At 68.5% G+C, this 223,515-nt stretch carries 221 protein-coding genes and 7 tRNA genes (2 of these 228 cut by a window edge); 94 read left to right on the forward strand and 134 right to left on the reverse strand.

All coding sequences use genetic code 11. The annotated features are described in order from the left end of the window. From hisF to ACFVRO_RS11715, 15 genes are all read left to right on the forward strand, one after another. Positions 1 to 464: the 3' portion of an imidazole glycerol phosphate synthase subunit HisF gene (hisF, locus tag ACFVRO_RS11645; protein ID WP_386952420.1), read on the forward strand. 298 nt of this gene lie to the left of the window's left edge; 464 of the gene's 762 nt are visible here — the last part of the coding sequence; its start codon lies off the left edge, out of view; it ends in the stop codon at positions 462 to 464. Further along, the gene (hisI, locus tag ACFVRO_RS11650) at positions 461 to 817 is read left to right on the forward strand and encodes a phosphoribosyl-AMP cyclohydrolase (protein WP_386952423.1); all 357 of its coding nucleotides are present in this window, start codon (positions 461 to 463) and stop codon (positions 815 to 817) included. Before hisF ends, hisI begins: the two co-directional genes overlap by 4 nt. Continuing rightward, positions 817 to 1,407: a Trp biosynthesis-associated membrane protein gene (locus tag ACFVRO_RS11655; RefSeq protein ID WP_386952425.1), complete on the forward strand. Its 591-nt coding sequence runs from the start codon at positions 817 to 819 to the stop codon at positions 1,405 to 1,407. The genes hisI and ACFVRO_RS11655 overlap by 1 nt, the downstream gene beginning before the upstream one ends. Positions 1,408 to 1,455: 48 nt before the next feature. Next, entirely contained in the window at positions 1,456 to 1,686 is a 231-nt protein-coding gene (locus ACFVRO_RS11660; protein WP_105676292.1) for an HGxxPAAW family protein, read from the forward strand. After that, positions 1,686 to 2,459 carry an indole-3-glycerol phosphate synthase TrpC gene (gene trpC, locus ACFVRO_RS11665; RefSeq protein ID WP_386952428.1) on the forward strand — a complete coding sequence of 258 codons (774 nt, stop codon included), beginning with the start codon at positions 1,686 to 1,688 and terminating at the stop codon, positions 2,457 to 2,459. The genes ACFVRO_RS11660 and trpC overlap by 1 nt, the downstream gene beginning before the upstream one ends. Further along, positions 2,459 to 3,667 (forward strand): tryptophan synthase subunit beta, encoded by a 1,209-nt coding sequence (gene trpB, locus ACFVRO_RS11670; protein ID WP_386952430.1) that lies wholly within the window; start codon positions 2,459 to 2,461, stop codon positions 3,665 to 3,667. The genes trpC and trpB overlap by 1 nt, the downstream gene beginning before the upstream one ends. Continuing rightward, entirely contained in the window at positions 3,664 to 4,467 is an 804-nt protein-coding gene (trpA, locus tag ACFVRO_RS11675) for a tryptophan synthase subunit alpha (protein ID WP_105676288.1), read from the forward strand. Before trpB ends, trpA begins: the two co-directional genes overlap by 4 nt. 10 nt (positions 4,468 to 4,477) lie before the next feature. After that, positions 4,478 to 5,503, forward strand: coding sequence for a prolipoprotein diacylglyceryl transferase (gene lgt, locus ACFVRO_RS11680; protein ID WP_386952433.1), 1,026 nt, complete (start codon positions 4,478 to 4,480; stop codon positions 5,501 to 5,503). A 134-nt stretch (positions 5,504 to 5,637) separates the two neighbouring features. Next, entirely contained in the window at positions 5,638 to 10,161 is a 4,524-nt protein-coding gene (gene gltB / locus ACFVRO_RS11685; RefSeq protein ID WP_386952436.1) for a glutamate synthase large subunit, read from the forward strand. Next, the gene (locus ACFVRO_RS11690) at positions 10,154 to 11,620 is read left to right on the forward strand and encodes a glutamate synthase subunit beta (protein ID WP_386952439.1); all 1,467 of its coding nucleotides are present in this window, start codon (positions 10,154 to 10,156) and stop codon (positions 11,618 to 11,620) included. The genes gltB and ACFVRO_RS11690 overlap by 8 nt, the downstream gene beginning before the upstream one ends. 56 nt (positions 11,621 to 11,676) lie before the next feature. Continuing rightward, a complete protein-coding gene (gene pyk / locus ACFVRO_RS11695; RefSeq protein WP_223586409.1) occupies positions 11,677 to 13,125 on the forward strand; it encodes a pyruvate kinase in 1,449 nt (482 codons plus the stop codon). An 83-nt stretch (positions 13,126 to 13,208) separates the two neighbouring features. Then, a tRNA-Leu gene (locus ACFVRO_RS11700) sits at positions 13,209 to 13,291 on the forward strand. Positions 13,292 to 13,404: 113 nt separating this feature from the next. Beyond that, positions 13,405 to 14,022 (forward strand): ANTAR domain-containing response regulator, encoded by a 618-nt coding sequence (locus tag ACFVRO_RS11705; RefSeq protein WP_025103469.1) that lies wholly within the window; start codon positions 13,405 to 13,407, stop codon positions 14,020 to 14,022. 38 nt (positions 14,023 to 14,060) lie between these two features. Beyond that, the gene (locus ACFVRO_RS11710) at positions 14,061 to 14,564 is read left to right on the forward strand and encodes a GNAT family N-acetyltransferase (RefSeq protein WP_386954452.1); all 504 of its coding nucleotides are present in this window, start codon (positions 14,061 to 14,063) and stop codon (positions 14,562 to 14,564) included. A gap of 92 nt (positions 14,565 to 14,656) precedes the next feature. Further along, on the forward strand, positions 14,657 to 15,190 hold the full coding sequence (locus ACFVRO_RS11715; protein WP_386952442.1) for a hypothetical protein: 534 nt from the start codon (positions 14,657 to 14,659) through the stop codon (positions 15,188 to 15,190). Here ACFVRO_RS11715 and ACFVRO_RS11720 read toward each other — a convergent pair whose 3' ends face one another. Continuing rightward, the gene (locus ACFVRO_RS11720) at positions 15,191 to 15,613 is read right to left on the reverse strand and encodes a hotdog fold thioesterase (RefSeq protein WP_386952444.1); all 423 of its coding nucleotides are present in this window, start codon (positions 15,611 to 15,613) and stop codon (positions 15,191 to 15,193) included. 45 nt (positions 15,614 to 15,658) lie between these two features. Between ACFVRO_RS11720 and polA the strand changes: the two genes are divergently transcribed. From polA to ACFVRO_RS11750, 6 genes are all read left to right on the forward strand, one after another. Continuing rightward, the gene (polA, locus tag ACFVRO_RS11725) at positions 15,659 to 18,292 is read left to right on the forward strand and encodes a DNA polymerase I (protein WP_386952447.1); all 2,634 of its coding nucleotides are present in this window, start codon (positions 15,659 to 15,661) and stop codon (positions 18,290 to 18,292) included. A 61-nt stretch (positions 18,293 to 18,353) separates the two neighbouring features. Then, positions 18,354 to 20,030, forward strand: coding sequence for a DUF885 domain-containing protein (locus ACFVRO_RS11730; protein WP_386952450.1), 1,677 nt, complete (start codon positions 18,354 to 18,356; stop codon positions 20,028 to 20,030). Positions 20,031 to 20,084: 54 nt separating this feature from the next. Continuing rightward, positions 20,085 to 21,113 (forward strand): LLM class flavin-dependent oxidoreductase, encoded by a 1,029-nt coding sequence (locus tag ACFVRO_RS11735; protein WP_386952453.1) that lies wholly within the window; start codon positions 20,085 to 20,087, stop codon positions 21,111 to 21,113. Between the two features lie 36 nt (positions 21,114 to 21,149). Continuing rightward, positions 21,150 to 22,502 carry an MFS transporter gene (locus ACFVRO_RS11740; RefSeq protein ID WP_386952456.1) on the forward strand — a complete coding sequence of 451 codons (1,353 nt, stop codon included), beginning with the start codon at positions 21,150 to 21,152 and terminating at the stop codon, positions 22,500 to 22,502. Between the two features lie 35 nt (positions 22,503 to 22,537). Further along, positions 22,538 to 23,299: an SGNH/GDSL hydrolase family protein gene (locus ACFVRO_RS11745; RefSeq protein ID WP_386952459.1), complete on the forward strand. Its 762-nt coding sequence runs from the start codon at positions 22,538 to 22,540 to the stop codon at positions 23,297 to 23,299. A gap of 11 nt (positions 23,300 to 23,310) precedes the next feature. Then, on the forward strand, positions 23,311 to 24,051 hold the full coding sequence (locus ACFVRO_RS11750; protein ID WP_386954455.1) for a formylglycine-generating enzyme family protein: 741 nt from the start codon (positions 23,311 to 23,313) through the stop codon (positions 24,049 to 24,051). A gap of 35 nt (positions 24,052 to 24,086) precedes the next feature. Here the strand turns inward: ACFVRO_RS11750 and ACFVRO_RS11755 are convergent, their stop codons facing one another. The 3 genes from ACFVRO_RS11755 to ACFVRO_RS11765 form a co-directional block, all read right to left on the reverse strand. Further along, positions 24,087 to 25,412 carry a nitrate/nitrite transporter gene (locus ACFVRO_RS11755; RefSeq protein WP_386952462.1) on the reverse strand — a complete coding sequence of 442 codons (1,326 nt, stop codon included), beginning with the start codon at positions 25,410 to 25,412 and terminating at the stop codon, positions 24,087 to 24,089. A 95-nt stretch (positions 25,413 to 25,507) separates the two neighbouring features. After that, complete coding sequence (locus ACFVRO_RS11760) at positions 25,508 to 25,792, reverse strand: DUF1905 domain-containing protein (protein ID WP_386952464.1); 285 nt, start codon at positions 25,790 to 25,792, stop codon at positions 25,508 to 25,510. 24 nt (positions 25,793 to 25,816) lie between these two features. Beyond that, a complete protein-coding gene (locus tag ACFVRO_RS11765) occupies positions 25,817 to 26,197 on the reverse strand; it encodes a DUF1761 family protein (RefSeq protein WP_386952466.1) in 381 nt (126 codons plus the stop codon). Positions 26,198 to 26,273: 76 nt separating this feature from the next. Here ACFVRO_RS11765 and ACFVRO_RS11770 point away from each other — a divergent pair, with 76 nt between their 5' ends. Then, positions 26,274 to 26,900: a TetR/AcrR family transcriptional regulator gene (locus ACFVRO_RS11770; RefSeq protein ID WP_386952469.1), complete on the forward strand. Its 627-nt coding sequence runs from the start codon at positions 26,274 to 26,276 to the stop codon at positions 26,898 to 26,900. Between the two features lie 142 nt (positions 26,901 to 27,042). Beyond that, positions 27,043 to 27,576 (forward strand): hypothetical protein, encoded by a 534-nt coding sequence (locus ACFVRO_RS11775; protein ID WP_386952471.1) that lies wholly within the window; start codon positions 27,043 to 27,045, stop codon positions 27,574 to 27,576. Positions 27,577 to 27,609: 33 nt separating this feature from the next. Here the strand turns inward: ACFVRO_RS11775 and ACFVRO_RS11780 are convergent, their stop codons facing one another. Beyond that, on the reverse strand, positions 27,610 to 28,962 hold the full coding sequence (locus tag ACFVRO_RS11780; protein ID WP_386952474.1) for a flavin monoamine oxidase family protein: 1,353 nt from the start codon (positions 28,960 to 28,962) through the stop codon (positions 27,610 to 27,612). On the opposite strand from ACFVRO_RS11780, the gene ACFVRO_RS11785 reads away from it, so the two are divergent. Then, positions 28,952 to 29,707 (forward strand): TetR/AcrR family transcriptional regulator, encoded by a 756-nt coding sequence (locus ACFVRO_RS11785; protein ID WP_386952477.1) that lies wholly within the window; start codon positions 28,952 to 28,954, stop codon positions 29,705 to 29,707. The two genes, ACFVRO_RS11780 and ACFVRO_RS11785, sit on opposite strands and share 11 nt — an antisense overlap. A gap of 170 nt (positions 29,708 to 29,877) precedes the next feature. On the opposite strand, the gene ACFVRO_RS11790 is transcribed toward ACFVRO_RS11785, so the two are convergent. Beyond that, positions 29,878 to 30,339: an NUDIX domain-containing protein gene (locus ACFVRO_RS11790; protein ID WP_386952480.1), complete on the reverse strand. Its 462-nt coding sequence runs from the start codon at positions 30,337 to 30,339 to the stop codon at positions 29,878 to 29,880. Positions 30,340 to 30,399: 60 nt separating this feature from the next. Here ACFVRO_RS11790 and ACFVRO_RS11795 point away from each other — a divergent pair, with 60 nt between their 5' ends. After that, positions 30,400 to 31,245 carry a class I SAM-dependent methyltransferase gene (locus ACFVRO_RS11795; protein WP_386952483.1) on the forward strand — a complete coding sequence of 282 codons (846 nt, stop codon included), beginning with the start codon at positions 30,400 to 30,402 and terminating at the stop codon, positions 31,243 to 31,245. A 4-nt stretch (positions 31,246 to 31,249) separates the two neighbouring features. On the opposite strand, the gene ACFVRO_RS11800 is transcribed toward ACFVRO_RS11795, so the two are convergent. The 3 genes from ACFVRO_RS11800 to ACFVRO_RS11810 are packed head-to-tail and all read right to left on the reverse strand — an operon-like array spanning position 31,250 to position 34,434. Beyond that, the gene (locus tag ACFVRO_RS11800; protein WP_386952486.1) at positions 31,250 to 33,601 is read right to left on the reverse strand and encodes an ATP-binding cassette domain-containing protein; all 2,352 of its coding nucleotides are present in this window, start codon (positions 33,599 to 33,601) and stop codon (positions 31,250 to 31,252) included. 19 nt (positions 33,602 to 33,620) lie between these two features. Next, positions 33,621 to 34,031, reverse strand: a complete 411-nt coding sequence (locus ACFVRO_RS11805; RefSeq protein ID WP_223586423.1) for a VOC family protein — start codon at positions 34,029 to 34,031, stop codon at positions 33,621 to 33,623. 10 nt (positions 34,032 to 34,041) lie between these two features. Next, the gene (locus tag ACFVRO_RS11810; RefSeq protein ID WP_223587462.1) at positions 34,042 to 34,434 is read right to left on the reverse strand and encodes a helix-turn-helix transcriptional regulator; all 393 of its coding nucleotides are present in this window, start codon (positions 34,432 to 34,434) and stop codon (positions 34,042 to 34,044) included. A gap of 181 nt (positions 34,435 to 34,615) precedes the next feature. On the opposite strand from ACFVRO_RS11810, the gene ACFVRO_RS11815 reads away from it, so the two are divergent. Continuing rightward, positions 34,616 to 35,206, forward strand: a complete 591-nt coding sequence (locus tag ACFVRO_RS11815; RefSeq protein WP_386952489.1) for an HdeD family acid-resistance protein — start codon at positions 34,616 to 34,618, stop codon at positions 35,204 to 35,206. A 67-nt stretch (positions 35,207 to 35,273) separates the two neighbouring features. On the opposite strand, the gene ACFVRO_RS11820 is transcribed toward ACFVRO_RS11815, so the two are convergent. After that, the gene (locus tag ACFVRO_RS11820; protein ID WP_386952492.1) at positions 35,274 to 36,038 is read right to left on the reverse strand and encodes an SDR family oxidoreductase; all 765 of its coding nucleotides are present in this window, start codon (positions 36,036 to 36,038) and stop codon (positions 35,274 to 35,276) included. A gap of 120 nt (positions 36,039 to 36,158) precedes the next feature. Between ACFVRO_RS11820 and ACFVRO_RS11825 the strand changes: the two genes are divergently transcribed. The 4 genes from ACFVRO_RS11825 (at position 36,159) to ACFVRO_RS11840 (ending at position 38,829) form a co-directional block, all read left to right on the forward strand. Next, on the forward strand, positions 36,159 to 36,632 hold the full coding sequence (locus tag ACFVRO_RS11825) for an NfeD family protein (protein WP_105675053.1): 474 nt from the start codon (positions 36,159 to 36,161) through the stop codon (positions 36,630 to 36,632). Between the two features lie 8 nt (positions 36,633 to 36,640). Next, positions 36,641 to 37,567 carry an SPFH domain-containing protein gene (locus tag ACFVRO_RS11830; RefSeq protein WP_386952495.1) on the forward strand — a complete coding sequence of 309 codons (927 nt, stop codon included), beginning with the start codon at positions 36,641 to 36,643 and terminating at the stop codon, positions 37,565 to 37,567. Continuing rightward, positions 37,564 to 38,340, forward strand: coding sequence for a glycerophosphodiester phosphodiesterase family protein (locus ACFVRO_RS11835; RefSeq protein WP_386952498.1), 777 nt, complete (start codon positions 37,564 to 37,566; stop codon positions 38,338 to 38,340). The genes ACFVRO_RS11830 and ACFVRO_RS11835 overlap by 4 nt, the downstream gene beginning before the upstream one ends. Positions 38,341 to 38,445: 105 nt before the next feature. After that, on the forward strand, positions 38,446 to 38,829 hold the full coding sequence (locus ACFVRO_RS11840) for an RNA polymerase-binding protein RbpA (RefSeq protein ID WP_105675046.1): 384 nt from the start codon (positions 38,446 to 38,448) through the stop codon (positions 38,827 to 38,829). Here ACFVRO_RS11840 and lnt read toward each other — a convergent pair. The 9 genes from lnt to ACFVRO_RS11885 form a co-directional block, all read right to left on the reverse strand. Next, complete coding sequence (gene lnt / locus ACFVRO_RS11845) at positions 38,811 to 40,349, reverse strand: apolipoprotein N-acyltransferase (protein ID WP_386952501.1); 1,539 nt, start codon at positions 40,347 to 40,349, stop codon at positions 38,811 to 38,813. The two genes, ACFVRO_RS11840 and lnt, sit on opposite strands and share 19 nt — an antisense overlap. A 12-nt stretch (positions 40,350 to 40,361) precedes the next feature. Further along, positions 40,362 to 42,827 carry a DEAD/DEAH box helicase gene (locus tag ACFVRO_RS11850; RefSeq protein WP_386952504.1) on the reverse strand — a complete coding sequence of 822 codons (2,466 nt, stop codon included), beginning with the start codon at positions 42,825 to 42,827 and terminating at the stop codon, positions 40,362 to 40,364. Further along, positions 42,824 to 43,582, reverse strand: coding sequence for a twin-arginine translocase subunit TatC (gene tatC / locus ACFVRO_RS11855; protein WP_386954456.1), 759 nt, complete (start codon positions 43,580 to 43,582; stop codon positions 42,824 to 42,826). The genes ACFVRO_RS11850 and tatC overlap by 4 nt, the downstream gene beginning before the upstream one ends. Positions 43,583 to 43,644: 62 nt before the next feature. Continuing rightward, on the reverse strand, positions 43,645 to 43,893 hold the full coding sequence (locus ACFVRO_RS11860; protein WP_386952507.1) for a twin-arginine translocase TatA/TatE family subunit: 249 nt from the start codon (positions 43,891 to 43,893) through the stop codon (positions 43,645 to 43,647). A gap of 31 nt (positions 43,894 to 43,924) precedes the next feature. Continuing rightward, the gene (locus ACFVRO_RS11865) at positions 43,925 to 44,914 is read right to left on the reverse strand and encodes a helix-turn-helix transcriptional regulator (protein WP_386952510.1); all 990 of its coding nucleotides are present in this window, start codon (positions 44,912 to 44,914) and stop codon (positions 43,925 to 43,927) included. Further along, positions 44,911 to 45,897, reverse strand: coding sequence for a YafY family protein (locus ACFVRO_RS11870; protein ID WP_105675036.1), 987 nt, complete (start codon positions 45,895 to 45,897; stop codon positions 44,911 to 44,913). The genes ACFVRO_RS11865 and ACFVRO_RS11870 overlap by 4 nt, the downstream gene beginning before the upstream one ends. Then, complete coding sequence (locus ACFVRO_RS11875; RefSeq protein ID WP_341942175.1) at positions 45,897 to 46,829, reverse strand: hypothetical protein; 933 nt, start codon at positions 46,827 to 46,829, stop codon at positions 45,897 to 45,899. Before ACFVRO_RS11875 ends, ACFVRO_RS11870 begins: the two co-directional genes overlap by 1 nt. Before the next feature lie 10 nt (positions 46,830 to 46,839). Then, entirely contained in the window at positions 46,840 to 47,859 is a 1,020-nt protein-coding gene (locus ACFVRO_RS11880) for a tRNA (adenine-N1)-methyltransferase (RefSeq protein WP_386952512.1), read from the reverse strand. Beyond that, positions 47,856 to 48,539 (reverse strand): HAD family phosphatase, encoded by a 684-nt coding sequence (locus ACFVRO_RS11885; protein ID WP_341942177.1) that lies wholly within the window; start codon positions 48,537 to 48,539, stop codon positions 47,856 to 47,858. Before ACFVRO_RS11885 ends, ACFVRO_RS11880 begins: the two co-directional genes overlap by 4 nt. Positions 48,540 to 48,629: 90 nt before the next feature. On the opposite strand from ACFVRO_RS11885, the gene ACFVRO_RS11890 reads away from it, so the two are divergent. Beyond that, on the forward strand, positions 48,630 to 49,478 hold the full coding sequence (locus ACFVRO_RS11890) for a PAC2 family protein (protein ID WP_105675028.1): 849 nt from the start codon (positions 48,630 to 48,632) through the stop codon (positions 49,476 to 49,478). Here ACFVRO_RS11890 and ACFVRO_RS11895 read toward each other — a convergent pair. Together ACFVRO_RS11895 and ACFVRO_RS11900 are read right to left on the reverse strand one after the other, a co-directional pair. After that, complete coding sequence (locus ACFVRO_RS11895; RefSeq protein WP_386952515.1) at positions 49,468 to 50,295, reverse strand: undecaprenyl-diphosphate phosphatase; 828 nt, start codon at positions 50,293 to 50,295, stop codon at positions 49,468 to 49,470. The two genes, ACFVRO_RS11890 and ACFVRO_RS11895, sit on opposite strands and share 11 nt — an antisense overlap. A gap of 40 nt (positions 50,296 to 50,335) precedes the next feature. Continuing rightward, positions 50,336 to 51,631, reverse strand: coding sequence for a M20/M25/M40 family metallo-hydrolase (locus tag ACFVRO_RS11900; RefSeq protein WP_386952518.1), 1,296 nt, complete (start codon positions 51,629 to 51,631; stop codon positions 50,336 to 50,338). A 113-nt stretch (positions 51,632 to 51,744) separates the two neighbouring features. On the opposite strand from ACFVRO_RS11900, the gene ACFVRO_RS11905 reads away from it, so the two are divergent. Further along, positions 51,745 to 51,827 (forward strand) — tRNA-Leu (locus tag ACFVRO_RS11905). Between the two features lie 116 nt (positions 51,828 to 51,943). Here the strand turns inward: ACFVRO_RS11905 and ACFVRO_RS11910 are convergent. After that, positions 51,944 to 53,038 (reverse strand): VIT1/CCC1 family protein, encoded by a 1,095-nt coding sequence (locus tag ACFVRO_RS11910; RefSeq protein WP_386952521.1) that lies wholly within the window; start codon positions 53,036 to 53,038, stop codon positions 51,944 to 51,946. A gap of 99 nt (positions 53,039 to 53,137) precedes the next feature. Then, a complete protein-coding gene (locus ACFVRO_RS11915) occupies positions 53,138 to 54,880 on the reverse strand; it encodes a DEAD/DEAH box helicase (RefSeq protein ID WP_386952524.1) in 1,743 nt (580 codons plus the stop codon). Between the two features lie 125 nt (positions 54,881 to 55,005). Between ACFVRO_RS11915 and ACFVRO_RS11920 the strand changes: the two genes are divergently transcribed. Then, positions 55,006 to 55,830: an SGNH/GDSL hydrolase family protein gene (locus tag ACFVRO_RS11920; protein WP_386952525.1), complete on the forward strand. Its 825-nt coding sequence runs from the start codon at positions 55,006 to 55,008 to the stop codon at positions 55,828 to 55,830. Here the strand turns inward: ACFVRO_RS11920 and ACFVRO_RS11925 are convergent. Beyond that, on the reverse strand, positions 55,827 to 56,627 hold the full coding sequence (locus ACFVRO_RS11925) for a TrmH family RNA methyltransferase (protein WP_386952528.1): 801 nt from the start codon (positions 56,625 to 56,627) through the stop codon (positions 55,827 to 55,829). The genes ACFVRO_RS11920 and ACFVRO_RS11925 overlap by 4 nt on opposite strands. Positions 56,628 to 56,706: 79 nt before the next feature. On the opposite strand from ACFVRO_RS11925, the gene ACFVRO_RS11930 reads away from it, so the two are divergent. From ACFVRO_RS11930 to ACFVRO_RS11940, 3 genes are read left to right on the forward strand one after another with little or no spacing between them, the layout of a single operon-like run. Then, positions 56,707 to 57,537, forward strand: a complete 831-nt coding sequence (locus ACFVRO_RS11930; RefSeq protein WP_341942187.1) for a Sir2 family NAD-dependent protein deacetylase — start codon at positions 56,707 to 56,709, stop codon at positions 57,535 to 57,537. Continuing rightward, on the forward strand, positions 57,534 to 58,121 hold the full coding sequence (locus ACFVRO_RS11935; protein WP_386952530.1) for a histidine phosphatase family protein: 588 nt from the start codon (positions 57,534 to 57,536) through the stop codon (positions 58,119 to 58,121). Before ACFVRO_RS11930 ends, ACFVRO_RS11935 begins: the two co-directional genes overlap by 4 nt. Before the next feature lie 3 nt (positions 58,122 to 58,124). Further along, positions 58,125 to 59,432 (forward strand): erythromycin esterase family protein, encoded by a 1,308-nt coding sequence (locus ACFVRO_RS11940; protein ID WP_386952532.1) that lies wholly within the window; start codon positions 58,125 to 58,127, stop codon positions 59,430 to 59,432. Here ACFVRO_RS11940 and ACFVRO_RS11945 read toward each other — a convergent pair whose 3' ends face one another. Genes ACFVRO_RS11945 through ACFVRO_RS11965 form a run of 5 tightly spaced genes read right to left on the reverse strand, consistent with a single transcriptional unit; the run spans position 59,433 to position 65,380 of the window. Beyond that, positions 59,433 to 60,239 (reverse strand): HpcH/HpaI aldolase/citrate lyase family protein, encoded by an 807-nt coding sequence (locus ACFVRO_RS11945; protein WP_386952535.1) that lies wholly within the window; start codon positions 60,237 to 60,239, stop codon positions 59,433 to 59,435. Further along, positions 60,236 to 60,721: a MaoC family dehydratase gene (locus ACFVRO_RS11950; protein WP_386952538.1), complete on the reverse strand. Its 486-nt coding sequence runs from the start codon at positions 60,719 to 60,721 to the stop codon at positions 60,236 to 60,238. The genes ACFVRO_RS11945 and ACFVRO_RS11950 overlap by 4 nt, the downstream gene beginning before the upstream one ends. Before the next feature lie 44 nt (positions 60,722 to 60,765). Next, on the reverse strand, positions 60,766 to 61,917 hold the full coding sequence (locus ACFVRO_RS11955; RefSeq protein ID WP_386952541.1) for an acyl-CoA dehydrogenase family protein: 1,152 nt from the start codon (positions 61,915 to 61,917) through the stop codon (positions 60,766 to 60,768). Next, the gene (locus ACFVRO_RS11960) at positions 61,914 to 63,821 is read right to left on the reverse strand and encodes an acetyl/propionyl/methylcrotonyl-CoA carboxylase subunit alpha (RefSeq protein ID WP_386952542.1); all 1,908 of its coding nucleotides are present in this window, start codon (positions 63,819 to 63,821) and stop codon (positions 61,914 to 61,916) included. Before ACFVRO_RS11960 ends, ACFVRO_RS11955 begins: the two co-directional genes overlap by 4 nt. Before the next feature lie 5 nt (positions 63,822 to 63,826). Continuing rightward, entirely contained in the window at positions 63,827 to 65,380 is a 1,554-nt protein-coding gene (locus tag ACFVRO_RS11965; RefSeq protein ID WP_386952544.1) for a carboxyl transferase domain-containing protein, read from the reverse strand. A 111-nt stretch (positions 65,381 to 65,491) separates the two neighbouring features. Here ACFVRO_RS11965 and ACFVRO_RS11970 point away from each other — a divergent pair, with 111 nt between their 5' ends. Continuing rightward, the gene (locus ACFVRO_RS11970; protein WP_344010156.1) at positions 65,492 to 66,085 is read left to right on the forward strand and encodes a TetR/AcrR family transcriptional regulator; all 594 of its coding nucleotides are present in this window, start codon (positions 65,492 to 65,494) and stop codon (positions 66,083 to 66,085) included. Here ACFVRO_RS11970 and ACFVRO_RS11975 read toward each other — a convergent pair. The 3 genes from ACFVRO_RS11975 to pdhA are packed head-to-tail and all read right to left on the reverse strand — an operon-like array spanning position 66,078 to position 69,552. Beyond that, positions 66,078 to 67,427, reverse strand: coding sequence for a dihydrolipoamide acetyltransferase family protein (locus tag ACFVRO_RS11975; protein ID WP_386952546.1), 1,350 nt, complete (start codon positions 67,425 to 67,427; stop codon positions 66,078 to 66,080). The two genes, ACFVRO_RS11970 and ACFVRO_RS11975, sit on opposite strands and share 8 nt — an antisense overlap. Beyond that, positions 67,424 to 68,434, reverse strand: coding sequence for an alpha-ketoacid dehydrogenase subunit beta (locus ACFVRO_RS11980; protein ID WP_386952549.1), 1,011 nt, complete (start codon positions 68,432 to 68,434; stop codon positions 67,424 to 67,426). Before ACFVRO_RS11980 ends, ACFVRO_RS11975 begins: the two co-directional genes overlap by 4 nt. A gap of 2 nt (positions 68,435 to 68,436) precedes the next feature. Continuing rightward, positions 68,437 to 69,552, reverse strand: coding sequence for a pyruvate dehydrogenase (acetyl-transferring) E1 component subunit alpha (pdhA, locus tag ACFVRO_RS11985; protein WP_386954458.1), 1,116 nt, complete (start codon positions 69,550 to 69,552; stop codon positions 68,437 to 68,439). A 170-nt stretch (positions 69,553 to 69,722) separates the two neighbouring features. Between pdhA and ACFVRO_RS11990 the strand changes: the two genes are divergently transcribed. After that, positions 69,723 to 70,196: an Lrp/AsnC family transcriptional regulator gene (locus ACFVRO_RS11990; RefSeq protein ID WP_105674993.1), complete on the forward strand. Its 474-nt coding sequence runs from the start codon at positions 69,723 to 69,725 to the stop codon at positions 70,194 to 70,196. On the opposite strand, the gene ACFVRO_RS11995 is transcribed toward ACFVRO_RS11990, so the two are convergent. Further along, positions 70,168 to 71,067, reverse strand: coding sequence for an alpha/beta fold hydrolase (locus tag ACFVRO_RS11995; protein WP_386952552.1), 900 nt, complete (start codon positions 71,065 to 71,067; stop codon positions 70,168 to 70,170). The two genes, ACFVRO_RS11990 and ACFVRO_RS11995, sit on opposite strands and share 29 nt — an antisense overlap. A 67-nt stretch (positions 71,068 to 71,134) precedes the next feature. Here ACFVRO_RS11995 and ACFVRO_RS12000 point away from each other — a divergent pair, with 67 nt between their 5' ends. Continuing rightward, entirely contained in the window at positions 71,135 to 71,845 is a 711-nt protein-coding gene (locus tag ACFVRO_RS12000; RefSeq protein WP_386952555.1) for a 3'-5' exonuclease, read from the forward strand. A gap of 190 nt (positions 71,846 to 72,035) precedes the next feature. Here the strand turns inward: ACFVRO_RS12000 and ACFVRO_RS12005 are convergent, their stop codons facing one another. The 3 genes from ACFVRO_RS12005 to ACFVRO_RS12015 form a co-directional block, all read right to left on the reverse strand. Further along, positions 72,036 to 73,676: an LPXTG cell wall anchor domain-containing protein gene (locus tag ACFVRO_RS12005; protein ID WP_386952557.1), complete on the reverse strand. Its 1,641-nt coding sequence runs from the start codon at positions 73,674 to 73,676 to the stop codon at positions 72,036 to 72,038. Between the two features lie 511 nt (positions 73,677 to 74,187). Further along, positions 74,188 to 74,262: transfer RNA gene (locus tag ACFVRO_RS12010), tRNA-Ile, on the reverse strand. A gap of 30 nt (positions 74,263 to 74,292) precedes the next feature. After that, positions 74,293 to 74,829, reverse strand: coding sequence for a gamma carbonic anhydrase family protein (locus tag ACFVRO_RS12015; RefSeq protein WP_386952560.1), 537 nt, complete (start codon positions 74,827 to 74,829; stop codon positions 74,293 to 74,295). A gap of 142 nt (positions 74,830 to 74,971) precedes the next feature. On the opposite strand from ACFVRO_RS12015, the gene ACFVRO_RS12020 reads away from it, so the two are divergent. Further along, on the forward strand, positions 74,972 to 75,457 hold the full coding sequence (locus ACFVRO_RS12020; protein WP_105675066.1) for a Dps family protein: 486 nt from the start codon (positions 74,972 to 74,974) through the stop codon (positions 75,455 to 75,457). A gap of 57 nt (positions 75,458 to 75,514) precedes the next feature. Here the strand turns inward: ACFVRO_RS12020 and ACFVRO_RS12025 are convergent, their stop codons facing one another. Genes ACFVRO_RS12025 through ACFVRO_RS12045 form a run of 5 tightly spaced genes read right to left on the reverse strand, consistent with a single transcriptional unit; the run spans position 75,515 to position 80,380 of the window. Continuing rightward, the gene (locus ACFVRO_RS12025) at positions 75,515 to 76,981 is read right to left on the reverse strand and encodes an amidohydrolase (RefSeq protein ID WP_386952563.1); all 1,467 of its coding nucleotides are present in this window, start codon (positions 76,979 to 76,981) and stop codon (positions 75,515 to 75,517) included. Continuing rightward, positions 76,978 to 77,619 carry an FMN-binding negative transcriptional regulator gene (locus ACFVRO_RS12030; RefSeq protein WP_386952566.1) on the reverse strand — a complete coding sequence of 214 codons (642 nt, stop codon included), beginning with the start codon at positions 77,617 to 77,619 and terminating at the stop codon, positions 76,978 to 76,980. The genes ACFVRO_RS12025 and ACFVRO_RS12030 overlap by 4 nt, the downstream gene beginning before the upstream one ends. A 50-nt stretch (positions 77,620 to 77,669) precedes the next feature. After that, complete coding sequence (locus ACFVRO_RS12035) at positions 77,670 to 78,668, reverse strand: Fpg/Nei family DNA glycosylase (RefSeq protein ID WP_386952569.1); 999 nt, start codon at positions 78,666 to 78,668, stop codon at positions 77,670 to 77,672. 1 nt (position 78,669) lies between these two features. Then, on the reverse strand, positions 78,670 to 79,155 hold the full coding sequence (locus tag ACFVRO_RS12040) for a ribose-5-phosphate isomerase (RefSeq protein ID WP_386952572.1): 486 nt from the start codon (positions 79,153 to 79,155) through the stop codon (positions 78,670 to 78,672). Between the two features lie 40 nt (positions 79,156 to 79,195). Then, positions 79,196 to 80,380 carry a ferrochelatase gene (locus tag ACFVRO_RS12045; RefSeq protein ID WP_386952575.1) on the reverse strand — a complete coding sequence of 395 codons (1,185 nt, stop codon included), beginning with the start codon at positions 80,378 to 80,380 and terminating at the stop codon, positions 79,196 to 79,198. Positions 80,381 to 80,518: 138 nt separating this feature from the next. Between ACFVRO_RS12045 and pepN (ACFVRO_RS12050) the strand changes: the two genes are divergently transcribed. The 4 genes from pepN (ACFVRO_RS12050) to ACFVRO_RS12065 all read left to right on the forward strand — a co-directional run bounded on the left by pepN (ACFVRO_RS12050) (position 80,519) and on the right by ACFVRO_RS12065 (position 86,369). Next, a complete protein-coding gene (pepN, locus tag ACFVRO_RS12050) occupies positions 80,519 to 83,071 on the forward strand; it encodes an aminopeptidase N (protein ID WP_386952578.1) in 2,553 nt (850 codons plus the stop codon). Positions 83,072 to 83,155: 84 nt separating this feature from the next. Continuing rightward, a complete protein-coding gene (locus tag ACFVRO_RS12055; protein WP_386954461.1) occupies positions 83,156 to 84,268 on the forward strand; it encodes a mechanosensitive ion channel family protein in 1,113 nt (370 codons plus the stop codon). After that, complete coding sequence (locus ACFVRO_RS12060) at positions 84,265 to 84,714, forward strand: globin (RefSeq protein WP_341942204.1); 450 nt, start codon at positions 84,265 to 84,267, stop codon at positions 84,712 to 84,714. Before ACFVRO_RS12055 ends, ACFVRO_RS12060 begins: the two co-directional genes overlap by 4 nt. After that, positions 84,711 to 86,369 (forward strand): FAD-binding dehydrogenase, encoded by a 1,659-nt coding sequence (locus ACFVRO_RS12065; protein WP_386952581.1) that lies wholly within the window; start codon positions 84,711 to 84,713, stop codon positions 86,367 to 86,369. The genes ACFVRO_RS12060 and ACFVRO_RS12065 overlap by 4 nt, the downstream gene beginning before the upstream one ends. A 115-nt stretch (positions 86,370 to 86,484) precedes the next feature. On the opposite strand, the gene ACFVRO_RS12070 is transcribed toward ACFVRO_RS12065, so the two are convergent. Continuing rightward, the gene (locus tag ACFVRO_RS12070; RefSeq protein ID WP_386952584.1) at positions 86,485 to 87,153 is read right to left on the reverse strand and encodes a hypothetical protein; all 669 of its coding nucleotides are present in this window, start codon (positions 87,151 to 87,153) and stop codon (positions 86,485 to 86,487) included. 50 nt (positions 87,154 to 87,203) lie between these two features. Between ACFVRO_RS12070 and ACFVRO_RS12075 the strand changes: the two genes are divergently transcribed. Then, on the forward strand, positions 87,204 to 88,094 hold the full coding sequence (locus tag ACFVRO_RS12075) for an acyl-CoA thioesterase (RefSeq protein WP_386952587.1): 891 nt from the start codon (positions 87,204 to 87,206) through the stop codon (positions 88,092 to 88,094). Between the two features lie 495 nt (positions 88,095 to 88,589). On the opposite strand, the gene ACFVRO_RS12080 is transcribed toward ACFVRO_RS12075, so the two are convergent. From ACFVRO_RS12080 to ACFVRO_RS12095, 4 genes are all read right to left on the reverse strand, one after another. After that, positions 88,590 to 89,078: an acyl-CoA thioesterase gene (locus ACFVRO_RS12080; RefSeq protein WP_386952590.1), complete on the reverse strand. Its 489-nt coding sequence runs from the start codon at positions 89,076 to 89,078 to the stop codon at positions 88,590 to 88,592. A 7-nt stretch (positions 89,079 to 89,085) separates the two neighbouring features. Then, complete coding sequence (gene ettA, locus ACFVRO_RS12085) at positions 89,086 to 90,765, reverse strand: energy-dependent translational throttle protein EttA (RefSeq protein ID WP_386952593.1); 1,680 nt, start codon at positions 90,763 to 90,765, stop codon at positions 89,086 to 89,088. Positions 90,766 to 90,852: 87 nt separating this feature from the next. Continuing rightward, complete coding sequence (locus tag ACFVRO_RS12090) at positions 90,853 to 91,179, reverse strand: DUF6993 domain-containing protein (protein WP_344010179.1); 327 nt, start codon at positions 91,177 to 91,179, stop codon at positions 90,853 to 90,855. A gap of 234 nt (positions 91,180 to 91,413) precedes the next feature. Continuing rightward, on the reverse strand, positions 91,414 to 91,941 hold the full coding sequence (locus ACFVRO_RS12095; protein ID WP_386952596.1) for a single-stranded DNA-binding protein: 528 nt from the start codon (positions 91,939 to 91,941) through the stop codon (positions 91,414 to 91,416). A gap of 218 nt (positions 91,942 to 92,159) precedes the next feature. Between ACFVRO_RS12095 and ACFVRO_RS12100 the strand changes: the two genes are divergently transcribed. Further along, positions 92,160 to 92,429 (forward strand): hypothetical protein, encoded by a 270-nt coding sequence (locus tag ACFVRO_RS12100; protein ID WP_386952599.1) that lies wholly within the window; start codon positions 92,160 to 92,162, stop codon positions 92,427 to 92,429. Positions 92,430 to 92,438: 9 nt separating this feature from the next. Here ACFVRO_RS12100 and ACFVRO_RS12105 read toward each other — a convergent pair. Further along, a tRNA-Arg gene (locus ACFVRO_RS12105) sits at positions 92,439 to 92,511 on the reverse strand. Positions 92,512 to 92,571: 60 nt separating this feature from the next. Between ACFVRO_RS12105 and orn the strand changes: the two genes are divergently transcribed. Continuing rightward, on the forward strand, positions 92,572 to 93,198 hold the full coding sequence (gene orn, locus ACFVRO_RS12110) for an oligoribonuclease (protein WP_341942209.1): 627 nt from the start codon (positions 92,572 to 92,574) through the stop codon (positions 93,196 to 93,198). Positions 93,199 to 93,234: 36 nt separating this feature from the next. Further along, positions 93,235 to 93,310 (forward strand) — tRNA-His (locus ACFVRO_RS12115). Between the two features lie 61 nt (positions 93,311 to 93,371). On the opposite strand, the gene arr is transcribed toward ACFVRO_RS12115, so the two are convergent. Further along, complete coding sequence (gene arr, locus ACFVRO_RS12120; protein ID WP_386952602.1) at positions 93,372 to 93,788, reverse strand: NAD(+)--rifampin ADP-ribosyltransferase; 417 nt, start codon at positions 93,786 to 93,788, stop codon at positions 93,372 to 93,374. 65 nt (positions 93,789 to 93,853) lie between these two features. On the opposite strand from arr, the gene ACFVRO_RS12125 reads away from it, so the two are divergent. The 4 genes from ACFVRO_RS12125 to ACFVRO_RS12140 are packed head-to-tail and all read left to right on the forward strand — an operon-like array spanning position 93,854 to position 98,706. Continuing rightward, positions 93,854 to 95,977: a heavy metal translocating P-type ATPase gene (locus ACFVRO_RS12125; protein WP_386952605.1), complete on the forward strand. Its 2,124-nt coding sequence runs from the start codon at positions 93,854 to 93,856 to the stop codon at positions 95,975 to 95,977. 37 nt (positions 95,978 to 96,014) lie between these two features. Continuing rightward, positions 96,015 to 96,647: a LysE family transporter gene (locus ACFVRO_RS12130; protein WP_341942212.1), complete on the forward strand. Its 633-nt coding sequence runs from the start codon at positions 96,015 to 96,017 to the stop codon at positions 96,645 to 96,647. A gap of 23 nt (positions 96,648 to 96,670) precedes the next feature. Then, entirely contained in the window at positions 96,671 to 97,351 is a 681-nt protein-coding gene (locus tag ACFVRO_RS12135) for a response regulator transcription factor (protein ID WP_105674945.1), read from the forward strand. Continuing rightward, the gene (locus ACFVRO_RS12140; RefSeq protein ID WP_386952608.1) at positions 97,348 to 98,706 is read left to right on the forward strand and encodes a sensor histidine kinase; all 1,359 of its coding nucleotides are present in this window, start codon (positions 97,348 to 97,350) and stop codon (positions 98,704 to 98,706) included. The genes ACFVRO_RS12135 and ACFVRO_RS12140 overlap by 4 nt, the downstream gene beginning before the upstream one ends. Here ACFVRO_RS12140 and ACFVRO_RS12145 read toward each other — a convergent pair. From ACFVRO_RS12145 to ACFVRO_RS12155, 3 genes are read right to left on the reverse strand one after another with little or no spacing between them, the layout of a single operon-like run. Further along, a complete protein-coding gene (locus tag ACFVRO_RS12145; RefSeq protein ID WP_386952611.1) occupies positions 98,655 to 99,146 on the reverse strand; it encodes a GtrA family protein in 492 nt (163 codons plus the stop codon). The two genes, ACFVRO_RS12140 and ACFVRO_RS12145, sit on opposite strands and share 52 nt — an antisense overlap. After that, positions 99,139 to 99,897: a polyprenol monophosphomannose synthase gene (locus ACFVRO_RS12150; protein WP_386952613.1), complete on the reverse strand. Its 759-nt coding sequence runs from the start codon at positions 99,895 to 99,897 to the stop codon at positions 99,139 to 99,141. Before ACFVRO_RS12150 ends, ACFVRO_RS12145 begins: the two co-directional genes overlap by 8 nt. Further along, complete coding sequence (locus ACFVRO_RS12155) at positions 99,894 to 101,432, reverse strand: glycosyltransferase family 39 protein (protein ID WP_386952616.1); 1,539 nt, start codon at positions 101,430 to 101,432, stop codon at positions 99,894 to 99,896. The genes ACFVRO_RS12150 and ACFVRO_RS12155 overlap by 4 nt, the downstream gene beginning before the upstream one ends. Before the next feature lie 99 nt (positions 101,433 to 101,531). On the opposite strand from ACFVRO_RS12155, the gene ACFVRO_RS12160 reads away from it, so the two are divergent. The 3 genes from ACFVRO_RS12160 to ACFVRO_RS12170 are packed head-to-tail and all read left to right on the forward strand — an operon-like array spanning position 101,532 to position 102,663. Further along, positions 101,532 to 101,879, forward strand: a complete 348-nt coding sequence (locus tag ACFVRO_RS12160; RefSeq protein WP_105674937.1) for a metallopeptidase family protein — start codon at positions 101,532 to 101,534, stop codon at positions 101,877 to 101,879. Further along, positions 101,876 to 102,172: an ATP-dependent Clp protease adapter ClpS gene (gene clpS, locus ACFVRO_RS12165; protein ID WP_223586456.1), complete on the forward strand. Its 297-nt coding sequence runs from the start codon at positions 101,876 to 101,878 to the stop codon at positions 102,170 to 102,172. The genes ACFVRO_RS12160 and clpS overlap by 4 nt, the downstream gene beginning before the upstream one ends. Further along, positions 102,169 to 102,663 carry a DUF2017 family protein gene (locus tag ACFVRO_RS12170; RefSeq protein ID WP_386952619.1) on the forward strand — a complete coding sequence of 165 codons (495 nt, stop codon included), beginning with the start codon at positions 102,169 to 102,171 and terminating at the stop codon, positions 102,661 to 102,663. The genes clpS and ACFVRO_RS12170 overlap by 4 nt, the downstream gene beginning before the upstream one ends. Positions 102,664 to 102,667: 4 nt before the next feature. Here the strand turns inward: ACFVRO_RS12170 and ACFVRO_RS12175 are convergent, their stop codons facing one another. Genes ACFVRO_RS12175 through gatC form a run of 6 tightly spaced genes read right to left on the reverse strand, consistent with a single transcriptional unit; the run spans position 102,668 to position 108,222 of the window. Next, positions 102,668 to 103,249 carry a hypothetical protein gene (locus ACFVRO_RS12175; RefSeq protein WP_386952621.1) on the reverse strand — a complete coding sequence of 194 codons (582 nt, stop codon included), beginning with the start codon at positions 103,247 to 103,249 and terminating at the stop codon, positions 102,668 to 102,670. Continuing rightward, positions 103,233 to 103,550 (reverse strand): hypothetical protein, encoded by a 318-nt coding sequence (locus ACFVRO_RS12180; protein ID WP_386952624.1) that lies wholly within the window; start codon positions 103,548 to 103,550, stop codon positions 103,233 to 103,235. The genes ACFVRO_RS12175 and ACFVRO_RS12180 overlap by 17 nt, the downstream gene beginning before the upstream one ends. Before the next feature lie 36 nt (positions 103,551 to 103,586). Further along, positions 103,587 to 104,843 carry a DNA polymerase IV gene (gene dinB, locus ACFVRO_RS12185; RefSeq protein ID WP_386952627.1) on the reverse strand — a complete coding sequence of 419 codons (1,257 nt, stop codon included), beginning with the start codon at positions 104,841 to 104,843 and terminating at the stop codon, positions 103,587 to 103,589. A 51-nt stretch (positions 104,844 to 104,894) separates the two neighbouring features. Beyond that, on the reverse strand, positions 104,895 to 106,409 hold the full coding sequence (gene gatB / locus ACFVRO_RS12190; RefSeq protein ID WP_105674929.1) for an Asp-tRNA(Asn)/Glu-tRNA(Gln) amidotransferase subunit GatB: 1,515 nt from the start codon (positions 106,407 to 106,409) through the stop codon (positions 104,895 to 104,897). Then, positions 106,409 to 107,926: an Asp-tRNA(Asn)/Glu-tRNA(Gln) amidotransferase subunit GatA gene (gene gatA / locus ACFVRO_RS12195; RefSeq protein ID WP_105674927.1), complete on the reverse strand. Its 1,518-nt coding sequence runs from the start codon at positions 107,924 to 107,926 to the stop codon at positions 106,409 to 106,411. The genes gatB and gatA overlap by 1 nt, the downstream gene beginning before the upstream one ends. Continuing rightward, on the reverse strand, positions 107,923 to 108,222 hold the full coding sequence (gene gatC / locus ACFVRO_RS12200) for an Asp-tRNA(Asn)/Glu-tRNA(Gln) amidotransferase subunit GatC (RefSeq protein WP_386952630.1): 300 nt from the start codon (positions 108,220 to 108,222) through the stop codon (positions 107,923 to 107,925). The genes gatA and gatC overlap by 4 nt, the downstream gene beginning before the upstream one ends. 67 nt (positions 108,223 to 108,289) lie before the next feature. Between gatC and ACFVRO_RS12205 the strand changes: the two genes are divergently transcribed. Together ACFVRO_RS12205 and ACFVRO_RS12210 are read left to right on the forward strand one after the other, a co-directional pair. Next, the gene (locus ACFVRO_RS12205; protein WP_386952632.1) at positions 108,290 to 109,990 is read left to right on the forward strand and encodes a long-chain-fatty-acid--CoA ligase; all 1,701 of its coding nucleotides are present in this window, start codon (positions 108,290 to 108,292) and stop codon (positions 109,988 to 109,990) included. A gap of 45 nt (positions 109,991 to 110,035) precedes the next feature. Beyond that, positions 110,036 to 111,865: a DEAD/DEAH box helicase gene (locus ACFVRO_RS12210; RefSeq protein ID WP_181155903.1), complete on the forward strand. Its 1,830-nt coding sequence runs from the start codon at positions 110,036 to 110,038 to the stop codon at positions 111,863 to 111,865. Between the two features lie 50 nt (positions 111,866 to 111,915). On the opposite strand, the gene ACFVRO_RS12215 is transcribed toward ACFVRO_RS12210, so the two are convergent. Genes ACFVRO_RS12215 through ACFVRO_RS12230 form a run of 4 tightly spaced genes read right to left on the reverse strand, consistent with a single transcriptional unit; the run spans position 111,916 to position 117,081 of the window. Beyond that, positions 111,916 to 112,377, reverse strand: a complete 462-nt coding sequence (locus tag ACFVRO_RS12215) for a hypothetical protein (RefSeq protein WP_386952634.1) — start codon at positions 112,375 to 112,377, stop codon at positions 111,916 to 111,918. Continuing rightward, positions 112,374 to 114,740: an NAD-dependent DNA ligase LigA gene (ligA, locus tag ACFVRO_RS12220; protein WP_105674917.1), complete on the reverse strand. Its 2,367-nt coding sequence runs from the start codon at positions 114,738 to 114,740 to the stop codon at positions 112,374 to 112,376. The genes ACFVRO_RS12215 and ligA overlap by 4 nt, the downstream gene beginning before the upstream one ends. A 38-nt stretch (positions 114,741 to 114,778) precedes the next feature. Continuing rightward, entirely contained in the window at positions 114,779 to 115,876 is a 1,098-nt protein-coding gene (gene mnmA, locus ACFVRO_RS12225) for a tRNA 2-thiouridine(34) synthase MnmA (RefSeq protein ID WP_386952637.1), read from the reverse strand. Positions 115,877 to 115,920: 44 nt separating this feature from the next. Further along, positions 115,921 to 117,081, reverse strand: coding sequence for a cysteine desulfurase family protein (locus ACFVRO_RS12230; RefSeq protein WP_386952640.1), 1,161 nt, complete (start codon positions 117,079 to 117,081; stop codon positions 115,921 to 115,923). 92 nt (positions 117,082 to 117,173) lie between these two features. Between ACFVRO_RS12230 and glgX the strand changes: the two genes are divergently transcribed. From glgX to glgB, 3 genes are all read left to right on the forward strand, one after another. After that, entirely contained in the window at positions 117,174 to 119,246 is a 2,073-nt protein-coding gene (gene glgX / locus ACFVRO_RS12235; RefSeq protein WP_386952643.1) for a glycogen debranching protein GlgX, read from the forward strand. A 65-nt stretch (positions 119,247 to 119,311) separates the two neighbouring features. After that, positions 119,312 to 121,384 carry an alpha-1,4-glucan--maltose-1-phosphate maltosyltransferase gene (locus tag ACFVRO_RS12240; protein WP_386952646.1) on the forward strand — a complete coding sequence of 691 codons (2,073 nt, stop codon included), beginning with the start codon at positions 119,312 to 119,314 and terminating at the stop codon, positions 121,382 to 121,384. Further along, the gene (gene glgB / locus ACFVRO_RS12245) at positions 121,381 to 123,585 is read left to right on the forward strand and encodes a 1,4-alpha-glucan branching protein GlgB (RefSeq protein WP_386952649.1); all 2,205 of its coding nucleotides are present in this window, start codon (positions 121,381 to 121,383) and stop codon (positions 123,583 to 123,585) included. The genes ACFVRO_RS12240 and glgB overlap by 4 nt, the downstream gene beginning before the upstream one ends. Before the next feature lie 39 nt (positions 123,586 to 123,624). Here glgB and ACFVRO_RS12250 read toward each other — a convergent pair whose 3' ends face one another. Both ACFVRO_RS12250 and ACFVRO_RS12255 read right to left on the reverse strand, forming a co-directional pair. Further along, positions 123,625 to 124,548 carry a tetratricopeptide repeat protein gene (locus ACFVRO_RS12250; RefSeq protein ID WP_386952651.1) on the reverse strand — a complete coding sequence of 308 codons (924 nt, stop codon included), beginning with the start codon at positions 124,546 to 124,548 and terminating at the stop codon, positions 123,625 to 123,627. Then, positions 124,545 to 126,491: a glycosyl transferase gene (locus tag ACFVRO_RS12255; RefSeq protein ID WP_386952654.1), complete on the reverse strand. Its 1,947-nt coding sequence runs from the start codon at positions 126,489 to 126,491 to the stop codon at positions 124,545 to 124,547. Before ACFVRO_RS12255 ends, ACFVRO_RS12250 begins: the two co-directional genes overlap by 4 nt. A gap of 182 nt (positions 126,492 to 126,673) precedes the next feature. Here ACFVRO_RS12255 and ACFVRO_RS12260 point away from each other — a divergent pair, with 182 nt between their 5' ends. Beyond that, positions 126,674 to 127,723 carry an AI-2E family transporter gene (locus ACFVRO_RS12260; RefSeq protein ID WP_341942231.1) on the forward strand — a complete coding sequence of 350 codons (1,050 nt, stop codon included), beginning with the start codon at positions 126,674 to 126,676 and terminating at the stop codon, positions 127,721 to 127,723. A gap of 7 nt (positions 127,724 to 127,730) precedes the next feature. Here ACFVRO_RS12260 and ACFVRO_RS12265 read toward each other — a convergent pair whose 3' ends face one another. The 9 genes from ACFVRO_RS12265 to rpsB form a co-directional block, all read right to left on the reverse strand. Further along, positions 127,731 to 128,450, reverse strand: coding sequence for an alpha/beta hydrolase (locus ACFVRO_RS12265; protein ID WP_386952657.1), 720 nt, complete (start codon positions 128,448 to 128,450; stop codon positions 127,731 to 127,733). After that, positions 128,447 to 128,734 carry a hypothetical protein gene (locus ACFVRO_RS12270; protein ID WP_386952660.1) on the reverse strand — a complete coding sequence of 96 codons (288 nt, stop codon included), beginning with the start codon at positions 128,732 to 128,734 and terminating at the stop codon, positions 128,447 to 128,449. Before ACFVRO_RS12270 ends, ACFVRO_RS12265 begins: the two co-directional genes overlap by 4 nt. Before the next feature lie 9 nt (positions 128,735 to 128,743). Further along, positions 128,744 to 129,412 (reverse strand): transglycosylase SLT domain-containing protein, encoded by a 669-nt coding sequence (locus ACFVRO_RS12275; protein WP_386952663.1) that lies wholly within the window; start codon positions 129,410 to 129,412, stop codon positions 128,744 to 128,746. A gap of 47 nt (positions 129,413 to 129,459) precedes the next feature. Continuing rightward, entirely contained in the window at positions 129,460 to 130,038 is a 579-nt protein-coding gene (locus ACFVRO_RS12280; RefSeq protein WP_386952665.1) for a DivIVA domain-containing protein, read from the reverse strand. Then, entirely contained in the window at positions 130,038 to 131,192 is a 1,155-nt protein-coding gene (locus ACFVRO_RS12285) for a phosphatidate cytidylyltransferase (protein ID WP_386952668.1), read from the reverse strand. The genes ACFVRO_RS12280 and ACFVRO_RS12285 overlap by 1 nt, the downstream gene beginning before the upstream one ends. A gap of 6 nt (positions 131,193 to 131,198) precedes the next feature. After that, positions 131,199 to 131,753: a ribosome recycling factor gene (frr, locus tag ACFVRO_RS12290; protein WP_105673367.1), complete on the reverse strand. Its 555-nt coding sequence runs from the start codon at positions 131,751 to 131,753 to the stop codon at positions 131,199 to 131,201. 67 nt (positions 131,754 to 131,820) lie between these two features. Then, positions 131,821 to 132,537 (reverse strand): UMP kinase, encoded by a 717-nt coding sequence (pyrH, locus tag ACFVRO_RS12295; RefSeq protein WP_105673366.1) that lies wholly within the window; start codon positions 132,535 to 132,537, stop codon positions 131,821 to 131,823. 91 nt (positions 132,538 to 132,628) lie between these two features. Further along, the gene (gene tsf, locus ACFVRO_RS12300; RefSeq protein WP_223586472.1) at positions 132,629 to 133,456 is read right to left on the reverse strand and encodes a translation elongation factor Ts; all 828 of its coding nucleotides are present in this window, start codon (positions 133,454 to 133,456) and stop codon (positions 132,629 to 132,631) included. Between the two features lie 50 nt (positions 133,457 to 133,506). Continuing rightward, complete coding sequence (rpsB, locus tag ACFVRO_RS12305) at positions 133,507 to 134,418, reverse strand: 30S ribosomal protein S2 (RefSeq protein ID WP_223586473.1); 912 nt, start codon at positions 134,416 to 134,418, stop codon at positions 133,507 to 133,509. Positions 134,419 to 135,182: 764 nt separating this feature from the next. On the opposite strand from rpsB, the gene ACFVRO_RS12310 reads away from it, so the two are divergent. Further along, positions 135,183 to 135,629: a murein hydrolase activator EnvC family protein gene (locus ACFVRO_RS12310; RefSeq protein ID WP_386952671.1), complete on the forward strand. Its 447-nt coding sequence runs from the start codon at positions 135,183 to 135,185 to the stop codon at positions 135,627 to 135,629. Positions 135,630 to 135,698: 69 nt separating this feature from the next. On the opposite strand, the gene ACFVRO_RS12315 is transcribed toward ACFVRO_RS12310, so the two are convergent. The 9 genes from ACFVRO_RS12315 to ACFVRO_RS12355 form a co-directional block, all read right to left on the reverse strand. After that, positions 135,699 to 136,601, reverse strand: coding sequence for a tyrosine recombinase XerC (locus ACFVRO_RS12315; protein ID WP_386952674.1), 903 nt, complete (start codon positions 136,599 to 136,601; stop codon positions 135,699 to 135,701). A gap of 289 nt (positions 136,602 to 136,890) precedes the next feature. Next, positions 136,891 to 138,069, reverse strand: coding sequence for a DNA-processing protein DprA (gene dprA, locus ACFVRO_RS12320; RefSeq protein ID WP_386952677.1), 1,179 nt, complete (start codon positions 138,067 to 138,069; stop codon positions 136,891 to 136,893). Further along, complete coding sequence (locus tag ACFVRO_RS12325; RefSeq protein ID WP_386952680.1) at positions 138,066 to 139,595, reverse strand: YifB family Mg chelatase-like AAA ATPase; 1,530 nt, start codon at positions 139,593 to 139,595, stop codon at positions 138,066 to 138,068. The genes dprA and ACFVRO_RS12325 overlap by 4 nt, the downstream gene beginning before the upstream one ends. Next, the gene (locus ACFVRO_RS12330; RefSeq protein WP_386952682.1) at positions 139,592 to 139,954 is read right to left on the reverse strand and encodes a YraN family protein; all 363 of its coding nucleotides are present in this window, start codon (positions 139,952 to 139,954) and stop codon (positions 139,592 to 139,594) included. Before ACFVRO_RS12330 ends, ACFVRO_RS12325 begins: the two co-directional genes overlap by 4 nt. 99 nt (positions 139,955 to 140,053) lie before the next feature. Continuing rightward, positions 140,054 to 140,380, reverse strand: a complete 327-nt coding sequence (locus ACFVRO_RS12335) for a DUF2469 family protein (RefSeq protein ID WP_017204525.1) — start codon at positions 140,378 to 140,380, stop codon at positions 140,054 to 140,056. Between the two features lie 61 nt (positions 140,381 to 140,441). Beyond that, complete coding sequence (locus ACFVRO_RS12340; RefSeq protein ID WP_386952685.1) at positions 140,442 to 141,101, reverse strand: ribonuclease HII; 660 nt, start codon at positions 141,099 to 141,101, stop codon at positions 140,442 to 140,444. Then, positions 141,098 to 141,832, reverse strand: coding sequence for a signal peptidase I (lepB, locus tag ACFVRO_RS12345; RefSeq protein ID WP_105673359.1), 735 nt, complete (start codon positions 141,830 to 141,832; stop codon positions 141,098 to 141,100). The genes ACFVRO_RS12340 and lepB overlap by 4 nt, the downstream gene beginning before the upstream one ends. Before the next feature lie 118 nt (positions 141,833 to 141,950). Further along, a complete protein-coding gene (gene rplS, locus ACFVRO_RS12350) occupies positions 141,951 to 142,298 on the reverse strand; it encodes a 50S ribosomal protein L19 (RefSeq protein ID WP_105673383.1) in 348 nt (115 codons plus the stop codon). A gap of 167 nt (positions 142,299 to 142,465) precedes the next feature. Continuing rightward, a complete protein-coding gene (locus tag ACFVRO_RS12355) occupies positions 142,466 to 142,954 on the reverse strand; it encodes an MFS transporter permease (protein ID WP_105673382.1) in 489 nt (162 codons plus the stop codon). A 109-nt stretch (positions 142,955 to 143,063) separates the two neighbouring features. Between ACFVRO_RS12355 and map the strand changes: the two genes are divergently transcribed. Next, the gene (gene map, locus ACFVRO_RS12360) at positions 143,064 to 143,846 is read left to right on the forward strand and encodes a type I methionyl aminopeptidase (RefSeq protein WP_386952688.1); all 783 of its coding nucleotides are present in this window, start codon (positions 143,064 to 143,066) and stop codon (positions 143,844 to 143,846) included. 79 nt (positions 143,847 to 143,925) lie between these two features. Here map and ACFVRO_RS12365 read toward each other — a convergent pair whose 3' ends face one another. After that, positions 143,926 to 144,663 carry a class I SAM-dependent methyltransferase gene (locus ACFVRO_RS12365; RefSeq protein ID WP_386952690.1) on the reverse strand — a complete coding sequence of 246 codons (738 nt, stop codon included), beginning with the start codon at positions 144,661 to 144,663 and terminating at the stop codon, positions 143,926 to 143,928. A gap of 81 nt (positions 144,664 to 144,744) precedes the next feature. Here ACFVRO_RS12365 and ACFVRO_RS12370 point away from each other — a divergent pair, with 81 nt between their 5' ends. Continuing rightward, a complete protein-coding gene (locus tag ACFVRO_RS12370) occupies positions 144,745 to 145,317 on the forward strand; it encodes a histidine phosphatase family protein (RefSeq protein ID WP_105673381.1) in 573 nt (190 codons plus the stop codon). Here ACFVRO_RS12370 and trmD read toward each other — a convergent pair. From trmD to rpsP, 4 genes are read right to left on the reverse strand one after another with little or no spacing between them, the layout of a single operon-like run. Then, positions 145,314 to 146,009: a tRNA (guanosine(37)-N1)-methyltransferase TrmD gene (trmD, locus tag ACFVRO_RS12375; protein WP_386954464.1), complete on the reverse strand. Its 696-nt coding sequence runs from the start codon at positions 146,007 to 146,009 to the stop codon at positions 145,314 to 145,316. The two genes, ACFVRO_RS12370 and trmD, sit on opposite strands and share 4 nt — an antisense overlap. 11 nt (positions 146,010 to 146,020) lie before the next feature. Next, positions 146,021 to 146,632 carry a ribosome maturation factor RimM gene (gene rimM / locus ACFVRO_RS12380; RefSeq protein WP_386952693.1) on the reverse strand — a complete coding sequence of 204 codons (612 nt, stop codon included), beginning with the start codon at positions 146,630 to 146,632 and terminating at the stop codon, positions 146,021 to 146,023. Then, positions 146,616 to 146,846, reverse strand: a complete 231-nt coding sequence (locus ACFVRO_RS12385; protein WP_105673355.1) for an RNA-binding protein — start codon at positions 146,844 to 146,846, stop codon at positions 146,616 to 146,618. The genes rimM and ACFVRO_RS12385 overlap by 17 nt, the downstream gene beginning before the upstream one ends. A gap of 5 nt (positions 146,847 to 146,851) precedes the next feature. Continuing rightward, entirely contained in the window at positions 146,852 to 147,289 is a 438-nt protein-coding gene (gene rpsP / locus ACFVRO_RS12390) for a 30S ribosomal protein S16 (RefSeq protein WP_105673354.1), read from the reverse strand. Positions 147,290 to 147,498: 209 nt separating this feature from the next. On the opposite strand from rpsP, the gene ACFVRO_RS12395 reads away from it, so the two are divergent. After that, a complete protein-coding gene (locus ACFVRO_RS12395; RefSeq protein ID WP_386952695.1) occupies positions 147,499 to 148,647 on the forward strand; it encodes a glutamate--cysteine ligase in 1,149 nt (382 codons plus the stop codon). Between the two features lie 2 nt (positions 148,648 to 148,649). Here the strand turns inward: ACFVRO_RS12395 and ACFVRO_RS12400 are convergent, their stop codons facing one another. Continuing rightward, positions 148,650 to 149,621: a sugar-binding transcriptional regulator gene (locus tag ACFVRO_RS12400; RefSeq protein WP_105673353.1), complete on the reverse strand. Its 972-nt coding sequence runs from the start codon at positions 149,619 to 149,621 to the stop codon at positions 148,650 to 148,652. Positions 149,622 to 149,723: 102 nt separating this feature from the next. Between ACFVRO_RS12400 and ACFVRO_RS12405 the strand changes: the two genes are divergently transcribed. The 3 genes from ACFVRO_RS12405 to glpK all read left to right on the forward strand — a co-directional run bounded on the left by ACFVRO_RS12405 (position 149,724) and on the right by glpK (position 153,822). Beyond that, on the forward strand, positions 149,724 to 151,433 hold the full coding sequence (locus ACFVRO_RS12405) for a glycerol-3-phosphate dehydrogenase/oxidase (protein WP_105673352.1): 1,710 nt from the start codon (positions 149,724 to 149,726) through the stop codon (positions 151,431 to 151,433). A 95-nt stretch (positions 151,434 to 151,528) separates the two neighbouring features. Next, on the forward strand, positions 151,529 to 152,281 hold the full coding sequence (locus tag ACFVRO_RS12410; RefSeq protein WP_386952698.1) for an MIP/aquaporin family protein: 753 nt from the start codon (positions 151,529 to 151,531) through the stop codon (positions 152,279 to 152,281). A 26-nt stretch (positions 152,282 to 152,307) separates the two neighbouring features. After that, complete coding sequence (glpK, locus tag ACFVRO_RS12415; RefSeq protein WP_386952701.1) at positions 152,308 to 153,822, forward strand: glycerol kinase GlpK; 1,515 nt, start codon at positions 152,308 to 152,310, stop codon at positions 153,820 to 153,822. Positions 153,823 to 153,882: 60 nt separating this feature from the next. On the opposite strand, the gene ACFVRO_RS12420 is transcribed toward glpK, so the two are convergent. Further along, positions 153,883 to 154,764, reverse strand: coding sequence for a LysR family transcriptional regulator (locus ACFVRO_RS12420; protein WP_386952704.1), 882 nt, complete (start codon positions 154,762 to 154,764; stop codon positions 153,883 to 153,885). A 78-nt stretch (positions 154,765 to 154,842) separates the two neighbouring features. Between ACFVRO_RS12420 and ACFVRO_RS12425 the strand changes: the two genes are divergently transcribed. Beyond that, positions 154,843 to 155,748: an EamA family transporter gene (locus ACFVRO_RS12425; protein ID WP_386952707.1), complete on the forward strand. Its 906-nt coding sequence runs from the start codon at positions 154,843 to 154,845 to the stop codon at positions 155,746 to 155,748. A gap of 5 nt (positions 155,749 to 155,753) precedes the next feature. On the opposite strand, the gene ffh is transcribed toward ACFVRO_RS12425, so the two are convergent. The 4 genes from ffh to ACFVRO_RS12445 form a co-directional block, all read right to left on the reverse strand. Next, positions 155,754 to 157,310, reverse strand: coding sequence for a signal recognition particle protein (gene ffh, locus ACFVRO_RS12430; RefSeq protein ID WP_386952710.1), 1,557 nt, complete (start codon positions 157,308 to 157,310; stop codon positions 155,754 to 155,756). A gap of 12 nt (positions 157,311 to 157,322) precedes the next feature. Beyond that, a complete protein-coding gene (locus ACFVRO_RS12435) occupies positions 157,323 to 157,823 on the reverse strand; it encodes an RNA polymerase sigma factor (RefSeq protein ID WP_386952713.1) in 501 nt (166 codons plus the stop codon). After that, complete coding sequence (locus tag ACFVRO_RS12440; protein ID WP_386952716.1) at positions 157,820 to 158,494, reverse strand: hypothetical protein; 675 nt, start codon at positions 158,492 to 158,494, stop codon at positions 157,820 to 157,822. Before ACFVRO_RS12440 ends, ACFVRO_RS12435 begins: the two co-directional genes overlap by 4 nt. Positions 158,495 to 158,558: 64 nt before the next feature. After that, positions 158,559 to 159,140, reverse strand: a complete 582-nt coding sequence (locus tag ACFVRO_RS12445; protein WP_105673378.1) for a TetR/AcrR family transcriptional regulator — start codon at positions 159,138 to 159,140, stop codon at positions 158,559 to 158,561. Between the two features lie 97 nt (positions 159,141 to 159,237). Between ACFVRO_RS12445 and lipB the strand changes: the two genes are divergently transcribed. Further along, positions 159,238 to 159,891, forward strand: coding sequence for a lipoyl(octanoyl) transferase LipB (gene lipB / locus ACFVRO_RS12450; RefSeq protein WP_105673344.1), 654 nt, complete (start codon positions 159,238 to 159,240; stop codon positions 159,889 to 159,891). Further along, complete coding sequence (gene lipA / locus ACFVRO_RS12455; protein WP_223586486.1) at positions 159,888 to 160,877, forward strand: lipoyl synthase; 990 nt, start codon at positions 159,888 to 159,890, stop codon at positions 160,875 to 160,877. The genes lipB and lipA overlap by 4 nt, the downstream gene beginning before the upstream one ends. Before the next feature lie 59 nt (positions 160,878 to 160,936). On the opposite strand, the gene ACFVRO_RS12460 is transcribed toward lipA, so the two are convergent. The 3 genes from ACFVRO_RS12460 to smc all read right to left on the reverse strand — a co-directional run bounded on the left by ACFVRO_RS12460 (position 160,937) and on the right by smc (position 166,078). After that, positions 160,937 to 161,437, reverse strand: a complete 501-nt coding sequence (locus ACFVRO_RS12460) for a DUF2004 domain-containing protein (RefSeq protein ID WP_386952719.1) — start codon at positions 161,435 to 161,437, stop codon at positions 160,937 to 160,939. 44 nt (positions 161,438 to 161,481) lie between these two features. Beyond that, positions 161,482 to 162,354: a signal recognition particle-docking protein FtsY gene (gene ftsY, locus ACFVRO_RS12465; RefSeq protein WP_105673341.1), complete on the reverse strand. Its 873-nt coding sequence runs from the start codon at positions 162,352 to 162,354 to the stop codon at positions 161,482 to 161,484. Positions 162,355 to 162,532: 178 nt separating this feature from the next. After that, positions 162,533 to 166,078, reverse strand: coding sequence for a chromosome segregation protein SMC (smc, locus tag ACFVRO_RS12470; protein ID WP_386952722.1), 3,546 nt, complete (start codon positions 166,076 to 166,078; stop codon positions 162,533 to 162,535). Positions 166,079 to 166,616: 538 nt separating this feature from the next. Between smc and ACFVRO_RS12475 the strand changes: the two genes are divergently transcribed. From ACFVRO_RS12475 to ACFVRO_RS12500, 6 genes are all read left to right on the forward strand, one after another. After that, a complete protein-coding gene (locus ACFVRO_RS12475) occupies positions 166,617 to 166,898 on the forward strand; it encodes a hypothetical protein (RefSeq protein ID WP_386952724.1) in 282 nt (93 codons plus the stop codon). A gap of 39 nt (positions 166,899 to 166,937) precedes the next feature. Further along, positions 166,938 to 168,023 (forward strand): GNAT family N-acetyltransferase, encoded by a 1,086-nt coding sequence (locus ACFVRO_RS12480; RefSeq protein WP_386952726.1) that lies wholly within the window; start codon positions 166,938 to 166,940, stop codon positions 168,021 to 168,023. Then, positions 168,020 to 169,099, forward strand: coding sequence for a GNAT family N-acetyltransferase (locus tag ACFVRO_RS12485; RefSeq protein WP_386952728.1), 1,080 nt, complete (start codon positions 168,020 to 168,022; stop codon positions 169,097 to 169,099). Before ACFVRO_RS12480 ends, ACFVRO_RS12485 begins: the two co-directional genes overlap by 4 nt. Before the next feature lie 77 nt (positions 169,100 to 169,176). Beyond that, the gene (locus ACFVRO_RS12490) at positions 169,177 to 169,872 is read left to right on the forward strand and encodes an ABC transporter ATP-binding protein (protein WP_386952730.1); all 696 of its coding nucleotides are present in this window, start codon (positions 169,177 to 169,179) and stop codon (positions 169,870 to 169,872) included. Then, positions 169,869 to 171,191 (forward strand): permease, encoded by a 1,323-nt coding sequence (locus ACFVRO_RS12495; RefSeq protein ID WP_386952733.1) that lies wholly within the window; start codon positions 169,869 to 169,871, stop codon positions 171,189 to 171,191. The genes ACFVRO_RS12490 and ACFVRO_RS12495 overlap by 4 nt, the downstream gene beginning before the upstream one ends. A 40-nt stretch (positions 171,192 to 171,231) precedes the next feature. Next, positions 171,232 to 172,170: a Dyp-type peroxidase gene (locus ACFVRO_RS12500; protein ID WP_386952734.1), complete on the forward strand. Its 939-nt coding sequence runs from the start codon at positions 171,232 to 171,234 to the stop codon at positions 172,168 to 172,170. 51 nt (positions 172,171 to 172,221) lie between these two features. On the opposite strand, the gene ACFVRO_RS12505 is transcribed toward ACFVRO_RS12500, so the two are convergent. The 9 genes from ACFVRO_RS12505 to ACFVRO_RS12545 form a co-directional block, all read right to left on the reverse strand. After that, the gene (locus ACFVRO_RS12505; protein WP_386952737.1) at positions 172,222 to 172,743 is read right to left on the reverse strand and encodes a hypothetical protein; all 522 of its coding nucleotides are present in this window, start codon (positions 172,741 to 172,743) and stop codon (positions 172,222 to 172,224) included. 53 nt (positions 172,744 to 172,796) lie between these two features. Beyond that, positions 172,797 to 173,660: a bifunctional DNA-formamidopyrimidine glycosylase/DNA-(apurinic or apyrimidinic site) lyase gene (gene mutM, locus ACFVRO_RS12510; protein WP_386952739.1), complete on the reverse strand. Its 864-nt coding sequence runs from the start codon at positions 173,658 to 173,660 to the stop codon at positions 172,797 to 172,799. Then, positions 173,653 to 174,345, reverse strand: coding sequence for a ribonuclease III (rnc, locus tag ACFVRO_RS12515; protein ID WP_105673331.1), 693 nt, complete (start codon positions 174,343 to 174,345; stop codon positions 173,653 to 173,655). The genes mutM and rnc overlap by 8 nt, the downstream gene beginning before the upstream one ends. 16 nt (positions 174,346 to 174,361) lie before the next feature. After that, positions 174,362 to 174,571, reverse strand: coding sequence for a 50S ribosomal protein L32 (gene rpmF, locus ACFVRO_RS12520; RefSeq protein WP_013586329.1), 210 nt, complete (start codon positions 174,569 to 174,571; stop codon positions 174,362 to 174,364). Between the two features lie 2 nt (positions 174,572 to 174,573). Beyond that, the gene (locus ACFVRO_RS12525) at positions 174,574 to 175,068 is read right to left on the reverse strand and encodes a DUF177 domain-containing protein (RefSeq protein WP_374197887.1); all 495 of its coding nucleotides are present in this window, start codon (positions 175,066 to 175,068) and stop codon (positions 174,574 to 174,576) included. Between the two features lie 105 nt (positions 175,069 to 175,173). Continuing rightward, positions 175,174 to 175,671, reverse strand: coding sequence for a pantetheine-phosphate adenylyltransferase (gene coaD, locus ACFVRO_RS12530; RefSeq protein WP_105673330.1), 498 nt, complete (start codon positions 175,669 to 175,671; stop codon positions 175,174 to 175,176). A gap of 19 nt (positions 175,672 to 175,690) precedes the next feature. After that, entirely contained in the window at positions 175,691 to 177,859 is a 2,169-nt protein-coding gene (locus ACFVRO_RS12535; protein ID WP_386952742.1) for an ATP-dependent DNA helicase RecG, read from the reverse strand. A 35-nt stretch (positions 177,860 to 177,894) separates the two neighbouring features. Further along, the gene (locus ACFVRO_RS12540; RefSeq protein ID WP_386952745.1) at positions 177,895 to 179,124 is read right to left on the reverse strand and encodes a serine hydrolase domain-containing protein; all 1,230 of its coding nucleotides are present in this window, start codon (positions 179,122 to 179,124) and stop codon (positions 177,895 to 177,897) included. A 20-nt stretch (positions 179,125 to 179,144) separates the two neighbouring features. Next, positions 179,145 to 180,791 (reverse strand): biotin carboxylase, encoded by a 1,647-nt coding sequence (locus ACFVRO_RS12545; protein WP_386952747.1) that lies wholly within the window; start codon positions 180,789 to 180,791, stop codon positions 179,145 to 179,147. 152 nt (positions 180,792 to 180,943) lie between these two features. Here ACFVRO_RS12545 and rsmD point away from each other — a divergent pair, with 152 nt between their 5' ends. Continuing rightward, positions 180,944 to 181,537 (forward strand): 16S rRNA (guanine(966)-N(2))-methyltransferase RsmD, encoded by a 594-nt coding sequence (gene rsmD, locus ACFVRO_RS12550; protein WP_386952750.1) that lies wholly within the window; start codon positions 180,944 to 180,946, stop codon positions 181,535 to 181,537. On the opposite strand, the gene thiL is transcribed toward rsmD, so the two are convergent. Further along, positions 181,507 to 182,502, reverse strand: a complete 996-nt coding sequence (thiL, locus tag ACFVRO_RS12555) for a thiamine-phosphate kinase (protein WP_386952753.1) — start codon at positions 182,500 to 182,502, stop codon at positions 181,507 to 181,509. The two genes, rsmD and thiL, sit on opposite strands and share 31 nt — an antisense overlap. Positions 182,503 to 182,525: 23 nt before the next feature. Between thiL and ACFVRO_RS12560 the strand changes: the two genes are divergently transcribed. Both ACFVRO_RS12560 and ACFVRO_RS12565 read left to right on the forward strand, forming a co-directional pair. Next, positions 182,526 to 182,999 (forward strand): DUF3515 family protein, encoded by a 474-nt coding sequence (locus ACFVRO_RS12560; protein ID WP_386952755.1) that lies wholly within the window; start codon positions 182,526 to 182,528, stop codon positions 182,997 to 182,999. Further along, positions 182,999 to 183,217, forward strand: coding sequence for a PLDc N-terminal domain-containing protein (locus ACFVRO_RS12565; protein ID WP_386952758.1), 219 nt, complete (start codon positions 182,999 to 183,001; stop codon positions 183,215 to 183,217). Before ACFVRO_RS12560 ends, ACFVRO_RS12565 begins: the two co-directional genes overlap by 1 nt. A 10-nt stretch (positions 183,218 to 183,227) precedes the next feature. Here ACFVRO_RS12565 and ACFVRO_RS12570 read toward each other — a convergent pair whose 3' ends face one another. The 6 genes from ACFVRO_RS12570 to leuC form a co-directional block, all read right to left on the reverse strand. Beyond that, positions 183,228 to 184,310, reverse strand: coding sequence for a D-alanine--D-alanine ligase family protein (locus ACFVRO_RS12570; protein ID WP_386952761.1), 1,083 nt, complete (start codon positions 184,308 to 184,310; stop codon positions 183,228 to 183,230). Beyond that, complete coding sequence (locus tag ACFVRO_RS12575) at positions 184,216 to 185,349, reverse strand: NAD(P)H-dependent glycerol-3-phosphate dehydrogenase (protein WP_105673323.1); 1,134 nt, start codon at positions 185,347 to 185,349, stop codon at positions 184,216 to 184,218. The genes ACFVRO_RS12570 and ACFVRO_RS12575 overlap by 95 nt, the downstream gene beginning before the upstream one ends. Continuing rightward, positions 185,339 to 186,091 (reverse strand): lysophospholipid acyltransferase family protein, encoded by a 753-nt coding sequence (locus ACFVRO_RS12580; protein ID WP_341942271.1) that lies wholly within the window; start codon positions 186,089 to 186,091, stop codon positions 185,339 to 185,341. Before ACFVRO_RS12580 ends, ACFVRO_RS12575 begins: the two co-directional genes overlap by 11 nt. A gap of 5 nt (positions 186,092 to 186,096) precedes the next feature. Continuing rightward, complete coding sequence (murA, locus tag ACFVRO_RS12585) at positions 186,097 to 187,464, reverse strand: UDP-N-acetylglucosamine 1-carboxyvinyltransferase (RefSeq protein ID WP_386952764.1); 1,368 nt, start codon at positions 187,462 to 187,464, stop codon at positions 186,097 to 186,099. Positions 187,465 to 187,531: 67 nt separating this feature from the next. Beyond that, a complete protein-coding gene (gene leuD / locus ACFVRO_RS12590) occupies positions 187,532 to 188,128 on the reverse strand; it encodes a 3-isopropylmalate dehydratase small subunit (protein ID WP_386952767.1) in 597 nt (198 codons plus the stop codon). A gap of 2 nt (positions 188,129 to 188,130) precedes the next feature. Then, entirely contained in the window at positions 188,131 to 189,576 is a 1,446-nt protein-coding gene (gene leuC / locus ACFVRO_RS12595) for a 3-isopropylmalate dehydratase large subunit (RefSeq protein WP_105673319.1), read from the reverse strand. Between the two features lie 185 nt (positions 189,577 to 189,761). On the opposite strand from leuC, the gene ACFVRO_RS12600 reads away from it, so the two are divergent. Both ACFVRO_RS12600 and ACFVRO_RS12605 read left to right on the forward strand, forming a co-directional pair. Beyond that, the gene (locus ACFVRO_RS12600) at positions 189,762 to 191,057 is read left to right on the forward strand and encodes an O-acetylhomoserine aminocarboxypropyltransferase/cysteine synthase family protein (RefSeq protein ID WP_386952770.1); all 1,296 of its coding nucleotides are present in this window, start codon (positions 189,762 to 189,764) and stop codon (positions 191,055 to 191,057) included. Continuing rightward, the gene (locus ACFVRO_RS12605) at positions 191,054 to 192,367 is read left to right on the forward strand and encodes an LLM class flavin-dependent oxidoreductase (RefSeq protein ID WP_386952773.1); all 1,314 of its coding nucleotides are present in this window, start codon (positions 191,054 to 191,056) and stop codon (positions 192,365 to 192,367) included. The genes ACFVRO_RS12600 and ACFVRO_RS12605 overlap by 4 nt, the downstream gene beginning before the upstream one ends. Before the next feature lie 21 nt (positions 192,368 to 192,388). Here ACFVRO_RS12605 and ACFVRO_RS12610 read toward each other — a convergent pair whose 3' ends face one another. After that, a complete protein-coding gene (locus ACFVRO_RS12610; protein WP_341942276.1) occupies positions 192,389 to 193,390 on the reverse strand; it encodes a TerC family protein in 1,002 nt (333 codons plus the stop codon). Positions 193,391 to 193,609: 219 nt separating this feature from the next. Here ACFVRO_RS12610 and ACFVRO_RS12615 point away from each other — a divergent pair, with 219 nt between their 5' ends. From ACFVRO_RS12615 to ACFVRO_RS12630, 4 genes are all read left to right on the forward strand, one after another. Continuing rightward, the gene (locus ACFVRO_RS12615) at positions 193,610 to 194,167 is read left to right on the forward strand and encodes an RNA polymerase sigma factor (RefSeq protein ID WP_386952775.1); all 558 of its coding nucleotides are present in this window, start codon (positions 193,610 to 193,612) and stop codon (positions 194,165 to 194,167) included. Beyond that, complete coding sequence (locus tag ACFVRO_RS12620) at positions 194,164 to 195,261, forward strand: DUF4349 domain-containing protein (RefSeq protein WP_386952778.1); 1,098 nt, start codon at positions 194,164 to 194,166, stop codon at positions 195,259 to 195,261. Before ACFVRO_RS12615 ends, ACFVRO_RS12620 begins: the two co-directional genes overlap by 4 nt. Positions 195,262 to 195,376: 115 nt before the next feature. Then, entirely contained in the window at positions 195,377 to 195,925 is a 549-nt protein-coding gene (locus tag ACFVRO_RS12625; protein WP_386952781.1) for an ArsR/SmtB family transcription factor, read from the forward strand. Continuing rightward, positions 195,925 to 197,163, forward strand: a complete 1,239-nt coding sequence (locus ACFVRO_RS12630; protein WP_386952784.1) for an MFS transporter — start codon at positions 195,925 to 195,927, stop codon at positions 197,161 to 197,163. Before ACFVRO_RS12625 ends, ACFVRO_RS12630 begins: the two co-directional genes overlap by 1 nt. A gap of 121 nt (positions 197,164 to 197,284) precedes the next feature. On the opposite strand, the gene ACFVRO_RS12635 is transcribed toward ACFVRO_RS12630, so the two are convergent. Then, positions 197,285 to 197,357 (reverse strand) — tRNA-Glu (locus ACFVRO_RS12635). 156 nt (positions 197,358 to 197,513) lie between these two features. Here ACFVRO_RS12635 and ACFVRO_RS12640 point away from each other — a divergent pair. Together ACFVRO_RS12640 and ACFVRO_RS12645 are read left to right on the forward strand one after the other, a co-directional pair. Next, positions 197,514 to 198,152 (forward strand): MBL fold metallo-hydrolase, encoded by a 639-nt coding sequence (locus ACFVRO_RS12640; protein WP_386952786.1) that lies wholly within the window; start codon positions 197,514 to 197,516, stop codon positions 198,150 to 198,152. Next, positions 198,149 to 198,673 carry a GNAT family N-acetyltransferase gene (locus ACFVRO_RS12645; protein ID WP_386952789.1) on the forward strand — a complete coding sequence of 175 codons (525 nt, stop codon included), beginning with the start codon at positions 198,149 to 198,151 and terminating at the stop codon, positions 198,671 to 198,673. Before ACFVRO_RS12640 ends, ACFVRO_RS12645 begins: the two co-directional genes overlap by 4 nt. Here the strand turns inward: ACFVRO_RS12645 and pepN (ACFVRO_RS12650) are convergent. Next, entirely contained in the window at positions 198,670 to 201,153 is a 2,484-nt protein-coding gene (pepN, locus tag ACFVRO_RS12650) for an aminopeptidase N (protein ID WP_386952792.1), read from the reverse strand. The genes ACFVRO_RS12645 and pepN (ACFVRO_RS12650) overlap by 4 nt on opposite strands. Positions 201,154 to 201,165: 12 nt before the next feature. Then, positions 201,166 to 201,465, reverse strand: a complete 300-nt coding sequence (locus ACFVRO_RS12655) for a DUF4190 domain-containing protein (protein WP_386952795.1) — start codon at positions 201,463 to 201,465, stop codon at positions 201,166 to 201,168. Between the two features lie 134 nt (positions 201,466 to 201,599). Between ACFVRO_RS12655 and ACFVRO_RS12660 the strand changes: the two genes are divergently transcribed. Both ACFVRO_RS12660 and ACFVRO_RS12665 read left to right on the forward strand, forming a co-directional pair. After that, on the forward strand, positions 201,600 to 202,022 hold the full coding sequence (locus ACFVRO_RS12660; protein ID WP_386952798.1) for a MarR family winged helix-turn-helix transcriptional regulator: 423 nt from the start codon (positions 201,600 to 201,602) through the stop codon (positions 202,020 to 202,022). Positions 202,023 to 202,079: 57 nt separating this feature from the next. Then, the gene (locus tag ACFVRO_RS12665) at positions 202,080 to 202,937 is read left to right on the forward strand and encodes a 3-hydroxyacyl-CoA dehydrogenase (RefSeq protein ID WP_386952801.1); all 858 of its coding nucleotides are present in this window, start codon (positions 202,080 to 202,082) and stop codon (positions 202,935 to 202,937) included. Positions 202,938 to 203,000: 63 nt separating this feature from the next. Here ACFVRO_RS12665 and ACFVRO_RS12670 read toward each other — a convergent pair whose 3' ends face one another. The 3 genes from ACFVRO_RS12670 to ACFVRO_RS12680 all read right to left on the reverse strand — a co-directional run bounded on the left by ACFVRO_RS12670 (position 203,001) and on the right by ACFVRO_RS12680 (position 205,831). Beyond that, positions 203,001 to 203,960, reverse strand: a complete 960-nt coding sequence (locus ACFVRO_RS12670; RefSeq protein ID WP_386952804.1) for a DNA topoisomerase IB — start codon at positions 203,958 to 203,960, stop codon at positions 203,001 to 203,003. Between the two features lie 88 nt (positions 203,961 to 204,048). Beyond that, positions 204,049 to 204,543, reverse strand: a complete 495-nt coding sequence (locus tag ACFVRO_RS12675) for a hypothetical protein (RefSeq protein WP_105673305.1) — start codon at positions 204,541 to 204,543, stop codon at positions 204,049 to 204,051. Positions 204,544 to 204,595: 52 nt separating this feature from the next. Further along, positions 204,596 to 205,831, reverse strand: a complete 1,236-nt coding sequence (locus ACFVRO_RS12680) for an MFS transporter (protein ID WP_386952807.1) — start codon at positions 205,829 to 205,831, stop codon at positions 204,596 to 204,598. 107 nt (positions 205,832 to 205,938) lie between these two features. On the opposite strand from ACFVRO_RS12680, the gene ACFVRO_RS12685 reads away from it, so the two are divergent. Then, positions 205,939 to 206,760 carry an SDR family NAD(P)-dependent oxidoreductase gene (locus tag ACFVRO_RS12685; protein ID WP_386952810.1) on the forward strand — a complete coding sequence of 274 codons (822 nt, stop codon included), beginning with the start codon at positions 205,939 to 205,941 and terminating at the stop codon, positions 206,758 to 206,760. Positions 206,761 to 206,766: 6 nt separating this feature from the next. On the opposite strand, the gene ACFVRO_RS12690 is transcribed toward ACFVRO_RS12685, so the two are convergent. Further along, positions 206,767 to 208,008: an MFS transporter gene (locus tag ACFVRO_RS12690; RefSeq protein WP_386954466.1), complete on the reverse strand. Its 1,242-nt coding sequence runs from the start codon at positions 208,006 to 208,008 to the stop codon at positions 206,767 to 206,769. A gap of 98 nt (positions 208,009 to 208,106) precedes the next feature. Here ACFVRO_RS12690 and ACFVRO_RS12695 point away from each other — a divergent pair, with 98 nt between their 5' ends. After that, entirely contained in the window at positions 208,107 to 209,018 is a 912-nt protein-coding gene (locus ACFVRO_RS12695) for a hypothetical protein (RefSeq protein ID WP_386952813.1), read from the forward strand. A 3-nt stretch (positions 209,019 to 209,021) separates the two neighbouring features. Here the strand turns inward: ACFVRO_RS12695 and ACFVRO_RS12700 are convergent, their stop codons facing one another. Then, entirely contained in the window at positions 209,022 to 209,585 is a 564-nt protein-coding gene (locus ACFVRO_RS12700; protein WP_386952815.1) for a TetR/AcrR family transcriptional regulator, read from the reverse strand. A gap of 3 nt (positions 209,586 to 209,588) precedes the next feature. After that, positions 209,589 to 210,020 (reverse strand): 4-oxalocrotonate tautomerase family protein, encoded by a 432-nt coding sequence (locus ACFVRO_RS12705; RefSeq protein ID WP_386952818.1) that lies wholly within the window; start codon positions 210,018 to 210,020, stop codon positions 209,589 to 209,591. A 125-nt stretch (positions 210,021 to 210,145) separates the two neighbouring features. Here ACFVRO_RS12705 and ACFVRO_RS12710 point away from each other — a divergent pair, with 125 nt between their 5' ends. Further along, on the forward strand, positions 210,146 to 211,243 hold the full coding sequence (locus ACFVRO_RS12710; RefSeq protein ID WP_386952821.1) for a serine hydrolase domain-containing protein: 1,098 nt from the start codon (positions 210,146 to 210,148) through the stop codon (positions 211,241 to 211,243). Here the strand turns inward: ACFVRO_RS12710 and ACFVRO_RS12715 are convergent. The 10 genes from ACFVRO_RS12715 to ACFVRO_RS12760 all read right to left on the reverse strand — a co-directional run bounded on the left by ACFVRO_RS12715 (position 211,236) and on the right by ACFVRO_RS12760 (position 220,777). Continuing rightward, a complete protein-coding gene (locus tag ACFVRO_RS12715) occupies positions 211,236 to 211,625 on the reverse strand; it encodes a bleomycin resistance protein (RefSeq protein WP_386952824.1) in 390 nt (129 codons plus the stop codon). The two genes, ACFVRO_RS12710 and ACFVRO_RS12715, sit on opposite strands and share 8 nt — an antisense overlap. Continuing rightward, on the reverse strand, positions 211,622 to 212,239 hold the full coding sequence (locus ACFVRO_RS12720; RefSeq protein ID WP_386952827.1) for a DUF4304 domain-containing protein: 618 nt from the start codon (positions 212,237 to 212,239) through the stop codon (positions 211,622 to 211,624). Before ACFVRO_RS12720 ends, ACFVRO_RS12715 begins: the two co-directional genes overlap by 4 nt. Before the next feature lie 93 nt (positions 212,240 to 212,332). Beyond that, positions 212,333 to 212,404: transfer RNA gene (locus tag ACFVRO_RS12725), tRNA-Gln, on the reverse strand. A gap of 95 nt (positions 212,405 to 212,499) precedes the next feature. Continuing rightward, positions 212,500 to 214,005, reverse strand: a complete 1,506-nt coding sequence (gene gltX / locus ACFVRO_RS12730; protein WP_386952830.1) for a glutamate--tRNA ligase — start codon at positions 214,003 to 214,005, stop codon at positions 212,500 to 212,502. A 53-nt stretch (positions 214,006 to 214,058) separates the two neighbouring features. After that, on the reverse strand, positions 214,059 to 214,823 hold the full coding sequence (locus ACFVRO_RS12735; protein ID WP_386952832.1) for a class I SAM-dependent methyltransferase: 765 nt from the start codon (positions 214,821 to 214,823) through the stop codon (positions 214,059 to 214,061). Further along, on the reverse strand, positions 214,820 to 216,076 hold the full coding sequence (locus tag ACFVRO_RS12740; RefSeq protein WP_223586522.1) for an MFS transporter: 1,257 nt from the start codon (positions 216,074 to 216,076) through the stop codon (positions 214,820 to 214,822). The genes ACFVRO_RS12735 and ACFVRO_RS12740 overlap by 4 nt, the downstream gene beginning before the upstream one ends. After that, on the reverse strand, positions 216,073 to 216,840 hold the full coding sequence (locus tag ACFVRO_RS12745; protein WP_386952835.1) for a fumarylacetoacetate hydrolase family protein: 768 nt from the start codon (positions 216,838 to 216,840) through the stop codon (positions 216,073 to 216,075). The genes ACFVRO_RS12740 and ACFVRO_RS12745 overlap by 4 nt, the downstream gene beginning before the upstream one ends. 119 nt (positions 216,841 to 216,959) lie before the next feature. Next, a complete protein-coding gene (locus tag ACFVRO_RS12750) occupies positions 216,960 to 218,060 on the reverse strand; it encodes a branched-chain amino acid aminotransferase (RefSeq protein ID WP_386952838.1) in 1,101 nt (366 codons plus the stop codon). Between the two features lie 61 nt (positions 218,061 to 218,121). Beyond that, entirely contained in the window at positions 218,122 to 219,165 is a 1,044-nt protein-coding gene (locus tag ACFVRO_RS12755; protein ID WP_386952841.1) for a 3-isopropylmalate dehydrogenase, read from the reverse strand. Between the two features lie 64 nt (positions 219,166 to 219,229). Further along, entirely contained in the window at positions 219,230 to 220,777 is a 1,548-nt protein-coding gene (locus ACFVRO_RS12760; protein WP_386952843.1) for an MFS transporter, read from the reverse strand. A 64-nt stretch (positions 220,778 to 220,841) separates the two neighbouring features. On the opposite strand from ACFVRO_RS12760, the gene ACFVRO_RS12765 reads away from it, so the two are divergent. Next, on the forward strand, positions 220,842 to 221,387 hold the full coding sequence (locus ACFVRO_RS12765) for a TetR/AcrR family transcriptional regulator (protein ID WP_105673290.1): 546 nt from the start codon (positions 220,842 to 220,844) through the stop codon (positions 221,385 to 221,387). Here the strand turns inward: ACFVRO_RS12765 and ACFVRO_RS12770 are convergent. From ACFVRO_RS12770 to serA, 3 genes are all read right to left on the reverse strand, one after another. After that, the gene (locus ACFVRO_RS12770; protein WP_386954469.1) at positions 221,384 to 222,457 is read right to left on the reverse strand and encodes an RNA polymerase sigma factor; all 1,074 of its coding nucleotides are present in this window, start codon (positions 222,455 to 222,457) and stop codon (positions 221,384 to 221,386) included. The two genes, ACFVRO_RS12765 and ACFVRO_RS12770, sit on opposite strands and share 4 nt — an antisense overlap. Before the next feature lie 164 nt (positions 222,458 to 222,621). After that, positions 222,622 to 222,996: a YciI family protein gene (locus tag ACFVRO_RS12775; protein ID WP_386952846.1), complete on the reverse strand. Its 375-nt coding sequence runs from the start codon at positions 222,994 to 222,996 to the stop codon at positions 222,622 to 222,624. 192 nt (positions 222,997 to 223,188) lie between these two features. Then, positions 223,189 to 223,515, reverse strand: the final stretch of a protein-coding gene (serA, locus tag ACFVRO_RS12780) for a phosphoglycerate dehydrogenase (RefSeq protein WP_341942301.1). It continues 1,278 nt past the right edge of the window; only the last 327 of its 1,605 coding nucleotides appear in the window; its start codon lies off the right edge, out of view — the gene reads right to left on this strand; the stop codon is at positions 223,189 to 223,191.

The raw sequence follows: 223,515 nt of genomic DNA on the forward strand, positions 1-223,515 counted from the left end.
AGGTCGGCGTGAACTCGGCGGCGATCGCCCGCCCCTCGCTCATCGGCGAGATCGCCGACCGCTTCGGGGCGCAGGTGCTCGTGCTGTCCCTCGACGTCAAGCGCGCCGATACGACGCCGTCCGGATTCGTCGTGACGACCCACGGCGGCCGCCAGCAGACCACGCTGGATGCGCTGGAGTGGGCCCGTGAGGCCGCGGAGCGGGGAGCGGGGGAGCTGCTCGTGAACTCGATCGACGCCGACGGCACCAGAGACGGGTTCGATCTCGAACTCGTCCGCCTCATGCGCGAGACCGCATCGGTGCCGGTGATCGCCTCGGGCGGAGCGGGAGCCGCATCGCACTTCGCTCCCGCGATCAAGGCGGGTGCGGATGCCGTTCTCGCCGCGAGCGTGTTCCACACCGGAGCGCTCACGGTCGGCGACGTCAAGGACGCGCTGCGCGCGGAAGGGGTTCTCGTCCGATGAGCGACATCGAGGAGCGCATCGCGCAGGTCGCGTTCAGCGCCGACGGCCTCGCCCCCGTCATCGTGCAACAGTGGGACACGCGTGAGGTCCTCATGCTCGCCTGGGTGGATGCCGAGGCGCTGCGTCGCACGCTCACATCAGGCCGCGCCGTCTACTGGTCGCGCTCGCGTCAGGAGTACTGGCGCAAGGGCGACACCTCCGGCCACATCCAGGTCGTGCGGGAGGCGCGCCTCGACTGCGACGGCGACGCGATCCTGCTCCTCGTCGAGCAGACCGGCCCCGCGTGCCACACCGGGACCCGCACCTGCTTCGACACGACCGACCTGGACGCGGTCGTCGGGACGGACTCCTGATGGACCTTGTGCGCAGAGGGCGCTCGCTCTCCGTCTCCGGGTTCCTCCTCGGCGGGGCGATCGGCATCATCTCGTCGACGCAGACCTGGCTGACGGTGCAGCGGGCGGATGCCGGGGCGGACATCCTCGTCCCCGGCGCATCCGCGGTCCCGCTTCTCGCGCCCCTGAGCCTCGCCGTGCTCGCGCTTGGCGCGGCCCTGTCGATCACCGGGCGCGCGCTGCGCCTCGTGTTCGGGGTTCTGGCCGGAGCGACCGCGCCGCTGCTCGGATGGACCACGCTCCAGCTCCTGCTGACCGCTCCGGTGAGCGCCGTCCGCTCGACCGTGACCGAGACGACGGGACTCGCCGGCGGTGACGCCCTGTCCGACGTGGTGAAGGCCATCGTGCCCACCGCGTGGCCGGTGATCGCGCTGGTCGGATGGGTCGTCCTGCTCGCGGCATCCGTGGTGGTCCTGCTCACAGGACGGGCCTGGAAGAAGGGCGGACGCCGCTATGCGACCGATGCCGCCCCCTCGACGCCGACGGCCGGTCCGGTCGACGCCGTCGATTCCTGGGACGAGCTGTCGCGCGGAACCGATCCCACTCGTTGACACCGATAGACTGAAACCGATCCTGCACGTCGTCCCCCGGAGGAGAACATGACCAACCCGATCGCTGACCCCGGCCACGGACACTCGCCTGCGGCCTGGACGGCCGTGATCATCATGCTCCTGGGCTTCACGCTGGCCACCGTCGCGTTCTGCTTCGAGCAGCCGGCGCTCGTGTGGGCCTCCGTCGTGATCATCCCGATCGGCGCCCTCGTGGGCTGGATCATGGCCAAGGCCGGCTACGGCGTGAAGGGCCCCAAGTACCAGCCGAAGGGCCACTAGTGGTCCTCGCCGACCTGACGGCCGGCGCAGTCGCAGACGCAGAGCGTCGTGCCCTCACGAGGCCTCTCGCCGAGGTCGAGCGCGCTGCTCTCGCACGCCCGACTGCCAAGGACGCACTGGCCTTCCTCGCTCCCGCCGAGCGCGTCAAGATCATCGCCGAGGTCAAGCGCGCGAGCCCGTCGCGCGGCGCCCTCGCGGAGATCCCCGATCCCGCTCATCAGGCGTCGCTGTACGAGACGGGCGGCGCATCCGCGATCAGCGTCCTCACCGAGGAGCGCCGCTTCGGCGGCAGTCTGGCCGACCTTGAGGCCGTGACGGCCCGGGTGTCCCTGCCCGTGCTGCGCAAGGACTTCATCGCGACGCGCTACCAGGTGCTCGAGGCGCGCGCCGCCGGTGCCGATCTCGTCCTGCTCATCGTCGCGGGCCTCGAGCCCGCGGTGCTGCGCGACCTGTTCGGCTTCATCACCGAACTGGGCATGACCCCGCTCGTCGAGACCCATTCGGCCGACGAGGTCGAGGCGGCGATCGATCTCGGCTCGCCGCTCATCGGGGTCAATGCACGCGATCTGAAGACGCTCGAGCTCGACCGCGACCTCTTCGGTCGCCTGGTCGATCGCATCCCGGACTCCGCGGTCAAGATCGCCGAGTCCGCGGTGCTCACCCCCGCAGACGTCACGCACTACCGTTCGGCCGGTGCAGACGTCGTCCTGATCGGAGAGGCGCTCGTCACGGGCGATCCGGTCGCCACGCTCAAGACCTTCCTGGAGGTGTGATGAGTCTCCGTAACCAGCACGGACCGCTCTTCGGCGACTACGGCGGGCGCTACATGCCCGAGTCGCTGATCGCCGCGATCGACGAGCTCACCGAGGCCTACGCCGACGCGATCGCCGACCCGGCGTTCCGCGCCGAGCTCGCCGGTCTCCTGAGCTCCTACGCGGGCCGTCCGTCTCCACTCACCGAGGTGGAGCGTTTCGCCGAGCACGCCGGCGGCGCGCGGATCTTCCTCAAGCGCGAGGACCTCAACCACACCGGGTCGCACAAGATCAACAACGTCCTCGGGCAGGCCCTGCTGACCAAGCGGCTGGGCAAGACCCGCGTGATCGCCGAGACCGGCGCAGGACAGCACGGTGTCGCCACGGCCACCGCTGCGGCGCTGTTCGGTCTGGACTGCACGATCTACATGGGCGAGGTCGACACGGAGCGCCAGGCCCTGAACGTCGCCCGTATGCGTCTCCTCGGTGCAGAGGTCGTCGCGGTCACCTCGGGATCCCGCACGCTCAAGGACGCGATCAACGACGCCTACCGCGACTGGGTCGCCTCGGTCGAGACGACCAACTACATCTTCGGCACGGCGGCGGGCCCGCATCCGTTCCCGGCGATGGTGCGCGACTTCCAGAAGATCATCGGCGAAGAGGCGCGCCAGCAGCTCCTCGACGAGGCGGGCAGGCTCCCGGATGCCGTCATCGCATGCGTCGGCGGCGGCTCGAACGCGATCGGCATGTTCGACGCGTTCCTCGACGACGAGGACGTCAAGCTCTACGGGGTCGAGGCGGCCGGCGACGGCGTCGACACCGACAGGCACGCCGCCTCCATCGAGCGCGGACGCCCCGGCATCCTGCACGGCTCGAAGACCTACGTCCTGCAGGACGAGGACGGGCAGACGATCGAGTCGCACTCGATCTCCGCTGGTCTCGACTATCCCGGAGTCGGACCGGAGCACTCCTGGCTCGCCGACATCGGGCGCGCCGAGTACATCCCGGCCACCGACGACGAGGCGATGCAGGCGCTGCGCCTTCTCAGCCGTACGGAGGGCATCATCCCCGCCATCGAGTCGGCGCACGCCCTCGCCGGCGCGCTGCGGCTCGGCCGCGAGCTCGGGCCCGAGGCGATCCTCGCGGTGTGCCTCTCCGGGCGCGGAGACAAGGACATGGACACAGCGGCCAAGTACTTCCACCTGTACGACGAGGGAGCAGTCGGATGAGCCGCGTCGAAGAGGCGATCCAGAAGGCCGAGGCCGCCGGTCGCAGCGTGTTCGTCGGCTACCTCCCGGTCGGCTTCCCCGACCTCGAGACCAGCATCCAGGCGGCCATCACCCTCGCCGAGAACGGCGTCGACATCATCGAACTGGGCCCGCCGTACAGCGACCCGGTGATGGACGGCGCCGTGATCCAGGAGGCGACCACGGCGGCACTCGCCAACGGCTTCACCATGAAGGATCTGTTCACGGCGGTCCGCGCGATCACGGCGGCCACGGACGTGCCCGTCCTCGTCATGACGTACTGGAACCCCGTGTTCCAGTACGGGGTCGACCGCTATGCGGACGACCTCCTCGCCGCCGGCGGCGCCGGGCTCATCACCCCGGACATCACGCCGGATGTGGCAGGGGAGTGGATCGCGGCCAGCGAGCGCACCGGCCTGGACCGCGTGTTCCTTGCCGCGCCGACGTCGACGGACGCACGCCTCGACCTCATCGTCTCGGCGTCCACCGGCTTCATCTACACCGTCTCCACCATGGGCATCACGGGGGAGCGCGCCGAACTCGACCGCGCGGCCCGCACCCTGGTCGGACGCCTGCGCGCCCACGGCGCGACCCGCACCTGCGTCGGCATCGGCATCTCCACCGCCGAGCAGATCGCCGGCGTCTCGGAGTACGCGGACGGCGCGATCGTCGGCACCGCACTCGTCCGAGCCCTGCGCGACGGCGGCCTCCCCGCCCTCGCCGAAGTCACCCGAAACCTGGCCGTCGGCACGTCGTCGGCACGCCCCGTACACGAGAACTAGAATCGCACTCATGTCCCTCGCGCTCCACAGCACCGTCACCGGCGTGCTCGCCAGCATCCCGAGTCCTCCGGTCGCCTACTTCGACCTCGGACCCATCCGGATCCACTTCTACGCGCTCTGCATCATCGCCGGCATCATCGCCGCGGTGTTCCTGACGAACCACCGCCTCACCCGGCGCGGCGCGGAGCCGTGGGTCGTGATCGACATCTCGATCCTCGCCGTGCCGCTCGCGATCATCGGCGCGCGCATCTTCCACGTGCTCACGCACCCGAACTTCTACTTCGGCGAGGGCAAGAACACCTGGAACCCCTTCGAGCCCGGCTCGGTGTGGGCGATCTGGGAGGGCGGCATCGCGATCTTCGGCGCCCTCATCGGCGGCGCGGTGGGCGCATACCTCGGCTGCCGGTGGACCGGCATCCGCTTCTGGACCTTCGCCGACGCGCTCGCGCCCGGACTCCTGCTCGCGCAGGCGATGGGACGCTTCGGCAACTGGTTCAACCACGAGCTGTTCGGTCTGCCCACCGACCTCCCCTGGGGACTCGAGATCGAGTCCACGAACTCGGCATTCCCTCCCGGCCTCGCCGAGGGCACCCTGTTCCACCCGACGTTCCTGTACGAGGTCATCTGGAACGGCCTCGGCGTCATCGTTCTGCTCTGGCTGAGCCGCAAGGCCACGTCCCTCCAGTGGGGCCGCCTGTTCGCGATCTACCTGATCTGGTACAGCACCGGCCGCGTGGTCTGGGAGTCGATCCGCATCGACCCGAGCGAGATCATCCTCGGCCTGCGCAGCAACGTGTGGGCCGCCATCATCGGCATCGTCGTCGGTCTCGCCATCCTCGTCGTCCAGCGTCGTCACCTCGGCCTGGAGCCCTCGCCCTACCAGCCTGGTCGAGGTCGGAAGGATCTCGACGCTGTTGTAGACTCGCAGGACAATCCCTCCGATTTCGTAGACCTGAGTGAGCCTCCGGTCGAAGAAGTCCCCGCAGGAGCCAGGGCCACAAGCACCGCTCCCACGGACGCGGAAGGCTCTCGATAGCCGCCGGTCCGTGAGGACCACACTGCATTCGCCCGGCCAATGACGTCCCCGGGTCACTCGAAGATCTGAGGACGGTACAGGTGTATTTTCAGCCTCCGTACGGCGCTTCCGGCGCTTACCCCCCGAAGCAGGGCATGTACAACCCGGCGTTCGAGAAGGACGCCTGCGGCCTTGCCATGGTCGCGACACTGCGCGGCGAGGCGGGCCACGACATCATCGCGCTGGCGCTCGAAGCGCTGCGCAACCTCGAGCACCGCGGTGCGATCGGCTCGGATGCCGGCACCGGAGACGGTGCGGGCATCCTGACGCAGATGCCCGACGCGTTCCTGCGCGCGGTCACGGATTTCGAACTGCCACCGGTCGGCGAGTACGCCGCGGGTCTGGCGTTCCTCCCGCGTGACTCCAGCGAACGCCGCCAGCAGAAGGCCGGCATCGAGAAGATCGCTCGCGCCGAGGGCCTGCGCGTCCTCGGATGGCGCGAGGTGCCCACGGTGAACGAGAACCTGGGCAAGCTCGCCGATGAGGCTCGCCCCGCGTTCGAGCAGCTCTTCGTGAGCGCCGGGGGAGCGACCCACTCGCAGGCGCCGCTCACAGGCATCGCCCTCGACCGCATCGCCTATCGTCTCCGCAAGCGCGCAGGTCATGAGCTCGGCGCCTACTTCGTCTCGCTGTCCGCTCGCACGCTCGGCTACAAGGGAATGGTCACGACGCTGCAGCTCGAGCCGTTCTACCCCGACCTGCAGGACGAGCGGTTCATGTCCGAGCTCGCCGTCGTGCACTCGCGCTACTCGACCAACACCTTCCCGTCGTGGCCGCTCGCGCAGCCGCTGCGGATGCTCGCCCACAACGGCGAGATCAACACGGTCGGCGGCAACCGCAACTGGATGCGCGCCCGGCAGTCTCAGCTGGAGTCGGAGCTGCTCGGCGACGTCGAGCCTCTCCTGCCGATCTGCACCGACGGGGCCAGCGATTCGGCCTCCTTCGACGAGGTGCTCGAGCTGCTGACCCTCACCGGCCGCAGCCTGCCTCACGCCATCATGATGATGGTCCCGGAGGCGTACGAGAAGCAGTCCGACATCTCCCCGGAACTGCGTTCTTTCTACGAGTACCACTCGAACCAGATGGAGCCGTGGGACGGCCCCGCCGCGCTCATCTTCACCGACGGCACCCTCGTCGGCGCCACGCTCGACCGCAACGGTCTGCGTCCTGGTCGCTGGACGGAGACCACCGATGGACTCATCGTCATCGGCTCCGAGACCGGCGTGCTCACGTTCGAGCCCGAGCGCATCAAGCGCCGCGGCCGTCTGCAGCCGGGAAAGATGTTCCTGGTCGACACGGCGCAGCGCCGGATCATCGAAGACGAGGAGATCAAGCGCGATCTCGCGACGCTGCACCCGTGGCAGGAATGGCTGGATGCCGGCGCGGTCCGGCTCGCTGACCTCCCCGAGCGCGAGCACATCGTGCATCCGCCCGCTTCGATCACCCGCCGTCAGCGGACCTTCGGGTACACCGAGGAGGAAGTGCGCATCCTGCTGACCCCGATGGGGCAGACCGGTGTGGAACCGCTCGGCGCCATGGGTTCGGACACGCCGATCGCGGTGCTCAGCAAGCGCCCGCGCCTGCTCTTCGACTACTTCACGCAGCAGTTCGCCCAGGTGACGAACCCGCCGCTGGACTCGATCCGCGAAGAGGTCGTCACCAGCCTCAAGCTCGGACTCGGCCCTGAGGCGAACCTCCTGACCTGGGGGCCGGAGCACACCCGCACGGTGTCGCTCGACTTCCCGGTGATCGACAACGACGAGCTCGCGAAGATCCGCCACATCGACAAGGCCCTCCCCGGCCGCTCCAGCGTGACCATCAAGGGGCTCTACCACTTCGACGCCGGACCCCAGTCGCTCGAGGAGCGGCTGACGGAGATGTGCGCCGAAGCCGACGAGGCGATCGAGCAGGGGGCGGAGTTCCTCATCCTCTCCGACCGCGACTCCAACAAGGACCTCACGCCGATCCCGTCGCTGCTCATGCTCTCCGCGGTGCATCACCACCTGATCCGCCGTGAGAACCGCATGAAGGTCGGCCTGATCGTCGAGGCCGGAGACGTCCGCGAGGTGCACCACGTCGCGACGCTCATCGGCTACGGAGCCTCCGCGATCAACCCGTATCTCGCGATGGAGACCGTCGAGCACCTCGTGCGCACCGGCTACATCACGGGCATCTCGCCGGAGAAGGCCGTCCGCAACCTGATCTACGCCCTGGGCAAGGGCGTGCTGAAGATCATGTCCAAGATGGGCATCTCGACGGTGTCGTCCTACGCGGGAGCGCAGGTGTTCGAGGCCGTGGGCCTCAGCCAGGAGCTCATCGACGCGTACTTCACGCGCACCGAGTCCAAGCTCGGAGGCATCGGCATCGAGGACATCTTCGCTGAGAACCAGGCGAGGCACGACTACGCCTACCCCGAGGATGCAGCGGCCAGGGCGCACGAGCGCCTGTGGACCGGTGGCGAGTACCAGTGGCGCCGCGACGGCTCACCGCACCTGTTCAGCCCGGAGACGGTCTTCAAGCTGCAGCACTCGACCCGCGAGCGCCGCTACGACGTCTTCCGCGAGTACACGCGGCTCGTCGACGACCAGGCTGCGGAGCTCAAGACTCTGCGCGGCCTGTTCCGTCTGCGCACCGGCACCCGCAAGCCCGTCCCGCTGGACGAGGTGGAGCCGGTCTCCGAGATCGTCAAGCGCTTCTCGACGGGTGCGATGAGCTACGGCTCGATCTCCAAGGAGGCGCACGAGACCCTCGCGATCGCCATGAACCGGATCGGCGGCAAGTCGAACACCGGTGAGGGCGGAGAGGACTCCGACCGGCTTCTCGACCCCGAGCGCCGCAGCGCGATCAAGCAGGTCGCGTCCGGTCGCTTCGGCGTCACGAGCCTGTACCTCACCGAGGCCGACGACATCCAGATCAAGCTCGCCCAGGGCGCCAAGCCGGGTGAGGGTGGTCAGCTGCCCCCGCAGAAGGTGTACCCGTGGGTCGCCCGCACACGCGGCGGCACACCGGGTGTCGGCCTCATCTCGCCGCCGCCGCACCACGACATCTACTCGATCGAAGACCTCAAGCAGCTCATCTTCGATCTGAAGCGCGCGAACCCCGAGGCTCGGATCCACACCAAGCTGGTGAGCCAGTCGGGCATCGGCGCCGTCGCGGCGGGTGTCGCCAAGGCGCTCAGCGACGTGGTCCTCGTGTCGGGTCACGACGGCGGCACGGGGGCGAGCCCGCTGAACTCCCTCAAGCACGCCGGGACGCCGTGGGAGCTCGGCCTCGCCGAGACCCAGCAGACGCTCATGCTCAACGGCATGCGCGACCGCGTGGTCGTGCAGGTCGACGGCCAGCTCAAGACCGGTCGTGACGTGATCATCGGCGCCCTCCTCGGCGCCGAGGAGTTCGGCTTCGCCACGGCGCCGCTGGTCGTCAGCGGCTGCATCATGATGCGCGTGTGCCACCTCGACACCTGCCCGGTGGGCGTCGCGACGCAGAATCCGCTGCTGCGCGAGCGCTTCAGCGGCAAGCCCGAGTTCGTGGTGAACTTCATGGAGTTCATCGCTGAAGAGGTCCGCGAGCTGCTCGCCGAGCTGGGCTTCCGCTCGCTCGACGAGATCGTCGGCCGTGCAGAGCTCATCGAGGTGAACGCGGCCGTCGACCACTGGAAGGCGGAGGGCCTCGACCTCAGCCCGATCCTCGACGGCCCCGCCTTCCCGGCGGGGGAGCCCCGTCGCAGTGGGCGCGAACAGGATCACGAGCTCGAGAAGCACTTCGACGTGCAGCTGATCGACATCGCGAAGGGCGCGCTCCTGAACGGAGAGCACGTCGTCATCGAGCTCCCGATCGCGAACACCGAACGAGCGGTCGGCACGATGCTGGGCCATCAGGTCACCGCCCGCTACGGAGCCGCCGGTCTCCCGCGCGAGACGATCGACGTGACGCTGCATGGCACGGCCGGGCAGTCTCTCGGCGCGTTCATGCCGTCGGGCATCGTGCTGCGGCTCGAAGGCGACGCCAACGACTACGTCGGCAAGGGCCTGTCCGGTGGCGACATCACGATCAGGCCGCCTCGTGGCTCTGCGATCGAACCGCATCGCAACGTGATCGCGGGCAACGTGATCGGCTACGGCGCGACCTCCGGCTCGATGTTCCTCTCCGGCGTGGTCGGAGAGCGGTTCCTGGTGCGCAATTCTGGCGCCACGGCCGTCGTCGAGGGCGTGGGCGATCACGCGCTCGAGTACATGACCGGTGGCGTCGCGGTGATCCTCGGCTCGACCGGACGTAACTTCGGCGCCGGAATGTCCGGGGGAGTGGCGTACGTCCGCTCCCTCGACACCGCGAAGGTCAACGCGCAGTCCCTCGGCAGCGGCGAACTCCTGCTGACGCCTTTGGACCGCGCGGATCTCGAAGTGCTGAGAGGCCTGATCTCCGAGCACGTGGAGCGCACCGCGTCCCCGCTCGGATCGGAGATCCTGTCGCGGTTCGAAGAGACCGCCGCAGAGTTCGTGAAGGTCCTCCCGCGTGACTTCGCCGCCGTGCGGAGCATGAGAGAGGAAGCAGTGGCCGAGGGGATCGACCCCGACGGCGACGTCGTCTGGAACCGCATCCTGGAGGTGACCGGTGGCTGATCCCAAAGGTTTTCTGAAGGTCACGGAGCGCGAGCTCCCCGCCCGGCGCCCCGTGCCGGTTCGGATCATGGACTGGAAAGAGGTGTACGAGCCCGGCGATCAGGCCGTGCTCCGCCGCCAGGCGAGCCGCTGCATGGACTGCGGCGTGCCGTTCTGCCACCAGGGATGCCCCCTGGGCAACCTGATCCCGGAGTGGAACGATCTCACGTGGCGCGGCGAGGGCCGCGCGGCGATCGACCGGCTGCACGCGACGAACAACTTCCCCGAGTTCACGGGACGTCTGTGCCCCGCTCCCTGTGAGAGCGCCTGCGTGCTGGGGATCAACCAGCCCGCCGTCACGATCAAGCAGATCGAGGTCTCGATCATCGACGAGGCCTTCAGCAAGGGCTGGGTCGAGGCGCAGCCGCCGGCTCGCCTCACGGGCAAGACGGTCGCCGTCGTCGGATCGGGCCCCGCCGGGCTCGCGGCCGCGCAGCAGCTCACCCGCGCCGGCCACACCGTGGCCGTGTTCGAACGCGACGATCGCATCGGCGGTCTGCTGCGTTACGGGATCCCGGACTTCAAGATGGAGAAGTCGCAGCTCGAGTCCCGCCTCCGCCAGATGCAGGAGGAGGGCACCCGGTTCCGCGCCGGCGTCGAGATCGGCAAGGACATCACCTGGGCGGACCTCCGCGCGCGCTACGACGCGGTCGTCATCGCGACCGGTTCCACCGTGCCTCGCGATCTTGCGATCCCCGGTCGAGACCTCGACGGCGTCCACTTCGCGATGGAGTATCTCGTGGAGTCGAACCATGCGGTCGCGGGCGACAAGGTCACGGAGCAGATCACCGCCGAAGGCAAACACGTCATCGTCATCGGCGGCGGTGACACCGGTGCCGACTGCATCGGAACCGCCCACCGCCAGGGCGCGCTCAGCGTCACGAACCTGGCGATCGGCCAGCAGCCGGGTGCGGAGCGTCCGGGCCACCAGCCCTGGCCGATGATGCCGACCGTCTTCGAGGTGTCCTCCGCGCACGAGGAGGGCGGTGAGCGGGTGTTCCTCGCCTCCACCGTCGAGTTCCTCGCCAACGAGGTCGGTGAGGTCCGTGCGCTGCGCGTTGCCGAGACCGAGTACGTCGACGGGCGTCGCGTGCCCAAGAGCGGCACGGAGCGGGAGATCCCGGCCGACCTCGTCCTGATCGCCATGGGATTCACCGGTCCCGAGCAGGACGGGTTCACCGAGGACACGCGTCCGCAGGTGACCGACCGCGGCAACTTCCAGCGTGACGCATCCTACGAGTCCACCGTGTCCGGCGTGTTCGTCGCCGGGGACGCAGGCCGCGGACAGTCGCTTATCGTGTGGGCGATCGCCGAGGGCCGCGCGGCGGCCGCCAACGTCGATCGCTTCCTCATGGGCGAGACCGTCCTCCCCGAGCCGGTGCGGCCCACGGATGTCGCGATCGGACTCCAGCCCGCGTAGGCTGAGCGCGGCACCGTCGCCTGATTTCTAATCCCCCCTCTACCCTGGAGAATCTGTTGAGACGCGCGAAAATCGTCGCCACCCTGGGCCCAGCCACCTCTACGTATGACACCGTGCGCGCGATCATCGAGGCTGGTGTGGACGTCGCCCGACTGAACCTCAGCCACGGTGACTACTCCGTGCACGAGGCGAACTACGCCAACGTCCGCCGCGCCGCGGATGACGCAGGCAAGGCGGTCGCGGTCCTCGTCGACCTGCAGGGCCCGAAGATCCGCCTCGGCAAGTTCGAGGCCGGACCCTACGAGCTCGCGGTCGGAGACATCTTCAAGATCACGACCGAGGACATCATCGGCAACAGGGAGATCTGCGGGACGACCTTCAAGGGTCTGCCCCAGGACGTCAAGGCGGGGGACTTCCTGCTGATCGACGACGGCAAGGTGCGCGTCGAGGTCGTCGACACCGACGGCGTCACGGTCACCACTCGCGTGATCGTCGCGGGAGCGGTGTCGAATAACAAGGGCATCAACCTGCCCGGTGTCGCCGTGAACGTCCCCGCGCTGAGCGAGAAGGACGAGGACGACCTGCGCTGGGGTCTGCGCACCGGCGCCGACCTCATCGCGCTGTCGTTCGTGCGCAACGCCGCCGACGTCGACCGGGTCCACGAGATCATGGCCGAAGAGGGCGTGAAGGTCCCCGTCATCGCCAAGATCGAGAAGCCGCAGGCGGTGGATGCTCTCGAGGAGATCGTCGACGCGTTCGACGGCATCATGGTCGCCCGAGGCGACCTCGGCGTCGAGCTCCCGCTCGAGGCCGTGCCGATCGTGCAGAAGCGCGCCGTCGAACTGGCGCGCCGCATGGCGAAGCCCGTCATCGTCGCGACGCAGATGCTCGAGTCGATGATCAGCAGCCCGGTTCCGACGCGCGCAGAGACCTCCGACGTCGCGAACGCCGTGCTGGACGGTGCGGACGCAGTCATGCTCTCCGGCGAGACCAGCGTCGGCGAGTACCCGGTCGTGGTCGTGGAGACCATGGCCCGTATCGTCGAGTCGACCGAGGAGCACGGCCTGGAGCGCGTGGCCCCGCTCACGACCAAGCCGCGCACGCAGGGTGGCGCGATCACCCTCGCGGCTCTGGAGGTCGCGGAGTTCGTCGAGGCGAAGTTCCTCTGCGTCTTCACCCAGTCGGGCGACTCCGCTCGCCGACTGTCGCGGCTGCGCTCGCGCATCCCGATGCTCGCGTTCACGCCAGAGCCGGGCATCCGCCGCCGCATGGCGCTGACCTGGGGAATCCACTCGACGCTCGTCGAGATGGTGCAGCACACCGACCTCATGTACCACCAGGTCGACGAGTACCTCCTCGGCAACAAGCTCGCAGAGGAAGGGGACAGGGTCGTCGTGATCTCCGGTTCCCCTCCCGGGATCATCGGGTCGACGAACGACCTCCGCGTCCACAAGGTCGGCGACGCGATCCGCGGCGCCGCGCCGATCTACAAGGCCGGCGTCTGACGTCTCTCCTACTGCGCGCCGCACTCCCTCGTCGGGGTGCGGCGCGCAGTCGTATCCCGGGTGTGCGATAGGGTCTACGGTGGGCCGGCGTGGCGGAATGGCAGACGCGGAGCACTCAAAATGCTTTGTCCGAAAGGGCGTGTGGGTTCGAGTCCCACCGCCGGCACCCAGAGTCGCGAGCGGCCCGAACGTCGCTCGCACAGTGCGCTCGACACGGCGGATCGCGGCACGGCATCGCCCCGCGGCCAGCGCCGGAGCCTGGTTCGATAGGATAGACCTGTGACTGAGCAAGAGCAGGCTGAGCAGCCCACGGCATCCGCACCCCGACGCGTCGTCGTCGCCGAGGACGAATCGCTGATCCGCCTCGACATCGTCGAGATCCTCCGCGACAACGGCTTCGACGTCGTCGGAGAGGCGGGCGACGGCGAGACGGCCGTCGCACTCGCCACGGAGCTTCGCCCCGACCTCGTCATCATGGACGTCAAGATGCCGCAGCTCGACGGCATCAGCGCCGCCGAGAAGCTGCACAAGGGCAACATCGCCCCCGTCGTGCTGCTGACCGCATTCAGCCAGAAGGAGCTCGTCGAGCGCGCGAGCGAGGCCGGCGCCTTGGCCTACGTCGTGAAGCCGTTCACGCCGAACGACCTGCTTCCCGCGATCGAGATCGCTCTGGCCCGCCACGAGCAGATCATCACGCTCGAGGCCGAGGTCGCCGACATGGTCGAGCGCTTCGAGACCCGCAAGCTCGTCGACCGCGCCAAGGGACTCCTCAACGAGAAGATGGGGCTGTCCGAGCCGGAGGCGTTCCGCTGGATCCAGAAGGCGTCCATGGACCGTCGGCTGACCATGCAGGATGTCGCCAAGGCCATCATCGAGCAGCTCGCGCCGAAGAAGTAGCAGTGCGTCCGCTGGACGCGGAGCACACTCTGCGGGCGGTGCGGATCGGTGACGGCGCCGCGCTTGCGCGGGCGTATACCTCCAATCGGAGCCATTTGGCTCCGTGGGACCCGTCGCGACCTGTGGAGTTCTTCACGGAGGCCTGGCAGGAGAACCACTCCCGGCTGAGCGTCGAGGAGGCTGCTGCCGGACGGAGCGCGCGCTTCGTGATCGTGTCCGACGACGGCGAGATCCGCGGACGCATGAACCTCAACAACATCGTCCGGGGAGCATTCTGGAGCGCCGATCTCGGCTATTGGATCGACGCGACCCGGCTGCGGCGAGGACTCGCTTCCAGAGCGGTCGAGCAAGTTATGGCCTACGCGGCCGACGAGCTCCGTCTGCACCGCGTTCAGGCGGCCACACTGGTGCACAACACCGGCTCGCAGCGCGTCCTGCTCGGGAACGGGTTCGCTCAGATCGGGATGGCCCCTCGATACCTCCGCATCGCGGGGGAGTGGCAGGACCATCTGCTGTTCCAGCGAGTCCTCGGCGAGGCCTGACTGCTCCTCCCCATCACGTCATTGTGAGGGATTTCTCCACGGGTGCCGGTGACCGCGCGCGATGGCCTGCGCGCGCGGCGTAGCTTCGACGCATGGCGATGACACCCACGCAGGCAGACCTCCGGATGGAGCAGAACACCAACGACATCTCCGCGATCTACGAACTGCTCGAAGAGATGAATGCACGGCTCGCCGGGCATGATCTGCAGCTGGGCAGCATCGGCGTCCGCTTGGACGGGCTCGATGGTCGTCTGGACGGCATCGACGGTCGTCTGGAGGGGATCGATGGTCGTCTGGAGGGGATCGATGGTCGTCTGGACGGGCTCGATGGTCGTCTGGACGGGCTCGACGGTCGCCTGGACGGGCTCGATGGTCGTCTGGACGGGCTCGACGGTCGCCTGGACGGGCTCGACGGTCGCCTGGACGGGCTCGACGGTCGCCTGGACGGGCTCGACGGTCGCCTGGGCAGCATCGGTGTCCGCTTGGACGGGCTCGACGGTCGTCTGGACGGGCTCGACGGTCGCCTGGGCAGCATCGGCGTCCGCATGGACGGGCTCGATGGTCGCTTGGACGGGCTGTCGTCTCAGATGACCGAGGTGCTCAGCCTCTTGAAGAGCCGTCCCTGATCAGGCGGGGAGTTCCTTGATCATGTTCGTGATGCGGATCGTGGAGCACCGACGTCCCTGATCATCGGAGATGACGATCTCGTGCACGGTGATGCTGCGGCCGAGGTGGATCGGCGTGCATACGCCGGTCACCGTGCCCGAGGTCGCGGAGCGGGTGTGCGTCGCGTTGATGTCGACGCCGACGGCGAGTCGTCCCGGTCCGGCATGGAGGTTCGCCGCCATCGATCCGAGCGACTCGCCGAGAACCACGTACGCACCTCCGTGCACGAGCCCAACCGGCTGGGTGTTGCCCTCGACAGGCATCGTGCCGACGGAGCGCTCGACGGAGAACTCGGTGAACTCGATGCCCATCTTCTCGGCCAATGCGCCCATGCCGCGGGCGGTCGCCCACTCGAGTCCTTCGCTCGTGGTGACGTCGCTCATGAATCCTCCTCAGCGGGTGTCTGTCGTCCTCGTTAGGCTGACAGGGTGACGGACTCCGCAAAGCCTACCCTCATGGTCGTCGACGGCCATTCGCTCGCCTATCGTGCCTTCTTCGCCCTTCCGGTCGAGAACTTCACGACCAAGGACAACCAGCACACGAACGCCATCTACGGCTTCCTGTCCATGCTGGTCAACCTCATCAAGGCCGAGCAGCCCACCCACATGGCCATCGCGTTCGACACGTCGCGGCACTCGTTCCGCACCGACGAGTACCCCGAGTACAAGGCCACGCGGTCCGAGACGCCTCAGGAGTTCCGAGGCCAGATCCCGCTGCTGCAGGACTGCCTCGCCGCGATGTCGATCCCAGTGCTGACCAAAGAGGGCATCGAGGCCGACGACATCCTGGCAACCCTCGCATCGCAGGGCGCCGCCCAGGGCTATGACGTTCTGGTCGTCTCCGGAGATCGCGACACGATCCAGCTCGTCACCGATGACGTCACCCTCCTGTATCCGTCGGTGCAGGGCGTCTCCCAGCTCAAGCGCTACGACCCGACGACGGTGCAGGAGCGCTACGGAGTCCGCCCCGAGCAGTACCCCGACATCGCGGCGCTGGTCGGCGAGACGAGCGACAACCTGCCGGGAGTGCCGAAGGTGGGCGAGAAGACCGCCGTGAAATGGCTCACCCAGTTCGGATCTCTGGACGACCTCCTCGAGCGCTCCGGGGAGATCAAGGGCGTCGTCGGCGGCAACCTGCGCGATCACATCGAGGATGTTCGACGCAACCGCAAGCTGAACAGACTGCTCACCGACGTCGAGCTGCCCGTGGCGCCTGATGACCTGGCGGTCACGCCGATCGATGCGCAGGCCGTGCGCGACATCTTCGCCCGACTCGAGTTCCGCACGCTCCTTCCGCGCGTGTTCGAGGCCGTCGGCGCAGGAGAGGTGGCAGACGACCCGGCATCCGTCGTCGTGCTCCCCGAGCCGGTCGAGGTCGATCCGGCGGCCTTCGTCGCGTGGGCGACGGGTGTGCAGGGCGACATCGCGCTCACCCTCACCACGCAGTCGGGCGCCCCGTCACGCCTGGGGGCCGCGACGGACACCGAGCTCCGCGAGCTCGACTGGAGCGCCGAAGCCGAGGAGGTTCTTCGCGGCTGGCTGGAGTCCGACGCTCCGAAGATCATCCACGACGCGAAGCCGCAGGTGAAGGCGCTGCTCCGTCGCGACGTCCGCCTCGGCGGGCTCGTGTACGACACGAGCCTCGCAGGATGGCTCCTGCGTCCGAGCTTCCCCGACAAGTCGCTCAGCGACCTCGTGGAGCGGTACCTGGGAGAGAAGCTGCCCGAGGCGGATCCCTCGCAGCTCGTCCCCGAGACCGAGGGCGCGACGCCTTCGCAGGAGGCATGGTTCGCCCTCCGCGTCGCGGCGGCACTGCGCGAGGACATCCCGGACTCGGTCGCGGCCGTCCTCACGGACATCGAGCTGCCGACCCTGCTCACGCTCGCCGACATGGAGGTCGCCGGCGTCGCCGTCTCTCACGACGTCCTGTCCACGTTCTCGGGCGAACTGGGAATCCGGGCCGAAGGCATCGCTCAGGAGGCGTTCGCTCTCGTCGGACGCGAGTTCAATCTCGGTTCGCCGAAGCAGCTCCAGGAGGTGCTGTTCGACGATCTGCAGCTGCCCAAGACGCGCAAGACCAAGACCGGATACTCGACGGATGCCGCGGTGCTCGCCGATCTCCAGGAGTCGAACCCGCATCCGTTCCTGGGGCTGCTGCTGCAGCACCGTGAGGCCACCAAGCTCCGCCAGATCATCGAGTCCCTCGACACGGCGATCGGCGACGATCACCGGATCCACACCACCTACGTGCAGACGGGGAGCCAGACGGGCCGCCTGTCGAGCACGGACCCGAATCTGCAGAACATTCCCGTGCGCACCGAGGAGTCTCGGCGCATCCGCAGCGCCTTCCAGGTCGGAGAGGGCTACGAGTCGCTGCTCACCGCCGACTACTCGCAGATCGAGATGCGCATCATGGCGCACCTGTCGGGAGACGAGGGGCTCATCGAGGCCTTCAACAGCGGCGAGGACCTGCACCGCTTCGTCGGCGCCCGGGTCTTCGGTGTCGAGCCGAGCGATGTCACCTCTGCCATGCGCACGAAGGTGAAGGCCATGTCCTACGGCCTTGTCTACGGCCTCTCGGCGTTCGGTCTCTCGAAGCAGCTGCGCATCGAGCAGTCCGAGGCGAAGCAGCTGATGGTGGAGTACTTCGCCCGTTTCGGCGCCGTCCGCGACTACCTGCGGGCTTCCGTGCTCAAGGCCAAGGAGGTCGGCTACACCGAGACGATCTTCGGACGCCGTCGGCCGTTCCCCGACCTCGCGAGCCCGAACCGCGTGCTCCGCGAGAACGCCGAACGTGCTGCCCTCAACGCGCCGATCCAGGGGAGCGCAGCCGACATCATGAAGATCGCGCTGTTCCACATCCACGACGATCTCCGCACAGAGGGTCTCGGGTCGCGGGTACTGCTGCAGATCCACGACGAACTCGTGCTTGAGGTCGCCCCGGGGGAGTGGGATGCCGCGGAGCGCATCGTCCGCTCCCGTATGGGTGACGCTGCAGCGCTGACTGTTCCTCTCGATGTGCAGGTCGGTCGGGGCCAGGACTGGAACGAGGCCGCCCACTGATCTCGGCGGCGACCCGGTTCCCGATATGTTGCGACGGGGTGCCGCGGGCTACGCTGGAGGGATGACTTCCGCACCCCGCACCCCGTCAGCCATCGACAAGGTCGCCGACGAGTGGGTCGACACGATCGCCGTCCTCGCTCCCACCCTCGGCACCTACATCGGTCGATCCGAGGTGAACGATCGCTTCGGCGATCTGAGCCCGCAGGGTCACGAAGAGGTCGCCGCGGCGACGAGGGCGACGCTCGCGAAGCTGGCCGGCCTCGAGCCGGCCGATGCCATCGATGAGGTGACCAAGACCGATCTCAGCGCCGAGCTGAGCCTCGATCTCGAGCTCCACGAGGCGAACTGGCACCTCCGCGATCTCAACGTGATCGCGTCTGCCGCGCAGGACGTCCGTGCCGCGTTCGACCTGATGCCGACCGCGACGAGCGACGACTGGTCGGTGATCGCCGCGCGGCTCGCTGCCGTCCCCGATGCGCTCCGCGGCTACACCGAGACGCTCCGCGCCGGTATCGCGGCGGGCGTCACACCCGCGCGCCGTCAGGTCACCGAGGTCGCCACGCAGATCGATCGCTACACGGCCGATGACGGCTTCTTCGCCGAGTTCGTCGCGAACGGCGGACCCGAGGAGGGCAACCTCCCGGCATCCCTCGCCCGCACCCTCGCCGACAACTCCGCAGCGGCCCGCGTCGCCTACCACGAGCTGCGTCGTTTCCTCGCTGAGGAACTCGCACCGGTGGCGAGCGAGGTCGATGCCGTGGGCCGGGAGCTCTACGCGCTGAACTCGCGTCGCTTCCTCGGCGCCACGATCGATCTCGATGAGACGTACGAGTGGGGGCTCGAGGAACTCGCGCGCATGGTCGCGGAGCAGACCACGATCGCGAATGAGATCCTCCCCGGAGCCTCGGTCGAAGAAGCCGTCGCGCACCTGGAGTCCGACCCGTCGCGAAAGCTCGTGGGCACCGACGCGCTCCAGCGCTGGATGCAGGAGACGAGCGATCGTGCCGTCGCCGAACTCGGTGCGACCCATTTCGACATCCCCGAAGCGATCCGCACCCTCGAGTGCATGATTGCGCCGACGCAGGAGGGCGGGATCTACTACACCGGCCCGACCGATGACTTCTCGCGCCCCGGTCGCATGTGGTGGTCCGTCCCCGAGGGCGTCACCGAGTTCGACACCTGGCGTGAGCTGACCACCGTGTACCACGAGGGCGTCCCTGGTCATCACCTGCAGATCGCGCAGGCGGTATACAACCGCGCGGAGCTGAACTCCTGGCGGCGCCTGCTCGCGGGCACCTCCGGCCACGCCGAGGGATGGGCTCTGTACGCCGAGCGCCTGATGCAGCAGCTCGGCTATCTCGACGATCCCGCCGACCGTCTCGGCATGCTCGACGGCCAGCGCATGCGTGCGGCGCGTGTGGTCCTCGACATCGGCGTGCACCTGGGCAAGCCGCGGCTCGAGGGCGATGGGGTCTGGGATGCGGACTACGCTCTCGCCTTCATGCGCAAGAACGTGAACATGTCGGATCAGTTCGTCCAGTTCGAGGTCAACCGCTATCTCGGCTGGCCGGGGCAGGCGCCGTCCTACAAGGTCGGGCAGCGCATCTGGGAGCAGGTTCGTGAGGCGTACCAGGCCGAGCGCGGTGCAGATTTCGACGTCAAGGAATTCCACAAGAGGGCGCTCGACATGGGCGGAGTCGGTCTCGACACGCTGCGCACCGCATTGCTCGAGAAGTAGCGGGAATGGTCCGGCCCGCACCGGTGTTCATGCATCTGAATGGAAAGGGATGACATGAGCATCGAGTTCGGGCTGGACACCTTCGGCGACATCACCAGAGACGCGGGCGGCGACCTCCTCAGCGGCGCGCAGACGATCAGGAACGTCGTAGCGCAGGCAGAGCTGGCCGACGCCGTCGGCGTCGATTTCTTCGGCGTGGGGGAGCACCACCGTCCGGAGTTCGCCGTGTCCGCACCCGAGATGGTTCTCGCGGCGATCGCCGGGAAGACCGAGAACATCCGCCTGGGCACCGCTGTCACCGTGCTGTCATCGGACGATCCTGTCCGAGTCTTCGAGCGCTTCGCCACGCTGGATGCCGTCTCGAACGGCCGCGCGGAGGTCGTTCTCGGTCGTGGCTCGTTCATCGAGTCCTTCCCCCTCTTCGGATACGACCTGCGCGACTACGAGGCTCTCTTCGAGGAGAAGCTCGACCTGTTCGTCCAGCTCCTGAAGGAGGAGCCCGTCACCTGGTCGGGCACGATGCGCGCGTCGCTGGAGAACGCGGATGTCTTCCCGAAGACGGAGAAGGGCCTGCGCACGTGGGTCGGCGTCGGCGGCAGCCCGGAGTCGGTCGTGCGCGTCGCTCGGCACGGACTCGGGCTCATGCTGGCGATCATCGGCGGGCCCGCTGTGCGGTTCAAGCCGTTCGTCGATCTGTACCACCGCTCCGTCGCATCCTTCGGAACGACGTCGCACCCCGTTTCCGTGCACTCGCCCGGCCACATCGCGGACACCGACGACGAGGCATGGGATGCCGCCTACACCGGCTTCGAGGCGATGAACAACACGATCGGACGCGAGCGCGGGTGGCCTCCGTACAGCCGGGCGCGCTTCCAGAACGACGTCGGCCCCGAGGGTGCGCTGTACGTCGGCTCGCCCGACCGCGTGGCGACGAAGATCGCCGACACCGTCAAGACGCTCGGCCTGGGGCGCTTCGACCTGAAGTACGCCACGGGGACCCTCTCGCATGAGGCGATGATGCGCAGCATCGAGCTCTACGGAACCGAGGTCATGCCGCGCGTGCGCAGACTCCTCGCCGACTGACGGGGGAGGAGCGGTGCCGGCCCTACGATGAAGGACATGGCCAACACCTCTCTGCCGAGTCGTGCGTCTCTCGCCCAGCGCCTGGATGAGGTGCCGTTCACCAGGAGACATCTACGGCTCCTCACCGGTTCGGGTCTGGGCTGGGCGCTCGACGCGATGGATGTCGGGCTCATCTCGTTCATCATCGCGGCGCTCACGCAGCAGTGGGGGCTGACGAAGCCCGAAGCCGGGTGGGTCGCCTCGGTGGGCTTCATCGGAATGGCCGTCGGCGCGACGCTCGGAGGGCTGCTGGCGGACCGCCTGGGGCGCCGCCAGGTGTTCGCCATGACCCTGCTGATCTACGGGCTCGCGACAGGGGCGAGCGCGCTCGTCGGCGGACTGGCGATGCTCCTGGTGCTGCGCTTCTTCGTGGGACTCGGGCTGGGCGCTGAGCTGCCCGTGGCGTCGACCTACGTGAGCGAGTTCGCTCCGGTGAAGATCCGCGGGCGCCTGATCGTGATCCTCGAGGCGTTCTGGGCGGTCGGGTGGACGGCCGCGGCGTTGATCGGCTTCTTCGTGATCCCGGCATCCGACGACGGCTGGCGCTGGGCTTTCGCACTGGGGGCGATCCCCGCGGCGTACGCGCTGTTCGTACGGTGGGGCATGCCGGAGTCGCCGCGCTGGCTCGCTATGCGCGGCCGCATCGCGGAGGCCGAGCGGATCGTCGTGTCCTTCGAACTCGATGCGGGAATCGTGGCGGGTCCGGCGATCAGGAGGGAACCGCCGTCCAGGGCGATCACCGCGACCACGAGGTCACGCGTCACGACGCTGTGGCATCCGGAGTTCAGGCTCCGCACGGTCTGCCTGTGGGTGGTGTGGCTGGGGGTCAATTTCGCCTACTACGGCGCTTTCATCTGGATACCGAGCATCCTCGTCGACGCGGGTTTCGATCTGGTCCGGTCGTTCGGGTTCACGCTGATCATCACGCTCGCCCAGCTTCCGGGGTACGCCGTGGCCGCCTGGCTGATCGAGGTCTGGGGGCGGCGCAGCACGCTCTCGGTGTTCCTCGTCGGGGCTGCGATCTCCGCGGTGTTCTTCGGCACGGCGAGCAGCGCCGGCACGATCATCGCCGCGGGGATGGCGCTGTCCTTCTTCACTCTCGGTGCATGGGGTGCGCTCTACGCCGTGACTCCGGAGGTCTACCCCACGTCTCTGAGGGCGACAGGCGCAGGATGGGCGGCCGGCAGCGGGCGGGTGGCGTCGATCATCGCGCCGCTCGCGGTTCCGGCACTGCTGCTCATGGGAGGCCCGCCCATCGTCTTCGTGATCTTCGGCATCTGCTTCCTCGTCGCCGCGCTGGCGGCCTGGGGTCTCAGCGACCGGAAGGGGCAGTCGCTGGACGACCGGTGAGCGCCGATGTCGCCACCCGGCCATAGGCTGAGGGGGTGGCAGATGTACGTTTCGTGGCGATCGGCGATTCCTTCACGGAGGGTGTCGGCGATGTCCTCCCCGACGGGCGGGAGCGCGGCTGGGCAGACCTGACCGCGCAGGGCTGGGCGGATGCCGCGGGGCACCCTATCCAGTACGCGAATCTCGCGATCCGGGGCAAGCTCGCCTGGCCGATCGTCCAGCAGCAGCTCGAGGCTGCGCTGGCCCTGCGTCCGACGCACCTCTCGTTCAACGGCGGAGGCAACGACGTGCTCCGGCCCCGAGCCGATGTCGAGCACATCGCCGACGCCTTCAGCCGCGTGCTGCGACGTTGCGACGAAGAGGGCGTGACGCTCATCCTTCTCTCCGGAGCGAACCCGAGCGGGCAGCTGCCGATGGGCAAGGTGTTCCAGAAGCGCGGAGATCTCCTGTCGGATGCCGTGCTGCGGCGGGTCGCCGAGCGTCCGGACGTCGTCACGGCGCTGAACTGGGGCGATCACGAGCTCTACCGACCGCAGTATTGGTCGGAGGATCGTCTTCACATGAACGCCGCCGGGCATCATCGCGTGGCCGCTCGCGTTCTGCACGCGCTCGGATTCGAGCCGCCGGAGAGCTGGTGGGCGCCGCGGGAGGAGCGGGGGATGGGCCCGGGTGGACTCGCGTACTATCGCGAATTCGTCGGGCCGTGGGTCAAACGGCGCGTGACAGGGACATCGTCGGGGGATGGGCGCACCGCGAAGTATCCCGACTGGGTCGAGCGGACGCCACGGACGCCGTGACCGACATCGAGATGCGGCGGATCGCCGGCGGCGCCGTCACCCTGCACGACGCGCGACGCAAGGTCGAGCGTCTCGTCGTGGTGGAACCCTTCGAGATCGGCGTCTTCCCGATCACCGAGGAGCAGTTCGCGGAGGTGCTGCCGGTGCCGTCACGGCATCCGCGTCGTCCGGCGGCCGACCTGAGCTGGCTGAGAGCGGTGCACTTCTGCAACGCCGCATCGGAGTGGGAAGGACTCGACCCCGTCTACCGGTTCGACGGAGAGGACGTCAGCTGGGATGTGACCGCAGAGGGATACCGGCTGCCCACCGAGGCGGAGTGGGAGTTCGCCTGCCGCGCGGGCTCGACGGGCCCCCACTACGCACCTCTCGCCGATGCGGCGTGGACCGGTGCGGACGGGGTCGCCTCTCCTCAGGATGTCGGCGGGAAGCTCCCGAACCTCAATGGCCTGTTCGACACCCTCGGCAACGTCTGGGAGTGGTGCTGGGATCTGCTGGACCCTGCGCGCTACGACGACTACCGCGTGTTCCGTGGGGGCGGCTTCGCGGATGATGCATGGAGCGTGCGCGCATCGGTCCGACGCGGGGGAGCGCCCCGCATGCATCATGAGGACGTCGGTCTCCGGGTCGCGAGAGGTGCCTTCGACACCCCTGGCGAAGCGCAGGGGTGGTCAGCGAGCGCGGACGAGGAGAGAGCGGTCTTCGACGGCCCTGTGCCGTTCGGGTGGACGCCGCTCAGACGCCCCACCCGGTGACCTTCGTCCGGCGTCAGAGTCGCCGTTCGAGGCCGTCAACGACGCCGTTCGGGATCCAGACCGACGCGGATGCGGGTGCGCTTGCGCTCGATGAGGATGAACACGGTGCCGAGGATCCACAACGGGATCGGCATGAGGAATGCGACGCGGAACGCATCGAGCGTGTAGGTGGCGGGTGTTCCCGCGCCCTGCAGATCGAGGGCGAGTCCGATCAGGAAGATCGCGATGAGTGCCGCGATGAAGCCACCCGCGTTCGTCACGCCCGTCGCGGTGCTCAGCCGGTGGGACGGGTTGTGCGTGCGGGCGTGGTCGAAGGCGATCATGGAGGCGGGGCCTCCGGTCGCGAGCGCGACGGCGAGCACGTACAGCATCCACTCGGGCGCCCGCGTGGGGAGCGCGATCACCGCGACCCAGGCGACCAACTGGATGCCGACAGCGGGCAGGACGAGCCCGAAGGAGCGCTGGTTCGGGATCCGCCGAGACAGGTCGCCGATCACCGGGCCGAGTGCCATGCCCGCGACGACATACACCGAGATGATCGCCGCGGCATGCGCCGTGTCGAGCCCTTGCGCTGCGGTGAGGAACGGCATTCCCCAGAGCAGGACGAACGCGGTGCCGGCGAACGGCGTGGTGAAGTGGGACCAGAACGCGAGGCGGGTGCCCGGGTGCGCCCATGCGGCTCGGATGCCGACACCGGTGTCGATGGCGGAGGTGACGACGCGGATGACCCCGGTGTCCGTGTCGACGGTGACGTCTGCACCGCGCTCGGGCGGATGGTTGCGGATGACGAGGAAGACGAGGATCGCGAACAGCACTCCGAGTCCCGCGATGCTTCCGAAGGTGATCGTCCAGCTGGTGGCGTGCAGGAACGCGGCGAGCGGAACGAGCGCCACCAACTGGCCCGCCTGCCCGAGGATGCCGGTGAACTGCACCATCAGCGGCCCCCGCTGCGCCGGGAACCAGGTCGCCACGAGACGGAGCACCGCAGGGAAGATCGCGGCATCGCCTGCCCCGAGCAGGATGCGGGCGAGAATCGCGATGCCGATGCTGGGAGAGACCGCCATGGTCAGCTGCCCTGCCGCCATCAGGATCATGCCGATGGTCATGATCGGGCGCGATCCGTACTTGTCGAGAAGGACGCCGACCGGGATCTGCATCCCGCCGTACACCGCCAGCTGTACGACGGCGAAGAGCGCGAGCGTCGAGGCATCGGCTTGGAACCGGTCTGCAGCATCGACGCCGACGGCGCCCAGAGAGGTGCGATTCGTGATGGCCAGGACATAGGCGGCGACGCCGACTGACCAGATGAGCCAGGCCCGCCATCCCGGTGTCGCTGCGGGGGAGACGTGTACCTGCTTCACGGTTCAACGCTACTCCTGCTCGGCGGCTCGGATCGCGCCACCCGACATCGTGGAGCGACGAGTCGGCGCCCGCGGAGGAGGTCAGACGGAGCCGCTCAACTCCGACGACCGGTCAGATGGACGGTGACGTCGTCTCCATCGGTCTTGCCGATCCTCTTCCTGATCGCCGCCGCGACGGGCAGCTTGTGGGTTCCGTCACCGAGAGCCATGAAAGCGCCCAGGAACGGCACGTCATCGATGGTCCCCTCGACCTTGACCAGGCCGCGAGTGGCGAAGATCGATGCCGAGTCCGGCAGCTGCACACAGGTCCACGTGTCTCCGGCGCGAACCTTTCCCAGTGTCGCGGTGAAGGTGATGTCCAAGGGGGTCGTGCTGGTCATGAGGTTCTCCGATCGGGTTTCGTGTCAGAAGAAGATGCCGATGATGACCCCGATGAGCGTGAGCTTGATGATCCAGTCGAGCAGATGCACGCCGGCTGCCGACAGGGCGGTGTTCTCATGCACCACGCCGCCCATGAGGAGGATGAGGGGGAGTGCGGAAAGGGCGATACCGAGCGCTGCGCCCGTCGCAGGGCCGTGCCAGTCGGCAGCCAGCATCAGCCCGGCGATCAAGACGGAGGCGAGGATGCTCCGCAGGAGCACGCTGAGCATCTGGACGGCGACGGGGAGTCCGGGTCTCGGCGTCGCCGTTCGCGCGATGAGCGCAGACACGGCGGGTATCGCATAGAGGGCGGCGCTGGCGAGGAATGAGGCTACCGACGCGACAAGGATTCCGATGACGATCATGACGCTCCTTTAGTACCGATTAGTGCTGAATGCTATTCCGCCTACTTTAGAACTGTCAAGTACTAAAGTAGTGACCATGACAGACAGCGTTCGCGGCCCCGGCCGACCTGCGGGGAGTTCCGGCGCCGACTTGGTCGCGGTCGCTCGAGGGGTGTTTCTGGAGCGTGGATACGCCGGGACCTCGATGGACGAAGTCGCCAAGCGCGCGAAGATCTCGAAGGCATCCCTGTACCGGGAGCACTCGTCGAAGCCGGCCCTCTTCGCCGCGGTCGTGCGCGATTGGGCGCACGCGGGGCGGGATGCGATGCGGCCGGCATTGGCACGCCTGGGGGAGAGTGGTGACGTGAGGGCCGGGCTCGTGGAACTGGGGGAGACGATGCGAGCGGGCATCCTCAGCACCCCCGTGCTGGAGATGCGTCGGCTGGTGACCGCTGAGGCCACGGCGCACCCGGATGTGGCGGAGCGGTACCTCGAGGAGAGCTGGAACGCGAACATCGAGAACCTCGCCGCAGCGCTGCAGGGGATCAGCGAGCAGGGGCGGCTTCAGATCGAGGATTCTCATGCGGCTGCGGAGCAGTTCACCTGGCTCGTCATCGGAGCCCCGCTGAACGCGCAGTTGCTCGGAGGCGCTCCCGCTGGTGTCGACGTCTCACGCGCGGTCGAGCTGTTCCTCGCAGGCTACGGGGTCGACGGCTCTCGCTGAGAGTCCATGCGCCGACGCGTCCGCTCAGGGGAGTGAGGACAGGACGATCTCGTGGTCCCACTCATCCGTGAGCACCGATCGCAGCTGGCCGTCGACACTCCCGACACAGTGCCACCGAGCAGCCGACGGATACCCTTCAGGGGTGGACAACGAGGATCCGTGGAAGCTCTCCATCAGCGAGCTGCCCGAGCCGACACTGGATGAGGGAACGCTCGAGAACCACCTGCTGCCGGACGGCGCAGGGTTCCCGCCGTCGTACGTCTCTTTCGTCCGATCGTTCGGCTGGGGGAGACTGTTCGGTCTCTGGCTCATCTACACACCGACCCCTTCGGGATTCGGTGACGGCGTGGTGGGTCGAGGCCAACACCTGACTGATCGATTGCATGAGGACTTCGTTGAGGGCCGGACGGAGGGCTACGACTGGAAGGTCGAACCCCACGGCTCGTGGGAGATCGCGCAGCGACTTGTGGTCTTCGCCATGAGCGAGAACGGCGACTATCTCGCCTGGGACACCGGCGCCCGCGATGATACCGGCGAGCTGGCGATCTATCACACGACGCGATTCGACTCGCTGACGAACATCGGCCGAGACCTGCACGAGGCGATCGAATGGCTTCGAGCACGCCACCGTGGTTCGAGTGTCGACTTCACGCCGTTGACTCTCAGCGGGTTGTGAGCGTCCCCTCGGCTGGCGCAGGCGCCGGTGTCGTCAGGGGAGGACGCGTCGGTCCAGGATGCTGGTCGCGGTGGAGGCACCAGATCGCACGGCGCCCTCCATATAGCCGTTCCACTCCTCGGCGTACTCGGCGCCGGCCCAGTGGATCACTCCGATGGGCTCCCGCAGGACGTTGCCGTAGCTCGTCCAGACACCGGGAGCGAAGTGCGCGCCGTAGCATCCGCGGGTGAACTCCTGTGCACTCCAGTCCTGCTCGACGTAGACCGTCGGTGAAGCAGCCTCCGGACCGAAATAGCGCACGAAGCTGTCGATCACCCTCTGACGGCGATCCCCGGCAGAGAGGCGCTGCCAGCGTCGTGCCTCCCCACCCTCGACGAATCCCAGCAGGACGCCGACCTCTCCGCTGGGCGGGGAGACGTCGAAGGTCACCTTGACCGGGCCCTGATCGGAGGCGGCCTGGCCGTTGAGACCCCGATCTCGCCAGAACGGGGTCGGGTAGGCCGCGAAGGTCTTCGCGACGGTCCCGGCCGGAAGCTTCTGGGTGAGCTGGTCCCGCCAGGCCGGCAGGGGCGGGGCGTACTGCAGCCGCCCGGCCAGGGTCGGAGGCAAGGCGACCACGACACGGTCGGCCTTGAAGACCGTGCCGTTCCTGGTGGCGACGGTGACGCCGTTCCCATCGTGTCGGATGGAAGCGACGGGAGTGTCGAGGCGGACGTCGAGGCTCTCCGCAAGGCGCTGCGCCACGAGCACCGAACCCCCGACCACCCGGTCCTGCTGCGCACCGCGGTCGACGGCGAGCAGCGTTTCGAGATCGGCGTTGCTGACTGCGTAGAAGAGCGCGTGCAGCAAGGAGACGTCGCTGGCGTCGGCGGCGAACACGGCTTCGGCCGCGACCCGAAAGTACGCGCGGCCGCTAGGAGTGCGCAGGTTGCGGCGGATCCAGGACTCGAACGTCTGCCCATCGAGTATGGCCGCTCTCGGGTGCGCCCACGGTTGTGCGGTGTCGACGTTGCGTGCCAGCCGGCCGAAGCGCACCATCCCTTGGGCGAGGTCGGCGAGTGCGACGGGGTTCAGCCGGGGGACAGCCCCCTTGGTCGGCGCGACCAGGGTCCGCTTTCCTCCCAGCTCGATGACCAGCTTGCCCTGGTCGTTCCAGGTTCTGAACGTTTCCAGACCCAGCTCCTCGACGAGCCCATACATTCGCGAGTGTCCCTCACCGATCCAGGTGCCGCCCAACTCGATCGGCACCCCCGCGATCTCGCCGCCTTCGGTGCGGCCACCGACCCGGTCGCGTGCTTCGAGCACAGTCACCGAGACACCACTCTGCTGCAGGGTACGGGCCGCCGTCAGTCCCGCCAGCCCCGCACCGATCACCATGACCTTCATCTGGTCTCACCGTTCGTCGGAATTCGGTCACTTGACCGATTTCATTGATACTAGAGTGGCCAGCGAGCCGTCGGCAAGGGTCGCTTGCGAGGATGTGGGTCAATCAACCGAGAGCGAGGGGGAGATGCCCTACTTGGAACAGTCGGTGCGCCGGGAGCAGTTCATCGGAGCGGCCCGGTCCGCACTGGCGAAACACGGCGTCGCTAGAGCTTCTGTCCGCGTGGTCGCCGCCGAGGCCGGAGTTCCGCTCGCCACGATGCAGTATGTCTTCCCATCCAAGGAGGCGCTGCTCAGGGCAGTCATCGAGGACGTGGGCGACGAGATTGCGTCGGTCCTGGAGGCCTCGGCGGACACCCATCACGGCCTAGAACGCGCCATCCGTACCGGGCTCGACGGCTTCTGGAGCCGGCTCGTCGAGGGCGGGCGTGACCTCCAGCTGGTCCAGTACGAGCTGACCCTCTACGCCCTGCGAACCGCTGAGCATCAGGATTTGGCAAGGCAGCAATATCATCGTTACACCGCGATCGTCGCCGGCTGGTGCCAGCGGGCAGCCGAGGCCTCGAACGAGACGATCGCGATTCCCGTCGAGGACTTGGCCCGGGCCATCGTGGCCGGCGTGGACGGCCTCATTCTTCAACACCTGTGCGATCCGGTAGGGGCCCGCGCGCGGGACCAGCTCGTAACGCTTGCCGATATGACAGTTCGGCTGGCGCTCAGCCGACACAAGCCCTTGGGTGCGATCTAAGCGCGAAGCGTCACAGCTGCGTCCACCGGCGTAGTGGTGGGGCGATGTGCGTTCGAGAGCGGTGAGCGTGAAGCTCGCGCCAACAGAGTAGGCGGTCCGTCGCTCGTATTGCTCATGGCATCCAGAGGGGTGGGTCACCTACTGATCTGACATAATGTGCATTATCGGCATTACCTCACGAGGTCGCCGCGCAGGCCACGTATCCACTCGTTCGCAACCGCGGGGTACAGCGGCACCGTGAGCTGAGCGTCATCGAACGGACGCCACAGGACAGGGACCGTCGAGCCGTCGGATTCCGTGAGCGCGCCGCCTTCGCTGGGTGGCATGGGCGCCAGACGTCCGGTGTACAGCGCGACGATCTCATGACCGAGCTCACCGTTGAACCGGAAGATGTTCTCGACGACGCCCACATGCACCAGATCCAGGATCTCGGAGTCGAGTTCCTCCCGAACCTCGCGGATGATCGCCTCACGATGAGTTTCTCCGAGCTCGACGCTGCCGCCGACGAGACGGTCGTATCCGTCCGGGTTCTCCGTCGTCGGAGCATTCCTGCTGACGAGGTGCCGGGATCCATCGGGATGCGGTGCGATGAGCATCGCCTTGACGCGGATGTACGAGCGATCAATGGACATCCGTCCATTGTCCCGCTGCATCGACGGCCCGGCGTGCACCACGGCGGATAGGCTCGCATCGTGAACGAGAGCAACGTGGAGATCGGGTGGGAGGATGCGCGGGCGACGAACCGGGAGAACTGGGAGGATCGCGTGCCGCTGCACGAAGAGGAATACGGGCTGGATGCGTACGACGATCCCGCGCACCTGAGCGATGTGGTCCGTGCAGATCTCGCCGCCCTTGCGCCGTTCCTTCCCGCGGAGAGCCTCGCCGGGCTCGACCTGTGCCACCTGCAGTGTCATATCGGCACCGACACCGTCTCGTTGGCGCGCGCAGGCGCGATCGTCACGGGTGTGGACTTCTCCCCCTCTGCGCTCCACGCGGCGTCGAAGCTGGCGGAGCGCGCAGGTGTCGACGCGACCTGGGTCGAGACCGATGTCCTCGACGCCCGACGTGCCGTGACCGGAGATTTCGACGTGGTCTACACGAGCATCGGGACCATCACCTGGCTCGACGACCTGGACCGATGGGCGGCGCAGATCGTCGCGCTCCTTCGCCCCGGCGGGACGTTCTTCATCCGAGACGGTCATCCTCTGCTCTATGCGCTCGATGAGGACTCACCCACGCTGACCCTCCGTTACCCGTACTTCGGCGACGGCACCGCGCAGCAGTGGGACGACGAGTCCACGTACGTCGGCGACGGCACGCTCGCGCATCCGCGAACCTACGAGTGGCCGCATCCGCTCTCCGAGATCCTCGGCGCCCTGCTCAGGGCAGGACTGAGGCTGCTCCACTTCGACGAGGGGAAGACACTCCCCTGGCGGTTCAGTCAGCGGATGATCGAGGTGCCGGACGGATTCGCCTGGCCGGAGGCGGAGCAGAACCTCGTCCCGTGCACCTACACGATCATCGCGCGCCGCGACTGACCCTTCACGCCCCGACGTACTCGGCGAGGTGCTCCCCCGTCACCGTCGCCCTGTCCGCGACGAGATCGGCCGGAGTGCCCTCGAACACGACCCGGCCGCCGTCGTGACCTGCGCCGGGACCGATGTCGATGATCCAGTCGGCGTGGGCCATGACAGCCTGGTGGTGCTCGATGACGATGACCGTCTTGCCCGATTCCACCAGTCGATCCAGGAGTCCGAGGATGTTCTGCACATCGGCGAGGTGGAGTCCGGTGGTGGGTTCGTCGAGGACGTAGATGTCGCCCTTCTCCCCCATCTGGATCGCGAGCTTGATCCGCTGACGCTCGCCACCTGACAGCGTCGACAGCGGCTGTCCGAGCGAGAGGTAGCCGAGTCCGACGTCCTGGAGCCGTCCGAGGATCGCCGCGGCCGCCGGCAGCTTGGCCTCACCCTCGGAGAAGAACACGCGCGCCTCGGCGACCGGAAGGTCGAGCACCTCGGTGATGTCCTTGCCCGCGAGCTTGTATTCCAGCACGCTGGCCTGGAAGCGCTTCCCGCCGCAGTCCTCGCACGGCGTCTCGATGGTGTCCATGAAGCCGAGCTCGGTGATGATCACGCCCGCCCCCTTGCAGGTGGGGCACGCTCCCTCGGAGTTGGCGCTGAACAGCGCAGGCTTCACGCCGTTCGCCTTCGCGAAGGCCTTGCGGATCGGCTCGAGCAGGCCGGTGTAGGTGGCGGGGTTGCTGCGACGGGAGCCCTTGATGGCCCCCTGGTCGATGGCGACGACGCCATCGCGCTTCGAGACGGAGCCGTGGATGAGGGAGCTCTTGCCGGAGCCGGCGACGCCGGTCACGACCGTGAGCACGCCCTTGGGGATGTCGACGTCCACGTCCTGCAGGTTGTTCGCCCTCGCTCCCCTCACCTCGATGGCGCCGTCGCCCGTGCGCACGGAGTCCTTGAGAGCCGCCCGATCGTCGAGATGCGCCCCTGTCTTGGTCCCGCTCGCCTTGAGGCCTTCGACGGTGCCCTCGAAGCAGATCTCGCCGCCGGCGCTGCCTGCGCCGGGTCCGAGGTCGACGACGTGGTCGCCGATGGCGATCGTCTCGGGCTTGTGCTCGACGACCAGCACGGTGTTGCCCTTGTCGCGCAGGCGCAGCAGCAGGGAGTTCATGCGCTGGATGTCGTGCGGGTGCAGGCCGATGGTCGGCTCGTCGAACACATAGGTCACGTCCGTGAGGGATGAGCCGAGGTGACGGAGCATCTTGATGCGCTGCGCCTCTCCCCCTGACAGCGTGCCCGACGGGCGCTCCAGCGACAGGTAGCCGAGACCCAGAGTGACGAAGGCGTCGAGATTCGCGCTCAAGGCCTCGAGCAGCGGGCCCGCACCGGGCAGATCCAGCCCGCGCACCCAGGCGGCGAGGTCGGTCACCTGCATCCGGCATGCGTCGGCGATGCTGACGCCGTCGATCTTCGACGAGCGGGCGCCCTCCGTCAGACGGGTGCCGTCGCATTCGGGGCAGACCGCGAACGTGGCGACGCGCTCGACGAACGTGCGGATGTGCGGCTGCAGCGCGTCGAGGTCCTTGGAGAGCATCGACTTCGTGATCTTGGGGATGAGACCCTCGTAGGTCATGTTGATCCCGGAGATCTTGACCTTCGTGACCTCGCCGTAGAGGAAGAGGTGCCGCTGCTTCTCGCTGAACGCGGCGATCGGCTTGTCAGCCGGGTAGAACCCCGACTGCGAGAAGCCCTTCACCATCCATCCGTCCGCGGTGTAGCCGGGCACCATGATCGCGCCCTCGTCGAGGGACTTCGACTCGTCGACGATCTGGGCGAGGTCGAGATCGGAGACCGCTCCCCTCCCCTCGCACCGCGGGCACATGCCGCCGAGGTAGATCGCGTCCTTGACGATCTTCATCTCCCCACCGGGGCCGGTCATCACACCGCTGGCCTTCTGGGTGGGGATGTTGAAGGAGAACGCGGTCGGGCCGCCGATGTACGGCTGCCCCAGCTTGGAGAAGAGGATGCGCAGCATCGCGTTCGCGTCGGTGACCGTGCCGACCGTCGAGCGCGGGTTCGCTCCGAGGCGCTCCTGGTCGACGATGATGGCGGTGGTGAGCCCCTCGAGCACGTCGACGTCGGGACGAGGCACGGACGGCATGAATCCCTGCACGAAGGCGCTGTAGGTCTCATCGATCATCCGGCGCGACTCCGCGGCGATGGTGTCGAACACCAGGGAGCTCTTCCCCGATCCGGACACCCCGGTGAAGACGGTGAGGCGTCGCTTCGGGATCTCCACGCTCACGTCTTTGAGGTTGTTCTCGCGCGCGCCCTGCACGCGGATCAGGTCATGGGTGTCGGCGGCGTGCTGCTGCATCCTCTTGCTCTTCTCTCGATCAGGCGGTCTGCTGCAGACGCACCATGTTTCCGGCCGGATCGCGGAATGCGCAATCGCGGATGCCGTAGGGCTGGTCGATCGGCTCCTGGACGACGTCGGCGCCCCTCGCTTCGATCTCAGCGTACGCGGCGTCGACATCCGACGTCGCCAGGACGATCCCGCCGTAGCTGCCCTTCGCCATGAGCTCGAGGATCGTGGCGCGCTCCCCTTCGCTGATGCCGGGGTCGACCGCGGGCGGCGTGAGGACGATGGCGGTGTCTGGCTGGCCGACCGGACCGACGGTGACCCACCGCATCTGCTCGTACCCGACGTCCTTGCGGACCTCGAATCCGAGCACGTCACGGTAGAAGGCGACGGATGCCTCGGCGTCCGTGTGCGGGAGGAAGCTGGCGTTGATGGTGATGTTCATGCCCACGACGCTACCGATCCCCTCGCTCCGACACTTCTCGATTCCTGATCGGTCTCGTCGCCTGCTTCTCCACCCACGAGGGGATGCCGGGTCCGGGCTCGGGATGACGGCGGTACTCGCGCGGCGACCGGCCGACGAGCTCCGAGAAGCGCGTGCTGAAGGTGCCCAGGGATTGGAACCCCACCTCGAAGCACACCTCGGTCACGCTGAGGTCGCCCCGTCGGAGCAGAGCCATCGCGCGCTCGATCCGACGCGTCATCAGGTAGGCGTACGGAGACTCCCCATAGGTCTCACGGAACTTGCGGCTGAGGTGCCCCGCCGACATGTGCACGCCGGCGGCGAGGGCCGGGACGTCGAGCGGCCTGGCGTACTCGCGATCGATCCGGTCGCGCACGCGCCGCATGGCCGAGAGCTCGCGCAGCCGGGCATCATCGACAGGGGTCACGTTCCGATACTGCCATGTCGTCGGATCACGGCCTATGACCGTGTGCAACGCCCCGCCGTCGCGCGTCCCCGCGCGCGGAACGGTCAGCGCTACAGTGTTGGGCATCCCTCACAGGATCTTCCCAGAAAGGATCCACATCATGTCCGAATCTCTCGTCGCAGACGCCAAATCCGCCTTCAAGGCCATCCGCGTCTCCCTGGCCGTCTCCGGTGTGCTGTCGCTCATCGCCGGCATCGTGCTCCTGGTCTGGCCCGTCAAGTCGGCCGTCATCGTCACCGGCATCTTCGCCACCTACCTGATCATCGCGGGTGTCGTCTACGTCGGCCTCGGAATCTTCTCGAAGGCGAAGGGCGGCTGGGCCCGCGTGGGCCACATCCTGCTCGGTCTCCTCTACGTCGTCGCCGGCGTCATCGCGTTCGCGAACCTCAAGGAGGCGGCGCTCACGCTCGCCCTCATCACCGTCATCTTCATCGGCGTCAGCTGGCTCTTCGACGGCATCGTGTCCCTGACGCTGCTCGGCAGCGACGGATCACGTGTCTGGACCCTGCTGTACGCGATCCTCAGCATCGTCGCCGGCATCTACGTGCTCTTCAACGTGCTCGCCGCCGGTCTCGTTCTGTGGGTATTCCTCGGCGTCTCGCTCGTCGTGCTCGGCCTGGTGCAGATCATCCGCGCCTTCACCCTCGGTCGCGATGCGAAGATCGTCACGCAGGCGGTCGCGGGCGAGTAGTCACGCCCCTCACGCAGAAGCGACCCCGTCCTTCGAGGACGGGGCCGCTTCTTGCGTAAGCAGACGGTTACTCGGCGGCGAATCCGCTGATGTCACCGACCAGGCGGGTGTTGTCCGCGGGGACGTGATCGATCGCGGCCTGTGCCACCTCCGCGGCGAACTCCGAGACGTTGTAGAGCTTGCCCGCCGACTCGCGGCGCTCGGAGATGGCACCGGGGTTCGCACGCTCGAGGAGCGTCGCGGTGATGGTGCCCTCGATCATGTCGCCCGAGACGACGGTGAAGCCGATGCCCTTCTCGGCGAGCCCGGGGATGAGCTCACGGAGCGCGTCCTCTCCTGCGCGCTTCGAGAGCGCGACCGGGAGGTACTCCGGCATCGTGGGAGTGGTGCGGATGAAGTGCGCCTGGTGGCTGGTCACGAACACGACGCGCGCGCCGTCGCCCAGGAGGGGCGTCGCGGCGTTCAGGACGTTGAGCTGCGCATCGCGGTTGAGGGTGAGCGCGTAGTCCTCGGCCATGCCGGACTCCATGCCTCCGGAGGCGTTGAGCACGAGGACGTCGAGGCGTCCGAACTCGGACTGCACCTGGTCGAACATCGCGGAGACGGATGCCGGGTCGGTCAGGTCGGCGCCGACCACGAGCACCCGACGACCGAGCGCGCGCAGCTCGTTCGCGAGCTTCTCGGCACGCGGCGCCTTGTTGCGGAAGTTGATGACGACGTCGGCTCCGGCCTCGGCGAAGTAGCGCACGGTGTCGGCGCCGATGCCCCGCGATGAGCCGGTGACAAGGGCGACCCTGCCATCGAGGGAACCTGCGGGAAGAACGTCGGTCACGGTGACTCCTCATGATGCGTGAACGCCGCGATGACGCGGCTCTCTCACATTACCAACTGCCCTCCGTCGCGCCGTGCCGCGGCGTCGGCCGCGTGATAGGTTGACCGAAAAGGAGGCCGCATGAACGAATTCTCCGTCTTCATCGACCTGATCGAGAACTGGGCGTGGGTCGGCTGGATCATCCTGATCGCCGTGTTCCTCGTCATCGAGATGCTCTCGCTCGACTTCACCTTCCTCATGCTCAGCCTGGGCAGCGCCGTCGGGCTGGTGAGCGATCTCTTCGGCATCCCCGCCTGGGCGCAGGTGATCATCGCGATCGCTGCGACAGCGATCTTCATCCTCTTCCTCCGGCCGCCGCTCTTGAAGCGCCTTCATCGAGGGGAAGACCCCACGAAGTCGAACGTCGATGCTCTCATCGATCTGCGGGGTCTCGCCCTGCAGGAGGTGACGCAGATCTCGGGCCAGGTCAAGCTCAGCAATGGTGACACCTGGACCGCCCGCACGTTCGCGCCGATCGCCATCCCGGAGGGCGCGAGGATCGCGGTCACCGAGATCAACGGCGCCACCGCCATCGTCCGTCCCGTCAACGACTAGGAGCCTCCGTGGACGACACATCGTTCATTCCGACCGCGATCCTCTGGATCGTGATCATCGCACTGATCATCTTCCTGATCGTCACCCTCGCTCGATCCATCCGCATCATCCCGCAAGCCACGGCTGGCGTCGTGGAACGGCTGGGCAAGTACCACAAGACCCTCATGCCCGGGCTGAACCTGCTGGTCCCGTTCATCGACCGGCTCCGTCCGCTCATCGACATGCGCGAGCAGGTCGTCTCGTTCCCTCCGCAGCCCGTGATCACCGAAGACAACCTGGTCGTCTCGATCGACACGGTCGTGTACTTCCAGGTGACGGATGCCCGGGCCGCGACCTATGAGATCGCGAACTACCTCGGCGCGGTCGAGCAGCTCACGACCACGACGCTCCGCAACGTGGTCGGTGGCCTGAACCTCGAGGAGGCGCTGACCAGCCGTGACAACATCAACGGCCAGCTCCGCGTCGTCCTCGACGAAGCCACCGGCAAGTGGGGCATCCGCGTCGGTCGCGTCGAGCTGAAGGCGATCGACCCGCCCCTCTCCATCCAGGACTCGATGGAGAAGCAGATGCGCGCGGAGCGTGACCGTCGCGCCGCGATCCTGACCGCCGAGGGATCCAAGCAGTCGCAGATCCTCGAGGCGGAGGGTCAGCGGCAGGCCGCGATCCTCCAGGCCGAGGGTGACAAGCAGGCCGCCGTGCTCCGTGCACAGGGTGAGGCCGAGGCGATCCAGAACGTGTTCACGGCCATCCACCAGGGGCAGCCGGACGACAAGCTCCTCGCCTACCAGTACCTGCAGATGCTCCCGAAGATCAGCGAAGGCCAGTCGAACAAGCTCTGGATCATCCCGAGCGAACTCACCGAAGCCCTGAAGGGCATCGGCAGCGCGTTCACGCCCAAGCCCGGCCAGCCGCCGACGAACTTCCCGGACGCGTGACCCACCCGTACTTCGAGAAGGCACGGCATCCCCGAGTCCTCGCCCACCGCGGCCTCATCACCGCGGCGGGCGAGGACTCCGGTGTCTGGGAGAACACCGCCGCCGCCTTCGCCGCCGCCCACGCCGCCGGGTCGGAGTACATCGAGACGGACTGCCACGTCACCGCGTCCGGTGACGTGGTGCTGTTCCACGACCCGACCCTGACGCGCCTGACCGGTGACGATCGTGCGATCTCCGCCGTGACCACCCGCGAGTTGCGCCGGCTCTTCGCCGACCACGGCGGTCTCCTGACCGTGCAGGAGGCGCTGAGCACGTTCCCGGGCATCCGCTTCAACATCGACGTGAAGACGGATGCCGCCGCCGACCCGCTCGGACCGATCCTCGCGCCGCACGCCGATCGCGTGCTCGTCACGAGCTTCTCGGATGCCCGTCGGCGGAGGGCCGTCGCGGCCGTCCTCAGGTCCGGCTCGAGCATCCGACCGGCGACGTCGGCCGGCAGCGGAACGATCGCGTCGCTCCTCGCCCTGTCGACTCTCCGCCTCTCCCCCGCGAAGGTCCTCCAGGAGATCGATGCCGTGCAGATCCCGGAGAAGCAGGCCGGTCTGAGGGTGTTGAGCCCGGCGCTGATCAGCGCGGCGCATCGCCACGGCGTGGAGGTGCACGTCTGGACGATCAACGAACCCGACGACATGACCCGCATCGTCGCCCTCGGCGCGGACGGCGTCGTCTCGGACCGCGCCGACGTGGCGCTTCGGGTTCTCGCGCCCGAATAGCCTTCTGCGCTGGGATTCGGCTGTGAATCCTGAGCAGAAGGCGTCCGCTCGGATGAAGCGCACAGGCTGGAGCGTTATACCTGACAGCGACGAGAGGACCACACAATGGCAGATCGCAGCCTACGCGGCATCCGACTCGGCGCCCAGAGCCTACAGAGCGAAGAGGGCGTCGTTTTCATGGAGCGCCGTGAGACCACCTACACCTGTGACACCTGCGGCCACGTGACGAACCTGATGTTCGCGGCCGATGCAGAGCCGCCGCAGACCTGGGAATGCCGCTCCTGCGGCGCGGAGGCCCGCCTGAACGTCGACGGCCAGGCCGTCACGCTCGAGGCCACCGATGAGAAGGCCGCGCGCACGCACTGGGACATGCTCCTGGAGCGACGGACGCGGGCAGAGCTCGAGGAGCTCCTCGAGGAGCGTCTCGCGTACATCCGCGGCCGCCGCGGCGCCGGCGAAGACCCGACGCGTCAGAAGATCGGCGCCTGAGAGCGCCGGGCGCGCCACCACCCGACCACGAGCGCGCCCAGTCCGCCCCCGAGCAGCAGCCGCTGCAGCCAGGGGCCCACGACCACTCCCCCGGTGAGGCCGGTGCGGAGCTCGACATCCTCGAGCATCGCGCCGGCCTCATCCGCGTCCAGGCTCGTGACCGTCGACCCGTCGGCCCTGATGATCTGGCTCGTTCCGACGGTCGAGACGTTGACCACGCTGCGGCCCGTCTCGATCGCCCTCATGCGTGCGAAGGCGAGCTGCTGCAGGTTCTCGTCGGTGCCCCGGAAGTCGGCGTTGTTCGTCTGGAACACGAGCATCTGCGCGCCGTCCTGCACGCCCTCGTGGATCAGGTCGTCGTAGATGACGTCGAAGCAGATCGCCAGTCCCACCTTGACGCCGTCGATGTCGACGATCGGCGGATTCGTGCCCGGCGTGTATTCGCGACCGATCAGTCCGATCAGGTCGGGGACGATCGCGTTGTAGAACGCGCGGTCGGGGACGTACTCCCCGAACGGCACGGGATGGCGCTTGTCGTGGATCTGATCCGCGCTCCCCTCCGACGTCCAGAGCATGGAGGTGTTGTAGAACAGATCGCCGCGCCCCGTGGCGGCGTTCGCGAGAAGAGGTGCGCCGATGCGAGCGCTCACGTACGACATCCTCCGCGCGAGCGCGTCGTACTCGAACGGATCGGCGTCGAGAGACCCCTCAGGCCAGACGAGCAGATCGACGTCCTCGCCGTACAGCGGCTCGGTGGCGGTTGTCTGCGCGTCGATCACCGCAAAGGGCTCCCGGTCGTCGAAGTACCCGGTGGGCCCGTTTCCCTGCACCGCGGCGATCCGCATCGAACCGCTAGAGGCCGTCGGGAAGAGCGGAGTGAACAGGAGCACGAGCACGAGGGCCGCGGGGACGACGAAACGGAGCGGCCTGTTCCAGAGCCGGAGCCTCACCGTCTCGATGAGCATCGCGACGAGCAACACCATCAGGAAGCTGAGGCCGCTGACTCCTACCCACGAGCTCACGGGGGCCAGCGGGCTCTCGGCCTGACTCATGCCGAGACGCGCCCAGGGGAAACCCCCGTACGGCCAGTTCCCGAGGAAGAGCTCTCGCCCCACCCAGAGCGCCGCGACGACGGAGGGCAGCAGGACCAGGCGCGCGGTGGGCCCGGAGAACGCCTGGGGAAGCCACCGGTAGGCCAGGGCGAGCGGAACGATCGCGAGGGCCGTGAGACCGCCCTCGACGACGCTGAGAGCGCCCCAGGGGATCGGTCCGAGGTAGCGCGAGGTCCAGGACACGAGAAGAGCGAAGAACAGGATGCCGTACACGAGACCGACAAGGAGGGCTCCCCCCGCGCGCCGACCGATCACGCTGAGCAGCAGCAGTGCCGTGGCGGGAAAGGCGAGTATCCACACCGCTGCCCCGGGATACGAGAGGTGCATGAGCACCGCGGCACCGGCCGCCGAGAGGACGGCAGCCCAGAGCGGGAGCAGAGGGCGCGGCCGCGCCGGAGAATCGGACATCACGTCCTATTCTCACATCGACGAATATGCGACGATGCCGCGGCGCACGCCGTCGAGGGCTGCGCGAGCGTTGCGGGCGAGCGCGGCATCCTCTGCGACGATCGACAGCTGATCGAGCAGGTCGATCGTCTGCTTCGCCCAGCGCACGAAGTCACCGGCGGCCATGTCGGCGTCGATCAGCACGCGATCGAGCATCCCTCCGCGCGCCCAGGAGTGCATCGCTCCGGCGAGTCCCGGCGCCAGCGGCTCGGAGCCGGGAAGGTGGTGGTCCTTCTCCAGGTCGTCGAGCTCGGCCCACAGCGTGGTCGTCTTCTCGTAGGCGACCCGGAAGGCGCCCCGAGGGAGGTCGCGCTCCCCCGAGTTCGCCTCGTCGCGACGGGGTTCGTAGACGAGGCAGCATGCCATGGCGGCGAGTGAGGGGGCGTCGAGTCCCGACCACAGGCCCTGGCGGAGCGACTCGGCGACGAGGAGATCGCGCTCTCCGTAGATGCGGCGCATCGTCCGACCGGCATCCGTCAGCGTCGTCTCCCCCGCGGCGTCGACCGTCAGGTAGTCGAGCGTCTCGAGGACCTCGACGACCCTGTCGAACGCGCGCGCGACGGTGCCCGTGCGGGTCTCGATCTGACGGCGGATGCGGTCGTTCTGGCGCTTGAGCTTCCAGTATCGCTCCGCCCAGCGCGCGTGCGCCTCCCGATCAGGGCACCTGTGGCATCCGTGCCGCTGCATCTGTCCGCGGAGGGACTGGATGCGCTTCATCCGCTTCTCCCGTGCGCCTCGCGGGGCGTGGGAGTCCTGACGGTTCTTCTTCTCGAGGTCGCTGAGTTCACGGCGAATCGCGGCGTACTCGGTGAAGTCCCCGTGTTCGCATGCCATCGACTTCTGGTACCCGGCCAGTGACTCCTCGGCCTCGCGCACCTGTCTCGCCAGCCCGACCACCGAGCGATCCGCCTGGAACTGCGCGAACGACGACTCCAGGATCTGACGTGCGCGGGTCTTCCCGAACAGATCGATCAGGTTGACGGCCATGTTGTACGTCGGGCGGAAGCTGGAGTTGAGCGGATAGGTCCGTCGTGAAGCGAGAGCGGCGACCGCCTGCGGATCCATGCCCTCTGTCCACTGCACGACCGCATGGCCCTCGACGTCGATCCCCCGTCGGCCGGCGCGACCGGTGAGCTGGGTGTACTCGCCCGACGTGATGGCGACACGGGCCTCGCCGTTGAACTTCTCCATCTTCTCGAGCACGACCGTGCGCGCCGGCATGTTGATGCCGAGCGCCAGCGTCTCCGTCGCGAACACGACCCTGACGAGCTTGCGCTGGAAGAGCTCCTCGACGACCTCCTTGAACGCGGGCAGCAGGCCGGCGTGGTGAGCGGCGACACCGCGTTCGAGGTTGTCCAGCCACTCCCAGTAGCCGAGTACGCCGAGATCCTCGTCCTGCAGGGTCCGCGTACGCTCCTCGACGATCGCACGGATCTCGGCCCGCTCCTCCGTGGTCGTCAATCGCACGCCGGAGCGGCGGACCTGCTGCACAGCGGCATCGCATCCGACGCGACTGAAGATGAAGAAGATCGCAGGCAGCAGGTTCGCGCGATCCAAGAGATGCACGACCTCGGGCCGGTCCATGCGCTCGATGCGCCGCGCGTTGGGTCGGCTCCCGCCGCGTTGCGGGCGCTGGGCGTTCCGCCCGGCGTGCCGGTTGCTGTTGTACGCCTGCGCGCGGCGGTTGTTCTCGTAGTTCGAGCCGGTGAAGGAGCGGATGCGCATGAGCTCCTGGTTCACCGTGGTCGTGGCGAGGCCGGCCCGCTCATCGAACAGCGGCAGCAGGTCGTCGCGCACGAGGACGTGCTGCTCGAGAGGGACCGGACGGATCTCCGACACGATGACCTCGGTGTCGCCGCGCACGGTGTCGAGCCAGTCGCCGAACTCCTCGGCGTTCGACACGGTCGCGCTGAGGGAGACGAGGCGGACGTGCTGAGGGAGATGGATGATCACCTCTTCCCACACTGCACCGCGGAATCGGTCGGCGAGGTAGTGCACCTCGTCCATGATCACGTAGCGCAGGTCGCGCAGCGCGGGTGAGTCGGCGTAGATCATGTTGCGCAGCACCTCGGTCGTCATGACGACGATGCGCGCGTTGCCGTTGATGTTCGTGTCGCCGGTGAGGAGGCCGACCTGATCCGCGCCGTACACATCGACGAGCTCACGGAACTTCTGGTTCGACAGCGCCTTCATCGGCGTCGTGTAGAACGCCTTGTCTCCGGGGGTCTGCATCGCCAGGTGGATGGCGAACTCCCCCACGATGGTCTTCCCCGCCCCGGTCGGCGCGGCGACGAGCACGCTGCGGCCCTGCTCCAGGGCATGGCATCCCGCGACCTGGAACGGATCGAGATCGAAGCGCTGCTTCGCCGCGAACGCACGGGTCTCCTGATGCTCCGATGCGTCGCGCGCTGCGGCGTAGCGGTCGGAAGGAGACGTCATGCGGCGTCGGGCAGCAGACCGGCCGCCTTGTCGCGCTTGCGCTTGCGGCGGTCGAACAGGACGGAGACGAATGCAGCCGCGAAGTACAGGAGCACCAGGATCCCCGCCAGCATGAGCATGCTCACGATGTCGGCCGCCGGCGTCGCGAGGGCGCCGAAGACCGCGGCCACCAGGACCGCGATGCGCCAGCCCTTGAGGATGTCCCGACCGGTCATCACGCCGGCAAGGTTCAACGCGACGAGGAACACCGGCAGGACGAACGAGACGCCGACGACGATCATCAGCTTGAACACGAAGTCGTAGAACGTCGACGCTTCGTAGAGGTTGTTTCCGCCCTCAGGGGTGAACCCGGCCATCAGCTCGATCACGTGCGGGACGACGAGCGTGCCGACGTAGCAGCCGGCGAAGAAGAGCGGAATCGCGGCGCCGACGAATCCGATCGTGTAGCGGATCTCCTTCTTCGTGAGCCCAGGCATGATGAACGCCCAGATCTGCCAGAGCCAGACGGGAGCAGAGAGGAAGAGCCCGATCGAGAACGCGATCCGCATGCGGAGATCGAACGGGCTGGTCACCGAGGAGAACGTCAGCGCCACGATCTGGTCACCGCGCTCTTCGGCGATCTTGCGTACAGGCTCCGTGATGAAATGGATGATGGGGTCGGTCACGAGGAACGCGACCACCATGCCGAGGACCAGCGCGATGGCAGCGATGATCAACCGCTTGCGCAACTCCACGAGATGCGCGCCGAGCGACATGCGGCGTTCGGCGCGCCCGTCGCTCTCAGCCTGCGCGGCCGATTCGATGGCGGCCACGAAGGTCAGCTGACGCGATCGGGCCCGGCTACAGTGCCGCTGTCGGATGCCGTCGAGCCGCTGTTCTTCGGCGCTTCAGCGGAATCCGCCTGCCCCGCGGGCGCGTCTTCCTCGCGCATGGCCTTCATCTCGCCCTTGAAGACGCGGGCAGACTGCCCCATGCTCTTCGCGAGTGCCGGGAGCTTTGCAGCCCCGAACAACAGCAGCACGATGACGACAAGTGCCAACAGGTGCCAACCGGTCAAGCCAGCCATGGGGAACTCCTTAAGTCGGGGTTAACTGAGTCTAACGGGCAAAGCCGTCAGCAGGTTGGTGATAGAGCGCGAGTCCTGCCGCGGCCCATTCTCGGGTAGCGCAGCGCGCGACCCCCGGATCGATCACTTCGAGCGCTCCCCCGAACCGCGCCGCGAGTCTCTTGATGCTGCGCGGGTCTGCGAGATGCAGCTGCGCGGTGACGAGTCCGGCGTCCGCGGCGACGTTGTCGGCCGACAGGAACGCGCCGAGCAGCGGGGCGACACGCTCGGGCACGCGTACGGTGACCTCTCCCTCGTCCGCCACCGTGGAGAAGGCCTCGGGAAGGTGATCTCCCCCGTGCGTGATCGGGATGTCCGTCAGGTGCGGGTCGCTCACCCTGTCGAGGTGGAACGTGCGCATCGCCTGACGCAGGTGGCACCAGCCCTGCAGGTACCACTGCGCGTTGGTGATCAGGATCTGCACGGGGTCGACCGTGCGCGTCGTGGGGGTGGCATCCGGCGCCTGGTAGGTGAAAGAGACGGCCACGCCGTCCTGCACACCGCGGGCGACGACTTCGCGCACCTCGTCGACCGCGCTCGGCGCCACGACGACCTCGGCCGGAGCATCCGCCGCACCGCGGGAGAGCTTGGAGATGAGCCCCTTCACCAGGCCGGTGTCGGACACCGCGGGCACGGCGGCGACCATCTGCAGACCCGCCAGCAATGCTGCGGCCTCGCGGGCGGTGAACCGCGGCACGCGACGGAGTGCGACGTCGTTGGTGATCTCGATGATGTCCTCGTCGTCGAGGAGATCCCAGTTGATGTCGAACATCTCCTGCGGCTGCTGCCAGTACCCGGAGTCCCCGGGCAGGCCGATCACGGTGAGCTTCTCGACCATCGCGCGCATCTCGTCGCGGCCGACGCCGAACTCGGCTGCCGCCTCGTCGAGCGACACCTGACCGTGCTCCAGCAGGTAGGGGACGAGTGTGAGGTAGAGACGCACGCGCTCCGCAGCGAGGAGAGGCTTCGGCTGGGCGTTCATGCGCTCTTCTCCGAGTTGGCGTCGACGACCGCCTGCAGTCGTGCGATGACGGCGTCGCGGAGCGCGGCCGGCTCGACCACGCGCACCTCGGGGCCGTAGGACGCGAGCTCATCGGCGAGGATATGCAGATCGACGAACGGCACGCGGATGCCCTGGGTCGCCGGACGAGCGCGGCGTCCCAATCTCAGGGAGGCCTCCGTACCGGGGGTCACCTCGAGCAGAGCAGAGTTCCTCGCGGCGACCTCTTCGAGACCGGCCAGAGCCCGCTCCCCCGCACCCTCGCGCAGCTCGGGGGCGAAGGATGTGTTCGTGAGCTTGACGGCGCCGACGATCCGGCTGAGCAGGAACATCCGATCGGCGTCCGCGTCGATGTCGATGCCGAAGACGTGCCACCTGGCCTCGTAGTCGACGAGCGCGAGGGGACGGATGCTGCGGCGTCGAGGCGCGTCCTCGCCGGGCTTGAGGTAGTCGAACGAGACGACCCTGCTCTTCTCGATGGCGTCCTGCAGCGGCGTGAACGCGGCGTCACGGGCCGTGATCCGCGGGGCGAATCCGATGATCGGCTCGTCGCCGTCGATGCCGAGCGCCCTGATCTTGCGCACGCCGGCCTGGGCGTCGCCCGACACGGACTCCGCGCTCCACACGCTCCCGGCGAGCTGCAGGACGGCCAGCTCGGCGGGAGTGAACTCGATGTCGCTCGGGAGGTCGTACTCCGCCTGCGGGATGCGATAGCGGGCCTCGCGCAGATCGTTCGGGTCAGCGGCTTCGCCGATGGTCTCCACCGGTACGCCGAGCGTGCGCAGCTCGTCCTTGTCGCGCTCGAACATCTTCTCGAGGGCATCGGACCGCGCACCGGCATCCGCTCGCTGACGGTATCCGGAGACGTTGTCGAGGATCTGCTGCTTGGTGAGCCCGATGTCCGTCGCCATCAGGGCGACGACGAGGTTCGTCAGTCGCTCCTCTGCCGGGATGCGGGCGGCCATCACTTCCCCGCGGTCGTCACAGCGCCCAGGATGTCGACGACGTACGCCACGGCGCCTCCGCCGTTCGCAGCGGGGGTGACGACGAGGATCTGGGATCCGACCGGCTTGCCCACCAGGGCCTCCGCAACGGCCGGCGCCGAGGACGCCAGGTCGAGCATCGGGTTGGCACCCCACGTGGTGTTGAGGACGGACTTGTCGTCCCAGTTGACCGCCGTGACGTTGACGACGGGCGTCTGCGTCTTCTCGAGCGGGTCGCCGTCGCCCTCGATGAGGGTCTGCACGACCTGCGAGGTGGGAGCCGCGGCGTCCGGGATGATCACGCCGGGGCGGCCGTCGGGGGCGCGCACGACGGTCGGGACGCCCCGGGCGTCGTTGAACTGGAGGGCGCCCTCTGCCCTGGAGCGGAACGTGTCGACGACGTCGATCACGAAGACGGGGTGGTCGTCGGCCTTGAGACCGAAGTTCGACAGCTGCTCGGCGCCGAAGTCCTTCGGAGTGAGCGAGGCGATCACGCGGGAGCCGCCGGTGACGCACTCCAGCACCTTGGCGAGCCCGGGCACCTGACCGGACCACGTGTCGATGTTGGAGAGGTTGCCCGTGCTCTTGTCGTACGACGTCGCATAGACGAGGTCGCCGGTGTTGCCGCTGAAGATCGACAGCTCGGCCGTCATCACCTGCTGGCCGTTGACGAGCGGCAGGCCCTTGCCGGTGATCGTGTCGGCGTACGTCGTCTTCGTGCCCTTGACCGGCGTGTAGACGGTGACCTTGGGCTCGGTTCCGAGGTCGCCCTTCACGGTGACGGCGTCCTCGATGCCGGAGGAGTGCGTCGTCCGGTCGCACGAGGCGCCGTTGAACGTCGGCGCCGACGAGCAACCGGTCAGGGCGAGGACGGCAAGGCTGAGAGTGGCCACAACGGCGGACGTTTTACGCACGCGCTCAAGTCTATTCCGTCGGCGCGTCCGATTCGCGCGATGTCGCGGCGAGGCGCGCGCCGTCCGCGGCTTTCGCGGCCTCGCGTGCGCGCTTGCGGAGGTTCTTGTCGTTGATCTCCCTGTCGCCGACCGCGCCGGGGGTCCAGAGCTCGACGTCCTCGTCCCCATAGCTGCTCTTCGACGCTCTGCGCTTCACAGACGGCGCCACAGCACCGGGTGCGAGGCGGCGGGCGGTCAGCAGGAAGCCGGTATGGGCGACCATGCGGTGATCGGGGCGCACGGCGAGGCCCTCGACGTGCCAGCCGCGCACCATCGTCTCCGAGGCGTCGGGATCGGTGAACAGCCCGGTCCCGCGGATGTACTCGGCGACGCGGGACAGCTGCGTTGCGGTGGCCACGTAGCAGAGCACCACGCCGCCGGGGGTCAGCGCGTCGGCCACGACATCCATGCACTCCCACGGGGCGAGCATGTCGAGCACGACGCGGTCGACGCTCCCCGCGGGGAACTGGGAGGGGAGCTCCTCGGCCAGGTCGCCCACCACGACGTCCCAGGTCTGCGGGGTCTCGCCGAAGAAGGTCGTGACGTTGCCGCGTGCGACGTCGGCGAAGTCGTCGCGACGCTCGAAGGACACGAGTCGTCCGGCCGGGCCGATCGCACGCAGAAGGGAGAGCGACAGGGCGCCGGAGCCGACCCCGGCCTCGACCACGACGGCGCCGGGGAAGATGTCGGCCTGCATGACGATCTGCGCCGCGTCCTTCGGATACACGATCGCCGCGCCGCGCGGCATCGACATCGCGAAGTCGCGCAGAAGGGGGCGGAGTGCGAGGTAGTCGTGCCCGGAGCTGTTCGCCACGACCGAGCCGTCTGGCAGGCCGATCAGATCCCGGTGACGGAGGACGCCCTGGTGCGTGTGCAGCTCGCCGTCCTCTTTGAGGGTCACCGTGTGCAGGCGCCCCTTCGGCCCCGTCAGCTGCACGCGGTCGCCTTCGCGGAAGGGGCCGCTGGGGCGCTGTGCGCTGGAGAGGGTCATCGGGTGGCTCCTGTCAGGGACGTGATGCGGGTGAAGAGCTCGGAGAGGTCGGTCGCGCCGCGGTCGGCCAGTGTGGGCCAGAGCTCGTGTGCGCCGACCCCGTCGAGCGGGACGATGTGCGGCACCCCGAGGGCGACCGCTCCGGAGGCGATTCCGGCGCGCAGACCGGTCGGGGAATCCTCGATCACGACCGCATCGGCGATGTCGACGCCCAGGAGCGCCGCCGCCTGCAGATAGGGCTCGGGGTGCGGTTTGGCGTTGTCCACGTCGTCACCGGCGACGACGATGTCGAAGGCCTCGAAGTCGATGAGCTCGACGACGCTCAGAGCCATCCGCCGGAGCGACATGGTGACGAGGGCCGTCGGGATGCCGGCGTCGCGGAGGTCCTGGAGCAGCTCACGCGCTCCCGGGCGGAAGGGCACTCCCTGCGTGCGCAGAGACTCCTGCACGGCATCCGTGAGATGCGAGACGATCGCCTCCGCATCCATCTCGACCCCCGCATTCTGAATGATGATCGCGCTGTCGATGAGTCCGCTGCCGACGAGCTGCAGAGCGTCCTCATGGGTCCAGGTTCCGCCGAAAGACTCGATCAACGCCGTCTCCGCCGCCATCCAATACGGCTCGGTGTCGACGAGTGTTCCATCCATGTCCCAGAGGACTGCGCCCGGCTGTCTGCTCACCGGTCCATGTTAGCCGTGGCTCCGCCCGGGACCCGCCGCCTCGGACTAGCCTTGAGGGATACCCATCCACCGTCACGAAGGGAGCTCACGATGGATGTTCTCGGCTCGCGCATCATCATCGCCGCCTTCGACGGCTGGAACGACGCCGGCGAAGCAGCGAGCGGCGCCATCGCCGCACTCCGCGACATGACCGAGTACGACCTCGTGCACTCGATCGATCCCGAGCTCTACTTCGACTATCAGTACACGCGCCCTGCGACGAAGATGGATGCCGAGGGCCGACGACAGCTCACGTGGCCCGAGGCAGGGCTCTGGCGCCCGCGTGATCCGGGTCCCGGACCGGAGTTCTGGCTCCTCACGGGTGTCGAGCCCGCTCGCACCTGGCAGGCCTTCGCCTCCGAGTTCATCGACGTCGCCCTGCGCGACGACGTCTCGGGTCTCGTCACGCTCGGGGCCATGCTCTCCGACGTCCCGCACACGCGGCCGATCTCGATCTTCGCGTCGAGTCAGAACGACGAGGTCCGCGAGGCGCACGGGCTCGAGCGCTCGCTGTACGAGGGGCCGGTCGGCATCCTCAGCGTGTTCGAGCACTTCGCCGAGAACGCCGGGATCCCCACCGCGAGCCTCTGGGCGAGCGTTCCGCACTACGTGGCGACGGCGACGCCCTCCCCCAAGGTCACGCTCGCGCTCCTGGATCGACTCGAAGAGCTCACCGGAGTCGACGTTCCCCGCGACCATCTGCGCACCGAGGCCGCCGCGTGGGAGGCGTCGATTGACGCGGCCGCGGCCGACGACGAGGACATGACGGAGTACATCCGCCAGCTGGAGCGCACCCGCGACACCTGGGACTCCCCCGACGCCTCCGGCGACGCGATCGCGCAGGCCTTCGAGCGCTACCTGCGCCGCCGTGGCGACGGGCCGGGAGACCTCAAGCGCTGATCACGCCCGTTCCGAGCAGGATCAGCAGCGCGGTGCCGAGAAGGATGCGGTAGACCACGAACGGCATGAAGCTGCGCTTGGAGATCCAGTTCATGAAGAACGCGATCACGCCGAGGGCGACGACGAAGGCGATGCCGGTGGCCGCGAGCGTCTCCCCGAACGAGAAGTGCTGGTTCGGCTCGTCCCACTTGTCGACGAGCTGGTAGAAGCCACTGCCGAAGACCGCAGGGATCGCGAGCAGGAACGCGTACCGGGCTGCCGCGGCGCGCTCGTACCCCAGGAACAGCCCCATCGTGATGGTGCCGCCCGAGCGCGAAACTCCGGGGACGAGAGCGAGCGCCTGAGCGAAGCCGTAAGCAATGCCGTGGGGGTAGGTCAGGTTGTTCAGAGTGCGCCGCTTGGCTCCGACGTAGTCGGCGATGCCGAGCAGGATGCCGAACACGATGAGCATCACGGCCACGATCCACAGGGACCGGAACACCGTCTCGATCTGATCCTTGAACACAATGCCGAGGACGACGATCGGGATGCTGCCGATGATGATCAGCCAGCCCATGCGCGCATCCGGATCGTTCCGCGGCACCTTGCCCGCGAGGGACTGGAACCATCGCGAGATGATCCGGACGATGTCCCGCCAGAAGAACACGACCACGGCCGCTTCCGTGCCGATCTGCGTGATGGCGGTGAACGCGGCGCCCGGGTCCTCGCCTGAGGGCAGGAAGCTGCCGACGATGCGCAGGTGCGCGCTGGACGAGATCGGCAGGAACTCGGTGAGTCCCTGCACGATGCCGAGGATGAGTGCTTCGAGCAGGTGCATGAAGGGCCTTCAGATCATGGATGCGCCGTACGGCGTCGGCTCAGTACGAGCGCAGCAGATCGGCCAGCACGCGCTGACCGAAGACAAGCGATTCTACGGGCACGCGCTCATCGACTCCGTGGAACATGCCTGTGAAGTCGAGATCGGCCGGGAGCCTGAGCGGGGCGAACCCGTACCCGGTGATGCCCAGATAAGCGAGCGCCTTGTTGTCGGTCCCTGCACCCAGAAGGTACGGGATGACGGGGACACCAGGGTCGTGCGCGCCGATGCTCGCCACCATCGCGTCGACGAGGTCGCCCTCGAAGCCCGTCTCCATGCCGATGTCCTGCACCACGATCTCGATGGCGATCTCGTCGCCGACGATCTGCTGGAGCTGGGCGAGCACGTCGTCTTCGGTGCCGGGGATGACACGGACGTCGATCAGCGCCTCGGCTCGCTCCGGGATGACGTTGTGCTTGTACCCCGCCGTCAGCACGGTGGGATTGGTCGTTGTGCGGAAGGTCGAGCGGAGGAACGCCTCAGCGGGACCCGCGGCGGCGGCGAGGGCGTCCGGATCCTCCACGGAGCGTCCGGTGAGCTCGCTGAGCCCCTCCAGGAGCGCCTCCGTCGTCGGGGTGAGCCTGATCGGCCAGCGGGTCCGCCCGATCGCCGACACCGCCTCCGCGAGCTTGGTGATCGCGTTGTCCTCATGCAGGCGGCTGCCGTGCCCCGCACGCCCCTTGGCGACGAGGCGGATCCAGATCAGCGCCTTCTCGCCGACCTGCAGCAGGTACGCCCGGTGGTCGTCGACCGTGATCGAGTAGCCGCCGACCTCGCTGATGGCCTCGGTCGCCCCAGCGAACCACTCCGGTCTGTTCTGCACGACGAGGGCCGACCCCTCGACGCCGCCGTTCTCCTCGTCGGCGAAGAACGCGAGCACGAGGTCGCGCTCCGGCTGCTCTCCCGCGCGGAGGATGTCGGCGACGGCGGTGAGGATCATGGCGTTCATGTTCTTCATGTCCACGGCGCCGCGGCCCCACAGCATGCCGTCCTTCACCACGCCGGCGAAGGGGTCGACGCTCCAGTCCTCGGCCATCGCGGGGACCACGTCGAGATGCCCGTGCACGACGAGCGCGGGCTTGCTGGAGTCACGGCCGGGAACGCGGGCCATGACGTTCGTGCGCCTGTCGATCGGCTCGTAGTACTCGACGTCGAGTCCGAGACCCTCCAGGTAGCGCCCGACGTACTCGGCCGCCTCACGCTCCCCCTTGGCGTTGCCGCCGCCGAAGTTCGAGGTGTCGAAGCGGATCAGATCGCTGGCGATGCGGACGACCTCGGGGAGCGACGGATCTGTCATGCGTTCAAGGCTATCGAACGGCCGAGGCGCGCCCGGGCGTCGCCGCCGGTTTCGGAGTCCCCCTCCGCTCGTGCTAATGTAAATCTTCGTTCGGCAACGAACATCCAACACCTGCGCGGGTGGCGGAATGGTAGACGCGCTACGTTGAGGTCGTAGTGCCCGTAAGGGCGTGGGGGTTCAAGTCCCCCTCCGCGCACAGAACGAAGAAGAGCCCCGATCCGGTTGGATCGGGGCTCTTCTTCGTTTCGTCGCGCGTGCGGATTCGTCGCGCGTGCAGTGCACGAGAACGGCGCGGCCGGGGCCGGCGCGGTCTCAGACCGCGCCGACTCCGAACACCAGTCCGAGCACGTAGGTGATGGCGGCGGCGCCGAAGCCGATCGCCAACTGGCGCAGGGCGCGCCGCAGCGGTGGACCGCCCGACAGGATGCCGACCATCGCGCCCGTGGAGAGCAGCGCCACGCCTACCAGGACCAGGGCGACCACGACGGCCGTCGTCCCCTGCAGGCCGAAGATCCACGGCAGCACGGGAATGATCGCTCCTGATGCGAACAGCAGGAAACTCGAGATGGCGGCCGTCCAGTCGCTTCCCACGATCTCGTGGTCGTCTCCCTGGGTGCGCACGGGTCCGGTCGTCGTCCGCTGAACGCCCGCGCGGGCGGCGGCCACGATCCGATGTGCGCGTCGCAGGGCCTCCTCCTGCTCCATTCCCCGGGCGCGATACACGAGGGCAAGCTCGTTCTCGTCGATGTCGAGATCGCCGGCGGAGGCCGCGGCATCCTCGTTCGCCTCCGTGGCGGCCAGCAGCTCACGCTGGGAGCGGACGGACACGAACTCCCCCGCGCCCATCGACAGGGCGCCGGCGAGCAGTCCCGCGATGCCGCTGAACAGCACGAAACCGGAGCTGACTCCGGTCGCCCCGATGCCGAGCACGAGGGCGAGGTTGCTGACGAGACCGTCGTTCGCGCCGAACACCGCAGCGCGGAAGGAACCGGAGAGCCGTCTGCGTCCGCGTGCGGCGAGCCCTCTGACGACCTCGAAGTGCACCTTCTCGTCGGCGCGCATCGCCGGCGTCGCCCACTTCTCGGTGTCGTACGGTGATCGGGCCTCTGCGCTCTGCGCGAGGGCGAGCACGAAGATCGAGCCGAACCGCCCGGCCATCCAGCCGAGGGTGCGGGAGCGCAGACCGGCCTTGGGCAGACGTGCGGGTTCCTCACCGAGAAGGTCGAGCCAGTGCTGCTCGTGGCGACGCTCGGCATCCGCGAGGCTGAGCAGGATCTCGCGCTCCTCGCCCGTGCGTCTGGCGGCGAGCTTCTGGTACACGAGGCCCTCGGCGCGCTCCTCCACGAGGTAGCGCGCCCAGCGGCGGCGGTCGGCGGTGGTGGGCTCTGCGGCAGCGGGGGCTGTCATGCTTTCCTCCTGGTCGGGGACAACCGTTCAACGCTATCCGGGAGGGCGGCGGCGGCTCCCACTCAGGCGAGGATTGCCAGGATTTCGGGTTTCCGAAGGTCAGGAGCGCACGCGCTTGCGCAGCACCTCGATGCGCGACTGGAGCTGCGTCACCGTGGCCTGAGCGACCGCGGGGCCGCCGCAGATGCGACGGAGCTCGGCGTGCACCGATCCGTGGGGCTCGCCGGTCTGGCGCGCATAGAGGCCGACGAGGCTGTTCAGCAGCTGCCGCTGCTCTTTGAGAGTGCGATGCAGGGGCGCGGGGAGCGTCGTGGTCTCGAGCGGATCCGCCGTCGCCTCGCGCGTCTCCCGCAGACGGGACTGGCGCGCCTGGCGCTGCATCAGGAGCTCGTGCACGTGCTCCGGTTCGAGGAGCCCGGGGAATCCGATGAACTCCTCCTCCTCCGGAGTGCCGGGCTCGGCGAGCTGGCCGAACTCCTTGCCGTCGAAGACCACCCTGTCGAAGTGGGCGACCGAGGAGATCGCCTGGTAGCTGAACTCCTGCGTCAGCGCATCGGAGGCGTCGTCCTCGCGGTTCGCGCTCTCCAGCAGGGAGTCGTCGAGGCCGTCGGCATCCTTATCCTGGCGATCGAGCGCGTGGTCGCGCTGCTTCTCCAGCTCATTGGCGAGCCCCATGAGCACAGGGACGTTCGGCAGGAAGACGCTCGCGGCCTCACCCCTCCTGCGGGCGCGCACGAAGCGGCCGATCGCCTGCGCGAAGAACAGCGGCGTGGAGGATGACGTGGCGTACACGCCGACCGCGAGGCGAGGCACATCCACGCCCTCCGACACCATGCGGACGGCGACCATCCAGCGCTCGTCGGTGGCGGAGAACTTCTCGATCCGCTCGGACGCGGAGGCGTCGTCCGACAGCACGATCGTCGGCTGCCGGCCCGTGATGCCGTGCAGGATCTTCGCATAGGCGCGCGCGACCGTCTGATCCGTCGCGAGCACGAGACCGCCCGCGTCAGGGATGTGGTGCCTGATCTCGGTGAGACGACGATCCGCGGCCGACAGCACCGCGGGCATCCACGAGCCCTCCGGATCGAGAGCGGTGCGCCAGGCCTGGGAGTTGACGTCCTTGGTGTTGTCCTGCCCGAGGTGCGCCTCGAGCTCATCCCCCGCGCTCGTTCGCCAGCGCATCTTGCCCGCGTACATGTGGAACAGCACGGGACGCACGACGCCATCGGCCAGCGCGCGTCCGTAGCCGTAGCTGAAGTCGGTGCTCGAGATGCGGGCTCCGGACTCGTCGGGCAGGTACTCGACGAACGGGATCGGAGCGGTGTCGCTGCGGAACGGAGTACCCGACAGCAGCAAACGGCGCTTCGCTGGTCCGTAGGCGTCGCGGATCGCGTCGCCCCAGCTCAGCGCGTCGCCGCCGTGGTGCACCTCGTCGAGGATCACCAGGGTCTTCGCGTCTTCGGTCAGATGCCGGTGCACGGAGGACTTCGCGGCCACCTGCGCGTAGGTCACCACCACGCCCTGATAGTGCCGCGCCGGCGCCCAGTGGCTGTTCTTGAAGTGCGGATCGAGCCGGATGTGCACGCGCGCCGCGGCGTCGGCCCACTGGGTCTTGAGATGCTCCGTCGGCGCCACGACGATGATGCGGTTGACCTCGCCGATGCGCATGAGTTCGACCGCGAGGGTGAGGGCGAAAGTCGTCTTGCCTGCGCCCGGCGTCGCGGCGACGAGGAAGTCCCGCTGATCCGCCTGGAAGTACTGCTCCAGCGCCTCCTGCTGCCAGGCCCGCAGCTTGTTCGCGGTACCCCACGGGGCGCGCTGAGGAAAGGAGGGGGAAAGCATCCCTTCAACGATAACGCCGCCTCCGACACTCGACGCGCGCCCGCCGTGGCGAGCGATTGCCGGGTAGGCTCGGACACTGCGCCGCCGCGATCAATGGACGGCGCTCGTTCGCGAAGGAGAGCTGGATGACAGACCAGGATTCGACTCGGACCCCCTACGTGGCCAACGAGACCTCGCATCCGTGGCGGCGCTTCGTCGCCGTGGGCGACTCGTTCACCGAAGGCATCGGCGATCCCGATCCCTCGGTGCCCGGGGGTCACCGGGGCTGGGCGGATCGCGTGGCCGCCGTGCTCTCCGAGCAGGTCGACGACTTCGCCTACGCGAACCTCGCCGTGCGCGGGAAGCTCATCGCGCAGATCGTCGAGGATCAGATCGAGCCCGCTGTCGCGCTGCGACCCGACCTCATCTCGATCTGCGCCGGCGGCAACGATGTGATCCGCCCCGGCACCGATCCCGACGCGATCGCGGTGCAGCTGGAGGACGCCATCACGCGTCTGGCGTCGACGGGCGCGGCGATCGTCCTGTTCACGGGCATCGACACCGGCTTCACCCCCGTGTTCCGCCCGTTCCGCGGCAAGGTCGCCATCTACAACGAGAACGTCCGCGCGATCGCCGACCGCCACGACTGCATCGTCGCCGATCAGTGGGCGCTCAAGGTCGTCCAGGACATGCGCTTCTTCGACGACGACCGACTGCACTACAACGCACTGGGTCATCACGAGGTGGCCCGGATGGTGCTCAGGGCGCTGAACGTGCCCAACGACCTCGAGGCCATGCAGCCGGAGCCGATTCCGGTGCGCACCTGGCGCGAGGCCAGGGCCGAAGATCTCGGCTGGGCGCGCGAGCACCTGGTGCCCTGGGTGCTCCGTCGCCTGCGCCACCAGTCGTCCGGCGACCACGTCGAGGCGAAGCGGCCGGAGCCTGCGCCTTTCCTCCGCCGCGAGGACTAGGGCTTCATCGCCCACAGTGCGACGGCTGTCGCAGCGGCGACGTTGAGCGAATCAACGCCGCCCGTCATCGGGATGGTCACGATCGCGTCGGCGTTCGCGAGCGCGTCGGCGGAGAGCCCTTCCCCCTCCGAGCCCATCATGAGCGCCACCCTCTCCGGTCGATTCTTGGCGTAGGCGTCGAGAGACACGGCGTCGTCTCGCAGCGCGAGCGCGGCCAGGCGGATGTCCGCTGCCCGCAGGTCGGCGACCGCTGCGTCCCAGTCCGTGATGCGGGTCCACGGCACCTGGAAGACCGTCCCCATGCTGACACGCACGCTCCGTCGGTAGAGCGGGTCCGCGCAGCGCGGCGACACGAGCACAGCATCCGCTCCGAGCCCCGCCGCCGCGCGGAACGCCGCTCCGATGTTGGTGTGGTCGCCGATTGCCTCGAGGATCAGAACCAGCGAGGCGCCGGCCACGACGTCGGCGACAGAGCGCAGCGGCGGCCTGTGCATGGAGGCCAGAGCTCCACGGTGCACCGCGAACCCCGTCACCGCCTCGGCGACCTCATCGGGGACGACGTAGACCGGGACGTCGTGCTCCGCGAGAAGCGAGCAGATGCCGTCGACCCATCGCCTCTGCACCATCACGGAGCGCGGGCGGTGGCCGGCACCCACCGCGCGCTCGATGACCTTCGCGGACTCGGCGATGTACAGGCCGCCCGCCGGCTCGGACACCGCCCGCAGCGCCGTGTCCGTGAGGGCGCGGAAGTCGTCCAGCCGGGGGTCCGCTGCCGAGGTGACGTCGATGAGTTCCATAGACCTCCACTGTGGCACGTGCGACGCCGTCGCCTCCGCTGAGCGTCGTAGACTCGCTCAGGGAGGTTCCGTGACCGCGATGACCGATACCGAGCTGCATGCCCGGATCACTCAGGCAGCCGATCTCCTCCGGGGTCGGAAGGTCGCGCTCCTCACCGGAGCGGGCATCTCCACGGACTCGGGCATCCCCGCGTACCGTGGCGAGGGCGCCCGCACCCGCGCCGATCCCATGACCATCCAGCGCTATCTCGGCGACGAAGCCGCACGCAGACGCTACTGGGTGGGCGGTCATCTCGGCTGGCGGGCCTTCGCGCAGGCCGAACCGAACGCCGGCCACATCGCCCTCGCCGAACTGGAATCCGGCGGCGTCGTGAGCGGCATCATCACGCAGAACGTCGACGGCCTGCATCTGCGCGCCGGCAGCTCGCACGTGATCGAGGTGCACGGGACGATGCGCCGCGTGACGTGCCTGCACTGCGGCCAGGTCTTCGACCGCCGCGACATCGCCGTGCAGATCGAGGAGAGCAATCCCTGGATCGCCGTGCCGGAGAACGTCCTGCTCGCCCCCGACGGCGACGTCCTCCCGGAGACCACGGAGGGCTTCGTGGTGCCGGTGTGCACCGTGTGCGGCGGGATGCTCAAGCCCGACGTCGTCTTCTTCGGAGAGTTCGTCCCGCAGGACAGGTTCAAGGCGGCCGAATCGCTGCTGCGCGCCAGCTCCGCGATGATCGTCGCCGGCTCCTCCCTCGTCGTGAACTCCGGCGTCCGCCTGGTGGAGCGCGCACGTCGCCGCGGCATCCCTCTCGTCATCGTCAACCACGAGCCCACCCGTGCCGATTCGTGGGCGGACATCACGCTCGCGGCGGGCACGAGCGTCGTGCTCCCCGCCATCCAGGAGCTTCTGCTGTGACCCTCATCACCCTCGTCCGCCACGGTCAGACCGACTGGAACCTGGAGAAGCGCATCCAGGGATCCACCGACATCCCGCTCAACGAGAGCGGACGCGGAGACGCCCGGTGGGCGGCGTCGCAGCTCGGCGCGACCACGCATCACGCGATCTACGCCAGCCCCCTGCTGCGCGCCCGCGAGACCGCGGAGATCATCGCCGCCGAGCTCGCCCTCCCCGCTCCCGACCTCGTGCCCGACCTCCGCGAGAGGGAGTTCGGCGAGGGCGAGGGGATGCTGGTGCCCGACTACATCGCCTCCTACGGAGACTGGCACGCCGAGGTTCCCGGGGCCGAGACCCTCGACGAGGTCGGGGTCCGCGCTCTGGCGGCCCTGCATCGGATCGCGCGCGAAGCCCGCCGCCGTTCCGCCCCGGTGGCGGAGTCCCTCATCGTGGTCTCGCACGGCGGCGTGATCCGCTCGCTGATCGACCACGTCTCCGGCGGCACCCTGCCCCGGGAAGGAGAGGTGCTCGCGAACGGCTCGATCCACCGCTTCGAGGCGTCACCCGGTTCGCTGCGCCTGCTCGAGCAGGCCTACGTCCTCTGAGCCATGGACGTCGACGAGACGACGGAATGGCTCAGCCGCAGCCGCGTCGCCTTCGACGCGGTCGATCCGGACGACGTCCCCGACGAGCGGCTGGAACCGCTTCTGTCCTTCGTCGGCGACGCACGCGTCGTCGCTCTCGGCGAATCGATGCACCGCACGCACGAATTCCTCGCCTGGCGGAACAGGCTGCTGCGATTCCTCGTCGAGCGGGCGGGTTTCACGGCGATCGTTCTGGAGAGCGGCGTCGTCGAAGGGCTCACGGTCGACGACTGGGTGCGCTCCGGCGAAGGGCGCCTGCGCGACGTCCTGAACGACGGCGTCACCTATCACTTCGGCAAGTGCCAGGAGACGCTGGACCTCGTCGTGTGGCTGCGCGAGAAGACGGTCGCCGGTGCGCCGCTGCGCTTCTACGGGATGGACGTGCCCGACTCGGCATCCTCATCGCTCCCGGCTGTGCAGCACGTGGTCACGTTCCTGGACTCCGCGGATCCGCACTACGCCCGGCACGTGCGCGACAGCCTGCTGCCCGAGTTCGAGTACCTGCCCGCCGACCGCTCCGGCCTCGCGAGAGCGGCCACCGCCCTGCACGCCTACCTGGGTCTCGCCGAGGAACGGCGCCGCGCGATGACCTCGGCGATCTCGGGCATGACGGAGCGGGTCAGAGCTCGGAGAACCGACTACGTGCAGGCGGGAGCCGATGCCGACGTGGTCGACGTCGCCGTGCGGGCCGCGGAACTCGCACGGAGCACCGATGCCTTCCTCGCGGCGATGGCGGAGGGAGCGTCACGCACCTGGGCGCCGGCGAACATCCGCGATTCGGCGATGGCCGACGCGGTCGAGTGGGTCCTGCAGCGGGAGGAGCGCGTGGTCCTGTTCGCGGCGAACGGGCACATCCGCACGACGCCCTACCTCGCTCCGCCGTTCGTGACCGAGCCTCTCGCGACCGTGGGCACGCATCTCCGCGCACGCCTGGGCGACGACCTGCGCGTCATCGGCACGACGTTCGGCGGCGGTGCGGCATGGCTGCACCGCCCCGCTCCGACAGACGCCCCCGGGCATTCGACGCCCTTCGTGCAGCAGCTGGATCCGCCGCGCGCGGAGACGCTCGACGCGCTGCTGAGCACGCGCGCGGATGGGTCGTTCTTCGTCGACCTCGCCGGGGCTCCCGCCTCCGTCGACCTTGTGACGGGCACGCACAACGGACCCGAGGTCGAGCTCGCAGACATCCGCACGTCCTACGACGGGATCCTGCACGTCGACCGCGTCAGCCCGTGGCACACCTGGATCGACGAGCGCGGACTCTGGCGGTGATCAACCGGCCCGGTCGATCACCGAGCGGGCGTGCCGGAGCACCGGCTCATCGATCATGCGGCCCTGGAAGCGGAACACGCCCCGCTCGCTCTCGGCCGCGGCGATCACCGCATGCGCCCAGTCGACCGTCGCGGCATCGGGGCGGTACGCGTCCCTGATGGTGGCGACCTGCGAGGGGTGGATGCACGCGGTGGCGCGGAACCCGGATGCTGCGGCATCCGCCGCCTCTCGAGCGAGGGCCGGCAGGTCGTCGATCGCGATGTGCACGGCGTCGACGGCGGCCTTGCCCTGCGCTCCCGCCTCCAGCAGCACACGGGAGCGGGCATATCGGGCGATGTCGCGGTAGCCGCCATCCGGCGTCCTGCTGGACGTGCCGCCGAGGGAGGCGACGAGGTCCTCCGCGCCCCACATCATCGCGACCACTCGCGGATGCGCGGCGATGCGATCCGCCGCATGAATCCCTCGGGCGGTCTCGCACAGGGCGATGAGAGAGTAGCGCTCGTCGAAGGCGTGGAGGCGCTCGGGGTCCTCCGTCTTGGCGACCATCACGGTGCGGAAGTCCGTCTGAGCGAGGGTGGCGAGGTCGGAGACGAACGCCTCGGTGTCCGGAGCGTTCACCCTGACGATGACGCGGTCGGGGTCGAGGTCGGCGTCGATCAGGTTGCCCCGTGCTGTCGCTTTCGCCTCGGGGAGGACCGCGTCCTCCAGATCGAGGATGACGGCGTCCGCCTTCTCCAGTGCACCGCGGAACCGCTCAGGGCGATCGGCGGGGCAGAACAGCAGCGCGGGTCCGAGCTCGAAGGTCATCGGTTCTCCTCCTCGGGGCGGCAGCGGACGAGGACCGTCCTGCTCGCGGTCGCGACGACGGTGCCGTCCTCGTTGCGCCCGGTGTGGGAGATCGTGACGATCCCCTGACCGGGGCGGGACGACGACGGTCGCTTCGCGACGATCGTGCTCTCGGTGTACAGCGTGTCCCCCGCGAACAGCGGATGCGGGAACGCGATGTCGCCGAGACCGAGCTGGGCCACCAGGGTCCCCTGGGTGAGCTGGGCGACGGATGCTCCCACCATGGTCGACAGGGTCCACATGGAGTTCATCAGCCGCTGGCCGAACTCCTGGGTCTGCGCGAACGCGGCATCCAGATGCAGCGCCTGCGTGTTCATGGTGAGGGTCGTGAAGAGCACGTTGTCGGCTTCGGTCGCCGTGCGCCCAGGCCGATGCAGATAGCGGGCGTCGACCTCGAACTCCTCGAAGTAGAGACCTCGCTGGATGATGTCCCGTGCGGTCACGTCGCCGCCCTCCCGTCGATCAGTGCGTCTGGCATGCTGTCACGCTACCCGGCGAGACCCAGCGCCCTGGCGATGACGAGCAGTTGCACCTCGGTCGTCCCTTCGCCGATCTCGAGGATCTTGGAGTCGCGGTAGTGCCGTGCCACGGGGAACTCGTTCATGAAGCCGTTGCCGCCGAAGATCTGCGTCGCGTCGCGCGCGTTGTCCATCGCGGCTTCTCCCGCGACGAGCTTGGCGATCGCCGCCTGTTCGGCGAAGGGCTTCCCCGCATCGCGCAGTCGGGCCGCGTGGTGCCACGCGAGACGAGCGGTGTGCACACGTGCGCGCATGCGTGCGAGCGTGAACTGCGCGTTCTGGCGGGTGCTCAGGGCGCTGCCGAAGATCGTCCGGCTCTTGGCGTAGTCGACGGCGGCTTCGAGGCAGCCCTCCGCGGCGCCGGTCGAGAGGGCCGCGATGGCGATGCGTCCCTCATCGAGGATGCTGAGGAAGTTGCGGAAGCCGCTCCCCCGTTCGCCGAGCAGGTTGCCCGCGGGCACGCGCACCCCGGAGAAGGTGAGCGGATGGGTGTCTGAGGCGTTCCAGCCGACCTTGTCGTAGGGCGCTTCGACGGTGAACCCCGGCGTGCCGTTGAGCACGATGATCGTGGAGATCTCCTTGCGCCCGCCCTCGTTCCCGGTGACGGCGGTGACGGTGACGAATCGCGTGATGGGCGTGCCGGAGTTCGTGATGAACTGCTTGGTGCCGTCGATCACCCACTCATCGCCGTCGAGGCGGGCGGTGGTGCGCGTGGCGCCCGCGTCGCTCCCCGCCTCCGGCTCGGTCAGACCGAACCCGGCGAGGGCGCGGCCGGCCAGCAGATCGGGCAGCAGCTCGCGCTTCTGCTCCTCGGTGCCGAATCGGAACACCGGCATCGCGCCGAGGCTGACGCCGGCTTCCAGGGTGATGGCGATGGACTGATCCACCCGCCCGAGCGCCTCGATCGCGATGCCCAGAGCGAAGTAGTCTCCGCCCTGACCGCCGTGCTCCTCAGGGAACGGCAGGCCGAACAGCCCCAGCTCGCCCATCTGCGCCACGACGTCCATCGGAAGCGTGTGCGTGCGGTCGGCCTCGTAGGACTGCGGCGCGACGACGGTCTCGGCGAACTCCCGGACCATGGCGGCGAGCTCGCGCTCGTCCTCGTTCAGATCTTCACTCATCGGATCTCCTCTGCGGCCCCGTCGTGGGGGCTCGTCGTCACGCGGGCGACCGGTTGGTCGCGCCGCACCTGATCGCCCACGGCGACCAGAAGATGCACCGTGCCGTCGTGCGGCGCGAGCACCGGATGCTCCATCTTCATCGCCTCGATCGACAGCAGCGGCGTGCCGGCGGCGACGTGCTCCCCGTCGGCGACGTGCACCGCCACGACGCTGCCCGGCATGGGGGCGCGGCCTTCCGGCTCTGTGGCGACGGCGGCCCGCTGCGCTGTCGCGAGGCGTCGCCGCATCCGTGCTCGACGGTCGAGGGGACGAAGACGCATCGTGCGGCCGCCCTCGGCGACCCAGACCGCGCCGTCGGCATCGAGCGCCGTCGGCAACTGCGACGGCGTCCCCGCTTCGGACTCGACCAGCGCGTCGTCATCCGTGAGGAACGCCACGTCTGCGGCATCCCTCTCCGTGAGGGCGGTCCAGACGGCGCTCGCGTCGGAGACGGGCCGCGCGTTTTCCTGCACGCAGGCCCTCGCGCTGGTGAGCATGCGCACAGAGGGCGAGGGCACAGGCAGCGGCAGGAGGGTCTCGATGAGCCCGGTGTCGAGATCGCCGGCGATGACCCTCTCGTTTCGGCACAGCGTCCGGAGGAAGTCGATGTTGGTGTCGACGCCGAGCACGACCGTCCGGCTCAGCGCCTCATCCAGCCGGCGCAGCGCCGTGACCCTGTCGGCGGCGAGGGCGATGACCTTCGCGATCATCGGATCGTAGAACCCGGTGACCTCGCTTCCGGTCTCGATCGCAGCGTCGACCCGCACACCCTGCGGCGGATCGAAGAGCAGCACCCGTCCGGTGGACGGCAGGAATCCCCGCTCCGGAGACTCGGCATAGATCCGGGCCTCGACCGCGTGTCCGTGGACACGGGGCGCCGGGTCGAGTCGTCCCCCGGCCGCGACACGGAGCTGCAGCGCGACGAGATCGAGTCCGGTGACCTCCTCGGTCACGGGATGCTCGACCTGGAGACGCGTGTTCATCTCGATGAAGAAGACCTCATCGGGCTCATCCGCGTCGATGAGGAACTCGACCGTTCCGGCGCCGACGTAGGAGACGCTCTCGGCGGCCCGCACTGCCGCGGCGAGCAGCCTCTCGCGGGTCTCGGCGGGCATGCCTGCGGACGGCGCCTCCTCGATCACCTTCTGATGACGGCGCTGCAGCGTGCACTCCCGCTCGCCGAGCGCCAACACGGTGCCGTGCTGGTCGCCGAACACCTGCACCTCGATGTGCCGAGGGCGGCGGATCAAGCGTTCGAGGACGAGCGAGTCGTCTCCGAACGCGGACGCGGCGACCCTGCGCGCGGACGCGAGGGCCGCGGTGAGCGCGGAGGCGTCGGCGACGACCTCCATGCCCTTCCCTCCCCCGCCCGCGCTGGGCTTGACGAGGAGCGGGAACCCGATCCGCTCCGCCTCCTCGGCGATCTCGATGTCGGAGAGACCCGTGGCGTCGAAGCCGGGGACGACGGGCACGCCGTATCGCGTCACGTGCTCACGCGCCCTGGCCTTGTCTCCCATGATCTGCAGTGCCTCGACCGAGGGGCCGATGAAGGTGATGCCGCTCTCTGCGCAGGCCTCGGCGAGACCGACGCTCTCGGAGAGGAATCCGTAACCAGGGTGTATCGCCTGGGCTCTCGCCGTCCGGGCGGCCGCGATGACGGCGTCGATATCGAGGTACGACTCCGCTGCGGGCGCAGGGCCCACCCGCACGGCCCCGTCGGCCTCGCGGACGTGCGGCGACTGCTCGTCCGCATCGCTGTAGACCGCGACACTGCGGATGCCGAGCTCGCGCAGGGTACGGATGACCCGGCGTGCGATCTCGCCGCGGTTCGCGACGAGGACGGTGTCGAAGAGGTGGTCGCTCATGAGTCTCACATCCGGAAGACGCCGAAGCGCGGTTCGGGCAGCGGGCTGCGTGACACGACGTCCAGGGCGAGGCCGAGGAGGTCGCGGGTGTTCTCGGGATCGATGATGCCGTCGTCCCACAGGCGGGCCGTGGCGTAGTACGGCTCGCCCTGCTGTTCGTACTGGTCGCGGATCGGCGCCTCGAACCCGGAGCGCTCCTCCTGGCTCCACGACTCCCCCCGAGCGGTCAGCTGATCCTCTTTGACGGTCGCGAGCACGGAGGCCGCCTGTGCTCCGCCCATCACGGAGATCCGGCTCGCCGGCCACGTCCACAGGAATCGCGGCGAGTAGGCACGCCCGCACATCGAGTAGTTGCCCGCCCCGAAGGAGCCGCCGATGATGACGGTGAGTTTCGGCACCCGAGTGCTCGCGACGGCGGTGACCATCTTGGCCCCGTCCTTGGCGATGCCCCCGGCTTCGGCATCCGAACCCACCATGAAGCCGGAGATGTTCTGCAGGAAGAGCAGAGGGATGCCGCGCTGATCGCACAGCTCGATGAAGTGCGCGCCCTTGAGGGCGGACTCGCTGAAGAGCACGCCGTTGTTCGCGACGATGCCGACGGGATGACCGTGCAGTCGGGCGAACCCGGTGACGAGCGTGGTCCCGTACTCGGACTTGAACTCCCGGAAGGTGTCCGCGTCGATGAGACGGTCGATCACCGCGTGCACGTCGTAGGCGGCGTTCACGTCGACGGGGACGACCTCGTACAGGGAGGACGTCTCCGCCGGATCACGACTCGGCACGATCTCCCAGGCCGGAGCGTGCGGGGCCGGCAGGGTGGAGACGATGTCGCGGAGGATCTCCAGCGCATGCTCGTCGTCTTCGGCGAGGTGGTCGACGACGCCGCTGCGCCGAGCGTGCAGCTCTCCCCCGCCCAGCTCCTCGGCGCTGACGATCTCGCCGATCGCGGCCTTCACCAGCGGCGGGCCGCCGAGGAAGATCGTGCCCTGTCCGCGGACGATCACCGTCTCGTCGCTCATCGCGGGGACATAGGCTCCGCCCGCCGTGCACGAGCCGAGGACGGCCGCCAGTTGCGGGATCCCGGCTGCCGACATGCGCGCCTGGTTGAAGAAGATACGACCGAAGTGGTCGCGGTCGGGGAACACCTCGTCCTGCTTGGGGAGGAATGCGCCTCCGGAGTCGACGAGGTAGAGACAGGGCAGCCTGTTCTCCAGAGCGATCTCCTGCGCGCGCAGGTGCTTCTTCACGGTCAGCGGGTAGTAGGTGCCGCCCTTGACGGTGGCATCGTTGCAGACGACCATCACGTGACGCCCGTGCACGAGTCCGATGCCGGCGATCACCCCGGCTCCCGGCGCCTCTCCCCCGTAGAGACCGTCTGCCGCGAGGGGCGCGACCTCGATGAAGGGACTCCCCTCGTCGAGCAGCCGCGCGACACGGTCTCGCGGCAGGAGCTTTCCGCGCGAGATATGACGCGCACGCGACGCCTCCGGGCCGCCGAGCGCCGCGGCGGAGAGCCGCTCGCGCAGCTCCTCAGCCAGGGACTCCTGGGTCATCTGCATCGTGACGTCCTCCTCGACCCACGCGAGCGTGTGACACACGGTGGCGCGCCGCACGCATTCTCGGTTAGTGTTCACTAACCCGATGATTCAGGTTAGCGAGGATTAACTGAGATGACAAGCCCGCTCACCGCCCGAGACCGTGCCAAGGCCGAGCGCTCCGACGCCATCCTCCGCGAGGCGGCGCAGCTGTTCGCCGCACGCGGCTACAACGGCGTGAGCCTCGAGGACATCGGGGCGGCCGTCGGCGTGTCAGGGCCCGCCGTGTACCGGCACTTCGCCGGAAAGCAGGCGCTGCTCGGAGCCGTCCTCGTGAAGGTCAGCCAGGACCTCGTCTCCGGCGGAACCCGGGTCTCCGAGGAGGTCGACGACAGCGAAGAGCGGATGCGAGCGCTGATCGGCTTCCACGTCGAGTTCGCGTTGGGGAACGCCGAGGTCATCCGCGTGCAGGATCGAGACGTCGCCCATCTCGCCGAGTCCGACCACGCCGACGTGCGTCGGCTGCAGCGCTCGTACATCGAGCTGTGGATGGAGGCGCTGCGTCCCCTCGTCGACACGTCGTCCGATGAGCTCCGCCTGCGCGTGCAGGCGTGCTTCGGTCTGATCAACTCGACGCCGCACTCCACCCGCTCTGCGGCGAGAAGCCACTCCGCCACCGCGTCCGTCCTGGCCGCGATGGCGGAGGCCGCTCTCCGCGCGACTACCTGAGCAGCATCGCCCGCCCCGGTTCCTCGAGGATGTCGGCGACGTCCTTGAGGAACCGCGCTCCCTCCGCGCCGTCGACGAGGCGGTGATCGAACGACAGGCTCAGAGTCATCATCTGGCGCAGCGCGATCTCGCCACGGTACTCCCACGGCTGACGACGCACGGCGCCGACGGCGAGGATGCCCGACTGGCCAGGGGGAAGGATCGGCGTCCCGGCATCCACTCCGAACACGCCGATGTTCGAGATCGAGAAGGTCCCGCCGGCGAGCTCGGCCGGGGACGTCTTCCCCGAACGGGCGGTCTCCGCGAGGGCCTTCAGCGCGTCGGCGAGCTCGGTCAGCGTCAGGCGCTCCGCGTCCCTGATGTTCGGGACGATGAGGCCCCGCTCGGTCGCGGCGGCTATGCCGAGATCGACGTAATTGCGCTGCACGATCTCACCCGCGGCCTCGTCCCACCGCGAGTTGAGCCCTCGGTTCCGCCCGAGCGCCAGGCACACGGCCTTCGCGATCACGGCCAGGGGGCCGATCCTGTGCGCGGCCAGGGAGCGGTCCTCCCGCAGCGATGCGAGAAGATCCATCGTCGCGGTGACGTCGACGGTGTGGAACACCGTGACGTGCGGAGCCGTGAACGCGCTCTCGACCATCGCCGCCGCCGTGTGCTTGCGCACGCCGCGGATGGGGATCCGGAGTTCGCGGTCATCGTCAGCCATGGCCGCAGCGGTGAGCGGAGCCGACACGGTCGTCTCCGCCTCCTCCGCGCGGATGCCGACGCGCTGCGCGAACTCGTCGATGTCATCGCGGGTGATGACGCGATCGCCCACGACGGCGGACACCAGGACGAGGTCGACGCCGAGCCTCTTGGCATAGGCGCGCACGGGCGGTGTCGACCGAGGACGCTCGATCACGGTCTCGACGCTCACGCTGGGCCGCGCATCATGCGGTGCGGCCTCCAACACGGCGGTGTCCGCGGTCGTCGACGGGCTTTCGACCCGACGTGCACGCCGAGCGGGACGTCCTGAGCGAGCCGGTGCTGCGCCGTAGCCGACGAGGTTCGGCTGCGCCTTCTCCTCGGCATCCGAGGCCCCCGCGGGAGGCGCCTCCTCCGTGCCCGCGACATCGAAGGCGATCAGCGGTGCGCCGACGGCGACGGTCTCCCCCGCCTCCGCGTGCAGCGTCGAAACGATGCCCTCGTACGGCGACGGCAGCTCGACGATGGCCTTGGCGGTCTCGACCTCGGCGAGGTTCTGATTCAACGCCACGCTGTCGCCAGGCGCGACGAGCCACTGGACCACCTCTGCCTCGGTGAGCCCTTCTCCCAGGTCGGGCAGGCGGAACTCGGCGATCATGCGTCGGCCCCCGTCAGGCTGTGCGGGCGGTCGAGCACGCGATCGACCGCGTCGAGAAGGCGATCGAGGTCGGGCAGGTGGTACTTCTCCAGCTTCGCGGGCGGATAGGGCACATCGTGACCCGTCACGCGCAACGGCGCGGATTCGAGGTACTCGAAGCAGCGTTCCGTGATGCTCGCGATCACCTCGGCGGCGACCCCCGCCTCGCGAGAAGCCTCGTGCGCGACGACGACGCGACCCGTCTTGCGGACGGATGCCGCGACCGAGTCGTAGTCGACGGGCGACAGGGAGCGCAGGTCGATGACCTCCAGGGAGATCCCTTCGTCCTCCGCGGCCTCCGCCGCCTGCAGCGCCGTCGTCACCATGGCGCCGTAGGTGATGAGCGTGGCATCGGCCCCCTCGCGCACGACGCGGGCGAGCCCCATCGGCGGCGCATCGGCGAGCGGCGCCTCGAGATCGACCTCGCCCTTGTGGTGGTAGAGCCGCTTGGGCTCGAAGAAGATCACGGGATCGTCGCTGGCGATCGCCTGTCGAAGGCTCCGGTAGGCGTCCTCGGGGTTCGAGACGGCGACCACGCGGAGGCCCGCCGTGTGCACGAAGTACGCCTCGGGCGACTCCGAGTGGTGCTCGGCCGCTCCGATGCCGCCGGCCCAGGGGATGCGAATCGTGATCGGCATCTTGACCCTGCCCTGGGTGCGGTAGTGCAGTTTCGCGACCTGGGCCACGATCTGGTCGAACGCCGGGTACACGAAGCCGTCGAACTGGATCTCGACGACCGGTCGATAGCCGCGGAACGCGAGGCCGACCGCCGCACCGACGATCCCCGACTCCGCGAGAGGAGTGTCGATGATCCGCTTCGCGCCGAACTCGTCGAGGAGCCCGTCCGTGATCCGGAAGACGCCGCCCAGCTTGCCGATGTCCTCTCCGAGGAGGACGACGCGATCGTCGTCGCGCATCGCCTGCCGGAGACCCGCGCCGAGGGCCTTGCCCAGAGTGAGCTCGGTCATGATCACACCTCGCCGTCGAACGACGCGAGGTACGCGGCGTACTCGTCGCGCTGGCGATCGAGTCCCGTGTGCGGCTCGGCGTACACGCCGTCGAACACCGCGAGCGGAGGACGCGTGACCATGCCGAGGCACGCGGCGCGCATCTCCTTGGCCACGGCATCCGCCGCAGCCTGGGTCTCTGCCACATGCACGTCGCTCAGCTCTCCGCGCGCTCGCAGATGGGCTTCGAGACGGGAGATCGGGTCACGGCGGCGCCACGATTCGAGCTCGGCCTCGTCGCGGTAGCGCGTCGGGTCGTCGGCCGTGGTGTGCGGGCCCATCCGATACGTGACCGCCTCGATGTAGGCCGGCCCCTTGCCCGAGCGCGCGTGCTCCAGCGCCCAGCGCATGGCGGCCATGCAGGCGAGGACGTCGTTGCCGTCGACGCGGAGGCTCGGGATGCCGAAGCCCGGTGCGCGACCGGCGATCGGGAACTGCGACTGCACGGCGACGGGCTCCGAGATGGCCCAGTGGTTGTTCTGGCAGACGAAGACCACGGGAGCGCCGTACGAGGCGGCGAAGATCATCGCCTCGTTCACATCGCCCTGGCTGGTCGCACCGTCGCCGAAGTAGGTCACGGCGACCTCGTCCGCCTCGTCGTGCTGGATCCCGAGCGCATAGCCGACGGCGTGCAGGGTCTGCGCGCCGATGATGATCTGCAGCGGCGCCACCCGCAGCGCCGCCGGGTCGTGACCGGCTCCCTCTTCGCCGCGCCACATGCGGACGTAGTCTCCCGGCCGGGCTCCTCGCGCGTAGATCACGCCGGTCTCGCGGTAGCTCGGGAACACGTAATCCTGCGGCGCGAGCGCACGAGCCGTGCCGATCTGCGTCGCCTCCTGCCCGTTGCAGGGCGCCCAGAGACCGAGCTGGCCCTGGCGCTGGAGCGCGACGCCCTCGGCGTCGATGCGACGGAGGACGACCATGTCGCGGTGCAGGGCGCGCAGCTGCTCGGCATCCACATCGGCCACATAGGGGTCGAGCTGGGCGTTCGCGATGCGCGTTCCGTCGGGGCCGAGGATGCGCTCGGAGAGCTCGAGATCCTGCGCTGCGTCCGCGATGGGCGTGAGTTGCGGTGACATCATCGTCCTCCTCTGTCGTGGCTGCCCTCGTGGGGCTCTGCACGTCGGTCATCGGCAGCTCCGCCGATGACCTGAGCGTACGTCTGTTCAACACGACGCTCAAGCAATTGCAAGGCTGTTGAGCATGTTGCTAAATCCGGGTCGATATGAGACTGCTACTCTTTGGCACTATGCCTGGACTTGACCGCATCGATCTGGAACTCCTCGCCGCCCTCGCCGACGACCCGCGCATCACGATCGTCGCGCTCGCCGAGAATCTCGGCCTTTCGCGCAACACCATCCAGGCGCGCATGGCGCGGCTGGAGCAGACCGGGGTGTTCCTCTCGTACGAGCGGTCCTTCTCCCCCGACGTCCTCGGTTTCCCCCTGCAGGCGTTCGTGAGCATCGGCGTCAGACAGACCGAGCTGCCGCGCATCATCAACGAGCTCGCGCGCATCCCCGAGGTCGTGCAGGCCCACGGGCTCAGCGGCTCCATCGATCTGCTGGCCAGGGTGGCCTGCCGCGACGCGCGTCACCTGTTCGACACGGACGCGCGCATCCTCTCGATCGACGGCGTCGAGCGGACGGAGACGTCTCTCGCCATGGGCGAGGTCATCCCCTTCCGGGTGGCAGGGCTCATCGGCCTCGCGCGACGGGAATCCTGAGGAAGCGACGGATCGCGCCGGCGGCCTCGGCCGGCGTCTCGTAGTGGATGAGATGCCCGACATGGGCGATCTCGACCAGTTCCGCATCGTCGAACAGCGTCGCGAGCACCCGCTCCGCCTCGATCGGCGTGATGTCGTCGCGGTCGGCCGCGATCAGCAGCGTCGGCACATGGATCTTCGAGGCGAACTCCCGCACGTCATGGGAGACGCTCGCGACGAACGCGTCGCGCAGCACGTCGCGATCCGCGAACCGTGAGAAGTACGTGTCGTGCTGGTCGTGGATGAACCTGCGGAGCTCGGGATCCTTCGTCTTCGCCATCGTGATGCTCATGATGCGGACGATCGCCCGGTTCCGCAGCAGAGCCGTGCCCAGCGTCTCCGGCAGGCGCGCCCCCATCGCGTAGTAGAAGACGGCGAGCCGGGTCATCAGGCCCTTGGGCCCCTCGAGGGCGGGAGCGCCGATCGGATTGATCAGGATCAGCCGGGGGGTCTCGAGGCCGGACGCGATCGCGGCCGACACGACGATCGATCCGAACGAGTGCCCGAGGATGACGGCACCCGGCGCGACCGCGGCGGCGAACTCGACGAGCCAGGACGCGTACTCGTCGAGGTCGTACGTGCGCCCGGGCGCCGGTGCGCTCTCGCCGAAGCCGGGGAGGTCGGGGGCGATGATCCGCGCCTCCGGGAGGAAGGCGAGCACCGGCTCCAGGCCGTGGTGATCTCCGCGGAAGCCGTGCACGGCGATGACGGTCGTCTCGGCGTCGGCCGCTCCGTACTCCCAGTACGCGGTGACGCCCTCGCGGACCTCGACCTCGTGACGCTCCACCGGAAGGCGGCGGAGTCGTTCGGCGTAGGGCGAGGATGCGGTCATGATCCGAGTCTACGGAGTCGCCGTGCGCCTTCCTGGCAATGTCCGAGGCCGCGCCTACCGTGAGGGCATGCCCTCAGATCCTGCACTCCCGACGTGGCTCACCCGCGTCGGAGTGTTCGATCTCGAGACCACGGGCGTCGACGTGGAGAGCGACCGCGTCGTGACTGCGCACGTTGGCGTCCTCGATGCGAACGGGCGCGAGATCGCCGCACGGGACTGGCTCGCCGACCCCGGCATCCCCATCCCCGACGGAGCCACCGCCGTGCACGGGATCACCACGGAGCAGGCCCGTCGCGCCGGCAGACCGGTGCGCGAGGTGGTCGCCGAGGTCACCGCGTCGCTGCGCTCGCTGCTCGACCAGGGCGTTCCGATCGTCGCCTACAACGCCTCCTACGACTTCTCGCTGCTCGCCCACGAGTGCGTGCGCCACGGCATCCCTCCGCTCGTCTCGCCGTCGCCGATCATCGACCCGCTCGTCATCGACAAGGCGTACGACAGGTACCGCCGCGGCAAGCGCACACTGGAGGTCGTCGCCGCGCACTATGCGGTGCCCCTGGAGGGCGCGCACGACGCCTCTGCGGACGCGGTGGCCGCAGGCCGCGTCGCGCAGGCGCTTGCACGGCAGTTCCGCCTTCCAGAGACCCTGAGCGAGCTGCACACCCGACAGATCGGGTGGGCGCGCTCTCAGGCCGAGAGCCTGACGGAGTACTTCATCAGCGTCGGACGGCTCGACCCCGAGGATGCGCTCGACGGCACCTGGCCGGTACGCAGCAGCTGACGGCGCCCGCGCTTTCCTCGCGCCCAGCACCTTCCCTCCCCTCGAGAGGGCGCACACCACTCTCTTCGGCGCGACTCGTCTTCGCGCGTCAGCGCATCGACGGAGCAGGCATCACCCTGGACAGGAAAAGGGCCCGTGGAGAGTGCAGATGCACTTTCCACGGGCCCTTCCCTTCACGCGCCGACTAGGTTCAGGCGGTGCGCTTCCGGCTCACGAGCAGGACTCCCGCACCGACGAGCAGGAGTACTCCTGCGGTGACACCGTAACCCCACGGAATGTCACCACCCGTGGCTGCGAGCTTCCCGGCGACCGGGGCGGGAGGCGGCGTGGTCGCCGGCTGAGGAACGACGGTCGTCAGGTCGGCGGTGGCGCCGGCATCGACCGTGACGCCTCCAGGCGATACGCCCGTGGCTGAGGCGATGTTCGTGAGGGGCTTCCCGGTGAGGTCGCCGGCGCCGGCGACGTAGGTCGCGGTACAGGTGAGGCTCTCGTCGACGGCGAGCTCGGTGACCTCACCGCAGTCGATGTCGCCGAAGGTCCCGGTGCCGCCGACGGGACCCGGGTCGGACACCTCGACGTCGTGCAGAGGCAGCTCACCGTCGTTGAGGACGACGAAGGTGTACACGACCTCCTGGCCGGCCTTGGTGACCTGTGCCGGGTTCACGGACTTCGTGAGCGACAGCGAAGGGACAAGAGCGCGGATGGACGCCGACGGCTCCCCGTTCAGGCCCGAGGCGCCCTCGATGACGTTGGTGTAGTCGCCACCCGCGCCGAGGACGACGTCCACGGCGATCTGGCAGCTGGTCTCACCGGTCGCGAGCGATCCGGCGTCCACGACGACCTCGGAGCCGGCGGCGGGAGCGTCGATCTCCGCGGAGCAGCTGGAGTCCACGTTGGGCTCGTCGGCGATCGTCATGCCCTCGGGGAGCACGTCGGTGAAGGACCAGCCGCTCTTCTCCGACAGCTCGCTGGTGTTCACGATCGTGAGGTACATCGTGACGGGCTGCCCCACCTCGACGGTCTCCTGATCGAACGCCTTGTAGATGCTCGGCGTCGCGTCGAACAGGCGCAGGTTGTCGTACGCGAAGTCGTTGCCGCCACCGCTCGTCGCGCGGTTGCGGACGAGAAGCTCCGCCGAGCTCGACTCCTCGGCGCGGAAGCCGCCGCTGTAGAACTGCCCGCTGCGGATGGCGAACCCGTTGATCGTCTGCACGGTCGGCGAAGAACACGCCCTGGCGGGGTTGCCGGCGATCATGATCTCGCCGTTGGGCAGCGAGAGACCGAAGTCGAGGGTCGACTGTACAGCGCCGATGCCGCAGTTGACCTCGGCCGTGTCGATGCTCGCGACGTAGAAGCGACCTTCGGTCAGTTCGATGCCGCTGTCGATCGACTGCGCGAGCAGCGTATCTGCGGCACTGCCGTTGGCTTCGGTGTACGCAGCGACGGCGCGGTTGTCCGCGTTCCCACCACCGAGGACCGTGGCGAGATCGACGAGTCGATTGGAGGCGTTGACGTTGCAGGCCGCGCCATCGCCGGAGAACGGGATGGGGGTGTTCCCCTGCAGGACGAAGCCGTTGCACGCTGCGGCGCTCAGCCAGAACGGCGAGGCGGTGTACGTGGCTCCGTCCACGCCGGTGTAGTTGGCGAGTCCGACGACGTTCGCGCCGGTGACGTTCTCGAAGGTCTCCTCGAACACGAGCGAGGGGTCGGCGGGGGCGGCCGGCGTGGGTGGTGCGGCTTGGGCGGCTGTCGGCACGAGTGCCGCACCCGCGAGGGCGAGGAAGGCGACGGCTGCTGCTGCAGACGTTCGCATGGCTTTCTTGGGGATCACGGTTCGCAGTCTCCTTCGTATCTGGGGTTGACGGACAACGACCGGTCGCCACGTTAGGGAACTCCTCGCGTCAGATGTGAGATCGCGACATATTGGTGTATCGATGACCCCTGGCGGGGGTCACGTGCGCGACCAAACGTCAGAATCCGGCTCTTCTCGACACTCGTGCCGCGGCCGGAGAGGCTGTCATCACCCGCGAGCGGCCTCTCGGACCGCGATCGCGTCTCACGAGCACATCGTCGGATTCGAGCGAGCCCCCTGCGGACTGGGGAGATGGCGCAGGGGGCTCGACCCCATCGATGCTCGGGGAGGAGAGGGAGCATCTGCGGTGGAGATTCGCTGCTTCGCGATCACCGCGAGGTCATCGTGGCACCAGACCTTCGACTCCACCAGACCTTGACCCCGAACGGGGTCAGTCCAGGATCGAGACGCACGAGGCTGTGCTCTCAGCGCATACCAGCACCTCTGGGTACGGCCGAACAGCGCGCACCGGGAGCGTGCCTGACAGGAGTAGGGCGGGCGGGACTTGAACCCGCGAATCGTTGGGTTATGAGCCCACTGCCTTAACCAGCTTGGCCACCGCCCCGTACACACCCAGCCTAGCGGGCGCGCAGATTCAGACGGGGGTCGCGGACGAGTGCGTCAGAAGGTGGCCGAGGTAGACGTCGGCGTTCGCGATCAGGCCAGCGCGCTCGTCATCGCTCAGCGCTCGGCGGACCTTCGCAGGGACACCGGCGACGAGCGATCCCTCGGGGACCTCCGTGCCGCCCAGCACCACGGCTCCCCCGGCGATCAGGCAGCCCGCGCCGATCACCGCGCCGCTGAGGATCACCGCACCCATCCCGATGAGCGAACCGTCGCCGATCATGCAGCCGTGCACGACCGCGTTGTGGCCGATCGACACCTTCGATCCGATGACGACGGGGTGCCCGGCATCCACGTGCACCGAGACGTTGTCCTGCACGTTGCTGCCGGGGCCGATCACGATCGGCGCCGAATCGCCTCGTAGCACCGCGTTGTACCAGACGCTCGATCCGGCCGCCAGAGAGACCGCACCGACGATGCGCGCGCCCTCCGCCACGAAGGCGCCGTCGGCGATCGACGGCACGCGATCCTGGAGGGCGAGGACGGATGCTCCCTGCGCGATGCTCATAAGGCGAGACTACCCTCATTACCGCGTGTTTCCGCGGATTTCTGCCCCACTAAGCCCAGCCTTCGCTTGCTTGCGGAATGTTTCAGGATGAGTAGCGTTGACTCCAGCACGACAGAAACAGATGATCTCGGAGGAGCACAAGATGAGCAAGGCACAGACCGTTTCCACCACCGCCAGCGACCCGACGGTCGCCGCTGCGGCCGCACAGTTCCTCTCCCCGCTCGTCCTCGGCCTCGAAGCCCTGACGGTCAACGGCAAGCAGGCCCACTGGCACGTCCGCGGAGCGAACTTCGTCGGCGTCCACGAGCTGCTCGACACGATCGTCGCCCACGCCGGCGACTTCGCCGACACTGCCGCAGAGCGCATCGTCGCCCTCGGCCTTCCGATCGACGCCCGCATCTCCACCGTCGCAGAGAAGGCGGGCGCCACCTCGGTTCCCGCCGGCTTCACGCAGTCGGATGACCTCATCCGCGCGGTCGTGGCCGACATCGACGCGATCCTCGTCGACGTCCAGGCGGCGATCGACGGCCTCGACGAGGTCGACCTGACCAGCCAGGACGTCGCGATCGAGATCAAGCGCGGACTCGACAAGGACCGCTGGTTCCTCGTCTCGCACATCGCGGCCTGACGACTCACACCACACGACGAAGGGCACCGGAATCCGTTCCGGTGCCCTTCGTCGTGTTCAGGAGCGGTGGGTGACGCGTCCGGCGAGCAACGTCGCCTCTACCGGCATCCGTCTCAGTCCATCGCCGTGCGCGGCTCGCGGATCCTCGCCGCACAGAACGAGATCGGCCGGCTCTCCTGGTCGCACTGAGGACCGCACGCTCGCCTCGAGCGCCTCGTCGATCGTGAGCCGCTCCTCGGGATGCCACGGCTCCCGCGCATCGTCGGTGCGATCCACGGCTGCGCCGATCCCCTGCCACGGGTCCAGCTCGGCGACGGGCGCGTCCGATCCGAAGCGGAGCTGCACCCCCGCTCGGCGCAGTGCGGCGAGCGGATAGCCGATGGATGTCTGCCCCGCCCAGTGCGTCTCGACCAGGTCGCGATCATCGAGGGCATGCTGCGGCTGCACGCTCGCCACGACGCCCAGGCGAGCGAAGCGTGAGAGATCGGCGTGCCGGACGAGCTGCGCATGCTCGATCGTGCCCACGGCGCCGGACACGGTGAACGCGTCGAGCGCTGCGGTGACCGCGCGGTCGCCGATGGCGTGGACGGCGACGGCGAGGCCCGCCCCCGTCGCGGCGACGAGCAGATCCGTCAGCTCCTCCGGCGGCACCGTGAGCACGCCGAAGTTCGCGGGGTCACCCGGGTAGTGATGGGAGCAGGCGGCGGTCCTCGTGCCGAGGGAGCCGTCGGTGATGATCTTGAGCGCGCCGACCCTGATCAGCGGGCTCCCGTGGCTCTCGCCCGTGCGCAGCCCGCTCTCCACCGCGCGTTCGAAGTCGAAGGGGTACACCGAGAACTCCACCCGATGCGCGGCGAATCCGGCGGCCACGCGCCGAGGCCAGGCATCGGCGTTCCAGGCCATGTCGAAGTCCACGAGGCCGGTGACGCCCCTCGACGCCGCACGCTCCCCCGCCCGCAGCACGGCGTCATCAGCCCTGGCGGGGTCGACCGCATTCAGACGTCGCGAGATCTCGAAGGCGTCCTCTTCGCGGAGGACTCCGTCCGGCGCGCTGAACCCTTCGCGACGCAGGGCCGCCGAGTTGAGCCACGTGCTGTGCACGTCGGCGTTGATGAGATAGGTCGGCACCTCCCCCGTCGCGTCATCGAGCAGCGCGAGCGACGGCTGATCCGACCACAGCGCGTCGCGGAAGCCCGCCCCGACCCGCCGCCCGTCGGGGAGCGGCTCCGCGTCGGTCATGAGCCGCGCGGCCTCAGCGGCCGATCCCGCCGCGAGCAGTGGCACGCGTTCCGCAGCCAGCGCCCACTGCACCGTGTGGACATGGTTGTCCCAGAGCCCAGGGACGACCCACGCGCCACCGGCATCCAGGACCTCCCCTGTGGGCCGCAGGGCACCGGTGGGGGCGATGTCGGCGATCGCTCCGCCGTCGATCACGATGTCGACGGGCTCGTCGTCGATGAGGAACTCGCGACCGGGACCGGCGATGCGAACCCCCTTCACCATGCTGACATCGGTGCCGATCATCGCCGTCCTTCCGCGAGAGCCTCATGGGCTCTCCTCATCTCGCGGGCGAGGTCGGGCTGCGCATACGGGCCCGAGCCCTCCAGTTCCGCGATCACGGCCTCCACGGTGTCCGCGGGCTTGTTCTGGCTGAGCTTGCGCTTCGCGACCACGCGCGTGGGGGTGAGTCGGAACCCGACCGTCCCCGCGGCGAGACGCTGCACGAAGCTCTCATCGTTGGGACGCTCCCACATGCGCCGCGGCTCCGGCATCCGCCCCTCGAACCGGTCGACGAGACGGTCGAGTACCTCGAGGTTCTCCTCCGGGCTCAGGATCTCGGGGATCCCCGAGAGGTGCACGGCGACGTAGTTCCATGTCGGCACAGCCTGCACGTCTCCGTACCAGCCCGGGGAGATGTAGCCGTGCGGCCCTTGGAAGACGACGAGGAGCTCGCGATCGCCGAGACCGTGGATCAGATCGTCCGGGCGCCCCACATGCGCGACGATCGTGAGGTCGTCGCGCGACTCATCGAGGAGCACGGCGTAGTGCGACGCGACCAGACCTTCAGGGCCGGCGCTCATGATCGTCGCCCACGGGCTGGCGTCGATCACCCGACGCATCTCGGTCACATCCGCAAGGGTGAAGCTCGGGTTCTGACGCATGGTTCGAGCCTAGACCGGGAGGTCCGGGCGACGGCGGCGAGAGGAGCGGGTCAGGCTTGGCACCGCGGGCACCAGTAGAGCTTGCGCGCGCCGATCTCCTCCAGGGCGATCTCGGTGCCGCAGATCCGGCATGGAAGCCCGGCGCGGTGGTACACCCAGTGGCGATCGTCGCGACTCGCCATCGCGGCACGATACTGCTCGGGAGACAGGTCGTCCATCGTCATCATCTGCCCGGTCTCGACGCCGACCGCGAGCAGCCGAACCCAGTCGCGCCACAGTTCGCGCACGATCTCCTCGGGGACGTCGCGTCCGGGCGTGTGCGGATTCAACCGGTGTCGGAAGAGCATCTCGGCGCGATAGACGTTGCCGATTCCGCTGACCACGGCCTGGTCCATCAGGAGCAGCGCGATGACGGTCTGCTTCTTGCGCACCGCACGGACGAAGCGCTCCTCGTTCTCCGCGGGGTCGCCGACGAGGGGATCCGGACCGAGCTTCGCAACAGTGGCGAGCATCTCCTCCGGCGTCTGGATCACGCAGGCGGTCGGTCCCCGGAGATCAGCAGCGGTGATGTCCGTCATCAATCGCAGACGAACCTGCCCGACGATCGGCGGCGGCCACTCCCCGTCCTCGTCGGCGAGGCCCTTGGTCTGCTCCGACATCCGGACGTGCACTCGCGTGCGCCTCGGCGCGCCGATCGATGCGAGCGAGTTCTCTCCCGCATCGTCGAGGATGGCCTCGCCCAGATCGGTGCCGCGCTGGTTGGTCTGCCCCATGCGCCCGTTCGCCGAGGCGATCGTCGGATCGATGAGGATCTCCCCCGCGAAGTCCCAGGCGCCGTAGAGCCCGAGATGCACCCTCAGCCAGAGGTCGCCCTCCACCTCGAGGAACATCTGCTTGCCCACGGCCTGCACGCTGACGGCCTCGCGACCGTCGAGCACCGCAGCGCCCTCTGCGAATCGCCCCTGCGGACTCGACGCCTGCATCGACTTGCCGACGAAGTTGCGATCGAACTGCCGCGCGATGCGATGGACGGAATGCCCCTCGGGCATGTCAGGCCCGAGGGTCCGGCAGCAGCGAGCCGTCGCGCTCGAAGTCGGCGATCTGGCCGATGCGGCGCACGTGCCGCTCCTCGTTCGAGAAGGGCGTGGAGATGAACGTGTCGATGAAGGTGGTCACCTCGTCGAACGTGTGCTGACGAGCGCCGATGGAGATCACGTTCGCGTCGTTGTGCTCGCGGGCCAGCTCGGCCGTCGAGACGTTCCACACCAGCGCGGCGCGGATGCCCTGCACCTTGTTCGCCGCGATCTGCTCGCCGTTGCCCGATCCGCCGAAGACGACGCCGAGAGCCTCGACACCGGCCGCCTGATCGGCGACGACAGCCTGCGCGGCCCTGATGCAGAACGCGGGGTAGTCGTCCACCGCGTCGTATTCGATCGGCCCGTGATCGACCACCTCGTGACCCGCGGCGCGCAGATGCTCCTGCAGCTGCGTGGAGAAGTCGAGGCCGGCGTGATCGGTGGCGATGTGGATGCGCATGGCTCCCATCCTATTCAGGGCAGCGGACGTCGAATCCGTCTCACGGCGCGATGCCGGCGGCGGCGGGCTTGAAGCCGGCGCGGATGTTCTCGCAGCAGCCGGGGCGGCAGACGTCGAACCCGCCGGGAAGCGACGTGACGTGCGGGCGCTCCTCGTTGGGACGTCCCACGAGACGCTCCTCGATCAGATCGACGATGCCGGCGACGAACGTCGGAGACACACCGGGCGTCGGCGTCCTGGTGAAGGCGAGCCCCGCCTCCTCCGCGGCCTCCGCGGCCTCCGTGTCGAGATCCCACAGGACCTCCATGTGGTCGCTCATGAATCCGACGGGCACGACGGCGACCGCCTTGCGCCCCCGTGCCGGCAGCTCTCCGATCACGTCGCACACGTCGGGCTCGAGCCACGGCTGCGACGCAGGTCCGGAACGCGACTGGTACACCAGTTCCCAGGAGACGTCGGCGGCCGCAGGGATGCTCTCCCGCACCCGGTCCATGACCCAGGCCGCGACCGCGAGGTGCTGCGCCGCGTACGCTCCGCCCTCGCCCCACTCGATGTCGCGCGCACCCGAGCGCTCCGCGTCTGCGGTGGGGATGCTGTGCGTCGAGAAGAGGATCTGGATGTCGGCGGCGGCGATGCCGTCGGCGAGGAAGGCCTCGACCGCGTCACGGACGCCGGTCTCGAACGCCTCGACGAAGCCGGGGTGGTCGTAGAACGGACGGATCTTGTCGATCGTCACGGTCTCGCCGAGTCCGGTGTCCTCGAGGATCCTCGCGAAGTCCTCGCGATACTGACGGCAGCTGGAGAACGAGCTGTACGCACTGGTGGCGAAGGCGAGAAGCGTGTTGTGCCCCTTCGCGGAGGCCTCGGTCACGACCTCCTCGAGATAGGGGCTCCAGTTTCGGTTGCCCCAGTAGACGGGGAGGTCGATGCCGCGTCTCTGCAGCTCGGCTTCGAGCGCCTCCTTGAGCACGCGGTTCTGCCCGTTGATCGGGCTCACTCCGCCGAAGTGGCGATAGTGATGCGCGACCTCCTCCAGACGCTCGTCGGGGATGCCGCGCCCTCTGGTGACGTTGCGGAGGAACGGGATCACGTCGTCCTGCCCCTCGGGTCCGCCGAATCCCGCGAGCAGGATCCCGTCGTAGGCGACCGGCGTCGTCACGTAGGGGGCGCCGCCTGCAGCGGCCGGGGAGGCAAAGGGAACGATGGTGGGCTCGGTCGCAGTCACCCCTCCATCCTTCCATCTCCTCGCGGGTGCGTCGCCCTGGCGGCATCCCTCGACGACTGGCGTAGGCTGTCATGGTTGCCGTGGGCGCCAACTGCGCCTGGACCGCGGCAGCATCCCCTCACCCCTGGGAGTACAGCTGTGCCTGGAGAGAACCTCACCCGCATCGAAGCGCAGGAGCGCCGCGACGTCATCGACACGCAGTCGTATGAGGTCGCCCTCGATCTGACGAAGGGCGCCGAGGTCTTCGGCTCTCGCAGCGTCGTGCGCTTCACCGCGACCCCCGAGAGCTTCACCTTCATCGACCTCATCGCCCGCGAAGTGCGCGAGATCTCGCTCAACGGAGAGCAGCTCGACCCCAGCGAGGTCTTCGCCGACTCGCGCATCGCGCTGACCGGCCTGCAGGCCGAGAACGTCCTCGTCGTCGACGCCGACTGCCTGTACACCAACACCGGCGAGGGACTGCACCGCTTCGTCGACCCCGTGGACGGCGAGGTCTACCTCTACTCGCAGTTCGAGGTCCCCGACTCGCGCCGCGTGTTCGCGGTCTTCGAGCAGCCCGACCTCAAGGCGACCTTCCAGTTCACGGTCACCGCGCCCTCCGCGTGGAAGGTCGTCTCCAACTCCCCCACGCCCGAGCCCATCGTGCACGACGACAGCGCCGTGTCCACCTGGGGCTTCGAGCCGACCCCGCGCATCTCCTCGTACATCACGGCGCTCGTCGCCGGCCCCTACGAGTCGACCTTCTCCGAGCTCACCAGCTCCTCCGGCGATGTCATCCCGCTGGGCGTCTACGGCCGCAAGAGCCTCTGGCAGCACCTCGACGCCGACTACATCTTCGACAAGACCCGCGAGGGCTTCGCGTACTTCGAGTCGAAGTTCGGCGTCCCCTACCCGTTCGCCAAGTACGACCAGCTCTTCGTCCCGGAGTTCAACGCCGGTGCGATGGAGAACGCGGGCGCCGTGACGTTCACCGAGACGTACGTCTTCCGCAGCAAGGTGACGGATGCCGTCAAGGAGCGCCGCGTCGTCACGATCCTGCACGAGCTGGCGCACATGTGGTTCGGCGACCTCGTGACCATGAAGTGGTGGAACGACCTGTGGCTGAACGAGTCGTTCGCCGAGTGGGCGTCGACGATCGCCACGGCCGAGGCCACCGAGTGGACCGAGGCGTGGACGACGTTCAACGCGATGGAGAAGACCTGGGCGTACCGTCAGGACCAGCTCCCGTCGACGCACCCGATCGTCGCCGAGATCAACGACCTCGAAGACGTCCAGGTCAACTTCGACGGCATCACCTACGCCAAGGGCGGGTCCGTCCTCAAGCAGCTCGCCGCATGGGTCGGGATCGAGGCGTTCTTCGCCGGCGTCTCGCAGTACTTCCAGAAGCACTCCTGGGGCAACACCGAGCTCAGCGACCTGCTCACCGAGCTCGAGGCGACGAGCGGCCGCGACCTCAGCACCTGGTCGAAGAAGTGGCTGGAGACCGCCGGCGTCAACACGCTCGAGCCGGTCATCGCCGAGGACTCGGATGGCACCATCTCCCGCTTCGCGGTGACGCAGACCGCGCCGGCCGACTACCCGACCATCCGTCCGCACCGTCTCGGCATCGGCTTCTACACACTGCGCGACGGGGCGCTCGTGCGCACCCACTACGCCGAGGTCGACATCGACGGCGACCGCACCGAGGTCCCCGAGCTCAAGGGCATCGCCCGTCCCGACCTCGTCCTGCTGAATGACGAGGACCTGGCCTACGCGAAGATCCGTCTCGACGACCGTTCGCTCGCCACCGCGATCGCGCACCTCGCCGACATCAGCGATCCGCTGGCGCGCTCGCTCGTCTGGGGCGCGGCCTGGGATCAGACGCGCGACGCGGAGAGCGCGGCATCCGACTACATCGATCTCGTGCTGGGCAACATCGGTCGCGAGACCGAGTCGACGACCGTCCGCACCACTCTGGCGCAGCTGCGCACGGCAGCGACGCTCTACGTAACGCCGGCCGAGCGCCTGGCCGCCCGTCAGAAGATCGCCGACGGCCTGTGGGCTCTCGCTGAGGGCGCGGAGGCCGGCAGCGACAGCCAGCTCCAGTTCGTCACTGCCTTCGCCGGCGCCCTCGTCACTCCCGAGCACGCCGGCGTCATCGGCCGCCTCCGCGCGGGCGAGGAGACGCTGCCGGGGCTGGAGATCGACGCCGACCTGAACTGGCAGCTGCTGGTCGGACTGGCGACGATCGGCGCGACCGACGCCGCGACGATCGACGCCGCCCTCGCAGCGGACAACACCGCCAAGGGCGGCGAGTTCGCGGCTCAGGCGCGTGCCGCGCTTCCCGACCTCGCCTCCAAGAAGGCCGCATGGGCCTCCCTCATCGAGCGCGACGACGCACCGAACACGATCGTGCGCTCTGCTGCTCTGGGCTTCGTGCACCCGGCGGGCGTCGAGGTCCTCACCGAGTTCGTCCCGGCGTACTTCGACATGCTGCTGCCGATCTGGGAGTCTCGCAGCTACCAGATCGCCCAGTACCTCGTCGTCGGACTGTTCCCGACCGCACTGGCGAACACCGAGCTGCGGGACGCGACGCGCGCCTGGCTGTCGGCACACCAGGACGCCGCCCCTGCCCTGCGCCGCCTGGTGCTGGAGAACCTCGCCGACGTCGAGCGCGCCCTCGCGGCGCAGGCGCGCGACGCCGACGACTGAATCCGAGCTGTTCCCCTTCTCGATCAGGCCTCTGCGCGGTGCATCCAGCCCGCGCGGAGGCCTGATCGCTAGGATCTGGAAGTGATGATGATCCCCTTCCAAGTCACCCCTCCCCCCGCCGAGTCACCGCTTCCCGAGTGGGTGCAGACGCTGCCCGAGTGGCTGCGGACCGTCCTGACGGTCCTGCTCCCCGTCGGCGGGGTCGTCCTGTCGATCGCCATCATCATCGTGAGCTGCGTGCTCATCGCCCTCGTGCTGCGCGTCCTCATCCGCCGCGTGGTGCACCGCATCGTCGACAGCGCGAAGAGCAAGGCCGCGGTCGACGACACGCAGGCCCTCGAACGCTCTCCGCTGGCCGACATGCGTCTCGTGCAGCGGACGCGGACTCTCGGCAGCATCCTGCAGAACATCGTGAACGTGATGCTCGTCATCATCGCGATCGTGCTGATCGTCAATGCGATCGACAGCAGCCTCCTGGGCTCACTGACGCTCCTCACGGCTGCGGTGGGCGCCGGTCTCGGCTTCGGCGCTCAGAACATCGTCAAGGACGTCCTGAACGGCATGTTCATCGTCGCCGAGGATCAGATCGGCATCGGCGACGTCGTCGACCTCGGCCTCGCCAGCGGCGTGGTCGAGTACGTCAGCGTGCGCATCACCCAGGTTCGCGATGTCAACGGCACGCTCTGGTATGTCCGCAACGGCGAGGTCACCCGCATCGGAAACATGTCCCAGGGGTGGGCCCGCGTCATCATCGATCTCGGCGTCGCGGCCGACTCTGATCTGGAGGCCGTCGAGCACACCATGCTGGAGACGGCTCAGGGTCTCGCGAAGGATCCGAAGTGGCGCACCCGCATCGTCGAGAAGCCGGAGCTCTGGGGACTGGAGTCCATCGGGGGCGACGCTCTCGTCGTCCGCATCGTCATCAAGGCGCGCGCCAACGCGAAGGACGACGTCTCCCAGGAGCTGCGCAAGCGCCTGCGCGCGGCGCTCCTCGAGAAGGACGTCACGATCCCCAGCCTGGTCGGCGTGATCCCGACGGGGCTGGAGGGCGCGCAGCGCGTGCGCGGTGCGAACCCGCCGAAGACCCGACCGAACGCCGTCACCGGCGTCCCCGCTGTTCCCGAGCGCGGGATCTGGCGGCGCAAGAAGGCCGACGACGACAAGAAGACCGGCGACGAAGGGACCCCGCAGCGATGACGTTCTACGACGAGGTCGGCGGCTACGAGACCTTCGAGAGGATCGTCGGGGTGTTCTACCGCGAGGTCGCCCTCGATCCGGTCCTCAAGCCCATGTACCCGGAGGAGGATCTCGGTCCGGCCGCAGAACGGCTCACGCTCTTCCTCGTCCAGTACTGGGGCGGCCCCGCCACCTACGGCGAGACTCGCGGCCACCCGCGACTCCGCATGCGCCACATGCCTTTCCACGTCGATCCCGATGCGCGCGATCGTTGGCTGGCTCACATGCGCACCGGTGTCGCGGAGGCGCAGTTGTCGCCTCTGCACGAAGCGACGCTCTGGGACTACCTCGAACGCGCCGCCTATGCCATGGTGAACACGTTCGAACCGTCCGGAATCGGCCCCGCCGCCTCGGGCAGGCCGACGCTCGAGACCAGCTCACGTCAGGAATCAACGGAGAACTCATGACGAACACGCCCCTGTCCGCAGATGTCCTGGTGATCGGGTGGGGGCTCGCCGGTCTCGTCGCGGCCTCCGAGGCTCTGGATGCCGGCAAGCAGGTGATCCTGATCGATCAGGAGCCTCGCACCAACCTGGGCGGTCAGGCCTGGTGGTCGTTCGGAGGACTGTTCTTCATCGACTCCCCCGAACAGCGTCGGATGGGGATCAAGGACTCGCTGGAGCTCGCCACGCAGGACTGGCTCGGCACGGCGGGATTCGACCGTCCAGAGGACGAGTGGCCACGGCGCTGGGCTGAGGCCTATCTCCAGTTCGCCGCCGGTGAGAAGCGCTCCTGGCTGCGAGAGCGCGGCGTCGGGTTCTTCCCCGTGGTGGGGTGGGCGGAGCGCGGCGGATACGGCGCTCTCGGTCCGGGTAACTCGGTGCCGAGGTTCCACATCACGTGGGGAACCGGCCCGGGGATCGTGGCTCCGTTCGCCGCGCGCGTGGAGCAGGGAGAGCGAGAGGGTCGCATCACGATCCTCCCCCGGCACCGCGTCACCGATCTCGTCGTGACCGACGGCGCCGTCACCGGCGCACGTGGCGCGATACTCGTCAGCAGCGGCTCAGAGCGAGGAGAGGTCTCGTCTCGCGAGGAGATCGGCGACTTCGAGATCAGCGTGTCGGCGACGATCGTGTGCTCCGGCGGCATCGGTGGAAACCACGACATGGTCCGCGCCGCCTGGCCCGAACGGCTCGGCACGCCCCCTGCGCACATGCTCACCGGCGTTCCTGCGTACGTCGACGGCTCGATGCACCCGGTCGCAGAGGCCGCAGGGGCGCGGCTCGTCAACGGCGACCGGATGTGGCACTACGTCGAGGGCATCACGAACTGGGATCCGATCTGGCCGTCACACGGAATCCGCATCCTCCCCGGTCCGTCGTCGCTGTGGCTCGACGCGACCGGCGCCCGACTCCCCGTTCCGCTGTTCCCCGGCTTCGACACCCTGGGTACGCTCGCCCACCTGCGCACGACGGGACACGATCACTCCTGGTTCGTCACCTCGCGGCAGATCGTCGAGAAGGAGTTCGCCCTGTCGGGGAGCGAGCAGAACCCCGACCTCACGGGCAAGGACGTGGGCCTGCTGCTGAAGTCGCGGCTCGCCAAGGGCCCTACCGGTCCCGTGCAGGCGTTCCTCGACGAGGGCGAGGACTTCATCGTGGAGAACGACCTCGAGTCGCTGCTCGAGCAGATGAGCAACCATCCGGGCGGCGAGGCTCTCGACATCGATCGGGTCCGCCGAGAGGTGATCGCCCGCGATCTCGAGATGGAGAACGAGTTCACGAAGGACTCCCAGATCGGGATGCTGCGATCCATGCGGGGCTACCGCGGAGACAGGCTGATCCGGACTGCGGCTCCCCACCGCCTGCAGGACCCGGCGGCCGGCCCTCTGGTTGCTGTGAAGCTGCACGTGCTCACGAGGAAGTCCCTCGGCGGCATCAACACCGATCTCGACGGTCGTGCGCTGCGGGAGGACGGCTCGCCGATCGACGGTCTGTTCGCCGCGGGAGAGGCGAGCGGATTCGGCGGGGGCGGCGTGCACGGCTACCGCGCGCTCGAGGGGACCTTCCTGGGCGGCTGCCTGTTCTCGGGCCGCCAGGCGGGACGTGCGGCCGCCGGTTGAGTCCGGAGTCGCCGACGGAACCGCCGTCCGTGCGCGGCATCCGTCCTACCCGCGCCTCACGCTGCGCGTTCAGCGGCCCACGTGAGGGCGCTGGCCTGTTCGGCGCACCGCGATCTCAGTCCGCGGTGCCGGTGCCCCGGACTGCGGTGAGGCCCATGGCCACCGGCCCCCTCAGCAGCACGTGACCTCGACGGAACGCGAGTCTCGTCCAGCGGCCCGAGGTCATCACCTTGACCTGCTCTTCGCCCGAGATGAATCCGAAGGCGTCGGCGGCGAAGGCGGCTCCCCGGGGGATGCCGCCGAGGTCTTCGTCGGGCTCGCCCCAGATCGCGGCGCGCAGGGCGCGCACGGCCTCCTCCCCTGCGCCCGGTGTCGCTCCGTGCGCCACCGCGCTGATCCCCCACTGCGCGCGCTGAGCGATCAGCGATGCCGGCAGCTCCGCACCCGGCTGCCACGCGCCGCGGGGCGGAGCGATGCCCGCCCATGCCGGGGAGAGTCCCGTGTCGGGGAGGTCCAGCACGCGCGCGTCTTCCGTGTTCTGGGTGAGCGAGTCGACGACGATGTCGCATTCGAGCTCGGGGTCGGCGTGCACGATGCGCATAGCCAGGATCGTGGGCGTCTGATCGAAGAGCCCGTGGGGTGAGAGCGCCGCCGCGGTGAGGGCGAGAACCCCGTTCGACGCCTGCAGGCGAACGCCTTCGTCGGAGATCCTGGCGGAGCGTCCGGCGAAGGTCAGGACGTCCTTGGACGTTTCGGCATCGGCGAGGAGAAGGGGATGCGGCACGCCCTCTAAACTAGCAACGCCAGCGGCCGCCCCGGCGCGGGAAGGAACACATGACCGTCGACACGCACGCGATCCGCACCGTCGAGCAGCTTCTCGCAGTTCTCGATCTGGACGAGACCAGGGCGCGGACCACGGAGGACATCTTCACGGGCTCCTCGCATCCGATGCCGAGCGGGCGCATCTACGGAGGTCAGGTCCTCGCGCAGAGCCTGATCGCCGCAGAGCGGACCATGCCGGAAGACCGCGCAGTGCACTCGATGCACGGCTACTTCCTCCGACCGGGCGACGCGAGCCAGGGCATCACGATCGCCGTGGATCGCATCCATGACGGCAGGTCCTTCTCCACCCGCCGGTCGCAGGCGTATCAGAACGGCGTGCCGATCTTCTCGATGATCGCGTCGTTCCAGGATCAGGATCCGGGGCTCGATCACGCGGTCCCGATGCCCGAGAACGTGCCCGATCCGGAGTCACTGCTCCCCGACGAAGCGCGCGTCGACGGCCTCCCCGCGGGTACGGCTCGGATGCTGAACGATCGTGCAGCAGACGTCCGTCACGTGGAGTCCCCGCTCTTCCTGCCGAGCGACGATGCGAATCGTCCGCGTCAAGCGGTGTGGATGCGGCTGCGCGCCCCGCTGCCCGACGATCAGCGCCTGCACCGAGCCGCTCTCGCCTACCTCAGCGACATGACGATCCAGGAGTCCATCCTGCGCGCCCACGGAGTGTTCTGGGGCCTGCCGGGACTCAAGGTCGCGAGCCTCGATCACGCGATGTGGTGGCACCGACCGGCGCGCGTGGACGAGTGGCTGCTGTACGTCCAGGAGTCCCCGAACGCGCGAGGCGGTCGCGGTCTCGCGCAGGGACGCATCTACACCCGCGCGGGCGACCTGGTGGCGAGCGTCGCGCAGGAGATCATGATCCGCGTACCCGAGGGGCAGCGCTGAGTCCAGGGGCAGCGCTGAGTCGAGAAGCCGCGCTGAGTCGAGAAGCCGCGCTGAGTCCAGGTACCGCGCTGACTTGAGGTGCCACGGTGAGTCGAGGCGCCGCGTTGAGTCGAGAAGCCGCGCTGGCTCGAGGCGCCTCGGTGAGTTGAAGAGCCACGTTGACTTGTGAAACCGCCTTGATTTCGGGTGCCGCGCTGAGTCGGGAAGCAACGTCGAATCGAGGCACCGCGCCGCACCGCGTTGAATCGAGGCGCGGCGTTAAGACTGGGCATCGTATCCAGCGGGTGCTCCGCGCTCAGTGATGCGTCCGCTCGCTCAGCGGTGCGAATCCTCGATCAGCGATGCGAATCCTCGCTCAGCGATGCGAATCCTCGCTCAGCGATGCGAATCCTCGCTCAGCGATGCGAATCCTCGCTCAGCGATGCGTTTGCTGGCTCAGCGGTCCACGAACGTGATCCGCGATGCACGAACGTGATCCGCGATGCACGAACGTGATCAGCGGTGTGCGTACTCGATCGACGGTCCGACGTACGGCTCCCAGGCGTCGCGCATCTCCTGAGTGAGTCGCGTCGGTCGCCCGGACGCGGCGTCCACGAGTACGATCACGGCGGTCGAACGCGCGTAGATCGTCCGAGGTTCGGCCGTGGGGTCGTTGTGCACCTCGTAGCAGACCTCGACGCTGGAACCGCCCAGCTTCCCGAACCACATCTGGACCTCGAGCGGCCGACGCTGATACGGGACCGGCGCCAGGTACTCGATCTCCTGCCGGGCGATGAGGGTCAGGATGCCCTCGTCCAGACCGGAGTCGAGCACGGCCGTCGACGGCGCCTGTTCGCCGGGACCCGCACGCCAGAACGCGCGCACGCGCGCCTCCTCGAGCAGTTTCAGCATCGAGGTGTTGTTGACGTGGTTGAACGCATCCAGATCGCCCCAGCGGAGCTGGATCGGAATGTGCAGGCGGGGTCCCGGCGTCGGCGCGGTCATCGTGTTCTCAGTCGCGGGTGAGCTTGCGGTGCGTCGAACGGTGCGGCTTCGCGGCGTCGGCCCCGAGACGCTGGATCTTGTTCTGCTCGTACGCATCGAAGTTGCCCTCGAACCAGTACCACTGGTCGGGGTTCTCATCGGTGCCCTCGTACGCGAGGATGTGCGTCGCGATGCGGTCGAGGAACCACCGGTCGTGGGTGATGACCACGGCGCAGCCGGGGAACTCGAGCAGCGCGTTCTCCAGCGAGCTCAGGGTCTCGACGTCGAGGTCGTTGGTCGGCTCGTCGAGGAGCAGCAGGTTCCCGCCCTCCTTGAGGGTCAGGGCCAGGTTCAGTCGGTTGCGCTCACCACCGGAGAGAACTCCGGCCTTCTTCTGCTGGTCCGGTCCCTTGAACCCGAACTTCGACACGTACGCGCGGGAGGGGATCTCCGTCTTGCCGACCGTGATGAAGTCGAGCCCGTCGGACACGACCTCCCACAGGGTCTTGTTCGGGTCGATGTTGGAGCGCGACTGGTCGACGTAGCTGATCTTGACGGTCTCGCCGATCTTCAGGTCGCCGCCGTCGAGGGGCTCGAGGCCGACGATCGTCTTGAAGAGCGTCGTCTTACCCACGCCGTTCGGGCCGATCACGCCGACGATACCGTTCGGCGGAAGGCTGAAGCTGAGGCCGTCGATGAGCGAGCGCCCGTCGAAGCCCTTCTTGAGCTTCTTCGCGTCGATCACGATGCTGCCGAGGCGGGGACCTGCGGGGATCTGGATCTCCTCAAAGTCCAGCTTCCTCGTCCGCTCGGCCTCGGTCGCCATCTCCTCGTACCGGGCGAGACGCGCCTTGGACTTGGTCTGACGGCCCTTGGCGCTCGATCGCACCCACTCCAGCTCCTCCTTGAGGCGCTTGGCGAGCTTCGCGTCCTTCTTGCCCTGGATCTCGAGGCGCTCGCCCTTCTTCTCCAGATAGGTCGAGTAGTTGCCCTCGTAGCCGATCAGGCGCCCGCGGTCGACCTCGGCGATCCACTCGGCGACGTGGTCGAGGAAGTACCGGTCGTGGGTGATCGCGATCACCGCGCCCTTGTACGCCTGCAGGTGCTGCTCGAGCCAGAGCACGCTCTCGGCGTCGAGGTGGTTGGTGGGCTCGTCGAGGAGCAGGAGGTCGGGCTTCTGGAGCAGGAGCTTCGCCAGCGCCACACGGCGCTTCTCACCACCGGACAGAGGCGCGATCTCCGCGTCTCCCGGCGGCGTGCGCAGAGCATCCATGGCCTGGTCGAGCTGGGAATCGAGGTCCCAGCCGTCGGCTGCGTCGATCTCCTCCTGCAGCGAGCCCATCTCGGCGAGGAGCGCGTCGAAGTCGGCATCGGGGTCCGCCATGAGCGCGGAGATCTCGTTGAAGCGGTCGAGCTTCGCCTTGATGGCGATTCCGTCCTGGATGTTCTCGAGCACCGTCTTAGACTCGTCGAGCTCCGGCTCCTGCATCAGGATGCCGACGGAGAAGCCGGGCGACAGCTTCGCCTCGCCGTTCGACGGAGTGTCGAGCCCCGCCATGATCTTGAGGATCGTCGACTTTCCGGCGCCGTTGGGACCGACCATGCCGATCTTCGCGCCTGGGAGGAACGCCATCGTGACGTCATCGAGGATGAGCTTCTCACCCACCGCCTTGCGCGCACGGACCATCGAGTAGATGTACTCAGCCACCGAAAAGACTCCTTCTGTCGGCGTCGAAAGATCGACACTCCAGCCTACCGGCCCCGGCAGAGTGCCCCGTCGATGATCGAGGGGCCCTCACCAATCGATCGGGCGAGTGTTCCCGATCAGGCAGCGTCCTTCGGCGAGCTGCGGCATCACCGCGGTCACGGGTGCACCCGTAGACGGTCCGACCTGCCCGATCAGGCACTCGGCATCACCCCAGCGCACGGAGAACTGCAGACTCTCCGCGGCGTTCCCCACAGTGGACTGGTCCTGGGTCACCTGCATCGCGGCACGGTCGAATCCGGCGGCGATCAGGGCGTCGATGTACGCCCGACCCGAACCCCGCTGATCCGTCGCCCAGATCTGCTCCGTGATCGCGGTGAACACGGGGAGGTTGTCCTCTGCAGTGCCGTCGGGCACGTAGGCCGGCCCCTCAGCAGTGGCCGACGGCGTCGGCGACGGGTCGGCATCCGAGGAAGAAGGAGACGGTGAGGGTGTCGGGCCGCAAGCGGAGAGCAGGAGGATCAGAGCCGCGGCGAGACCCGCGACCGCCGCTCTCGGAACGGATGAGGCCGGTCGTCGTAGCACGACTCCGAGTCTACGGGCCGACCCCACCGATCTTGAGCATCCGCCGAGAGATCCGTCACGCTCCACTCAGAACGGCACCGACGCCCCGACAGTCATCGTGTCAGAGCCGTCCTGAGCGTCCCACTCCCCGCCATCGGTGACGGAGTCACCGTCCGGCATCGACTCCGTCGGCGGTGCGAGCGCGCCGCGCGTGGCTGCGGCGGCGGGGAGATCGCGTGCGCGCTCGGCCGAGGCCGCCCGTGACGCGGAGAGGAAGGCGCTGGTCCCCCACCGCAGATCGTGACCGATCGACTCCGCATCGATGTCGACGCTCGTTCCCTGCTTGCCGTTGGCCTCCCAGGCGCGGATCTTCAACCTGCCCGTCACGATCACGCTGTCCCCGGTCCTCAGCGAGGCTTTGACGTGCTCGCCCAGCTGACGGAACGCCGCGATGGAGTACCAGTTGGTACCGGCATCCACCCAGGTCTGCGTCGCCTGGTCGAATCTCCTGTGCGTGGTCGCGAGGCGGAAGTTCGTCACGGGGATCCCCGTCGTGGTCCGGCTGTGAGTCGGGTCTGTCGCGACCTTTCCCATGACGGTCAGCGTGTCGGTCATCGTCGTCTCCTCTGTACGCCGGGTCGAATCGCCCGGATCGCTCCAGAGTGCGCTCTCCTCCGCCCTGACGGACACCGGAAACCCAGTAACCGTGGAGAACCCGAGCAGTGCACATTCATGTGCAGGAGAACTCGGCTCGTGCGCGGGCCGCGCAGACCGGTGCCGCCGGCCCGAATGTCCGAGGTCGGTCATATGTTCGATTCAGGAAGGAGCCGACGATGTCGCACAACCTGATCACATCATTGCCAGAGGTGCCGTTCGCCACCCCTGCACTCGCGTCCCCCAGGGAGCATCTCGTGCGAGCCTCCGCGCATCTGTGGCGCGTGCAGGATCGCGCGGGGCGCGTGCTCGGCCACCTGAGGGTCATGCCCGACCCTCTCGGTATGCGCTATCGCGCCGAGCGGCTGCACCTCGCAACCGGGTCGTTCCGACTCGTCGGCGACTTCTGGCGTGCCGACGATGCGGTCGCCGCTCTCCGGAACGGATGAGGATCGTTGCGCCCCCGGCAGGATTCGAACCTGCGACCAAGAGATTAGAAGGCTCCTGCTCTATCCCCTGAGCTACGGAGGCGTATGCACCTACCGTACCGCGCCGGACGGGCGATGTCGGTGCCGTCGATAGGATGACGTCATGGTATCTGCTTCCGAGAACGACCGACTCGTCTGGATCGATTGCGAGATGACGGGACTCGATCTCTCGGTGGACGAACTCGTCGAGATCGCCGTCGTCATCACGGATTTCGAGCTTCAGCCGGTGGACCCCGGCTTCCAGATCGTGATCCGGCCGAGCGAGGCGGCACTGGCGAACATGAACGATTTCGTCACGAAGATGCATGAGACCTCTGGTCTGATCGACGAGATCCCTCTGGGCGTTCCCCTCGCCGAGGCCGAGGCGCAGACGCTCGCGTACATCCGCCGGTTCGTCCCGCAGGAGCGGAAGGCGCCGCTCGCCGGCAACACCATCGGCACCGACCGGATGTTCCTCGCGAAGTACATGCCGCAGATCGACCAGTGGCTGCACTACCGCAACGTGGACGTCTCGAGCATCAAAGAGCTCTCCCGCCGTTGGTACCCGCGGGTGTTCTTCCACGCTCCGTCCAAGGACGGCGGGCACCGGGCCCTGGCCGACATCCTCGAGTCGATCCGCGAGCTCCAGTACTACCGCGAAGCGGTGTTCATCGACGAACCAGGACCCACCAGCGACGAGGCTCGCGACATCGCGAGCGACGTCGTGTCAAAGTTCGCTCCCAACATGTAATACACTCGAGTGGTTGCCTGCTACGGCGGGCACATGGTGGGTATAGCTCAGCTGGTAGAGCGCTGGCTTGTGGTGCCGGATGTCGCGGGTTCGAGTCCCGTTACTCACCCCACGCGCGAAGGCCCCGGTTCATAGAGCCGGGGCCTTCGCCATTCCCGCTCCCTGTTCGACGCTCAGTTGATGATCTCGGCCTGGTCGTCGGCGCGGATGGCCGCCAGACGCTCGCGCCACATCTGCAGCGCATCCGGGGTCAGTCGCGTCCACTCGGTCACCTCACGCACGACACGCAACGGAGATGTGCTGCGGAAGGAGCGCGTCGGGTTGCCCGGGAACTTCTTGTCGGTGACGTTCGGGTCGTTCTCGAACTCCCCCGTCGGCTCGACCTCGTACACCCGCGGCCTGCCGTCGCCCAGTTCCCCCGCGATCTCCGCGGCCAGTCCCGCTCCGTCGCGCAGGGCCGTGAAGTAGACGTGGTTCATCACGATCTCCGGTCGATAGTTCGACCGGAACCCTGCGGTGAGCAGGTCTCCGACCCGCAGATCTGCGGTCGTGCCATGGAAGAAGGGACCGTCGTCCAGGTTCGCGCTCATCGGGTCAGCCTACCGATTCCGCGTGTTTCGGAATACCCACCGGGGGTATAGGGGTTGAACCAAGCATGAACAGTCACGAGCATGTCGCGCAGGGACATACGCATCACTCGACTCCGCAGTCCCCGGACGACCACGGTTCCCACACGCATCGCCACGAGCAGAGCCACACGCCCGACGACGACACGCACGCTCACGGCGACCAGCACGCTCACGGAGGCCACGACTCCCACGCCGGTCACACCGGTCACACGGAGCGCTTCCGACGCCTGTTCTGGGTGATGCTCGTCGTCGCGGCGCCGGTCGTCGCGACCTCCCCCATGTTCGCGATGATCCTCGGCTACGAAATCGACGGCTGGGCACGCTGGATCGCCCCACTCCTCGGCACGGTGATGTTCGTATGGGGCGGCGCCCCCTTCCTCAACGGCGCAGTCTCCGAGCTGAAGGCGCGGAAACCCGGCATGATGCTGCTCATCGCGCTCGCGATCAGCGTCGCCTTCCTCGCGTCCTGGGGCGCGAGCCTCGGCCTCCTGCACCACGAACTCGAGTTCTGGTGGGAGCTCGCCCTCCTTATCGTCATCATGCTGCTCGGCCACTGGCTCGAGATGCGGTCTCTCGCTCAGACGACGTCGGCGCTCGACTCGCTCGCGGCTCTCCTCCCCGACGAAGCGGAGCGTGCCGACGGCGACCTCATCGTGAAGGTCTCCCCCGCACACCTGCGCCTCGACGACATCGTGGTCGTCCGTCCTGGCGGACGCCTCCCGGCCGACGGAATCATCGTGCAGGGTTCGGCCAGCATCGATGAGTCGATGATCACGGGAGAGTCCAAGCCCGTGCGCCGTGAGGCGGGCGACCGTGTCGTGGCGGGCACCGTCGCGACGGACTCCGGGCTGCGGCTGCGAATCGATGCCGTGGGCGATGACACCGCCCTCGCCGGCATCCGCAGGCTCGTCGCCGATGCGCAGGCGTCGTCGTCACGTGCGCAGCGCATCGCCGATCGCGCCGCGGCCTGGCTGTTCTGGTTCGCGCTCGGAGCCGCGCTGATCACCGCGGTGGTCTGGACGGCCGTCGGCATGCCTGACGAGGCCGTCGTGCGAACCATCACCGTCCTCGTGATCGCCTGCCCCCACGCTCTGGGACTCGCCATCCCCCTCGTGGTGTCGATCGCCACGGAGCGGGCGGCGAAGGCGGGGGTCCTCGTGAAGGACCGGCTGGCACTCGAGACGATGCGCACGATCGACACGGTCCTGTTCGACAAGACCGGAACCCTCACGAAGGGCACTCCTGCCGTGACCGCAGTCGTGCCGTCCGGCGGCCTGTCCTCCGAGGAGGTGCTGGCTCTCGCCGCGGCCGCTGAGCGCGACTCGGAGCATCCCCTCGCCAAGGCCCTGGTCCGTGCCGCTGAGGATCGTGAGCTGGGTGTGCCCGCATCCACCGACTTCTCCTCGTCTCCCGCGATCGGCGTGAGCGCCAGAGTCGACGGACGCGTGGTCCAGGTGGGCGGTCCCCACCTGCTGGAGGAGCACGGCCTGTCCGAGCTTCCGGTCGCCGACGACTGGCGCACGGAAGGAGCGATCATCCTCCACGTACTCGTCGACCACCGGATCGTCGGCGCGCTGCGTCTCGCCGACGAGGTCCGCCCCGAGTCCCACCAGGCCGTGGGCGACCTGCACGCTCGCGGTGTGCAGGTCGTGATGATCACGGGCGATGCGCAGGCGGTCGCCGACCACGTCGCGGCCGAGCTCGGCATCGATCGGGTGTATGCGGGCGTCCGTCCGGAAGACAAGGCCAAGATCGTTCGGGCACTGCAGCAGGAAGGGCGGCGCGTGGCGATGGTCGGCGACGGCGTGAACGATGCTCCCGCACTCACCCAGGCCGACGTCGGTCTGGCCATCGGCGCAGGCACCGACGTCGCCATCGCCTCGGCGGGCGTGATCCTGGCGGGCAGCGACCCGCGCGCCGTGAAGTCCGTCATCGACCTGTCCGCGGCGAGCTACCGCAAGATGACGCAGAACCTGTGGTGGGCCGCCGGATACAACCTGATCTCGGTGCCGTTGGCCGCGGGCGTCCTCGCCCCGGTGGGATTCGTCCTGCCGATGTCGGTGGGCGCGGTGCTGATGTCGCTCTCGACCATCGTGGTCGCTCTGAACGCCCAGCTCCTCCGGCGCATAGACCTGCAGCCGTCGCGGTGAGCGGAGCGCGGCGGGCGGCGAGCCCTAGAATGACGACGTGTCTGTCGCGCTCTGGGTCTCGCTGCTCACCGCATGCATCGTGATCAGCTTCACCCCCGGCGCCGGCGCGATCAACACGATGTCGAACTCCCTCAGCCAAGGCTGGCGGCGATCGATCTGGGGCATCATCGGGCAGCAGATCGCCCTCATCATCCATGTGGTGATCGTCGCAGCGGGCGTCGGCCTCATCGTCTCCCGCTCGGAGATCCTCTTCAACGTCATCCGCTACGCGGGCGCCGCCTACCTCGTGTATCTCGGCATCCGGCTCATCCTGACGAAGCCGACGATCGCCTCCGAGGATGAGGCCGCGCTCGCCGAGGTCCCCCGCGAAGGCCGCTGGTCGATGATCCGTCGCGGCCTCTGGGTCAATCTGCTGAACCCGAAGGCCATCGTCTTCTTCCTCGCCTTCATCCCGCAGTTCGTCCGTCTCGACCAGCCCCAGCTCCCCCAGTACCTGACGATCATCACGACGTCGATCGTCGTCGACGTGATCGTCATGTGGGGCTTCTTCGCCGCGGCGGCCCGTCCGTTCCGGCGGCTCACGCGGTCCGCGAGAGGTCAGCGCGTGCTCAACACCGTCTTCGGCGTGCTCTTCATCGCGGTCGCTGCACTTCTGGTGCTGTTGCACTGAGGTCGCTGACATAGACTCGCGCTGTGTCTACCCGGGTGCTCGTCGTCGATGACGAACCGCTGCTGGCCGGCCTCGTGGCACGGCATCTCCAGCGTGAAGGGTACGAGACGGAGACGGCCGCCGACGGCATCGCCGCCCTCTCCGCGGCCTCGACCCGGAGTTTCGATCTCGCGATCGTCGACGTGAACATGCCGGGAATGACCGGATTCGAGCTGTGCCGACGTCTGAAGCAGCACGACGAGCAGATCAAAGTCCTCATGCTGACGGCGCGCAACGCGATCGACGACCGCGTGCACGGCCTCGATTCCGGCGCCGACGACTACCTGATCAAGCCGTTCGACTTCGCCGAGCTGTTCGCGAGACTCCGCGTGCTGACCCGCCGCGACGCCTCCCTCCGGCTCCGCCTCACGGCCGGCGATCTCACGCTCGCCGTCGACCGCGGGACGGTCGCCGTGGGTGGCGAGGAAGTGCTCCTGAGCAGACGCGAGTTCGACCTGCTGAAGACCCTGGTCCAGCGGCTCGGGTCAACGGTGGCTCGATCAGAGTTGCTCGCGGAGGTCTGGGGCTCAGAGCACTTCCAATCGAATGTGGTCGATCAGTACGTGGGCTATGTGCGTCGGAAGCTGGAGGCCGCGGGGTCCGGTGCGCAGATCGTGACCGAGCGCGGAGTCGGTTTCCGTCTGCTCGCCGAGGACGATCGATGAGACGCCGTCTCTCCCTGCGCGCCAGGGTCACGATCGGCTCGACCGTCGCCGCGGTGCTCGTGCTCGCCATCGCCTCGGCCATCGTGTTCGCGCAGTTGACGGGCATCGTCGAGCAGAAGGAGAAGGCGGTCCTCCATGGGATCACCGAGGTCTACCGCGGCGTGATCCAGGACAATCCGGATGCGCGTTTCGAGAAGCCCGGTGCGAACCAGCACGTCGCGATCGTCGCTCCGGACGGCGTCGAGCGGATGAACACGCTCCCCGAGGGCGTCGCGGACCGCGTCGCCGAGTTCATCGCCGACGGCCCCCGCCTGCACAGCGTCAGCACGCCGCAGGAGGGCTTCTACGTGTACGTAGACCCCGTGGAGACGGCAGACGGCACCTGGTACGTGCTCGCGACGCGGGACGCGGACATCGCCGACGACGTGCTCTCCGAGGTCATCCTCCTGCTGACCGGCATCCTGCTCGTCGGAGCGCTCGTATTCGCTCTCGGCTCGTGGTTCGTCACGGGCGCCGCGCTCCGCCCGGTGGAGAGGATGCGGCGCAGTGCGGAGTCCCTCGCCGTGTCGCGTCGCGGCGAGCTGCTTCCCGTCGGAGCATCGCGCGACGAGCTCGCCGATCTCGCCCGCACTCTGAACGACCTCCTCGAACGCATGCGTGCGGCCAGCGACCGGGAGCGCCAGATGGTATCCGACGCGAGCCACGAACTCCGCAACCCGCTCGCCGTCCTGCAGGCGCAGCTCCAGCTCGTGGACGGGTTCGATGCCGATGCCGACGCCGCCGTCCTCGACGACGCCCGCGCCACTCTCACTCGTCTGACGAGAACCGCCGATGCGCTTCTGCAGCTGTCACGGATCGACTCCGTCGACGGCACCGGTTCGGCCACCGTGTCTCAGCTGTCCTCGACCCTGACCGACAGCATCGACCGACTGCGTCTGCGCTCCTCGGAGCTCGGCCCTGAGCATGAGCTCGATCTCGACTTCCACGTCGTGGTCGATGCGGGTGCCGCTGTCGTCCCGATCTCTGCGGACGACTTCGGGAGGATCGTGGAGAACCTCGTCGACAACTCGATCGGCGCGGCGGACGGCCCGGTGAGCGTCACCGTCACCCTTACGCAGTCCCCCTCCGCGATCGAGCTCTCCGTGAGCGATGACGCGGGAGGATTCGCCCCCGACGTCGCACAGCGCGCCTTCGAGCGATTCGTGCGCGGAAGCGCACCGACCTACCCCGGAAGCGGCCTGGGCCTCGCGATCGTCGCCCGACTCGCCCAGAAGGCGGGAGGGGGTGCTCGCGTCGAGAATCGTCAGGGCGTCGGCGCGACCGTCGTCGTGACCTTCACGGCCTCCCGGGTCTGAATCCCGCGCTCCGCGAAGACCCACCAACGATACGCCGCGAAGCGGACGGCCGAGCCGGCGAGCAGGCCGATCACGTTCGCGGACACGTTGTCATCGACGGTCGTCGTGAGGTTCAGGAGATAGTGCGACACACCGAGGCACAGCAGCGAGACCCCGCTTCCGATGAGGCTGGCGATCAGGAACTCGACCGCTTCGCGCGCGGCATCCGCTCTGCGGCGATCCCGGAAGGTCCAGAGCCTGTTGCCGACCCAGTTCACGACGATCGCGAGGGCCGTGGACACGACCTTCGCGACCATCGGCCAGGCCGCGACCGGCATCGGATGCAGCAGGAGCAGGTTGAACACGGCGACGTCGACGATCAGCCCGACTCCGCCGACGGCGGCGAACTTCACGATCTGCACGGCCAGTCCCCCGAGACGTGGCCGACGGACCTCAGACACGGGCCACCTCCGCATGCGTCATGTCGACGCGGTCACCCTTGCCGAACCTCCTCTCGATGCCCCAGCGGGTGACCTGGCGCAGCGCTTCGAACACGATGCGACCCGACATCTTCGACTCGCCGTGCAGGCGGTCGTCGAAAGTGATGGGAACCTCCGCGATGCGGCATCCGGTGCGCACGGCACGGTCGAGCATCTCGATCTGGAAGCAGTAGCCCCGGCTCGTCACCTGTTCCGGTGCGATGCGACGGAGAGCCTCGGTGCGGAATGCGCGATAGCCGCCGGTGATGTCCTTGTTCGGAATACGGAGGAGGAGGCCGGCGTAGAGACTCCCTGCTCGAGAGAGGAGATACCGACCTGCGGACCAGCGCTCCACCGCGCCGCCGGCGGCCCAGCGCGATCCGATGACCACATCCGCCGAGTCCAGCGCGGAGAGCATCGCAGGGAGGTCCTCCGGGCGATGGGAGCCGTCGGCATCCGACTGGACGATCACCTCGTACCCGAGCGCGGCCGCCTCGGCGAAACCGGCGATGTATGCCGGGCCGAGGCCCTGCTTCTCCGCTCGATGCAGCACCCTCACCTGCGGCATGCGCGACGCGAGCAGGTCGGCCAGTTCCCCGGTGCCGTCGGGAGAGGCGTCATCGACGATGAGCACGTCGACGTCAGGCGCTCCCGCACGCAGCCGCCCGACGACCTCGGGAAGGGATTCGATCTCGTTGTACGTGGGCAGGACGACCACGGTGCGCTCGCTCATGATGGTGTTCCCTTCTGGAACTCGTAGACGACGGTGCGATTGATGTCTGTACGCGAGACCTCGGTGAATCCCGCCCGCTGGAGAGCTGCGACGTCCGCGTCGGCGGACCCGGTCGATCCGGTCTCCAGGAGCCACACGGTCCCGGCGGAGAGCTCAGGAGCGACGGACTCGACGGTGGCCAGGCGATCCCAGAGCCCGTCCGTGTCCTCTGCGGCGGTGATCAGCTGCGGATCGCTCATGCCCTGGAACGCCTCCGGGTACAGGCGGTAGACGAGCCTCGGTGCACGCGAGGGCCTGGTGCCCGTGCCGAACAGGACCGTGTCGCCCGGTCTCCCGATCGACGCGACCTGCGCGGCGGCGGCCCGGCCGTCGGCGCCGCCGTCCTTCGCATACACGCCGCGCTCGTGCACGAACTCGGGCGCGAGCAGGAGCGCTCCGAGGATGATCAGCGCTGCGGACGAGCCCAGGAGGCCCCGTCTGCCTGCCGCCCCACGCGCCAGATCGAGGATCGCCCAGACCCCTGAGGCGAGCAGCATCGCGACGGCTCCGAGGCTGAAGGAGAGATAGCGGGGGTTGTAGGTCGGAGAGATCAGGACGTCGATGAGCACCAGCACGATGCCGGGGGCGAGAAGCCAGACGATCACCGGGGCGGCGCCCTCCCTCCGCGGCCTCCGCAGCAGGACGGCGATGATGCCGATCAGGAGCACGGGGATCAGCAGCGCCGCCGCTCCGACGTGGCCGAACCACGGCGTCACGAACCAGCCCGTCGGCGTCATGTACCCACGGCGGGCGAGGAACTCCACCTGGCCCTTCTGCTGCTGGGCGCTCATCATGATCGGCAGCGCGAGGACGGCGGCGAGCACCATCGACACCAGCCAGCGGCGGAGAACCCGAGGATGGCTGGTCCACGCGCGGTCGACGAGGAGGACGGTGAGGTGCACCAGGGGCATGAGGAGCAGATAGAGGAAGAACGTGGCGCTCACGGCGACGGCGACGCCGTAGAGGATCCAGCCGCGCCGCCGGCCGTCTCGATCCACGAGCCGGACGAAGAGGATCGTGACCCACACGGCCGCGGCCGCCGCGATCGCGTACCCTCGCGTCTCGATGGCGAGAACCCCCGCCCGGGGGATCACCGCGATCAGGACGCCCGCGAGCACGCCGGTACGGCGATCGAACCAGCGCTCGCCCAGGACGACGACTCCGGCCGCGAGGACACCGATGCCGAGCGCGCTGAGCGCCCGCGTCGACCATTCTGTGCTGCCGAACACGCCGATCCACAGGTGGAGAAGCGAGTAGTAGAGACCGTGCACGGCATCCACCGTGCTCAGCTCGGCGACGAGGCTCGGCCATGAGCGCTCGGCCGACAGCACGCTGGCGGCCTCGTCTCCCCAGTAGGACGGCACCCCGGCGCCCAGATACGTGACGAGCGTGACGCCGACGCCGATCGCCAGCGACGCGCGCCACCGCGCACGGGGACCGCGGACGGCATCGCCGGTCCGCGGGACCTCATCTGCTGCGCGCTCCAGAACGACCATGCACCGAGCCTCCGCCCTGCGCTTCTCCATCCGCTCCGAAAAAGGGTCGCCGTTCGTGAGAGAACTCACATCCGCCTCCGGCCGAATAGGCTGGACGGGATGGAGATGGATGCGGACGCCTTCGAGGAGCTCGTGATCGACGAGCTCGATCGCCTGCCCGACGACATGGTCGACGGGCTCGACAACGTCGTGTTCGTCGTCGAGGACCGCCCTGAGGACGGCACCCTCGACCTTCTCGGGCTGTACGACGGACTCGCGATCACCGAGCGCGGCCAGTACGGCATGGGAGAGCTCCCGGATCGCATCGTCGTGTACCGCGAGCCGCATCTCGCCGAGTGCGACGACCTGGATGAGCTCCGCGACGAGGTGCACACGACCCTCGTCCACGAGATCGCGCACTTCTACGGCATCGATGACGAGCAGCTGCACGAGCTGGGGTGGGCATGAGCGCTCCTGCCGCCTCCCCCGAGCTCGATGAGCAGCTCGATCTGTCCGCGGCTCCGCTGGAGCCCTGGCAGGTCGTCGTCTGGAACGACCCCGTCAACCTGATGAGTTACGTCGTACGCGTCTTCCGCACGTACTTCGGCTACTCCCTCGACCGCGCCACCCAGCTCATGCTCGCCGTCCACCATGACGGGCACGCGATCGTCGCGACCGGGCCTCGCGAGACCATGGAGGTGCACGCGCAGGCGATGCACGACTTCGGGCTCTGGGCCACGGTCCGGAAGGCGCCCGCATGAGCGCGGCGACGGTGCGGATCAGCATGGCGCCGATCGAGGCGGTCCAGCTCGCGGAGATCATGGGCGAGTTCGCCGATCTGGTCGGCGGGCAGCGCGACCTCAGCGACCCCGCCGTCGCGCGGCTGACCCCGAGCGCCTACCCCGACGACGCGGATGCCGCTGACGAGTTCGCGGCGGCCACGCGAGACGACCTGCTCGACCGGCGCTCGGCGGACACCGCGACCGTCCGCGCCGCGCTGGAGCCGCTGCGCTCCGAGTTCGCCGATCTCACGGAGGAACAGGCGTTCGCCGAACACGATCTCGCCATCGAGGCGAGCGACGTCGACGCGTGGCTGCGGACGCTCACGGCTGTGAGGCTCGTCGTCGCCACCCGACTCGGCATCGTGGACGATGAGCATCACGACCCGGAGGACCGACGGTTCCACGTCTACGACTGGCTGGGCTACCGACTCGAGCTGCTCATCGAGGCCGCAGACGAGTCTCTCGACTGACCGACTAGGGAACGTCGATGATCCGCGTGGCCAGCTCGCGTGGAGCATCCCTCTCGATGTGCCGCGACTCCTGAGCCGCCCATCTCTCCCAGTACGGACGGTAGGTCTCGCCATCACGCGCGAGCGCCCTGGCCTTGCGACCGGTCTCGGCGGACTCCACCCACACGCGCACATCGGCGATCGCCGCGCTCGCCGCGGTGAGGATGCCGCTCCCCTCGATGATCAGCCCGAGTGCCGGGTTGACCGCGTAGCTCTCGGCCTCTGCGCCCCGCTCCCAGTCCCAGCGGTTCCAGGTGCTGTGGTATCCCCGCCCGTGCGGCCGCAGGATCCGTTCGAGCGCGCGTTCCGCGCCCGCGTCGAGGCCATCCCACCCCGGGTAGATGGAGTCCAGCGCGATCAGCTGGACCGGCCCCGCGACGGGCCAGCGCGACGCGACACGACGCGCAAGCGAGGTCTTGCCCGAGCCACTGCGGCCATCGATCAGGACGACGGGGTTCGCTGCCGCGAGGGCGCGGATGTCGGCCTCGATGAGCCCGGCCGCACGGTCGAGTGCAGCGGCTACCGGATCGTCACTTCTTGAGAGCACGGATGATGCGGGTGATCGCACGACCGGCGATCCAGACGAACGGACCGGCGACGACGAGGAGGGTGATGATGTTCGGCTCGAACCGGAGGCCCTCTTCGCGGCGGATGTAGACGCCGACGGGCACCGCGATGCCGCCGCCCGTTCCGCCCTCTCCCGCCTCGGCGCTGCCGCCGGCGAACCCGGTGACGGCCAGAGCGACGGGCGTGATGCTCGCGCCGTCGACATCCTGGGGCTCGCCGTACGCGCTCTTCACGCCGAACGAGGCGGCCTGCTTACCGAGTTCCAGTGCAATGTGGGGCATGTGTCCACGCTAGCCGACGCATCGGATGGATGGGCCTCAATCCAGGCCGTGATCCTTCGGATGCCGCGCGGCTCCTCGACCCTCTCCCCGTCCGATGTGGCGCGCGCGGGTGATGGTCGCCGTGCCGAACCTCGCGACGGCGTCGTCCATGGCGCCCTCGACCCTGCGCCAATCCTCATCGTCGTCCCATAGGCCGATGCCTCCGCCGCCCGCGGGGCGCAGCTTCTCGGCGCGGACCCCCACGAGACGGACCGGATCCCGACTCTCGATCTGCTCGAACAGCGTCTGCGCCGCCTCGCCGATGCGCTGACCGACCGCTGTCGGCTCCGCGAGGGTCTGCGATCTGCTCAGGGTGCGGAAGTCGTCGAAGCGCACCTTGATCGCCACCGTCCCGGTCTCCCACTCCGCGCGTCGCAGGCGAGCGGCGACACGGTCGGCGAGTCGGAGCAGCTCCGCGCGCAGGAACACGCGATCGGTCACGTCCGTCTCGAAGGTCTCCTCATGCCCGATGCTCTTCTCGATGCGCTCGGTCTCGACCATGCGCGCGTCTTCGCCCCGAGCGAGCTGCGCGAGACGGATGCCGAGCGCCGGCCCCACGGCACGGTCCAGCATGTCCTGCGAGCTCTCGCGGATGTCGCGGATGGTCCGGATGCCGCGCCCCTCCAGCGCCTCGGCCGCTTTCGGGCCCACACCCCACATCGCCCGGACCGGCCGCGGCGCGAGGAAGTCGAGGGTGTCGGCCGCGGCGACCACGAGCAGTCCGTCGGGCTTCGCCATCGTCGACGCCATCTTCGCGACGTGCTTGGTCGCGGCGACCCCGACGCTGCAGGTGATCCCCACCTCGTCCTGCACGCGTTCGCGCACGAGCTGCGCGATGCGAGCGGGACTCCCCCAGAGCCTTCTGACGCCGTGCACGTCGAGGAAGGCCTCGTCCACCGACAGCGGTTCGACCAGCGGTGTGAACGATTCGAAGATCGCCATCACCTGCTTCGACACCTCCTGGTACCGGTGGAAGTGCGGCAGGACGATGCGTGCGGACGGGCAGAGCCTGATCGCCTGCGACACGGGCATCGCGGCGCGGACGCCGTACCTGCGCGCTTCATAGGAGGCGCTGGAGACGACCGAACGTCCGTCCGGCGCCCCGATGATCAGCGGCAGACCGCGAAGACTCGGGTCGTCGAGAACCTCGACGCCTGCGTAGAACGCGTCCATGTCGACGTGGAGGATCCGCGTGCCCGCATCGTCGGCGCCGTCGGGCGAGACGATGCGCCCTCTGCCGTCGCCGTGTCCCATGAGTCCATTGTCTCCCGGGCCTCTGACATCGGGCCCGGGAGACGATGACGACTACTGCGCCGCGCGCTCCAGGACCAGTTCGCGCACGCGTGCGGCGTCGGCCTGGCCCTTCATGGCCTTCATGACCGCGCCGATCACGGCCCCGGCGGCCTGGACCTTGCCGTCCTTGATCTTGGCGAGGACGTCGGGCTGTGCGGCCAGTGCCTCGTCGATCGCGGCGATCAGCGCACCGTCGTCCGACACCACGGCGAGTCCGCGTCCGTCCACGACCTCCTGCGGGGTGCCTTCGCCGGCGATGACGCCCTCGAGCACCTGCCGGGCCAGCTTGTCGGTGAGCGTGCCCGCGTCGACCAGCTTCTGGAGCGCGGCGACGTTCTCCGGGCTGATCAGGTCGGACGCATCCTTCTCCTGTGCGTTCGCGAGGCGGGTGATCTCGCCCGTCCACCACTTGCGGGCGGTGGCGGGCGTCGCACCCGCGGCGATCGTCGCCTCGACGACCTCGAGCAGGCCGCCGTTGCGGACGTCCTGGAACTCCAGGTCCGTGAAGCCCCACTCCGCCATCAGCCGACGACGACGTGCCACCGGCTGCTCGGGGAGCGCGGCGCGCAGCTCCTCGATCAGTTCGGCGGCGGGCTCGACGGGCAGCAGATCGGGCTCCGGGAAGTAGCGGTAGTCGTCGGCGTCCGACTTGGGGCGGCCCGGCGAGGTCGTGCCGGTGTCCTCGTGCCAGTGACGTGTCTCCTGCGTGATCGTCCCGCCGTCGGCGAGGATCTGCGCCTGGCGCTGGATCTCGTAGCGGACCGCGCGCTCGACAGAGCGCATCGAGTTGACGTTCTTGGTCTCGGTGCGGGTGCCGAGCTTCTCCTGGCCGCGGGGGCGCAGCGAGACGTTCGCGTCGCAGCGGAGGTTGCCCCGCTCGAGCCGAGCCTCCGAGATGCCGAGGCTGCGGACGATGTCGCGGATGGTCTGGACGTACGCCTTGGCGACCTCCGGTGCACGGTGCTCGGCGCCGAAGATCGTCTTGGTGACGATCTCTACCAGCGGCACGCCCGCACGGTTGTAGTCGACGAGCGAGTACTCCGCGCCCTGGATGCGTCCAGTCGCGCCGCCCATGTGGGTCAGCTTGCCGGCGTCCTCCTCCATGTGCGCGCGCTCGATCGGGATCTGCACGATGGTCCCGTCCTCGAGCTCCACCTCGACGGACCCCTCGTACGCGATCGGCTCGTCGTACTGCGAGATCTGGTAGTTCTTGCCGAGGTCTGGGTAGAAGTAGTTCTTCCGCGCGAACCGGCTGGACTCGGCGATCGAGCAGCCGAGCGCGAGACCGAGGCTGATCGACGAGCGGATGGCCGTCTCGTTCACCACCGGGAGGGATCCGGGCAGGCCGAGGTCCACCGGCGCGATGAGCGTGTTCGGCTCGGCCGCGTGATAGGCCTCGTTCGCCGGGTTCGGCGCGTCCGAGAACATCTTCGTGTTGGTGTTGAGCTCGACATGCACCTCGAAGCCCAGTACCGGCTCGAACAGTTCCAGCGCCTTGTCGAAGTCCATGAGCTTGGCGGCGGCCATCAGCGGGTCCCTCCCACGAGCTGCGGTGCACGGCTGAGCAGCGGGGCACCCCACGAGTCGAGCAGCACGGCCTCGAGAGCCGCACCGACCTTGTACAGACGGGCGTCCTCACGCGCCGGAGCGATGAACTGGATGCCGACGGGCAGGCCGTCCTCGGCGGCGAGGCCGCTGGGGATCGAGATCCCGGGGACCCCGGCGAGGTTCACCGGGATCGTCGTGATGTCGTTGAGGTACATCTGCAGCGGGTCGTCGATCTTCTCGCCGAGCTTGAACGCCGTGGTCGGCGCCGACGGCGTGGCGATCACGTCGACCTCCGCGAAGGCGTTCGCGAAGTCCTGCTGGATGAGGGTGCGGACCTTCTGCGCGCTGCCGTAGTAGGCGTCGTAGTAGCCCGCCGACAGCGCGTAGGTGCCGAGGATGATGCGGCGCTTGACCTCGTCGCCGAAACCGGCATCACGGGTCGCGGACATCACGTCCTCGACCGTCGGGTTGCCCTCGGGGGTGACCCGCAGACCGAAGCGCACCGAGTCGAACTTCGCGAGGTTGCTCGATGCCTCCGCGGGAAGGATCAGGTAGTACGCGGCGACGCCGTACTCGAAGTGCGGGGCTCCGATCTCGACGATCTCGGCTCCCTGCGCCTCCATGAGCGCCAGCGACGCACGGAAGGACTCGGCGACACCCGTCTGGAAGCCGCTGTCCGGCAGCTCGCGGATGACACCCACCTTGAGACCCTTGAGCACGTCGCCCCTGGCTCCCTCACGAGCGGCTGCCGCGAAGGACGGCCACTGGTCACGCAGCGAGGTGGAGTCCTTGGGGTCGTGTCCGCCGATCGCATCGTGGAGCAGACCGGAGTCGAGCACCGTGCGGGACACGGGTCCGACCTGGTCGAGGCTCGACGCGAGTGCGATCGCACCGTAGCGGCTCACGCCGCCGTATGTGGGCTTCACTCCGACCGTGCCGGTGACGTGCGCCGGCTGTCGGATCGAGCCGCCGGTGTCCGAGCCCAGCGCCAGCGGGGCCTCGAAGGCGGCCACCGCAGCGGCGGAGCCTCCGCCGGAGCCGCCGGGGATGCGGTCGAGATCCCACGGGTTGCGCGTCGGGCCGTACGCCGAGTGCTCGGTCGACGAGCCCATGGCGAACTCGTCCATGTTCGTCTTGCCGAGTGGGATGAGGCCCGCTGCGCGAGAACGCGCGACGACGGTCGCGTCGTACGGGGACCGGTAGCCCTCGAGGATGCGCGAGCCGCTCGTGGTCGGCTGGTCGGTGGTGACCAGCACGTCCTTGATCGCGAGCGGCACGCCGGCGAGGGGGCCGAGGTCCTCCCCCGCGGCGCGGCGGGCGTCGAGCTCGGCGGCGGCGGCGAGAGCGCCCTCGTTCACATGCAGGAAAGCGTGCACATCGCCGTCCACGGCCGCGATGCGGTCCAGGTGCGCTTGCGTCGCCTCGACACTGGACACCTCGCGGGCGGCGAGCTTGTCGGCGAGCTCCGCCGCGGTCAGGCGGATGATGTCGCTCACTGCTCTTCTCCCAGGATCGCGGTCACACGGAAACGGCCGTCGGCCTCGTCGGGTGCGTTCTGGAGCACCTGCTCGTGCGTGAGGGTCTGCCCGACGACGTCGGGGCGGAAGACATTGCTCAGCGGGAACGGGTGGCTCGTCGCCACGACGTCGGCGGTGGCGACCTCCGACACCTTCGCGATGTTGTCGACGATGGCATCGAGCTGGCCCGTGAGCCGCGTCACCTCGTCGTCGTTCAGCTGGATGCGCGCGAGCACGCCGAGATGGCGCACAAGATCAGGGGTGATTTCAGACACGCCTCAAGTCTAGTCAGCGCACTCGCCGCTCCCGCGCCTGTCTGCGGCCCCGGCATATGCTGAGCACGTGAGCACGTTCCAGCCTCCTCGCCCGTGGGTCGCCAGCTACGCAGCCGGCGTCCCTGAAGACCTCGCTCCCGTCGAGGGTTCGCTGATCGACATCGTCGCGGCATCCGCCAGGGACTACCCGGATGCCCCGGCGCTGCAGTTCTTCGGCAGAGAGACGAGCTATGCGCAGCTGCAGGATGCGATCGACCGCGCCGCCGCGGGGCTGCGCGACCTCGGCGTCAAGGCCGGCGACCCTGTGGCGATCGTGCTTCCCAACTGCCCCCAGCACATCGTGGCGTTCTACGCCGTGCTCCGGCTGGGCGCGGTGGTCGTCGAGCACAACCCGCTGTACACGCCGCGGGAGCTGCGCAAGCAGTTCGAGGACCACGGCGCGAAGCACGCCATCGTCTGGAACAAGGTCGTCTCGACCGTGCAGGAGTTCCCGGCCGATCTGGCCGTCGCCAACCTGATCTCCGTCGACGTCACGCGGGCCATGCCGTTCCTCACGCGCGTCGCCCTGCGTCTGCCCGTCGCGAAGGCGCGCGAGTCCCGCGCGGCCCTCACGGAGAGCGTGCGCGGCACGATCACGTGGGACACAGTGGTCGGCTCCTCCCCGCTCCCGGCGTCGCATGCCAGGCCGCAGACCGACGACCTCGCGATCATCCAGTACACGTCCGGCACCACGGGCACCCCGAAGGGGGCTGCACTCACGCACCGGAACCTGCTGTCGAACGCGGCGCAGGCCCAGGCCTGGGTGCCGTCGATCCAGCGCGGCAAGGGCTGCGTCGTCTACGCCGTGCTCCCGATGTTCCACGCCTACGGTCTGACCCTGTGCCTCACCTTCGCGATGTCGATGGGCGCGCGCCTCGTGCTGTTCCCGAAGTTCGATCCCGACCTCGTGCTGGACGTCATGAAGAAGCATCCGGCGACGTTCCTCCCGCTCGTCCCGCCGATCGCGGACCGGCTGCTCTCTGCCGCGAACGCTCAGGGCGTCTCCCTGGAGGGCATCGAGGTCGCGATCTCCGGCGCGATGGCGCTGCCGCACGAGCTCGTCGTTCCTTTCGAGAAGGCGACGCACGGGTATCTGGTGGAGGGCTACGGACTGAGCGAGTGCTCCCCCGTGCTGATGGCGAACCCGGTCGCCGAGAACCGGGTCCCCGGAACCGTCGGACTGCCGCTCCCCGGCACGGAGTGCCGTGTCGTCGATCCCGAGAACCCGACGCAGGACGTGCCTGAGGGCTCGCCCGGCGAGTTGATCGTGCGCGGACCGCAGGTGTTCTCCGGCTACTACGGCAAGCCGGAGGAGACCGAGGCCGTGTTCATCGACGGCTGGTTCCGCACCGGCGACATCGTCACCGTGGACGACGCCGGCTTCATCCGCATCGTCGACCGTATCAAGGAGCTCATCATCACCGGCGGCTTCAACGTCGCGCCGACCGAGGTCGAGAACGCCCTCCGCCAGCATCCCGATGTGTCGGATGCCGCCGTCGTCGGCCTTCCGAGCGATCACTCCGGCGAGGAGGTTGTGGCCGCGATCGTCGTCGACGGAGCGAAAGACGTGGATGTCGAGGCCATCCGCGAGTTCGCCCGCGGCATCCTGACCCCGTACAAGGTGCCGCGCCGCATCTTCGTCGTCGACGAGCTGCCGAGATCGCTGATCGGCAAGGTCCTCCGCCGCCAGGTCAAGGAGAAGCTGCTGGCGCTGACCAGCGGTTCCTGACCGCGCGCCCAGGCGCGATGGGGTCGGAGACGCTACCCTTGGTCAGTGACTGAAGAAGACGCTGTGCCCACCGACGCCCCCTCGACCCCCGGATTCGAGGAGCTCGGCATCACCGGGCCCGTCCTCAAAGCCATCAAGGACCTCGGATACGAGACCCCCTCGCCCATCCAGGCGGCGACGATCCCCACCCTACTGGCCGGCCGCGACGTCGTCGGCATGGCGCAGACCGGAACCGGCAAGACCGCCGCGTTCGCGCTGCCCGTGCTGGAGCGCCTCGACATCTCGCAGAAGACCCCGCAGGCGCTCGTGCTCGCTCCGACCCGCGAGCTCGCGCTCCAGGTGTGCGAGGCGTTCGAGTCCTACGCGTCGAAGATGAAGGGCGTGCACGTGCTGCCCGTCTACGGCGGTCAGGGCTACGGCGTCCAGCTGTCTGCGCTGCGTCGCGGCGTGCACGTGGTCGTCGGCACCCCCGGCCGCATCATGGACCACCTCGCCAAGGGCACGCTCGACCTGTCGGAGCTGCAGTACCTCGTGCTCGACGAGGCCGACGAGATGCTCAAGATGGGCTTCGCGGAGGACGTCGAGCAGATCCTCGCGCAGACGCCGGAGGAGAAGCAGGTCGCCCTGTTCTCCGCGACGATGCCTCCGCAGATCCGCCGGCTCGCACAGCAGTACCTGCGCGACCCCGAAGAGATCAGCATCAAGTCGAAGACCGCGACGGGCACGAACATCACCCAGCGCTACCTCGTGGTCTCGTATGCGCAGAAGGTCGACGCGCTCACCCGCATCCTCGAGGTCGAGAACTTCGACGGGATGATCGTCTTCGTCCGCACGAAGAACGAGACCGAGACCCTCGCCGAGAAGCTCCGCGCCCGCGGCTACTCCGCCGCCGCCATCAACGGCGACGTGGCGCAGGTGCAGCGCGAGCGCAGCGTCAACCAGCTCAAGGACGGCAAGCTCGACATCCTCGTCGCGACCGACGTCGCGGCGCGCGGTCTCGACGTCGAGCGCATCAGCCACGTCGTCAACTTCGACATCCCCACCGACACCGAGTCCTACGTGCACCGCATCGGCCGCACCGGACGCGCCGGGCGCAAGGGCGACGCGATCAGCTTCATCACGCCTCGTGAGCGCTACCTGCTCAAGTCGATCGAGCGCGCGACGCGCCAGGAGCCGACGCAGATGCAGCTGCCGAGCACCGATGACGTGAACACCACGCGTCTCGCACGCTTCGACGACGCGATCACCGCGGCGCTGAGCGAGACGGCACGCATCGAGAAGTTCCGCGACATCATCGCCCACTACGTGCGCAACAACGACGTGCCGGAGTCCGATGTCGCCGCCGCGCTCGCGATCGTCGCACAGGGCGAGACGCCGCTGTTGCTCGACCCGTCGAACGACCCGCTCTCCAAGGCCGTCGAGGCCGACAACCGTCCTCCCCGCGAGCGCGGAGCGCGTGACGCGCGCGAGCCCCGCACAGAGCGTCGAGGACGCGGCGACTACGCCGCCTACCGCATCGAGGTGGGCCGCCGTCACCGCGTCGAGCCGCGCCAGATCGTGGGAGCGCTGGCGAACGAGGGCGGTCTCGGCCGCGACGACTTCGGTGTCATCAACATCCGTCCCGACTTCTCGATCGTCGAGCTTCCGGCGAACATGGACGCCTCCGTGCTGGAGAAGCTCCGCGACACGCGCATCTCCGGCCGTCTCATCGAGATCAAGCCCGACCGCGGTCCGCGCGGTGGTGCACGCCGAGACGGCGACCGCCCGTCCTACGGCGACCGCGGTCCGCGACAGGATCGCGGTGAGCGCTCGTTCCGCGACGATCGCCCCGCCCGCGAGGACAAGCCGTTCCGCAAGCCGCGCCACAAGGCCTGATCGGGGCCGACCGGTCGCTCAGGGAGTCCTGAGCGCCCGGTCGCGCTGCATCAGCCTCGTGCGAGCCGGGCGGCGAGATCGACGAGTGCCTCGGGGTGGGCGAGCAGCCGTCGCTGCTGCGGGTTGTCGATGAGATGCTGCAGCAGTCGGTGCGCCCCGACGACGGTCGGGCTCCAGTAACCTCCGACGTGGTGGCGGCTGAGGGGCATCTCGATCGCTTCGCCGTCGACGATCACCTCGACCTGGCCGTCGTCGGGATCCACACCGGGATCCGACAGCATCAGTGCTGCGAGAGCGCCGAGCAGGAGCGTGCTCACGAGTCCTGGCAGTCGGAACCTCGTCGTCGGAACGGCGATCTCGATGCGCTCCACCGCATCCCAGGTGAGGATGCCGCGGTTCTCCGTCCCCTCGCGGAGAAGCACCGCATCGGGCGTCAGCCGCAGATGATGACGACCCGGGTCTCCGACGGCGAGAGCATCGGTGACAGCGATCAGTGGACCGTAGCGCTTCACTCGAGTGCCGACGGGCCCTCGGTCACCAGCAGGTGGAACTGCGCCGCGTCCAGGATGCGGATGCCGAGCTCCTCCGCCTTCGCGAGCTTGGATCCGGCGCCGGGGCCTGCGGCGACGAAGTCGGTCTTCTTCGAGACGCTCGAGGCGGCCTTGCCTCCCGCCTTGAGGATCGCCTCCTGCGCGCCGTCACGCGTGTACCCGTCGAGAGAGCCGGTGGCGACGACCGTGAGACCGTCGAGCACACCTCCTTCGACGACTGCGGCTCCAGGACCCGGATGCCCCGGAGTCGACCACTGCACGCCCGCGTCCGCCCAGCTCCGGACGATGTCCTGATGCCAATCGACCTCGAACCAGGCGAGGAGGGAGTCGGCGATGATGCCCCCCACGCCCTCGACCGCGGCCAGGTCTTCACGCGATGCCGCACGGATCGCATCGAGGGAGCCGAACCACTGCGCCAGGGCGCGCGCCGCGACCGGTCCCACGTGCCGGATGTTGAGCGAGACGAGGAGGCGCCAGAGCTCCTTCGTCTTCGCCTTCTCGAGCTCGGCGAGGAGCTTCGTGGCGGCCTCTGACGGCAGCACCTCGCGATAGTCCTTCCTGACTCCGAGGCGGCGGCGCTCCGCGGCATCCATCGCCTCCGTGCCCGGCGGGTACTGCGCAGGGCCGAGCTTCTGGAACGGCGCCCGACGCACGAGCTCACCGGTCTCCTCGTCGACCTTGGGCTCGCCCGTCTCGGAGTCGCGCACGACCACCGAGATCGGCACCAGATCGCCGAGCGCGAGGGAGAACAGCCCCGCCTCCGTGTCGAGAGGCGCGACCGCCGGCGGCTCCGCCTGCGTGAGGGCGGCGGCGGTGACCTCGCCGAGCACCTCGACGTCGAGCGCGCCGCGAGAGCCGATGTGCTCGACGCGACCGCGGACCTGTGCTGGACAGGAGCGCGCGTTCGGGCAGCGGAGGTCGATGTCGCCCTCCTTCATCGGACGCAGCGGGGTCCCGCACTCCGGGCAGTCGGCGGGCATGACGAACTCCCGTTCGGTGCCGTCGCGCTTCTCCACCACGGGTCCGAGCACCTCGGGGATCACGTCCCCCGCCTTGCGCAGGACGACCGTGTCGCCGATCAGCACGCCCTTGGCCTTCACGACGTCCTTGTTGTGGAGGGTCGCCTGACGCACCACGGAACCGGCGACGTGCGCAGGGGCCATCACGGCGAACGGCGTCGCCCTGCCGGTGCGTCCGACGGACACCACGATGTCGAGGAGCGTCGTCTGGACCTCCTCCGGCGGGTACTTGTAGGCGATCGCCCAGCGCGGGGCGCGACTGGTCATGCCGAGTTCGTCGTGCAGCGCGAGTTCATCGACCTTCACGACGATGCCGTCGAGCTCGTGCTCGATGTCATGACGGTGCTCGCCGAAGTGCTCGACGAACCCGATGACCTCGTCGATGCTCGTGCAGACCTTCGCATGAGGGCTCGTCGGCAGACCCCAGCCCGCGAGGAGCTCGTAGACCTCGCTCTGCGCGGAGACCGGAGGGTTCTCCCACGCGCCGATGCCGTGCACGTACATCGCGAGCGACTCGATCCGCAGCAGACCGGCCTCGAGTTCGAGCCCGTCCTTCTTGTCGATCTGTTGGCGGAGACCTCCACTCGCGGCATTGCGGGGATTGGCGAACGCCGGGAAGCGACGGGCGGCGGCCGCGCTCGCCTTCTCCTCGTCGAAGGGCTTCTTCGCTCCGCTGCGGGACTCCCAGCGCGCGAGGGCATCGGCGTAGGCGCGCTCGCGGAAGGACGCCTGCGCGGCGTTGAGGCGCTCGAAGGCCGCCACGGGGATGAACACCTCGCCGCGTACCTCCACGATCGACGGATGCCCCGTGCCGCTCAGCCGTTCGGGGATCTCGGGCAGGCGCAGGGCGTTCTCGGTGACGATCTCGCCGACACGGCCGTCTCCCCGTGTCGCCGCGGACGTGAGCACGCCGTCCTCGTATCGCAGGTTGATCGCGAGTCCGTCGATCTTGAGCTCCGTGAGCCAGTTCACATCGCGCCCCGCGGCGGCCCGCGTCTTCGCGGCCCATTCGCGGAGCTCCTCGATGGAGAAGACGTTGTCGAGGCTCAGCATCCGCTCGGCGTGCTCGATCGTGTCGAGCCCCGTCGACTCGGCGGCGCCGACCATCTGCGTGGGCGAGTCCTGCCCCTGCAGCTCCGGATGCAGCCGCTCCAGCTCTTCGAGGCGGTGCATCCAGCCGTCGTAGGTGAAGTCGTCGACCACCGAGGTGTCGCGTCCGTAGTACGCGTCTTTCGCCTCGAGTATGAGCGTGGTCAGCTGTTCGGCCTCGGTACGGGCGTCTTCCAGCGAGATGTTCTCCGGCACCCCGTCAGTCTACGATCGGGGGCCGACATCGCACGGCTCTAGACCCCGGCGGGCACCGCAGACACGGTGCGGTCGATCGTGAACTGCCCGAGGACCCTGGTTCCGACGTACAGCACGGCCGTCTGTCCCGGCGCGACGCCGTCGAGCGGCACCTCGGGCACCACCCGCAGTCCGTCCGGCTCCACGAAGGCCTGCGCGGGCACCGGGTCGGCGTGGGCGCGGATCTGCACCTCGCAGGCGAAGGATCGCTCATCGGGCCCCGCACCGGCCCAGCTGAAGCGCCGACCCGAGATCTCCGCCGTCGCGAGAGCCTCCTTGGGGCCGACGACAACGGTGTTCGAGACGGGCCGCACCTCCAGGACGAACCGCGGCTTGCCGTCGGCCGCCGGCACCCCGAGCTTGAGCCCCCGACGCTGGCCGACCGTGTACGCGTGCGCTCCCTCGTGCGAGCCGACGACGGCGCCCGCGCGATCGACGATGTCACCGGTGGCCGTGCCGACCTTCTCGGCGAGCCAGCCGCGCGTGTCCCCATCGGGGATGAAGCAGATGTCGTGGCTGTCGGGCTTCTGCGCCACGCTCAGGCCCCGCTCCTCCGCCTCCGCGCGGACGAGCGCCTTCGACGGCGTCTCTCCGAGCGGGAAGTACGTGTGGGCGAGCTGCTCTGCGGTGAGCACGCCGAGCACGTAGGACTGATCCTTCGCGTCATCGGCGGCACGATGCAGCTCGAGCCCCGAGTCGGTGGGGACGAGGTTGGCGTAGTGCCCGGTGCAGACCGCGTCGAAGCCCAGCTCGAGCGCTCTTTCGAGAAGAGCGGCGAACTTGATCTTCTCGTTGCAGCGCATGCACGGGTTGGGCGTGCGACCCGCCTGGTACTCGGCGATGAAGTCGTCGATCACGTCGTCGCGGAAGCGCTCCGAGAAATCCCACACGTAGAACGGGATGCCGAGCAGGTCCGCTGCTCTGCGAGCGTCGAGGGCGTCCTCGATCGTGCAGCAGCCGCGACTGCCTGTCCGCAGCGTGCCGCCGGCGCGAGACAGCGCCAGGTGGACGCCGACGACCTCGTGCCCGGCGTCGACAGCGCGCGCCGCAGCGACCGCGGAGTCCACTCCCCCGCTCATCGCCGCAAGAATTCGCATCCGTCCAGTCTACGAGGGCACGGCTGGACGGGCTCCGAGTGCGTTCAACGCGCCGCGGACGCCCTCGCGTACGCATCCGCGATGGCGGAGAGCACCGCGTCGACGTCGGCGTCGGTCGAGGTGCGCCCGAGCGAGAACCTCAACACGCTGCGCGCATCCTGCTCGCTGTGGCCCATCGCCATGACGACGTGCGACGGTTCGGCGACGCCCGCCTGGCAGGCCGACCCCGTGGATGCCGCGATCCCTGCCATGTCCAGGAGGAACAGCAGGCTCTCACCGACGGCTCCGGGGAACAGCAGGTGCGCGTTGCCCGGCAGGCGGTCCACCGGGTCGCCCAGCAGCACCGCCGCGGGGACGAGCGAACGGACGCCGTCGACCAGCCGGTCGCGGAGCAGGATCAGCCGCTCCGTCTCCGCGTCGAGCTCGGTGGAAGCCAGTTCGAGGGCGGCGGCGAACGCGGCGGCGCCCGGCACGTCCTGCGTACCCGCCCGAAGACCGCGCTGCTGCGCTCCGCCGTGCAGGAGAGCGGCGATCCGCGCTGTGCGGGCGACGACGAGCGCCCCCACTCCGACGGGGGCCCCGATCTTGTGCCCGGCGACGCTCAGGGCGACGAGACCGCTCCCGCCTGACGCATCGCCACGGAGCGCACGGAACGAGAGCGGGAGATGACCGAGGGCGGACACGGCGTCGAGGTGCAGCGGCACACCGGCGTCTGCAGCGGCTGCGCTCAGTGCACGCGCGTCGTTGACGGTTCCGACCTCGTTGTTCGCGACCAGGGCGGTCGCGAGCGCAGCACCGGGCAGCGCCTGTGCGAAGCCGAAGACAGGGATGCGCGCCTCCGCGGTGACCGCGACAGGACGCAGCACGGCGCCCCCGGCGACCAACGAGGCGATGGTGTCCATCGTCGCGTGGTGCTCGGCATCCGGCATCACGATCGCGTCGGCGCCCTCCGCCCTCGCGCTCCACAGACCCTGCAGGGCGAGGTTGATCGACTCCGTCCCGCCGGAGGTGAACACGACCTCGATGGGCTCGCATCCGAGCACCGCGGCAGCGCGCTCGCGCGATTCCTCGAGCAGACGGCGGGCGTCCTGCCCCGCTCCGTGCGTGGACGAGGCGTTTCCCACCACGTCCGTCGCCGCCAACCAGGCCTCGCGCGCCTCCGGACGGAGGGGCGTGGTCGCTGCATGGTCGAGGTAGTGGCGCATCCCTACAACTCTCCCCTATTTCCGGCACCGTGGCACACGGAACTGAGTACGCCCTGTCGTGAGACCCGAGCCCCGCCCCCTAATGTGTACCTATGCCCGCGAACCGAGACTTCACCGTGCCCGGCGGTCCAGCACTCGACAACCTCGGCGTCCGTCTGCACGACGGCGTCGGCACCCTGCGCGTCTGGTCTCAGAACGCCTCCTCCGTCGAGCTCGTCGTCTTCGACGCCACCGACCTGGACTGGGTGACCGACCAGGCCGACCTCGAGCGTCTCCCCGGAGGCGTCTGGGAGGTCACGACCCCGCTCCTCCAGCCCGGAGTTCGCTACGCCCTGCGCGTCGGTGGACCGCACGGCCCCGGCAACACGTTCAACCCGGAGACCCTTCTCCTCGACCCCTACGCCCGCGGACTCGCCCAGGGCGACGGCTACGAGGAATGGCGCTCCGTCGTCATCGTCGACGGCTTCGACTGGGGCCAGTCGCAGAAGCCCCGAGTGCCGCTCGACCGCACCGTGATCTACGAAGGACACCTGAAGGGGCTCACCAAGCGCCAGCCAGATGTCCCTCCCGCGCTCCACGGCACCTATGCGGGCCTCGCCCACCCCGCGATGATCGAGTACTTCCACTCTCTGGGCATCACCTCGATCGAGCTGGTGCCCGTGCACGCGTTCGTGCCGGAGCCTCGGCTGCTCGAACGCGGCCTGACGAACTACTGGGGCTACAACACCCTGAACTTCTTCACTCCGCACAACGCCTACGCGACGGAGGAGTCCCGCAAGGGCGGCCCCGAAGCGGTCCTCGCCGAGTTCAAGGGCATGGTCCGGCTCCTCCACGAGGCAGGTCTCGAGGTCATCCTCGACGTCGTCTACAACCACACCGCCGAGGAAGGTCTCGGCGGTCCCCGGTGGAGCATGCGCGGCATCGACAACGCCAGCTACTACCGACAGGACGCGAACGGCGCGTACATCGACACGACCGGATGCGGCAACACCGTCAACACATCGACGGACGCCGGCGCCCGACTCGTCCTCGATTCGCTGCGCTACTGGGCCGAGGAGATGCAGATCGACGGGTTCCGCTTCGATCTCGCGACCGCGATCGCCCGGGACGCCGCGCACACCTACACCCCCGAGCACCCGCTGCTCACCGCGATCTCGAACGACCCGGTCCTCAAGGACACGAAGCTCATCGCCGAGCCCTGGGACGTGGGCCTCGGCGGCTGGCAGACCGGGAACTTCCCGGCGGGCTGGCACGAGTGGAATGACCGCTACCGCGATCGCGTCCGCAACTTCTGGCTCAGCGACATCGACTACGCACGACGCGCGTCGGCCCCCGTCGGCATCGGCGGGTTCGCGACCAGGCTCGCCGGATCGTCCAACACCTTCGCCGATGAGCGCGGCCCCCTGGCCAGCATCAACTTCGTCACCGCGCACGACGGCTTCACCCTGCACGATCTCGTCTCCTACGACGTGAAGCACAACGAGGCCAACGGCGAGCAGAACCGCGACGGCGCCGACATGAACCGCTCGTTCAACCACGGCATCGAGGGCCCCACAGACGACCCGGCCATCCTCGCCGCACGGCGCAAGGCGATGCGCAACCTTCTGGGCACTCTGCTGCTCTCGGCCGGCATCCCCATGCTCACCGCCGGCGACGAGGTGGGACGCACGCAGCGCGGCAACAACAACGCCTACGCGCAGGACTCGGCGATGACGTGGCTCGGCTGGGATGAGGAGCCGTGGCAGGAGGACCTCCGCGCGCACGTGGCTCGTCTCATCTCGCTCCGCTCCGAGAACCCCGCCCTGCGCCCGAGCAAGTACGCGCGGCTCGGCGAGCACATCCCCAACGCGAGCGTCATGGACTGGTTCGACCAGAACGGCGAGACGATGGAGAGCGAGCAGTGGACGGACCCGGGGAACCGGACGATCCAGTACGTCGCCGCCTCGACCCCCGACACAGAGGCCGCCAACAGGATCCTCCTGATCGTGCACGGCACCGAGGCGCCGATCGACGTGCGGCTGCCCGAAGAGATCGAGGGAGCGACGCGCTTCGTCGAGCTCTGGTCGAGCGCCGATGAGCGTCCGTCGGATGCCGCGGAGGTGTTCGCACCCGGCGACGTGCTGCCCATTCCAGGCACGTCGATGCGCCTCTTCCGGGTCGAGTGAATCGTAGCGCGACCCGCCCTGTCACCTCGCTACCCGCGTTGCTCGGGTAGCGGTACATTCAGGGTGTGGCAGCACGCGCGAGTACCCGGACCACGGCTCTTCGGAGCCCCTCTCAGATCCCCCTGCGCCCCCTCGGTGCCCATTCGGACGGCGAGGATCTGCGTACGACGCGCATCCCGCTGCTGAACGGCGCCCCCCGGGTGCCCGGAGGGTTCGCCCCCAAGGCCTTCGTCGGAGAAGTGGTGCCGTTCAGCATCGTCGCTTTCCGAGAGGGGCACGACATCATCGGAGTCCAGCTGCGGCTGGTCTCCCCCGGGGGCGAGGAGTCACTCCACCGTCTCCGCCCTCGCAAGGACGGTACCGACACCTGGGACGCCGAGCTCGCCGTCGACGCCCAGGGGGCATGGACCTTCGTGTTCGAGGCCTTCTCCGACGACTTCGCGACCTGGGCGCACGCCGCGGAGCTGAAGATCGCGGCCGGCGTCGACGTGCCGGTGATGGCCGCGCTCGGCGCAGAGCTCCTCCTCCGCGCCGCGGCGGAGAAGGACCGCCCCGCTCCGCAGCGCAAGCACCTCGCCGCGGTCGCCGCATCGCTCGCCGACGGGGATGCCGACCTCGCTCTCGCCGCGTCGACGGATGCCGAGCTGGCGCAGATCTTCCACGATCGCCCGCTGACCACCCTTCGCTCGGCGACCGCACCGCAGACGCTCCTCGTGGAGCGCACGGCCGCGGGCGTCGGCGCCTGGTATGAGTTCTTCCCGCGGTCGGAGGGCGCGAAGCGCCTGAAGGACGGCACCATCAAGAGCGGCACGTTCCGCACGGCCGCCAAGCGCCTCCCCGCCGTCGCCGCCATGGGGTTCGACGTGATCTACCTGGTGCCGATCCACCCGATCGGCACCACCAACCGCAAGGGCCGCAACAACACCCTCACCACCGAGCCGGGAGACCCTGGCTCCCCCTATGCCATCGGAGCGGCAGAGGGCGGTCATGATGCGATCCACCCCGACCTCGGCAAGCCCGCCGACTTCCGAGCGTTCGTCCGGGCGGCGCAGGCCGAAGGGCTCGAGGTCGCCCTCGACCTGGCGCTCCAGGCCTCCCCCGACCACCCCTGGGTGGTCGAGCACCCCGAGTGGTTCACGACCCTCCCCGACGGCACGATCGCGTACGCGGAGAACCCTCCGAAGAAGTACCAGGACATCTATCCCCTGAACTTCGACAACGATCCCGAGGGCATCTACCAGGAGATGCTGCGCGTCGTGCGGCACTGGGTCTCGCAGGGCGTGAAGATCTTCCGCGTCGACAACCCCCACACCAAGCCTCTGCAGTTCTGGGAGTGGCTGATCTCCACCGTGAACGCGACCGACCCCGACGTGATCTTCCTCGCCGAGGCGTTCACCCGCCCTGCGGTGATGCGGGCACTCGCCGCCGTCGGATTCCAGCAGAGCTACAGCTACTTCACCTGGCGCAACACCAAGGCGGAGCTCGAGGAGTTCCTGACCTCCGTCTCCCACGAGACGAGCGACTACATGCGTCCGAACCTGTTCGTGAACACGCATGACATCCTCACCGAGTACCTGCAGTTCGGCGGACGCGCCGCGTACCGGATCCGCGCGTGCATCGCGGCGACCGCGGCCCCCGTCTACGGCGTGTACGCGGGCTACGAGCTGTTCGAGAACGTCGCCCGCCCCGGGTCGGAAGAGAACATCGACAACGAGAAGTACGAATTCAAGCTGCGGGATTGGGAGGGAGCCGAGGCCGCCGGGGACTCCCTGGCCCCGCTCCTCCGCCGCCTCAACGGCATCCGTCGCGAGCACCCTGCACTCCGTCAGCTCCGCAACCTGTCGGTCCACTGGAGCGACGATGACGCGGTGCTCGTCTACAGCAAGCACCTCGACGCCGAGTTCACCGGAACGGGGGCGTCCGACACGATCATCGTCGTCGCCAATGTCGACCCGCACTCGGTGCGAGAGACCACGGTGCACCTCGACACGACCCTGTGGGGCGTGCCGCTCGGTGAGAGCTTCGAGGTCGAAGACCTCGTCACGGGGGCTGTCTGGACCTGGGCAGACCACAACTACGTGCGCCTCGACTCGTTCAGCGAGCCGGTGCACATCCTGAAGGTGAGGGAACGAGCATGAGCTACGTCGAAGACGTGACGGCATCCGCAGACTGGGCCACCGTCGCTGGAGCGTCTCATCACGATCCGCACTCCGTGCTCGGCGCTCATCCGTTCAAGGATGCGGCGGATCGCACGATGACGATCATCCGCGTCCGTCGACCGCTCGCCTCATCGGTCGCGGCCGTCTTCTCCGACGGCACCCGCCTCGACCTCACCCACATCGCCCACGGGATCTGGGAGGGCCAGCACGACGGCGCTCCGGTGGCCTATCGCGTCGCGACCGCGTACAACGACGATCCGGAGACCCTCGTGGGCGACCCCTACCGCCACGTTCCCACACTCGGCGACATCGACCTGCACCTCATCGCCGAAGGGCGTCACGAGAGGCTCTGGAAGGTGCTCGGGGCGCATCCCCGCAGTCTCGACGGCGACACCGGCGTCTCGTTCGCGGTGTGGGCCCCCAACGCCACCGCCGTGCGGGTGGTCGGCGACCACAACGGCTGGAACGGCGAGGCGCATGCGATGCGCTCGATGGGCGTCAGCGGCGTCTGGGAGCTCTTCATCCCCGACCTCGATCTCGGCGCCAGGTACAAGTACGAGATCCGCACGCGGTCGGGCGACTGGATCCTCAAGGCGGACCCGATGGCTCAGGCCGCGCAGGTGCCCCCGGAGACGGCGTCTGTCGTCACGGAGTCCTCGCACACCTGGTCCGACGGCGCCTGGATGACGCGCAGAGCCGCCACGCACGCCGTGGCGCAGCCGCTCTCCGTGTACGAGGTGCACCTCGGGTCGTGGCGCGGCGGCCTCGGCTACCGGGACGCGGCAGAGCCGCTCATCGAGCACGTCACGAACGCCGGCTTCACGCACGTCGAGTTCATGCCGCTCGCCGAGCATCCGTTCGGCGGCTCCTGGGGCTATCAGGTCTCCGGCTACTACGCGGCGACCAGCCGATTCGGGTCGCCGGACGACCTGCGGTATCTGATCGACCGCCTCCACCAGGCCGGCATCGGCGTGATCATGGACTGGGTGCCGGGGCACTTCCCGAAGGACGCCTTCGCTCTCGCGAAATTCGACGGCCAGGCGCTCTACGAGCATCCGGATCCCCGTCGGGGCGAGCACCAGGACTGGGGCACCCTGATCTTCGACTACGGTCGCCCGGAGGTCCGCGGCTTCCTCGTGGCGAACGCCCTGTTCTGGCTGAGCGAGTTCCACGTCGACGGACTGCGGGTGGATGCCGTGGCCTCGATGCTGTACCTCGACTACTCACGCAAGGACGGCGAGTGGGAGCCGAACGTCCACGGCGGGCGGGAGAACCTCGAGGCCATCCGCTTCCTCCAGGAGGTCAACGCGACCGCGTACCGCCTGCACCCCGGCATCCTGATGATCGCCGAGGAGTCGACGGCCTTCCCCGGTGTGACCGCGCCCACCGACCACGCCGGCCTCGGGTTCGGATTCAAGTGGAACATGGGCTGGATGAACGATTCGCTCCAGTACATCGAGCGGGATCCCATGTACCGCGCCCACCATGAGGGCGAGATGACGTTCTCCTTCGTCTATGCCTTCGGGGAGAACTACCTGCTGCCCATCAGCCACGACGAGGTCGTCCACGGCAAGGGCAGCCTGCTGGCCAAGATGCCCGGCGACCACTGGCACAAGCTCGCGAACATGCGCGCCTACCTCGCCTACATGTGGGGGCACCCCGGAAAGAAGCTGCTCTTCATGGGGCAGGAGTTCGGTCAGCTGGCCGAGTGGTCCGAATCGCGTGAACTCGACTGGTGGCTGCTCGAGCAGCCGTCGCACGCGCAGCTGCAGGACTTCGTCGGCACGATGAACCGCACCTATCGCGCACAGGCTCCGCTCTGGGAGCGCGACAACGACGGATCATCCTTCTCACGCCTCGGCGCGCCGAGCTGGGACCCGACGGTGATCGCCTTCGAGCGACGCGACGGACACGGCGGACGCCTGGTCGTGGTGAGCAACTTCGCCGGCGTCGAGCGCACCGGATACCGGCTGAGCCTTCCGCGGGAGGGCGTCTGGAACGAGATCCTCAACACGGATGCGGCGGAGTACGGCGGCCGCGGTTCGGGGAACCTCGGCGTCGTCGTCGCGAGATCCGACGGGGCTGAGGCGCCGACGGCGACGATCACCCTTCCCGCCCTGTCCACGATCTGGCTGCGCTATCAGGGCGAGCCGCACGTGCCGACCATCAACCACGGCTGATCGCGACCGTGGGCCCGTGACGGGCCCACGGCGCATCGATCAGAACAGCAGCGAGGTCAGCCTGTTGCGCGCAGCGCCGACGCGGGGGTCAGCGGCCCCGATGAGACCGAAGAGCTCGACGAGGCGCTCCCTTACGGCGGTGCGCTCGTCGGACGGCAGCTTCTCGAAGAGATCGAGCAGTCTCCCGAACGCGTCGTCGATGTGTCCGCCTGCGAGATCGAGATCGGCGACATCGAACTGCGCCTGCACGTCGAGCGGACCTGCGGCCGCCGCCGCACGAGCAGCCTGGAGGTCGAGAGACTGCACGCGATCGAGAAGACGCACCTGGCCGAGGCCGGCGATCGCCTCCTCATCGCGAGGGTTCTCCGCGAGCGCCTTCTCGTAGGCCACGATGGCGGCGGCGTAGTCGCCCGCCTCGATCGCGGCGTAGGCCTCGGCGTGCAGCGGGGGCAGCGGCGGCTCCTCGGGCTCGGCAGCGGGCTCTGCGCTCTCTCCCACAGTGAGCGTGCCGGTGACGCCGTTCTGCGCGGCGAGCTGCAGCAGCTGGGCGAACACGTCCCGCACCTGCTGCTCCGGCACCGCACCGGTGAACATCGGCACGGGCTGACCGGCGATGACCGCCACGACCATGGGGATCGACTGCGCGCGGAATCCCTGAGCAAGCTGCGGGTTCGCGTCGACATCGACCTTGGCGAGCAGCACGCGGCCGTTCAGTTCGCGGGTCACCTTCTCGATGATCGGGCTGAGCTGCTTGCAGGGACCGCACCACTCCGCCCAGAGGTCAACGACGACGGGGACGGTGCGAGAGATCTCGAGGATCTCGCCGAAGGACTCGTCGGTGGCGTCGACGACGACGTCGGTCACGCCGGGCGCAGGGGCTCCCTGCGCGGGCGTAGCGGGGCGGTTGCGGAGCGTCGACAGGTCGACGGCGCCGCGAAGGGCTGCGGGCGAGATCTCGCTCACTTGATCACCTCGACGGAGAGAAGGTCCTGCCGCACGGCGAGGAGACGGATCTGCTCCGTCGACCCCTGCGCCGGAACGGCGAAGAACAGCTGGAACTCGTACTTCGTGGCCACACCCTTGGCGGACTCGGTGACTCCGGTCAGGGCCTTCGCCTCGGGGTTCTTCTCGAACCGGATCACGGCTTCCGCCGACGTCGGAGTGACCGTCTGCGTGTCGATCAGGGAGACCGCGACGATCGCTCCACTGTCGAGGGTCGTCATCGAGACCGGCGGCGAATCCGACGGGACGATGTCGAAGGCGGTCTGCGAGGTCTCGGCGGCGTTGTTGGCGGCGAGGTTGTCCACCACGGCCTGCCTGCTGTCGCGGATGGAGGTCGCGTACTTGAGCGCCAGCTCATCGAATGCGCCGTAGGACGCGCTCTGCTCGTTCGCATCGACCACGTCGGCGAACGCCGCGGCGAGCTTACCCGGAGCCAGGCTGAGGAACGCGGAATCGTCCGGGACGAGCGAGGTGCCGAGCCACGGGGCGACGACCTCGGGGAACACCGAGTCCGCCGACATCTCCGCGATGTTGGTGACCTTGTAGTTCGACCACGGGTCCTGCTGCGTCATGGTGAGGATGACGGGCGGCACGGTCTCGTCGCCCTTGCTCTTCGACAGCAGGAGCACGGTGCGCGGCCAGCGATCGGTCGCCTCGGGGAGCACGACCTCGACGTCATCGGTGGGGATGACCGCGGGGACGGGAGTCTCGGGGATCGCGGCACGCAGCGCGTAATCCGTCGCGCGCGTCGCCAGCGCGGCACCGTCGAGACGGGTCTTCGCGAGTTCGATGTCCATCGCGGAGTCGGCATCCGCCACGGTCGACGAGATGCTCTCGAGGATCCGCTTCGCCTGCGCCTCCGTGACAGCCGGCGGCTTCTGGTTCTCCGGGGCGATGACGGTCGGCGTCGGAGTGGGGGTGGGCGAGGATGCCTCGAGCTGCGGCCACGAGTCGGCGGTGCACCCCGTCGCCAGGACAGCCGTGACCGCGAGAGCGGGAAGGGCGAGCGCCCAGCGGCGGCGAGCCGGCCGCGCGCTCCGCATCTCGGTCTTCGGCGGCGTGGCGTCGGGATCGTCCTCCTTCGGCGCCTCCGGTGTCTCTGCGTCGGCGGGCGTGGCCGAGGATTCGATCACTGCACGCTCGGCAGCGGGCAGCGCGGCCACGTCGATGGGCTCGGTCACCGGGAGCGGGCCGGGACCCTTGCGGCGCGGACCACGTCCGCGGCGCTGGTGACGGATCGCGAGGATGTAGAGGACGAGGCCGACGAGCAGGACGAGCACACCGGCGGCGACGAGGGGGCCCGCGAGCGGCGTGGAGGTGTCCAGCGGCCAGGAGATTCTGATGTCTTCGGGTGCGTTCTTCGTGCCGTCGTAGGCGATCAGCATGCTGACACCGTCGGGCAGCTGCATCTTGTCGGCGATCAGGGTGTCGGCGTTGGTGAAGGAGTCGAGCCAGAGGTCAGATCCGGCGGGGTTGTGTCCGCCGGTCGTCGCATCGGTCGATCCGTCATCGGCGGCCGGCGTCTCGGTGGGTGCCGGCGTCGAGCCGTCGCCGGTTCCGGGATCCGCGGCATCCGACTTCTCCGCCTCGACGAGCTTCACGTTCAACGCGCCGCTCTTGCCGACAGTGACGTGGTTGTACGAGGTGTCGGCGAGCCAGGCCTTCATGTCGGCCGTGCGACCATACGCGGCGAAGATGTCTCCGCCTCCGTGCACGATCAGCGTCTGCGCCCCGGGGTGCTGGCGCAGCACGTCACCGTCCAGCATCACGAACGGAGCGGACTCCTCGACCTTGACCGTCGTCTGCTGCGAGTCGGGACCCAGGAAGATGGTTCGCTGTGCGATGCCCGCACCGATCAGAACCGTGGCCAGCACGAAGGCCACGACGGCCCATACGAAACGCACGAATAGTCTCCTCACGCGCCTCGGACATCCGTCCGAATCGCAACACTCGACGTTCCAGACTAGCGAAAGCTCCTGTGTGTTGCCCACGAGGGGTCGACGGGCCGGCTCCACGGCACGTCGGGAGCGTCCGGACAGGCTCTGCTCGATAGCCTTGCATCAGCCGATTCGCCCGAGGAGCTCCGATGAAGATCCACAACCCGTTCCGCACCGCCCTCGTGGCGACGCTCGGCGTGGGTCTGGGTGTGATGCTCATCGGCAGCCTGCAGAATCTGTCGACGATCCTGCTCTACGTCGGCACCGCCCTGTTCCTCAGCCTCGGCCTCGACCCGCTCGTGTCCTTCCTCGAGCGGCGCCGTCTCCCCCGCTGGCTCGCCGTTCTCGTGACGATCCTGGCCGTGCTCGGCGTCTTCGCCGGGATCGTCCTGATCGTCCTGCCGGTGCTGGTCGATCAGATCTCCGAGCTCGTCGCGCAGATCACGGCCATCGTGCAGCGCAGCAACCTGATCGACGACACGCGGGACTGGATCGTCGCCACCTTCCCGAATCTGGATGTGGACAAGGTCTTCAGCTACCTGGAGGACTGGCTCAACACGAACCTCACGGAGATCGGCCAGGGTGTGATCGCCGCAAGCGGGGCGATCCTCAGCGGCCTCTTCGGCGCCTTCATCGTGCTGATCCTGACCATCTACCTCACCGCGTCGACGCCGTCACTCAAGCGGGCGGTCTACCAGCTCGCTCCGGCGTCGAAGCGCGAGCGCTTCATCGACCTCGCCGAGCAGATCACGGACTCCGTGGGGTACTACGTCATGGGTCAGGTCGCGCAGGGCGCGATCAACGGCGTGCTCAGCATGATCTTCCTCTCGATCATCCAGGCGCCGTTCACCGCGGTCCTCGCCGTCGTCGCCTTCTTCTTCTCTCTCATCCCGCTCGTCGGCACGCTGACGGGATCGACGATCATCGTGCTGGCGTGCCTGATCCCCGGCCTCGGCTCCCCCGCGACCGCGATCGCCGCGGCCATCTACTACCTCATCTACATGCAGATCGAGGCGTACATCATCTCGCCGCGCATCATGAGTCGGGCGGTATCGGTCCCCGGTGCGGTCGTGGTCGTCGCCGCTCTCGCCGGTGGAAGCCTCCTGGGCCTGCTCGGCGCTCTCATCGCGATCCCGGTGGCCGCGAGCGTCCTGATCATCTACCGGCAGGTGCTGATCCCCCGGATGAACGAACGCTGATCCGTCGTCAGTCCGTCGGCCAGTGCGTGGCCAGCGGAAGCGCGGAAGGATTGACGGCCGCGACGATCTCGGTGAGGACCCGTCTCGTCTGGCTCTCCCCCACCCAGAGGTGCTTGCCGCCTTCGACGGCGATCAGTCGGGCATGAGGGATCGACGCGAATCGGTCCGCCGCCTCCTTCGGGCGCAGGTAGTCGTCGAGTTCCGGAACGAGGATGACCACCTCGTGATCGGTCTCCGCCCATGCGGCGACCTCCGCCTCGGTGGCGCGGTGCAGCGGCGGCGAGAGCAGGATGATGCCTTCGATGTCGTGCTCTCGGCCGTACTTGAGGGCGAGCTCGGTGCCGAACGACCAGCCGACCAGCCAGGGCCGGGGAAGAGCGCGCTCGCGGACGAAGTCCATCGCCGCTGCGACGTCGAACTGCTCGGCCGCTCCGCCGTCGAATGCGCCGTCGCTCGTTCCCCTGGGTGACGTCGTCCCGCGCGTGTTGAAGCGCAGCACCCCGAGGTCCGCGAGCGCAGGGAGGCGGGCGGCGGCCTTCCGGAGGATGTGGGAGTCCATGAATCCGCCGGCCGTCGGGAGCGGATGCAGCGTCACCAACGTCGCGACAGGCGTATGCGCCTCGGGCAGAGCCAACTCGCCGACGAGAGTGAGACCGTCGGCCGTCTGCAGGGCGATGTCCTCACGCGCCGCAGGCAGCTCCAGGGGGCCACGGATCTCGATGGTCATGCAATCCTCCAGCAGTGCGAATGCCAATGACGGCGCGCGGCGAGGTCGGCGGCATCGCCGAGCACCCCGTCCGCACGCCAGGCCACGAGATGAGCCGTCCCCGCCTCGACGGAGCGACCGCATCCGGGGCAGATGTACTCCTTCAGAGCCTGTGCCCCCGAGACCGGCTGCACGGTCCACTCGACGCCGCGGCGCACCTCGGTGCGCTTCCAGGAGGAGAGCAGACGATCCAGGGAGTCCTCGGTGTCAGGGCGCGCCGGACGGCGTTTTCGTGAGCGGGCCATGACCCGAGCTCACCACCAGTGGTTCTTCGACCAGAACGCCTGCGCGCCGGCCCAGCTGCCGTAGCGGCCGGTCGCGTAACCGGTCGCCCAGCGCAGGTTGTCCACCGGGTCGTAGCCGTTGCCCGGGACCTTGCTGCACGGGAGAGCCTGGACGAGTCCGCATGCACCCGAGCTCCTGTTGGTCGCGTTGGGATTCCATCCGCTCTCGCGGGAGACGATGTAGTCGACGTATCCCCAGTCGCCTTCAGAGATCCCTGCGGCCGACATCCACTCGGCGGGAGCCCCGCCGCCCGTGTAGAAGAGCGGTCCGCCGCCCCCTCCGCCACCCGTCGAGGCCGGCTTCGCCGTCGCCGTCGGGGTCGGCTTCGGGGTCACGTAGACCGAGAAGGTGCCGCGCTCGATCGGAGCGATCGTCGCACCCTCGACCGTGACGGTGAGGTTCTGCGTGTCGACCAGCGCTGCCGAGAACGCCGACTCGGTCGCGGCCTCTGCGGGCGGATCGGCCAGCGCGATACCGGTCGGCGCGACCATGGCGCCCGCGAATCCGACGACCGCGAGAGCGGCGACGATACCTGCCGCCCGACGTCCGCGGGTTCCCGTGCGCGACGACAACGCCGTGGATGCCGGAGCAGCCTGCACGTCGATTCGTTCGGAGATCATGTCTTTTCGGGAGTTCACGATGCGTGGAAGTCTACCGGTCATCTCTGAGACGGGCCTCTGAACTCTCAGCGAACGGCCAGGATGACGTCGACCGTCGCATCGATGAGCGCATCCACCTGCTCTTCGCGGTACCCGCCGCGCTGCATGCGGAAGGCGGCAGAGCGCAGCTGCTCGGCCGTGAGCGCCTCACCGTCGCGAAGGTAGCGGACGATGCGCGCGGCGACGTGGTCCACCTCGTCGATCCGGTAGCCGAACGTGAGCACACCGGTTCGAGCGAAGCGATGACGCTTGCGCCGCGCCAGATGATCCAGGATCACCTGGGCCTCCTCGCGGGCCTGCTCGACCCAGACGCCCGCACCCTGAGAGCGCACGACCCTGTCGCGCTCGCGTCCGGCGAGGGCGTCCTCGACACGACCGAGAGCCGCGTCGACCTCCGCCACCACGTAGCCGTTCTTCACCAGCGGGAAGGACGCGACGCGGACATCCGCCGCGGTCAGGTCACCGCCGCCCTCGAACGCCGTGCGAGCCGCAGACAGGAACGTGTCGACTGCAGCGCGGTGGTACCCGCGGGTCCGTCCGCTGACGAGAGAGAACGCCGGCTGAGCCTCGGTCTTGTCGAGAGCGAGAGAATCTTCTGAAGCCATCACAGCACCACCCAGGGAGAGAGAAGGAAGTAGAGGCACAGGGCGGGGATCGTCGACGGCAGGATGCTGTCGAGGCGATCGAGCAGCCCCCCGTGCCCAGGCAGCCAGGAGCTCATGTCCTTGATGCCGATGTCACGCTTGAGCATGCTCTCGGCGAGATCGCCGAGAGTGGCCGACAGCAGGATGGCGACTCCGAAGATCGCTCCGGCCCACCACGGCAGCTCGAGGAGGAACAGCGCGAGGAGCACGCCGGCGGTGATCGACGCGACCACGGCCCCGGCGAATCCCTCCCAGGTCTTCTTGGGGCTGATCCTGGGGGCCATCGGGTGCTTACCGAAGGCCAGGCCCGCAGCGTACGCTCCCGTATCGGCCGCGACGGCGATCGCGATGAAGCTCAGCACCCACCACTGCCCACCCTCCTGACGGAGAAGGATCAGCGCCACCGCAGCGAGGAACGGCACATAGATCTGGACGAATCCGCCGATGACGGCATCCGAGAGGACATCCCCGTAGGTCCGCCCGTCCTTCTCGACCATCTGCGCGACAAGTCGCCACACGATCACGAAGGCCACGGCGAGGAAGAGCATCACCCAGACGAGCCAGATCTCGACGAAGTACGCAGGCCCGACCAGCAGAGCCGCGGCGATGAGCTGCGGTGCCAGATCGATCCGTCGACCGGCACCACGCAGCGCGAGCGTGACCTCGTACACCCCGAGAAGGGCGGCGGCCAGCGCCAACGGCACGAAGTAGACCTTGTCGAACAGAAGGGAGGCGAGCAGGGCTGCGCCGAACGCGAGGCCGATTCCGATCGCGAGGATCAGGTCCCGACCGGTGCGCTGCTTGATCCGCTCATTGCGCTGCTTGATCCGCTCGTTCGCCTGATCGAGCTGGTCACGAGCATGGGAGACGTGGCTGCCCAGCTCATCGCGAGCCGCTCTCCACTGCTCCCGGATCGCGTTGTGCTCCCCCGTGCTCAGAAGAGCATCGGACTGGACGGGAGCGGGCAGCGAGGGTCGCGGCGGGATACTCGCTGCGTCGAAGGCCGGAAAGGCCTCGTCGGCAAGCGGAACGCCGTCCGACGGGGTCGCCGAACCGCGCGCCTCTCGGCGCCCCGGCGGCGTGCCGTCGACGGCCTCGCGCGAATCGTCGGACATGTCCGATCACACCTCGAGGAGCTCAGCCTCTTTGCGCTTGAGAGCGTCGTCGATCAGATCGACGTGCTGGCGCGTGAGTGCGTCGAGCTCCTTCTCGCCTCGAGCGATCTCGTCCTCGCCGAGCTCGCTCTTCAGGGCGTCCAGCTCGTCCTTGGCCTTGCGACGGATGCCGCGGACGTGGACCTTCGCGTCCTCGCCCTTGGCCTTCACGAGCTTGACGTACTCCTTGCGACGGTCAGCCGTCAGCTCGGGCATCGTCACGCGCACGATGTTGCCGTCGTTGGTCGGGTTGGCGCCGAGGTTCGGCATGTCCCTGATCGCCTGCTCGATGGCCTTCAGCGCGGACTTGTCGTACGGCGTGATGATGAGCGAACGCGCCTCAGGGTTCGCGAGCGAGGCGAGCTGAGCGAGCGGGGTCGGCGTGCCGTAGTAGTCCACCAGCACCTTCTGGAACATCTGGGGGTTCGCACGTCCCGTACGGACCGTGGCGAAGTCCTCCTTGGCGGCATCGACGGCGCGCGTCATGCGAGAGGTGGTTTCAGCGAGGACATCCGCGATCACGGTGACTCCTATCGTCGGGGTGTTCTGAAAATTCTATCGGTCGCGGGCTCTGAGCCCGCTGAGGCGCTCAGGCGGTGACGAGAGTGCCGATGGGCTCGCCGAGCAGCGCACGAGTCACGTTGCCCGCGGGCTCCATGCCGAAGACGCGCATGTCCATGTTGTTGTCCATGCACAGGCTGAACGCCGTGGAGTCGACGACCTTCAGGCCGCGCTGCAGCGCGTCGCGGTAGGTGACCCGCTCGATGCGCTCGGCATCGGCATGCTTGTTCGGGTCGGCGGTGTAGATCGCGTCGACGCCGTTCTTGGCGACGAGGACCTCCTGGGCGCCGATCTCGAGCGCGCGCTGAGCGGCGACCGTGTCGGTCGAGAAGTAGGGCAGGCCTGCCCCTGCGCCGAAGATCACGACGCGGCCCTTCTCCATGTGCCGCTCCGCGCGCAGCGGGATGTACGGCTCAGCGACCTGGGTCATCGAGATCGCGGACTGGACGCGGGTGGGTGCGCCTGCCTGCTCGAGGAAGTCCTGCAGGGCGAGGGCGTTCATGACGGTGCCGAGCATGCCCATGTAGTCCGCGCGACCGCGGTCCATGCCGCGCTGGCTGAGTTCGGCGCCGCGGAAGAAGTTGCCTCCACCCACGACGATCGCGATCTCGACGCGATCGACGGCGGCCGCGATGTCACGGGCGATCTGGCTGACGACGTCGGGGTTGACGCCCAGCTGACCGGCGCCGAAGGCCTCACCGGAGAGTTTGAGAAGGACGCGGCGGCGTCCGGTGCGTTCGGTCATGGGTGTTGTCCTCTCGTCCCGATTCAAGATAGTGCCTCTTGGGCATGAAGAAGGGGTTCGGATCGAGACGATCCGAACCCCTTCGACGGTGCTACGCGCCGACCTTGAAGCGCGCGAAGTCCGTCACGGTGATACCGGCGTCCTTCGCCACCTGGGCGACAGAGAGCTTGTTGTCCTTCGCGTAGTCCTGCTCGAGCAGGGCGACCTGCTTGATGAACGCGGACACACGGCCTTCGACGATCTTCGGCAGAGCCGCCTCGGGCTTGCCCTCGTTGCGGGAGATCTCGGTGACGATCTCACGCTCCTTCTCGACGGCGTCGGCCGGGACGTCCTCGCGGGAGAGGTACGACGGGTTGGCGAACGAGATGTGCTGCGCGATGCTGCGAGCGGTCTCCGCATCGTCACCCGAGTAGGCGACGACGACGCCGATCTGCGGCGGCAGGTCCTTGCTCGTGCGGTGCAGGTAGACCTCGACCTTGTCGCCCGAGATGGTGCGGACGCGACGGAGCTCGACCTTCTCGCCGATGATCGCAGCCTCTTCCGAGATGATCGTCTCGACGTTCTTCTCGCCGGCCTGAGCGGCCAGAGCCGCCTCGACCGAGTCCGCCTTGACAGCGGCAGCAGCGTCGGCGACCTTGTCGGCGAGAGCGATGAAACGCTCGTTCTTCGCGACGAAGTCGGTCTCGCAGGCGAGCTCGATGAGCGTCACAGCGCCATCCTGCTCGCGGGCGACGATGAGGCCCTCGCTGGTGGAGCGGTCGGCGCGCTTCGCGTTGCCCTTGGCACCCTTCAGGCGCAGGATCTCGGTGGCCTTCTCGACGTCTCCGTCAGCCTCCTCGAGCGCCTTCTTGGTGTCGACCATTCCCGTTCCGAGCTGCTCACGCAGCGCCTTGAGGTCGGCGATGGTGAAGTTGGCCATGTGTGGTGGCTCCTTGCTTCGTAGGTGTGTGTGCGTGGTGTTCGCGTGGATTACTTGGAGTCTGCTGCCTCGGCGGCGGCGACCTCTGCGGTCTCCTCGCCGGACTCGACCGCGACGGCCTCGTCGTGCGCCTCGGCGCCGGCCTCGTCGGCTGCGGCGACCGCGGGGGCCTCGACGAGCTCGGCGGCGTCAGCCGGAGTCTCCTCGGCCGGGGTCTCGAGAAGCTCGCGCTCCCAGTCCGCGAGCGGCTCGGCGTCGCCGGTCTCCGGGTTGTGCTTCTGCTGGAGACCCTCGGCGGCTGCATCCGCGATGATGCGGGTGAGCAGCGAGACGGAGCGGATCGCGTCGTCGTTGCCGGGGATCGGGTACTGGAAGTCGTCCGGGTCCGCGTTGGTGTCGAGGATGCCGATCACCGGGATGCCGAGCTTCTTGGCCTCGTCGATGGCGAGGTGCTCGCGCTTGGCGTCGACGACCCAGAGGGCGGACGGCGTCTTGGTGAGGTTGCGGATACCGCCGAGCGACTTGTGCAGCTTGTCGAGCTCGCGCTTCTTGAGGAGGAGCTCCTTCTTCGTGAAGCCCGAAGCGGCCGGGTTCTCGTAGTCGAGCTCCTCGAGCTCCTTCATGCGAGCGAGACGCTTCGCGATGGTGGAGAAGTTGGTGAGGAGTCCACCGAGCCAGCGCTGGTTGACGTAGGGCTGGCCGACGCGGGTGGCCTGCTCTGCGAGGATCTCCTGCGCCTGCTTCTTGGTGCCGACGAAGAGGATGGTGCCGCCGTGAGCGACGGTCTCCTTGACGAAGTCGTACGCCTTGTCGATGTAGCCCAGCGACTGCTGCAGGTCGATGATGTGGATGCCGCTGCGCTCGGTGAGGATGAAGCGCTTCACCTTCGGGTTCCACCGGCGGGTCTGGTGTCCGAAGTGCACGCCGCTGTCGAGCAGCTGGCGGATGGTGACCACAGCCATGGTCGTCTCCTTGTTCTGGCGCGGTTCTGCGCCGTTGAGGTTATCGCCGATCGGATGATCGGACTGCCTGGTGCCCGACACACGCCCGCCACCTCTTGCGAGATGGACCTGTGGGAGTGGATGCCACGACCTCCGCAGAAATGCAGTGGTCGCTCAGGGCACGCGTAGTCACCTCGATTTCGAGGTGCCCCTTCAGCATACAGGATGCCGTCGCCTCCACTCCTCCTTCACAACGGCAGACCCGACGCCGCTTCTCCCCCGCTTCCGTCCGGTATGCGCTCTGCATCGCAGCGTCTCCGTCCGTGCGGGGCAGTATGACGCTCATGCGCACCCTGGAACGTCTCGGCACCGGCACTCTCCTCATCGCTCTCCTCCTGCTCTCGCACATGCCTGCGGACGGCGCGCTCACGTCAACGAACCGAGCGTTCGCACCTGTGAGCGGAGTCTTCACGCCGATCAGCGGGTCCCTCCTGTCTGCCAGTGGAACGGTCTCACCTGGGAGCGGGATCCTCACGACAGGGAACACCGTCCTCACGTCTGCGAGCGGGGTCCTCACACCTACAGTCCAAGCCGTCGCGTCCGTAAGCGGAGCCCTCCCACCTGCAAGCCAAGCCGTCGCGTCTGCAAGAGGGACCCTCCCACCTGCAAGCCAAGCCGACGCGTCTGCAAGAGGGACCCTTCCACCTGCAAGCCATACCGACGCGTCTGCGAGCGGGACCCTCACACCTGCAAGCCATACCGACGTGCCTGCGGGCGGGGCCTTCGTGTCAGCAGGGGATCCGGCCGGCGACTATCCGCGGTGGGCGTGGCCGCTCGACGGGGCGCACGAGGTGACCGCTCCCTATCGCGCCCCCGCGCATGAGTACGGCCCTGGCCACCGGGGTACCGATCTGGCTTCCGCGCCCGGTTCCGTCGTTCACGCACCGGCAGACGGCGTCGTGGCGTTCCGCGGGTTCGTCGTCGACCGCGCTCTGCTCACGATCGAGCATCCCGGCGGTTACGTGTCGACCTTCGAGCCGCTGACGTCGGACCTGTCCCCCGGAGACGTCGTGTCGGCCGGCCAGCCGATCGGGAGCGTCGCGACCGGCGGTCACGCGGTCGAAGGCACACTGCACCTCGGAGTTCGGCTCGGCGGCGCCTACATCAATCCGATGCTTCTCTTCGGAGACGTGCCCAGGGCGGTGCTGCTTCCGTGCTGCGCCCCGCTCTAGGCCGGGGTCGCCCGCCGCACGCGTCCGAGATTGCGTCGGAGAAAGGCAGCCGCTCACGCGCTGGCGTGATCATGCACGGGGATGCGCCAGACGATACGTCGCCGTCAGACGCTCGGCTGACACATGGGTGTAGATCTGCGTCGTGCCGAGACTGGCGTGCCCGAGGATCTCCTGCACCGCGCGGAGGTCCGCTCCCCCGTCGAGCAGGTGAGTGGCGGCCGTGTGCCTGAGTGCGTGCGGCCCCACGGTCTCCGCCCCAACGAAAGGGGCGAGCGCGTCGGCGACCAGCGAGTACACGGTTCGGGGACCGACGCGAGCCCCACGAGCCCCAAGGAACACCGCGGGCGTTGCGGTCTCGGCTCGTGCACGGAGCGACGGACGCGCTCGGGTGAGGTAGCCGGCGACCGCGATGCGCGCCGGCACCCCGAACGGAACCACCCTCTCCTTCGCACCCTTTCCGAGAACACGGGCGGTGCCGCGGTCGAGATCGAGATCGTCGATGTCGAGCCCGCACAGTTCTGAGACGCGGATTCCGGCTCCGTACAGGAGCTCCAGGATCGCGTGGTCTCGCAGGGCGATCGGATCTCCCTCGACCGCCGCAGCCTGTTTCGTTTCGAGAAGTTCGCGCATCGCGTCCTGAGAGGCCACCGTCGGCAGCGTTCGCCCACGCTTGGGCGCGACGAGGCGAAGGCTCGGATCGTGATCGATCAGCTCCTGCTCGAGCGCCCACGTGAAGAACGAACGGGCTGCCGCCGCACGCCGTGCGAGCGTCGATCGCGCATCACCTCTCTGCGTGGCTTTCCAGAGCCAGTCGCGCAGCACCTCGAGATCGACCGCCGCGAGATCGGCGCCGTCGAACGACTCACCGAGGTCACGCAGGTCCGACCGATAGGCGCGCACCGTCGCCGGCGACAGCCGCCGCACCTGCTGCAGATGCTCGGTGAACGTCTCCGCCGCCGCCGCGAACTCCATGGATACAGCTTGCCCCGCCCTGCATCCAGCACCGCTCAGCCTCGCCGCTTCGGCGTCATGCTCACCACCGCTCACCCGCGCCGTTTGAGCCTCCTGCTCACCCCCGCCGCTTCAGCCTCATGCTCACCCCGCCGCTTCGGCATCATGCTCACCCCGCCACTTCGGCCTCATGCTCACCACGGCTCACCATGACCACTTCGGCGTGATGCTGAATGATCTGCCGTCGACGCTGTCAGAGATGAGGTGCTCTCGAGATCACGCCGCGCACATCGCTGCGATCTGAGGCCTCCTATCCCCCGTCGCGTACCGGTGTGCGTCGCCATCCGTTGTCTCTGCGGTCGACCACGGACTCGACTTCGAGAAGGCCGAGCAGGGCAGTGACCTTCTCCGGCGCCAGACCGCTCCGTCGCGCGAGTTCCTGTGTCGAGGCACGCGAGCGCGTCGACAGGGCGTCGAGCAGCCTCGTCAGCTCGGGATCGGTGAGGTTCGCGTTCTGGTCGTGACCGGTATCTCCCCATAGTTCTCGGATCTCCGCTGTCGTCGTGACGCAGCGCGCGTCGTACTCGCGAAGCAGACGATGGCAGCCCGCTGACGCCGCGGAGGTGACCGGTCCGGGGACCGCACCGAGTGGACGCCCGAGGGACGCCGCGTGCCCGGCCGTGTTGAGCGAGCCGCTCCTCCACCCCGCCTCGATGACCACGGTGGCCTGGCCGAGCGCCGCGATAAGCCGATTCCTGCTCAGGAACCTCCACTTGGACGGCGCCGTACCGCAGGGAACCTCGCTGACCACCGCGCCGCTCCTGGCGATCGCCCCCAACAACTCCTGATGTCCCTGCGGATAGGCCCGATCCACGCCACCTGCCAGCAGCGCTACGGTCGCCCCGCCGACCCCGAGCGCTGCCCGATGCGCCGCTCCGTCAATTCCGTACGCGCCGCCCGAGACGATCACGACTCCGCTCGCTGCGAGATCCCCTGCGAACTCCGACGCGAGCGACTCTCCATAGGTGCTCGATGCCCTCGCACCGACGATCGACACACGAGGCGACGCAGTGAGCACGGCAGCGTCCCCACGCACCCACAGCATCGTCGGTGCATGGTGCCCGAGGTCATCGAGGGACTCGGGCCAGAAGTCGTCGCCGGGGAGGAGCAGGGTCGCCGCAACGTGCTCCGCGTCAGTCACGGCGCTGCGGACGGCGTCTACAGAGGCACGAGGACGCCATCTGCCGAGTGCGTCTCTGAGCGCGCGCGACCGTCTCTGGTACGCGAGGGAGCCCGCGTCGTCGGCGAAGGCGAATCGGAGCGCCTCCTCTGCACCCAGTTCGGCGATCAGAGCTCCGGCGACGGCATCGCCCGGTTCGACGAGGACATTCCACGCGACCCGGGCAGCGACATCCGCGATGTCATCGTCGGGGTGCGCCCGCCGGAGGGCCTTCACGAGCGCATCGTCCCGAAGCAGTACATCGATCACGACGCACCGCCTCTCTTGAGCACCAGCGCTCGCCCGACCTCGTCGAGCGAGGGTCGCTCGCGGCCCTCGAGGTCTGCCATGGTCCAGGCAAGGCGCAGGACGCGGTCGTACCCTCGAAGTGTCAGGGCGCCGCGTTCCAAAGCGCGCTCCAACGGCACCCGTGCAGCCTGATCGATCCGCTGCGATGTCTGGCGCAACCAGGTTCCGGGAACATCGCCGTTCAGACGCCATGGCGTGCCCTTCAGCCGAGCGGTCGCCCGTTCCCTGCCTTCGACGACACGCTGCTGCGCCTCCGCCGAGGACAGCGCGGATCGCCCACCGGACGTCGCCCGCGAGGTCGCGACACGCGCCACGGGCAGGTCGATGTCGATCCTGTCCCGGAGGGGACCGGAGAGTCGCGTCGCATACCGTCGAATGGCCACGGACGGGCAGACACACTCCGCCCCGCGCACACCGTAGTTGCCGCAGGGGCAGGGATTCATCGCGAGGAGCAGTTGGAACCGCGCCGGGAAGTGAGCCGTGAAGCCGGCGCGGTGCACGTCGATCTTCCCTGACTCCAGCGGTTGCCTCAACGCATCCAGCGCGACTCTGGAGAACTCCGCCGCTTCGTCGAGGAACAGCACCCCGCGGTGCGCACGGACGATCGCCCCCGGGCGCACGGCACGAGATCCTCCGCCCACGAGCGCGGTGACCGAGGCGCTGTGGTGCGGTGCCTCCAGCGGAGCTCTGTGGTCGAGCGCCGCGACGGAGCCGCCGGTCAGAGACCTGATCGATGCGACCTCCAATGCCTCGCCCTCCGTCAACCTCGGGAGTATCCCCGGCAGTCTTCGGGCGAGCATCGTCTTTCCCGCGCCGGGAGGACCGCTCAACAGCATGTGGTGCCCTCCAGTGGCCGCGACGATGAGCGCCGTCACCGCTTCGTCCTGGCCCACCACGTCCGCCAGATCACCGTGAGCCTCGGGTTCGACGGGAGGGGCCGCGGCAGGCACGGGATCGACCTCCGGAACCACCACATCTGCTCCGTGCCAGACGGCGACCTCCGCCAGCGAGCGAGCCGCGCGCACGTCGACACCCGGTACGAGACGGGCTTCGTCGGCATTCGCATGAGGGACGATCACCTGGTCGAAGCCGGCGCGTGCCGCCGCGAACACGGCGGGCAGCACCCCGGGCACCGGTCTCACCCGACCATCCAGACCGAGTTCGCCGATGTGCACCGTGCGGGAGATCGACCTCTGCTGCACCGCTCCTCCGGCAGCCAGTGCCGACACGGCGATCGCCAGGTCGAATCCCGATCCGTGCTTGGGAAGACTCGCGGGTGACAGGTTCACGGTGAGTCGTCGGCGCGGAAGGTCGAGCTCCGCGTTCTTGCACGCATTGTGGACGCGCTGGACCGCCTCACCCAGGGCCTTATCGGGGAGGCCGATGATCTTGAACTCCGGCGTCTGATTCGAGAGGTCTGCCTCGACCTCGACCAGATGCCCGTCGACCCCCGACAACGCGACCGCCCAGGTCCGCGCCGTCGTCATGACAGATCCTTCAGGTGTTCGAGCACTCCGGCATCCGGATCGGGTCCGATCACGCCGATCGCGTCGAGCCGGACCGTCCTTCCCCGAACCTGATCGGAGTGACGCTCCATCCAGGCATGTGCGAGCTGCCAGAGCCTGCGTCGTTTTCGTGCGTCTATCGCCTCGAACGGATGGCCGAACGCCGTCGACCGACGGGTCTTGACCTCGACGATCGCGAGCACCTGGCCCTGCGCGGCGACGATGTCGATCTCACCCTGCGGACATCGCCAGTTCCGGTCGAGTATCTCGTACCCGTGGTCGATCAGATAGCGGGTCGCCCGCTCTTCCCCCGCTGCGCCGAGGTCGTCTTTCGCTGCCATGTCGACAGCCTGCCGATCTGCCTCACGAGGAGCGCGAGCGCGCTCTCACCATTCCGCGAATCGGTGGACAACTCGCCGAGGATCGCCTCCTGGGGACGGCTACTCGCCGTCGAGGGAGAGCTCCTGCGGAAGCTCGAACTCCCGACGCTGCAGCTCTTCGACGTTGACGTCCTTGAACGTGAGGACGCGCACGGCCTTCACGAAGCGATCAGCGCGGTAGATGTCCCACACCCAGACATCGCTCATCGAGATCTCGAAGTAGAAGTCGTGCTCGGTGTCACGACGGACGACGTTCACCTCGTTCGCCAGGTAGAACCGGCGCTCCGTCTCGACGACGTACTGGAACTGGGAGACGACGTCCCGGTACTCGCGGAACAGCGCCAGCTCGAGTTCGCGGTCGTAGTCGTCGAATGCTTCCTCATCCATGATGTGTCCATCCTAGAGTCGTGCGCACCACCGCGCGGCACGGAGCCGCTCAGAACGCGGATCAGAACAGCGTGGGAGCGTCTGTGATCGCCCACGATGCACGGTGATAAGGAGACAGTCCCCGTGCGCGGATCGCATCGCGATGCTCGGGGCTGGCATAGCCCTTGTTCCTGTCCCATTGGTAGTCGGGATGAGAGAGATGCAGCTCGGCCATGTGCGTGTCTCTCGCGACCTTCGCGATCACCGATGCCGCCGACACCGATGCGCAGTCGCGGTCGGCCTTCACCTGGGAGCGCACGCGGAGCGGCACCGGGTGCACCCGAGAGACGTAGTCATGGTTCCCGTCGAGCAGCACGAGAGCGCTCTCGATGGCGACGCCCTGATCCACCACGCTCTGCACGGCTCGTGACGCCGCGAGCCCCAGCGCCCTCATGATCCCGACCTCGTCGATCTCCGCCGCACTGGCCCAACCGACACCGGATGCACGCACCCAGGCCGCGGCGCGCGCTGCGACGTCCGGGCGACGCTTCTCGGTGACGAGCTTCGAATCACGCAGGCCTTCGGGAACGCGACGACGTGCACCAGCCGCATCCATCACGGCCGCTCCGACAGCGACCGGTCCCGCGAGCGCGCCCCTGCCCACCTCGTCGAGCGAGATGATCAGCTCGCACTCGCTCAGGAGCTTCCGCTCGAGGGTGAGCCTGGGCGCGACGACGGTCATTCCGGATCCGGTACGCCGTTGAAGGTGTCGTGGTGGCCGTCGATCGTCCCGAAGCGGTTCAGGGGCCAGGTCGTGAGGAACGCCTTGCCCACGACGTTCGCGAGAGGCACGAAGCCTCCGCTCGGGAGATCCTGATGCTCACGGGAATCGCGCGAGCGATCGCGGTTGTCTCCCAGCAGCCAGAGGGAATCCTTCGGAACCACCACATCGAAGGGCGCGTTGGAGGCGGCCGTGTCCCCCTGCGGGAGGTTCAGATAGGACAGCTCGTCGATGGGGGTGCCGTTGATGGTGATCTGGCCGAGCGCGTTGCAGCACACGACGTGATCGCCGGGGAGCCCGATGATCCTCTTGACCAGATGATCCTGCGAGTCGGTCGCGGAGATGCCGACGAGGTTGAGAACCCAGTCCACCGCCTGCACGAGCGGCGGCGCCGCCGGGGTCTGCGGCTGCGGGTCCAGCCAGCCGCCCGGGTCCTTGAACACCACGACGTCACCGCGCTCGTAACCCGTCCAGTGCGGGGTGAGCTCGTCGACCAGGATGCGGTCGTTGACCATGAGCGTCTGCTCCATGGACGCCGACGGGATGTAAAAGGAGCGCACGACGAAGGTCTTCACGACGAAGGACACCAGCGCGGCGATCAGCACGATCACCAGGACGTCGCGCAGGAAGATGAGGAACCCGCGGCGCCGCTTGACGGGTGGCGTGGACGCGGTGGCGGGCTCAGTCGTCATCAAGGTTCCTTCACAGTCTCGCACCGCTCTGAGACGGCACTACCAAGGGTCGCACATCCGGCGCAAAACACAGCACCCCGGAACATCGTGTCCCGGGGTGCTGTGGAGAACCTGCGCGTCAGTTGTCGCGCTTCTCCTTGATCTTCGCCTTCTTGCCGCGCAGCTGGCGGAGGTAGTAGAGCTTCGCGCGACGCACGTCACCGCGGGTGACGACCTCGATGTGGTCGATCACCGGGGAGTGCACCGGGAAGGTGCGCTCGACGCCCACCTGGAAGCTGATCTTGCGGACCGTGAAGGTCTCGCGCACGCCGTCGCCCTGTCGGCCGATGACGACGCCCTTGAAGACCTGGACGCGAGAGCGGGTACCCTCGGTGATGTTCACGTGGACGTTGACGGTGTCGCCGGGGTTGAAGACCGGGATGTCGGAACGGAGCGAAGCCGCATCGACGGCGTCGAGGATCTGCATGATCGTCTCTTTCTGCACTCGCCTCAGGTCGGTTGCATGTTTTCAAAGGAACAAGAACGGATGTGCATCGTACGGCGCTTGCGCGTCCGCGGGTTCCCCTGAGGCAGAACCGGTCACGGCACAAACATCCATTCTGCCATGGATGCGTGCCGCGGCCAAAACGAGGATCAGTCGCGGGGGTCGGTCTCCCGCACGACGATGACCTCGTGCACGGTGGTCTGCGGCGCGGGCTCGTCCGGCGCGGGAACCGTCGACCACGAGATGGTCTCCCGGAGACGGGCGCCGCTGCCCTTCGCCTCGCTCCACAGCTGCCACAGCTGGAGCCAGACGAGCGCGATGCCCACGATGATGGCGCCGGCCAGCAACCAGCCGAATGCGCCCTCGATGAAGCAGCCGACCGCGATGGTGAGCGCATGCCAGAGCGTGAAACCGGCGACGTCCCACCAGGACACCGCCCGCTCGATGCGGACCGATGGGCGGGAGCGCGTGAGCAGCGTGAGGAGCAGCTGCCCGACGAAGACCGAGGGCACCGCGATGAACAGCACCCAGAGCATCCCCCACCCCGCGTGGAAGACGATCCCCCCGATGACCAGCCAGAGCGGGAGCAGGAAGGCAGCCGGAAGCAGCCACCGGAAGAACGCCTGACGCAACCACATGCTCAGATCGTACGACGCGCGGCCCACCCTCACCCCGGTGTTCGCTGTGAGCGCGCGGAACTCCGTGGCCGCCGCATCAGGGAGAATGGAGTGGACGAGAGGACACCCCATGATCGAACTGCGCACCCCTGCCGAGATCGACGAGATGCGCGCAGCCGGGCGATTCGTCGCCGAGACCCTGGCGACCCTGCGCGACGAGACGAAGGTCGGCACGAACCTCCTCTCGATCGACCGTCGCGCACACGACATGATCCGCAAGGCCGGCGCCGAGTCCTGCTACATCGACTACCACCCCTCGTTCGGAGCGAGTCCGTTCGGCAAGGTCATCTGCACCTCGGTGAACGACGCGGTCCTGCACGGACTCCCCCACGACTACACGATTCGCGACGGGGACCTCGTGTCGCTCGACTTCGCCGTGTCCGTGGACGGCTGGGTCGCCGATTCGGCGGTGTCGTTCGTCGTCGGCACCCCGCGCGATGAGGACCTCCGCCTCATCGAGACCACGGAGCGCGCGCTGGACGCGGCGATCCAGGCCGCTGTCGTCGGCAACCGCATCGGCGACATCTCCGCAGCCATCGCCGCCGTGTCGCACGGCGAGGGCTACTCGATCAACACCGATTTCGGCGGTCACGGGGTCGGACGCATCATGCACGGCGACCCGCATGTGCCCAACGACGGGCGAGCCGGTCGTGGCTTCCCGCTGCGCGCGGGACTCGTGTTCGCACTGGAGCCGTGGCTGCTCGCCACCACGGACGAGCTGATCACGGACCCCGACGGCTGGACGCTGCGCAGCGTGGACGGCTCTCGGGGTTCGCACTCGGAGCACACCGTCGCGGTCACCGAGAACGGTCCGATCATCCTCACCGACCGTTCCTTCCTCGGCGTCGACTGACTCAGCCGCCGAGTCGCGTCGGCTTTCCACGACGCGACGGGCCCCCGCACGCCGTCGTTCGGGCGAAGCGAACAGTTCCTCACGCGCGACGGTACAGGTACACGTCCGTGAGATTCGGCAGATCGAACTCCGTGCGCCCGGCGATGTCGACATGCTCATCGAGCACACGATGGACGTCGGTCAGCATCTTCGCGCGTCGCGGCTCATCGGCGACGAGGAAACTGCTCACCGTGGTCCATCGACCGATGTAGTCGTCCCGTGAGATGACCTCCCGCCAGGTGAGCTCCTCGTGGCGGACGAAGCGGAATCCGGGAAGCTCCTCCGCGGCGGCGCGCGTGGTGTCGTCTGACGCACCGACGGCCGGGTGCACGATTCGATGGCACGAACGGTTCCCCGCGCATGCAGGATCGGCGCGGTTCCAGATCAGCGCCATCGCGCCTCCGGGAGCGAGTACTCGGGTGATCTCGGCGCAGGCCGGCTCGCGATCGAACCAGTGGAACGCCTGAGCGACGGAGACGGCGTCTGCGGCCCCGTCCTCCAGCGGAATCCGCTCCGCGGTGCCGCTCAGTGCGGTCACCTCGGGCAGTTTGGCATGCAGCACGTCGAGCATGGCGGTCGACGGCTCGACGGCGACCACACGATCGGCGCGCTCGATCAGCAGTTCGGTGAACTTGCCGGTGCCCGCACCGAGGTCGAGTATCGTTCCCACCCTGTCGGGGGCGAGGAGATCGACCGCCCCGGCTGGGAACCCTGGTCGGTATCTCTCGTACTCCGACCCGATCCCCTCGAAGGAGCGCGCCAGGGTTTCATCGACCATGACTCGACGCTATCAGCGCAGGGCGCGCCCGGATCGACACGCCTGTGCCATATTGAGTGCATGATTCCCCAGGATCGTCACGTGCCCGACCGCGTGTACCTGGTGCGCCACGGGCAGACGATCTGGAATCTCGAGCACCGCCTCCAGGGGCAGCTCGACTCCCCACTCACCGACGACGGCGTGCGTCAGGCCGCGTCCACGGCCGTGCGGGTCAGCGCTGTCGGCATCACGACGATCTGCAGCAGTCCTCTCGGCAGAGCCGTGCACACGGCGGGCATCATCGCCGAAGTCCTCGGAGCGCGCGTCGTGGAGATCGACGAACTCGCGGAGCTGCACCACGGCGAGATGGCGGGGATGACATGGGACGAGATAGACCTCGCATTCCCGACCGCCCGTGAGGAGCGCGCCGAGAACCGCTACGGCTGGGCGTTCCCCGGCGGCGAGAGCTACGCACAGGTCCGTGCGCGGGCGCGTCGAGCTCTCTCGGCATGCGGGTGGGCTGCTGAGGGTGCACCGCTGATCGTGAGTCACGAGATGATCGGACGGATGCTGCGTGCGGAGCTGCGCGGGCTGGATTCCTCGACGGCCCTGGGCCTCCGGCATCCGCCCGGCGTGGTCTTCGAGATCGACCACGGTGCGGAGAGGATGCTCTAGTCGTCCTGCTCCGACAGGAGGTCGGGTCGGCGTCGAGCGGTGCGCTCGAGCTGCTGCTCGCGACGCCAGGTCGCGATCGCCGCATGGTTGCCGCTGAGCAGCACGTCCGGCACAGCGCGATCGCGCCACAAGGATGGCTTCGTATAGGAGGGGTACTCGAGCAGGCCGTCCTCGTGGGACTCCTCGACGAGGCTCTCGGGGTTGCCGACCACTCCGGGGATCAGTCGACCGATCGCCTCGATCATCGCCATCGTGGCGACCTCTCCGCCGTTGAGGACGTAGTCCCCGAGGCTGATGAGGCGCACCTCTCCGACGGTGTCCGCGTACTCGAAGACGCGCTCGTCGATGCCCTCGTAGCGTCCGCACCCGAAGATCAGGTGCTCGCGCGTCGCGAGATCCCTCGCGGTCGCCTGGGTGAAGACCTCGCCCGCCGGGGACGGGAAGATGATCGTCGGCCGTTCGGATGCCGTGGCGAGCTCGTCGAGTGCGACGCCCCAGGGCTCGGGCTTCATCACCATCCCGGCGCCGCCGCCGTACGGTGTGTCATCGACGGTGCGGTGACGGTCGTACGTCCAGTCGCGGAGGTCGCGGACGTTCAGATCGAGGATCCCGGCGTCCTGCGCCTTGCCGAGAAGCGATAGCGTGAGCCCGTCGAAGTACGACGGGAAGATGGAGAGGACGTCGATGCGCACGGCGGCCGCGATCACTCGGCCGCATCTGCGGCGGCGTCCTCTTCCGAACCGGCGGCATCCGGCAGCTCCTCGAAGAGGCCCGCGGGAGGGGTCACGATGACCTTGCCTGCCGCCACATCGACGGTCGGCACGATGGCCTCGACAAACGGGACCATGATCTCCTGGTCGCCGGCCTTGACGATCAGGAGGTCCTGTGCGGGGAAGTGCTCGATGCGAGCGACCTTCCCGACGACGACGTCATCGCGGACCACGTCGAGGCCCACGAGCTGCTGGTCGAACCAGGCGTTCTCCTCGATCTCGGACGTGTCCTGGTCGATCCAGAGGATCGCACGGACGAGTCCTTCGGCGGCGGACCGGTCCTCGACATCGTCGAGGAACACGACGGGGTTGCCGTTCATCACGCGGTACTCGCGGACGGTGACGGTCTTGCCGTGCCACGGAGATGCCTCTGGCACCTGCAACGTGAACTCGGCTCCCGTGACGAATCGACGCTCGGGATTGTCGGTGTACAGCTCCAGCTTGAGCGCGCCCTTCAGGCCGTGGGCCTTGACGAGGCGGCCGACGCGAAGCTGGTTCTTGCCCTGATTGCGGTCCTTCTGCACCACGTCAGTCGTCCGCGACATCGACACGGACACGACGCCCGTCCGCCAGAGCGGAGATGAGGGTGCGAAGTGCCTTCGCGGTGCGGCCGCCGCGCCCGATCACGCGTCCACGGTCGTCGGGATGCACACGCACCTCGAGCAGATCGCCTCGCGGCGAGGTGGATGCGGTGATGTGCACATCTTCGGGGTGATCGACGATCCCCTTGACGATGTGTTCGAGCGCGGCGGCGAGCACGACGATTACTCTGCGTCGGCGGCGGGGGCCTCAGCGGCCTCCGCGTCGGCCTCGACGGCGGCGGGAGCCTCCGCAGCGGGAGCCTCCTTCTTCTCCGCCTTCGGCTTCACGACGGACTTCTTGGACGCGTCGATCTCGAACGCGGCCTTGGGCTCGGCGACCCGGAGGGTGGACTTCGCGTCCTTGTCGCCCTTGAACTTGCCCCAGTCGCCCGTGATCTTGAGGAGGGCGGTGACCTGCTCGGTCGGCTGAGCGCCGACGGAGAGCCAGTACTGGGCACGCTCGGAGTCGACCTCGATGAACGAGGGCTCCTCGGTGGGGTGGTACTTGCCGATCTCCTCGATCACACGACCGTCGCGCTTGGTGCGCGAGTCGGCGACGACGATGCGGTAGTAGGGCGCACGGATCTTGCCCAGGCGCTTGAGACGAATCTTGACAGCCACGATTCTCCTGAATTGTGTGGAAGGAAACGAACCGATCGCCTGGAGAGTGGGGTGCACACCCGGCGGAAGCTCTGAAAGGGTGGATGAGTGCTGGATAGAGGGTCGAGCACGTCGTCCAAACCTCTATTCTGCCAGATGCGGGCTCCTGGCGCGAAACGTGGCGACATGGGGGTTGCCGTGTCGCGAGAGCTGCGTGCGAGACTGTGCTCGTGAAGCTCGAATTCGCTCCATCCGCCAGGTCCACCGTCGGCCTGGAATGGGAGATCATGCTCGCCGATCCGGTGAGCGGCGACCTCGTCGGCCGCGCCCCCGAGCTGCTCGCCGCGCTGGAAGCGGAGAGCGCCGGCGAGCGCCACACCGTCACCGGCGAGCTGCTCACCAACACGATCGAGGTGACCAGCGGCATCGGCACGTCGGTCGCGCACGCGGTGGACGACATCGCGAAGGCGATCGCCGCGGTCCGCGCGGCGACGGACCCGGCGGGCATCGAGCTGCTCTCGGCGGGGAGCCATCCGTTCGCGCAGTGGTACGAGCAGCAGGTCACCGACAAGACCCGCTATCACAAGCTCATCGAGCGGACCCAGTGGTGGGGCCGCAACATGATGATCTGGGGCATCCATGTGCACGTGGGCGTCGAAGATCACCGCAAGGTCTTCCCCATCATCAACGCTCTCGCCGGCTTCCTCCCGCATCTCCAGGCTCTGGCCGCGTCCAGTCCGTTCTGGGCGGGCGAGAGCACGGGGTACGCCTCAAACCGCGCTCTCGTCTTCCAGCAGCTCCCCACCGCGGGTCTCCCCTGGCCTCTGCACGACTGGTCGCAGTTCGAGGGGTACCTCGACGACATGATCCGCACCGGCGTGATGGCCGACGCCTCCGAAGTGCGCTGGGACATCAGGCCCGCGCCGCGCTGGGGCACCATCGAGGTGCGCGCATGCGACGGGATGTCGACCCTTCCCGAGCTCGCCGCCGTGGCGTCTCTGGTTCAGGTCCTCGTCGAGCACTTCTCGCGCGAACTCGACGAAGGACGCACTCTGCCGGAGCTCCCCGCCTGGTATCACCGTGAGAACAAGTGGCGAGCGGCTCGGTACGGGCTCGATGCGCGCGTGATCGTCGATGCCGACGGCATCCAGCGTCCCGTCAGAGACCACCTCGCCGAGACGCTCGAGCAGCTCGCACCGGTGGCGCTCGATCTGGGGTGCGCGAAGGAGTACGCGAGCATCGGCACGATCCTGGCCGACGGCGCCAGCCACGCGCGTCAGCTGGCGGTCGCGGATGCTGCGGGTGGCGATCTGTCGGCGGTCGTGCAGCACCTGATCCGCGAGTTCCGCTCAGGGCCGGAGACCTCGACCCACGAATGACGTCAGTCCTCGACGAGCTGGCGGGCGAGCCCCTCGTCGAGAACGACATCGGTGACGAGGTCGGCCGCGATCGCCGATCTCAGACTGACCAGCTTCGGGATGCCTGAGACGACGCAGACTCGCCGGGGAACGCGGCGAAGCCGATCGAGTCCGGGGCCCGTGGCTCTCGCGTTGACCCGGATGTCGCGCCATGACCCGTCCGCCCGGAAGAAGACCGTCGCGACGTCGCCGATCGCATGATCCTCCCGAAGACTCCGGTAGTCGTCCCGGCTCAGGTACCCGCCGACGTAGACCCGGCTGGGCACCTCCGCGGCTGGGGAGCCGAGGCTGAAGACCGCGATGTCCATCTTCGCCTGCAGATCGAGCACGCGCCGGGTGCTCCTCTCCCGCCACATCGCCTCACGCGTGGACGGATCGTCGAAGAAGGCGGGGACGGGGAACTGCTGGACCTGCGCGCCGAATGCGCTCCCGAACCTCTGCAGGATGTCGCTCGAGTACTCGACGCCGCTGGTCTGGGTGTTGCCCGCGCCGTTGAGCTGCACGAACGTGGTGTTGTGCGTCTCCTTCTGCGTCAGTCCACGACTCACCGCACTGATGGTCGACCCCCAGGCGACGCCGATGATCATGTTCGAGTCCACGAACTGCGAGAGCAGGCGCCCCGCGGTGAGGGCCACGCGCTCCAGCCGCTCCACCTCGCTGACGATCTCGGGCATCGGGACCACGTGCGCCGCGACGTGATGGCGGTCGCGGATGCGCTGCTCCAGCATGCCCAGGCGTTCGAGCGGGGAGTTGATGCGGATGTCGACCAGTCCGCTCTCCCTCGCGAAGCTCAGCAGCCGTGACACGGACGACCTGGAGGTGCCCAGCTCTTGGGCGATGACCTCCATCGTCTTGTCCTGCATGTAGTAGAGCTGCGCCGCGGTGAGCGCGGCGATCAGCTTCGAATCGCGTGAATGCGCGTCTGCCTGTGCCATCACGACCTCCCGGACTCCGATCCTTGCACATATGTGCAGCGGACTTGCGCGCGCCGGTCCACCGGGTCGAAGCTGGGGGCAAGCAGAGAAGAGAGGTCGAGGATGATCGAGTCGACACACTCATCGGCGGAGCGCGCCGAGGTCACAGCAGTCCGCGAAGCCGGACGCACCAGCGTCCTGGTCATCGGCGGAGGCATCAACGGCATCTCGACGTTCCGCGATCTGGCGCTCCAGGGCGTCGACGTGGTCCTGGTCGAGCGCGGGGACTTCGCGTCCGGCGCATCGTCGGCGTCGAGCCACATGATCCACGGCGGGATCCGCTACCTCGAGAACGGCGAGTTCCGTCTCGTTCGCGAATCCGTGGAGGAGCGCAACGGCCTGCTGAAGATCGCGCCCCACTACGTGAAGCCGCTGCAGACGACGATCCCGATCTACTCCACGTTCTCCGGCATCCTCTCCGCTCCCCTGCGCTTCCTGACGCACAAGAGCGGAAAGCCTCAGGAGCGCGGCGCGTTCCTGATCAAGGTCGGCCTCACCATCTACGACACGTTCTCCCGTGATGGCGGCATGGTGCCGCGCCACCGCTTCCTCGGGCGCAAGAAGTCCCTCGCGGAGCTGCCCGCGCTCGACCCGCACATCAAGTACACGGCGACCTACTACGACGCCTCGATGCACGACCCCGAGCGTCTGGCCCTCGACGTCCTCCAGGACGGCCGTGCTGCGCACCCCGGAGCGATCGCGCTCAACTACGTCGAGGCCATCGGCCGCGACGGCGACAAGGTCCTGCTGCGCGACCGCGAGAGCGGCACCGAGTTCAGCATCGCCTCCGACGTGGTGGTGAACACCTCCGGCCCGTGGACCGACCTCACGAACGATGCGCTCGGCGACATCACGCGCTTCATGGGCGGCACCAAGGGCTCGCACATCGTGCTCGACCACCCGGAGCTGCTTGAGGCCACGCGCGGTCGCGAGATCTTCTTCGAGCACTCCGACGGGCGCATCGTGCTCATCTACCCGCTCAAGGGCCGCGTGCTCGTCGGCACCACCGACATCGACGCGGATCCCCGCGAGGTCCCGGTGTGCACGGACGAGGAGGTCACGTACTTCTTCGACCTCATCCATCACGTGTTCCCGCAGATCGACGTCTCCCGCGATCAGATCGTCTACAACTTCTCCGGCATCCGTCCGCTGCCTCGCCACGAGGACACCGCGCCCGGTTTCGTCTCCCGCGACTACCGCATCGAGGTGGACGAGAAGGGCGCCACTCCCCTGGTCAGCCTCGTCGGGGGCAAGTGGACCACGTTCCGCGCCCTGGGAGAGTCGCTCTCCGATGTGGTGCTCGGCCTGGTCGGCCGCACCCGCACCGTGTCGACCGCCGGCCGCGCCATCGGCGGCGGCCGCGACTTCCCCCGCACCGAGAAGGCGCGCCGCATCTGGATCCAGGAGAACCTGCCGGGCGCCGGCGCCCGTGCCGATCACCTCCTCGCCCGCTACGGCACGCGAGCGGCTCAGGTCTGGGACTACATCGAGCAGGGAGAAGACGCCCCCCTCGCCGGCGGCGACCTCTCCACGCGCGAGCTCGAGTGGATGGTGAAGAACGAACTCGTCGCTCGTCTGCAGGACGTGATCCTGCGGCGCACGAGCATCGCCTTCACCGGACATGCGAGCGCAGAGGTTCTCGACGAGATCGGCGACGCGCTCGCTCCCCTGCTGGACTGGGATCGCGACCGCCACGACGCCGAGATCGAGCAGACCCGACTCCTCCTCAACGAACGACACGGCCTGAACATCTCGTCCCGCGCACGCGGCTGACGAGATTCCCACCGTCGCCCTCCTCTGCGACGTGAAATCCCTCATAACGCGGCAGGACTGAGGGGTCCTGCCGCACAAGAAAGGTCAATGAAGACATGACTGATGTGAATCTCGGTCTCTACTTCCTGTCTGAGCTCGTCGGCACGGCGATGCTCATCATCCTGGGTTGTGGAGTCGTCGCGAACGTCGCGCTCGCCAAGAACAAGGGCAACGGCGGCGGCTTCCTCATGGTCAACTGGGGGTGGGGCCTCGCGGTGTTCGCGGGTGTGCTCGTCTCTGCATACTCCGGCGCGATCCTGAACCCCGCCGTCGGCATCGGCCTCCTGGTCGCCGGCAAGATCAGCTTCGCCATGTTCGCCACCGCCACCGGCGCAGAACTGCTCGGTGCGATCATCGGCGCCATCATCGTCTGGCTCGGCTACAAGCAGCACTTCGACGAGGAGCCCGAGGCCGCCAACAAGCTCGGCGTGTTCTCGACCGGTCCCGCGATCCGCTCGTACGGCTGGAACCTCGTCACGGAGATCATCGGCACGTTCGTGCTCGTGTTCGTCATCTTCGCGTTCGCGGACTACGGCGACATCGAGGTCGGAACCCCCGGAGGCCTCGGCCCGCTCACGGCACTGCCTGTCGCCCTCCTCGTGGTCGGCATCGGCGCGTCCCTCGGTGGCCCCACGGGCTACGCCATCAACCCCGCCCGTGACCTCGGTCCGCGTATCGCTCACGCGATCCTGCCCATCAAGGGCAAGGGCTCCAGCGACTGGTCCTACTCGTGGGTCCCGGTCGTCGGTCCGCTCATCGGCGGTGTGATCGCCGCTCTGGTGGCGCCGGTCCTGCTCCACCTCGCCTGACCCCTGAATTCAAAGGAGAACACACCATGGCTGACTACATCATCGCCATCGACCAGGGAACCACCTCCAGCCGCGCGATCATCTTCGACAAGAAGGGCAGCATCATCGCGACGGGCCAGAAAGAGCACGAGCAGATCCTGCCGCAGGCCGGCTGGGTCGAGCACGACGCGGCCGAGATCTGGCGCAACGTGCAGGAGGTCATCGGTCTGGCCCTGAGCCGCGCCGACCTGACCCGTCACGACATCGCCGCAGTCGGCATCACCAACCAGCGCGAGACCGCGGTCGTCTGGGACAAGACGACGGGTGAGCCGGTGTACAACGCGATCGTCTGGCAGGACACGCGCACGCAGGCCATCGTCGACCGTCTCGCGGCTGAGGGCGGTGTCGAGCGCTTCAAGCCCGTCGTCGGCCTGCCCCTGGCCACCTACTTCTCCGGCACGAAGATCGCGTGGATCCTCGAGAACGTCGAGGGCGCTCGCGAGAAGGCCGAGGCGGGCGACCTCCTCTTCGGCACGACCGACTGCTGGGTGCTCTGGAACCTCACCGGCGGCGTCGACGGCGGCGTGCACGCCACCGACGTCACGAACGCCTCTCGCACCATGTTCATGGACCTCGAGACGCTGGAGTGGCGCGACGACATCCTCGAGGCGTTCGGCGTGCCGCGCTCGATGATGCCCGAGATCCGCTCCTCCTCCGAGGTCTACGGCGCCGCAGAGGACTCCTCGCTGCTTCGCGAGACGCCGATCGCCGGCATCCTGGGCGACCAGCAGGCCGCCACCTTCGGACAGGCCGCGTTCAACGCCGGCGAGAGCAAGAACACCTACGGCACGGGCTGCTTCCTCATCTTCAACACGGGCGAGGAGATCGTCCACTCGAAGAACGGGCTGCTCACCACCGTCGGCTACAAGCTCGGCGACGGACCGACCCACTACGCGCTCGAAGGTTCGATCGCCGTCACGGGATCGCTGATCCAGTGGCTGCGCGACCAGCTCGGCATCATCGATTCCGCCCCTGAGGTGGAGGAGCTGGCGAAGCAGGTCGACGACAACGGCGGCGTGTACATCGTGCCCGCGTTCTCCGGTCTGTTCGCGCCCTACTGGCGTCCTGACGCCCGCGGCGCGATCGTCGGCCTCACCCGCTATGCGAACAAGAATCACATCGCTCGCGCAGCACTCGAGGCCGTCGCCTTCCAGACGCGTGATGTGCTGGATGCCGTGAACGCAGACGCCGGTGTCGACCTGACCGAGCTCAAGGTCGACGGCGGCATGGTCGCCAACGACGCGCTCATGCAGTTCCAGGCGGATGTCCTCGGCGTCCCGGTCGTCCGGCCGGTCGTGGCCGAGACCACCGCGCTCGGCGCCGCCTATGCCGCAGGTCTGGCCGTCGGATTCTGGAACGGCCTCGACGACCTGTCCGCGAATTGGCAGGAGGACAAGCGCTGGGAGCCGTCCATGGAGGCCGCTGAGCGCGACCGCCAGCTGCGCCTGTGGCGCAAGGCCGTCACCAAGTCGATGGACTGGGTCGACGACGACGTGAAGTGATCTCGCTTCGCTGAACGACAGGGCGGGCCCGGAGTCTTCTCCGGGCCCGCCCTGCTGCGTTCAGTCGAGATCTGCAGTTTCCAGCTCGCCGAGAAAGGCCCTGGCGACGGTCCTCGGCGCCTGCTCATCCCACGCCGCGTACTCGACTCGGATCGGACCGTCGTCGACCGGCACCGACTCGACCGCGGCCTGCGACCGGGCGACGACACCCGGAGCGAGCAGCGTCATCGCCAGGCCTGCGGAAACGAGGCCGAGGATCAGCTCTGCCGAGTCGGCCTCGAAGGCCACATCTCTGACGACATCGACCGCCGCGAATGCGGAATCGCTCTGCGCGCGCCCCGACGTGCCCGCGGGGAAGTCGGCGAACACCTCGCCGGCGAGATCGGCGAGTCGGACGCTCTTCCGGCGGGCGAGTCGATGACGCGGCGGCAACGCGGCGACGAGCCGCTCCCTGGACAGCGTCCGCAGGGCGACACCGCTCGGGACGCTCTCCTCTCGAAGCCCGAGGAGGGCGACGTCGAGATCGCCGTGTCGGACGGAGGAGATCAAGGAGTCGCTGTTGCCCACGGTGAGCTCGACACGAACGGAAGGATGTGCCGCGCGGAATCGCGAGATCACGGCGGGGACGTCCACGGCGGCGACGGTCGGGATCACACCGAGGCGCAGAGTCCCGATGACCCGTCCGGCGGCAGCCGCGGCATCCTCCCTCGCGCCCTCCGCGGCGGCGAGGGCGACTCGCGCCCTCCGCACGAAAGCCTCACCGGCCTCGGTCACCCGGACGCTCCGACTCGTGCGGGTGAACAACCGCTGACCGAGTTCGCTCTCCAGCGCGGCGATCCGATGGCTCAACGCCGACTGGGTCACGAAGCAGCGTTCGGCCGCACGGGTGAAGCTCGATGCGTCCGCGATCTCGACCGCGTATCGCAGTTGCTGAAGGTCCATTCATTCATGATCTCTGCTCATGCATGAGTTGACAACTATGCGTTGGACTCATTCCTCTGCAACCATCACGCTGGAATCATGAATCGACTGACCACGGTGCTCCTCACCGCTCTGGCTCCGATGGCCTGGGGCACGACATACCTCGTCACCACCGAGCTGCTGCCCGCCGGGCATCCGCTGCTCGCCGGTCTTCTCCGCTCGCTTCCCGCCGGCCTGGTCGCCATCGCGATCGGGCGATCCCTCCCCCGCGGCTCCTGGTGGCTCAAGTCGCTCGCCCTCGGCGTCCTGAACATCGGGGCGTTCTTCCCCCTGCTGTTCCTCGCGGCCGAGCGTCTTCCCGGTGGAGTGGCGGCGGCCGTCGCCGGCGTGCAGCCGCTGATCATCCTCGCACTCGGTTCTCTCGTGCTGCACGAGAGGATCCGTCCGCTCACCGCGGCGGCGGCGACCGTCGGCGCCGGCGGCGTCGCACTCGTCGTCCTCGGGCCCGCAGCTCAGCTGGATGCCATCGGCATCCTGGCGGCCCTGGGCGGCGTCACGGCGACCGCGGTCGGAATGATCCTCACGAAGCGCTGGGGTCGTCCGGAGGGCGTCGGGCCCATCGCCTACGCAGGATGGCAGCTCACCGCCGGAGGACTTCTGCTGCTGCCGCTCACGTTCCTGATCGAGGGCGCGCCGCCGCAGATCGACGGCGGTGCCGCGCTCGGATACCTGTGGCTGGGCACTGTGGGAGGCCTCTTCGCCTACACGCTGTGGTTCCGCGGCATCCAGCGGCTCCCGGTCATCGCCCCGGGGCTGCTCGCACTGCTCTCGCCCGTCGTCGCGACGCTCCTCGGAGCGACCGTCGCCGGAGAGAGCTTCACGCCCCTGCAGGCGATCGGAATGACGCTCGTGCTGGGCGCGCTCGTCTCAGGCCAGCTCGTCACCCGACCGAAGCCCGTACCTGCCGTTCCCGGCGCAGCCGAGAGCGCGCTCGTCCGACGCTGAGGGGATCAGCCCTTGCCGAAGAGCTTCTGGATCTCGGCGAGGTCGGCCTCGCTCGGTGCCGCCTTCGCCCCGCCGAGGCCGAAGCCCGACCCGGTGGGAGTGGTCGGGGCGGCGAGACCGGCGTTCTCCGCGGCGCGCTTGGCCGGGTTGCCCGACCTCGAGCCGCCGGAGGACTTGCCCTTCTTGCCGCGCTTCGACGACGCTCCAGGGCGTCCCATCCCGGGGACGGGTCCCATGCCCGGGATGTTCGGCGTCCCCCCACGGGCGACCGTCTTCATCATCTTCGCGGCCTGGTCGAAGCGCTGCACGAGCTGATTCACATCCGTCACCGTCATGCCGGAACCGCGCGCGATGCGCAGTCGTCGAGAGCCGTTGAGGATCTTGGGGTTGCGGCGCTCGACCGGAGTCATGGAGCGGATGATCGCCTCGGTGCGGTCGATCTCGCGCTCGTCGAAGTCCTCGAGCTGCTGCTTCATCTGGCCCATGCCCGGCAGCATGCCGAGCATCTTCTTCATCGAGCCCATCTTCTTCATCTGCTGAAGCTGGCCGAGGAAGTCCTCGAGCGTGAACTGCTCGGTCGCGAGCTTCTCGGCCATCTTCATGGCCTCTTCCTCATCGAAGGCCTGCTGGGCCTGCTCGATGAGTGTCAGGATGTCGCCGAGGTCGAGGATGCGGCTCGCCATGCGATCGGGGTGGAACGGCTCGAGGTCTTCGAGGCGCTCGCCCGTCGAGGCGAAGATGATGGGGCGTCCGGTCACGGAGGCGACGGACAGCGCCGCACCGCCTCGGGCATCGCCGTCAAGCTTGGAGAGCACGACGCCGGTGAAGTCGACGCCGTCCTGGAAGGCCTTGGCCGTGGTGACGGCGTCCTGACCGATCATCGCGTCGATGACGAAGAGCACCTCGTCGGGGTCGACGGCCTTGCGGATGTCGGCGGCCTGCTTCATGAGCTCCGCATCGACGCCGAGGCGTCCGGCGGTGTCGATGATGACGACGTCGTGCTGGTGACGACGGGCGTGCTCGACGCCGTCGCGCGAGACCTTGACCGGGTCGCCGATGCCGTTGCCCGGCTCGGGGGCGTAGACGGTCGCGCCGGCCTGCTCCGCGACGACCTGGAGCTGATTCACGGCGTTCGGACGCTGCAGGTCAGCGGCGACGAGGAGCGGGGTGTGCCCCTCTCCTTCGAGCTGCTTCGCGAGCTTTCCGGCGAAGGTCGTCTTTCCCGAGCCCTGAAGGCCGGCGAGCATGATGACCGTCGGCGCCGTCTTCGCGAACTGGAGGCGACGCTGTTCGCCGCCGAGGATCTGGATGAGCTCCTCGTTGACGATCTGCACGACCTGCTGGGCCGGGTTGAGCGCCTTGTTCACCTCATCGCCGAGCGCGCGCTCGCGCACCTTCGCCGTGAACTCCTTCACGACGGACAGCGCGACGTCGGCGTCGAGGAGTGCGCGACGGATCTCGCGCACGGTGCCGTCGACGTCGGCGGCGGTGAGCTTTCCCTTCGTGCGCAGGTTGCGGAAGGTCTCGGTGAGCCGATCGGAGAGCGTGCCAAACGTAGCCATGGTGCTTCGATTCTACGCGAGCGGAACCTCGATGCTCAGCGCGGCACGGAGTTCCTCCTTCGCACGCTGATAGCGTCCTCTGGCCGTCGATGCAGGGATGCCGAGAAGCTCGGCCGCCTCCGTGAGCGAGAAGCCGTCCCAGTGCACGAGACGCACGATCTCGGCGCGATCGGGATCGAGACGCGTGATCGCGTCGCGCACCTCCGCGCCTGCATCCGCCGCCGGGCCGCTCCTGTCCTCGGCCGCATCGCCGCGGATCCGATCGACCAGAGCCCAGCGTCGGCGCTGGCCGCGCGCGTGGTTGAGCAGTGTGCCTCGTGCGATGCCGAAGAGCCACATCCGCTCTCGTTCCGCGTCGACGGGGAGTTCGCCTACTCGGCGCCAGGCGACCACCATGGTCTCCCCGAGCAGGTCCGGGGCGTCGTCCGGACCGACGCGGCGCGAAACGTACGAGAGGAGGTCGGATGCGTTCGCCTCGACCGCCGCGGTGAGACGGACGGAATCGGGGCTCACTCGGCCTCGCACTTGACTCCGCCATCCGCGCTGAACGTCCACGTGTCCTCCGGGAACCCGGCGCCGACGAGATGATCGATCATGGCCTCGTGCACCGCACGGTTCACCGCGAACGCGCGAGCGTCATCGGCATCGGGACGCCCCGGTGCGATCGCGGCGTCGGCGAGCCAGCCATCCGCGCCGATCAGCACGGTCATCCCGTACCTGTCCGCCTGTTCCGCGAGGATTCGCGCGGCCTCGTCGTCCGCCGCTTCCAGGTCAAGCTCACGCTCCAGCGCGCCATCGCGCAGCCAGGTCGCGACGGAGTCCTGCACGTCACGTGTCGACACGTCGTCCTGACCTGCATCGGTCGTCGAGGCCGTGCGATCCTCGACGAGCAACCGCACCTCACAGGCTCTGCCGCTGGGAAGCGCGAACCCGTAGGAGCCGTCCGGGTGTTCGAGCGCGCTGGGCCACGTGACGAGACCGGCGGCGACGGCGACTCCACCGCCTCCGACGATCAGGGCGAGCGCCGCACCGGCCGTCAGAGCCGTCCTCACGCGCCGTCGGGGTCGCTTCGGCCCCTCAACCACCCGGGCCTCCGCCATCATCGCCCGCACGTCACCGGTGTCGAGTGACCGGGCGAGGGGTGCGGAGGAGTCGAGCAGATCGTCCAACTGTCCTGTGTCCATGAGTGCGTCCCTTCTGGATGGGTTCACTCCGTACGTGTCCGGCATCGCGCCGGATGTCCGCGGACTACTTCCAGCGCAGGTCGTCGAGGCTGTGCAGCGCCTCGTCGAGGACGGCCTCCGGGGTCCGCGACCCCGCACCGTGCTCCGCCCAGACGCGCAGCGACGACATCAGCGCCGCCGCAAAGGCGGCCCCCAGGATGTCGGAACGGATCTCTCCGACCCCGCCGGCCCGCGCCGCATCGGAGATGGCGGACGACAGCCGCGCGTGACGCATGCCGGTCTCGCGGACCAGCTCCTCGTCGAGGCCCATGGCCGCACGGTTGCGGAGCGCGAGGGCCAGCGGGTCGGGCGCGAAGTCCTGCACGACCGCGTGCAGCACGCCGCGGACCTGTGCCGCCTCGGCGCCGGCGGAGAGCGCTCCGAGAGTCGCTGCCGCCTCCGCGAGCCGTGCGTCGAACTCCGCCCAGATCACGTCGCTCTTCGAGGCGAAGTAGTTGAAGAAGCTGGAGCGGCTCACGCCCGCGCGCTGGGTGATGTCCGCGATCGACGTGGACTCGTAGCCGCGCTCGAGGAACAGCTCGCAGGCCGCTTCGGCGAGAGTCTCCCTCGACGACGCCTTCGGGCGTCCTGCTCGGCTGATCGTCATGGTCACACGCTACCGCGCGGCGCGCGGAGGCGCGAAAGCCCCCACCTCGGAGTATTGTTAGACTGCATCCAACTAATAGAGCGAAGGTGGCACGAGCATGCTCGACGTCCTCACCGCGGGTCTCGCCCCGGATTTCGTCCCCTACACCGACGGCTGGGATCTGCAGCGCCGCATCCATGCGGATGTCGTCGCGGGAGTCCGCACCGACACGCTGATCCTCCTCGAGCACGAGGCCGTGTACACCGCGGGGAAGCGCACCGAGGCGCACGAGCGCCCGCAGGACGGCACGCCCGTCGTCGACGTCGATCGCGGCGGCAAGATCACCTGGCACGGGCCGGGGCAGCTGGTCGGTTATCCGATCGTTCGCCTCCCCGAGCCCATGGACGTCGTGGCGCACGTCCGTCGACTGGAGCGCATCCTGATCGAGGTGCTCCGCCCGCTCGGCGTCGACGGCTACCAGGTCGATGGACGCAGCGGTGTCTGGGTGCGCCGTCCCCTCTCCGAGGACAAGGTCGCGGCGATCGGCGTCCGCGTCCAGCAGGGCGTGACCATGCACGGCTTCGCCGTCAACTGCGACAACACCCTCTCCGGGTTCCGCGGCATCATCCCCTGCGGCATAACGGATGCCGGTGTCACCACCGTCAGCGAGGTCGTCGGCGCCGACATCTCGCCGTCCGACATCATCGGCGGCGTGATCGCCGCCTTCACCGACGAGTACGCATCCGCCGAGTACGCAGGAGCACCCGCATGACCGCCGCCCCGGAAGGCCGCAAACTCCTCCGCCTGGAGATCCGCAACGCCGAGACCCCCATCGAGCGCAAGCCCGCCTGGATCAAGACCAAGGCGAAGATGGGACCGGAGTACACCGCCCTGCACTCGCTCGTGAAGAGCGAGGACCTGCACACGGTGTGCCAGGAGGCCGGGTGCCCCAACATCTACGAATGCTGGGAGGACCGCGAGGCGACGTTCCTGATCGGGGGGTCTCAGTGCACGCGCCGCTGCGACTTCTGCCAGATCGACACGGGCAAGCCCGCCGACTACGACACCGACGAACCGCGTCGCGTCGCCGAGAGCATCGTCCGGATGAACCTCCGCTACGCCACCGTCACCTGCGTCGCCCGCGACGACCTGCCCGACGGCGGTGCCTGGCTCAACGCCGAGACCATTCGGCAGATCCACGCGATGAACCCGAACACCGGCGTCGAGCTCCTCGCCACGGACTTCAACGGCGACCCTGCGCTGCTCGGCGAGGTCTTCGAGGCCCGCCCCGAGGTCTTCGCGCACAACGTCGAGACCGTCCCGCGCATCTTCAAGCGCATCCGCCCCGCGTTCCGCTATGAGCGCTCGCTCGACGTGATCACGCAGGCTCGGGACGCCGGCCTCATCACGAAGTCGAACCTCATCCTCGGCATGGGCGAGGAGCCGGAGGAGGTCGTGCAGGCGCTGAACGACCTGCACGACGCCGGGTGCGACATCATCACGATCACGCAGTACCTCCGGCCTTCACCCCGCCACCTCCCCGTGGCCCGCTGGGTCAAGCCCGACGAGTTCGTCGCGTTCAAGGAGGAAGCGGAGCGGATCGGCTTCCTCGGCGTCCTCGCCGGCCCCCTCGTGCGCTCGTCCTACCGCGCCGGGCGGCTGTGGGCGCAGTCGATGGTCTCGAAGGGGCGCGAGATCCCTCCGCACCTGGCGCACATCGCGGAGAGCGCCGACCTGGGATTCGCTCAGGCCGTCTGACCGGCCTCGTCTCGCGTCGCCTCGCTCCGGCGGGGCGGCGCGGGACTGCGTCTTCGACCTCAGTCGGCGCTCATGACCGACTGCACGCTGCCGTCGGAACCGAGGTTCACGAGCAGCACGTCATCGGTGGAATCGGCGTCGAGTGCGTACTCGAGGACGGCGAAGGGCTCGGAGCCCCCGTGCTCGTCGGCGAGGATCGTCATGCTCATGAGGCGCAGGGAGCGGATGATGTCGACCGCGGCATCGCCGCTCACGTCGACGAGGACCTCCTCGAGTTCCTCTCCGTAGACCTCCTGCTGCTGCAGGATGTACTCGGTCACCTCGCTGGTGCGATCGTCCACCTCCGACAGCATCCCGCGCCGTGCGGTGGCGTCGACATTCTCCAGTCCGGAGATGAGCGATGCGGCGATGTCGAGCGCGGCAGCGGAGACGTCGTCCTGGTCAGGCGCCGTCAGATCCACGGTGACGCTCTGGTCACCGAGCTCCACCGTCTCCGACCAGAAGATCGAGCCGTCGGGACCGGAGGAGAGCAGTCCGAAGTAGTCGTGTTCGATCGCCATACCGCTATGAAACCAGCCTCGTGCTCGCGGCGGTAGTCCCGCTCTCAACCGACAAGGGACTGCACGAACACGTGGGGGGTGAAACCGGTGAGATCATCGATCCCCTCGCCCTGTCCGAGGAGCTTGACCGGGATGCCGGTACGCTCCTGAACGGCGAGGACGAAGCCGCCCTTGGCCGAGCCGTCGAGCTTGGTGAGCACGAGTCCGGTGACCCCGGCGTGCTCGAGGAAGGCCTCGGCCTGCATCACACCGTTCTGGCCGGTCGTCGCGTCGAGAACGAGGAGAACCTCGCTGATGGGAGCCTGCTTCTCGATCACGCGGCGGATCTTGGACAGCTCGTCCATCAGCCCGCCCTTGGTGTGCAGTCGACCCGCGGTGTCGATGATCGCGATCTCGATGCCTTCGCGCTGCGCGAACTCGATCGTCTGGAAGGCGACGGATGCCGGGTCCTGCCCCTCCTGCTGCGGGCGGACGATCGCCGCTCCCCCGCGCTGCGCCCAGGTCGCGAGCTGGTCGACCGCGGCCGCGCGGAACGTGTCGGCTGCGCCCACGACGACGCTGCGCTGATATCCGCGGAGGAACTTCGTGAACTTGCCGATGGTGGTGGTCTTGCCGACGCCGTTGACGCCGACGACGAGCACCACCGCGGGGCGTTCCGTGAGCTTGAGGGTGGTGTCGAACTTCGCGAAGTGCTCTTCGAGGGTCTCGCGGAGCATCCGCTGGAGATCCTTGGGATCGGTGGTCCGGTAGCGCTCCACCTTCTCGCGCAGCTCCTCGACGACCCGCTCGCTGATGTCGGGGCCGAAGTCAGCCGTGATCAGCGCCGTCTCGAGGTCCTCCCACGTCGTCTCGTCGATCGTGGGCTTGACGAACATGCCGCGCAATGCGCGACCGAGGGACCAGGACTTCTCCGCCATGCCTCCAGCCTACGGGTAGCATGCGGGAATGATCCGCGAGCATCCGCTCCGGTCGAGGCCTCCCTGTCACGCTGACGTCGGGAAAGCCAGGACGAGACGGATGCCGGGCGGCGTGTCGCGCCTCGACTCACCGTGTCGAAACGGAACGGTCCGGGTTTCCCGACCGGCGACGCCGGTATCAGCTCACCGCGGCCGCCCGGTCGCCCACACGCTGTCCGACGACGGCCGAGACGCCGTCCTGGCGCATCGAGACGCCGTAGAGGGCGTCGGCGATCTCCATCGTGCGCTTCTGGTGGGTGATCACCAAGAGCTGAGAGCTCTCGCGCAGCTGCTCGAAAACGGTCAGCAGCCGGCCGAGGTTGGCGTCATCGAGCGCAGCCTCGACCTCGTCGAGGATGTAGAAGGGGCTGGGCCGCGCCTTGAAGATCGCGACCAGCAGCGCCACCGCCGCGAGCGAGCGCTCCCCGCCGGACAGCAGAGACAGGCGTTCGATCTTCTTCCCCACGGGGCGCACAGAGACCTCGATGCCCGTCGTGAGCATGTTGTCGGGATCGGTGAGCGAGATGCTCCCCGTTCCACCGGGGAACAGCAGCGGGAAGACCTCGCCGAACGCCGTCTTCGTGTCGTCGAATGCGCTCGCGAAGATCGTCTGCATGCGCTCGTCGAGGTCGGCGATGATCGTCAGCAGATCCTGCCGGGTCTGCGTGAGATCGGCGAGCTGCTCGGTGAGGAACGCATGCCTCTGCTCCAGCGCGGCGAACTCCTCCAGCGCGAGCGGATTGACTCGTCCGAGCTGCGCGAGCTTGCGCTCGGCATCCGCCAGTCGACGCTGCTGGATACGGCGATCGAAGGGGATCGCGGTGTCGTCTGCGCCGTTGCCCTCTGGTGGCTCGACGCCAGGATCACGCGGAACGACCTGATCAGGTCCATATTCCGCAATGAGAATATCTTCGTCGAGTGCGAGTTCCGACGAGACGCGCTCGAGGAGGCTGTTCAGGTGCAGCTTCTTCTCGTGGATCTGCAGCTCGAGGCCGTGGACGCTCTCGGTGAGGCCGGCGAGACGCTCGCGGAGCGAGTTCTCCTGGGTGCGCAGCGCGGTGAGCTCCTCGTTCTGCGCGGAGCGAGCGGCCTCCGCCTCCGCCAGGGCGACACGGGCCTCGGTCACCGAACGGTCGAGAGAATCGAGGATGCGAGGAAGCTCCTGCGCCACCCTGGATGCCGACTCTCGCTGGGCGCGCCGCACGACGGCCCTGCGAGCTGCCTCCGCCGCAGCACCCCGCTCCTGTTCGCGCTGCCGTTCCAGCGACGCTACGCGTGCCTGACCCGCTCGCACGCGCTCCCGCAGCGTCTCGATGTCGAGCCGCGCCCGCACCTCGCCCTCACGAGCGAGTTCGAGCGCCTCGAGAAGGCCGTCTCTGGCCGAGGCATCGAGAACGGGGCGGGGGGCGTCTACGGCCTGCTCCAGCTCCGCCTTCGCGGCGTCGGCCTTCGCCTCGGCCTCAGCGACCGCAGCCAGCGCCTGGCCGAGTCCTGACTCCAGCCGCTCGCACTCCGCGACAGCCGACTCGTGTCGCACCGTGATCCGGTTGACCTGCTCCGCGTGGCTCGCCAGTGCGGCGTCGTGCTCGCGCAGCGCGCGCAGCGCGTCCTTCGCCTGACGGCGAGTCGTCTCCATGAGGTCGTTCGCATCCTCGCGGGCCTCGCGGAGCGAGTCGACGATCACCTGCACCTCGGCGAGCCGTTCCGTGGCGGCGTCGCGTTCAGCGGCGAGCTCGATGCGCGAACGCTCCCCGCCCGAACCGGTGCGCAGGGTCTGGGCGGTGACGACGTCTCCGCCCAGGGTGACGATCGTGGTCGTGGTGTCGCCCGTCGCATCCAGTGCCGACCGAGCCGCGCGTGCGGCTTCGAGGTCGTCGGCGATCAGGACGTGCGAGAGGATGCCGAGGACTCCCTCTGGCGCGGTGACGGTGTCGATCGCGGGGGTCACCCCGGGCATCGACGGCAGCGACGCCGACGGACGCGGCGCGTCGGCGACGACGAAGTCCACGACTCCCCTGCGCTGCTCGGCCGCCTCCGCGGCCAGCGTGAACGCATCGGCGGGCGTATCCACGAGCACGCCCTCCACGAGAGGACCGAGCACGGCGGCGACGGCCGCCTCGAAACCCGAGCGGACCTGCACCGAGTCGCCCACGAGTCCGCGGATGCCCGCGCCCCCTTTCCTGACGATCTCCGCGGCCCCGCCAGACAGGGACAGCGCGCTACCGAGGGCCGCGGCCTTGGCCGTCAGCGAATCCACCTCGCGCTCGGCCGCGTGCAGCCGCTCACGCAGGGTCTCCCGTTCGGCCTCGGCGGCCGTCGCCGCCTTCTGCGCCGCATCGTATGCTGCGGCGTGCTCGGCGGCCGTGCCATCAGGCGCCTCGGCGTCATCGATCGACTCCAGAGCCTCCGCCGCTTCCCGGCGACGCGCCTCGGCCGCCTCGAGCGCGTTCTCCTGACGGAGCACTGCGCCGCGGACGGCGGCGAGAGTCGATGCGGCGGCCTCCGCTGCTCCCCGGAGCGCGGTCAAACGCATGTCGTACTCGGAGACGAGCGCGCTCTGCTCGGCGATGTCGACGTCCAACGTGTCCAGCTCTGCGCGAGCGTGCACGACCTCTCGGCTCGCGACGGTGGCCGCATCATGCGCGTCGCCCAGACCGGCGGAGATCTCGGTGATCTCGTCCTTCGCCTCGTCGATGGTCGCCTGCGTGACGGTCACCGCGGTCACCGCGGCGTCGTCCTCCTCCGATCCGAGGAGCGCGAGGCGCTGATTCGCGAGCGTGTAGAGCCCGCGCATCCGCTCCTGCACCTGCTCCAGGCCGAAGGCGATCCCGCGCGCCCTGTCGACCGCGACGGAGTTCTGGTCCTGCTCGAGGCGGGTGATGCCCGCGCGCACCGCCTCCGCCTGGTCGGAGAGCACCAGGCGTTCGGTGTGGCGCTCGTGCTCGGTACGCGTGTGATCCGCGAGAGCCGCGCGGAGCGCGACGACGTCGTCGGCGAAGATGCGGGCCTTCGCATCGCGCACGACAGCGGCGATCGTCTGCGCCTCGCGGGCGATCTCGGCCTGGCGTCCCAGGGGCTTGAGCTGTCTGCGGATCTCGCCGGCCAGGTCGCTGAGGCGCGTGAGATTCGCCTCCATCGCGTCGAGCTTGCGCAGGGTCTTCTCCTTGCGCCGTCGATGCTTCAGGATGCCGGCGGCCTCCTCGATGAAGCCGCGACGGTCTTCGGGCGAAGCCTGGAGAACGGTGTCGAGGCGCCCCTGACCGACGATGACGTGCATCTCACGACCGAGACCGGAGTCACTGAGCAGCTCCTGCACGTCGAGAAGCCGGCAGTTCTCCCCGTTGATCGCGTACTCGCTGGATCCGTTGCGGAACAGCGTGCGGCTGATCGTCACCTCGGCGTAGTCGATCGGGAGGGCTCCGTCGGCGTTGTCGATCGTGAGCTGGACCTCGGCGCGCCCCAGGGGTCCTCGCGTCGAGGTCCCGGCGAAGATGACGTCCTCCATCTTGCCGCCGCGGAGCGTCTTGGCCCCCTGTTCGCCCATGACCCAGGCGAGCGCGTCCACGACGTTCGACTTGCCGGATCCGTTCGGCCCCACGATGCAGGTGACCCCGGGTTCGAAGACGAAGCTCGTCGGCTGCGCGAACGATTTGAACCCCTTGAGCGTCAGGCTCTTCAGATGCATGCGGAGGCCACTCGGTCGGGGAGAATCACGCCCATACGTTACCGGAATCACGGGCGTCGGCGGGGATACCGCGCGGAACGCGACCGAACCCGATCGCCTCGCGACACGCCGTGCGACACGCCCGGTGCTTGACTCCCGATCCGAACGTTCGCTACGGTAACCACCGGATCGCAACACGAAAAGGAGGTTACCGATGATGATTCAGCTCAACGCACAGGCCACTGGCCTCGCCGCGCGTGTTTATGCCGCGCCGCGTTCTGCGTTCTCGGTGACCGCTTTCGGCGACCGTCGCAGCGCGCTCTCGTAGAACCGCACTCTGAGTTTCTCCCGCCACAGGTGGGTTCTCTCTTCGTGGTCTCTCCGCGCCCCGTCCTCTGATCTCCTCGCAGATCACGGCCACCGCCGTTCCGGCTCCCGCTCTTCTCAGCGGCATCCGTCGGCGGACCCTCCACCGCACCCACCGCTCCCGCCGAACGGCTCCGGTCGTCGTCGGTGGCGTCTCCGCACCCCATCACCATCATTCATCGAAGGAATCACCGTGAATACCACGCTGTACGCCAGCACCACCCACCCGCCGGATACCGAGGACCAGTTGGTCCTGCAGATCCCCGCACCCCGTGATCAGCGGCGCCTGCCGCTCGCCGATCGGCTGTCCCTGAGGATCGGCCTGTGGCTGCTTCAACGGGCGCAGCGGCCTCGTCGGACACCGCGCGCACTCGCGCTCGCTCCCGACGACGGCTTCTTCATCGAGCGGCGGGAACGTTCTGCCGCCGAGACCCACGCCCTGCTCATGTACGAGCTTCAACGGCAGATGCGCTGACCAACGCGCAGTGAGAGCTGCGCCGACAGGAGAACACACATGAGCATTCCGCTCACCGACACCGCCACGCTGCATCCGCTCGTGCTCCCCGCACGGGCGGATGCGGCGGACGCGGTCGACCTCATCGAGTACGCACGAGTGCGAAACGCCTCGCTGACCGAGACCACGGGCCGCGACGACGATCACCTCGCGCCGGCCGCACTGCTGGCGCTCCTCCGGTCGGACGCCGACCTGGAGCGCCGGCAGTGGCTGATCCGCATCGGCGAGGAGGCCGTCGGCGTCGCCGTCCTGAACATCATCGCGGACGACGGCGGCCGCGCGGCCTTCTTCACGATCAACCTGCTCCGGTCCGTATGGAGCAGGGGCATCGGCACTGCGGCACTGCGCTTCATCGAGCAGCAGGCCGCGATCGCAGGAGTCGCGCGGCTGCTGGTCTGGATCGAGCACACCGACGCCGACGAGCCCCGGCTGGACTCGCCCACCGGACTCGGAAGCATCCCGAAGGACCACGGCGCTCGCTTCCTGCTCCGCCACGGCTTCGCCCTGGAGCAGGTCGAACGCGTCAGCGCCTTCGAGCTGAGTGGCGACGCCGACCGGCTCCGCGCTCTGCACGCGGAGGCCGCTGCGCACGCGCCGGGATACCGCATCGTGAGCTGGCAGCTGCCCACTCCCGCAGAGTTCGTCGACGGGTACGCCCGCCTGAAGCAGGCCATGTCGACGGACGCCCCTGACGCCGACCTCGACATGCCGGAAGAGGAGTGGGACGCCGAGCGTGTCGCTCGTCACGACGACCGCTACCTCCAGCGTGGAGAGACGGTGCTCGTCACCGCGGCCCAGCACGCGGAGACGGGTGAGCTCTGCGCCTTCAATGAGCTGTCGATCGGCGGGGAGCAGGGTCTCACGACCCACCAGGCCGACACCCTGGTGCGTTCTGCGCACCGCGGACACCGACTCGGGATGCTCGTCAAGACGGCGGGACTGCTCGACTGGAGGGATCTCCGACCCGACAGTCCCCGCGTGATCACCTGGAACGCCGAGGAGAACCGGCCGATGCTCTCCATCAACGAAACCCTCGGCTTCACCCCGATCGCCTACGAAGGCGCCTGGAGGAAGGACCTCTCATGACCACCCCGACCATCACGATCTCTCCGCTCGTGGTGCCACGAACCCTGAGCGATGACGACGCCGGCGACTTCCTCGCGTTCGCCGCGCTGAACCGCCGCATCTGCGATGAGGCCGTCGGACTGCCCGACCTCTCCCCCTCCGCCGAGGAGCTGCTGCCCTCATGGCTGGACGACACGGACACCCAGGAGGCGGGATTCGTGGCTCGTGTCGACGGAGAGATCCTCGGCATGGTCTCGGTCGCATTCGCGCAGGAGGACGGTGCGCAGACGGCCGAGATCGACCTGCTCGTCGCGGAGGAGCACTGGGGCCGGGGCGTCGAGGAGGCGCTCCTCGCACGCGCCGAGGAGGAGTCGCGGTCCCGCGGACGCAGCATCCTGCAGACGTGGACCCTGCACCGTCCGATCGACGCGGAGCGCATGCTGACGCCCGGCACGGGGTGGGGCCGCATCCCGGCCACTCCCCTGGCCGATCTCTTCGCCGGCGCGGGATACGGCCTCGAGCAGGTGGAGCGCAACAGCGAGCTCGATCTGCACGCCGACGACACCGGCATCCGGCAGGCGCTGGCGGATGCCGAGGCCTTCGCGGGGGCGGACTACCGCGTCATCTCCTGGAACCTGCCCACCCCTGCCGAACTGCGAGACGGCTACGCGGCCATCCTCGCCCGGCTGTCGACGGATGCTCCGAGCGGAGACATGGAGTTCGTCGCCGAGCACTGGGACGCCGAGCGCGTGGTCCGCCGAGAGTCGCGGCTGCTCGACGGGGGTCAGCTGGTCTCCGTCGCCGCGGTGCAGCATGCACCGACCGGCGCGCTCGTGGCCTACAACGAGCTGGTCATCGCGAAAGAGCGCGCAGGGGTCACCCATCAGTTCGGCACCCTCGTCGCGAAGGAGCACCGCGGTCACAGGCTCGGGACGATCGTGAAGTGCGCCAACCTGCTGCGTTGGCGCGACCTCGTCCCCGCGGCGACGGTGGTCTCGACCTTCAATGCCGAGGAGAACCGGCCGATGCTCGACATCAACGAGGCCATCGGTTTCGTCCCGGTCTCGTACGCCGGCGCGTGGCAGAAGAGGATCTGAGACATCATCCGTCCGATGTAGCCGGATCACTCCTCTGGCCGATGACGGCGGTGAGGGCGTGACGAGAGGCTGGAAGCATGAACTCCTCCGTCCTCGAAGCTCACGCCCTCACCAAGACCTACGGCACGACCCGTGCCCTCGCCGGGATGGACCTGGCGATCAACCGCGGCGAGTCCGTCGCGATCATGGGCGCGTCGGGGTCGGGCAAGACGACCCTCCTGCACGTGCTCGCGGGGATCGTCACCCCCGACAGCGGCTCTGTGACCTTCCGACCCGCTGTCGGCGACTCCATCCTCCTCACCGGACTCGGCGAGTCCGCGCGCTCGCGGCTGCGGAGGGAGCGTCTCGGTTTCGTCTTCCAGCAGGGTCTCCTCATCCCCGAGCTCACCGCCGTCGAGAACGTCGCACTCGCCTCCATGATCAACGGGACCAAGCGAGCGGATGCCGTGCAGCATGCGGCATCCTGGCTGTCCGCCCTCGGGCTCGCCGGCATGGAGGACCGGCGCATCGGCGAGCTGTCCGGAGGTCAGGCGCAGCGCGTGGCCATCGCGCGCGCCCAGGCGACCGGCGCCGAACTCGTGTTCGCCGACGAACCGACGGGCGCCCTCGATTCGCGCACCTCGCACGAGGTCATGGACGCGCTGCTGTGGTCGACCACCGGACAGGGCCGCACGCTCGTCGTCGTCACCCACGATGCGGAGGTCGCATCCCGCTGCTCACGGACGATCGCGGTCCGCGACGGCCTGATCGTCTCCTCGGCGGTGACGGCATGAACCCGCGCGTCCTCGCGCTGCTGCTGCGCCCGTCCCCTGGGCAGGCGGGAGTGCTGATGCTCCCCGTCGTCGCGTTCGGCGTGGTGACGACGCTCGTGCTCACGGTCGTCGGCGGTGCTCAGTCGTTCTGGTCCTGGACCGACGAGTTCGCGCCCCTCTACCAAGCGCTCGCGGCGATCGCCCTCGCGCTTCTCATCGTCCCCCTCATGAGTCTGGGCGGCGCCGCCGCGCGGCTGTCGGCTCGACGCCGCGACGAGCGCCTGTCGACTCTGCGTCTGCTGGGCGTCACCCCGCTCGGCGTCGGGGTCGCCACGGTGTTCGAGTCCGTGCTCCTGGCCGGTACCGGTGCACTCGTCGGGGTGCTCGGTCATCTCGCCATCAGTCCGCTCATCGCCCTGATCCCGTTCCGGGGTCAGGCGCTCGGGCTCGGCGCGGTCCTGCTCCCGCCCCTGCACATCCTCGCCGTCATCGCCGGGGTGCTGCTCGTCGCGGCCGCCAGCGCGGCGATCGGTCTGCGTCGAGTCGTGATCTCACCGCTGGGAGTGCGGTTGCGGGCCACGGCGTCCGGTGTGCACTGGATCCGCTTCGTGCTCGGCGCCTCCGTGATCACGATCGCCTTCCTCCTCATCAAGCTCGTACCGCAGATCGCCGGTCTCGTGACGACCATCGTCGTGCTCGCCGCTCTCTTCGGCGCCGCTCTGGCCGTCCTCAACCTCGTGGGGCCGTGGGTGCTCAAGGTGTCGGCGTCCCGTCAGCTGCGCCGTGCCGAGGTGCCCGAGAGGCTGCTCGCCGCACGGATCGTGCTCGACTCCCCCAAGTCCGCATGGCGCCAGGTGAGCGGCATCGCGATGGCGAGCTTCATGGCCGTGTTCGCCGGAACCGGAGTCTCGCTCATGAACGTGATGAGTTCCGCTGGCGCCGAGAGCGGAGACATCGCGATCGCGCGCGACATGCGCACCGGACTGATCATCACGCTCGTCGCCTCGTTCCTCATGGTCGCGGCATCCGTCGGAGTGAACCAGGCCTCGTCGATCCTCGACGAGCGCGAGCTGCACCGCAGCCTGCACTATCTCGGTGTGCCCATGACGACGGTCGACCGAGCCCGTCGGCGCGCGATCATGTCGCCGCTGCTCATCACGTCCATCGGTTCCGCGCTCTGCGCCGGGCTCCTCGTGTTCCCACTTCTGGGGATCGCCATGATCATCGCCCCGGAGTCGCTCCTCACCATCGCGCTCGTCGTCGCGGTCGGCATCGGGGTGGTCTGGGCGGGTGCACTGGCCACGCGACCGCTCCTCGCCCGCTCGTTCCAGGCGGCCTGAGTCGCCTGCTAGTCTGCTCGCTGACCGTGAGGAGACGAGAGTGTCGGAACGCCGCGTGCCCATTGCCCCGCAGCAGGTCGATGCGCCGCTGACGAGGACGGCGATCTTCCTGGTGGTCACCCTCGCGGACACCGGGACGGATGCCGCGCGGGAGGCCGTCTCCGGCATCGAGGACCTCGTGAAGACCGTCGGCTTCCGAGACCTCGGCGCGCGCCTCTCCTGCACGGTCGGGATCGGCGCGCGGGTGTGGGAACGGCTCACCTCGCACCCGCTGCCGTCGGAACTGCACGCGTTCCCCGAAGTTCAGGGGCAGGTGCATACGGCGGTCTCCACTCCGGGGGATCTGCTGTTCCACATCCGTGCCGAGAGGCAGGATCTCTGCTTCGAACTCGAACGGCTGATCCTGGAGCAGCTCGGCGACGCCGCGCACGTCGACGACGAGACCTGGGGGTTCCGCTACTTCGACGCGCGCGATCTGCTCGGCTTCGTCGACGGGACGGCCAATCCCGTCGGTCCCGATCTGCCCGAGGCCACTCTGGTCGGGGCGGAGGACTCGGCGTTCGCCGGCGGCAGCTACGTCGTGGTGCAGAAGTACCTGCACGACCTCGGTGCGTGGCAGAGTCTGTCGACAGAGCAGCAGGAGGCGATCATCGGGCGGCGCAAGGCCGACAACGTCGAACTCGACGATGCGGCGTCGGGAACCCAGCAGGCGCACAAGTCGCTCGCCACGATCGTCGATGAGACGGGCGAGCACGACATCCTCCGCGACAACATGCCGTTCGGGCGGCCAGGCGCCGGCGAGTTCGGCACCTACTTCATCGGCTACTCACGCCATCTCTGGGTCACGGAGAAGATGATCGAGCGCATGTTCATCGGAGACCCGCCGGGCCTGCACGACCGCATCCTCGACTTCTCGACCGCGCGCACGGGGACGACGTTCTTCGCGCCCTCTGCAACGTTCCTGGCCTCGCTCGGCTGACCCCGCCATCGTCGCCCGACCTGAGTCGCGACCGACGACGCCGATCGAGTCTCAGGTGTCGTACTCGCCCGAATCCCAGGGGGCGTAGAACGCCATGTAGTCCCCCGGCTCGACCGTGACGTTCCAGTACCATTCCTCGTCCGGATCGTCGGCGTCGGGGCCGTTCAAGACCATCCCGAACACGTGTCCGTGCGCCACGATGCTGAACGGGGCGATCGTGATGTCGTCGAAGGTCACGGGACCGAGCTGCGCCAGGAGGGCGGCAAGGGCATCGGACTGCTCCGTGAAGTCCGCCGGATTGCCCGGGAGCGCCGAGTCCTCCGGCCGGGGTCCGAGTGCCACGATCTGCGCGTCCATGAGATCGCCCTCGCCGTCGAACAGGTACCGCGCGACGAACTCGGCGCTCGCTCCGGACGTCACGGCACTCGTGAAGGGCGTGGTGATGAAGAACTGCTGACCGTCCGCGGTCCTGCCGACGTACCGTGCGTGATAGTCGTCATGTGCGATCAGGAACACGTCGGGCGCCGGCGCGTCATCGTGATCGAGGAGGGCTCGGTCGAGAGGGGCGGGCATGCCATCAAGCTACACCGGACGCCGGACCGCTCACTACGCAGTCAGCCTGCCGCTCAGCGTCGTCGCTGACACCTCGGGCAGAAGTGCGATCCTCGGTTCATGAAGCTCTCGCGCACGATGGGTGTTCCGCATCGATGGCACGGCGTGCCCTGCTGCCCGTAGGCGTTGAGCGAGTGCGCGAAGTAGCCAGCCTGTCCGTTGACGTTCACGTACTGCGCATCGAAGCTGGTGCCGCCCTCTGCCAGCGCCTTCGCGAGCACCGAGCGCACCTCGGCGAGGAGTCGCCGAACGGCCTGCGTCGACAGCGCGTTCGCCGGTGTCTCGGGGTGGATGCGCGACGCCCACAGCGACTCGTCCGCGTAGATGTTGCCGACGCCGCTGATCACGCCCTGATCGAGCAGCACGCGTTTGATGGCGCTGCCGCGGGTGCGGAGCGCCGCGCGGAACGCACCGTCATCGAACTCGGGATCGATCGGATCGCGAGCGATGTGGACGACCTGGGACGGGATCGACGTCTTGCCGTCGAGGACGAGCGGATCGACCGCGAGCGAGCCGAAGGTGCGCTGATCGGAGAAGACGACGGCCAGCTCGCCGTGCGTCGGATGCTCCAGATGGATGCGGATGCGCTCATGGCGCTCAGCCGGAGCATCCGGCGCCCGGAGCAGCATCTGTCCGCTCATGCCGAGGTGCGCGATGAGAGCATCGCTGCCGGTGTCGAGCGGGAGCCAGAGGAACTTGCCACGCCGCTCGGCGCCGGTGAAGGTGCGTCCTTCGAGGCGTCCGACGAAGTCCGCTGCTCCGGCGGGATGCCGGGTCAGTGCGCGCTCGTCGAAGACGCTGACCGCGGTGATCTGCGAGCCGATGGCGGCGGGAGCGAGACCCGCTCGCACCACCTCGACCTCTGGCAGCTCAGGCACGCTCGTCGAGCACGCGCCAGGCGTTGAGCGCCGCCGCCATCTCCGCGGTCTTCTTGCTGGTGCCGTTGCCCGTCATGCTGACGTCCCCGACGACGACGGTCGCGGTGAACCGACGGTCGTGATCAGGCCCGCTGGCCTCGATCGAGTACTGCGGCGGCGTCGCGCCGACGCGCGCGGCGAGCTCCTGCAGGCTCGTCTTCGGGTCCATCGCCGCGCCGTACCGTTCGGGGTCGGCGAGGAGAGGCTTGGTCAGCCGGAGCACCAGTTCCGTGGCGGCATCGGGACCAGCCGACAGATAGGTGGCGCCGATGACGGCTTCCATCGTGTCGGCGAGGATCGAGTCCTTGTCGCGTCCACCGGTCTGCTCCTCGCCGCGGCCCAGCAGGAGGTGATCGCCGAGGCGGATGCCCCGGGCGACCTCTGCCAGTGCCACGGTCGAGACGACACTCGCCCTGCGCTTCGCCAGCTCGCCCTCATCGAGGTCGGGATTCGTGGTGAAGAGCATGACGGTCACCGCCTGCCCGAGGACCGAGTCGCCGAGGAACTCCAGGCGCTCGTTGTGCGGGATCCCGCCGTGCTCGTACGCGTACGAACGGTGAGTCAGGGCCAACTCCAGAAGCTCCGCGTCGATATCGACGCGGAGCTTATCCGGAAGAGGCCGTGCCCCGTCGGGCGCCTCTGTCAGCGACGTGATGAGCGTCTCAGACGTCGGCGACCTTGCGGCCCTTGTACTCGAGGAAGAGCTCGGTGCCCTGCGAGTCGGTGACGACCTTCGCCTGGTGGGGGCGGCTGTAGACGACCTTGCCGTTCTCGATCGTCTTGACGAGGGCAGGAGCCTCCGCCTTCCACTGCGCGCGGCGCGAGCGGGTGTTCGAACGGGAAACCTTGCGCTTCGGGGGGTTACCAGCCATGACTAGCTCTCTTCTTTCTCGGCGGCGCGGCTCTCTGCCGTTCCGTCTTGGTCTGTGATCTGCTGGAGCGCACTCCATCGAGGATCGATGGGAGCGGCCTGCTCCGTTCCGGTGCTCACGGTCAGCCTCTCGCCCGTTCTCGGGTCGAGACCCAGGCAATCCGGCTGACACACCGGCTGAAAAGGAAGCGACAACACGGCCGCATCCCTGACCAGAGTTTCAAGATCCACGTGGTCGTCTTGAACCTCGAAGTCAGTTTCTTCCTGACCAGGATACGCGAAAAGCTCCTGGAACTCGACTTCGACAGGCTGTGCGATGTCGATCAGGCATCGACCGCACACTCCGGAGTACTCACCCTCGGCCGTTCCGGACACCAGAATGCCCTCGTGGACGGACTCGAGACGCACATCGAGGTCGAGTTCAGAGCCCTCGGCATAGGTGACGATACCCTCGCCCCACTGCTCGTCGAGACGGACCGTGAAGGCGTGCTCGCGCATCTCTCCCGGGTGGCGGACGATGTCGCGGACAGGGAGGATGAAGGGGCCATTCAGACGGGGACGCACCCCGCCATGTTACCGGCTCTCACCTGGGTGATCGCCGACTCAGATCCCGCGTGCGCCGGTGTCGAGGAAGGCTGCGACGGCCGGAGGCACGAAGGGCGTGACATCTCCCCCGAGGCCCGCCACCTGACGGACCAGAGAGCTGGACACCATCGCGTGCGAGGGGTCGGGCAGCAGGAACACCGTCTCGATGTCGGCGAGGTGCCTGTTCACGATCGCCATGGGTGATTCGTAGGCGACGTCGATCTGCGATCGGATGCCCTTGACGAGCACCCCCGCGTTCACGTCGCGCGCGTAGTCGACGAGCAGGCCCATGCTCCACGAGCCGATGACGATGTTCCCGCCCATGCCGTCTTCGGCGATGGACTGCTCCAGCAGCGCGAGGCGCTGGGCGATGGGCAGCATGGCCTCTTTGCCGGGATTGTGCACGACGAGCACGTGCAGCTCGTCGTACAGCTTCGCCGCACGACGGATCACATCGAGGTGACCCAGGGTCGGCGGATCGAAGGAACCCGGGACGACGGCGATCCGGCTGCTCATGTCACCAGCCTAAGGCACGTCAGTTCTTCGCCAGCGCCGCGCGGTCTTCGTCGGTCACACGTCGCTCGATCGCCGCTCTCAGGCCGGGGTGCGCGTCGAGAGAAGGATCGGATTCGAGGATCACCTCCGCGAGTTCCCGCGCGCGCACGATGAGGCCGGAGTCCTTCACCACGCGCAGCAGCTTCAGCGAGGAGCGGACGCCGGCCTGAGCTGCTCCGAGCACATCGCCCTCTCCCCTGAGCTCGAGGTCGACCTCAGCCAGTGCGAAGCCGTCGAGGGTGGCGGCGACGGCATCCACCCTCTCGCGCGCGACCGAACCGGACTCCGCCTCCGTCACCAGCAGGCACAACCCGGGGACGCCACCACGTCCGACGCGACCCCGGAGCTGGTGCAGCTGCGAGACGCCGAACCGATCGGCGTCCAGCACGATCATCGTCGAGGCGTTGGGCACGTCGACGCCGACCTCGATGACCGTGGTCGCGAGGAGCAGGTCGATCTCGCCCCTCGCGAAGGACTGCATCACGGCGTCCTTCTCGTCGGAGGGCATCTTCCCGTGCAGCACCGCACGTCGCAGGCCACCCAGCGTCGGATGCGTGGCGAGGGCCTCGTCGAGCTGCACGACGCCCCAACGGGGACCGTTCGCGCCCTCGGGCGCGGGAAGCGCTCCGGCCTCGGCGGTCTTCTTGGTCGTGTCGATGGCAGCGCACACGGCGAACACCTGCCGCCCCTGGGCGATCTCCTCGGACGCGCGCTCCCACACGCGGTTGAACCACCCCGGATGCTCTGCGAGCGGCGCCACGAACGATTGGATGCCCGCTCGTCCGGCCGGCATCGTCCGGATGACGGATGTGTCGAGATCGCCGAAGACCGTCATGGCGACGGTCCGCGGGATCGGCGTTGCCGTCAGCACGAGGGCGTGCGGACTCGATCCCTTCGCTCGCAGCGCCTCGCGCTGCTCGACTCCGAAGCGATGCTGCTCGTCGACGACGACGAGGCCGAGATCGGCGAAGGTCGTCTTCTCACCGAGCAGCGCATGGGTTCCCACGACGATGAGCGCCTGACCCGATGCCACGCGCAGCGCCGCCTTGCGCCGGTCGGCGGCCGGCATCTGGCCGGTGAGGAGCGTCGGCATCACGAGCGGCGCGAGTTCGGGGCCGAGCATCTTCGCGATCGACCGCAGATGCTGCCCTGCAAGAACCTCCGTCGGTGCGATCAGCGCCGCCTGGCCTCCGGACTCCGCCACCTGCAGCATCGCCCTGAGCGCGACCAGCGTCTTTCCCGAGCCGACCTCGCCCTGCACGAGGCGGTTCATGGGCCACGCGCCGACGAGGTCTTCCGCGACCTGCTCGCCGACCGTCTGCTGATCCGGGGTGAGGGTGTACGGGAGCGCCGCGTCGAATCGTTCGAGAAGCCCACCGGGCCGTGCGGGGCGCGTCGTCGCCGCGAGCGCGCGCACCGCATCGCGCTGCTGCAGCAGTGCGGTCTGAAGGGTCAGCGCCTCGTGCATGCGCAGCGTCCGCACCGCAGGATCGATGTCGTTCCGGGTCTTCGGGCGATGGATCTGGTCGAGAGCCTCTCTCGCGGTGAGCAGCTCCTCTCGACGGCGGACGGCGTCGGGCAGCGGCTCCGGGACATCGCCGAGATCGTCGAGGACTCTGACCACGAACTTCGCGATCTGCCAGGTCTGCAGGCTCGCGGTCGCGGGATAGATCGGGATGAGGACGGCGGCTCTCGCGTCGGCGCGTCGACGCGCGGCATCCTCGTCGTCGAACAGCTCGTACTCCGGATGGGCGAACTGCGTGACGCCGTTGAACTCCCCCACCTTGCCGGAGAAGACCCCGCGTCTCCCGACCGCGAGCTCCTCGGAACGCCACTTCGCCGCACCGAGGTTCTTCGCGAAGAAGGTCAGGGACATCTTGCCGATGCCGTCGCCGATCACCACATCGACCATGGCGCCCTTGCGGTTGCGCATGGCCCGCGCACTGGACGAGAGGACCTCGGCGACGATCGTGACGGTCTCCCCGAGCGGCAGCTCGCGGATGGGCGTGAGCTCGCCTGGGTCGGCGTAGCGACGTGGGTAGTGCGACAGCAGGTCGCCGACGCTCTGCATCCCGAAGGCGCGGTTCAGCGTCTTCGCGGGCGTCGGCCCGAGCGCCTCGTCCAGCGACGAGTCGAGAGTGAGCGGCATGATCCGACCCTATCGGCGGGATCCGACACCGCGGCTCACGCGATCGCCCGCGCCACCGCGTCGAACGCCCGCAGCGTCCAGAGCAGCTTCTCGCCGTCCTGCGGGGTCGGCCAGCTGGACAGCTTCGCGGCGACGACTCCCGCCGAGCGGTTGACGTAGATCATCTGCCCGTGGATGCCGAGAGCGAGCATGACCTCGGATCCCTCGTACGGGAACCAGAAGCCGTTCCGATACATCCCGCCCGGCATGAGGGTGGGCTCCGGCGCGTTCGCGAACGCGATGCGGGAATCCGCTCCGCCCGCGAAGGTGTCGGCGACCCAGGCGAACGGGAGCACCTGCCTGCCGTCGAGCGCCGCACCGTCGCGCAGATACAGCAGCCCGAATCTGGCGAGATCGCGCAGTGCGGCGGAGACGCCTCCGTCGAACATGCCGGCGCCGACGGAGTCGATGCCGACGTGCGCACCGAATTCCGCGCCCATCTCCTGCCACAGTCGACGGGACATCACGTCGGCGGCGTGGATGCCTGTGGCTCCCTCGATCACGAACGCGAGGGCGTCGGTCTCGCACGACTTGTACTCGAAGCGTCCGCCGTGCTCGTGCTCCGCGCCGAGGCTCGCAAGCAGTTCCAGCAGCGTTCCCGGCACGTCGTCGCGCCGTCTCGGAGCCCATCCGATGGCCTGCTCGAGCAACCTGACCTCGGCGTCCGCGTCCAGATAGTCCTCGGAGAAGCGCACGCCCGTGCGCATGTCGAGCAGATGCCGGACCGTCGCGCCGTCGTACCCGGAGCCGACGAGGGCGGGCACGTACGCCGTCACCGGTGCGTCCGGGTCGAGCACGCCGTCGCCGATCAGGATGCCCGCAGTGGTCGTCGTGAGCGACTTGCTCACCGACATCAGAAGGTGGGTCGTGCCAGGGAGCATCGTGTTGGCGTAGCTCTCGCCCATGATCGCGCCGTCTCTCGAGACGATCCACCCGTCGGTGTGGGTCATGGCCATCACGTCCTCGAAGGACGCCGAGCGCTGCTCCCAGGGGGGCGCGACGGGGATCAGAGCGAGATCGGCAGGAACCGAGGGCATCGGGGTGACCCGCTCCCCCCGGGAGATGGGATGCACGGGGAGGAAGTCGGCGATGTGCTGCATGGACCACTCGAGGTACGGCGCACGCTGCCAGGCATCGAGAGGCGGCGGGCCGGGGGCGACCGCCGACTGTGCGAGGGAGGGGTCGACGCCCGTGAAGTCGGGATGGGCTTCAGCTTCAGAGATCATCGTGGCGAGTATCGCACAGGTCACCCCTTCGCCCCGGCGTGATCGACGGCGTCGACGAGCTCGACGGGCGGCAACGGGGTGGCGGCGTACATCGACCTGATCGAGTCGATGAGGTGCTTCGCGCGGATCGTGAGCTCGCCGGCGGGTGTCTGCAGGCGTCCCTTCGTCACCAGGATGCCGAGATCGGCGCCCTTCCACCGGTAGTCCCCCGGGCCGTAGATCCGCAGGTAGAACGCCTCGGACTCGCTGTGCAGGAGGTGCCAGTCGAGGTCGCCCTGCGAGAACACGAGACGCCCCTGCAGGTCGTACACGTATCGCCCCGTCGGCGGAGCGACGTCGATGTGCTCGACCGTGTCGACGGTGTGCTTGATGACCATGTGACTCCATACGTCCGCCGCCGCGAGCTCCTCCCAGCGCTCGTTGACCTCGTCGACGTCCAGGACGAAGTCGACGTCGGCGAACTCCAACAGGTGGAAGACGAAGAGCGGCACGTCGGCGTAGGCGCCGGCTGTGACGTTCGTGATCGCCGAGGCGCCGGAGATCCGGGGATTCAACTCGCCGAGATAGACCTCGCCCGAGTCCGTGTCGAGGAGCACGTCGACTTCGAAGAACCCCCGATACCCCTCCTGCCCGAGACGGTCGCCGAGCCGGCGGACGAGCTGCGTCGCACGATGGCGGGCATCCGCGTCCAGCACGCCGGGGAACATCTCGTTGCCCGACCAGCCCCCGCGGTAGGGAGTGAGGGCCCCATGCCCGGTGATCTCGGTCATGAAGGGGCCGACGACCGTGCCATGCCGTGTCAGCACAGCCTCCACGGCGATCGGCCTGTTGTTGATCCGCTTCATGATCTTCACCTCGACGCCCCGCACGTCGTCCGCGATCCGATCGAACCCGTCTTCGTCGCCGACGAAGAACGTGGTCTTGCCGGAGTCACCGTACGCCGTCTGGATGACGAGGTCGCTGCCGAGACCGGCTGCGTCGGCCGCGGCGACCACGTCCGTCCAGGACTCGACGGTCGTGATCGTGTTGGGGACGCTCGCGACCCCGACGGACTCGGCGATCCGCGTGGTGACCATCTTGGAGTCGAGGTGCTCACGCAGCCGTGCGGACGGCAGGATCAGGTCGAAGCCCAGCTCCTCGCAGATCGCCTCTGTCTCCGCGTCGAAGAACACCGTCACGATCTGCGGGCGCTCGCCCGCGGGTGTGAGGCGCGCGATATGCGCACGGACCTCGTGGTTGCGCAGCAGCCAGTTGTTGATCTCCTCGCCGCTCTGGAACTCCACGTAGGGCTTGTCGATGGGGCTGAACACGCGCGGATGCGCTCCCTGCCAGCTGTCGTAGTAGGCGATGTAGGAGAAGCCGCGCACCCAGCGATCGAGCCCGAGGAGATTGAACGCCGAGGCGCCCACGAAGAACACGGGGCGCCGGTTGGTGCGGAAGTGATGACGGATCTCCGACATGTTGCGCAGCGCATGCGTGATCGGCGGCGCCTCGACGTCGAGCGGCTGCTCCTCGGCGTCCAGCGTGGGCGCGGACGTGGGCAGCGGTCCCGTCGTCAGGTCGACGGCGGGGACCGACTCCCTCTTCGCGGTGCTCTTCGCACGGCTCTCGGCCGGTCTGCGGGCCGTCGTCGTGCGCTTGGCGGGGGTCTTCCTCGGTGTCGCCATCGCGATCCTCCTCGATCAGGACAGAACTGTGCTGTGCATCGGGGGATGCGATGATCATGTCAGTTCGACGGGATGAGGACAATCCTGAAACCGCTCCGTCTTCTCACATCGTCGCGAACGTGGCCGCCGGTGGTCTGTCGTATCGTGAACTGGTGACGAGGATCATCGCCGGCAAGGCCAGAGGAGCGCGCCTCGACGTGCCGAGCTCGGGCACCCGCCCGACCAGCGACCGGGTGCGGGAGTCGCTCTTCGGTGCGCTCGAATCCGCGGAGGCGATCGCGGGTGCGCGTGTCCTCGATCTGTACGCCGGCTCGGGTGCGCTGGGCCTCGAGGCGCTGAGCCGAGGGGCCCTGAGCGTCGACCTGGTCGAGCGGGGGCGCCCGGCCGCCGCGATCGTGCGACGCAACGCCGCGACCACGTCGAAGGCCGGCGGTCTCGCGATGGCCCGCGTGCACGAGAGCGCGGTGCATCCGTTCCTCCTGCGCGCCGCAGGGCCCTACGACCTGGTCTTCTCCGACCCGCCCTACGACATCGAGGACGCGGCGATGAACGCAGACCTCCTCGCGCTCGCCCCGCTCCTCTCCCCCGACGCGCTGGTCATCGTCGAACGCGCGAAGCGGTCGACCGCACCCGACTTCGACGGCGCCGGACTCTCCCTGTTCCGGGAGAAGAACTACGGCGACACGACGCTCTGGTGGGCCGAGCCCGCCGACGCTCAACCCGCCGCGGAGTCCCAGTCCCGATAGGGATCCCAGCCGCTGATGTCGACGGGCGCCTCATCGCAGAGGAGCGGCTCGGCGCCTGCCGTGCGCACCACGCCGATCGCGCGGAAACCGGCCGGAACGGAATCGGCGGGGAAGGTCGCGAGCAGGGCATGGTCCTCGCCGCCGGCCAGCGCCCTCGTCGGGTCCGACCCGAGGCGGGCGCCGCCCAGGGCGATCGTCACACCGGATGCCGCCGCCAGGCGCCGCGCGTCCAGCGCGAGGCCGTCGGAGATGTCCATCATCGCCGTCGCCCCGGCGACGGCGGCGAACGGACCGAGTCCGATCGGCGGAGACGGGCGCAGCTGGGCGTCGAGCGCCGCACGCTCCCCCTCGGCGAGCCGCGTGGGGTCGACCGGGACAGGCGTCTCGCCGTCTCGGAAGCGGCCGAACAGCACGGCGAGTCCGCGGGCCGCTGCTCCCAGCTCTCCCGCAACCGCCACGACGTCACCGGGCCGAGCCCCCGCCCGCGTCACGGCAACTCGACCCTCGAGGTCTCCGAGTGCCGTCACCGCGACCGTGAGCACCTCGGACACGGTCAGGTCGCCGCCGACGACCGAGCACCCTGGAGCGAGGGCTGCGCAGGCGTCTCGGAAGCCGTCGGCCAGACGCTCCACGAAGGACAGCCGGAGGTCGCGGGGCACGGCGAGAGCAACCAGCAGCGCGGTCGGGCGCGCCCCCATGGCCGCGACGTCGGCGAGGTTGACAGCGGCCGACTTCCATCCGAGGTCGTAGCCGCTCGACCACGCGAGACGGAAGTCCGGTCCGTGCACGAGCGTGTCCGTCGTCGCGACGACGGTTCCCGACGGCGCAGCGATCACGGCGGCGTCGTCGCCGGGCCCGATGATCGTGTGCGAGGCGGGAGCGGTCCTGGCGAGGATGGCCCGCAGGATCTCTCCCTCGGAGAGCTCTCCGAGGTGCGGATCGTCGGCATCGGGTCGGGAGGGCATGAAGTCAAAGGTAGCCTGGAAGCATGCGCCTCTCTCGCCGTCTCGCCGTCGCCGCGGGTGCAGCGGCTCTGCTCGCCGCACTCTCCGGATGCTCGACGACGATCCACCTCGAAGCGGCCAAGGACGCGAACAATCCCGCCTGCGCCGACGTGTCGGTTCTCCTGCCATCGGCGCTCGGAGAGCTCGACAGGGTGTGGACGGATGCTCAGGCCACCGGAGCCTGGGGAGACGACCCGACGGTGGTGCTCCGCTGCGGCGTCGCCGTGCCTGCTCCCTCGGCGCTGGTCTGCCAGACCTTCAGCGGCGTCGACTGGCTCGTGCTCGACCAGGAGGAGGACCGCCAGCGACTCGTCACGTTCGGACGCGACCCCGCGATCGAACTGAGCATCCGTCGGGGCACCGAGGTGGACTTCCGCACGATCGTGGACAAGCTCTCCACGAGCATCCAGGCGGGACTCCAGCCGGCGACGGCGAAGTGCACGGCTCGGGAGGGCTGATGAATCCCCTGATCCCCACTGAGTACGACGTCGCCATGAGCGTGCTGGCCGTCGCGGCGATGCTGTTCACGCTGTGCGCGTTCGTCTCGATGGTGCGCGATCGCAACGCGACAGGGTCGACCTTCCTGGTCTGGCTCCTGATCGTCCTGCTGCTGCCCGTTCTGGGGCCCCTCGCGTGGTTCTGCTACGGACGCGCGGCCGTCGCCGCACGCCCGTAGCGGGCGACGCTCAGCGGCGCAGGCCGGCCTCGATCAGCTCGGAGATCAGATCGCCGTAGCTCAGCCCTGAGGCGACCCAGCACTTCGGGAACATCGAGATCGGCGTGAAGCCGGGCATCGTGTTCAGCTCGTTGACGACCAGCTCGCCCGCGGGCGTCAGGAACATGTCCACGCGGGCCAGACCACGACCGTCGACGGCCTCGAACGCGCGGACACCGGCCTCCTGGATCGCCGAGACCTCGGCATCCGTGAGCTCCGCCGGGCACACCACGTCGACGCCCTCTCCGCCGAGGTACTTGCCCTCGAAGTCGTAGAAGCCGCGCGAGGTCAGGACGATCTCCCCCGGCAGTGACGCCCGGACGCCCTCCGCGCCCTCGAGAACGGCGACCTCGATCTCGCGGCCGGACACTCCGGTCTCGATGAGCACCTTGTCGTCCTCGGCGAACGCGACGGCCAGAGCCGCATCCAGCTCGGCGAGGTCGTCGACCTTGGACACGCCGACGCTGGACCCCGCACGGGCGGGCTTGACGAAGAGCGGCAGCCCCAGCGCCTCGGCCGAGGTGCGCACGCCTGCAGCATCCGTGGTCCATTCGCGGGCGCGCACCGTCACCCAGGGCGCCACGGCGATGCCTGCGGCCTGCAGTGCGATCTTCATGAAGTGCTTGTCCATGCACAGCGCGGAATCGAGCACGCCGCCACCTGCATACGGGACCTCGAGCGTGTCGAAGTAGCCCTGGATGGTACCGTCCTCGCCGTGCGGTCCGTGGAGGATGGGCAGGACGACGTCGATCTCACCGAGCCCGTCGATCGAGCCGTCGGGCTGCACGACGCGCAGGGTGCGGTCTCCGCCGGGCTCCGGCCACAGCACCCGGGTGCCGTTGTCCACGACCTCGGGAAGGTGCGCGGCATCCAGCGGGAACTTCGCCGGGTCGTCCTCTTCGAGCACGAACGCCCCCTCGCGGGTGATCCCCACGGGGATCACGGCGTAGCGGTCGCGATCAATCGCGCCCAGAACCCCGCCCGCCGTTGCGGAACTGATCGAATGCTCGCTGGAGCGCCCTCCGAAGAGCACCACCACCGTCTGCTTGTCCAAGATTGGTCCTCTCCCCCTGCGGGGTGTCGTCGTCCGTCGTCAGGTGCGGTGCGATGTCACGGGGATCCATCTTCCCGTCCAGCACCATCTTCACCTGTTCGACGATGGGCATGTCGACCTCCGACTCGCGTGCCAGCTGCAGCACCGGAGCGACGGACGCGAGTCCCTCGGCGGTCTGCTGCATCTGCTTCACGACGTCCTGGAAGCTGTACCCCTGGCCGAGCAGGCGCCCGGCCGTGTTGTTGCGGCTCAGCGGAGACTGGCACGTGGCGATCAGATCGCCCAGGCCGGCGAGGCCCTGCAGGGTCTCCGGGTGCGCGCCGTTGGCGACCGCGAAGTCGGTCATCTCCACGAGTCCGCGGGTGATGATCGACGCCTTGGTGTTCTCGCCGTATCCGACGCCGTCGACGATGCCGATCGCGACGGCGATGAGGTTCTTCAGCACGCCGCCGAACTCGGTGCCGATGACATCCGTGTTCACGAAGGTGCGGAAATAGCTGTTGCGCGCTGCCCTGGCGATCGTCTCCGCCGTCTCCAGGCTCCGCGAGGAGATCACGGCCGCGGTGGGCTGCTCACGCGCGATCTCGAGCGCGAGGTTGGGCCCCGAGGCCACCGCGATCCGCTCAGGGTCGCAGCGGAGCTCCTGCTCGATGACCTGGCTCATGCGCAGACCCGTCGAGCGCTCCACGCCCTTCATCAGGCTCACGATCTTCACGTCGCTGTCGGCGAGAAGAGGGCGCAGCGCCTTGAGGTTCTCGCGCAGGGACTGACTGGGCACCGACAGGTACACCTGCTCGACGTCGCGCATCGCGATCGCGAGCTCATGCGTCGCCGCCATCGTGCGGGGCAGGTTGATGCCCGGAAGGTAACGGGAGTTCCGTTTCGCCTCGTCGATCTCGTGGGCCAGCTCGGCGCGACGCGCCCACATGGTCACCTGCGCTCCGCCGTCGGCGAGGATCTTGCCGAAGGTCGTCCCCCAGCTTCCGGCGCCGACGACGGCGACCTTCGGCCCCGCCTGCGGGGTTCTCTTAGGAGTCAAGGCGACCCGTCTCCTTCTGACCGTGCGACGCCGGGTTCCAGCGCTCCGCGGGAGCCTTCTCGTCGCGGAGGTCTTCCAGCAGCGCAGTGATGGCGTTCATCAGACGGTTGGTGGCCTCGGTGAGCGCGGACTGCTCCCCCGCACGCCCGCGGAGGTCCGAGAGGTCCACGGGGTCGCCGATGACGATGTTCACCGGCTTGCGCAGAGGCCACAGGCTCAGACCCTTCTGGTAGCGGCCCATGATCGCCTGCGTTCCCCACTGCGCCATCGGGATGAGCGGGATGTCGTCGGCGAGTGCCAGACGCACCGCGCCGGACTTCCCCCGCATCGGCCACAGGTCGGGGTCGCGGGTCAGCGTGCCCTCCGGATAGACGATGACGCCCCGCCCGTGTTCGACGAGCTCCTCGGACTGCTTCATGGTCTGCTTCGCGGCCGTCGCCGACGAGGAGCGTGCGACCGGGATCATCCCGGTGCGGCGGAGCAGCCACCCCAGGACCGGGATCTTGAACAGGCTGTCCTTCGCCATGAACCGCGGGGCACGTCCCAGCCGCCACACGGCGACGGCGACGATCAGCGGATCGAACTCCGAGTAGTGGTTGGGCGCGAGCACGAAGGCGCCCTGAGCCGGCAGCTTCTCCTTGCCCGTGACCCGGATCTTCGCGAGCAGCGAGATCAGCGGGACGACGATCACCGCGAGCGGCCAGAACAGGCTCGGTCGCCGCGTCTCCGACCTGGCACCCATTCCGGTCACCGGATGACGTCGAAGTCGGCCCCGAGGGCGTCGAGCTTCGCCAGGAACTTCTCGTAGCCGCGGCTGAGGATGTCGACGCCGGAGACCTTCGACTCGCCGGTCGCCGTCAGCGCGGCGATCACGTGGCTGTAGCCGCCGCGGAGGTCGGGCACCACGATGTCGGCGCCGTGCAGTGGCGTGGGTCCGGTGATCACTGCAGCCTGCTCGAGGTCGCGACGGGGCACCCGACGCGGACCGTCCTGGAGGCCACGCGGATGCACGACGATGTCGGCGCCCATCTTGACGAGCGCGTCCGTGAAGCCCATGCGGTTCTCGTAGACCGTCTCGTGCACGACAGAGCGGCCGTGGGCCTGCGTGAGCGCCACGACCAGCGGCTGCTGCCAGTCGGTCATGAAGCCGGGGTGCACGTCGGTCTCCACGACGACGGGCTTGAGCTCGCCGTCGCGGCGGAAGAGGATGCCGTCCTCCTGGATGTCGAACCAGCCGCCCGCCTTACGGAACACGTTGAGGAAGGTGAGCATCTCCTGCTGCTTGGCGCCTCCGACGAAGATCTCCCCGTCGGTGGCGAGGGCAGCGGAAGCCCAGGATGCGGCCTCGTTGCGATCGAAGATCGAACGGTGGTCGTAGCCGCGCAGCTTCTCCACGCCCTCGATCACGATGACGCGGTTGGGCTCGTAGGAGATGATCGCGCCCATCTTCTGCAGGACGGCGATGAGATCCATGATCTCCGGCTCGATGGCCGCGTTGCGCAGCTCCGTCGTGCCCTCGGCGCGGACGGCGGTGAGCAGGACCTGCTCGGTCGCCCCGACGCTCGGGTACGGGAGGTGGATGTTGGCCCCGTGCAGTCGGGCGCCGCCGGTGGACAGTCGGATGCCGCTGGGCAGCTTCTCGACGATGGCTCCGAACTTGCGCAGCGCGTCCAGGTGGAAGTCGATCGGACGGTCGCCGATGCGGCAGCCGCCGAGATCGGGGATGAACGCCTGCCCGAGGCGGTGCAGAAGCGGACCGCAGAACAGGATCGGAATCCGCGACGCACCGGCGTGGGCGTCGATCTCCTCCATGTGCGCGGACTCGACACCGATCGGGTCGAAGACCAGGGAGCCCGGCTCGTCGCCCGGCGTGACCTGGACGCCGTGCACCTCGAGCAGCGAGCGCACCACGGCGACGTCGCTCAGATCGGGCACATCCCGGAGCGTGCTCGCTGTCTCGCCGAGGAGGGTCGCGACCATCGCCTTGGTGGCGAGGTTCTTCGCCCCCTTGACGTCGACGCGGCCGCGCAGCGGGCGCCCTCCGCGAATGGCGAGGACGTCTCCGGTGAGAGCGGGAACTCCGTCCGGAAGAGCATCGCGCACGGGTGTCGTCATTCGGAGCCTCACTTCAATCCACTGTTTCGGGGGCGGGTTTGCCCCTGGCTGGCCCGCCCCTTCCGTGTCACTGAACGGGGAGGGTTCGAGGCCGCCACGACTCGCGTCGGGCCTCGAACTGCGCGATCTTGTCTTCGTTGCGCAGCGTGAGCCCGATGTCATCGAGCCCTTCGAGGAGCCGCCATCTAGTGTAATCGTCGATCCCGATGTCGGCCTGGATCCCGCCGATCGACGCGGTGCGCTCCTCGAGGTTCACGGTGATCCGCGCCCCGGGATTCCGGTCGATCTCGGCCCAGATGCGCTCCAGATCCTCTTCGGAGATCGTGGCAGCGAGAAGGCCCTGCTTGCCCGAGTTCCCCCGGAAGATGTCGGCGAATCGCGGGCTGAGCACGACCGAGAAGCCGAAGTCGCGCAGCGCCCAGACGGCGTGCTCGCGGCTGGACCCGGTGCCGAAGTCGGGCCCGGCGACGAGCACGGATGCGCCCTGGAACGGCTCCTGGTTCAGTACGAAGTCGGGGTCCTGACGCCAGGCGTGGAAGAGCGCGTCGTCGAAGCCGGTCTTGGTGACGCGCTTCAGGAACACCGCGGGGATGATCTGGTCGGTGTCGACGTTCGAGCGCTTCAGCGGCGCCGCGATGCCGGTGTGGGTGGTGAACTTCTCCATGATCAGACCTCCGCCGTCTCGTTCAGATCGCTCGGGCTGGACAGGGTTCCGCGGATGGCGGTCGCCGCGGCGACCAGCGGCGAGACCAGATGAGTGCGCCCGCCCTTGCCCTGACGGCCCTCGAAGTTGCGGTTGGATGTCGAGGCGCAGCGCTCCCCCGGCGCGAGCTGGTCGGGGTTCATGCCGAGGCACATCGAGCAGCCGGCGAAGCGCCACTCCGCACCGAAGTCCGTGATGATCCGGTCCAGACCCTCGGCCTCGGCCTCGAGGCGCACACGCGCAGACCCGGGGACCACCATCACGCGGACCCCGTCTGCCTTCTTCTTGCCCTCGATGATGGACGCGAAGGCCCGCAGATCCTCGATGCGGCTGTTGGTGCACGAGCCCATGAAGACGGCATCCACCGGCACCTCCTTGAGCGGAGTGCCCGGAGTCAGGTCCATGTACTCGAGCGCGCGCTCGGCGGCGGCGCGCTCGTTCGGGTCGGCGATGTCGGCCGGGTTCGGGACGGATGCCGACAGGGAGCTGCCCTGACCGGGGTTGGTGCCCCACGTGACGAACGGCTCCAGCGCGTCGGCGTCGATGAACACCTCGGCGTCGAAGACCGCGCCCTCATCGGTGGGAAGAGTACGCCAGTAGGCGACGGCGTCCTCCCAGTCCTGACCCTTCGGAGCGTGCGGCTTGTCCTTCACGTACGCGAAGGTCGTCTCGTCGGGGGCGACCATGCCCGCGCGGGCTCCCGCCTCGATCGACATGTTGCAGATCGTCATGCGGCCCTCCATCGAGAGCGCGCGGATGGCGCTTCCGCGGAACTCGAGGACGTACCCCTGACCTCCGCCGGTGCCGATCTTCGCGATGACCGCGAGGATGATGTCCTTGGCCGTGACGCCGGGTCGCAGAGTGCCTTCGACGTTGATCGCCATGGTCTTGAAGGGCTTGAGCGGCAGCGTCTGCGTCGCCATGACGTGCTCGACCTCACTCGTGCCGATGCCGAACGCCATCGCGCCGAAGGCTCCGTGGGTGGAGGTGTGCGAGTCGCCGCAGACGACCGTGATGCCCGGCATGGTCAGTCCCAGCTGGGGACCGACGACGTGGACGATGCCCTGCTCCGCATCGCCGAGAGAGTGCAGGCGGACACCGAACTCCGCGGCGTTGCGGCGGAGGGTGTCGATCTGGGTGCGGCTGGTGAGGTCGGCGATCGGCTTGTCGATCTCCCACGTTGGCGTGTTGTGGTCCTCCGTGGCGATCGTGAGGTCGAGCCGCCGCAGCGGGCGCCCCTCGCTGCGGAGACCGTCGAAGGCCTGCGGGCTCGTCACCTCGTGCACGAGGTGCAGATCGATGTAGATGAGGTCCGGTTCGCCGTTCTCGCCCTTGACGACGAGGTGATCGTCCCAGACCTTCTCGGCCAGGGTGCGTGCGGAAGCGGATGCTGCTGCGGGGGTGTTCATCGAATGTCTCCTGAAGCTGGCGGTTCGGCCCACAGTGGACTCCGCGACGAGGAGGGGCTCAGAACGAGGTCTCGTCGCGGCCGCTAAGAAGGAGCACGATCCGCATGACGTCAGATTACCACCGGTTCCGCGTGCTCCGGCACGGCGTGACACGCTGAGGAATCCGCACCACCGAGAGGCACCGCATGACCGTCGACACCGCCAGCTTCTTCACCCGAGCGCTGCACGCGGGGCGCGATCGGGAGACGGCTTCATCGCGCGCGACGCCGATCTACCTCACGGCGGGCTTCGAGTTCGACGACTTCGACCACGCGGCCCATCACTTCGGCACCGGAGACGGATTCGGGTACACGCGCACCGGCAACCCGACGGTCCGCGCCGTCGAGCGTCAGCTCGCGGCTCTCGAGTCTGGGGCGGACGCCGTCCTCGTGGCCAGCGGTCAGGCGGCTGTCGCCGTCGCCCTGCTCACGGTCGCAGGGGCCGGCGATCACATCGTCTCCTCCGCACACATCTACGAGGGGACCCGCGGGCTGCTCGTCGACAACCTCGCCCGTCTCGGCATCGAGACGACCTTCATCGACGACATCGGCGACCCCGATGCCTGGCGTGCCGCGATCCGCCCCACCACACGCGCGCTGTTCGCGGAGTCGATCGCGAACGCGCGCAACGACATCCTCGACATCACCGGAGTCGCCGCGATCGGCGACGAGCATGCCGTCCCGCTCATCGTCGACAACACCCTCGGTACGCCGTATCTGGTGCGTCCGCTCGAGCACGGGGCGTCCATCGTGGTCCACTCCGCGTCGAAGTTCCTCGCCGGCCACGGCTCGGTGCTGGGCGGCGTGGTCGTCGACGACGGACGCTTCGACGCGGATCGCGCGGGTCACAACGCCCCGCACCTGGTGCTCCCAGGGCGCGGCGGGCTGCCGAGCGTCGCCGCGCGCCACGGCGGCCTCGCCCGCATCGCGTACGCGCGGGAGTCCGTGGCTCCGCGCTTCGGCGCATCGCCGTCGCCGCTCAACGCGTTCCTCATCGGGCAGGGAGCCGAGACGCTGGGGCTGCGCGTCGAGCGCCAGTCCAGGAACGCGCTCGACGTCGCCCGTTGGCTGGAGGCGCACGACGCGGTGGAGAGCGTGGACTACGCGGGGCTGGAGAGCCACCCCGACCATGCGCTCGCGCAGCGGTACCTCGGCGGAGGCCACGGCGCGATCTTCACGTTCACTCTCCGCGGCGGTCTGGAGGCGGCGCGTGATGTCGTCGAGAGCGTGAGCGTGTTCACGCACATGACGCACATCGGCGACGTCCGCTCGCTCGTGCTGCATCCCGCGACCACGAGCCACGCGTACCGGACCCAGGAGGAACGCGACGCGCTCGGCATCCGACCGGGCACCCTCCGAGTGTCCATCGGCATCGAGGACGTCGACGATCTCATCGCCGATCTCTCGCGGGCACTCGCCACCGTCTGGGAGAAGGTCGCATGACGCGCCAACAGCACTTCGGCTGGTTCCTCGCCCGCGGCTTCGGCCCGCAGGGATGGGGATACCCGTCGCTCGACTGGGACTACGACTGGACCCGACCCGACGTCTATCAGGAGGCCGCTCGCACCCTCGAGCAGGCCGGATTCGACCTGGTGATCATCGAGGACGCCCCGTCGCTCGGATCCGCCGAGACGATCGACCTCCGTGTACGCCACGCCTTCGGCGGCCCCAAGCACGATCCGCTGCTCCTCGCGCCCTACATCTTCCAGGCGACCCGCCACCTCGGCGTCGTGCCGACGGTGAACCCGGCCGCCTATCTCCCCTACACGGCGGCGCGGCAGTTCGCGACCCTCCAGCACCTCAGCGGTCACCGGCTGGGCCTCAACGTCGTCACCGACACGGGGAGCGCTCGGCACTTCTCCGCCGCACCTCAGCTCGGACACGACGAGGCCTACGACCGCGCCGAGGAGTGGCTCGACGGCATCCGCTCGCTCTGGCGCAGCTGGGACGACGGCGCTCTCCTCGCCGATCGCGCGAGCGACGTGTACGCCGACGGCTCCCGACTGCGCGCCGTGCGGCACCGTGGCGAGCACTTCGCCTTCGACGGACCGCTCAACGCGATCCCCTTCCCGCACGGCGAGCCCGCGATCGTGTCGCCGGGCGGCTCAGGACGAGGCCTCGGGTTCGCGGGCGCGAACTCCGATGTGCAGCTCGCGCTGGCGCCTCTGCACGAGGCGTCTGTGCGCGCCTACCGCGCGAAGATCCACGACGCCGCGATCGCCGCCGGCCGGACGCCCGAGGACATCAAGATCCTGTTCGCGATCCAGCCCGTGATCACCACGTCCGCCGAGGAGGCCGACCGCATCGTGGCGGCCTCGGCCCGGCCGGATGACGCGGCACTCGTGCAGATCGCGCGCAAGCAGTCCAGCGATCTCGAGACCGACCTCACGGCGCTCGACCTCGACCGGCCTCTGGACGTCTCGATCTTCGGGGCGCATGTGTCGCGGGGCAGCATCCAGCGCCTGATCGGCGACCGCGGAGAGGACGCCCCGCTGCGCGCGCACCTGACCGCCCTGGCCAAGGCCGGTCGCGTCTCCGACCGCACGGGATTCGTCGGGACCGCGGAGGAATTCGCCGATCTCGTCGAGGAGCTCGGTGAGTGGGGCAACGACGGCGTGCTGCTGTGGGGCGACTTCCACCCTGTCACGCTGCACCGCACACTCGATGAGCTGGTTCCTGTGCTGCGTCGCCGCGGCATCCTCCGCCGGGAGTACGTCGACGGCGGGCTGCAGGCGAACCTGCGCGCCTTCTGAGCGCGCAGGTCCACCTCAGGACTACTCGCTGATCGACGCCTTCTCCGCGCGCTTCTCGCGCGCCGAGGCGATGAGGCTGGCGACGGTCGCACCGACCATCGAGACCAGGATCACCGTCAGCGACAGCCAGATGGGGATGTCGGGGGCCCACTCGATGTGCTGCCCGCCGTTGATGAACGGCAGCTCGTTCACGTGCATGGCGTGCAGCACGAGCTTGATGCCGATGAACCCGAGGATCACGGCGATGCCGTAGTGCAGGTAGCGCAGGCGGTCGAGCAGGTCGCCGAGCAGGAAGTAGAGCTGGCGCAGCCCCATGAGAGCGAAGATGTTCGCCGTGAACACCAGGAAGCTGTTGTGCGTGATGCTGAAGATCGCGGGGATCGAGTCGATCGCGAACATGAGGTCGGTCACGCCGATCGCCACGAAGACGATGAGCATGGGCGTCCAGACTCGCTTGCCGTCGACGACGGTGCGGAGCTTGTTGCCGTCGTACTCGTCGCTGATGTCGACACGACGACGCAGCAGACGCACGATGAAGTTCTCGCGCTGCACCTCTCCGTCGTGGTCGCCCTCGGGCATCGCCTGCCTGATCGCCGTCCAGATGAGGAACGCGCCGAAGATGTAGAACACCGGCGAGAAGTTCTCGATGATCGCGACGCCGAGCAGGATGAAGATGCCGCGCAGGACCAGCGCGATGATGATGCCGACCATCAGCACCATCTGCTGCAGTCGCCGCGGAACCGCGAACTGCGCCATGATCAGCACGAACACGAAGAGGTTGTCGATGGAGAGGCTGTACTCCAGCGCCCACCCGGTGAGGAACTCGCCCGCGTACTGACCGCCGGCGAACAGATAGAGCAGACCGGCGAAGATCAACGCCAGCGCGACGTAGAACACCACCCAGAGCGTGGACTCCTTGGTGGACGGGATGTGCGGGCGGAACTTGGCGAGCAGCAGATCGCCGATGAGGATGAGCACGAGGACGACGAGGGCGCCTACCTCGAACCAGACGGGGATGTTCACGGGTGCGCAGCACCTTTCGGGGAGGGTCGGAAAAGAACCGAAAGTCTCTCCCCCGCACAGTGTGCGTCGCGCGCCCGGAGCAGCTCAGTCGATGCTCGTGATGACGTTACGCGCGGAATCGGGATACTCCCTCTCGCTTCTGCAATGCTAGCGGAGTTTTCTGAGACGATCGGAGCTCAGCCGACACTTTCCGGGTGAGAGACACCGAACGGAAGAACGATGCCCGTACAGACGAGTGATCAGAAGTGGGCGGCGAAGGCCGCTGGAGGCGACGAGAGCGCCTTCCGCGAGCTCTACCGCGCCTACATCCGCCCGGTCTACTGGATCGCCCACGGCATCCTCGGCTCCGCACCGGATGCCGAGGACGTGGCCCAGGAGACCTTCGTCGCCGCGTGGCGGAAGCTCCCCGGCTTCGAGCTGCAGGGAGAGTCGATCCTGCCCTGGCTCGCGACGATCTGTCGCTTCCAGGCCGCGAATCGGCTGCGCCAGAAGCGACGGGACCAGGCCCACACCGCGGAGGCGATGGACGAGAACCTGCCGGCGACGGTCAGTGTCGAGGACCAGGTGATCACCTCGGCGCTCGCGGAGCGGATCGCGCAGGAGGTGGGCTCGCTGAGCGAGCTCGATCGCGAGATCTTCCGCCTGTGCGCCGCCGAGGGTTACGCCTACCAGGCCGCCGCGGAGGAGCTGGGCGTCAGTCACGCCGTGGTTCGGAACCGTCTCTCGCGAGTGCGCACCCAACTGCGCGGTGCCGTCAAGGAAGCGAGCGAGGCATGACCGACAACACCACCACCCCAGACCTCCCCGAGCTGTCGGATGCCGCGATCGCACGCATCGAGTCGGCCGTGTTCAACGAGATCGAGAGCGAGCGCGCCCCCAGGAGGACGCCCGCGGAGCGCTCGCGTGCGCGCCGTCGCGGATGGCTCACCGGCGCAGGGGTCGCCGCGGCCTTCGCCGTCGGCGTCCTCGTGACGCCCCCGATCCTCTCCGCCGTCGGCGGGTCGGCATCGAGCACGGCGGACGGCGCGATCTACTCCAACGGAGTGGCGTCGGACACCTCCGGCGGCTCGCAGGACAAGAGCACCGAGCTCGCCCCAGGGACCGCTCCCGACGGCGCCCTGCAGAGCGCCGATGCCGGAACCGGTCGCGAGATCATCGCGACCGCCGACGCGACCGTGCAGGTGAAGGACATCGCGAAGGCCGCCGAGAGCATCGCCGCGCTCGCGGAGAAGCACGGCGGCTTCGTGGAGAGCACCCAGATCGGCAAGGGCGGAGGCGTCGTGTACGACACGACTCAGCCGGCCGCACCCGATGACGGCGGCTACGGCTGGATCAGCATCCGCGTCCCCTCGTCCGACCTCACCGCGGTCATCGACGCCCTGTCGGAGTCGGGAGAGGTGCTGTCGACGTCGATCTCGAAGCAGGACGTCACGTCGACGGCCATCGACCTCCGCGCTCGCGTCGATGCGACCAAGACCTCCGTGCAGCGACTCACCGAGCTGATGGCGCAGTCGGGGTCCGTGTCCGAGCTCATCGAGGCCGAGGTCGCGCTGACAGATCGTCAGGCGCAGCTCGAGTCCTACGAGCAGCAGCTCGCATCCCTCGAGGATCAGATCGCGATGTCGACGCTGCAGGTGCAGCTCACCCGCGCCTCCGCTCCGACGACGGCGGACCCCGCAGGGTTCGGCGACGGGCTCCTCGCCGGCTGGAACGGCCTCGTAGTCTCCCTGAACGCCCTCGTCATCGCGATCGGGTTCATCCTCCCCTGGCTCGGGATCGCCGCGATCGTCGTGCTGCTCGTGTGGCTGATCCGGCGTGTGCGCCGCTCGCGCCGAACGGCAGCATCGGACGCCACCGCCGACGAAGGCTGAGAAGCAGCATCCGAAGAAGCCGTTCCCGCACGGGCGGGAGCGGCTTCTTCGTTGTCTTTCCGGGGTATACAAGAAGTCTTGTGCGTCTCTGCATCCGCCTCTAGCGTTGCATCCCGTGGAAGACATCTCCGTGATCACCGCCGTGCATCACCCACTGCGCCGGCGCATCTACGACTATCTGCTGCTCTACGGGGCGTCTCAGGTCACGACGCTGGCCCGCACGCTCCACAGCCAGGTGGGCAGCATCAGCCACCATCTCCGGATGCTCGAGCGCGCAGGAGTCGTGGAACGCGCGGACGACCCGACCGGCGACGGGCGGACCAGCTGGTGGAAGCTCGCGCGCAGAGGGTTGACGTGGTCGGCGGATGACTTCGCCGACTCCCCCGCCGACGCCCTCCTCGCTCGCGAGGCGCAACGCCAGGGCATCCGCATGCAGATCGAACGCCTGCAGCGCTGGCACCGCAGGCACGGCGATCCCGCGATGGCCGCCTACGACGGCTCGAACACCGAGACGACGGCGTGGGCCTCTCCCGACGAGCTGCGCGATCTGAGCACCAGGCTGCTCACGACGCTGCGGGAGTGGCAGGGGTCGATCGACCTCGACGACGGCCAGGAGCGCACGCCGGTCTTCTTCTTCGCCCACGCGTTCCCCACGGAGCCCTGATGACCACGGCAGAGCCTCGCCAGCTCGTCGAACCTCCCGAGTTCCGGCGCGACGCCCGTGTTCACGCCTGGATCGGCGTCAAAGCCCTCTCCGACGCCGGAGACGCGCTGTGGAGCATCGCCCTCGCGTGGACGGCCGTGCAGATCGCCTCTCCCGCCGTCGCAGGGCTCGTCGTCGCCGCGGGCACGGTGCCGCGCGCGCTCGTCCTGCTCTTCGGCGGCGTGCTCGCAGACAGGGCGAACGCGCGGAGAGTGATGATGCTGTTCAACGCGCTGCGCGTCGTCGTGCTGATCGCGGTCGCGCTGTGGGTCCTGGCGGAACCTCCTTCCATCGCCGTGCTACTGTTCGCCGCCATCGCGTTCGGGGTGTGCGACGCCTTCTACGAGCCGTCGGCCGGCACCATCGCGCGGCAGCTCGTGCGGCCATCGGATCTGCCTGCGTACGGCGCCGTGGCGCAGACCGCCTCCCGCCTCGGCACGATGGCGGGCGCCGCGGCGGGCGGTGTGCTGGTGGCGTACGCCGGGCTCGGCGGGAGCGCGACGGCGAACGCGCTCACCTTCACACTCGTCGTCGCGTTCATCGCGATCTGGCTGCGGCCGCGCTTCGCCCTCGCTCGAGCGCCCAGGGAGTCGGCGCTGCGCGGCATCGCTCAGGGCTTCGCCCATCTGGGGCAGAACCCGACGACCCGCACCCTGGTGCTGGCGCTCTCCGGTCTGAATCTGGCCGTCGGCCCCGCCGTCGGCATCGGACTCGCTCTGCGCGCCCACGAGCAGCACTGGGGTGCACAGGCGGTGGGGCTCTTCGAGGCGCTCCTCGGACTCGGCGCCGCGCTCGGCGCGATCTCGGTGGCACGCTGGCGACCGCGCAGAGAGGCGCGAGGCGGGTTCTGGGCGCTCGTCGTGCAGGGCGCGGCGATCATCGCTCTGGGCCTCGGTCCGCTGTGGTCAGTCGCCGCCGCCGCATTCGTGATCGGATGCACGGCGGGATACGCCTCCGTCCTGCTCAGCGCGACGTTCTCGGCGACCGTCGACACGGCCTATCTCGGTCGCATGAGCTCCCTGACCCGGCTCGGCGACGACTGCCTGATGCCGCTCGCCATGGCCGCCTTCGGGCTGATCGCGTCGTCGGCCGTGTGGCTGCCGTTCGCCCTGTTCGGCGGAGGGATGATGGCGCTGATGATCCTGCCGCTGCGCAATCCGCTGTTCCGTGCCCTGTCGCTCCGCCCCGCGGCGGCGTGAGGCGCCACGGCATCCCCGTCACGCGACGACGCCCACCCGGACGGCGAAGAGACCGACGCAGGAGCACTCCACCCGGAGACGACGAAAGCCCTCGGAGAACCGAGGGCTTTCGTGTGTTGTGTGACCCCAGCGGGATTCGAACCCGCGTTACCGCCGTGAGAGGGCGGCGTACTAGGCCGCTATACGATGGGGCCGTCTTGCGGAGCGTTTCCGTCCCGCGACAACTGTTCAAGTATGCCACGACGATTCTCGCGTCGCCAAATCGGGGCCGCACCGACCAGAATCCCGGGCGTGGCGCACGCTCGCGAATCCGGTTTGCCCCCGACGCGGAACAGGAGTTGACTCATCCCATGCGCGTCACGAAGTACGAACATGCCACCCTCCGCATAGACGAGAACGGCGAGACCCTCCTGATCGATCCGGGCTCGTTCACCGCTCCCCTCGACGACCTCGGCGATCTCGTCGCCGTGGTGCTCACCCACGAGCATCCAGACCATTGGACTCCCGAGCACCTCGATCGCATCCTGCGCGCCGCACCGGGAACGCCGATCTTCGCTCCCTCCGGCGTCGCACGAGCCGCGGACGGTTACGAGATCACCGAGGTGACTCCGGGCGACACCGTTCAGGCAGGACAGTTCACGCTCAGGTTCTTCGGCGGACGGCACGAGGTGATCCACTCCTCCCTCCCCCTCGTCGAGAACGTCGGAGTGCTCGTGAACGACGACTTCTACTACCCCGGCGACTCCTACGCGGTGCCGGAGGGCGTCGAGGTCGGCACTCTGGCCGCGCCGCTGGGCGCCCCCTGGCTGAAGATCGGCGAGGCGATGGACTACGTCCTGGCCGTGAAGCCCCGTCGCGCCTTCGGCACCCACGACATGACCCTCTCGGTCGCGGGGAAGACCATGCACCGGCAGCGCCTGCAGTGGGCGACCGAGCAGAACGGCGGCGAGTTCTTCGTGCTCGAGCCGGGCGAGTCCCTCGACCTGTGAGCGTCAGACGACTTCTGCCGGCTCCGACGGCGCGGTTGCGATTCCGTGAGATGGCACTCGACGATCTCGACGACATGGCGGCACTGCTGGGAGACCCTGAGGTCATGTCGTTCTACCCGGCACCGAAGAGCCGTGCCGAGTCCCTCGACTGGATCGAGCGGATGCAGCTCGGGTATGCGGAGCACGGGCATGCGCTCTGGATCATCGAGACGCACGACGGCGCGTTCATCGGGGACTGCGGGATCACCTGGCAGTCGTACAACGCGGTGTCCGTCCGCGAGGTGGGCTATCACGTCCGCAGGGATCAGCAGCGCAAGGGATACGCGACGGAAGCCGCTCTCGCGTGCGTCGAGCTGTTCCGTCAGGAGTGCGCGCCAGGCGTGCTGACCGCGATCATCCATCCTGACAACGACGCGTCCCGCGGGGTCGCGGAGAACCTCGGCATGACGCACATCGCTGACGATCACGCCCACCCCTGGATCGTTCGCACGGTCATGGGGATGGACGTGTCGCCCGTCTAGCTCTGCGCTGCCCGTACCCGCAGATCGCGGGCGAGGTGGTCCCTCTGCTCCACGACGATCCGGGTCAGCGCCGCCGGCGCGTCCTCGTTCTGTGCGAGCCAGGCGTCGACGAGGTCGAGGGATTCCGTCGCGGGGAACAGTCCGACCACGAGCCGCTGGGCGAGCTCGATGCTGCGGGTACGCCATGCGTCGGCGATGCGGGAGAAGTACTCCTCGTCGAACTCTGCGATGAGGTCGCGGCGTCCACCGGCGCGGAACCCGCCGATCGACGCATCGAGATGATCGTTGCTGAGGGTCAGATCGTTCCAGGCCGCATCCCAGGCGGCTGCGCGCACCGAGGCGCTCGGACGCGATGCCAGCGCACGGCGCGCCGCCGTGCGGCCGCTCCCCGTGTCATCGCGCTGCTCTTCGGCGGCGATGTCGTCGGCGGTGGCGTGACCCGTGGCCGCCAGTGCGGTGAGCAGCTGCCAGCGTAGGTCAGGATCGATCGTCAGGCCCTCCGGGGACTCGCCGTCCAGCATCGCGCGCACCTCGACGTGACGGGCGTCGTCCAGCACGGATGCCGTCGCGAGCGCTCGTGCCCATGAGAGCTGCGCGTCGCTTCCCGCGCCGGCCGCGCTCATCGTGCGCCAGGTGCACTCGGTCCATGCGCGCTGCTCCTCATCGCGACGCGCATCCGAGACGAAGTGGCGGAGGGCGAACGTCGCGTTGGCGAGGATCCCGGCAAGGAGTCCGACGTTGGGCTCACCGGGGGCATGATCACGCACGATCGCCAGGTAGCGGGCGGCGTCCAGTTCGCCGTCTCGCGTCGCATTCCACAGCGACGACCAGATGAGCGCCCTCGCGAGGGGATCCTCCACGGAGGACAGCGAGGACGCGACGGTCGCGAGCGACTTCTCGTCGAGCCGTGCCTTCGCATAGGTCAGGTCGTCGTCATTCACGATGACGAGCTCCGCATCCGGCAGCTCGAAGGGCGTGCGCTCCTCGGCGATGTCGAGCGCCGTCTGCCCGGTGCGCACCAGTCGGCCGTCGCTCCAGCCATACGCCCCGACACGAAGGCGATGCGGGCGCGGATCGCTCTGCACGAGCACCCTGCGTCCGTCGGCGTCGGTCTCGAGGTGGAGGGTCGACACGCCGGACGTTTCCAGCCACGCGCGAGACCATCCCCTCATGTCGCGCCCTGACACATCGCTCAGCTGCACGAGGAAGTCGTCGAGCGTCGTATTGTCGAAGGCGTTCGCGGCGAAGTATCTGCGCGCACCCTCGAAGAACGCGTCGTCCCCGACGAAGGCGACCAGCTGCTTGAGCACCGCAGCGCCCTTGGCGTAGGTGATGCCGTCGAAGTTCAGCTTCGCCGCTTCCAGATCGGTGATGTCGGCCACGATCGGATGCGTGGTCGGCAGCTGGTCCTGCTGGTACGCCCACGCCTTGCGGTTGGCGGCGAACTTCACCCAGGCGTCGTGGAACCGGGTGGCGGCGGCCGAGGCGTGGGAGCCCATGTAGTCGGCGAACGACTCCTTGAGCCACAGGTCGTCCCACCACTTCATGGTGACGAGATCGCCGAACCACATGTGCGCCATCTCGTGGAGGATCGTGTTGGCGCGAGCCGCGCGCTGCGCGTCCGTCGCGGCCCCGCGGGAGAGATACGACTCGGTGAAGGTGACGAGGCCGGGGTTCTCCATCGCGCCGAGGTTGTACTCGGGCACGAAGATCTGGTCGTACTTGCCCCAGGGGTACGGGTACGCGAACGCGTCGGTGAAGAAGTCGAGCCCCTGCCGCGTGATCTCGAGGATCTCGTCCGATTCGAGGTGCTGCGCGAGCGAGCGGCGCACGAAGACCCCCAGCTCGATGCGCTGATCGTCGCGAGCCCATTCGCCGTCGACGCGCGCGTAGGGACCGGCGGCCACGGACGTGATGTAGCTGGAGATCGGAAGGGTCGGAGCGAACTCGACACGCTGGACGCCGACGCCGACGTCGACCTTCTCCGGGGACTGATTCGACAGCACCTCCCACCCCGCAGGAGCGTCCACCACGAACGTGTAGGACGCCTTCATGTCGGGCTGCTCGAAGCACGCCATGACACGACGGGAGTCGGCCGGCTCGTACTGCGTGTAGAGGTAGGTGTGCTGGTCGACGGGGTCGTGGAAACGATGCATCCCCTCCCCGGAGCGGCTGTAGGCGCCGACGGCGTCGACGATCAGGAGGTTCGTCGAGGAGAGACCTCGCAGTCGGATGCGCGCGCCGTCGAAGTCGACGTCCACCTCGCTGCCGTTGAGCTCGACACGATCGACGGACTCCCCGATGAAGTCCAGCCAGGTCTCCCCCGTCGTCGCCTCGAACTCGACGATCGTCCTCGTCGGGAATCCGGTGCGGGCGCGCTCCGGCGCTCCCGTGAGGTCGAGTTCGACGCGGATGCTGCGCACGGTGACCGCTGCGGATCGCGCTGCGGTCTCCTCGCGGGTGAGGTTGGCTGTGTCCATGCCTCCATCCTGTCATCTGACGCCGGAGGCTATTCCTCCCGCGATCGCGACGGCGGCGATGATGCCGACGATGATCCAGCCGGCGACCGCGAGGTAGCCCAGCACCAGTCCGGTGATCGCGAGACCGGCGCCGGCATCCCCGCGCTCGCGGATCTGACGGAGGGCGATGTGTCCCAGGATCACCGGGAGGATCGCGAATCCGCAGATGCCGAGGACGAGGGTCGCGATGGCGAGACCGTTGGTCGGTCGAGGCGCCGGGACGGCGGGGTTCAGGGGGGCGGCGGGCGGTACCGGCGCGGCAGGTGTGGTCATGCTTCCAGCGTACGAACGAGAGCACCGCTCGTGGTCGCGCCGCTGTCGCAGTCCTGTCGCGGTCCTGCGACAATCCCTCAGTTGCGGAATGCAACATACGAGCGTAGCGTTGCATAAGACAACAGGAGGTCGAGATGGACACCAGGAGGAACGACAGTGCGACGGTCCTGCGCAGCCTCGTCGCGATCTCCCGCCGCGGTCTGGTCGATGCGAGCTTCGGCGACGCCCCGCTCTCGATCACCGATCAGTCGATCGTGATGGCCATCGCCGAGCGGCCCGGCATCCGCTCGATCGACATCGCCAGGATGTTCCGCTTGAACCGCTCGACGGTGTCACGGCAACTCGCCGGACTCATCGCGCTCGGCATCGTGCGCGACACCGCTCCTCCGTCCGGCCGAGGGCGCCCGCTCGAACTCACACCCGAGGGGATGGATGCGTATCGCGGCACCCTCGGAGCCCTCCAGCAGATCATCGACCAGCACCTCGCCCGCTGGACGGATGCCGAGGTGTCCCGCTTCGCGCACGACCTCGAGCGATTCGATCGAGGCGACGCCTGAACTCCGGCCGACACGGCCGCCCCAGAGACCCACGAGGTCGCAACAGAAGGAAGAGAAATGAAGAACATCACCGTTCTCGGCACCGGCGTGCTCGGATCGCAGATCGCGTTCCAGACCGCCTTCCACGGATTCGACGTCGTCGCCTACGACATCGATCAGCCTGCGCTCGACCGTGCGGCCGACCGGTTCCGCGGCCTCTCCGCCCGCTACACCGCCGACGGCGTCGCGGGAGCGGCCGACGGCGGCGCCGACGCAGCGATCAGCCGCATCCGGCTCTCCTCGGATCTCGCCGACGCGGCGCGTGACGCGGACCTGATCATCGAGGCCGTTCCCGAGAACCTGGAGCTCAAGCAGGGCATCTACCGTACCCTCGCCGAGACGGCCCCCGCGAAGACGATCTTCGCGACCAACTCCTCGACGCTGCTGCCCAGCGACATCGTGGACTCGACAGGACGCCCCGACCGGTTCCTCGCCCTCCACTTCGCCAATGAGATCTGGGCCCACAACACGGCGGAGGTCATGGGGACCCCCGCGACCGACCCCGCCGTCTACGCCGAGGTCGTCGAGTTCGCCGCGCAGATCGGCATGGTCCCGATCGAGATCAAGAAGGAGAAGGCGGGCTACCTGCTGAACTCGCTCCTGGTGCCGTTCCTGCAGGCGGGCGCGGAGCTGCTCGTCGACGGGATCGCCGAGCCCGCCGCGATCGACGCCACCTGGCGCATCGGGACAGGGGCTCCGAAGGGGCCGTTCGAGATCTACGACATCGTAGGCCTCACGACCGCGTACAACATCTCCCGAATGGGCGGAGAGAAGCAGCAGCGCTTCGCAGACCTGCTGAAGGAGCAGTACATCGACAAGGGCAAGCTGGGCATCGCCACCGGCGAGGGCTTCTACACGTACCCTCGCGAGAGCTGAGTCGCGGCATCCGCTCCGTCGGGCCGGTCGTCGCGTTTCGTGCGGCGACCGGCCCGACGCGCATCAGCCGAGGAGCCGGCGTATCGCCGTCTCGGGTGCCACCGACAGGTCGAGCGTCCTGCCGCGCGCGTACTCTCGGAACACCCGTGGGTCGATGTAACTCCCCCGCGCCACCGCGACGGTGTTCCCGAGCGCTGCGGCCGTCGCCTGCACGGCGAGCCTCTCGGCCCGTCGTCGCTCCTGACGCGCGTCGAGCACACCGATCCTCGCCAGGGCGTCGGCGGCGAGGATCGTGCCGTGGAGCGTGCGGAAGTCCTTCGCCGAGTACGCGGCGCCGGCGATCTCCCTCAGGTAGCTGTTGATCTCGCCTGACGTGATCCTGACGCGGCGACGCCCCTTGCGATAGGCGAGCAGCGCCGAGCGAGGCGATCCGGCGGAGAACTCCGCGATCGCGTCCGCGAGGTCGGCGTCGTCGACCTCGATCGCCGCGATCCGACCGCTCTTCGCGGGGAAGCGGAGAGACACCCTCGCGCCGTCCACCCGCACGTCCCGCCGCTGCAGGGTGCTGAGCCCTCGGCTTCCGTGCGTTCTCAGATAGCGCTCCGACCCGATGCGCAGCGCCGCGTCGTCGAGCAGGCGGAACGCGACGGCAAGCGCTCGCTCGCGCGTGAGACCCTCGGCCCGCAGAGCCCCGGTGGCGCGCCGTCTCGCGAGCGGCAGCGCCTCGGCCAGCATCAGCGCTCGGGAGAACTTGCGACGATCACGGCGAGTGCGCCACAGCGGGTGGTAGAGATACTGTCGCCGCCCCGCATCGTCGACGCCCACCGCCTGGATGTGGGCATGCGGATCAACAGCGATCCAGACATCCGTCCAAGCCGGCGGGATCACGAGCTCGCGGATGCGCGTGCGATCCTCATCCCCCGCCGTTTCGCCCTGCGCGTCGAGATAGCGGAACCCGCGCCCCGCACGCACTCTGCAGAACCCGGGGTCCTCTCCGGGCACGACCCGCACCAGCGTGACCATGCGCACTCCCTCCGCCCGAGCTCCTCCGCCGACCTTGCCCCGTCTTCCCGGGCGCCGTGAAGGGCGTGGCGCGCAGCGAGAGGTCGTGCTAGGCGCCGCGCTTCTCGGGTGCGGCGAAGACCGCGCGCATGTGATCACTCGTGAGGAAGTCGGCGATGCCGATCATGATCAGACTGAACACGATCTGCTCGGTCACCATCCACAGCGGGTACAGGCCGGGGATCGCCGCCAGCACCAGGGTGATCACGGGGAAGATCTGGGCGAACAGCCTCAGACGCAGGTACGCCCAGCGCCATCCGAGCGACGCCCGCCATGCGAAGTAGAACAGGGTCGCCGTCATCGCGAGCACGACCAGCGTGCGCATCCACACCGAGAACGGCACGGGCTCGCCCTGCGTCGCGAGGATCAGCGCCACGACCACGGCCCCCACCCCGAGCACCAGCTCGACGACGAGCAGCCAGATGATCCAGGTGAACGCGCGTCGCGTCCGAGGATGCGTCCGGTCCCCCTCGTCGATCGCGTAGCCGGCCTGACGCCCGCCCGCGATGCGGTCCAGGCGGAGGAACAGGGATTCGAGAGGCATACGCGAAGCCTATTCCGGGCCGATCTCTCCCCCATCGTCCGAACGATGGAGATCAGTGGATGCCGTGCGTCGACCTGCTCATCAGGGCGAGGCCGAGCGCTGCGACGAGCGCACACAGGGCAGGCGCGAAGAAGACGAGCGGCAGCCCGACCGCCGACACTCCCAGACCGCCGATGAGACCGCCGAGCGCGCTCGAGATGGCCGGGGAGCTCATGAACACCGCCGACGCCGTCGCAACCGCCTGCGGGAGGAGGCGTTGAGCCACGATCACCCCGAGTCCGGCGAACACTCCCCAGACCCCGCCCATGAGGACCTGCCCGGCGAACATCCCCGCTGCGCTCGGCATGGTGGCGAAGCAGACGTTCGCCAGCACTCCGAAGAGCGCGCCGAGAACCATGAGCCGCATCATGCCGACGCGCCGGGCGACGACGACGGCCACCGGCATGAGGATGAGCTCGACGAGCGGCTGGATGCCGATCACCGCCCCGCTGACGACCGCAGGCAGATGCAGCTGCTGGTTCATGTAGATCGGCAGATACGCGTACTTGATGGGCTCTCCCGCGTACACGAGCACATACAGTCCGGTGAAGGCGAGGAGGGGCAGCATCGCGCGCAGCCCCGGGGCCGCAGTCGACGGGGCGGATGCTCCGGCCGGATCATGCCGATGAGGCTCGCGCATCACGCCGAACGGGATGACCTGAGCGATCGATGCACACGCGGCGACGATCAGCATGGCGCGGTAGCCGAACTGCGCGGCGACGAAGGCGCCGAACACCGGTCCGACCACCCAGCCGGCCGTCAGCGACATGCGGATGAGCGACACCACCCCGTCCGCCCCCGGGGTCTTGCGAGCCTGGAGCTCGTCGTAGACCGCCGCGAAGAGCTGCGACACGGATGCACCGGCGAATCCGAGCACGATCGCGGCGACGACGAACGGCACCCAGACCTCGGTCGCGAAGGCGATGAGCATCCATCCGACGAAGCCGGCCGTCGCGCAGATGCGGAAGAGGGCGAGACGCACTCCGGTGCGATCGGAACGCCGGCCGATGAGGTAGCCGGCTATCGGGGCGGTGAGGTTCGTCAGGTAGTAGAGCCCTGCGACGGTGAGAGATGCGTGCAGCTCGTTCACGAGGAACATCGCGATCTGCGGCGCGACGGCGGCCATGCCGAGCCCCGACAGGAACATCGCGATCGTCGCACCGCGCAGCAGCGGGGAGGCGAAGACGACGCGGAGCGGGCGCGCTCCGTCGAGGTCCGTGGATGACGCCGTCGTCATGTCGATCTCCATGAATACTTAATGCCGTTCGTTTTTCATGATGCTAGCACGGCACCCCGTTCAGACGGTTCATCGAACCTCCCCTGGGCCGCCATCAGCTGCGGTGCTAGTTTGTGCGGATGACCGACGTCGCCCTCATCACCGGAACCTCCTCAGGCATGGGCCTGTTCACCGCCGTCGAACTCGCGAAACGAGGGCTGCAGGTCGTCGCGACCCTGCGCGACACCGGTCGATCGGATCGCCTTCGCGCCGCCGCAGCCACTGCGGGTGTCGACCTCGACATCCGCGCGCTCGACGTCGTCGACCATGCCGCCGCCGCAGAGCTCGTCGACGCGGTGACGCGCGATCACGGGGGCATCGACCTACTCATCAACAACGCAGGCCAGGGCAACGTCGGCACCGCCGAGCTGCTGCCCATGTCGCAGATCCGCTCCCAGCTCGAGGTCAACTACCTGGCGCCGGTCAACCTCACCAAGCTCGTGCTCCCCGGCATGCGCGAGCGCGGACGAGGGAGGATCCTCACGGTGACGAGCGTCGGGGGCGCCGTAGGGCAGCCGTTCGCCGACGCCTACTGCGGTGCGAAGTTCGCGGTCGAGGGCTTCATGCAGTCTCTCGCGGTGGTCGCCGAGCGGTTCGGCGTCCAGGTCGGGGTCATCGAGCCGGCGGCGGTCGCGAGCGAGTTCGTCGCGAACGTGGAACGGCCTTCGGAGGCGGGCCCGTACACTCCGCTGCTCGCCGCGTACATCGCGCGCTCCACGGGCGCGTTCGCCAACGCGCAGTCCGCAGAGAGCGCCGCGGTCGCGATCGCCGACGCGGCGACAGCGCAGGACTTCCGGTTCCGCACCCAGACCTCGCCCGGTGCGACCGCCTTCGTGAGCACCTCGCTGGCGGATGCCGACGGCGAACGCGTCCTCGGTTTCACTCGACCCTGGATCGGCTGATCTCCGTCACGCGTCGACGGTCACGCCGTTCGCCGCCTGCGGAACGACCCGCTCGAGCGCGAGCGCGAGGAGGCAGACGATCAAGGCGCCGGCGACCATCACGCCGATGAACCAGCCGCCCAGCCCCTCCCCGAGCATGACCCCGGCGACGAGAGGCCCCGTGATCGCGCCGCCCTGGAACGCCGCCGCGTTGATCGCGTTGTAGCGTCCGCGCGTCCTGTCGCTGGCGAGATCGTTGTAGATCGCAGGGACGGTCGGCTGCAGCATGGTCTCGCCGAACGCGAAGACCCCCATGTACGCGATCACGCCGATCGCCGCCGCGAGGGTACCGGGGAGGAAGCCCGTGGCGCCGAGGATGATCCAGGACGCCGCCCAGATCAGCGCCATCACCTGCATCACGCGGGTGCGTCGCCTGCCGTTGATGAGCTTGAGCACCGCGAACTGCAGCAGCACGATCACCGCCGTGTTGACGGCGAACGCGAAGCCCACGACCTGCGTGGAGACGCCGGAGACCTGCCGCGCGAAGGCCGGGAACCCCGCCTCCATCTGGCCGTAGCCGATGAACACGGAGATGAACGTCAGAAGAGTGAGCCAGAGCACAGCCGGACGCCGCAGGATCTCGCGGTACCCGCCGGACTTCGCCTCGCCGTCGGACTCCTCCGAGTGGGTGCGGACGTTGCGCAGCGGGCCCAGCAGCAGACCGAGCGGGATGAGGCATGACAGCGCGTCGACGAGGAAGATAGCGGTGAACGTGCCCGGGTCGTCGACGTTCACGAAGAACCCGCCGATCACTCCGCCGACCCCGATGCCGAGGTTGACGAGGGCGAAGTTGACGCCGAAGTACTGCTGGCGCACCTCGCCATCGACGACGGCTGCGATGAGGGCGTTGAATCCGGGCCACGAGACGCCGAAGTTCACACCGATCAGCATGACCGCGACCGTCGCGACCGCAGGGTGGGTGGCGAAGGCGAGCAGCACGCACCCGGCGATCATGGCGAGAAGCCCGACGATCAGGACGCGTTTCGCCCCGATGCGGTCGATCAGCGTGCCTCCCGGCCCCGTCACCACGAGACCGGTGATGGCGATGAGACTCATCAGCGCGCCGGAGAAGCCGAGGTCGAACCCGCGCACCTCGTGCAGATAGATGATCGTGAACGGCAGCGTCAGCCCGCGTCCGAGCGTCTGGATCGCGACGGTGGACAGCAGCCATCGCCCCTCGACGGGCAGGGCGTTCCAGAAGCTTCTCATTCCGACCACCCGTGCATTCTTCCGGATGCCGGGGACATTCTCGGACCACGCCGGATTGTCCACGCTGTCCCCTGTCTGAGATCATCCTGAGTATGGCCATGTCTTTCGAGGATTTCCGCGCATCACTCCTGAACGCCGATCAGCGGGCAGCGCTGGGGATCCAGCTGTCGGACGCCGACGCCCAGCTCGTCGTCGCCGATCCGGCATCCGCGCAGAACTGGTACGGATACTGGCTCTCCACGCTCCCGCAGACCCCGCCCCCTCCTGCCGCGCCCGCGCCGGCTCCGCAGCCGACGCCCGCCGCCGAGACGACGCAGCAGCCCGTGCCGTCGCCCGAGCCGCAGTATGCCGCCACGTTGCCGTACGAGGCGACCCCTGCACCCTTCCCCGGCGACGCTCAGCAGACTCTCCCGATCCACGACACCGCCGTCCACGATCTGCAGCAGCCGACCGCCTACGCCGCGGCGTCTCCGTACCCCGGCTACGCTGCATCGCCCGCGGAAGCCCCTGCGAAGAAGTCGCGCGTCGGGCTCTGGGTCACGCTCTCGATCCTGTTCGCACTGATCCTGATCGCCGTGGTCGTGGTGGTCTTCGCGCTCGTGACCGCGCGGCACTGGGTCAAGACCGACGTGGCGGCGCAGCCCGAGACGTTCCACAGCGAGGAGTACAAGACCGGAAGCTACGACGTCACGATGGACACGGTGGACCCCTGCTGGGTCGACCAAGACTGGACCGACTGCATCAACGCGATGGCGGCGCAGTACGACGCCAACTGCGCGGGCGTCACCCTGACCGACACCGCGACCTCCCTCTGCAGCGACTACCTCGCCGAGATCGATCGCATGAGGGCCGAGGACACGGGAGACTTCATCGTGGCGACGCTCGGCGGCTGGGGCAGCCTCCACCGCACCGAGGAGGTCTCGACCAGGCAGGTGTCGAACAACGACGACAAGCCGGCCGTGACGCACAAGGCCGTCTGCTACCTGGGCTTCCTCGGAGAGTGCAAATAGCGCCTAGACGCGTGCGATGTCCGCTGCGCCGCGTATCGACTGCGCGGCGACCTGATCGAACGCGTCGATGGAGTGCTCCGCACGCGCCATCGCCACAGCGCCCTCCGTGGAGGCCAGCAGCTGAGCGGCGAACGCGTTCGCCGCTCCCGCTTCGGCCCCGCCGTCGACGAGGAGACGCGCGAGCACGGCCCGCCACTCCCTGAAGAGGTCTCCGGTCTTCGCCCTCAGGGCGCCCTGACCGGCGGATGTGGCGACCGCGAGTAGGGAGCACCCGACCGCGAAGTCCGTGAGCAGGAGCCCCTGCCTCCATCCGTCCACGAAGCTCCTCACGACCTCCTCCGGAGGCCGTCCCGACAGCGCCTCCAGTCGGTCGAACGTACGCGCGATCTGAACGTCGAGGGCAGCTGCGACGAGTTCATCCTTGCCGCCGGGGAAGTGATAATAGATCGAGCCTCTGGGCGCACCCGACCGTGCCAGCACCTCGCTGAACGACGTGGAGCGGTAGCCGTCTTCGGCGAGCAGCCGAATCGCGGCGTCGATCATCGCCTCTCTCGCGTCGGATGCCATGGATCACGCGCCCCCGAGCTTCGCGATCTCCGCGCGCGCCGCACCCACCAGTTCGTCGTTCGTGTGCGCGTGGCCCCAGAGGCCCCAGCCACCCTCGGCCGCTTCTGTGAGCAGGACCCACGTCCTGTCGACGAGCGTCGGATCTCCCGCCGCCTGCGCGACGGCCTCGGTCAACTGCTCCACGACGGCGATCTGCTTGGCCCGATCGAGCGCTCCGGCGTTCGCGAGCACCTGGATGCGGACGTGGTCGTGATCTCCGTCGACGTTGCGGATCGCCCCTGACGGGAGTTCGTGCACGAACGCCGCGGTGTTCTTGCGGAACATCGGAATGTCCGGCACCTGCTCCACGCCCATGACGATCTCGGCGAGCCGACGCGCCAGGACCTGCGGCTCGGCGAGAAGACCCTCGGTCACGTACAGATCGATCATCGGCATGTCGTCCTCCTGAAGAATATGATGCGCGTCATACTATGACGAGCATCATAAGCACGTCAAGCACTGCGCCTCGGCACCGTACCGACATAGTGTGGAGTCGCTGACTGCGACGGAGACGAGGACCGATGACGGAACTGCAGAACACCCTGGATGGCCACATCGCACGCGGCACGGCTCCGGGAATCGTCGTCGCCGACGGCGACCGCTCCGGGTCGATCGCGATCACCTCGTCGGGCGACCTCTCCCCCGACGCCATCGTGCGGATCCAGTCGATGACGAAGCCCGTCGTCGCCGTCGCCGCTCTTCGCCTCGTGCAGGACGGACGTCTCGACCTGGATGCCGCCGTGCAGGACTGGCTCCCTGAACTGCGCGATCGGCGCGTGCTCCGCACCCCGGAGTCACCCCTGGATGACGTCGTCGCGGCGGAGGGTCCGATCACCGTCAGGCATCTGCTCACCAACACCTCCGGGTACGGGATGACGACCACACCATGTCCTCTGCAGGACGCGATGGTCGCGAATCGCACGGAGGCCGGGCAGGAGGCCGTCGAGCTCGGTGCGCAGGACTGGCTCGATGCTCTCGCGACCCTTCCATTGATGTGCGAGCCGGGACGCGGGTGGCGCTACCACCACTCGTTCGGCATCCTCGGCATCCTCCTGTCGCGCCTCGTGGGTCGACCGCTGGAGGAGCACCTCGCGGTCGATGTCTTCGAGCCGCTGGGGATGATCGACACGGGGTTCACCGTCCCGGCCGAGAAGGCCCATCGGCTTCCTGCCGCCTACCGCCACGATGACGAGCAGGGCCTGATCGAGATCGAGCCGGCCGGCGCAGGCTTCTACGTGGCGCCCGCCCCCTTCGATCTCAGTCACGCCGAACTCGTCTCGACGGCCGCCGACTACTCGGCGTTCGCGACAATGCTCGCGAACAGCGGGCGAATCGGAGACGACACGTTCCTGAGCGACGACCTGGCCGCGCAACTGCGCAGCGATCAGGTGCCCGCGTTGGTCAAGACCCCGGACAGCTTCTTCCCGGGGTTCTGGGACGGCATGGGGTGGGGATTCGGCGTCGTCGTGCACACCGAAGGACCGCGCCGCGGACGCTACGGGTGGTCGGGCGGACTCGGCACCGACTTCTTCATCGACGCGGACGGTTCCTTCCGCGTCGTGTTGACGCAGGTCGAGATCGGCGCGCACGTGATGGGTCTCTTCGCAGACCTCAGCTGACCTCGCCGCGCGACGACCCGACGTCCTCGATCAGAGCCAGCTGCGTGCCGTCGAGATCGACGAGATAGGCGATGCGCAGCCCCGAGTTCTCCAGCCGGGGTGCGTGCAGGCGCGGAAACCCCGTCTGCGCGATGGGGATGCCTGCCCCCGTCGCCGCGGCCCAGAGGTCGTCGAGGTCGGCGACACGGATGCTGCAGCGGAACGAGCTCGACTGCGGGTCGAGATCGGGGTACGGGAAGAACTCGAGCTCGACCGTACCCCGTTCGAGGATCAGCCAGCCGTCGTCTCGAAACGTCTCGCGGAAGCCCATCCTCCCGTAGAAGCGACTGGTCGCCGGAAGGTTCCGCGACGGCAGGTTCGGAACGGCGCGGTCCTGATTCATGCCTGACCCCCGTTCTCGACGAGGAGCCGTTCGAGATCCGCGCGCAACGCTGTCGCCCGTTCCGTAACGCGCGGGAGAGCCACGTCGACGATCCGACGCGCCAGCCCCCGATCCCCCACCAGGAGCGCGACGCGCGCCCAGGTGCGCAGCTGCGCCGGATGGAGGTCCCCGTCCGAGGAGCGGCGAGCCTGCTCATGGAAGCCGGCGGGGAAGTCGCTCAGCGATCCGAAGAAGGCGTCCGCTTGTCGCTGCCACTCCGACGCCAGGAAGGCGACGGACTCGGAGGCCTCGGCATCCGTCCGCCCGTACGCGAACTCGGCGTCGGAGGAGTTGCGGAAGCCGGACACGATCGACCCGCGCCACGCGCAGTCGTACTCGCGCATCGACACGACCGGAACGGCATCCCCACCGGCGACGCCCCCGAGCGCCGGCAGGTGGGCGCCGAGGTGGATCTGGAAGACCGCGCTGCGCGGGCGGTGCTGCACCTCCACGACGTGCACGACGGGACCGTCGAGTTCGCGTCGGAGCACGTCGCCCGTGCGGGCGAACCCGGCAGCGGTGAGCAGCGGGAAGAACTGCCTGCGCAGCTCGCTCGTGATGGTCTTGCGATCCATGAAGCACCCCCGGTTCGTCTGCGGTTCAGCTTAGCGATCAGACCCCGCCCGAGAAACGACGAAACCCCCGGGTGACCGGGGGTTTTCATCGTGCTGGGGTACCTGGACTCGAACCAAGAACAACTGAACCAGAATCAGCCGTGTTGCCAATTACACCATACCCCAAGGGCGAAACCTGAGCCTCGCACCGAGATTCAAGCTTACCCGAGCGGTGGCCGAACGCCAAAACGGCCGCTCCGGCACACCGCCCGGGCGCGTCGTCAGCTCTGGAGCGAGGACGACAGCGCGCGAAGGCGACGCAGCGACTCGTCCTTGCCGAGCAGCTCCATCGACTCGAACAGCGGCGGAGACACACGGCGGCCCGTGATCGCGACGCGCGGAGGACCGTAGGCGACGCGCGGCTTGAGCTCCAGGTTCTCGACGAGTGCGGTCGCGAGGGCGTCCTGGATCTTCTCGGGCGTGAACTCCTCGACCGGCTCGAGCGCGGCGACGCACGCGTCGAGCACCTCGGCGGCGTTCGCGGGGAGACCCTTGAGCGCATCGGCCTCGTAGGAGATCTCGTCGGTGAAGAGGAAGCCGAGCATGCCCGGCACCTCGCCCAGCAGCTGCACGCGCTCCTGGACGAGCGGCGCGGCGCGGAACGCCAGCACCAGCTGCTCGTGCGTCGGTTCGTCGAACAGACCGGCGGCGGCGAGGTACGGGATCGTCCGCTCGGCGAAGTCCTTCACATCCAGCATCCGGATGTGGTCGCCGTTGATCGACTCCGCCTTCTTCTGATCGAAGCGCGCCGGGTTCGGGTTCACGTTCACGATGTCGAAGGCCGCCGTGAACTCCTCCAGCGAGAAGACGTCGCGGTCGGGGCCGATGGACCAGCCGAGCAGCGCGAGGTAGTTCAGCAGACCCTCGTGGATGAAGCCGCGGTCACGGTGCAGGAACAGGTCGGCCTGCGGGTCGCGCTTGGAGAGCTTCTTGTTGCCGGTCTCCCCCAGCACGAGCGGCATGTGCGCGAAGCGCGGCACGAAGGTCGTCACACCCGCGTCGATGAGAGCCGCGTACAGCGCCAGCTGGCGCGCGGTGGACGGCATGAGGTCCTCGCCGCGCAGCACGTGGGTGATGCCCATGAGCGCGTCGTCGACCGGGTTCACGAACGTGTAGAGCGGCACCCCGTTGGGGCGCACGACCACGAAGTCGGGGAAAGAGCCGGCCGGGAAGGTGACCTCGCCGCGGATCAGGTCGACGTAGGTGAGGTCTTCATCGGGGACGCGCAGACGCAGCGCGGGCTGGCGGCCCTCTGCACGGAACGCCTCCTTCTGCTCCTCGGTGAGGTCGCGGTCGAAGTTGTCGTAGCCGAGCTGCTTGGCGCGGCCGTTGGCCTCGTTGCGCGCATCGATCTCGGCGGCGTCGGAGTAGCTCTCGTAGAGGGCGCCGCTCGCGACGAGCTTGTCGATCACGCCGCGGTAGATGTCGTGGCGCTGCGACTGGCGGTACGGCTCGTGCGGGCCGCCGACCTCGACGCCCTCGTCCCAGTCGATCTTGAGCCAGGTGAGCGCGTCGACGAGCTGACGGAAGCTCTCCTCGCTGTCGCGGGCCGCATCGGTGTCCTCGATGCGGAACACCATCTTGCCGCCGGTGTGGCGGGCGTACGCCCAGTTGTAGAGCGCGGTGCGCACCATGCCGACGTGCGGCAGGCCGGTCGGAGAGGGGCAGAAGCGGACGCGGACGTCGGCACCGCTGGCGGTCGTGGTGAGGGGGTGAGGAGTAGCCATATCCCCTCGATTCTACCGGGAGCGGATGCTGTCTCCCCGTCTGCTCCGTGGGCTCAGCGGGCCGCGCTCACCGCCATCGCCGCGGTGTGCTCCAGTGGCAGCAGGTCATCGATGACGCGTTCGGCAACCACGGCGTCGAACGCGTGGCGGAAGCCCTCCCTGTCGGCGGCACCGAGAGAGGCGTAGACCGCACCGGCGCCCGCCACACCGCCCTCCACCGACGTCCACAGCGCACCGGGATCGGCCTTCCAGACCCAGGTGTGCTCTGCCACATCGAGTGCAGCGAGGCCCGCCTCGCGCAGCATCCTTTCGAAGCCCTCTGGCGTGCGCTCGAACTCCTCCTCCGGGGCGAGGCGCCCTCCGGCCAGAGGCACAACACCGGCCCGCTCCGTGACCTCGGCCCACAGCCAGGAGGGCGACCGCGTCCAGATCGAGGCGATGACGGCGCCCCGACTCACCCTGCGCAGCTCTGCCGCGGCGGAGCGCGGCGAGTCGACGTGGTTGAGCACGAAGTTCGCGACGGCGACGTCGAAGTCCTCATCATCGAACGGAAGAGACGGCAATCGCCCCGCAACGGTCCGGATGTGCGGATGCCGACGCAGCGACGCGTTCCGCATGGTCCGCTCCGGCTCGCAGGCCGTGACACTCCAGCCCTGCTCCGCCCACGCCGCCGCCAGGGTGCCGTCACCGGAACCCACATCGACCAGGTCGCGACCGACCGCCGGTCCGAGCATCGCGCTCATGACGGGCAGCGTGCCGGCGCAGAGCGCCGCATACGAGGCGGAGTAGGCCTCCCCGACGCCCGCCCAGTCCTTCATCGCGAACCGGAGCGGCCGAACGGCGACATCACGACGATCGCGACCACGATGACGGATGCCGCGATCCCGAGTCCCGCGTACTGGAAGTTCGACAGGATCACCCCGGCGAGGACCGCCCCCGCCGCAGCGGACAGGCTCATGAGCGAGTCGCTGCGGCCCTGTCGACGCGTGCGCAGCTCGGGGGCGCTCGCCTCCGTGAGCAGCGCCGCGCCAGCGACGGTCGCCGCGCTCCATCCGAGGCCGAGCAGGATCAGAGCGACGATGACGCCCCACGCCTGATCGTTCGCGAAGACGGCGAACCCGAGGGCTCCGGCCAGCAGCGCCTGCCCCAGCAGGACGACGCGCAGCCGACCCCAGCGGTCGGCGAGGATGCCGAAGAGAGGCGACAGGGCGTACATGCCACCCACGTGGAGAGCGATCGTGACACCGACGAGCGCGGAGACGTCGGCGGGCGTGGTCTCCATGCCGTGCATCGCGTGCGCCATATGCGAGAGGTGCACGGGCGTCATCGCCATCACCGACGCCATCACCACGTGCGAGCCCGCGACCGCGAAGATCGCGTAGCGCGCGACGACGGGGCTGTCCTTCCTGACGATCCCTGCAGCCGCCGCGGCGGCCGCAGTGGCGAGCTTCTGCGCCGCCAGCAGCGGATCGGGGCGCAGCGCCACCAGGTACAGGATCAGCGCGGCGCACTGGGCGACGAAGGAGAAGGCGTACGAGCCCGTCTGCGGCGGCATCCCGAGCGCGTGCCCCACGACCTCGCCCGGCCCCAGCAGCAGCGGTCCAGCCACTCCTCCGATCGTGGTGGACCACACGACGATCGACAGGTCACGGCCGCGATGCTGCGGCGCCGCGAGGTCGGTCGCGGCGAACCGCGACTGGAGGTTGCCCGCGTTGCCCGCCCCGATCGTCAGGGTGCCCAGCAGGAGCAGCGGGAAGATGCGCAGTGCGACGGCGAGCACGACGATCGCGATGCCGGTCAGCGCGAACACGTTGCCGAGGGTCAGCGCGCGACGGCGCCCGAACCGTGCCGCCATGCGGGCGAGCGGGATCGAGCACAGCGCAGGGCCGAGCGTCACCGACGCGGTGGCGAGTCCGGAGAGGCCGTCGTTGCCGGAGAGGTCTGCGGCGAGCAGCGCGCCGAGGGAGACCGTGGCGCCGAACGCGATGCCACCCAGCACCTGCCCGAGCGACAGGACGAGGACCGTGCGGCGCTGAACCTCGACCTGTCGTTCGGGAGTGAGGGTGGTCACTGCGCGTCGCGGACGGAGTTGCGCAGGATGCCGAGGCCGGTGATCTCCACCTCGACCGTGTCGCCCGCCCCGAAGGCGCCGACTCCGGCCGGAGTCCCGGTGAGGATCACGTCGCCGGGGAGCAGCGTGAACACCGCGGAGGCGTACTCGATGATCGCGGGAACGGAGTGGATCATGTCGGTCAGCGGCGCATGCTGACGCACCTCGCCGTTCACGCGGGTCTCGATGGTGGCGGATGCCGGGTCGAAGTCGGTCTCGATCACGGGGCCCAGAGGGCAGAACGTATCGAATCCCTTGGCCCGAGACCACTGGCCGTCCTTGCGCTGGAGGTCGCGTGCGGTGACGTCGTTGCCGATCGTATAGCCGAGAACGTGGTTCAGCGCGTCCGCCGCCTTCACGTTCTTCGCGACCCTGCCGATCACGACGGCGAGCTCGCCCTCGTACTCCGTCTGCTGCGACAGCGCGGGCCGGATGATCGAGTCGCCCGGACCGATCACGGCCGTGTTCGGCTTCAGGAACAGCAGCGGCTCCTCCGGCGCCACTCCCCCCATCTCGGCGGCGTGGTCGTGGTAGTTCTTGCCGACGCACACCACCTTCGAGCGCGGGATCACGGGAGCCAGCAGCGCGGCATCCGCCAGCGGCACGCGGGCGCCCGTCGTCTCGTATCCCGTGAACAGGGGGTCACCGGCGAGCACGACCAGGTCGGACTCGTCGACGATCCCGTACATGATGGCGTCGTCGTGGCTGAATCGTGCGATCTTCACCCGTTCAGCCTAGCCAGCCGCGCTCCTCTTCGAGACCCCGACCGACGTCGAGACCCCGACCGGCCCGGTGGGGCAGGCGGGGGTCTCGGCGATGCGGCGCGCTCGGGGCGCGAGCGGCGTCAGGCGTCCAGACGGACCAGCCAGCCGTGCCGGTCCTCGCGGCGGCCGTACTGGATGTCGGTGAGCTCCTCGCGCAGGGAGAGTGCCAGCTCGCCCAGGGGCTGCGGCTCGTCGAACCCCTCTCCGACCAGCGCGCCGATCGGCGTGACGACCGCGGCGGTGCCGCAGGCGAAGACCTCGACGATGTCGCCGGAGGCCACACCCTGGCGCCATTCGTCGATCGAGATCGGCCGCTTCTCCACGGTGTAGCCGCGATCCTCCGCGAGCTGCAGCAGCGAGTCGCGCGTGATGCCCTCCAGGATGCTGTCGGACTCGGGCGTGACCACGCGGCCGTCCTTGAAGACGAACACGACGTTCATGCCGCCGAGCTCCTCGACGTAGCGGTTCTCGTTCAGGAACACGACCTGGTCGCAGCCCTTCGCGCTCGCCTCGCTCTGCGCGAGCAGGCTCGATGCGTAGTTGCCGCCGGTCTTCGCCTTGCCCGTGCCGCCCTTGCCCGCACGCGCGTAGTCCTCGGACAGCCAGATGCGCACCGGCTTCACGCCACCGGAGAAGTACGCCCCGGCGGGGCTCGCGATCACGTAGTAGGCGACCTTCTGCGCAGCGCGGACCCCGAGGAAGGCCTCCTTGGCGAACATGAACGGGCGCAGGTACAGGCTCTGATCGGCGCCGGACGGAACCCAGCGGCCGTCGACGGCGATGATCTCGCGCAGCGACTGGATGAAGTACTCGGTCGGCAGCTCCGGCAGCGCCAGGCGACGGGCGCTCGCCTGCAGGCGCGCTGCGTTGCGGTCGGGGCGGAACGTGTGGATCGACCCGTCGGCGTGACGGTAGGCCTTGATGCCCTCGAAGATCTCCTGCGCGTAGTGCAGCACGGAGGCTGCGGGGTCGAGCGGGATCGGGCCGTAGGGCTGCACCCGGGGGCGGTGCCAGCCGCCGTTCACCGACCAGCAGATGTCGACCATGTGGTCTGTGAACACCACGCCGAAGCCGGGGTTCTCCAGGACCTCGGCGACCCTCGCCGGCATCGCCGCGTTCAGGTTCTTCGTGACCGCGAACTCCAGCGGAGCCACGGTCGCCTCGGTGTCGATCGTCGTCATGTCGTCATCCGTTCCTCGTGGGTGGGCGCATCATCGCGCTGCTTCAGCCTACGCCTGTCGTTCAGAGGCGTGCGGCGATCGCGGAGCCGATCTCCGCCGTGCTGCGGGCGCCGGTGCGCGCCGCGATATCGGCCTCGACGGCCGCGCTGACCCTCGCCGACTCCTCCGCCAGACCGAGGTGGTCGAGCAGGAGCGCGATCGACAGGATCGCCGCGGTCGGGTCGGCCTTCTGCTGGCCCGCGATGTCGGGCGCGGAGCCGTGCACCGGCTCGAACATCGAGGGGAAGGCGCCGTCGGGGTTGATGTTGCCCGATGCGGCGAGACCGATGCCGCCGGTGACCGCGCCCGCGAGGTCGGTGAGGATGTCGCCGAACAGGTTGTCGGTGACGATCACGTCGAACCGCGACGGGTCGGTGACCAGGAAGATCGTCGCGGCGTCGACGTGCAGATAGTCGACCGCGACATCCGCGTGCGAAGCGGCGACCTCGTTCACGATCCGCTGCCAGATGGCGCCCGCGTGCACGAGGACGTTGGTCTTGTGGACGAGCGTGACCTTCTTGCGACGGCGCTCGGCGAGCTCGAAGGCGTAGCGGACGACGCGCTCGACGCCGAACGCCGTGTTCACGCTGGTCTCGTTGGCGACCTCGTGCGGAGTTCCCGTGCGGATCGCGCCCCCGTTGCCGACGTACGGCCCCTCGGTGCCCTCCCGCACGACGACGAAGTCGATGTCGCCGGGGTTCGCGAGCGGTCCGGGAGCGCCGGTGAAGAGCTTCGACGGACGCAGGTTGACGTAGTGGTCGAGCGTGAACCGCAGGCGCAGCAGCAGCCCCCGCTCGATGTTCGCGTCCTTGAGGCGCGGGTCTCCTGGTTGGCCGCCGACCGCGCCGAGGAGGATCGCGTCGTGTGCGGCGATCGCCGACAGGTCGTCGTCCGTCAGGGTGTCGCCGGTCTCCAGGAAGCGCGCGGCTCCCAGCGAGAACCGGGTCTTGTCGAACGTGACATCGCTCGCGGCGGTCACGGCGTCGAGGACCTTCTCCGCCTCGGCGATGACCTCGGGTCCGATGCCGTCACCCGGGATGACGGCCAGCTTCACGACACGCGACATGACACTCCTTGCATGAGGGAACCGGCACCCATCGCAACGGATGCCGGTTCCCCCAGCGTACTGGTCAGTGAGACGGGGTCGTGCGCAGTGTGACGGCGGCGATGGCACCCGCCGCGACGACGAGGCCAGCACCGATCAGCGACGTCACCATGACGCCCGACCCGAAGGCCGTCGCCGCGGCATCCCACAGCGCGCCCCCGAGCTGCTCCGGCAGTTTCGCGGCCGCGGTGTAGGCGCCGGCGAGGGTCTCGCGGGCGGCGACGGCCGCATCCTCCGGCAGTCCGGGCGGGAGCACGAGGGCTCCGCGGTAGAACGCGGTGATGATGCCGCCGAGGATCGCCGTGCCCAGCACGGCGCCCAGCTCGTAGGCGGTCTCGGAGACCGCGCTCGCGGCTCCCGCCTTCTCCGCGGGTGCGCTCGACAGGATCAGCTCGTTCGAGATCGTCTCGGCCGCGCCGATGCCGATGCCGAGCACGATGAAGGCGACGACGAGCGGCAGGGCGCCGTGACCGGAGGTCGTGAACGCCACCAGCAGGTACCCGGCCACCGAGAACAGCAGCGCGGCGGGGATCAGGACCCGCGGACGCACCCGTCTCGAGATCGGGACGACGAGGAGACCGGCGATGATCATCGCCGCCATGCCGGGGACCAGCGCGAAACCGGCCTCCATCGGAGAGAGTCCGAGCACGAGCTGCACGTGCTGGGAGACGAAGTAGAGGAAGCCGACGAGGGCGACGACGCTCAGGAGGTTCACCATGATCGCACCGGAGAAGGATCCGCGGCGGAACAGGCCCATGTCGAGCATCGGGATCTCGGCGCGGTTCTGCCGACGCACGAACAGGTATCCCATGAGGAGGCCGAACACCGCGAAGGCGCCTGCCTTCCACGAGGGGCCGTCCACGGCCAGCGTCTTGATCGCGTAGACGACCGGGATCATCGCGGCCATCGACAGCACGATGCTGACGGGATCGATGCGACCGGGGTTCGGGTCACGGCTCTCCGGCACCAGCAGCGGCGCGAGGATCAGCAGAGGGATCAGAACCGGGACCGCGACGAGGAACACGGAGCCCCAGGCGAAGTGCTCGAGGAGGAAGCCTCCGACGATAGGTCCGAGTGCGGCGCCCGCCGAGAAACCGGCCGCCCAGACGGCGATGGCCATGCGGCGCTGCTCGCGATTGCGGAAGATGGAACGCAGCAGCGACAGCGTCGACGGCATCAGCATCGCGCCGAAGAAGCCGAGCAGTGCACGCGCACCGATCAACAGGCCCGCCGTCGGGACGAAGGCGGCCAGGGCCGAGACGGCCGCGAAGCCGGTCGCGCCGATGAGCAGGAGCTTGCGGCGGCCGAAGCGGTCGCCCATGGTCCCCATCGTGACGAGGAGTCCGGCGAGGACGAGCGGGTAGACGTCGATGATCCACAGCTGCTCGGCGCCCGACGGCGAGAGCGCCATCGAGATCTCGGGCAGCGCGAAGCTCAGCACGGTGTTGTCCACCGACACCAGCAGCACTGGCAGCATGAGCACGACGAGCGCGGCCCAGCCTCGCGCCCCTACACGGGGAGCATCGGTCTCGGCGTTGTCGACGACAGTGGGGATCGACGCTGTGCGCGTCATGAGGCACCTCTCAGGATCTTCTGCGGCCCTGTTACTGAACCGTCCAGATGGTATAGTAACAGATATGCCCCGACCTCCTCTCGCCCGAGAACGCGTCCTGGACGCGTTCGAGTCGATCCTCATCGCCGACGGAGAGCGGGCGGCGACCCTCGATGCGACCGCGAAAGCGGCAGGAGTGTCGAAGGGCGGACTGCTCTACCACTTCGGCTCGAAGGAAGAGCTCGCGGCGGGGCTCCTCGAGCGGCTCGACGCACTCACGACGGCGGATCTGGAGCGGATGACGGCGGCGGAGGAGGGTCCGGTGGCCTACTACGTCCGCACCTCGGTCATGGAGGACGATGCGCTGGACCGCGCTCTCATCGCCGCCACCCGCCTGGCCCAGGGCGGATCAGCGGCGGCAGCGGACATGCTGCGCCACACCCGTCACCGCTGGGAGGACACGATCCGCCCTCACGTCCGCGACAGGGCGAGCCTCGACCTCGTCATGCTGCTCAGCGACGGGCTCTACTTCAACAACTCCCTCGACGTGCACGGGCCCGAGCGCCTGGTGCCGCGCAGTGAGGAGCTCGCCGAGCTGATCGCGCTCGTGCTGAGCGCCACGTCACGCTAGTCCCCCAGAGACGCGATGCGCCGCTCCAGGTGACGCCGCACCACCGGGTCAGCGGTCCGCGCCGCCGACGCGCGGAGGTCATCACGCGCCGACGCTCGCTCTCCTGACAGGATGTCGAGCTCCGCCCTCACCGCGAAGGCCTGTGCGGCAGTCGCACCCGAGAAGAGCTCGTCGTCCGCGTCGAGCTCGAGACGGGCGTTCGCAGCGCCGACTGCGGAGGAATACCCCCGGGCGACGATCCGCGCCAGCCGGGCAGGCGGTGAGGGCCAGAGGTCGACGAGCCCCTCGTAGAGCCGAGCGATGCCGTCCCAGTCGGTCTCCTCCCAACTCGGCGCGAGTGCATGGATCCCCGCGATCCCGGCCTGCAGGGCGAAGCGCCCTGTCCCCGACGTCAATGCGGAGGTCGCCAGAGACTCCCCCTCCTCGAGCATCCGCCGGTCCCAGAGGGTGCGATCAGCAGTGGCGAGCTCGACCATCTCCCCCGTGGCGTCGACCCGAGACGCGCTCCGCGCCTCGGTGAGCAGCAGCAGGGCGAGGAGGCCAGAGGTCTCCGATCCGCCGACGCCCACCCGATGGGCGTCACGGGCGAGCGCGATGGCGTCCGCGCGCAGACGCGCCGCATCCTCGTGCGTCGGCGCCGCATACCCCACGGTGTACATCAGCGCGATGACCGAGAGTGCATCCGGCATCCTCTCCGAGACCTGCCGCACGTCCGCCAGAGCGAACCGGATGGGCGAGTCGTGCAGATGCTTCTTCGCGCGCGTGAGCCGTGCGGCCATCGTCGTCTCCGCGATGAGGAGCATGGTCGCCACGTCCCGCGTGGGCACCCCGCACGCGAAACGGAGGGCGAGTGCGAGACGCGTCTCCTCGGCGACCTCCGGATGGCAGACCGTGAGGATCAGCTCGAGCCGCTCGTCGCCGTTGAAGGCGAAGACGTCGACGGGGTCTCCGACCTCCCGCGCAGCTGCGGCGAGAGCGGGCAGCGCCCTGCTCGCCGTGCGGGCGCGGCGGATCGCGTCGACCGCGAGCCGCCGCGCCGCGGTCGTGATCCACGCGGCCGGATTGTCGATCCGGACGCCGTCGGCCTCCTGTGCGAGCGCTCGGAGGAACGCCTCCTAAACGACGTCCTCCGCCAGCTGCAGATCTCCGGAGTAGGCCGTCACCGCGCCGAGGATGCGGCCGGCATCCGTACGGAACGCCTCCTCGATGCGGGTGACCATCCGATGCGCCTCCGTCAGGCCTCGGCGGAGCGCATGCTCTCCAGATCGAGCACGGGAATCAGATCGAGCCACCCTCCGGTCGGGACCAGAGCGGCGAGCTCACGGGCCTGCTCGGGAGAGTCGGCGGTGAACACGTAGAAGCCCGTGACGACCTCGCGGATCTCGCCGAACGGTCCATCGGTGAAGACCGGACCGTCTGCGGAGGGGCGGATGCGCGTGGCCTCCGCCTGCGGGCGGAGCGCGTCGCCCGCGGTGATGCGCTGCCCTGCTGCCTCCACAGCGGCCTGGAAAGCCGTGTGGCCGGCCATGTCGGCCTCGATCTGCGCCGCAGGCAGCACCGCAGGGTCCCACTCGGGTTCGTTGATGATGATCATGTACTCAGCGGACATCAGGTGTCTCCTTCGTCATTCGGGCGGGTGCCCGTGGGTGTCGAACACTGTTACGACGTCGAGCACCCTGCGAATTCGACAGCCGCTCGCAGATTCTCCCGGAAATCGTCATCCCGGGGAAGAAGGAGCGTCCCCCGGATACGCGAGAGGCGGGGAAGGCATCGCGCCTCCCCCGCCTCTCGTGGGCCCGGGTCAGACCTCGGTGAGCTCGATCTGACGGAACAGGTCGGCGTCGATCGCCGTGCGGACGTCGTCGAGCAGCTCCTCGGACACCGGCGAGTCGAGGGTCAGCACGCTCAGCGCCTGGTCGCCCGCCGCGAGGCGGCCGATCTGCATACCGGCGATGTTGATGCCGGCCTCGCCGAACTTCTGTCCGTAGACCGCGACGATGCCGGGTCGGTCGGTGTAGAGCATCACGACGTGGTGCTTCTCGATCGGGAGCTCGAGCGCGTGGTCGTTGATCCCGACCAGCTTCTCGGTCTGCTTCGGGCCGGTCAGCGTGCCGGAGACCGAGAGCTG

The sequence above is a fragment of the Microbacterium sp. NPDC057944 genome (assembly GCF_042887445.1).
GTDB lineage: Bacteria > Actinomycetota > Actinomycetes > Actinomycetales > Microbacteriaceae > Microbacterium > Microbacterium natoriense.

Bases quoted from the DNA above. Each gene is read 5' to 3' on its own strand.
- ACFVRO_RS12695 (WP_386952813.1), top strand. From the start codon at position 208,107: ATGTCTTTCGAGGATTTCCGCGCATCACTCCTGAACGCCGATCAGCGG.
- rplS (WP_105673383.1), bottom strand. From the start codon at position 142,298: ATGCAGATCCTCGACGCCGTCGATGCGGCTTCGCTCCGTTCCGACATC.
- ACFVRO_RS12705 (WP_386952818.1), bottom strand. From the start codon at position 210,020: ATGCCGATGATCGATCTGTACGTGACCGAGGGTCTTCTCGCCGAGCCG.
- ACFVRO_RS12285 (WP_386952668.1), bottom strand. From the start codon at position 131,192: ATGTCCGACGATTCGCGCGAGGCCGTCGACGGCACGCCGCCGGGGCGC.
- ACFVRO_RS11790 (WP_386952480.1), bottom strand. From the start codon at position 30,339: ATGTCCATTGATCGCTCGTACATCCGCGTCAAGGCGATGCTCATCGCA.
- ACFVRO_RS12060 (WP_341942204.1), top strand. From the start codon at position 84,265: ATGACGTTCTACGACGAGGTCGGCGGCTACGAGACCTTCGAGAGGATC.
- ACFVRO_RS12155 (WP_386952616.1), bottom strand. From the start codon at position 101,432: ATGGTCGTTCTGGAGCGCGCAGCAGATGAGGTCCCGCGGACCGGCGAT.
- lepB (WP_105673359.1), bottom strand. From the start codon at position 141,832: ATGACGACTGAGCCCGCCACCGCGTCCACGCCACCCGTCAAGCGGCGC.
- ACFVRO_RS11730 (WP_386952450.1), top strand. From the start codon at position 18,354: ATGACTTCCGCACCCCGCACCCCGTCAGCCATCGACAAGGTCGCCGAC.
- ACFVRO_RS12030 (WP_386952566.1), bottom strand. From the start codon at position 77,619: ATGCGTCAGAACCCGAGCTTCACCCTTGCGGATGTGACCGAGATGCGT.
- ACFVRO_RS12460 (WP_386952719.1), bottom strand. From the start codon at position 161,437: ATGGCGATCGAACACGACTACTTCGGACTGCTCTCCTCCGGTCCCGAC.
- ACFVRO_RS12685 (WP_386952810.1), top strand. From the start codon at position 205,939: ATGACCGACGTCGCCCTCATCACCGGAACCTCCTCAGGCATGGGCCTG.
- ACFVRO_RS11660 (WP_105676292.1), top strand. From the start codon at position 1,456: ATGACCAACCCGATCGCTGACCCCGGCCACGGACACTCGCCTGCGGCC.
- pepN (WP_386952792.1), bottom strand. From the start codon at position 201,153: ATGGACACAGCCAACCTCACCCGCGAGGAGACCGCAGCGCGATCCGCA.
- ACFVRO_RS11970 (WP_344010156.1), top strand. From the start codon at position 65,492: ATGACAAGCCCGCTCACCGCCCGAGACCGTGCCAAGGCCGAGCGCTCC.
- ACFVRO_RS11850 (WP_386952504.1), bottom strand. From the start codon at position 42,827: ATGACGTCTCCTTCCGACCGCTACGCCGCAGCGCGCGACGCATCGGAG.
- thiL (WP_386952753.1), bottom strand. From the start codon at position 182,502: ATGCCCTCCCGACCCGATGCCGACGATCCGCACCTCGGAGAGCTCTCC.
- ACFVRO_RS12330 (WP_386952682.1), bottom strand. From the start codon at position 139,954: ATGGCAGCGAAAGACGACCTCGGCGCAGCGGGGGAAGAGCGGGCGACC.
- ACFVRO_RS12630 (WP_386952784.1), top strand. From the start codon at position 195,925: ATGACCACGGCAGAGCCTCGCCAGCTCGTCGAACCTCCCGAGTTCCGG.
- ACFVRO_RS11760 (WP_386952464.1), bottom strand. From the start codon at position 25,792: ATGACCAGCACGACCCCCTTGGACATCACCTTCACCGCGACACTGGGA.
- ACFVRO_RS11740 (WP_386952456.1), top strand. From the start codon at position 21,150: ATGGCCAACACCTCTCTGCCGAGTCGTGCGTCTCTCGCCCAGCGCCTG.
- ACFVRO_RS12125 (WP_386952605.1), top strand. From the start codon at position 93,854: ATGAACAGTCACGAGCATGTCGCGCAGGGACATACGCATCACTCGACT.
- ACFVRO_RS12365 (WP_386952690.1), bottom strand. From the start codon at position 144,663: ATGGTCGATGAAACCCTGGCGCGCTCCTTCGAGGGGATCGGGTCGGAG.
- ACFVRO_RS12755 (WP_386952841.1), bottom strand. From the start codon at position 219,165: ATGTCGCGTGTCGTGAAGCTGGCCGTCATCCCGGGTGACGGCATCGGA.
- ACFVRO_RS11735 (WP_386952453.1), top strand. From the start codon at position 20,085: ATGAGCATCGAGTTCGGGCTGGACACCTTCGGCGACATCACCAGAGAC.
- ACFVRO_RS12750 (WP_386952838.1), bottom strand. From the start codon at position 218,060: ATGACGACGATCGACACCGAGGCGACCGTGGCTCCGCTGGAGTTCGCG.
- ACFVRO_RS11915 (WP_386952524.1), bottom strand. From the start codon at position 54,880: ATGCTTTCCCCCTCCTTTCCTCAGCGCGCCCCGTGGGGTACCGCGAAC.
- trpA (WP_105676288.1), top strand. From the start codon at position 3,664: ATGAGCCGCGTCGAAGAGGCGATCCAGAAGGCCGAGGCCGCCGGTCGC.
- dinB (WP_386952627.1), bottom strand. From the start codon at position 104,843: ATGGGACACGGCGACGGCAGAGGGCGCATCGTCTCGCCCGACGGCGCC.
- ACFVRO_RS12280 (WP_386952665.1), bottom strand. From the start codon at position 130,038: ATGGCTTCAGAAGATTCTCTCGCTCTCGACAAGACCGAGGCTCAGCCG.
- coaD (WP_105673330.1), bottom strand. From the start codon at position 175,671: ATGAGCAGCCGGATCGCCGTCGTCCCGGGTTCCTTCGATCCGCCGACC.
- ACFVRO_RS12540 (WP_386952745.1), bottom strand. From the start codon at position 179,124: ATGATCTCTGAAGCTGAAGCCCATCCCGACTTCACGGGCGTCGACCCC.
- ACFVRO_RS12655 (WP_386952795.1), bottom strand. From the start codon at position 201,465: ATGACCACACCTGCCGCGCCGGTACCGCCCGCCGCCCCCCTGAACCCC.
- ACFVRO_RS12710 (WP_386952821.1), top strand. From the start codon at position 210,146: ATGACGGAACTGCAGAACACCCTGGATGGCCACATCGCACGCGGCACG.
- ACFVRO_RS11920 (WP_386952525.1), top strand. From the start codon at position 55,006: ATGACAGACCAGGATTCGACTCGGACCCCCTACGTGGCCAACGAGACC.
- ACFVRO_RS12670 (WP_386952804.1), bottom strand. From the start codon at position 203,960: ATGGTCACGCTGGTGCGGGTCGTGCCCGGAGAGGACCCCGGGTTCTGC.
- ACFVRO_RS12025 (WP_386952563.1), bottom strand. From the start codon at position 76,981: ATGATCGGCACCGATGTCAGCATGGTGAAGGGGGTTCGCATCGCCGGT.
- ACFVRO_RS12355 (WP_105673382.1), bottom strand. From the start codon at position 142,954: ATGTGGTTGCGTCAGGCGTTCTTCCGGTGGCTGCTTCCGGCTGCCTTC.
- ftsY (WP_105673341.1), bottom strand. From the start codon at position 162,354: ATGGCGGAGAAGTCCTGGTCCCTCGGTCGCGCATTGCGCGGCATGTTC.
- ACFVRO_RS12480 (WP_386952726.1), top strand. From the start codon at position 166,938: ATGAGCATTCCGCTCACCGACACCGCCACGCTGCATCCGCTCGTGCTC.
- ACFVRO_RS11890 (WP_105675028.1), top strand. From the start codon at position 48,630: ATGGATGTTCTCGGCTCGCGCATCATCATCGCCGCCTTCGACGGCTGG.
- ACFVRO_RS11770 (WP_386952469.1), top strand. From the start codon at position 26,274: ATGACAGACAGCGTTCGCGGCCCCGGCCGACCTGCGGGGAGTTCCGGC.
- ACFVRO_RS12495 (WP_386952733.1), top strand. From the start codon at position 169,869: ATGAACCCGCGCGTCCTCGCGCTGCTGCTGCGCCCGTCCCCTGGGCAG.
- ACFVRO_RS12325 (WP_386952680.1), bottom strand. From the start codon at position 139,595: ATGACGACGGCGCGGACCTGGGCGGTCGCGTTGTCGGGGGTCGACGGG.
- ACFVRO_RS11825 (WP_105675053.1), top strand. From the start codon at position 36,159: ATGAACGAATTCTCCGTCTTCATCGACCTGATCGAGAACTGGGCGTGG.
- ACFVRO_RS12180 (WP_386952624.1), bottom strand. From the start codon at position 103,550: ATGCCCCACATTGCACTGGAACTCGGTAAGCAGGCCGCCTCGTTCGGC.
- lnt (WP_386952501.1), bottom strand. From the start codon at position 40,349: ATGTCCGATTCTCCGGCGCGGCCGCGCCCTCTGCTCCCGCTCTGGGCT.
- ACFVRO_RS11895 (WP_386952515.1), bottom strand. From the start codon at position 50,295: ATGCACCTGCTCGAAGCACTCATCCTCGGCATCGTGCAGGGACTCACC.
- ACFVRO_RS12660 (WP_386952798.1), top strand. From the start codon at position 201,600: ATGGACACCAGGAGGAACGACAGTGCGACGGTCCTGCGCAGCCTCGTC.
- ACFVRO_RS12440 (WP_386952716.1), bottom strand. From the start codon at position 158,494: ATGGACACAGGACAGTTGGACGATCTGCTCGACTCCTCCGCACCCCTC.
- rpmF (WP_013586329.1), bottom strand. From the start codon at position 174,571: ATGGCTGGTAACCCCCCGAAGCGCAAGGTTTCCCGTTCGAACACCCGC.
- ACFVRO_RS12140 (WP_386952608.1), top strand. From the start codon at position 97,348: ATGAGACGCCGTCTCTCCCTGCGCGCCAGGGTCACGATCGGCTCGACC.
- ACFVRO_RS11955 (WP_386952541.1), bottom strand. From the start codon at position 61,917: ATGAGTGAAGATCTGAACGAGGACGAGCGCGAGCTCGCCGCCATGGTC.
- ACFVRO_RS11900 (WP_386952518.1), bottom strand. From the start codon at position 51,631: ATGACAGATCCGTCGCTCCCCGAGGTCGTCCGCATCGCCAGCGATCTG.
- ACFVRO_RS12700 (WP_386952815.1), bottom strand. From the start codon at position 209,585: ATGGCATCCGACGCGAGAGAGGCGATGATCGACGCCGCGATTCGGCTG.
- ACFVRO_RS11925 (WP_386952528.1), bottom strand. From the start codon at position 56,627: ATGGAACTCATCGACGTCACCTCGGCAGCGGACCCCCGGCTGGACGAC.
- ACFVRO_RS12035 (WP_386952569.1), bottom strand. From the start codon at position 78,668: ATGCCCGAGGGGCATTCCGTCCATCGCATCGCGCGGCAGTTCGATCGC.
- ACFVRO_RS12580 (WP_341942271.1), bottom strand. From the start codon at position 186,091: ATGGGTGCCAGGTCGGAGACGCGGCGACCGAGCCTGTTCTGGCCGCTC.
- ACFVRO_RS12170 (WP_386952619.1), top strand. From the start codon at position 102,169: ATGAGCGCGGCGACGGTGCGGATCAGCATGGCGCCGATCGAGGCGGTC.
- lipA (WP_223586486.1), top strand. From the start codon at position 159,888: ATGACCGCCGCCCCGGAAGGCCGCAAACTCCTCCGCCTGGAGATCCGC.
- rimM (WP_386952693.1), bottom strand. From the start codon at position 146,632: ATGTCGCGGACGACTGACGTGGTGCAGAAGGACCGCAATCAGGGCAAG.
- ACFVRO_RS11720 (WP_386952444.1), bottom strand. From the start codon at position 15,613: ATGAGCGACGTCACCACGAGCGAAGGACTCGAGTGGGCGACCGCCCGC.
- ACFVRO_RS11990 (WP_105674993.1), top strand. From the start codon at position 69,723: ATGCCTGGACTTGACCGCATCGATCTGGAACTCCTCGCCGCCCTCGCC.
- ACFVRO_RS12535 (WP_386952742.1), bottom strand. From the start codon at position 177,859: ATGCCGCTCACTCTCGACTCGTCGCTGGACGAGGCGCTCGGGCCGACG.
- hisI (WP_386952423.1), top strand. From the start codon at position 461: ATGAGCGACATCGAGGAGCGCATCGCGCAGGTCGCGTTCAGCGCCGAC.
- smc (WP_386952722.1), bottom strand. From the start codon at position 166,078: ATGCATCTGAAGAGCCTGACGCTCAAGGGGTTCAAATCGTTCGCGCAG.
- ACFVRO_RS12525 (WP_374197887.1), bottom strand. From the start codon at position 175,068: ATGCGCGAGCACGCCTTCACGGTCCGTCTCGACGAGCAGTGGGGCGAG.
- ACFVRO_RS12040 (WP_386952572.1), bottom strand. From the start codon at position 79,155: ATGCGCATCCACATCGCCACCGATCACGCCGGCCTCGACTTCTCCACG.
- ACFVRO_RS12315 (WP_386952674.1), bottom strand. From the start codon at position 136,601: ATGGAGTTCGCGGCGGCGGCGGAGACGTTCACCGAGCATCTGCAGCAG.
- ACFVRO_RS11880 (WP_386952512.1), bottom strand. From the start codon at position 47,859: ATGACCCTCTCCAGCGCACAGCGCCCCAGCGGCCCCTTCCGCGAAGGC.
- clpS (WP_223586456.1), top strand. From the start codon at position 101,876: ATGAGCGCTCCTGCCGCCTCCCCCGAGCTCGATGAGCAGCTCGATCTG.
- ACFVRO_RS12080 (WP_386952590.1), bottom strand. From the start codon at position 89,078: ATGACCGCGCCGACGCCGGGACCCCGCCTGCACATTCCGATCCAGCTC.
- ACFVRO_RS12015 (WP_386952560.1), bottom strand. From the start codon at position 74,829: ATGAGCATCGCGCAGGGAGCATCCGTCCTCGCCCTCCAGGATCGCGTG.
- ACFVRO_RS11965 (WP_386952544.1), bottom strand. From the start codon at position 65,380: ATGCAGATGACCCAGGAGTCCCTGGCTGAGGAGCTGCGCGAGCGGCTC.
- lgt (WP_386952433.1), top strand. From the start codon at position 4,478: ATGTCCCTCGCGCTCCACAGCACCGTCACCGGCGTGCTCGCCAGCATC.
- map (WP_386952688.1), top strand. From the start codon at position 143,064: ATGATCGAACTGCGCACCCCTGCCGAGATCGACGAGATGCGCGCAGCC.
- ACFVRO_RS11840 (WP_105675046.1), top strand. From the start codon at position 38,446: ATGGCAGATCGCAGCCTACGCGGCATCCGACTCGGCGCCCAGAGCCTA.
- ACFVRO_RS12675 (WP_105673305.1), bottom strand. From the start codon at position 204,543: ATGCCTCTCGAATCCCTGTTCCTCCGCCTGGACCGCATCGCGGGCGGG.
- ACFVRO_RS12055 (WP_386954461.1), top strand. From the start codon at position 83,156: ATGATGATCCCCTTCCAAGTCACCCCTCCCCCCGCCGAGTCACCGCTT.
- ACFVRO_RS12690 (WP_386954466.1), bottom strand. From the start codon at position 208,008: ATGAGAAGCTTCTGGAACGCCCTGCCCGTCGAGGGGCGATGGCTGCTG.
- ACFVRO_RS12760 (WP_386952843.1), bottom strand. From the start codon at position 220,777: ATGACGCGCACAGCGTCGATCCCCACTGTCGTCGACAACGCCGAGACC.
- tsf (WP_223586472.1), bottom strand. From the start codon at position 133,456: ATGGCCAACTTCACCATCGCCGACCTCAAGGCGCTGCGTGAGCAGCTC.
- ACFVRO_RS12680 (WP_386952807.1), bottom strand. From the start codon at position 205,831: ATGGAGATCGACATGACGACGGCGTCATCCACGGACCTCGACGGAGCG.
- ACFVRO_RS12490 (WP_386952730.1), top strand. From the start codon at position 169,177: ATGAACTCCTCCGTCCTCGAAGCTCACGCCCTCACCAAGACCTACGGC.
- ACFVRO_RS12270 (WP_386952660.1), bottom strand. From the start codon at position 128,734: ATGGCCCGCTCACGAAAACGCCGTCCGGCGCGCCCTGACACCGAGGAC.
- ffh (WP_386952710.1), bottom strand. From the start codon at position 157,310: ATGGCTACGTTTGGCACGCTCTCCGATCGGCTCACCGAGACCTTCCGC.
- ACFVRO_RS12485 (WP_386952728.1), top strand. From the start codon at position 168,020: ATGACCACCCCGACCATCACGATCTCTCCGCTCGTGGTGCCACGAACC.
- ACFVRO_RS11810 (WP_223587462.1), bottom strand. From the start codon at position 34,434: ATGCGGCGCGTGCGCGACCGGATCGATCGCGAGTACGCCAGGCCGCTC.
- ACFVRO_RS12405 (WP_105673352.1), top strand. From the start codon at position 149,724: ATGATCGAGTCGACACACTCATCGGCGGAGCGCGCCGAGGTCACAGCA.
- ACFVRO_RS12410 (WP_386952698.1), top strand. From the start codon at position 151,529: ATGACTGATGTGAATCTCGGTCTCTACTTCCTGTCTGAGCTCGTCGGC.
- murA (WP_386952764.1), bottom strand. From the start codon at position 187,464: ATGACGACACCCGTGCGCGATGCTCTTCCGGACGGAGTTCCCGCTCTC.
- ACFVRO_RS11870 (WP_105675036.1), bottom strand. From the start codon at position 45,897: ATGGCCGCCCGCATCCCGGCAGAGGAGCGACTGACGAACCTCGTCGTC.
- gltB (WP_386952436.1), top strand. From the start codon at position 5,638: ATGTACAACCCGGCGTTCGAGAAGGACGCCTGCGGCCTTGCCATGGTC.
- ACFVRO_RS12775 (WP_386952846.1), bottom strand. From the start codon at position 222,996: ATGTCCGCTGAGTACATGATCATCATCAACGAACCCGAGTGGGACCCT.
- ACFVRO_RS11980 (WP_386952549.1), bottom strand. From the start codon at position 68,434: ATGACCGAGCTCACTCTGGGCAAGGCCCTCGGCGCGGGTCTCCGGCAG.
- ACFVRO_RS12600 (WP_386952770.1), top strand. From the start codon at position 189,762: ATGACCGTCGACACCGCCAGCTTCTTCACCCGAGCGCTGCACGCGGGG.
- mnmA (WP_386952637.1), bottom strand. From the start codon at position 115,876: ATGCGAATTCTTGCGGCGATGAGCGGGGGAGTGGACTCCGCGGTCGCT.
- ACFVRO_RS12340 (WP_386952685.1), bottom strand. From the start codon at position 141,101: ATGACCGTCGTCGCGCCCAGGCTCACCCTCGAGCGGAAGCTCCTGAGC.
- arr (WP_386952602.1), bottom strand. From the start codon at position 93,788: ATGAGCGCGAACCTGGACGACGGTCCCTTCTTCCATGGCACGACCGCA.
- ACFVRO_RS12400 (WP_105673353.1), bottom strand. From the start codon at position 149,621: ATGGCACAGGCAGACGCGCATTCACGCGATTCGAAGCTGATCGCCGCG.
- ACFVRO_RS12615 (WP_386952775.1), top strand. From the start codon at position 193,610: ATGCCCGTACAGACGAGTGATCAGAAGTGGGCGGCGAAGGCCGCTGGA.
- ACFVRO_RS12720 (WP_386952827.1), bottom strand. From the start codon at position 212,239: ATGGATCGCAAGACCATCACGAGCGAGCTGCGCAGGCAGTTCTTCCCG.
- ACFVRO_RS11815 (WP_386952489.1), top strand. From the start codon at position 34,616: ATGTCCGAATCTCTCGTCGCAGACGCCAAATCCGCCTTCAAGGCCATC.
- ACFVRO_RS12445 (WP_105673378.1), bottom strand. From the start codon at position 159,140: ATGACGATCAGCCGAGCAGGACGCCCGAAGGCGTCGTCGAGGGAGACT.
- ACFVRO_RS11930 (WP_341942187.1), top strand. From the start codon at position 56,707: ATGACCGATACCGAGCTGCATGCCCGGATCACTCAGGCAGCCGATCTC.
- ACFVRO_RS11945 (WP_386952535.1), bottom strand. From the start codon at position 60,239: ATGACCTTCGAGCTCGGACCCGCGCTGCTGTTCTGCCCCGCCGATCGC.
- ACFVRO_RS11865 (WP_386952510.1), bottom strand. From the start codon at position 44,914: ATGAACGCCCAGCCGAAGCCTCTCCTCGCTGCGGAGCGCGTGCGTCTC.
- ACFVRO_RS11800 (WP_386952486.1), bottom strand. From the start codon at position 33,601: ATGCAGCAGCACGCCGCCGACACCCATGACCTGATCCGCGTGCAGGGC.
- tatC (WP_386954456.1), bottom strand. From the start codon at position 43,582: ATGTCGCTCGGCGCGCATCTCGTGGAGTTGCGCAAGCGGTTGATCATC.
- ACFVRO_RS12620 (WP_386952778.1), top strand. From the start codon at position 194,164: ATGACCGACAACACCACCACCCCAGACCTCCCCGAGCTGTCGGATGCC.
- gatB (WP_105674929.1), bottom strand. From the start codon at position 106,409: ATGGCCGCCGCCAAGCTCATGGACTTCGACAAGGCGCTGGAACTGTTC.
- ACFVRO_RS12735 (WP_386952832.1), bottom strand. From the start codon at position 214,823: ATGAAGGACTGGGCGGGCGTCGGGGAGGCCTACTCCGCCTCGTATGCG.
- leuD (WP_386952767.1), bottom strand. From the start codon at position 188,128: ATGGAGAAGTTCACCACCCACACCGGCATCGCGGCGCCGCTGAAGCGC.
- ACFVRO_RS12715 (WP_386952824.1), bottom strand. From the start codon at position 211,625: ATGAATCAGGACCGCGCCGTTCCGAACCTGCCGTCGCGGAACCTTCCG.
- leuC (WP_105673319.1), bottom strand. From the start codon at position 189,576: ATGAACACCCCCGCAGCAGCATCCGCTTCCGCACGCACCCTGGCCGAG.
- ACFVRO_RS12560 (WP_386952755.1), top strand. From the start codon at position 182,526: ATGCGCCTCTCTCGCCGTCTCGCCGTCGCCGCGGGTGCAGCGGCTCTG.
- ACFVRO_RS12075 (WP_386952587.1), top strand. From the start codon at position 87,204: ATGACCGTCGACACGCACGCGATCCGCACCGTCGAGCAGCTTCTCGCA.
- ACFVRO_RS11860 (WP_386952507.1), bottom strand. From the start codon at position 43,893: ATGGCTGGCTTGACCGGTTGGCACCTGTTGGCACTTGTCGTCATCGTG.
- ACFVRO_RS12160 (WP_105674937.1), top strand. From the start codon at position 101,532: ATGGAGATGGATGCGGACGCCTTCGAGGAGCTCGTGATCGACGAGCTC.
- ACFVRO_RS12505 (WP_386952737.1), bottom strand. From the start codon at position 172,743: ATGCCCGCCCCTCTCGACCGAGCCCTCCTCGATCACGATGACGCGCCG.
- ACFVRO_RS12425 (WP_386952707.1), top strand. From the start codon at position 154,843: ATGAATCGACTGACCACGGTGCTCCTCACCGCTCTGGCTCCGATGGCC.
- ACFVRO_RS12640 (WP_386952786.1), top strand. From the start codon at position 197,514: ATGCGCGTCACGAAGTACGAACATGCCACCCTCCGCATAGACGAGAAC.
- ACFVRO_RS11995 (WP_386952552.1), bottom strand. From the start codon at position 71,067: ATGACCGCATCCTCGCCCTACGCCGAACGACTCCGCCGCCTTCCGGTG.
- ACFVRO_RS12095 (WP_386952596.1), bottom strand. From the start codon at position 91,941: ATGACCGACACGCTGACCGTCATGGGAAAGGTCGCGACAGACCCGACT.
- ACFVRO_RS11940 (WP_386952532.1), top strand. From the start codon at position 58,125: ATGGACGTCGACGAGACGACGGAATGGCTCAGCCGCAGCCGCGTCGCC.
- glpK (WP_386952701.1), top strand. From the start codon at position 152,308: ATGGCTGACTACATCATCGCCATCGACCAGGGAACCACCTCCAGCCGC.
- ACFVRO_RS11910 (WP_386952521.1), bottom strand. From the start codon at position 53,038: ATGACAGCCCCCGCTGCCGCAGAGCCCACCACCGCCGACCGCCGCCGC.
- pdhA (WP_386954458.1), bottom strand. From the start codon at position 69,552: ATGTCACCGCAACTCACGCCCATCGCGGACGCAGCGCAGGATCTCGAG.
- ACFVRO_RS12020 (WP_105675066.1), top strand. From the start codon at position 74,972: ATGAGCAAGGCACAGACCGTTTCCACCACCGCCAGCGACCCGACGGTC.
- ACFVRO_RS11715 (WP_386952442.1), top strand. From the start codon at position 14,657: ATGGCGATGACACCCACGCAGGCAGACCTCCGGATGGAGCAGAACACC.
- ACFVRO_RS12230 (WP_386952640.1), bottom strand. From the start codon at position 117,081: ATGCGCCACTACCTCGACCATGCAGCGACCACGCCCCTCCGTCCGGAG.
- ACFVRO_RS11785 (WP_386952477.1), top strand. From the start codon at position 28,952: ATGACCTTCATCTGGTCTCACCGTTCGTCGGAATTCGGTCACTTGACC.
- ACFVRO_RS11780 (WP_386952474.1), bottom strand. From the start codon at position 28,962: ATGAAGGTCATGGTGATCGGTGCGGGGCTGGCGGGACTGACGGCGGCC.
- ACFVRO_RS11765 (WP_386952466.1), bottom strand. From the start codon at position 26,197: ATGATCGTCATCGGAATCCTTGTCGCGTCGGTAGCCTCATTCCTCGCC.
- ACFVRO_RS11750 (WP_386954455.1), top strand. From the start codon at position 23,311: ATGCGGCGGATCGCCGGCGGCGCCGTCACCCTGCACGACGCGCGACGC.
- ACFVRO_RS12665 (WP_386952801.1), top strand. From the start codon at position 202,080: ATGAAGAACATCACCGTTCTCGGCACCGGCGTGCTCGGATCGCAGATC.
- orn (WP_341942209.1), top strand. From the start codon at position 92,572: ATGGTATCTGCTTCCGAGAACGACCGACTCGTCTGGATCGATTGCGAG.
- gltX (WP_386952830.1), bottom strand. From the start codon at position 214,005: ATGGCTACTCCTCACCCCCTCACCACGACCGCCAGCGGTGCCGACGTC.
- ACFVRO_RS12605 (WP_386952773.1), top strand. From the start codon at position 191,054: ATGACGCGCCAACAGCACTTCGGCTGGTTCCTCGCCCGCGGCTTCGGC.
- ACFVRO_RS12265 (WP_386952657.1), bottom strand. From the start codon at position 128,450: ATGACCATCGAGATCCGTGGCCCCCTGGAGCTGCCTGCGGCGCGTGAG.
- ACFVRO_RS12545 (WP_386952747.1), bottom strand. From the start codon at position 180,791: ATGGCGACACCGAGGAAGACCCCCGCCAAGCGCACGACGACGGCCCGC.
- glgX (WP_386952643.1), top strand. From the start codon at position 117,174: ATGCCCGCGAACCGAGACTTCACCGTGCCCGGCGGTCCAGCACTCGAC.
- ACFVRO_RS12000 (WP_386952555.1), top strand. From the start codon at position 71,135: ATGCCCTCAGATCCTGCACTCCCGACGTGGCTCACCCGCGTCGGAGTG.
- rpsB (WP_223586473.1), bottom strand. From the start codon at position 134,418: ATGGCTGTGGTCACCATCCGCCAGCTGCTCGACAGCGGCGTGCACTTC.
- ACFVRO_RS12065 (WP_386952581.1), top strand. From the start codon at position 84,711: ATGACGAACACGCCCCTGTCCGCAGATGTCCTGGTGATCGGGTGGGGG.
- ACFVRO_RS12100 (WP_386952599.1), top strand. From the start codon at position 92,160: ATGTCGCACAACCTGATCACATCATTGCCAGAGGTGCCGTTCGCCACC.
- ACFVRO_RS12150 (WP_386952613.1), bottom strand. From the start codon at position 99,897: ATGAGCGAGCGCACCGTGGTCGTCCTGCCCACGTACAACGAGATCGAA.
- trpB (WP_386952430.1), top strand. From the start codon at position 2,459: ATGAGTCTCCGTAACCAGCACGGACCGCTCTTCGGCGACTACGGCGGG.
- ACFVRO_RS12565 (WP_386952758.1), top strand. From the start codon at position 182,999: ATGAATCCCCTGATCCCCACTGAGTACGACGTCGCCATGAGCGTGCTG.
- ACFVRO_RS12260 (WP_341942231.1), top strand. From the start codon at position 126,674: ATGAAGATCCACAACCCGTTCCGCACCGCCCTCGTGGCGACGCTCGGC.
- ACFVRO_RS12335 (WP_017204525.1), bottom strand. From the start codon at position 140,380: ATGGATGAGGAAGCATTCGACGACTACGACCGCGAACTCGAGCTGGCG.
- ACFVRO_RS11975 (WP_386952546.1), bottom strand. From the start codon at position 67,427: ATGATCGCCGAGTTCCGCCTGCCCGACCTGGGAGAAGGGCTCACCGAG.
- ACFVRO_RS12765 (WP_105673290.1), top strand. From the start codon at position 220,842: ATGCCCCGACCTCCTCTCGCCCGAGAACGCGTCCTGGACGCGTTCGAG.
- ACFVRO_RS11960 (WP_386952542.1), bottom strand. From the start codon at position 63,821: ATGAGCGACCACCTCTTCGACACCGTCCTCGTCGCGAACCGCGGCGAG.
- glgB (WP_386952649.1), top strand. From the start codon at position 121,381: ATGAGCTACGTCGAAGACGTGACGGCATCCGCAGACTGGGCCACCGTC.
- pyrH (WP_105673366.1), bottom strand. From the start codon at position 132,537: ATGACCGAACGCACCGGACGCCGCCGCGTCCTTCTCAAACTCTCCGGT.
- ACFVRO_RS12420 (WP_386952704.1), bottom strand. From the start codon at position 154,764: ATGGACCTTCAGCAACTGCGATACGCGGTCGAGATCGCGGACGCATCG.
- ACFVRO_RS11805 (WP_223586423.1), bottom strand. From the start codon at position 34,031: ATGAACATCACCATCAACGCCAGCTTCCTCCCGCACACGGACGCCGAG.
- ACFVRO_RS11655 (WP_386952425.1), top strand. From the start codon at position 817: ATGGACCTTGTGCGCAGAGGGCGCTCGCTCTCCGTCTCCGGGTTCCTC.
- lipB (WP_105673344.1), top strand. From the start codon at position 159,238: ATGCTCGACGTCCTCACCGCGGGTCTCGCCCCGGATTTCGTCCCCTAC.